This is a genomic window from Epibacterium sp. HA2-3 (assembly GCF_055693725.2).
Genome location: NZ_CM172490.1, coordinates 2,630,022 through 2,857,099 on the forward strand (window position 1 = coordinate 2,630,022; position 227,078 = coordinate 2,857,099).

198 protein-coding genes, 3 tRNA genes and 1 riboswitch (2 of these 202 cut by a window edge) are annotated in these 227,078 nt (G+C 61.4%); of the genes, 99 read left to right on the forward strand and 102 right to left on the reverse strand.

Going from position 1 to position 227,078, the window contains the following annotated elements:
* The 4 genes from ACZ1HH_RS12370 to ACZ1HH_RS12385 all read left to right on the forward strand — a co-directional run.
* On the forward strand, positions 1 to 1,462 hold the 3' portion of the coding sequence (locus ACZ1HH_RS12370; protein ID WP_472636760.1) for an FAD-dependent oxidoreductase. It extends 146 nt beyond the left edge of the window; only the last 1,462 of its 1,608 coding nucleotides appear in the window; its start codon lies beyond the left edge, outside the window; the stop codon is at positions 1,460 to 1,462.
* Between the two features lie 5 nt (positions 1,463 to 1,467).
* Entirely contained in the window at positions 1,468 to 1,674 is a 207-nt protein-coding gene (locus tag ACZ1HH_RS12375; RefSeq protein WP_011539939.1) for a DUF2783 domain-containing protein, read from the forward strand.
* Entirely contained in the window at positions 1,667 to 2,314 is a 648-nt protein-coding gene (gene maiA, locus ACZ1HH_RS12380; protein WP_472636761.1) for a maleylacetoacetate isomerase, read from the forward strand. The genes ACZ1HH_RS12375 and maiA overlap by 8 nt, the downstream gene beginning before the upstream one ends.
* Before the next feature lie 136 nt (positions 2,315 to 2,450).
* Positions 2,451 to 3,665: a GAK system CofD-like protein gene (locus tag ACZ1HH_RS12385; RefSeq protein WP_487320294.1), complete on the forward strand. Its 1,215-nt coding sequence runs from the start codon at positions 2,451 to 2,453 to the stop codon at positions 3,663 to 3,665.
* A 61-nt stretch (positions 3,666 to 3,726) separates the two neighbouring features.
* Here ACZ1HH_RS12385 and ACZ1HH_RS12390 read toward each other — a convergent pair whose 3' ends face one another.
* Positions 3,727 to 5,934 (reverse strand): transglycosylase domain-containing protein, encoded by a 2,208-nt coding sequence (locus ACZ1HH_RS12390; protein ID WP_472636763.1) that lies wholly within the window; start codon positions 5,932 to 5,934, stop codon positions 3,727 to 3,729.
* Between the two features lie 289 nt (positions 5,935 to 6,223).
* Here ACZ1HH_RS12390 and ACZ1HH_RS12395 point away from each other — a divergent pair, with 289 nt between their 5' ends.
* Positions 6,224 to 6,562 carry a P-II family nitrogen regulator gene (locus tag ACZ1HH_RS12395; protein ID WP_011539943.1) on the forward strand — a complete coding sequence of 113 codons (339 nt, stop codon included), beginning with the start codon at positions 6,224 to 6,226 and terminating at the stop codon, positions 6,560 to 6,562.
* Positions 6,563 to 6,591: 29 nt separating this feature from the next.
* A complete protein-coding gene (locus ACZ1HH_RS12400; RefSeq protein WP_011539944.1) occupies positions 6,592 to 7,914 on the forward strand; it encodes an ammonium transporter in 1,323 nt (440 codons plus the stop codon).
* A 72-nt stretch (positions 7,915 to 7,986) separates the two neighbouring features.
* Here ACZ1HH_RS12400 and ACZ1HH_RS12405 read toward each other — a convergent pair whose 3' ends face one another.
* The gene (locus ACZ1HH_RS12405) at positions 7,987 to 8,631 is read right to left on the reverse strand and encodes a ribonuclease T2 family protein (RefSeq protein WP_472636764.1); all 645 of its coding nucleotides are present in this window, start codon (positions 8,629 to 8,631) and stop codon (positions 7,987 to 7,989) included.
* A gap of 169 nt (positions 8,632 to 8,800) precedes the next feature.
* Between ACZ1HH_RS12405 and ACZ1HH_RS12410 the strand changes: the two genes are divergently transcribed.
* From ACZ1HH_RS12410 to ACZ1HH_RS12425, 4 genes are all read left to right on the forward strand, one after another.
* Positions 8,801 to 9,568, forward strand: a complete 768-nt coding sequence (locus tag ACZ1HH_RS12410) for a DUF1013 domain-containing protein (RefSeq protein WP_011539946.1) — start codon at positions 8,801 to 8,803, stop codon at positions 9,566 to 9,568.
* Between the two features lie 211 nt (positions 9,569 to 9,779).
* On the forward strand, positions 9,780 to 10,280 hold the full coding sequence (locus ACZ1HH_RS12415) for a hypothetical protein (protein ID WP_472636765.1): 501 nt from the start codon (positions 9,780 to 9,782) through the stop codon (positions 10,278 to 10,280).
* Positions 10,281 to 10,408: 128 nt separating this feature from the next.
* Positions 10,409 to 11,260 carry a 3-mercaptopyruvate sulfurtransferase gene (gene sseA, locus ACZ1HH_RS12420; RefSeq protein ID WP_472636766.1) on the forward strand — a complete coding sequence of 284 codons (852 nt, stop codon included), beginning with the start codon at positions 10,409 to 10,411 and terminating at the stop codon, positions 11,258 to 11,260.
* A 3-nt stretch (positions 11,261 to 11,263) separates the two neighbouring features.
* A complete protein-coding gene (locus ACZ1HH_RS12425; protein ID WP_472636767.1) occupies positions 11,264 to 12,448 on the forward strand; it encodes an amino acid aminotransferase in 1,185 nt (394 codons plus the stop codon).
* 97 nt (positions 12,449 to 12,545) lie between these two features.
* Here ACZ1HH_RS12425 and ACZ1HH_RS12430 read toward each other — a convergent pair whose 3' ends face one another.
* Together ACZ1HH_RS12430 and ACZ1HH_RS12435 are read right to left on the reverse strand one after the other, a co-directional pair.
* Complete coding sequence (locus ACZ1HH_RS12430) at positions 12,546 to 13,160, reverse strand: enoyl-CoA hydratase/isomerase family protein (protein ID WP_487320295.1); 615 nt, start codon at positions 13,158 to 13,160, stop codon at positions 12,546 to 12,548.
* Positions 13,157 to 13,906, reverse strand: a complete 750-nt coding sequence (locus ACZ1HH_RS12435) for an SDR family oxidoreductase (RefSeq protein ID WP_472636769.1) — start codon at positions 13,904 to 13,906, stop codon at positions 13,157 to 13,159. The genes ACZ1HH_RS12430 and ACZ1HH_RS12435 overlap by 4 nt, the downstream gene beginning before the upstream one ends.
* A gap of 134 nt (positions 13,907 to 14,040) precedes the next feature.
* On the opposite strand from ACZ1HH_RS12435, the gene ACZ1HH_RS12440 reads away from it, so the two are divergent.
* The 5 genes from ACZ1HH_RS12440 to lpxK all read left to right on the forward strand — a co-directional run bounded on the left by ACZ1HH_RS12440 (position 14,041) and on the right by lpxK (position 20,009).
* The gene (locus tag ACZ1HH_RS12440) at positions 14,041 to 15,555 is read left to right on the forward strand and encodes a DUF2125 domain-containing protein (protein WP_472636770.1); all 1,515 of its coding nucleotides are present in this window, start codon (positions 14,041 to 14,043) and stop codon (positions 15,553 to 15,555) included.
* Between the two features lie 136 nt (positions 15,556 to 15,691).
* Entirely contained in the window at positions 15,692 to 17,038 is a 1,347-nt protein-coding gene (locus ACZ1HH_RS12445; RefSeq protein ID WP_044026911.1) for a TldD/PmbA family protein, read from the forward strand.
* A complete protein-coding gene (locus ACZ1HH_RS12450) occupies positions 17,025 to 17,825 on the forward strand; it encodes an inositol monophosphatase family protein (protein ID WP_011539954.1) in 801 nt (266 codons plus the stop codon). The genes ACZ1HH_RS12445 and ACZ1HH_RS12450 overlap by 14 nt, the downstream gene beginning before the upstream one ends.
* Positions 17,825 to 19,021 (forward strand): 3-deoxy-D-manno-octulosonic acid transferase, encoded by a 1,197-nt coding sequence (locus ACZ1HH_RS12455; protein WP_472636771.1) that lies wholly within the window; start codon positions 17,825 to 17,827, stop codon positions 19,019 to 19,021. Before ACZ1HH_RS12450 ends, ACZ1HH_RS12455 begins: the two co-directional genes overlap by 1 nt.
* Positions 19,008 to 20,009, forward strand: a complete 1,002-nt coding sequence (gene lpxK, locus ACZ1HH_RS12460; protein ID WP_472636772.1) for a tetraacyldisaccharide 4'-kinase — start codon at positions 19,008 to 19,010, stop codon at positions 20,007 to 20,009. Before ACZ1HH_RS12455 ends, lpxK begins: the two co-directional genes overlap by 14 nt.
* Before the next feature lie 36 nt (positions 20,010 to 20,045).
* Here lpxK and ACZ1HH_RS12465 read toward each other — a convergent pair whose 3' ends face one another.
* Both ACZ1HH_RS12465 and ACZ1HH_RS12470 read right to left on the reverse strand, forming a co-directional pair.
* Positions 20,046 to 20,747, reverse strand: coding sequence for a DsbA family protein (locus ACZ1HH_RS12465; protein WP_011539957.1), 702 nt, complete (start codon positions 20,745 to 20,747; stop codon positions 20,046 to 20,048).
* Positions 20,744 to 21,271, reverse strand: a complete 528-nt coding sequence (locus ACZ1HH_RS12470) for a DUF721 domain-containing protein (protein ID WP_011539958.1) — start codon at positions 21,269 to 21,271, stop codon at positions 20,744 to 20,746. Before ACZ1HH_RS12470 ends, ACZ1HH_RS12465 begins: the two co-directional genes overlap by 4 nt.
* A gap of 85 nt (positions 21,272 to 21,356) precedes the next feature.
* On the opposite strand from ACZ1HH_RS12470, the gene mutY reads away from it, so the two are divergent.
* Positions 21,357 to 22,418, forward strand: coding sequence for an A/G-specific adenine glycosylase (mutY, locus tag ACZ1HH_RS12475; protein ID WP_472636773.1), 1,062 nt, complete (start codon positions 21,357 to 21,359; stop codon positions 22,416 to 22,418).
* Between the two features lie 80 nt (positions 22,419 to 22,498).
* Positions 22,499 to 23,641, forward strand: a complete 1,143-nt coding sequence (locus tag ACZ1HH_RS12480) for an alkane 1-monooxygenase (protein ID WP_472636774.1) — start codon at positions 22,499 to 22,501, stop codon at positions 23,639 to 23,641.
* 205 nt (positions 23,642 to 23,846) lie between these two features.
* Here the strand turns inward: ACZ1HH_RS12480 and ACZ1HH_RS12485 are convergent, their stop codons facing one another.
* From ACZ1HH_RS12485 to ACZ1HH_RS12505, 5 genes are all read right to left on the reverse strand, one after another.
* Positions 23,847 to 25,310, reverse strand: coding sequence for a methyl-accepting chemotaxis protein (locus ACZ1HH_RS12485; protein WP_416369171.1), 1,464 nt, complete (start codon positions 25,308 to 25,310; stop codon positions 23,847 to 23,849).
* 60 nt (positions 25,311 to 25,370) lie between these two features.
* Positions 25,371 to 26,765, reverse strand: a complete 1,395-nt coding sequence (locus ACZ1HH_RS12490) for an adenylate/guanylate cyclase domain-containing protein (RefSeq protein ID WP_472636775.1) — start codon at positions 26,763 to 26,765, stop codon at positions 25,371 to 25,373.
* A 183-nt stretch (positions 26,766 to 26,948) separates the two neighbouring features.
* The gene (locus ACZ1HH_RS12495; protein WP_416369344.1) at positions 26,949 to 28,055 is read right to left on the reverse strand and encodes a site-specific DNA-methyltransferase; all 1,107 of its coding nucleotides are present in this window, start codon (positions 28,053 to 28,055) and stop codon (positions 26,949 to 26,951) included.
* Positions 28,056 to 28,163: 108 nt separating this feature from the next.
* A complete protein-coding gene (gene rnhB / locus ACZ1HH_RS12500; protein WP_472636776.1) occupies positions 28,164 to 28,781 on the reverse strand; it encodes a ribonuclease HII in 618 nt (205 codons plus the stop codon).
* Positions 28,782 to 28,898: 117 nt separating this feature from the next.
* A complete protein-coding gene (locus ACZ1HH_RS12505) occupies positions 28,899 to 29,366 on the reverse strand; it encodes a hypothetical protein (RefSeq protein WP_472636777.1) in 468 nt (155 codons plus the stop codon).
* Positions 29,367 to 29,544: 178 nt separating this feature from the next.
* Here ACZ1HH_RS12505 and ACZ1HH_RS12510 point away from each other — a divergent pair, with 178 nt between their 5' ends.
* From ACZ1HH_RS12510 to ACZ1HH_RS12520, 3 genes are all read left to right on the forward strand, one after another.
* Positions 29,545 to 29,838: a hypothetical protein gene (locus ACZ1HH_RS12510; RefSeq protein WP_472636778.1), complete on the forward strand. Its 294-nt coding sequence runs from the start codon at positions 29,545 to 29,547 to the stop codon at positions 29,836 to 29,838.
* A complete protein-coding gene (locus ACZ1HH_RS12515) occupies positions 29,810 to 30,511 on the forward strand; it encodes a winged helix-turn-helix domain-containing protein (RefSeq protein WP_011539967.1) in 702 nt (233 codons plus the stop codon). Before ACZ1HH_RS12510 ends, ACZ1HH_RS12515 begins: the two co-directional genes overlap by 29 nt.
* A gap of 250 nt (positions 30,512 to 30,761) precedes the next feature.
* On the forward strand, positions 30,762 to 32,315 hold the full coding sequence (locus ACZ1HH_RS12520; RefSeq protein WP_472636779.1) for a DUF427 domain-containing protein: 1,554 nt from the start codon (positions 30,762 to 30,764) through the stop codon (positions 32,313 to 32,315).
* Positions 32,316 to 32,433: 118 nt separating this feature from the next.
* Here ACZ1HH_RS12520 and amaB read toward each other — a convergent pair whose 3' ends face one another.
* From amaB to ACZ1HH_RS12550, 6 genes are all read right to left on the reverse strand, one after another.
* Complete coding sequence (gene amaB / locus ACZ1HH_RS12525; RefSeq protein ID WP_472636780.1) at positions 32,434 to 33,942, reverse strand: L-piperidine-6-carboxylate dehydrogenase; 1,509 nt, start codon at positions 33,940 to 33,942, stop codon at positions 32,434 to 32,436.
* Between the two features lie 8 nt (positions 33,943 to 33,950).
* Positions 33,951 to 35,072 carry a saccharopine dehydrogenase family protein gene (locus ACZ1HH_RS12530; protein WP_472636781.1) on the reverse strand — a complete coding sequence of 374 codons (1,122 nt, stop codon included), beginning with the start codon at positions 35,070 to 35,072 and terminating at the stop codon, positions 33,951 to 33,953.
* A 127-nt stretch (positions 35,073 to 35,199) separates the two neighbouring features.
* Positions 35,200 to 35,628, reverse strand: coding sequence for an Lrp/AsnC family transcriptional regulator (locus ACZ1HH_RS12535; RefSeq protein WP_472636782.1), 429 nt, complete (start codon positions 35,626 to 35,628; stop codon positions 35,200 to 35,202).
* 3 nt (positions 35,629 to 35,631) lie between these two features.
* On the reverse strand, positions 35,632 to 36,387 hold the full coding sequence (locus ACZ1HH_RS12540; protein ID WP_472636783.1) for a YaaA family protein: 756 nt from the start codon (positions 36,385 to 36,387) through the stop codon (positions 35,632 to 35,634).
* 101 nt (positions 36,388 to 36,488) lie between these two features.
* A complete protein-coding gene (gene recQ, locus ACZ1HH_RS12545; RefSeq protein ID WP_487320296.1) occupies positions 36,489 to 38,528 on the reverse strand; it encodes a DNA helicase RecQ in 2,040 nt (679 codons plus the stop codon).
* 128 nt (positions 38,529 to 38,656) lie between these two features.
* On the reverse strand, positions 38,657 to 38,944 hold the full coding sequence (locus ACZ1HH_RS12550) for a YggT family protein (protein WP_044027283.1): 288 nt from the start codon (positions 38,942 to 38,944) through the stop codon (positions 38,657 to 38,659).
* A 134-nt stretch (positions 38,945 to 39,078) separates the two neighbouring features.
* On the opposite strand from ACZ1HH_RS12550, the gene ACZ1HH_RS12555 reads away from it, so the two are divergent.
* The 11 genes from ACZ1HH_RS12555 to ACZ1HH_RS12605 all read left to right on the forward strand — a co-directional run bounded on the left by ACZ1HH_RS12555 (position 39,079) and on the right by ACZ1HH_RS12605 (position 49,849).
* The gene (locus ACZ1HH_RS12555; protein ID WP_472636784.1) at positions 39,079 to 39,660 is read left to right on the forward strand and encodes an acyl-CoA thioesterase; all 582 of its coding nucleotides are present in this window, start codon (positions 39,079 to 39,081) and stop codon (positions 39,658 to 39,660) included.
* Positions 39,661 to 39,711: 51 nt separating this feature from the next.
* Entirely contained in the window at positions 39,712 to 41,094 is a 1,383-nt protein-coding gene (locus tag ACZ1HH_RS12560) for an MFS transporter (protein WP_487320297.1), read from the forward strand.
* On the forward strand, positions 41,091 to 42,014 hold the full coding sequence (gene mepA, locus ACZ1HH_RS12565) for a penicillin-insensitive murein endopeptidase (RefSeq protein WP_011539977.1): 924 nt from the start codon (positions 41,091 to 41,093) through the stop codon (positions 42,012 to 42,014). Before ACZ1HH_RS12560 ends, mepA begins: the two co-directional genes overlap by 4 nt.
* A complete protein-coding gene (locus ACZ1HH_RS12570; protein WP_472636785.1) occupies positions 41,987 to 42,913 on the forward strand; it encodes an esterase-like activity of phytase family protein in 927 nt (308 codons plus the stop codon). The genes mepA and ACZ1HH_RS12570 overlap by 28 nt, the downstream gene beginning before the upstream one ends.
* A 153-nt stretch (positions 42,914 to 43,066) precedes the next feature.
* Complete coding sequence (locus ACZ1HH_RS12575; protein WP_416369182.1) at positions 43,067 to 43,699, forward strand: queuosine precursor transporter; 633 nt, start codon at positions 43,067 to 43,069, stop codon at positions 43,697 to 43,699.
* Positions 43,700 to 44,314: 615 nt separating this feature from the next.
* Positions 44,315 to 44,734, forward strand: a complete 420-nt coding sequence (gene arfB / locus ACZ1HH_RS12580) for an alternative ribosome rescue aminoacyl-tRNA hydrolase ArfB (RefSeq protein ID WP_011539980.1) — start codon at positions 44,315 to 44,317, stop codon at positions 44,732 to 44,734.
* A gap of 140 nt (positions 44,735 to 44,874) precedes the next feature.
* Positions 44,875 to 45,897: a P1 family peptidase gene (locus ACZ1HH_RS12585; RefSeq protein WP_472636786.1), complete on the forward strand. Its 1,023-nt coding sequence runs from the start codon at positions 44,875 to 44,877 to the stop codon at positions 45,895 to 45,897.
* Between the two features lie 510 nt (positions 45,898 to 46,407).
* Positions 46,408 to 47,370 carry a DMT family transporter gene (locus ACZ1HH_RS12590; protein WP_416369184.1) on the forward strand — a complete coding sequence of 321 codons (963 nt, stop codon included), beginning with the start codon at positions 46,408 to 46,410 and terminating at the stop codon, positions 47,368 to 47,370.
* A gap of 15 nt (positions 47,371 to 47,385) precedes the next feature.
* Positions 47,386 to 48,006: an HAD family hydrolase gene (locus tag ACZ1HH_RS12595; protein WP_472636787.1), complete on the forward strand. Its 621-nt coding sequence runs from the start codon at positions 47,386 to 47,388 to the stop codon at positions 48,004 to 48,006.
* Positions 48,003 to 48,920 carry an ornithine cyclodeaminase family protein gene (locus tag ACZ1HH_RS12600; RefSeq protein ID WP_472636788.1) on the forward strand — a complete coding sequence of 306 codons (918 nt, stop codon included), beginning with the start codon at positions 48,003 to 48,005 and terminating at the stop codon, positions 48,918 to 48,920. Before ACZ1HH_RS12595 ends, ACZ1HH_RS12600 begins: the two co-directional genes overlap by 4 nt.
* Complete coding sequence (locus ACZ1HH_RS12605; protein ID WP_487320298.1) at positions 48,917 to 49,849, forward strand: alpha/beta fold hydrolase; 933 nt, start codon at positions 48,917 to 48,919, stop codon at positions 49,847 to 49,849. Before ACZ1HH_RS12600 ends, ACZ1HH_RS12605 begins: the two co-directional genes overlap by 4 nt.
* Before the next feature lie 2 nt (positions 49,850 to 49,851).
* On the opposite strand, the gene ACZ1HH_RS12610 is transcribed toward ACZ1HH_RS12605, so the two are convergent.
* Complete coding sequence (locus tag ACZ1HH_RS12610; RefSeq protein ID WP_011539986.1) at positions 49,852 to 51,090, reverse strand: MFS transporter; 1,239 nt, start codon at positions 51,088 to 51,090, stop codon at positions 49,852 to 49,854.
* 159 nt (positions 51,091 to 51,249) lie between these two features.
* On the opposite strand from ACZ1HH_RS12610, the gene zapE reads away from it, so the two are divergent.
* Positions 51,250 to 52,323, forward strand: a complete 1,074-nt coding sequence (gene zapE, locus ACZ1HH_RS12615; RefSeq protein ID WP_472636790.1) for a cell division protein ZapE — start codon at positions 51,250 to 51,252, stop codon at positions 52,321 to 52,323.
* A 127-nt stretch (positions 52,324 to 52,450) separates the two neighbouring features.
* Positions 52,451 to 53,200 carry a DeoR/GlpR family DNA-binding transcription regulator gene (locus tag ACZ1HH_RS12620; RefSeq protein ID WP_472636791.1) on the forward strand — a complete coding sequence of 250 codons (750 nt, stop codon included), beginning with the start codon at positions 52,451 to 52,453 and terminating at the stop codon, positions 53,198 to 53,200.
* A gap of 8 nt (positions 53,201 to 53,208) precedes the next feature.
* On the opposite strand, the gene ACZ1HH_RS12625 is transcribed toward ACZ1HH_RS12620, so the two are convergent.
* The 4 genes from ACZ1HH_RS12625 to ACZ1HH_RS12640 all read right to left on the reverse strand — a co-directional run bounded on the left by ACZ1HH_RS12625 (position 53,209) and on the right by ACZ1HH_RS12640 (position 59,712).
* Complete coding sequence (locus ACZ1HH_RS12625) at positions 53,209 to 54,480, reverse strand: bifunctional folylpolyglutamate synthase/dihydrofolate synthase (protein ID WP_472636792.1); 1,272 nt, start codon at positions 54,478 to 54,480, stop codon at positions 53,209 to 53,211.
* A 154-nt stretch (positions 54,481 to 54,634) separates the two neighbouring features.
* Positions 54,635 to 55,597: an acetyl-CoA carboxylase, carboxyltransferase subunit beta gene (gene accD, locus ACZ1HH_RS12630; RefSeq protein ID WP_472636793.1), complete on the reverse strand. Its 963-nt coding sequence runs from the start codon at positions 55,595 to 55,597 to the stop codon at positions 54,635 to 54,637.
* A 62-nt stretch (positions 55,598 to 55,659) separates the two neighbouring features.
* Positions 55,660 to 56,544, reverse strand: a complete 885-nt coding sequence (locus ACZ1HH_RS12635; protein WP_011539991.1) for a CPBP family intramembrane glutamic endopeptidase — start codon at positions 56,542 to 56,544, stop codon at positions 55,660 to 55,662.
* A gap of 114 nt (positions 56,545 to 56,658) precedes the next feature.
* On the reverse strand, positions 56,659 to 59,712 hold the full coding sequence (locus tag ACZ1HH_RS12640) for an ABC transporter transmembrane domain-containing protein (RefSeq protein WP_472636794.1): 3,054 nt from the start codon (positions 59,710 to 59,712) through the stop codon (positions 56,659 to 56,661).
* A 356-nt stretch (positions 59,713 to 60,068) separates the two neighbouring features.
* Between ACZ1HH_RS12640 and ACZ1HH_RS12645 the strand changes: the two genes are divergently transcribed.
* From ACZ1HH_RS12645 to ACZ1HH_RS12655, 3 genes are all read left to right on the forward strand, one after another.
* On the forward strand, positions 60,069 to 60,848 hold the full coding sequence (locus tag ACZ1HH_RS12645; RefSeq protein ID WP_472636795.1) for a hypothetical protein: 780 nt from the start codon (positions 60,069 to 60,071) through the stop codon (positions 60,846 to 60,848).
* A 215-nt stretch (positions 60,849 to 61,063) separates the two neighbouring features.
* Positions 61,064 to 61,825 carry a DUF6478 family protein gene (locus tag ACZ1HH_RS12650; protein ID WP_011539994.1) on the forward strand — a complete coding sequence of 254 codons (762 nt, stop codon included), beginning with the start codon at positions 61,064 to 61,066 and terminating at the stop codon, positions 61,823 to 61,825.
* Positions 61,826 to 61,860: 35 nt separating this feature from the next.
* Positions 61,861 to 62,238 carry a hypothetical protein gene (locus ACZ1HH_RS12655; protein ID WP_472636796.1) on the forward strand — a complete coding sequence of 126 codons (378 nt, stop codon included), beginning with the start codon at positions 61,861 to 61,863 and terminating at the stop codon, positions 62,236 to 62,238.
* 210 nt (positions 62,239 to 62,448) lie between these two features.
* Here ACZ1HH_RS12655 and ACZ1HH_RS12660 read toward each other — a convergent pair whose 3' ends face one another.
* The 6 genes from ACZ1HH_RS12660 to ACZ1HH_RS12685 all read right to left on the reverse strand — a co-directional run bounded on the left by ACZ1HH_RS12660 (position 62,449) and on the right by ACZ1HH_RS12685 (position 69,312).
* Positions 62,449 to 63,510 carry a bifunctional transcriptional activator/DNA repair enzyme AdaA gene (locus ACZ1HH_RS12660; protein ID WP_472637328.1) on the reverse strand — a complete coding sequence of 354 codons (1,062 nt, stop codon included), beginning with the start codon at positions 63,508 to 63,510 and terminating at the stop codon, positions 62,449 to 62,451.
* 172 nt (positions 63,511 to 63,682) lie between these two features.
* A tRNA-Arg gene (locus tag ACZ1HH_RS12665) sits at positions 63,683 to 63,760 on the reverse strand.
* Between the two features lie 67 nt (positions 63,761 to 63,827).
* Positions 63,828 to 64,784: an oligopeptide/dipeptide ABC transporter ATP-binding protein gene (locus tag ACZ1HH_RS12670; RefSeq protein ID WP_472636797.1), complete on the reverse strand. Its 957-nt coding sequence runs from the start codon at positions 64,782 to 64,784 to the stop codon at positions 63,828 to 63,830.
* Entirely contained in the window at positions 64,781 to 66,664 is a 1,884-nt protein-coding gene (locus ACZ1HH_RS12675) for a dipeptide/oligopeptide/nickel ABC transporter permease/ATP-binding protein (RefSeq protein ID WP_472636798.1), read from the reverse strand. The genes ACZ1HH_RS12670 and ACZ1HH_RS12675 overlap by 4 nt, the downstream gene beginning before the upstream one ends.
* Positions 66,661 to 67,608 (reverse strand): ABC transporter permease, encoded by a 948-nt coding sequence (locus ACZ1HH_RS12680; protein ID WP_011539999.1) that lies wholly within the window; start codon positions 67,606 to 67,608, stop codon positions 66,661 to 66,663. The genes ACZ1HH_RS12675 and ACZ1HH_RS12680 overlap by 4 nt, the downstream gene beginning before the upstream one ends.
* Before the next feature lie 117 nt (positions 67,609 to 67,725).
* Positions 67,726 to 69,312, reverse strand: coding sequence for an ABC transporter substrate-binding protein (locus ACZ1HH_RS12685; protein WP_472636799.1), 1,587 nt, complete (start codon positions 69,310 to 69,312; stop codon positions 67,726 to 67,728).
* Positions 69,313 to 69,419: 107 nt separating this feature from the next.
* Between ACZ1HH_RS12685 and ACZ1HH_RS12690 the strand changes: the two genes are divergently transcribed.
* A complete protein-coding gene (locus tag ACZ1HH_RS12690) occupies positions 69,420 to 70,094 on the forward strand; it encodes a DUF1028 domain-containing protein (RefSeq protein ID WP_472636800.1) in 675 nt (224 codons plus the stop codon).
* A gap of 6 nt (positions 70,095 to 70,100) precedes the next feature.
* Here the strand turns inward: ACZ1HH_RS12690 and ACZ1HH_RS12695 are convergent, their stop codons facing one another.
* A complete protein-coding gene (locus ACZ1HH_RS12695; protein WP_254658842.1) occupies positions 70,101 to 70,868 on the reverse strand; it encodes a FadR/GntR family transcriptional regulator in 768 nt (255 codons plus the stop codon).
* A gap of 93 nt (positions 70,869 to 70,961) precedes the next feature.
* Between ACZ1HH_RS12695 and ACZ1HH_RS12700 the strand changes: the two genes are divergently transcribed.
* On the forward strand, positions 70,962 to 72,182 hold the full coding sequence (locus ACZ1HH_RS12700; RefSeq protein WP_472636801.1) for a Zn-dependent hydrolase: 1,221 nt from the start codon (positions 70,962 to 70,964) through the stop codon (positions 72,180 to 72,182).
* 16 nt (positions 72,183 to 72,198) lie between these two features.
* On the opposite strand, the gene ACZ1HH_RS12705 is transcribed toward ACZ1HH_RS12700, so the two are convergent.
* From ACZ1HH_RS12705 to ACZ1HH_RS12730, 6 genes are all read right to left on the reverse strand, one after another.
* The gene (locus ACZ1HH_RS12705) at positions 72,199 to 74,397 is read right to left on the reverse strand and encodes a Hint domain-containing protein (protein WP_472636802.1); all 2,199 of its coding nucleotides are present in this window, start codon (positions 74,395 to 74,397) and stop codon (positions 72,199 to 72,201) included.
* A gap of 272 nt (positions 74,398 to 74,669) precedes the next feature.
* Complete coding sequence (locus tag ACZ1HH_RS12710; protein WP_472636803.1) at positions 74,670 to 76,043, reverse strand: aspartate aminotransferase family protein; 1,374 nt, start codon at positions 76,041 to 76,043, stop codon at positions 74,670 to 74,672.
* Between the two features lie 63 nt (positions 76,044 to 76,106).
* Entirely contained in the window at positions 76,107 to 77,582 is a 1,476-nt protein-coding gene (locus ACZ1HH_RS12715; RefSeq protein ID WP_472636804.1) for an NAD-dependent succinate-semialdehyde dehydrogenase, read from the reverse strand.
* Between the two features lie 83 nt (positions 77,583 to 77,665).
* The gene (locus ACZ1HH_RS12720) at positions 77,666 to 78,145 is read right to left on the reverse strand and encodes an Lrp/AsnC family transcriptional regulator (RefSeq protein ID WP_011540007.1); all 480 of its coding nucleotides are present in this window, start codon (positions 78,143 to 78,145) and stop codon (positions 77,666 to 77,668) included.
* Position 78,146: 1 nt separating this feature from the next.
* Positions 78,147 to 79,139 carry a N(2)-acetyl-L-2,4-diaminobutanoate deacetylase DoeB gene (doeB, locus tag ACZ1HH_RS12725; protein WP_416369205.1) on the reverse strand — a complete coding sequence of 331 codons (993 nt, stop codon included), beginning with the start codon at positions 79,137 to 79,139 and terminating at the stop codon, positions 78,147 to 78,149.
* 135 nt (positions 79,140 to 79,274) lie between these two features.
* Complete coding sequence (locus ACZ1HH_RS12730; protein ID WP_487320299.1) at positions 79,275 to 80,285, reverse strand: GlxA family transcriptional regulator; 1,011 nt, start codon at positions 80,283 to 80,285, stop codon at positions 79,275 to 79,277.
* Between the two features lie 338 nt (positions 80,286 to 80,623).
* Here ACZ1HH_RS12730 and ACZ1HH_RS12735 point away from each other — a divergent pair, with 338 nt between their 5' ends.
* Positions 80,624 to 81,166, forward strand: a complete 543-nt coding sequence (locus tag ACZ1HH_RS12735; RefSeq protein ID WP_472636807.1) for a CHAP domain-containing protein — start codon at positions 80,624 to 80,626, stop codon at positions 81,164 to 81,166.
* Between the two features lie 115 nt (positions 81,167 to 81,281).
* Here ACZ1HH_RS12735 and ACZ1HH_RS12740 read toward each other — a convergent pair whose 3' ends face one another.
* Both ACZ1HH_RS12740 and bhcR read right to left on the reverse strand, forming a co-directional pair.
* Positions 81,282 to 82,184 carry a PRC-barrel domain-containing protein gene (locus ACZ1HH_RS12740; RefSeq protein WP_472636808.1) on the reverse strand — a complete coding sequence of 301 codons (903 nt, stop codon included), beginning with the start codon at positions 82,182 to 82,184 and terminating at the stop codon, positions 81,282 to 81,284.
* Positions 82,185 to 82,306: 122 nt separating this feature from the next.
* The gene (gene bhcR, locus ACZ1HH_RS12745) at positions 82,307 to 83,149 is read right to left on the reverse strand and encodes an HTH-type transcriptional regulator BhcR (protein WP_472636809.1); all 843 of its coding nucleotides are present in this window, start codon (positions 83,147 to 83,149) and stop codon (positions 82,307 to 82,309) included.
* A 167-nt stretch (positions 83,150 to 83,316) separates the two neighbouring features.
* Here bhcR and bhcA point away from each other — a divergent pair, with 167 nt between their 5' ends.
* The 4 genes from bhcA to bhcD all read left to right on the forward strand — a co-directional run bounded on the left by bhcA (position 83,317) and on the right by bhcD (position 87,762).
* Positions 83,317 to 84,507 carry an L-aspartate--glyoxylate aminotransferase BhcA gene (bhcA, locus tag ACZ1HH_RS12750; protein ID WP_487320300.1) on the forward strand — a complete coding sequence of 397 codons (1,191 nt, stop codon included), beginning with the start codon at positions 83,317 to 83,319 and terminating at the stop codon, positions 84,505 to 84,507.
* A complete protein-coding gene (gene bhcB, locus ACZ1HH_RS12755) occupies positions 84,507 to 85,472 on the forward strand; it encodes a beta-hydroxyaspartate dehydratase BhcB (RefSeq protein ID WP_472636810.1) in 966 nt (321 codons plus the stop codon). Before bhcA ends, bhcB begins: the two co-directional genes overlap by 1 nt.
* Before the next feature lie 65 nt (positions 85,473 to 85,537).
* Positions 85,538 to 86,701 (forward strand): 3-hydroxy-D-aspartate aldolase BhcC, encoded by a 1,164-nt coding sequence (gene bhcC / locus ACZ1HH_RS12760; protein ID WP_011540015.1) that lies wholly within the window; start codon positions 85,538 to 85,540, stop codon positions 86,699 to 86,701.
* A gap of 95 nt (positions 86,702 to 86,796) precedes the next feature.
* On the forward strand, positions 86,797 to 87,762 hold the full coding sequence (gene bhcD, locus ACZ1HH_RS12765; protein WP_472636811.1) for an iminosuccinate reductase BhcD: 966 nt from the start codon (positions 86,797 to 86,799) through the stop codon (positions 87,760 to 87,762).
* Positions 87,763 to 87,814: 52 nt separating this feature from the next.
* Here bhcD and ACZ1HH_RS12770 read toward each other — a convergent pair whose 3' ends face one another.
* Positions 87,815 to 88,726, reverse strand: a complete 912-nt coding sequence (locus tag ACZ1HH_RS12770; RefSeq protein WP_472636812.1) for a LysR family transcriptional regulator — start codon at positions 88,724 to 88,726, stop codon at positions 87,815 to 87,817.
* Between the two features lie 179 nt (positions 88,727 to 88,905).
* Between ACZ1HH_RS12770 and xdhA the strand changes: the two genes are divergently transcribed.
* The 4 genes from xdhA to ACZ1HH_RS12790 all read left to right on the forward strand — a co-directional run bounded on the left by xdhA (position 88,906) and on the right by ACZ1HH_RS12790 (position 95,225).
* Positions 88,906 to 90,369 (forward strand): xanthine dehydrogenase small subunit, encoded by a 1,464-nt coding sequence (gene xdhA / locus ACZ1HH_RS12775; RefSeq protein ID WP_011540018.1) that lies wholly within the window; start codon positions 88,906 to 88,908, stop codon positions 90,367 to 90,369.
* Between the two features lie 14 nt (positions 90,370 to 90,383).
* On the forward strand, positions 90,384 to 92,717 hold the full coding sequence (gene xdhB, locus ACZ1HH_RS12780; protein WP_472636813.1) for a xanthine dehydrogenase molybdopterin binding subunit: 2,334 nt from the start codon (positions 90,384 to 90,386) through the stop codon (positions 92,715 to 92,717).
* Positions 92,718 to 92,721: 4 nt separating this feature from the next.
* Positions 92,722 to 93,573 (forward strand): xanthine dehydrogenase accessory protein XdhC, encoded by an 852-nt coding sequence (gene xdhC, locus ACZ1HH_RS12785; RefSeq protein WP_472636814.1) that lies wholly within the window; start codon positions 92,722 to 92,724, stop codon positions 93,571 to 93,573.
* Between the two features lie 68 nt (positions 93,574 to 93,641).
* Complete coding sequence (locus tag ACZ1HH_RS12790) at positions 93,642 to 95,225, forward strand: permease family protein (protein WP_472636815.1); 1,584 nt, start codon at positions 93,642 to 93,644, stop codon at positions 95,223 to 95,225.
* Between the two features lie 87 nt (positions 95,226 to 95,312).
* Here the strand turns inward: ACZ1HH_RS12790 and ACZ1HH_RS12795 are convergent, their stop codons facing one another.
* Positions 95,313 to 95,780 carry an Lrp/AsnC family transcriptional regulator gene (locus ACZ1HH_RS12795; RefSeq protein WP_011540022.1) on the reverse strand — a complete coding sequence of 156 codons (468 nt, stop codon included), beginning with the start codon at positions 95,778 to 95,780 and terminating at the stop codon, positions 95,313 to 95,315.
* Positions 95,781 to 95,955: 175 nt separating this feature from the next.
* Here ACZ1HH_RS12795 and ACZ1HH_RS12800 point away from each other — a divergent pair, with 175 nt between their 5' ends.
* The 3 genes from ACZ1HH_RS12800 to ACZ1HH_RS12810 are packed head-to-tail and all read left to right on the forward strand — an operon-like array spanning position 95,956 to position 98,925.
* The gene (locus tag ACZ1HH_RS12800; protein WP_472636816.1) at positions 95,956 to 97,014 is read left to right on the forward strand and encodes a pyridoxal-phosphate dependent enzyme; all 1,059 of its coding nucleotides are present in this window, start codon (positions 95,956 to 95,958) and stop codon (positions 97,012 to 97,014) included.
* On the forward strand, positions 97,007 to 98,170 hold the full coding sequence (locus ACZ1HH_RS12805) for a M24 family metallopeptidase (RefSeq protein ID WP_472636817.1): 1,164 nt from the start codon (positions 97,007 to 97,009) through the stop codon (positions 98,168 to 98,170). The genes ACZ1HH_RS12800 and ACZ1HH_RS12805 overlap by 8 nt, the downstream gene beginning before the upstream one ends.
* Complete coding sequence (locus ACZ1HH_RS12810) at positions 98,170 to 98,925, forward strand: maleate cis-trans isomerase family protein (protein ID WP_472636818.1); 756 nt, start codon at positions 98,170 to 98,172, stop codon at positions 98,923 to 98,925. Before ACZ1HH_RS12805 ends, ACZ1HH_RS12810 begins: the two co-directional genes overlap by 1 nt.
* A 52-nt stretch (positions 98,926 to 98,977) precedes the next feature.
* Here ACZ1HH_RS12810 and ACZ1HH_RS12815 read toward each other — a convergent pair whose 3' ends face one another.
* The 3 genes from ACZ1HH_RS12815 to ACZ1HH_RS12825 form a co-directional block, all read right to left on the reverse strand.
* Complete coding sequence (locus ACZ1HH_RS12815) at positions 98,978 to 100,081, reverse strand: M24 family metallopeptidase (RefSeq protein ID WP_011540026.1); 1,104 nt, start codon at positions 100,079 to 100,081, stop codon at positions 98,978 to 98,980.
* Positions 100,082 to 100,161: 80 nt separating this feature from the next.
* The gene (locus ACZ1HH_RS12820) at positions 100,162 to 101,751 is read right to left on the reverse strand and encodes an ABC transporter substrate-binding protein (protein WP_416369218.1); all 1,590 of its coding nucleotides are present in this window, start codon (positions 101,749 to 101,751) and stop codon (positions 100,162 to 100,164) included.
* A gap of 45 nt (positions 101,752 to 101,796) precedes the next feature.
* The gene (locus tag ACZ1HH_RS12825) at positions 101,797 to 102,411 is read right to left on the reverse strand and encodes a helix-turn-helix domain-containing protein (protein ID WP_416369219.1); all 615 of its coding nucleotides are present in this window, start codon (positions 102,409 to 102,411) and stop codon (positions 101,797 to 101,799) included.
* Between the two features lie 246 nt (positions 102,412 to 102,657).
* Here ACZ1HH_RS12825 and ACZ1HH_RS12830 point away from each other — a divergent pair, with 246 nt between their 5' ends.
* The 7 genes from ACZ1HH_RS12830 to ACZ1HH_RS12860 all read left to right on the forward strand — a co-directional run bounded on the left by ACZ1HH_RS12830 (position 102,658) and on the right by ACZ1HH_RS12860 (position 107,633).
* On the forward strand, positions 102,658 to 103,701 hold the full coding sequence (locus ACZ1HH_RS12830) for an ABC transporter permease (RefSeq protein WP_416369220.1): 1,044 nt from the start codon (positions 102,658 to 102,660) through the stop codon (positions 103,699 to 103,701).
* Positions 103,702 to 103,710: 9 nt separating this feature from the next.
* Positions 103,711 to 104,616: a nickel transporter permease gene (gene nikC / locus ACZ1HH_RS12835; RefSeq protein ID WP_011540030.1), complete on the forward strand. Its 906-nt coding sequence runs from the start codon at positions 103,711 to 103,713 to the stop codon at positions 104,614 to 104,616.
* The gene (locus ACZ1HH_RS12840; RefSeq protein WP_472636819.1) at positions 104,613 to 105,452 is read left to right on the forward strand and encodes an ABC transporter ATP-binding protein; all 840 of its coding nucleotides are present in this window, start codon (positions 104,613 to 104,615) and stop codon (positions 105,450 to 105,452) included. The genes nikC and ACZ1HH_RS12840 overlap by 4 nt, the downstream gene beginning before the upstream one ends.
* A complete protein-coding gene (locus ACZ1HH_RS12845; protein ID WP_011540032.1) occupies positions 105,449 to 106,198 on the forward strand; it encodes an ABC transporter ATP-binding protein in 750 nt (249 codons plus the stop codon). Before ACZ1HH_RS12840 ends, ACZ1HH_RS12845 begins: the two co-directional genes overlap by 4 nt.
* 3 nt (positions 106,199 to 106,201) lie before the next feature.
* A complete protein-coding gene (locus ACZ1HH_RS12850; RefSeq protein ID WP_472636820.1) occupies positions 106,202 to 106,690 on the forward strand; it encodes a GAF domain-containing protein in 489 nt (162 codons plus the stop codon).
* Between the two features lie 229 nt (positions 106,691 to 106,919).
* Positions 106,920 to 107,081: a DUF1328 domain-containing protein gene (locus ACZ1HH_RS12855; protein ID WP_044026923.1), complete on the forward strand. Its 162-nt coding sequence runs from the start codon at positions 106,920 to 106,922 to the stop codon at positions 107,079 to 107,081.
* Positions 107,082 to 107,135: 54 nt separating this feature from the next.
* Positions 107,136 to 107,633, forward strand: coding sequence for a Dps family protein (locus ACZ1HH_RS12860; RefSeq protein WP_011540035.1), 498 nt, complete (start codon positions 107,136 to 107,138; stop codon positions 107,631 to 107,633).
* A 155-nt stretch (positions 107,634 to 107,788) separates the two neighbouring features.
* Here the strand turns inward: ACZ1HH_RS12860 and ACZ1HH_RS12865 are convergent, their stop codons facing one another.
* Positions 107,789 to 108,610 carry a response regulator gene (locus ACZ1HH_RS12865; protein WP_011540036.1) on the reverse strand — a complete coding sequence of 274 codons (822 nt, stop codon included), beginning with the start codon at positions 108,608 to 108,610 and terminating at the stop codon, positions 107,789 to 107,791.
* Between the two features lie 112 nt (positions 108,611 to 108,722).
* Between ACZ1HH_RS12865 and ACZ1HH_RS12870 the strand changes: the two genes are divergently transcribed.
* Genes ACZ1HH_RS12870 through ACZ1HH_RS12880 form a run of 3 tightly spaced genes read left to right on the forward strand, consistent with a single transcriptional unit; the run spans position 108,723 to position 111,325 of the window.
* Positions 108,723 to 108,920, forward strand: a complete 198-nt coding sequence (locus ACZ1HH_RS12870) for a NepR family anti-sigma factor (RefSeq protein ID WP_416369225.1) — start codon at positions 108,723 to 108,725, stop codon at positions 108,918 to 108,920.
* The gene (locus ACZ1HH_RS12875) at positions 108,921 to 109,478 is read left to right on the forward strand and encodes an RNA polymerase sigma factor (RefSeq protein ID WP_011540037.1); all 558 of its coding nucleotides are present in this window, start codon (positions 108,921 to 108,923) and stop codon (positions 109,476 to 109,478) included. It abuts the gene before it with no gap.
* A gap of 5 nt (positions 109,479 to 109,483) precedes the next feature.
* Positions 109,484 to 111,325, forward strand: coding sequence for a sensor histidine kinase (locus ACZ1HH_RS12880; protein WP_487320447.1), 1,842 nt, complete (start codon positions 109,484 to 109,486; stop codon positions 111,323 to 111,325).
* A 124-nt stretch (positions 111,326 to 111,449) separates the two neighbouring features.
* On the opposite strand, the gene ACZ1HH_RS12885 is transcribed toward ACZ1HH_RS12880, so the two are convergent.
* Positions 111,450 to 112,037, reverse strand: a complete 588-nt coding sequence (locus ACZ1HH_RS12885) for an exopolysaccharide biosynthesis protein (RefSeq protein WP_472636823.1) — start codon at positions 112,035 to 112,037, stop codon at positions 111,450 to 111,452.
* A gap of 213 nt (positions 112,038 to 112,250) precedes the next feature.
* Between ACZ1HH_RS12885 and ACZ1HH_RS12890 the strand changes: the two genes are divergently transcribed.
* Both ACZ1HH_RS12890 and ACZ1HH_RS12895 read left to right on the forward strand, forming a co-directional pair.
* Entirely contained in the window at positions 112,251 to 112,739 is a 489-nt protein-coding gene (locus ACZ1HH_RS12890; protein WP_472636824.1) for a hypothetical protein, read from the forward strand.
* Positions 112,740 to 112,751: 12 nt separating this feature from the next.
* Entirely contained in the window at positions 112,752 to 112,880 is a 129-nt protein-coding gene (locus ACZ1HH_RS12895) for an entericidin (RefSeq protein ID WP_044026926.1), read from the forward strand.
* 42 nt (positions 112,881 to 112,922) lie between these two features.
* Here ACZ1HH_RS12895 and ACZ1HH_RS12900 read toward each other — a convergent pair whose 3' ends face one another.
* From ACZ1HH_RS12900 to ACZ1HH_RS12925, 6 genes are all read right to left on the reverse strand, one after another.
* Positions 112,923 to 113,951 carry an AbrB family transcriptional regulator gene (locus ACZ1HH_RS12900; protein ID WP_011540041.1) on the reverse strand — a complete coding sequence of 343 codons (1,029 nt, stop codon included), beginning with the start codon at positions 113,949 to 113,951 and terminating at the stop codon, positions 112,923 to 112,925.
* Positions 113,938 to 114,705 carry a citryl-CoA lyase gene (locus tag ACZ1HH_RS12905; RefSeq protein WP_011540042.1) on the reverse strand — a complete coding sequence of 256 codons (768 nt, stop codon included), beginning with the start codon at positions 114,703 to 114,705 and terminating at the stop codon, positions 113,938 to 113,940. The genes ACZ1HH_RS12900 and ACZ1HH_RS12905 overlap by 14 nt, the downstream gene beginning before the upstream one ends.
* Positions 114,702 to 115,889, reverse strand: a complete 1,188-nt coding sequence (locus ACZ1HH_RS12910; protein ID WP_011540043.1) for a CaiB/BaiF CoA transferase family protein — start codon at positions 115,887 to 115,889, stop codon at positions 114,702 to 114,704. Before ACZ1HH_RS12910 ends, ACZ1HH_RS12905 begins: the two co-directional genes overlap by 4 nt.
* Entirely contained in the window at positions 115,879 to 117,399 is a 1,521-nt protein-coding gene (locus ACZ1HH_RS12915; protein ID WP_472636825.1) for a tripartite tricarboxylate transporter permease, read from the reverse strand. Before ACZ1HH_RS12915 ends, ACZ1HH_RS12910 begins: the two co-directional genes overlap by 11 nt.
* A gap of 12 nt (positions 117,400 to 117,411) precedes the next feature.
* Positions 117,412 to 117,897 (reverse strand): tripartite tricarboxylate transporter TctB family protein, encoded by a 486-nt coding sequence (locus ACZ1HH_RS12920; protein WP_416369231.1) that lies wholly within the window; start codon positions 117,895 to 117,897, stop codon positions 117,412 to 117,414.
* An 86-nt stretch (positions 117,898 to 117,983) separates the two neighbouring features.
* Complete coding sequence (locus tag ACZ1HH_RS12925) at positions 117,984 to 118,964, reverse strand: tripartite tricarboxylate transporter substrate binding protein (RefSeq protein WP_011540046.1); 981 nt, start codon at positions 118,962 to 118,964, stop codon at positions 117,984 to 117,986.
* Between the two features lie 102 nt (positions 118,965 to 119,066).
* Here ACZ1HH_RS12925 and ACZ1HH_RS12930 point away from each other — a divergent pair, with 102 nt between their 5' ends.
* Genes ACZ1HH_RS12930 through ACZ1HH_RS12940 form a run of 3 tightly spaced genes read left to right on the forward strand, consistent with a single transcriptional unit; the run spans position 119,067 to position 122,121 of the window.
* Entirely contained in the window at positions 119,067 to 119,732 is a 666-nt protein-coding gene (locus ACZ1HH_RS12930; RefSeq protein ID WP_044026928.1) for a response regulator transcription factor, read from the forward strand.
* Positions 119,729 to 121,114 carry a sensor histidine kinase N-terminal domain-containing protein gene (locus ACZ1HH_RS12935; protein ID WP_416369232.1) on the forward strand — a complete coding sequence of 462 codons (1,386 nt, stop codon included), beginning with the start codon at positions 119,729 to 119,731 and terminating at the stop codon, positions 121,112 to 121,114. The genes ACZ1HH_RS12930 and ACZ1HH_RS12935 overlap by 4 nt, the downstream gene beginning before the upstream one ends.
* A complete protein-coding gene (locus ACZ1HH_RS12940) occupies positions 121,084 to 122,121 on the forward strand; it encodes an ABC transporter substrate-binding protein (RefSeq protein ID WP_044026929.1) in 1,038 nt (345 codons plus the stop codon). Before ACZ1HH_RS12935 ends, ACZ1HH_RS12940 begins: the two co-directional genes overlap by 31 nt.
* Before the next feature lie 4 nt (positions 122,122 to 122,125).
* Here ACZ1HH_RS12940 and ACZ1HH_RS12945 read toward each other — a convergent pair whose 3' ends face one another.
* On the reverse strand, positions 122,126 to 124,510 hold the full coding sequence (locus ACZ1HH_RS12945; RefSeq protein WP_472636826.1) for a 1-deoxy-D-xylulose-5-phosphate synthase N-terminal domain-containing protein: 2,385 nt from the start codon (positions 124,508 to 124,510) through the stop codon (positions 122,126 to 122,128).
* Positions 124,511 to 124,521: 11 nt separating this feature from the next.
* Positions 124,522 to 125,724 (reverse strand): methionine gamma-lyase, encoded by a 1,203-nt coding sequence (locus tag ACZ1HH_RS12950; RefSeq protein WP_487320301.1) that lies wholly within the window; start codon positions 125,722 to 125,724, stop codon positions 124,522 to 124,524.
* A 113-nt stretch (positions 125,725 to 125,837) separates the two neighbouring features.
* Between ACZ1HH_RS12950 and ACZ1HH_RS12955 the strand changes: the two genes are divergently transcribed.
* A complete protein-coding gene (locus ACZ1HH_RS12955; RefSeq protein ID WP_011540052.1) occupies positions 125,838 to 126,296 on the forward strand; it encodes an Lrp/AsnC family transcriptional regulator in 459 nt (152 codons plus the stop codon).
* A gap of 56 nt (positions 126,297 to 126,352) precedes the next feature.
* Here ACZ1HH_RS12955 and ACZ1HH_RS12960 read toward each other — a convergent pair whose 3' ends face one another.
* The 7 genes from ACZ1HH_RS12960 to ACZ1HH_RS12990 form a co-directional block, all read right to left on the reverse strand.
* Positions 126,353 to 128,236: a beta-N-acetylhexosaminidase gene (locus ACZ1HH_RS12960; protein ID WP_472636827.1), complete on the reverse strand. Its 1,884-nt coding sequence runs from the start codon at positions 128,234 to 128,236 to the stop codon at positions 126,353 to 126,355.
* A 35-nt stretch (positions 128,237 to 128,271) separates the two neighbouring features.
* Complete coding sequence (locus tag ACZ1HH_RS12965; RefSeq protein ID WP_487320302.1) at positions 128,272 to 128,727, reverse strand: GNAT family N-acetyltransferase; 456 nt, start codon at positions 128,725 to 128,727, stop codon at positions 128,272 to 128,274.
* Positions 128,720 to 129,649, reverse strand: a complete 930-nt coding sequence (locus ACZ1HH_RS12970; protein ID WP_472636830.1) for an ATP-binding cassette domain-containing protein — start codon at positions 129,647 to 129,649, stop codon at positions 128,720 to 128,722. The genes ACZ1HH_RS12965 and ACZ1HH_RS12970 overlap by 8 nt, the downstream gene beginning before the upstream one ends.
* On the reverse strand, positions 129,639 to 130,451 hold the full coding sequence (locus tag ACZ1HH_RS12975; protein ID WP_472636831.1) for an ABC transporter ATP-binding protein: 813 nt from the start codon (positions 130,449 to 130,451) through the stop codon (positions 129,639 to 129,641). Before ACZ1HH_RS12975 ends, ACZ1HH_RS12970 begins: the two co-directional genes overlap by 11 nt.
* Complete coding sequence (locus tag ACZ1HH_RS12980; protein ID WP_472636832.1) at positions 130,448 to 131,356, reverse strand: ABC transporter permease; 909 nt, start codon at positions 131,354 to 131,356, stop codon at positions 130,448 to 130,450. The genes ACZ1HH_RS12975 and ACZ1HH_RS12980 overlap by 4 nt, the downstream gene beginning before the upstream one ends.
* Positions 131,356 to 132,333 carry an ABC transporter permease gene (locus tag ACZ1HH_RS12985; RefSeq protein WP_044026931.1) on the reverse strand — a complete coding sequence of 326 codons (978 nt, stop codon included), beginning with the start codon at positions 132,331 to 132,333 and terminating at the stop codon, positions 131,356 to 131,358. The genes ACZ1HH_RS12980 and ACZ1HH_RS12985 overlap by 1 nt, the downstream gene beginning before the upstream one ends.
* A gap of 88 nt (positions 132,334 to 132,421) precedes the next feature.
* Positions 132,422 to 134,077 (reverse strand): ABC transporter substrate-binding protein, encoded by a 1,656-nt coding sequence (locus tag ACZ1HH_RS12990; RefSeq protein ID WP_472636833.1) that lies wholly within the window; start codon positions 134,075 to 134,077, stop codon positions 132,422 to 132,424.
* A gap of 351 nt (positions 134,078 to 134,428) precedes the next feature.
* Here ACZ1HH_RS12990 and ACZ1HH_RS12995 point away from each other — a divergent pair, with 351 nt between their 5' ends.
* Positions 134,429 to 137,719 carry a response regulator gene (locus ACZ1HH_RS12995; RefSeq protein ID WP_472636834.1) on the forward strand — a complete coding sequence of 1,097 codons (3,291 nt, stop codon included), beginning with the start codon at positions 134,429 to 134,431 and terminating at the stop codon, positions 137,717 to 137,719.
* Positions 137,720 to 137,724: 5 nt separating this feature from the next.
* Here the strand turns inward: ACZ1HH_RS12995 and ACZ1HH_RS13000 are convergent, their stop codons facing one another.
* Complete coding sequence (locus ACZ1HH_RS13000) at positions 137,725 to 138,627, reverse strand: MurR/RpiR family transcriptional regulator (protein ID WP_472636835.1); 903 nt, start codon at positions 138,625 to 138,627, stop codon at positions 137,725 to 137,727.
* Positions 138,628 to 138,802: 175 nt separating this feature from the next.
* Here ACZ1HH_RS13000 and ACZ1HH_RS13005 point away from each other — a divergent pair, with 175 nt between their 5' ends.
* The 7 genes from ACZ1HH_RS13005 (at position 138,803) to ACZ1HH_RS13035 (ending at position 145,624) form a co-directional block, all read left to right on the forward strand.
* The gene (locus ACZ1HH_RS13005) at positions 138,803 to 139,324 is read left to right on the forward strand and encodes a TRAP transporter small permease (RefSeq protein ID WP_011540062.1); all 522 of its coding nucleotides are present in this window, start codon (positions 138,803 to 138,805) and stop codon (positions 139,322 to 139,324) included.
* Positions 139,321 to 140,607: a TRAP transporter large permease gene (locus tag ACZ1HH_RS13010; RefSeq protein WP_011540063.1), complete on the forward strand. Its 1,287-nt coding sequence runs from the start codon at positions 139,321 to 139,323 to the stop codon at positions 140,605 to 140,607. Before ACZ1HH_RS13005 ends, ACZ1HH_RS13010 begins: the two co-directional genes overlap by 4 nt.
* Before the next feature lie 49 nt (positions 140,608 to 140,656).
* A complete protein-coding gene (locus ACZ1HH_RS13015) occupies positions 140,657 to 141,700 on the forward strand; it encodes a TRAP transporter substrate-binding protein (RefSeq protein WP_011540064.1) in 1,044 nt (347 codons plus the stop codon).
* Between the two features lie 63 nt (positions 141,701 to 141,763).
* Complete coding sequence (locus ACZ1HH_RS13020; protein WP_168610410.1) at positions 141,764 to 143,230, forward strand: M81 family metallopeptidase; 1,467 nt, start codon at positions 141,764 to 141,766, stop codon at positions 143,228 to 143,230.
* The gene (locus ACZ1HH_RS13025) at positions 143,230 to 144,285 is read left to right on the forward strand and encodes a D-TA family PLP-dependent enzyme (protein WP_168610409.1); all 1,056 of its coding nucleotides are present in this window, start codon (positions 143,230 to 143,232) and stop codon (positions 144,283 to 144,285) included. Before ACZ1HH_RS13020 ends, ACZ1HH_RS13025 begins: the two co-directional genes overlap by 1 nt.
* Positions 144,282 to 145,208, forward strand: coding sequence for a sugar kinase (locus ACZ1HH_RS13030; RefSeq protein WP_472636836.1), 927 nt, complete (start codon positions 144,282 to 144,284; stop codon positions 145,206 to 145,208). Before ACZ1HH_RS13025 ends, ACZ1HH_RS13030 begins: the two co-directional genes overlap by 4 nt.
* A gap of 26 nt (positions 145,209 to 145,234) precedes the next feature.
* Entirely contained in the window at positions 145,235 to 145,624 is a 390-nt protein-coding gene (locus tag ACZ1HH_RS13035; RefSeq protein WP_011540068.1) for a RidA family protein, read from the forward strand.
* Positions 145,625 to 145,708: 84 nt separating this feature from the next.
* Here the strand turns inward: ACZ1HH_RS13035 and ACZ1HH_RS13040 are convergent, their stop codons facing one another.
* The 3 genes from ACZ1HH_RS13040 to gpmI are packed head-to-tail and all read right to left on the reverse strand — an operon-like array spanning position 145,709 to position 149,716.
* On the reverse strand, positions 145,709 to 147,046 hold the full coding sequence (locus ACZ1HH_RS13040) for a S41 family peptidase (RefSeq protein WP_011540069.1): 1,338 nt from the start codon (positions 147,044 to 147,046) through the stop codon (positions 145,709 to 145,711).
* A 7-nt stretch (positions 147,047 to 147,053) separates the two neighbouring features.
* Positions 147,054 to 148,199, reverse strand: a complete 1,146-nt coding sequence (locus ACZ1HH_RS13045) for a murein hydrolase activator EnvC family protein (protein ID WP_487320303.1) — start codon at positions 148,197 to 148,199, stop codon at positions 147,054 to 147,056.
* Positions 148,196 to 149,716 (reverse strand): 2,3-bisphosphoglycerate-independent phosphoglycerate mutase, encoded by a 1,521-nt coding sequence (gene gpmI, locus ACZ1HH_RS13050; protein WP_472636837.1) that lies wholly within the window; start codon positions 149,714 to 149,716, stop codon positions 148,196 to 148,198. Before gpmI ends, ACZ1HH_RS13045 begins: the two co-directional genes overlap by 4 nt.
* A gap of 225 nt (positions 149,717 to 149,941) precedes the next feature.
* On the opposite strand from gpmI, the gene ACZ1HH_RS13055 reads away from it, so the two are divergent.
* On the forward strand, positions 149,942 to 150,403 hold the full coding sequence (locus ACZ1HH_RS13055) for a DUF1203 domain-containing protein (RefSeq protein ID WP_472636838.1): 462 nt from the start codon (positions 149,942 to 149,944) through the stop codon (positions 150,401 to 150,403).
* Positions 150,404 to 150,406: 3 nt separating this feature from the next.
* On the opposite strand, the gene ACZ1HH_RS13060 is transcribed toward ACZ1HH_RS13055, so the two are convergent.
* Entirely contained in the window at positions 150,407 to 150,880 is a 474-nt protein-coding gene (locus tag ACZ1HH_RS13060; protein WP_011540073.1) for a GNAT family N-acetyltransferase, read from the reverse strand.
* On the reverse strand, positions 150,880 to 151,809 hold the full coding sequence (locus tag ACZ1HH_RS13065) for an ABC transporter ATP-binding protein (protein ID WP_472636839.1): 930 nt from the start codon (positions 151,807 to 151,809) through the stop codon (positions 150,880 to 150,882). Before ACZ1HH_RS13065 ends, ACZ1HH_RS13060 begins: the two co-directional genes overlap by 1 nt.
* 70 nt (positions 151,810 to 151,879) lie before the next feature.
* Here ACZ1HH_RS13065 and ACZ1HH_RS13070 point away from each other — a divergent pair, with 70 nt between their 5' ends.
* Together ACZ1HH_RS13070 and ACZ1HH_RS13075 are read left to right on the forward strand one after the other, a co-directional pair.
* Complete coding sequence (locus ACZ1HH_RS13070; protein ID WP_011540075.1) at positions 151,880 to 152,062, forward strand: zinc-finger domain-containing protein; 183 nt, start codon at positions 151,880 to 151,882, stop codon at positions 152,060 to 152,062.
* 53 nt (positions 152,063 to 152,115) lie between these two features.
* Positions 152,116 to 152,601 (forward strand): flavodoxin family protein, encoded by a 486-nt coding sequence (locus tag ACZ1HH_RS13075; RefSeq protein ID WP_472636840.1) that lies wholly within the window; start codon positions 152,116 to 152,118, stop codon positions 152,599 to 152,601.
* Positions 152,602 to 152,666: 65 nt separating this feature from the next.
* Here ACZ1HH_RS13075 and ACZ1HH_RS13080 read toward each other — a convergent pair whose 3' ends face one another.
* The gene (locus tag ACZ1HH_RS13080; RefSeq protein ID WP_472636841.1) at positions 152,667 to 152,978 is read right to left on the reverse strand and encodes a hypothetical protein; all 312 of its coding nucleotides are present in this window, start codon (positions 152,976 to 152,978) and stop codon (positions 152,667 to 152,669) included.
* Between the two features lie 252 nt (positions 152,979 to 153,230).
* On the opposite strand from ACZ1HH_RS13080, the gene polA reads away from it, so the two are divergent.
* Positions 153,231 to 156,038, forward strand: a complete 2,808-nt coding sequence (polA, locus tag ACZ1HH_RS13085; protein WP_472636842.1) for a DNA polymerase I — start codon at positions 153,231 to 153,233, stop codon at positions 156,036 to 156,038.
* Between the two features lie 185 nt (positions 156,039 to 156,223).
* On the opposite strand, the gene ACZ1HH_RS13090 is transcribed toward polA, so the two are convergent.
* Both ACZ1HH_RS13090 and ACZ1HH_RS13095 read right to left on the reverse strand, forming a co-directional pair.
* A complete protein-coding gene (locus ACZ1HH_RS13090; protein ID WP_416369252.1) occupies positions 156,224 to 156,991 on the reverse strand; it encodes a hydroxypyruvate isomerase family protein in 768 nt (255 codons plus the stop codon).
* Positions 156,992 to 157,209: 218 nt separating this feature from the next.
* On the reverse strand, positions 157,210 to 157,791 hold the full coding sequence (locus ACZ1HH_RS13095; RefSeq protein WP_472636843.1) for a DUF1285 domain-containing protein: 582 nt from the start codon (positions 157,789 to 157,791) through the stop codon (positions 157,210 to 157,212).
* Between the two features lie 64 nt (positions 157,792 to 157,855).
* Between ACZ1HH_RS13095 and ACZ1HH_RS13100 the strand changes: the two genes are divergently transcribed.
* Genes ACZ1HH_RS13100 through ACZ1HH_RS13115 form a run of 4 tightly spaced genes read left to right on the forward strand, consistent with a single transcriptional unit; the run spans position 157,856 to position 164,642 of the window.
* Positions 157,856 to 158,863, forward strand: a complete 1,008-nt coding sequence (locus ACZ1HH_RS13100; RefSeq protein ID WP_472636844.1) for an AAA family ATPase — start codon at positions 157,856 to 157,858, stop codon at positions 158,861 to 158,863.
* Positions 158,860 to 159,768, forward strand: a complete 909-nt coding sequence (locus ACZ1HH_RS13105; RefSeq protein WP_472636845.1) for a DUF58 domain-containing protein — start codon at positions 158,860 to 158,862, stop codon at positions 159,766 to 159,768. The genes ACZ1HH_RS13100 and ACZ1HH_RS13105 overlap by 4 nt, the downstream gene beginning before the upstream one ends.
* Positions 159,765 to 162,554, forward strand: coding sequence for a DUF4159 domain-containing protein (locus ACZ1HH_RS13110; protein ID WP_472636846.1), 2,790 nt, complete (start codon positions 159,765 to 159,767; stop codon positions 162,552 to 162,554). The genes ACZ1HH_RS13105 and ACZ1HH_RS13110 overlap by 4 nt, the downstream gene beginning before the upstream one ends.
* Positions 162,555 to 162,599: 45 nt before the next feature.
* Positions 162,600 to 164,642 (forward strand): hypothetical protein, encoded by a 2,043-nt coding sequence (locus ACZ1HH_RS13115; RefSeq protein ID WP_472636847.1) that lies wholly within the window; start codon positions 162,600 to 162,602, stop codon positions 164,640 to 164,642.
* A gap of 205 nt (positions 164,643 to 164,847) precedes the next feature.
* On the opposite strand, the gene ACZ1HH_RS13120 is transcribed toward ACZ1HH_RS13115, so the two are convergent.
* The 3 genes from ACZ1HH_RS13120 to ACZ1HH_RS13130 form a co-directional block, all read right to left on the reverse strand.
* A complete protein-coding gene (locus ACZ1HH_RS13120; RefSeq protein WP_472636848.1) occupies positions 164,848 to 165,684 on the reverse strand; it encodes a 2-keto-4-pentenoate hydratase in 837 nt (278 codons plus the stop codon).
* A 65-nt stretch (positions 165,685 to 165,749) separates the two neighbouring features.
* Complete coding sequence (gene pbpC, locus ACZ1HH_RS13125; protein ID WP_472636849.1) at positions 165,750 to 167,906, reverse strand: penicillin-binding protein 1C; 2,157 nt, start codon at positions 167,904 to 167,906, stop codon at positions 165,750 to 165,752.
* Between the two features lie 20 nt (positions 167,907 to 167,926).
* Positions 167,927 to 173,374 carry an alpha-2-macroglobulin family protein gene (locus ACZ1HH_RS13130; RefSeq protein WP_472636850.1) on the reverse strand — a complete coding sequence of 1,816 codons (5,448 nt, stop codon included), beginning with the start codon at positions 173,372 to 173,374 and terminating at the stop codon, positions 167,927 to 167,929.
* 151 nt (positions 173,375 to 173,525) lie between these two features.
* Here ACZ1HH_RS13130 and ACZ1HH_RS13135 point away from each other — a divergent pair, with 151 nt between their 5' ends.
* Positions 173,526 to 175,811, forward strand: coding sequence for a response regulator (locus ACZ1HH_RS13135; RefSeq protein ID WP_472636851.1), 2,286 nt, complete (start codon positions 173,526 to 173,528; stop codon positions 175,809 to 175,811).
* Between the two features lie 44 nt (positions 175,812 to 175,855).
* Here ACZ1HH_RS13135 and lpdA read toward each other — a convergent pair whose 3' ends face one another.
* The 5 genes from lpdA to ACZ1HH_RS13160 are packed head-to-tail and all read right to left on the reverse strand — an operon-like array spanning position 175,856 to position 181,808.
* Entirely contained in the window at positions 175,856 to 177,214 is a 1,359-nt protein-coding gene (gene lpdA, locus ACZ1HH_RS13140) for a dihydrolipoyl dehydrogenase (RefSeq protein ID WP_472636852.1), read from the reverse strand.
* The gene (locus ACZ1HH_RS13145; protein ID WP_472636853.1) at positions 177,215 to 178,480 is read right to left on the reverse strand and encodes a dihydrolipoamide acetyltransferase family protein; all 1,266 of its coding nucleotides are present in this window, start codon (positions 178,478 to 178,480) and stop codon (positions 177,215 to 177,217) included.
* A 4-nt stretch (positions 178,481 to 178,484) separates the two neighbouring features.
* Complete coding sequence (locus tag ACZ1HH_RS13150) at positions 178,485 to 179,498, reverse strand: alpha-ketoacid dehydrogenase subunit beta (protein ID WP_472636854.1); 1,014 nt, start codon at positions 179,496 to 179,498, stop codon at positions 178,485 to 178,487.
* A gap of 1 nt (position 179,499) precedes the next feature.
* Positions 179,500 to 180,741, reverse strand: a complete 1,242-nt coding sequence (locus ACZ1HH_RS13155) for a 3-methyl-2-oxobutanoate dehydrogenase (2-methylpropanoyl-transferring) subunit alpha (protein WP_472636855.1) — start codon at positions 180,739 to 180,741, stop codon at positions 179,500 to 179,502.
* A complete protein-coding gene (locus ACZ1HH_RS13160) occupies positions 180,738 to 181,808 on the reverse strand; it encodes a Glu/Leu/Phe/Val family dehydrogenase (protein WP_472636856.1) in 1,071 nt (356 codons plus the stop codon). Before ACZ1HH_RS13160 ends, ACZ1HH_RS13155 begins: the two co-directional genes overlap by 4 nt.
* Positions 181,809 to 181,996: 188 nt before the next feature.
* On the opposite strand from ACZ1HH_RS13160, the gene ACZ1HH_RS13165 reads away from it, so the two are divergent.
* Complete coding sequence (locus tag ACZ1HH_RS13165) at positions 181,997 to 182,395, forward strand: Lrp/AsnC family transcriptional regulator (protein ID WP_416369265.1); 399 nt, start codon at positions 181,997 to 181,999, stop codon at positions 182,393 to 182,395.
* Between the two features lie 84 nt (positions 182,396 to 182,479).
* Here ACZ1HH_RS13165 and ACZ1HH_RS13170 read toward each other — a convergent pair whose 3' ends face one another.
* The 7 genes from ACZ1HH_RS13170 to ACZ1HH_RS13200 form a co-directional block, all read right to left on the reverse strand.
* Entirely contained in the window at positions 182,480 to 183,625 is a 1,146-nt protein-coding gene (locus tag ACZ1HH_RS13170) for an iron-containing alcohol dehydrogenase (protein WP_044026938.1), read from the reverse strand.
* A 93-nt stretch (positions 183,626 to 183,718) separates the two neighbouring features.
* Positions 183,719 to 185,101, reverse strand: a complete 1,383-nt coding sequence (locus tag ACZ1HH_RS13175) for an aldehyde dehydrogenase family protein (RefSeq protein ID WP_011540096.1) — start codon at positions 185,099 to 185,101, stop codon at positions 183,719 to 183,721.
* Between the two features lie 102 nt (positions 185,102 to 185,203).
* On the reverse strand, positions 185,204 to 186,556 hold the full coding sequence (locus ACZ1HH_RS13180) for a glutamine synthetase family protein (protein WP_416369268.1): 1,353 nt from the start codon (positions 186,554 to 186,556) through the stop codon (positions 185,204 to 185,206).
* 75 nt (positions 186,557 to 186,631) lie between these two features.
* Positions 186,632 to 187,666 carry a TRAP transporter substrate-binding protein gene (locus tag ACZ1HH_RS13185; protein WP_011540098.1) on the reverse strand — a complete coding sequence of 345 codons (1,035 nt, stop codon included), beginning with the start codon at positions 187,664 to 187,666 and terminating at the stop codon, positions 186,632 to 186,634.
* Positions 187,667 to 187,720: 54 nt separating this feature from the next.
* Positions 187,721 to 189,040 (reverse strand): TRAP transporter large permease, encoded by a 1,320-nt coding sequence (locus tag ACZ1HH_RS13190; protein ID WP_416369269.1) that lies wholly within the window; start codon positions 189,038 to 189,040, stop codon positions 187,721 to 187,723.
* Positions 189,037 to 189,624, reverse strand: coding sequence for a TRAP transporter small permease subunit (locus tag ACZ1HH_RS13195; protein ID WP_011540100.1), 588 nt, complete (start codon positions 189,622 to 189,624; stop codon positions 189,037 to 189,039). Before ACZ1HH_RS13195 ends, ACZ1HH_RS13190 begins: the two co-directional genes overlap by 4 nt.
* Positions 189,621 to 190,385, reverse strand: a complete 765-nt coding sequence (locus ACZ1HH_RS13200; RefSeq protein WP_168610429.1) for an N-formylglutamate amidohydrolase — start codon at positions 190,383 to 190,385, stop codon at positions 189,621 to 189,623. Before ACZ1HH_RS13200 ends, ACZ1HH_RS13195 begins: the two co-directional genes overlap by 4 nt.
* Before the next feature lie 113 nt (positions 190,386 to 190,498).
* Here ACZ1HH_RS13200 and ACZ1HH_RS13205 point away from each other — a divergent pair, with 113 nt between their 5' ends.
* The 3 genes from ACZ1HH_RS13205 (at position 190,499) to ACZ1HH_RS13215 (ending at position 193,677) form a co-directional block, all read left to right on the forward strand.
* Positions 190,499 to 191,356, forward strand: a complete 858-nt coding sequence (locus ACZ1HH_RS13205) for a MurR/RpiR family transcriptional regulator (protein ID WP_011540102.1) — start codon at positions 190,499 to 190,501, stop codon at positions 191,354 to 191,356.
* Positions 191,357 to 191,419: 63 nt separating this feature from the next.
* Positions 191,420 to 192,574 carry an AMP-binding protein gene (locus ACZ1HH_RS13210; protein ID WP_472636858.1) on the forward strand — a complete coding sequence of 385 codons (1,155 nt, stop codon included), beginning with the start codon at positions 191,420 to 191,422 and terminating at the stop codon, positions 192,572 to 192,574.
* Positions 192,574 to 193,677 (forward strand): acetyl-CoA C-acyltransferase, encoded by a 1,104-nt coding sequence (locus tag ACZ1HH_RS13215; protein ID WP_472636859.1) that lies wholly within the window; start codon positions 192,574 to 192,576, stop codon positions 193,675 to 193,677. The genes ACZ1HH_RS13210 and ACZ1HH_RS13215 overlap by 1 nt, the downstream gene beginning before the upstream one ends.
* A 60-nt stretch (positions 193,678 to 193,737) precedes the next feature.
* On the opposite strand, the gene katG is transcribed toward ACZ1HH_RS13215, so the two are convergent.
* On the reverse strand, positions 193,738 to 195,954 hold the full coding sequence (gene katG / locus ACZ1HH_RS13220) for a catalase/peroxidase HPI (RefSeq protein WP_487320304.1): 2,217 nt from the start codon (positions 195,952 to 195,954) through the stop codon (positions 193,738 to 193,740).
* Positions 195,955 to 196,132: 178 nt separating this feature from the next.
* Here katG and ACZ1HH_RS13225 point away from each other — a divergent pair, with 178 nt between their 5' ends.
* Positions 196,133 to 197,056 (forward strand): hydrogen peroxide-inducible genes activator, encoded by a 924-nt coding sequence (locus tag ACZ1HH_RS13225; RefSeq protein ID WP_472636860.1) that lies wholly within the window; start codon positions 196,133 to 196,135, stop codon positions 197,054 to 197,056.
* A gap of 9 nt (positions 197,057 to 197,065) precedes the next feature.
* On the opposite strand, the gene ACZ1HH_RS13230 is transcribed toward ACZ1HH_RS13225, so the two are convergent.
* The 4 genes from ACZ1HH_RS13230 to ACZ1HH_RS13245 are packed head-to-tail and all read right to left on the reverse strand — an operon-like array spanning position 197,066 to position 201,377.
* Positions 197,066 to 197,854 (reverse strand): carnitinyl-CoA dehydratase, encoded by a 789-nt coding sequence (locus tag ACZ1HH_RS13230; RefSeq protein ID WP_416369275.1) that lies wholly within the window; start codon positions 197,852 to 197,854, stop codon positions 197,066 to 197,068.
* Positions 197,851 to 199,890 (reverse strand): acetate--CoA ligase family protein, encoded by a 2,040-nt coding sequence (locus ACZ1HH_RS13235; protein ID WP_487320305.1) that lies wholly within the window; start codon positions 199,888 to 199,890, stop codon positions 197,851 to 197,853. The genes ACZ1HH_RS13230 and ACZ1HH_RS13235 overlap by 4 nt, the downstream gene beginning before the upstream one ends.
* Before the next feature lie 6 nt (positions 199,891 to 199,896).
* Positions 199,897 to 200,211, reverse strand: coding sequence for an Rdx family protein (locus ACZ1HH_RS13240; protein ID WP_472636861.1), 315 nt, complete (start codon positions 200,209 to 200,211; stop codon positions 199,897 to 199,899).
* A gap of 2 nt (positions 200,212 to 200,213) precedes the next feature.
* Positions 200,214 to 201,377, reverse strand: coding sequence for an acyl-CoA dehydrogenase family protein (locus ACZ1HH_RS13245; protein ID WP_044026941.1), 1,164 nt, complete (start codon positions 201,375 to 201,377; stop codon positions 200,214 to 200,216).
* Positions 201,378 to 201,461: 84 nt separating this feature from the next.
* On the opposite strand from ACZ1HH_RS13245, the gene ACZ1HH_RS13250 reads away from it, so the two are divergent.
* A complete protein-coding gene (locus tag ACZ1HH_RS13250) occupies positions 201,462 to 202,409 on the forward strand; it encodes a GlxA family transcriptional regulator (RefSeq protein ID WP_472636862.1) in 948 nt (315 codons plus the stop codon).
* 53 nt (positions 202,410 to 202,462) lie between these two features.
* On the opposite strand, the gene ACZ1HH_RS13255 is transcribed toward ACZ1HH_RS13250, so the two are convergent.
* Complete coding sequence (locus ACZ1HH_RS13255; RefSeq protein ID WP_416369277.1) at positions 202,463 to 202,837, reverse strand: arsenate reductase family protein; 375 nt, start codon at positions 202,835 to 202,837, stop codon at positions 202,463 to 202,465.
* A gap of 87 nt (positions 202,838 to 202,924) precedes the next feature.
* Between ACZ1HH_RS13255 and ade the strand changes: the two genes are divergently transcribed.
* The 6 genes from ade (at position 202,925) to msrA (ending at position 208,767) form a co-directional block, all read left to right on the forward strand.
* Complete coding sequence (gene ade / locus ACZ1HH_RS13260) at positions 202,925 to 204,730, forward strand: adenine deaminase (RefSeq protein WP_011540113.1); 1,806 nt, start codon at positions 202,925 to 202,927, stop codon at positions 204,728 to 204,730.
* The gene (locus ACZ1HH_RS13265; protein ID WP_011540114.1) at positions 204,723 to 206,189 is read left to right on the forward strand and encodes an AMP nucleosidase; all 1,467 of its coding nucleotides are present in this window, start codon (positions 204,723 to 204,725) and stop codon (positions 206,187 to 206,189) included. The genes ade and ACZ1HH_RS13265 overlap by 8 nt, the downstream gene beginning before the upstream one ends.
* A 143-nt stretch (positions 206,190 to 206,332) precedes the next feature.
* The gene (locus tag ACZ1HH_RS13270; protein WP_011540115.1) at positions 206,333 to 206,626 is read left to right on the forward strand and encodes an HU family DNA-binding protein; all 294 of its coding nucleotides are present in this window, start codon (positions 206,333 to 206,335) and stop codon (positions 206,624 to 206,626) included.
* Positions 206,627 to 206,766: 140 nt separating this feature from the next.
* A complete protein-coding gene (locus ACZ1HH_RS13275; protein ID WP_472636863.1) occupies positions 206,767 to 207,684 on the forward strand; it encodes a DMT family transporter in 918 nt (305 codons plus the stop codon).
* A 121-nt stretch (positions 207,685 to 207,805) separates the two neighbouring features.
* Entirely contained in the window at positions 207,806 to 208,255 is a 450-nt protein-coding gene (gene msrB / locus ACZ1HH_RS13280) for a peptide-methionine (R)-S-oxide reductase MsrB (RefSeq protein ID WP_168610899.1), read from the forward strand.
* Positions 208,252 to 208,767 (forward strand): peptide-methionine (S)-S-oxide reductase MsrA, encoded by a 516-nt coding sequence (msrA, locus tag ACZ1HH_RS13285; RefSeq protein WP_011540118.1) that lies wholly within the window; start codon positions 208,252 to 208,254, stop codon positions 208,765 to 208,767. The genes msrB and msrA overlap by 4 nt, the downstream gene beginning before the upstream one ends.
* Positions 208,768 to 208,846: 79 nt before the next feature.
* Here msrA and ACZ1HH_RS13290 read toward each other — a convergent pair whose 3' ends face one another.
* The 5 genes from ACZ1HH_RS13290 to ACZ1HH_RS13310 form a co-directional block, all read right to left on the reverse strand.
* A complete protein-coding gene (locus ACZ1HH_RS13290) occupies positions 208,847 to 210,853 on the reverse strand; it encodes a hydantoinase/oxoprolinase N-terminal domain-containing protein (protein WP_011540119.1) in 2,007 nt (668 codons plus the stop codon).
* 73 nt (positions 210,854 to 210,926) lie between these two features.
* On the reverse strand, positions 210,927 to 211,970 hold the full coding sequence (gene queG / locus ACZ1HH_RS13295) for a tRNA epoxyqueuosine(34) reductase QueG (RefSeq protein ID WP_472636864.1): 1,044 nt from the start codon (positions 211,968 to 211,970) through the stop codon (positions 210,927 to 210,929).
* 108 nt (positions 211,971 to 212,078) lie between these two features.
* Positions 212,079 to 213,425 (reverse strand): serine hydrolase domain-containing protein, encoded by a 1,347-nt coding sequence (locus ACZ1HH_RS13300; RefSeq protein ID WP_472636865.1) that lies wholly within the window; start codon positions 213,423 to 213,425, stop codon positions 212,079 to 212,081.
* Positions 213,406 to 214,830: an alginate export family protein gene (locus tag ACZ1HH_RS13305; RefSeq protein WP_472636866.1), complete on the reverse strand. Its 1,425-nt coding sequence runs from the start codon at positions 214,828 to 214,830 to the stop codon at positions 213,406 to 213,408. Before ACZ1HH_RS13305 ends, ACZ1HH_RS13300 begins: the two co-directional genes overlap by 20 nt.
* Positions 214,831 to 215,217: 387 nt before the next feature.
* Positions 215,218 to 215,293 (reverse strand) — tRNA-Lys (locus ACZ1HH_RS13310).
* Positions 215,294 to 215,539: 246 nt separating this feature from the next.
* On the opposite strand from ACZ1HH_RS13310, the gene dapF reads away from it, so the two are divergent.
* Genes dapF through ACZ1HH_RS13325 form a run of 3 tightly spaced genes read left to right on the forward strand, consistent with a single transcriptional unit; the run spans position 215,540 to position 218,168 of the window.
* Positions 215,540 to 216,367, forward strand: coding sequence for a diaminopimelate epimerase (gene dapF, locus ACZ1HH_RS13315; RefSeq protein ID WP_011540123.1), 828 nt, complete (start codon positions 215,540 to 215,542; stop codon positions 216,365 to 216,367).
* Positions 216,364 to 217,629 carry a tRNA (N(6)-L-threonylcarbamoyladenosine(37)-C(2))-methylthiotransferase MtaB gene (gene mtaB / locus ACZ1HH_RS13320; protein WP_487320306.1) on the forward strand — a complete coding sequence of 422 codons (1,266 nt, stop codon included), beginning with the start codon at positions 216,364 to 216,366 and terminating at the stop codon, positions 217,627 to 217,629. The genes dapF and mtaB overlap by 4 nt, the downstream gene beginning before the upstream one ends.
* A gap of 17 nt (positions 217,630 to 217,646) precedes the next feature.
* Entirely contained in the window at positions 217,647 to 218,168 is a 522-nt protein-coding gene (locus tag ACZ1HH_RS13325; RefSeq protein ID WP_011540125.1) for a chloramphenicol phosphotransferase CPT family protein, read from the forward strand.
* 140 nt (positions 218,169 to 218,308) lie between these two features.
* On the opposite strand, the gene ACZ1HH_RS13330 is transcribed toward ACZ1HH_RS13325, so the two are convergent.
* The 7 genes from ACZ1HH_RS13330 to thiB form a co-directional block, all read right to left on the reverse strand.
* On the reverse strand, positions 218,309 to 219,100 hold the full coding sequence (locus ACZ1HH_RS13330) for a cytochrome c1 (protein WP_472636868.1): 792 nt from the start codon (positions 219,098 to 219,100) through the stop codon (positions 218,309 to 218,311).
* Between the two features lie 18 nt (positions 219,101 to 219,118).
* Positions 219,119 to 220,447, reverse strand: a complete 1,329-nt coding sequence (gene petB, locus ACZ1HH_RS13335) for a cytochrome b (protein WP_011540127.1) — start codon at positions 220,445 to 220,447, stop codon at positions 219,119 to 219,121.
* A 15-nt stretch (positions 220,448 to 220,462) separates the two neighbouring features.
* Positions 220,463 to 221,023 carry a ubiquinol-cytochrome c reductase iron-sulfur subunit gene (gene petA / locus ACZ1HH_RS13340; protein ID WP_011540128.1) on the reverse strand — a complete coding sequence of 187 codons (561 nt, stop codon included), beginning with the start codon at positions 221,021 to 221,023 and terminating at the stop codon, positions 220,463 to 220,465.
* A gap of 224 nt (positions 221,024 to 221,247) precedes the next feature.
* A complete protein-coding gene (locus ACZ1HH_RS13345) occupies positions 221,248 to 221,850 on the reverse strand; it encodes a glutathione S-transferase (RefSeq protein WP_487320448.1) in 603 nt (200 codons plus the stop codon).
* A 117-nt stretch (positions 221,851 to 221,967) separates the two neighbouring features.
* Entirely contained in the window at positions 221,968 to 222,663 is a 696-nt protein-coding gene (locus tag ACZ1HH_RS13350) for a thiamine ABC transporter ATP-binding protein (protein WP_168610754.1), read from the reverse strand.
* On the reverse strand, positions 222,650 to 224,221 hold the full coding sequence (locus tag ACZ1HH_RS13355; protein WP_487320307.1) for a thiamine/thiamine pyrophosphate ABC transporter permease ThiP: 1,572 nt from the start codon (positions 224,219 to 224,221) through the stop codon (positions 222,650 to 222,652). Before ACZ1HH_RS13355 ends, ACZ1HH_RS13350 begins: the two co-directional genes overlap by 14 nt.
* On the reverse strand, positions 224,197 to 225,177 hold the full coding sequence (gene thiB / locus ACZ1HH_RS13360; protein ID WP_011540132.1) for a thiamine ABC transporter substrate binding subunit: 981 nt from the start codon (positions 225,175 to 225,177) through the stop codon (positions 224,197 to 224,199). Before thiB ends, ACZ1HH_RS13355 begins: the two co-directional genes overlap by 25 nt.
* 52 nt (positions 225,178 to 225,229) lie before the next feature.
* Positions 225,230 to 225,334: riboswitch (TPP riboswitch) on the reverse strand.
* 318 nt (positions 225,335 to 225,652) lie between these two features.
* Here thiB and aroC point away from each other — a divergent pair.
* On the forward strand, positions 225,653 to 226,765 hold the full coding sequence (gene aroC / locus ACZ1HH_RS13365) for a chorismate synthase (protein ID WP_472636870.1): 1,113 nt from the start codon (positions 225,653 to 225,655) through the stop codon (positions 226,763 to 226,765).
* A gap of 247 nt (positions 226,766 to 227,012) precedes the next feature.
* Here the strand turns inward: aroC and ACZ1HH_RS13370 are convergent.
* Positions 227,013 to 227,078 (reverse strand) — tRNA-Leu (locus ACZ1HH_RS13370); it runs 21 nt beyond the window's last position.

Here is a 227,078-nt window from a genome sequence, read left to right on the forward strand (position 1 = left end):
CCCCGTGGTGGTGCTTGATGACAATGACAAGGTGAGCTTTGGCTCGCGGGCGATCTGTTTTGCCAAGCGCACGCTCGAGATCGCAGACCGGCTTGGGGTTGGTCATGCCATGGCGGACAAGGGCGAAGAATGGAACGTCGGCAAGGTGTTTTTTGGCGACCGCAAGGTCTATGACTTCAACCTCCTGCCCGAGGACGGTCACCAGTTCCCGGCCTTTGTGAACTTGCAGCAGTATTACATCGAGGAATATCTGGTGGACCGCGTCCGCGCTCTGCGGGACGAGGGCGCGCCGATTGAAATCCGGGGCAAGAACCGGGTCACGCATGTCGAGGACCTCGGCGGCCATGTAGCGCTCACCGTGGACACGCCCGACGGCGCCTACCAGCTTGAGACCGAGTGGCTGATCGCCTGTGATGGCGCAGGCTCGCCCCTGCGGGCGCAGATGGGACTCGACTTTGTGGGCCGCGTCTTTGAGGACAACTTTCTCATTGCCGACGTGGTGATGGAGGCCGATTTCCCGACCGAACGCTGGTTCTGGTTTGATCCGCCCTTCAACAAGGGCCAGTCGGCGCTGTTGCACAAACAGCCCGATGGCGTCTGGCGTATCGACCTGCAACTGGGCTGGGACATCGACAAGGAGGCCGAGAAACGCCCCGAGAACGTGATCCCGCGCCTGAAGGCCATGTTGGGCGAGGACGTCCAGTTCGAGCTGGAGTGGGTGTCGATCTACACCTTTCAGTGCCGCCGGATGGAAAAGTTCCGCCACGGCCGGGTGATCTTTGCCGGCGATAGCGCGCATCAGGTCTCGCCCTTTGGCGCGCGCGGGGCCAACTCCGGCCTGCAGGACACCGACAACCTGATCTGGAAACTGAAACTGGTGCTCGATGGTGTGGCCGATGAGAGCCTCCTTGAGAGCTACAACGCCGAGCGAATTGCGGCAGCGGATGAGAATATTCTGAACTCCTCGCGCTCCACCGATTTCATCACGCCAAAGTCCGACATGTCGCGCATCTTCCGCGATGCGGTTCTGGATCTTTCTGAGCATCACAGCTTTGCGCGGCCCCTGGTCAACTCGGGTCGGCTGTCGCTGCCCTCAGTCTATGATGGCTCGCGGCTCAATTCCGCCGACCGCCTGCCCGGTGCCCCCGCCCGCACGCGTCCTGGCGCGCCCTGCCCGGATGTGCCGCTGGAGGGGGGCTACCTGCTGCCGCAGTTGGCGCCCGGCTTTACCCTGCTCGCCATCAACGCGGAGGTGCCTGACGGGTTTGAGGAAGCCGGGGTCTTTGTCCCGGCCCTGCGTCTGGACGGCGAGGCCTCCGCGTCCCTCGCAGAGCGGTATCTGGGAGAGGCCAGTTCAGCCGTCTACCTCATCCGCCCTGACCAACATGTCGCAACCCGGATGGACCATTTTGACCCGGCCCATTTCCACGCCGCCCTGCGCCGCGCCATTGGCAAGGAGTGATTTGCATGTCCGACGATCTGACCCTGACCCCGAACCTCGCACAGCCCGATGATGCCTATGCCCTCTTGCTCTCTGCCCACGAGGGTCTGAGCAAGGCGCAAAGCGATGCGCTCAACGCGCGGCTGATCCTGCTCCTGGCCAACCACATCGGCGACGCCGAGGTGCTGAAACAGGCTCTAACTCAGGCCAAACAGGGTCTCACCGATGGCTAACGTGGTGCTCTATGACTACTGGCGCTCCTCCGCGAGCTACCGGTTGCGGATCGCGCTGAACCTCGCAGGGATCGCCTATGAGAGCCGCTCGGTCGATCTGGTGGCGGGCGCGCAGCGCAGCCCCGAGCATCTGGCGCGCAACCCACAGGGCTTTGTGCCGGTGCTGGAGATCGACGGGGAACGGTTCACGCAATCGCTGGCCTGTCTCACCTATCTCGACAGCACGCGCGGCCTTGGCCTCTTGCCCCAAGAGCCCGTCGCACGCGCCCATGTCGAGGCGTTGGCGCAGAGTATCGCGGTGGATCTGCATCCGGTGTGCAACCTCTCTGTCGCGCGGTTTGGTGTCGCCAGCAGCGGTGGCAGCTTGCAGATGGGCGACTGGATGCGGCAGTTCATCGGACCGGGGCTAGAGGCGTTTGACAGGCTGCTTGCACGCTGGCCCGAACCGGGGGAGGGATCCTTTTGCACCGGCGCGCATCCGGGGCTTGCGGACATCTGCCTGATGCCGCAGCTCTATAATGCGCGCCGCTGGGAGGTGGACCTGAACCCCTTCCCGCGCCTCCAGCGGATCGAGGCCAGCTGCGCCGCGCATCCCGCCTTTGCGGCGGCACATCCGGATCACCACCAGCCGGCCCAGTGATTGTGCACCCCTGCTCGCGCGACCCTGATCGCAGGCGAATGATGGGCCGGAACCACAGGAGCGCCACCCGGCGCTCTTTTGTGGTGTTTTGGGCAAAGCGGTGGCATGCTCGGCCTTCGTTTGAAGACGGGACCCCATGTCAAAGACCGCGCCCTCGCCCCCAGCCCCAGGCTCCGATCCAAGCTCCGATCCCGGTTCTGCTCCCGGCCCTGCCCACGTCCGGCCCCCCGGACGGGATGCAACACAAGGCCCGCGCCTGTTGTTCTTTTCCGGTGGCACGGCCCTCAACGAGATCTCGCGCAGGCTCAAGGCCTACACGCAGAACTCGGTGCATCTGATTACACCCTTCGACAGCGGTGGCTCATCACAGGTGCTGCGCAAAGCGTTTGGCATGCCCGCCGTCGGCGACCTGCGCAGCCGACTTATGGCGCTGGCGGATGGAACCGATAGAGGCCAGCCCGAGATCCTGCGCCTGTTCACCCATCGCTTTGCAAAACACGCATCACAGCGGAATGTGACACAGGACGCTGCCCGGCTCTTTGAGGGCACGCATCCGCTTTTGGAGGGGATTCCAACGCCGGTACGACAGCAAATCCGCGAAGACCTGCGCCAGTTTCAGGACGCCGCCCCGGCGGATCTGGACTATCGCAACGCCAGCATCGGCAACCTGATCCTCGCGGGGGGCTATCTGCGTCACGGCCGCCAGCTTGAGCCGGTGCTTGCCCAGATGTCGCGGATGGTGGCGGTGCGCGGCACCGTGCGCCCGATTGCGGATGTGAACCTAGAGATCGGTGCAGAGCTTCGGGACGGGCGGTGCGTCATCGGTCAGCGCCGGATGACCGGCAAGGAACACTTGCCGCTCACCAGCCCTATCGCGCGCCTCTTTCTGTCGGATCGCACCTGCGAACTGCCGGCGGATGCGGTGCCCCTCCCGCAAAGCAACCAAGACCTCATCGCCGGGGCGGACCTGATCTGCTACCCGCCCGGCAGTCTCTATTCGAGCGTGATCTGCAATCTCCTGCCCAAAGGTGTGGGCCAGGCCATTGCCGCGCGCAACGTGCCAAAGGTCTATGTCCCAAGCCTCGGCACAGATCCGGAATGTCTGGCGATGACGCTCTCGGATCAGATCTCTGCCCTACTGGCACCGCTGCGCCGGGACGCGGGCGATGTGGCCACCTCAGCCTTTCTCAGCCATGTGATCTGTGACCTCAGCGTGTCAGTGGCGGCACGCGCAGAGGTCCTGCGCGATCACGGCATCCCCTGCATCGCGCGGCCTTTGGCGGTCTCTTCGGGCAAGTCGCCCTGCTACGCGCCGGATGCCCTCTGCAGACAGCTGCTGGCACTGGCCTGAGCATGCTTCCCGCCCCGGACACTGTATTCGGGCCAATGCTTTCAGGCCAGAAAGTATCCGGTCAATTGCCAAAGATGTCCTGCAACACGCCATTCAAGGTGCGCTCAAGCTCCCGGCCAAAGCCGCCCCCATTGCGCCGCTGCGGCTGAGGTTCGGGTACCACGATCGGCTCGGGCGCTGCCATTGGCAGGGGCTGGGGGGCCAACCCATCGTGGACCCGCACCATCGTCTCGCGCCAGATCTCTGCGGGCAAACCGCCGCCGGTGACACCGGTGAGCGGCGTGTTGTCATCATAGCCCATCCAGACCCCGGCGACGTAATCGGCGGTAAAGCCAATAAACCATGCATCCTTGGCCGAAGAGGTGGTGCCGGATTTCCCTGCCGCCTGCCAGCCGGGGATCTGCGCGCGTTGCCCGGTGCCCTCGGCGATGACTTTTTCCATCATCCAGATCAGCTCCTGCGCCGCGACGGGGCGGATCACCCGCTCCCCCATGCCGCCGGACGCGCCCATCAATGGCTCTGAATCGCCGACCAGCGTCAGCGCCTCCACCCCGTAGGGTGTCACGGAGGAGCCACCGTTCAGGATGCCTGCATAGGCGCCGGTCATTTCCAGGAGCGTGCTTTCAGAGACGCCCAGCGCCAGCGAGGGCCCATCGGCAAGATCGCTCTCGATGCCGAATTCGCCTGCCACCAGACGCACCTTGTCGCGGCCCACCGCCTCGGAGACTTTGACCGCAGGCACATTGAGCGAGTCCCGAAGCGCGCGCGCCAATGTCACCTCGCCATAGAACTTGCGAGTGTAGTTCTGTGGGCACCACGGGCCGGAGCCGGGAATATCGAGACAATATTCCGCATCCAGCACCCGGTCATAGGGCGAATAGCCAAGCTCCAGCGCGGCGGCATAGACAAAGGGTTTGAACGCCGAACCGGTCTGGCGCTTGGCCTGCGTGGCGCGGTTGAACACACCCGAGGCACGCACCTTGCGCCCGCCCACCATGGCCCGCACCGCGCCATCGGCGCTCATCACGACCACGGCAGTCTGCGCCTTGGAGCCTGCACGCACCTTGTTTTCAAACACATAGTTCACCGCATCCTCGGCGGCCTGTTGCAGCCGTTGATCAAGCGTGGTGCGGATCACCACATCTTCGGTGGTCTGATCGCCCAGAAAGGACGGCACCGTGTCCATGATCCAATCGGCAAAATAGCCCCCCGCGCGCGCTGCCGCCGCCTCGCTCAGCTCCGCGGGATTGGCGGCGGCCATCTGGCGTTCCTTGGGGCTGAGGTAGCCCTGTTCTTCCATCAGCCGCAGCACAGTGGCCGCGCGATTGCGCGAGCGTTCGATATTGTTGGTGGGCGCCAGCGTCGACGGCGCAGTCAAGAGCCCCGCCAGCATCGCCGCCTCCGGCGGGTTCACCTGATTTGCGGATTTGCCGAAATAGCGCTGCGCAGCGGCCTCCACCCCATGTGCCCCACCGCCCATATAGGCGCGGTTCATATAGATGGAGAGGATCTCGTTCTTGGTGTATTTCACCTCCATCGCGAGGGCAAAGATAGCTTCCTTCCCCTTGCGCCAGAGCGACGACTGGCGGCAGTCGCTCTCATAGGCGGCTTCGCTCTCCCAGATGTCGGGATCATATTCCACCCCAAGGCACATCAGCTTGGCGGTCTGCTGGGTGATCGTAGAGCCCCCATGCCCCGACAGCGGGCCACGCCCTTCGCTGAGGTTGATGCGCACCGCGCTGGCGATGCCGCGCGGCGAAATCCCGAAATGGCGGTAAAATCGTTTGTCCTCGGTGGCGACGATCGCGTTCTTCAGATGCGGCGAGACGGTATCCGCCGTAACCACGCCGCCAAACTGATCGCCGCGCCATGCAAATGTCTTGCCGTTGCGATCGAGCAGCGTCACCGAGCCCTGATTCCGCCCATCCAGCAGCGCCTGATACTCGGGCAGCTTGGTGTAATGAAAGGCGACCGCCCCGGCCAGAAAGAGACCGCCGACAACCCCCATGCGCCAGCTCACCGCCCAGATCACCCGTGCCACGATCTGAAAGGGCAGCAACAGCCAGCCCAGGAGTCCACGTCTGCGCTGCGGGCGCGCGGTCTTGCGCCGTCCAAACAGGCTCCAGCCGCGTTTGGCCTTTTGTGGCGCGCGCTTCCTTGGCGCTTTTTGGGCCGGTTTACGCTGATTGCCGCCCAAATTGCGTTTCTCTGCAACCAGCGGGCCACGCCCGCGTCCAGTGCCGCGCCCAGAATTGCGCCCCTGAGTCATACTGAAAATCCTGTTCTGACTGCTCGTCTTTTAGGTCCCGGCGGGCTTACGCCTTCCTTGTTTTGCACAGAATAGCCCCTGTGGCCCCTGATGTAGAGAGGCGGTTTTCCGCCAAATACGATCTAATTTGCGCCTAAATAACAAGCAAAGCCCCTTTTTTCAGCGAAATTATTCAGCCGCAGCCCAGAAAACAGGCGTCTTTACCCTGCTGCCGCGTTCCCACGACTCGGGAGGAGCGATCTTCTGCACCTGCAAACATCGGGCGCATGGCCCGGGAAAGGGTGACGAGATGAAATTGATCATAGCAGCCATCAAACCCTTCAAGCTCGAAGAGGTGCGCGAAGCACTGACCAAGCTTGGGGTCTCCGGTTTGATGGTAACCGAAATCAAAGGCTTTGGCGCGCAAGCCGGTCACACCGAAATCTACCGTGGAGCCGAGTACGAAGTGAACTTCGTTCCCAAGGTGAAACTGGAAATCGTCGTGCCGTCCGACCTCGCTGACCAGGTCGTCGAGACCATTACCCAGGCATCCCGCACCGGCAAAATCGGAGATGGCAAGATCTTCGTGCTGGATGTGGCGCAGGCCGTGCGCGTGCGCACCGGGGAAACCAATCAAGACGCGCTCTAACGCGCCTTTCGCAAAGGAAAGCCAAAGAAATGAAGAAACTGACAGTGACACTCGCCGCCACGGCGCTGGCGACCCTGCCGGGTCTGGCCTTCGCGCAGGAAGCCGCGGCCGAGACACCAGACATCAACCCTTATATCTTCACCACGCTCCTGTTCCTGATCGGCGGTTTCCTGGTGTTCTGGATGGCCGCAGGCTTTGCCATGCTCGAAGCAGGCCTCGTGCGCTCCAAGAACGTGACCATGCAGCTCACCAAGAACGTGGCGCTCTTCTCGATCGCCGCGATCATGTACTGGCTCGTGGGCTTCAACCTGATGTATCCGGGTGATGGCTGGATCATCCCGGGCGTGATGGGGCCGCTCTTTGCCACCACCTCGCTGGAGCCCGTGGGCCTCGGTGCCGACGCCGCTGCGCTGGATTATGCCTCCGTGGGTTCGGACTTCTTCTTCCAGCTGATGTTCTGCGCCACCACCGCCTCCATCGTATCCGGCACGCTGGCCGAGCGCATCAAGCTGTGGCCCTTCCTGATCTTCGTCGCGATCCTGACCGGCGTGATCTACCCGATCGAGGCCTCCTGGGTCTGGGGTGAGGGCTTCCTCGATGGGCTGGGATTCTCTGACTTTGCGGGCTCCACCCTGGTGCATGCTGCTGGTGGCTTTGCAGCCCTCGCCGGTGCCCTGATCCTCGGTCCGCGGATCGGCAAATACAAAGATGGCCGTACCATTCCGATGCCTGGCTCCAACCTCGCACTGGCCACTCTGGGTACCTTCATCCTGTGGCTCGGCTGGTTTGGCTTCAACGGTGGTTCGCAGCTGGCGATGGGCACCGTGGGCGATGTGACCGACGTGTCGCGCATCTTTGCCAACACCAACATGGCTGCCGCAGCCGGTGCTGTGACCGCGCTGATCCTGACCCAGCTTCTTTTCAAGAAGCCCGACCTCACCATGATCCTGAACGGCGCACTGGCCGGTCTGGTCTCCATCACCGCAGGTCCGCTTGACCCGACCCTCTTTGGGGCGCTCCTGATCGGTGCCGTGGGTGGCGTGATCGTTGTCTTCACCGTGCCGATGCTCGACAAGATGAAGATCGACGACGTTGTGGGTGCGATCCCGGTTCACCTGCTGGCCGGTCTCTGGGGGACGTTTGCGGTTCCCTTCTACACCGAAGGCACCTCCTTCATCACTCAGATCGTCGGCTTTGCCACCATCGGTATCTTCACCTTCGTGGTCTCCGGTGTGGTCTGGATGATCCTGAAGGCCACCATGGGCATCCGCGTCTCCGAAGAGGACGAGATCAACGGTCTCGACATGGCGGAGCTCGGCATGGAAGCCTACCCGGAGTTCAAAGGCAGCTAAGCCTTCGCTCCATAGAACAAAAGAAAACGCGGCTCCTCGGGGCCGCGTTTTTTCATTCATTTATTCAGAATATTAGCGCACCGGCTCAAAGGTCGCATTGGACAGGGTGCAATCGCGGCTGACATCGCGCCCACAGGGCACTGGGTCCAAATCGCGCGACAGGCAAACCCGCGCTTCTTGAATAAACCCGTCACGACAGGTGATGGTCAGACTGTCCGCCGTGAGGCTTGGATTGGCCTTCAGGAAGGCCTCTTCGACCACCGATGCGGGCAGCGTCACCGCCTTGTCGAGCCGGCGAAACACCTCGGGTCGCGTGACCGTGTCATAAGCCTGCCGCGACAACGCGAAATAGTCCCGCGCCGAAAGCCCGCTGCAGGTGCCGTGTTTCTTCCACTGGTGCCACGCCAGCCCCGGAGAGCCCATGATGTCGCGCATCTCGCCGGTCTGTCGCCGGGTCGGCGGCGCCTCGGTGGTGCGGCAATAGCTTGGCCAGCCGCGATGAAACTGCGGCCAGAGCCCATGCAGGGTCCAGCCGTAATCATGCCGGTCGTCACATTGCTCAGAGCCCTTGGCATCGCCCTCGATCGCGCACCAGTTGGGCGACCAGCTCAGCGCCATCACATAGTAATCAAACGCCCCCGCGCGCTCACCCTCGGCCTGCGCCGCCCCCGCCACAAGCCCCGCAGCCGTCAAAACAGTGAAGAAAACTCCCCGCATTCGCCTCTTTCCTTATGGTTTCGAGCCGACTATATAGACGGGAAGTTCCCCGACAACGGAAACCCGCCCCGAAGCTCCGGGGAAGCCGATCTAAGGCGACGGGAGAGGTTTACCCGCAGGTTGTCCGGCTCAGGGTTGGGGACGGACGTGTTTCGAAGGAGTAAAGCACATGGCAAAACCGTTGATGGCCAAGGCGACCGCCGTGTGGCTGGTGGACAATACCACGATCAGCTTCAAGCAGATCGCTGATTTCGTTGGCATGCACGAGCTGGAAATTCAGGGCATCGCGGATGGCGATGTGGCCGCTGGCGTAAAGGGCTTTGACCCGATTGCAAACAACCAGCTGACCCAGGAAGAAATCACCACGGCGGAAAACAACCCGCTGCACAAGCTGAAGCTCAAGTTCAACGCCGCCGCCGCAGGCGAGGAAAAGCGCCGTGGCCCGCGCTACACCCCGCTGTCCAAGCGTCAGGACCGCCCGAACTCGATTCTCTGGCTGGTGAAATTCCATCCCGAGCTGGCCGATGCCCAAATCGCCAAGCTGGTGGGCACCACCAAACCGACCATTCAGTCGATCCGCGAGCGCACCCACTGGAACATCGCCAACATGGAGCCGATCGACCCGGTGGCGCTTGGCCTGTGTAAACAGTCCGAACTGGATGCAGCCGTGCAAAAGGCCGCCAAGAAGCGTGCCGCCGAAGGCGGCGTGATGAACGACGACGAGCGCCGCAAACTGGTCTCCACCGAGCAGTCGCTCGAGATGGACGCCGAGCCCAAGATCCCCTCCGCGATCGAAGGGCTGGAAACCTTCACGCTTGGCTCCTCTGACGAAGACGACAAGAAAGAAGACGAAATCGTCGACGCCGACAGCTTCTTCAACCTGCCCGCCAGCAGCGATGAGGACGAAGACGACGACAGCGACGATCCGCGCTACTGAGTGCGCGGCTGACAGGCCCACGCGCCTGCCGACGTCTGACAAAAACACCGCAGTCGCCCCGTGCGCTGCGGTGTTTTTTTTGCCTCTTGCCAATATCCGACAAAAATACTAGGGAAATAGCGCCCAGCCTCTCGCCCGGTCCAGATGCAAACGCGCCCGACACATCCCGAATGTGGTTTGAGGGGGCGCATAGGTAAAAGGCGCAGTATCAATGACCCTCCAGGTGACGCTCACTCCCGACTTGGCGCAGGCCCCTTTGGTGACCTTTGGCTTTGACCCGTTCGAGGCCCGGCTGGTGTCGATCATGCGCCACTTTGTTACGGCCGCCAACACGCCGGGCAGTCAGGCGTGGCACCGCGCCTTTGTCATTGCGGCAGAAAACTGGGGCGAAGCACATGGTCTGGCGGTTGCTCATACCTTGTGGCCCGTGGTGCGCGAGCTGCTTGAACTCAGAGAAGGCGATTTCACCTCCAACGACCCGCTCGATCTCGACACCCGCGACCTGCTCACCACCGATGAGGCGCAGTTTATCGCCATGCTGCACCACATGCGCCGCGACCATACCGCCAAGGCCCGCGATGCAGTCGAGGCGCTGACCCATGGGCATATGAACCCCGACCTCATTCGCGCGGGCCTGTCCTTTGCTGACCGCTTCCCCTCGGGCGCGCGGCAACGCCTGCGCGGCACTCCGGCCCTGCGCGTCGTCGGCTAAGGGTGCAAAAACAGCGGTTTCGCTCTCTCAACAGGCGGTCTGCGCGGGAAACCATGGCAAGCGGCCTTGCACGACCGGGGCGCGGGTAGTAGGCATTTTGCCAACGCAAGTCCCGGGAGGCGTTGAGAATGGACGATCCAAAAACCCTGGTTTCCACCGACTGGCTGGCCGCGCATCTGAAAGATCCCGACCTCAGGATCCTTGATGCTTCTTGGTATCTGCCGCAGATGGAGCGCGACGCAAAGGCCGAGTATGACGCCGAGCACATTCCCGGCGCGCGCTTCTTTGACATCGACGAGATTTCCGATCACCGCTCCGACCTGCCGCATATGGCGCCGCCGGTCGAGAAATTCATGTCCCGCCTGCGCGCCATGGGCGTCGGCGACGGGCACCAGGTGGTGATCTATGATGGCGCGGGGCTGTTTTCCGCCGCCAGAGTCTGGTGGCTCTTCCGTCTGATGGGACAGGTCAATGTGGCCGTGCTCGACGGTGGCCTCCCGAAGTGGAAAGCCGAAGGTCGCCCGCTCGAGGATCTGCCGCCGGTCATCCGCGACCGTCACATGACCGTGCGAGTGCAAAACCAGCTGGTGCGCGATGTGACCCAGGTGTCCTCTGCTGCCAAGCTCGGCGATCACGAGATCATCGACGCCCGCGCCGCCGAACGCTTTCGCGGTGAGGCGCCCGAACCCCGTCCGGGCATGCGCGCAGGTCACATCCCGGGCTCCAAGAACGTCCCCTTCACCACGCTTCTCAATGACGACGGCACGATGAAGGACGCCGACACCCTGCGCCGCCTCTTTGAAGCCGCCGGTGTTGATCTCACAAAGCCTGCCATCACCTCTTGCGGATCGGGCGTCACCGCCGCCGTGCTCAGCCTCGCCATGGAGCGCATGGGCAAGCACGATCACGCGCTCTATGACGGCTCATGGAGCGAATGGGGCGCCTTCCCCACTCTTCCCGTTGCAACCGGAGACAACTGAGACATGTTCGAGAACCTCAAACCCCAGCCTGCCGACAAGATTCTGGCGCTGATGCAGATGTACCGCGAAGATCCGCGGGACCAGAAGGTCGATCTGGGTGTAGGTGTCTACAAGAACGCCGAGGGTGTGACCCCGGTGATGCGCGCCGTGAAGGCCGCAGAACAGCGCATCATCGACGAGCAGACCACCAAGGCCTACACCGGCCTCGCGGGTGATCCCGCCTATGCCGACACGATGATCGACCTGATCCTCGGCACCTCGGTCGAGCGCAGCAAGATCGCCGCCGTCGCGACTCCCGGTGGCACCGGCGCCGTGCGTCAGGCCTTTGAACTGATCAAGATGGCCAACCCAGAGGCACGCGTTTTTGTGTCCGACCCCACCTGGCCCAACCACGTGTCGATCCTGAAATACGTCGGCATCGAAACCGTAGTCTACCGCTACTTTGACACCGAGACCCGTGCCGTGAACTTCGACGGTATGATCGAAGATCTCAAAGGCGCCAAGACAGGCGACGTGGTTCTGCTGCACGGCTGCTGCCACAACCCGACCGGCGCCAACCTCAACATCAGCCAGTGGAAAGCCGTGGTCGAGCTGCTCAACGAACGCGGCCTGATCCCGATGATCGACATCGCCTATCAGGGCTTTGGCGACGGTCTCGAAGAAGACGCCGCCGGCGTGCGCCTTGTGGCCTCTTCGGTGCCGGAATGCCTGATCGCGGCGAGCTGCTCCAAGAACTTTGGCATCTACCGCGAGCGCACTGGCCTTCTGATGGCGATCAGCCAGAAGGGCGACGAAGCCGGTCTCAACCAAAAGACCCTCGCCTACCTGAACCGCCAGAACTACTCCTTCCCGCCTGATCACGGCGCACGCGTTGTGACCACGATCCTGAACGATCCCGAGCTGCGCGCGGATTGGCAGAAAGAGCTGGAAGAAACCCGCCTGGGCATGCTCGCCCTGCGCCAGCAGCTCGCGGATGAGCTGCAGCGCCTCTCCGGGTCGGATCGCTTCGGCTTTATTGCAGAGCACCGCGGCATGTTCTCCCTGCTCGGCACCACGCCCGAACTCGTCGAGAAAATGCGTGTGGACGCAGGGATTTACATGGTCGGGGACAGCCGTCTCAATATTGCGGGGCTCAACGCACAGACCGTGCCGATCCTTGCCAAGGCGATCATCGACGCCGGCGTCTGATCCTACGCTGAGATTTAGAAAACGCGCTCCCTCGGGGGCGCGTTTTTTAGTTTTGGGGGGCAAGCTTCGCCCTGTTGGGGGCAGGCATCGCCCGGACTCAGGCGTCAGCAGCGCGCAGGATCGCGCGCGCCACATCAGGCTCTGCCGCCAGCGCGGGCGCAACCAGCGCCTCGGCCTCTGCCATCAGCTCTTCGGGCGCTACGATCCGGTCGATCAGCCCAAAGCCATAGGCCTCCTCGGCGGTGATCTTCTGCCCTGCCGCAAGGATCAGCTTGGTGCGCGCAGGCCCCACAAGCGCCCGCATCCGCATCGCATCCGAGGGCTGCGGCAGATAGCCAAGCTGCATCACCGGATAGAACACCTTGGCCGTGGGCACCGCGATGCGCAGATCACAGGCCAGCGCCATGCCATTGGCCCCGCCCGCCAGTGTCCCGTTGAGGGCCGCAACCTTGAGACAGGCGAGCGCCGCAAGCGCGCCCGAGAGCTCTTCCCACAAAGGCGAGGTCGCAAGCCCCGCCTTTGCCGCGTCCAGATCCGCGCCTGCGCTGAACACCTTGCCGGTGCCGGTCAGGATCAGCGCGCGGGCCTCTGTGGCGGTGCGCAGGATCTCGATCATCTGCGCCAGCATCTCGGGCGTCAGCGCATTGGCCTTCTCGGGCCGGTTGAGCCGCAAGGTCAGCAGCCCGCGCGAATCCTGATGATGGTCGATCATATGAGACCAACCCGTTTGCGGATGCCTTCATCGCGCAGCGCGATCTCGGTGCCCACAAATTCATCCGCATCCGTGCTTAGCATCCACATCAGCGTGCGCGCGGGCCATTCGGCGGGAATGTGATCTTCCCAGGCCAGCTGGCTCACCGGGTTGATGCCGCTGGCCTTGATCTCACGCTGCATCTGCGTGGCCACCGTACCGGGCGAGAGCCCCATCACGCGGATGCCATTCTCGCCTTCTTCAAGGTGCAGCGCCTCGGTGAGCATGGCCGCCCCGGCCTTGGAGGTGCAATAGGCGCTCCAGCCCTCGAGCGGACGTTGCGAGGCCCCCGACCCGATGGTCAGCACCGCACCACCGCCTGCCGCTTTGAGATGAGGCAGACCAGCACGCATCATGTTGAAAACGCCGGTGATATTCACATTGATGAGCTGCGCCCAACCGGCGGGGTCCGCCTCTTCGAGCCGTGCGATGGGGTCGATCATGCCTGCGTTGCAAATCAGCACATCGAGGCTGCCAAAATGATCGCGCGCCCGCGCAAACGTCGCCTCCACGGCGGCGTAATCCGCCACGTCGCAAGCCAGCGCCAGCGCTTTCTCGCCGATCTCCTGCGCCAGCGTCTCCAGCGCGTCCGCGCTGCGTGCAAGCAAGACGACATTGGCGCCCTCTGCGGCAAATTCCCTTGCCGCACTGGCCCCGATCCCGCGGCTTGCACCGGAAATGACGATCGTTTTATTCGCGAATTTCATAAATTGTCTCCCAGTGGATGAGTTCTTATGTGTTAATCTGGCTTGGGGGGAACGGTCCAGACATTCGCTCCCTTGACCGCACGCGTACAAGCGGAGAGGTTCGCCCCAACGCTTCGATAGGAAAGGTTGTTGTTATGTCTATTTCTTTTGTTCGCAAGCTGGGCGCCGTCGCGCCGGTTCTGCTGATTGCCCAGGCGGCACATGCTGACGTCACGGCACAGGACGTCTGGGCCGACTGGAAGGACTACATGTCCAGCACCGGCTACGAGATCACCGCAACCGAAACCGAAAGCAGCGGCAAGCTCACCGTTTCCGACATCACCATGTCGATGGATGTCGAGGGCGACTCCTTCTCCATGACCATGGGATCGCTCGATTTCATCGAGAACGGCAATGGCACCGTGAACGTCGTGATGCCCACCACTTTCCCGATGTCCTTCAACGTCAACGCAGATGGCGATGCGATCTCTGGGGATCTCCTCTATACCCACGACGGCAGCCCGATGGTCGTGAGCGGCGACACCTCGGAAATGGCGTATAACTACACCGTTGCGACCTCCGCCATCAGCCTCGCCAACCTGGTGATCGACGGCGATGCTGTGCCCGCAGACGCGATCATGCTCAATGTCAACGTGACCGATATGGTCAGCAACACGCTGATGAAGATCGGCGATGTGCGCTCTTATTCGCAGACCATGACCATGGCCTCGGTTGCCTATGACTTCATGTTCCAGGAGCCCGAAGGGGACGATGGCGCAGCCTTCAACGGCGCGCTGCAGGGGCTTGAGTTCACCGGTGACATGACCATCCCCGAGGTCGACGATCCCAGCGATGTGGCCGCGATGCTCAAGGCGGGCATGGCCTATGTGGGTGGCTTCACCTTCGAATCCGGCAACACCAATGTCAAAGGCAGCGACGGTCCGGATAATTTCGACTTTCAGACCTCCTCCAATGGTGGCGCAATCAACATCGGACTGAGCCCCGCCGGCGTGAACTATGACGTGACCCAGCGTGACACGACGCTCAACATGATGGGGTCCGACATTCCCTTCCCGGTCTCGCTCAGCATGAAAGAAATGGGCATGAACTTTGCCATGCCGCTGACCAAGTCCGACGAGGAGCAGGATTTTGCCCTCGGGATCGCGCTGCGTGAATTTGCGGTGCCGGACATGCTCTGGGGTCTGATCGACCCGGCGGGCGAGCTGCCGCGCGACCCTGCAAACCTCGTTGTGGATCTCTCCGGCAAGGGCAAGCTGTTCTTTGACCTCGTGGACGAAGAGCAAATGGCCGCCGTGGAATCCGGTGAAGAAATGCCGGGCGAGGTAAACTCCCTCAGCATCAACGAGATCCTGCTCTCGGTTGCAGGTGCCGAACTGACAGGTGACGGCGCCTTCACCTTTGACAACACCGACCTCGAGAGCTTTGACGGCATGCCCGCCCCCGAAGGCGAAGCCAGCCTGAAGCTGGTGGGTGCAAACGCCCTGATCGACAAGCTGATCGGCATGGGCCTCGTCTCCGAGGATGACGCCATGGGCGCGCGCATGATGATGGGCATGTTCACGGTTCCGGCAGGCGACGACACCGTGACCTCCAAGATCGAAGTCAACGAAGAAGGCCATGTGCTCGCCAACGGCCAGCGCCTGAAGTAACGCGCACAGGGCCACGCCCACAGGATCAGAGGCCGCTCCTTTGCCGGGGCGGCCTCTTTTTATGGCGCAGAGCCCTTGCGATACGGCGGCGCTCTGGCTAGCTCTGGTTCAATGCCACCCATTTGCGAAGGTGCCCATGACACAGACTCCTGAAACGCTTTGCCACGCCCTCCTTGATGCCGCCCAAAAGGCCGGGGCCGATTCTGCCGACGCCATGGCCGCCGAGGGCAGCTCGCTCTCGATCGAGGTGCGCGAGGGCGCGCTGGAACATGCAGAGCGCTCCGAAGGGGTGGACATCGGGCTGCGGGTCTTTGTCGGCCAGCGTCAGGCGCAGGTGTCCTCCTCCGATACCCGCCCCGAAACCCTGACCGCGATGGCCGAACGCGCCGTGGCCATGGCCAAAGAAGCGCCCGAAGATCCCTATGCCGGGCTTGCTGACCCCGCGCAGCTGGCCAAATCCTGGGATCTCGACGCGCTTGAGATGGCCGACCCCAGCGCCGAGCCTGCGCCCGATCAACTGCAACAGGACGCGCTGGCCGCCGAAAGCGCCTGCGCCGCCATCGACGGCATTTCTCAGGTCCAGTCCGCCGCGGCGGGCTATGGGCGTCATGACATCCACATGGCGGCAAGCAACGGGTTCTCCGGGGGCTATGCGCGCACCAGCCGCTCGATCTCCTGTGTGGGGATTGCGGGCACCGGCACCGGCATGGAGCGCGACTATGACGGCGACAGCCGCATCTATCAAACCGATCTGCGCAGCGCCGAAGAGATCGGGCGCACCGCTGGCGAGCGCGCCATCGAACGTGTGAACGCCCGCCGCCCCAAGACCGGCGCCTATCCCGTGCTCTTTGACGAGCGGATCTCCTCATCCCTCATCGGGCATCTTCTGGGTGCCGCCAATGGCGCGTCGGTGGCGCGCGGCTCCTCGTGGCTCAAGGACAGTCTCGGCGCGCAGATCCTGCCCGAGGCCTTCTCGGTCATCGAGGACCCCCTGCGCCCCCGCGTTTCAGGCTCGCGCCCCTTTGATGGCGAAGGCCTGCCCACGCAGCGCCGCGCGATCGTCGACAAGGGCGTGCTGACCGGCTGGACCATGGATCTGGCTTCGGCGCGCAAACTTGGCCTTGAGAGCACAGGCAACGCCGCGCGTGGCATCGGGTCGGTGCCGTCGCCCTCCAACTGGAACATCGCTCTGACCCAGGGGCAACAGACCCGCGAAGAGCTGCTGCGCGACATGGGCACCGGGCTTCTGGTCACCTCGATGATCGGCTCCACCATCAACCCCAACACGGGCGACTACTCGCGCGGCGCTTCGGGCTTCTGGGTGGAGAACGGCGAGATCCAGTATCCGGTCAACGAGGTCACGATTGCCGGGAACCTCCTCGATATGCTGAAAACGCTGGTCGCCGCCAACGACGCCCGTACACATCTGTCGCGGGTGGTGCCATCGCTTCTGGTAGAGGGACTGACCCTTGCCGGAGAATGACCTCTCCCTGCTGATAGGGGCGGCCCAAAAGGCGGGCGAGATCGCGGGGCAATTCACCGGCACCGAAGCACAGAAATGGGACAAGCCGGATGGCGCGGGCCCGGTGACAGAGGCGGATCTCGCGGTCAATCGCTACCTCGAGGACAGCCTGCGCGCCGCCCGGCCCGATTATGGCTGGCTCTCGGAGGAGAGCGAGGACGACCCGACGCGCCAATCGCGCGCGCGCGTTTTTGTGATCGACCCAATTGACGGCACCCGCAGCTTTGCCGATGGCTCTCGCACCTGGGCGCATTCGCTCGCGATTGTCGAGCAGGGCACGCCCATCGCGGCGGTGGTCTACCTGCCACAGCGGGATCTGCTCTTTGCCGCCGCCTCGGGTCAGGGCGCCACCTGCAATGGTGCGCGGCTCCAGACCACGCGCGCGCAGAACCCCGAGACCGCACATATCCTCAGTGCCAAGCCAACGCTCGAGGCCAAGCACTGGCAGGGCGGCACACCACCGGGGTTTCAGCGCAGCCACCGCCCTTCGCTCGCCTATCGCATGTCGCGGGTCGCCGATGGCAGCTATGATGCCATGCTGACCCTGCGCCCCACCTGGGAGTGGGACATCGCCGCAGGGGTGCTGATCGTGCAGGAATCCGGCGGGCGGGCCACGGACCGCGATGGCGCGCCCTTGCGGTTCAATCGCGCCGACGCGCTGCAAAACGGGGTTGTCGCGGGCGGACCCAAGATGCACCGCGCCTTGCTCAACCGGCTGGTCTATGGCGCACAGGGGTCCAAACCCTGATGTTTGGCCCCGGCGGAACACAGATCCCAAACCCCCTGCGGCTGAAACGCCCCGAGGGCGAGCTGGTCTGGGCCCATGCGACCACCCAGGAACGTCTCTTGGGGCTTTGTGACGTGGGCTGTCGTCTCAAAATGATGCGCCCGGACCTCTCGGTGATGCTCACGTGGGAAGAGGACATGCGGCCCGCCAAATTGCCCGAGGGCTGCGACATCCCGCTCGGGCCGCTGACGGTGGAGCAACCCAACGACATTCGCAACTTTCTGGACAATTGGTCTCCCGATGTCTGCGTCTGGGCGGGCGGGCGTTTGCGTCGCCTCCTGATGCGCCAGATGCGCGAGCGGGAGATGCCCGCGCTCTTGTGCGACATCGACGCGGACGAGCTGCCAAGCCGGGCTTCGCGCTGGCTGCCGGATCAGCGCCATCGTCTGCTCAACGGGTTTGCCGCGATCCTGGTGCCAGGCACCGAGGTCTCAGAGCGGCTGAAACGTGCAGGTGTTGCGCCCGAACGCATCCACCCCGCAGGCCGCCTGTTTCAATCCAGCACCCCGCCAAGCTGCAACGACGACGAACTGGCGCAGATGCAGAAACAATTTGCCAGCCGCCCGCTCTGGCTTGCCGCGCATGTCTCGCTTTCGGAACTCCCCGCCGTGCTCAAGGCGCACCGGGGGGCCCTGCGACTGCTGCACCGGCTCTTGCTGGTGCTCACGGTGGACACGTTTGAGGATCTCGACGCCGCCCGCAGCCTCCTCAGAAAAGAGGGGCTCTCCTTTGCCGACTGGGACATGGGCGAAGACCCCGAGGACCACACGCAGGTCGCCATTGGCCTCACGGAAAATCTTGGTCTGTGGTATCGGCTCTGCCCGATCAGTTTCCTCGGCAACAGCCTCATTCGGGGGGCGCAGGGCACCAACCCGCTGGACGCCGCCGCACTTGGCTCTGCGATCCTGCATGGCCCCGGCGTCGTCGCCCATGCCCAGGCCTATCAGCGCCTCGCGGCCCTTGATGCGGCCGAGCGGATCCACGGCGAAGAAGAGCTTGCCGATGCTGTCTTTCGCCTGTCATCACCGGACCGTGCCGCCGAAATGGCCCTTGCGGGCTGGCAGGTGGTGACCGAAGGTGCGGTCATGACAGACACCCTCCTAGAGCGGATCCAGGATCTGCTGGATCAAAGCGAACTCTCCCATGCGCCCGCCTGAATTCTGGAACAAACCGCCCAGCCACTTTGACCTGCGCGCCTGCCTGCTGTCGCCGCTGGGCGCTCTTTATGCCAAAGGCACTGCCACGCGGCTGCGCAAGGGCGCGCCCACACGGGCGCCAGTGCCGGTGATCTGTGTCGGCAATCTCAATGCAGGTGGCACCGGCAAGACCCCGACCGTGATCTGGCTGATGGAGCAACTGGGCGCTGCCGGCCACGAGGTCCATGTGGTCTCGCGCGGCTATGGCGGTCGCCTTGAGGGGCCCGTTCAGGTGGACCCGCGCCGCCACAGCGCCGCCGATGTCGGTGATGAGCCGCTGCTGATGGCTGCCTTTGGCGAGGTCTGGGTCGCCAGGGATCGCGGTGCGGGCGTGACCGAGGCCGCCGCCGCCGGAGCCTCGGTAATCGTGATGGATGACGGGTTTCAGAACCCCTCGGTGGCCAAGGATTTCTCCATCATCGTGGTGGACGCCAAACGCGGCTTTGGCAACGGGCGCTGCCTGCCTGCGGGGCCGCTACGCGAGCCGGTTGCCACCGGCCTCAGCCGCGCCGATCTGGTGATGTCGCTGGGCGATACGCGCGCACAAGAGACGTTTCAATCCACCTGGGGCGCAGCGATCCCGGTGCCCCACCTCACCGGCCATGTAGAGCCGCTGCCCACCGGCATGCCATGGCAGGGCACCAAGGTGCTGGCTTTTGCGGGCATCGGCCATCCGGAGAAATTCTTTGCCACACTGCGCGGACTGGGGGCCGAACTCTGCCGGGCCGAGGCGCTCGAGGATCACCAGACGCTTGCGCCCGCGCTCCTCACCCGTCTCGAACAGGAGGCACGCCTTCTGGGTGCGCAACTGGTCACAACCGAAAAGGACGCCGTGCGCCTGCCGCTGAGCTTTCGGCCCAAGGTCATCACCCTGCCGGTGCGCCTGCGGGTCGCGCAGGGCGACACGCTTCTGGCCCGCCTCAAAGACATCGCGCCGCCCCCCGACTAGGAGAGCGGCGCGCACAACCGTCAGCGACGGATCTCTTTAGCCTTCAAGCTCGGCGTCGATCAGCGCCTTCAGATCCTCATAGGGCTGGTTGGCGATCTTGGTGCCGTTGAGGATGAAAGACGGGGTCGAGCTGATGTCATCCTTGGTGGCGTTCTCCTGATACCAGGTCACCAGCGTCTGTGCCTTGGTGGCGTCCTGCAGGCAGGCCTCCAGCGCGTCGCCGTCCACACCGGCCACGCGACCGATCTTTTTCAGCGCTTCCACCATCTCGGCAGGGCCGCCAGCACGGGTCCATTCGGCCTGCTGCTTGAAGATCAGATCGGTGATGCCAAAGAACTTTTCTTCGCCACCACAGCGCGCAACCATCGACGCCCAGAGACCAAAGCGGTCGAAATAGACCTCGCGGTAGACCAGCTTGACCTTGCCGGTGTCGATATATTCGGCCTTCAGCTTCTTGTAGGCATCGGCATGGAAATTCGCGCAATGCGGGCAGGTGTAGGACGAATATTCGATCAAGGTCACAGGCGCGTCTTCGGCGCCCTGTACCATTTCCATGATCGTGGAGGTGTCCACCTCTGCCGCCTCGGCGCCCTGGCTGCTCTCTTGCGCATTGGCCGCGCTCACCAGCTGGATGTCCAAAAGGCTTGCGTTGTCTTCGCGGCCCGAGAAATTGTTGATCGCGTATACGCCCGCTGCAACGGCAACGGCCGCGCAGATACCTGTCATGATGCGGGTCATTTATACCCCTTTCGCAGTGATTTTTGTCGTGTCAGCACGTTGCGCCCAAGCCGCTCGAGAGCTGCGCGCAAGTCGTCATTCTCTACACCCGTCGCCGTCTCCTTGGCGGCGGCCACATCCTCTGGCGCAGGCTCTTCCTGTTTGCGCGTCTTGGGCGCATAGCGAAAATCCACCTGCCCGTCGGCAAATCCGATTGGGGCGGTCTGCGTGATGTGAAGTTTGGAAATGGCGTTATAGCCATAGACCGCGTTCACCTTCTCGCGCAGTGCCGCCTTTTGCATCTCCAGCATCGGCGCCATTGCCCCCGTGGTCAGCACCGTCAGCGTCGCCCCAAAACCGCCGCGCCCATAGCCGACCTTCACAGGGCGCGCCATGGCCGCCAGCTCCGGGCCGACGATCTCTTCCCAATGGGTCAACAGCCGTGACACCGCAAAGCCGCGGCTTTCGCCCGCCTTGCGAATCTGATCGTTGAGCAACGATCCCGTGCGTTTGAAACCGCGTGTGGAGGAATGCCTATATGCCATACCAGTGGTTTTGCGTGTGTCTCGGCCCTATTGTAAAGGGCCGAGTGCAAGAGACCAGCCAAACCCAGAGGCCAAAGGATAAAGAATGCGTGACCACCCCGTGTCTGCCGAGCAACTGAGCCAGGATCTCTTGGCGTGGTACGATACCCACGCCCGCGAGATGCCATGGCGCGTCGGCCCCACTGCACGCGCCTCCGGTGTGCGCCCCGATCCCTATCGGATCTGGCTCAGCGAGGTCATGCTGCAACAAACCACCGTCGCCGCCGTCAAAGACTATTTCGAACGGTTCACCCGGCGCTGGCCCCGCGTCGGCGATCTCGCCGCTGCCGAGGACGGCGATGTCATGGCAGAGTGGGCGGGGCTCGGCTATTACGCCCGCGCGCGCAACCTGTTGAAATGTGCCCGCGTGGTGGCGGAGGAGTTTGAGGGTGTGTTTCCAGATGCCTATGAGGGGCTGATCGCACTGCCCGGCATCGGGCCTTATACGGCAGCGGCGATCTCTGCCATTGCCTTTGACCGGCCCGAGACGGTGCTTGATGGCAATGTGGAACGGGTGATGGCGCGGCTTCATGACGAACACGAACCGCTTCCGGCAGTGAAACCCGTGCTCAAGGCGCATGCCGCCCATTTGACGCCTAGCGCGCGGCCCGGCGACTATGCGCAAGCGGTGATGGATCTCGGGGCCACCATCTGCACGCCCAAATCGCCCGCGTGCGGCATCTGCCCCTGGCGCGATCCCTGCCGCGCCCGCGTCAAGGGCACCGCGCCCGAACTGCCCAAAAAAACGCCCAAGAAACCCAAACCCACCCGCTATGGGTTTGTCTATCTGGCGCGCAGTGCCGAAGGCGACTGGCTCCTCGAGCGCCGCCCCGACAAGGGGCTTTTGGGGGGGATGCTGGGCTGGCCCGGTTCAGAGTGGAACGACGCTCCCACCGAGACGCCGCCCTTTGATGCCGACTGGCAGGATCTGGGCGCCGAGGTCCGTCACACCTTCACCCATTTCCACCTGATCCTGCAGGTGCGCAGCGCCGAGCTGCCCGCGGATTTTGAGCCCCGCGCAGGTCAGGAACTGGTCCGACGCCACGACTTCCGCCCCTCCAGCCTGCCCACCGTCATGCGCAAGGCCTTTGATCTGACGCGCCGCTAAGTTCACGACTTCCCCCTTGGGATACGCCCCGAACGGGTCTAGGCTCCAGAGTGAGACGCCTCTGCCGCATGGAGACCTTCATGACTGAGTTCATCCCGACCGAGAAACTGCGTGACTGGCGCCATGCGTTGCCCTTCTGGCTGTCACTGGCGCTGGTGCCGCTGGTCTGGGCTGGCGCCTATCTGGGCAGTTGGTGGGTGCTGATGACACCGCTGGCAACCTGGTATCTCTTTGCGGTTCTGGACGGGGTTCTCGGACTCGAACTCGAAAATGCCGACCCGCAAACGGCCGAGGCGGACCTCAAGTGGTATGTGCGGCTGACCTCGGTCTGGGTGCCGATCCATGTTCTGTGCCTCTTTGGCCTTATCGCCTATGTCAGCGACGCCACGCATCTGAGCCGGCTTGAAAAGATCGGCGTTTTCTTTGGCATGGGGGTGATCTCTGGCACCATCGGGATCAACTACAGCCACGAGCTGATGCACCAACGCAGCCGACTGGAGCGCTGGCTCGCGGATATTCTGCTTGCCATGGTGCTCTATTCGCATTTTCGCTCCGAGCATCTTCTGGTGCATCACCGCTATGTGGGCACCCCCCGCGACCCGGTGACGGCGCGCTATAACGAGGGGTTTCACCGCTTTTATCCGCGCGTGCTCTGGCAATGCTGGCGCTCTGCGTTTGGAGCCGAGGCAGACCGGCTGGCGCGCAAATCCCTGCCCTGGACACACCGCAGCAATCCCTTCTGGCGCTATTGGGCGCTTCAGCTCGGGATGCTTGCACTGGCCTTTGCCATAGGCGGGCTGTCGGGGGTGTTGCTGTTCCTTGTGCAGGCCAGCGCCGCGATCTGGCAGCTGGAGCTGGTGAATTACATCGAACACTATGGGCTGACGCGCAAACATCTGGGCGATGGCAAATACGAACATGTCAAACCGCATCACTCGTGGAACGCCGCGCATAAGGCCTCGAACTGGCTGCTGATCAACCTGCAGCGCCACTCCGACCATCACTACAAACCCGACCGGCGCTTTCCCCTGCTGCAGAACTACTCCGCATCCGAAGCGCCGCAATTGCCCTATGGGTATCCGGTGATGTCGATTGCGGCGATGATCCCGCCGCTGTGGCAGCGCATCATGAACCCGCGCGTGCGGCGCTGGCGCAAGCAATATTACCCGGAGATCACGGACTGGAAGCCCTACAACCGGCACCAAACCCCGATGCCGCGCTGACGATCGCTCGGCCCTGAGTGCACCGGTGGCCGGATGTACGCCATGTCTGGCGCTGGCATCCTGTCTCGTGCTTACATCCTGCGTCGCGTTTGGCTCATGCCGCGCGACTGCATTGCGCCTCTCTCTGGCCGGGATTGCCCCCAGGCACAAATGGGTGCCTTTCAGGTTTGCGTCTCACACGCGCTGCGCGTGACACCCTTACACCCTAGCCGCGATTGGCGAGACGTTCGAACTCCTGATCCTGCGCCGCCTCTCGCAACGCAATATCGCCAGTTTTGAACCCGTCCATGCTGGCCTTCAGCGCCGCCGAGTCCTGCGCCAGCGCATCCGCGGTGCTGGAGACCTCATTGGCCTGATCGGCGCTGTCCTGCGTGTATCGATCCAGCCGCTCCATCCGCTCGCTGATGTTTTCAAGCTGGCCGGTCTGCTCAAAGATCACACCGTCGACCTCTTGCATGATCCGCGCCACGTTGTCCGCGCTTGATCGGATGCTGTCGAGCCGCTCCCCGGTCTGATGCACCAATTGACACCCCTCGAGGACCTGATCAGAGCTGGTGGCAATCAGTTTCTTGATATCATCCGCCGCATCCGTGGCCCGGCTTGCAAGCGCGCGCACCTCCGATGCCACGACAGCAAAGCCTTTGCCAGCTTCGCCCGCGCGCGCGGCCTCCACCCCGGCGTTGAGCGCAAGCAATGTGGTCTGAAAACTGATTTCATCAATCACATCAACGATCTTGTTGATCTGGCTGGAGGATTGTTCGATCCGTTCGACCGCCGTAATCGCATCGCGCACAACCGCGCCGCCCTCCTCGGCCACAAGCCGGTTGGCCTCGATCTGTTTGGCGGCATCGTTGACCTTCTCGCTGGTCAGTCGTGTGCTGCAGGTCATGCTGTTCACAGACGTCACAGTCTCGTTCAGGGTGCTGGCCTGTTCGCCCGAACGATGCGCCATCTCGCGGGTCATACGCGCGGTCTCGGCCATCTTGGCATCCACCGAATGCGCGCGCCGGGTGGCATCCGACAGGATCCCCGACCAGTGGCGCAGCAGGTGATTGTACGACAGACGCACATTGTCATAGCGCTCCGGCAAGCCGCCCTTGTCGCCCGACGGCATCTCGGTGGTCAGATCCCCGGATTCCAGTCGCTGAATCCCCTGGGTCATGACCGTGAGCGCCTTTTCACGTTCCTGCAGCTGCGCGTCGATATACCCTGCGATCACCCGCTCGCAATCAAACAGAATGAGCCGCTGCAGCGCGCGCGCCTGTTTCATCCTTGCCTTGGTGCCGCGCCAGCCGTTTTTCTGCGTCAGGACCACCTCGAGGATACGGTCGCCCACCGTGGCATAGCCGCCCAGAAACAGGTGAAACGGCAGATCAACCTCAAAATGCACCCGTCCAACCTTGTCGGCAGAGCTCATGTAGCTGTCGTCAAAACGTCCCGAGAAGAGCTTCACCCAATGGGCGCGCTGCGCAGCCTTGGCATGGGCTACGATCTGTTCGGTCGGAAAATACCCTTTGGTTTCCGGCCGCGACAGGCAGAGGTCGTAGAAATCGTCGAGAACAGCATCAATGTGGCGCTCCACGAGGGGCGCCATACCGACAATAGAAGAACGATCTTCCTCGCCAAGTCCGAACCAGAAAAGCAGCTCGTCTCGATGGATCTGCGACATCACATAAACCTTTTGAAATGGTGATGTCACCATAGGTTCAGACCCTTAACGAATGGCTTATCAAAGCGACGTCAGGGCCCAGACCGGCATGGGTTCTTGCAGTCCACGGATGGTTTGCTCCGGCGTACAGTGAAAACCGCGCAAAAGCGCCGCAGCACCGCCCTCCTCTTGCACCCGGCGATAGAGCGCGTCGCTCATCACGATTCGGGCCTGCATCGGGCGGGTCATGCCCTCAAGCCGCGAGGCGATGTTCACGGCGGTGCCAATGACGGCGTATTCCAGGCGGTTTGCGCCGATGTCGCCTTGCACCGCCTCGCCAAAATGGATGCCGATGCTAGCATGGATCTCAGGCTCTCCAGCGGCGCGGCGCTCGGCGTTCCACTGGTCCAGCACCACGCACATCGCCCGCGCGCAGGCCAGCGCGTCCGAGGCATCCTGCGGGCCCGGAGCAGGCGTGCCAAAGGTCGCCATCAACCCATCCCCAAGATATTTGTCGAGCGTGCCGCCATGGCGAAAGACTTCCGCCTCCATTCGGCCATGAAACCCGCGCAAGAGCTCGATCACCTCGACCGCGTCCCGGTGCTCTGCCAGTCGCGTAAAGCCAACGATATCAACAAATAAAATCGCGATACGCGAGGTGCGCACCTGGCTGAGCGCCTCGTCGTTCTGCGACAGCTGGTCGACCACATTGGGCGAGAAGTAGCGCGACAGATTGGCCCGCTCTCGCGCCAGATCGGCATTCTGGTCCAGCATCAGATAAAACCGCCGGGTGGATTGCGCCAGGATCGCTGCCACCATCAGGAACACCATCGCTTCCTGGATGCGAAACCGGAATCCGACGTCGTTTGGACTGTACAAATCCTGCACATGCGGCCAGTCCACCAGCACCTCCGAGAGGCGCCGCGCCAGCTCTTCGTCCGGGGTCATGAAGGCCCACATCAGCCCCGCCGCCCCGAGCCAGATCACGCTTGCCCAGACCCCGATCGCCATCACCGTCCGCCAGCTGTAGGCAAGGGCACCAGTTGCTAGAATAATAAAGAAATACATGAAGTTATCATACTGATACAGCATCGGTACCGGCATCTCGTTCGGATCGAACGGATTGGGTACCACCATGCCAAAGGTCATCAGTACAAGGTCCAGCATGATCAGGCCCAGCTCGGCCCGCGACCGCCCCACCCGCGCAAAACGGCGGATGAAAAACCCGTTGACGCACAGGAGCGCGAGGAGCGCCACATAATAGAGCTGCGACGGCTCCGGATAGACCGCAATGAGGAACACGGCCACCATCGGCATGATGATCCAGCGCGCCAGAACGGCCATCTCGACGCCACGCTTCTTGTGTTCCTCGAGCGCGGCATGGATGTGTTGGGACTGCAACGCGTCGTCTTGCAAAATCGGATCCAGCGACGCGCGCGCGGGCGGGTCTGCTTTGGTTAGGGCGACATCAGCCATCCGGCCCTCCCTTGGGGATTTTGGCTACCAGTTCTATCGCCAAAACCGCGCAGGCACACGCGCCATTTGTCGCGTCACATGCAAAAAACCCCGCCAGACCGGCGGGGCAAGGTGCAGCGCGCTGGCCCCTTGGGCAGCGCGCTGTCGGCGTTCGAATATATTCGGAATTCGGCTAAGCGCCGGTCAGGCCTGCATTTCCGCCCGGATCTGCTGGCGCAGCACATCAATCGGTACGGTTTTCCCGTCCTTTTTGAAGCACCAGTAGGTCCAGCCATTGCAGGAGGGCGCATTTTCAAGATGCGCGCCGACCTGATGGATCGAGCCCTTGATATTGTCGCCGATCAAGGTGCCATCCGCGCGGACCTTCGCCTTGTGGCGTCGGTTCATCGAATAGAGCTCCTCGCCCGGACGCAGCATGCCGCGTTCAACCAGCTGGCCAAAGGGCACCCGTGGCTCTGCGCGTTTGGAGGCCGAGACCTGCAGCGCCTCACGGTCGAATTTGCGCACGTTCTTGATGCGCTCTTCGGCAACCTTACGATAGGCTTCCTCGCGCTCGATGCCGATGAACTCCCGCCCGAGCATCTTGGCCACCGCGCCGGTGGTGCCGGTGCCAAAGAACGGATCAAGCACAACGTCGCCGGGGTTGGTGGACCCCACCAGAATACGGTGCAACAGGGCTTCGGGCTTCTGGGTCGGATGCGCCTTGTCGCCATTGGCATCCTTCAGACGCTCATGGCCGGTACAGATCGGCATCACCCAGTCCGAGCGCATCTGGATGCCCTCGTTCAGGGCCTTCAGCGCCTCGTAGTTGAAGGTATATTTGGCACCCTCGGATTTCGACGCCCAGATCATCGTCTCATGGGCGTTGGTATAGCGCTTGCCACGGAAGTTCGGCATCGGGTTCGACTTGCGCCAGACCACATCGTTCAGGATCCAGAAGCCCTCGTCCTGCAGCGCCGTGCCCACGCGAAAGATGTTGTGATAAGAGCCGATCACCCAAAGCGCGCCATTGGGTTTCAGGATCCGGCGGGCCTCTTTCAGCCAGCCGCGCGTGAACTGGTCATAGACGCCAAAGCTGGAAAACTGGTCCCACTCGTCGTCGACCGCATCCACCTTGGAGTTGTCAGGGCGGTGCAACTGCCCTTTGAGCTGGAGATTATAGGGCGGATCCGCGAAGATCATGTCGATCGAATTGGACGGCAGGCTTGCCATCCGCTCGATACAGTCGCCATCAAGAATCGTGTTTAAAGGGAGCGCCGTAGCGGCGCCCTTCGCGATGGTTTTGTTCATTTGCTCTGCCTCGATAACCACGGCGCTTTTGCGCTCATTCTGGTTATCCACAAGATGAGTCATCCCGGATTCGAGGTCAATTTGTTTTTTGAATCAGCAGGCTACGGTTCACTCTTGATACAATATCTTGTGGACCGGCTTGAACGACCTTCTATGATGTGGGGTCACCCCTATTTTTATGAGCGCATCGCGGTGTTGTTTCGACGGATAGCCCGCATTTCGCTCCCAGCCATATCCGGGAAACTGTTGCGCTAAATCCACCATGATCCGATCACGGGCTTCCTTGGCCAGAATTGAGGCCGCGGCAATTGACAAAGAGCGCCCGTCCCCTTTGACCACCGCTTCGGCCGGAATGTGCAGCGCGCGCGGGATCAGATTGCCATCGATCAGCAGGTAATCCGGCTGCGGATCGAGGGCGGCCACCGCGCGCTCCATCGCCAGATGTGACGCACGCAAGATATTGTGGTGGTCGATTTCCTCGACGCTGGCATGGGCCACCGCATAAGAGGCGCGCGCCATGATTTCCGGTTCCAGCGCGGCCCGTCTGCGCGGCGTCAGCTTCTTGGAATCATTGAGCCCTTCGGGCAGATCCGCAAGATCGAGCACCACCGCAGCAGCCGTGACCGGTCCCGCCAGCGGGCCGCGCCCGACCTCATCCACGCCTGCAATCCGCGTATAGCCGCGCGCCTGCGCCGCCGCTTCGAGTGATAAATCCGGATAGTCCATATTCGCCACTGAGCGCGTTTGCCGCGCGCATGCAAGAGGGCGCACCAAAAGCGGCACAAAAAAGAGGGGCGCATGCCAGATGCGCCCCAGTCTGCTGCTCGAATGTGCCGCTGGTGCTTAGAGCCGCACCAGTCGGTAGCCGTATTGACGTAGGCAGGCCGGACGATAGCCGCGACGGCTCTGGGTGCGGTTGTCAAACTCGCGGTAGCAGCGGTTCGGCAAAGTGTTCACATGAGAGTAGGTGCGGCGCAGGCAGTGCATCCCGAGGAGGTTGCGCTCCTTGCCATGGACACGAATGCTGGTGAGACACTGCGCTGGCAGATCATAGCGACGCACGCGCGGCGGCAGCGGCTTGGGCGCAGGCGTGGGGTCCACATGCGGCGGGCGGTGCCGGTCCTTCTTGTGGTCGTTGATCGCCGCGCCGATAATCCCGAGTATCGCAGCCCCGGCAATGAACTTGGCGATGTCGTCACTGTCGGCGCGCGCAGGTGCGGCGGAGAAACCGGTGATGACAAGGGCCGTGGCGATCACGGCAGCGATGAACTTGCGGTGCAGGTTGCGGGTCGAAGAGGCAAGGCGGGTCATGGCAATGTATCCTGTGTAACTGTGTCTGAAGGCATGTCGTGGTTGAAGATCAACCGGATGCCCCGACCCTCGCCCCGCCGCCGCAAGACAGGCAATAACGCCCGCCTGTTATCAAATATCAGCGTCCCAACGCCCTGTTGTCATTGAATATCAGTCGCCTCACCCGCATGATGCACTCATGAAACACACGCGCCTTCTCCCCGCTCTTTTGCTGCTCCTTGTGGCGCTTGCGCAGCCCGCGCAGGCCGCCGGATGTTACGCCGATTACAAGGCCAAACAGGACCAGCCGTTGAAACTTCATTACGGCGTGATGGAGCTGTCGGGCGACTGCTCCAAAGCGGCCGCCAAAGGCGAGGTGGCCGAACGCCTCTCGCGCGCAGGCTGGACGCTGTTGAACGTCCTGACCGTCTTTGGCCCCGAAGGCCTTGAACAAAGGAAAGCGGATGCCGGACGCAACTTTCTCCGTTTCTGAGGTCCGCCACGCCGGGTCCCGCGTGATCGCGCTTGGGATTGGCGCCATTGTGGCCCTTCTGGTCGTCGCGGGCACGGTGCTGCTTCTGACCCTGCCCGACGGCAATGCGTTCAATGCCCGCATTGAACGGCTGTTTGTGGAAAACGACCTCACCACCCAGGCCGAGATCAAACTGCTGGAGATCCTCGCCCAGAGCGGCACCGCCTTTGCCGACACGCTGGCAAGCTACCGTATGGTGATCTTTGTGCTTTTGGTCTTTGCCACCGCGATGATGATTGCCGCCCTCGTGGTACTGGCAATGCTGGTGATGCTGAACCGGCGCATGGCGCAGATCGAACGCGCCGGGATTCAGGTGACGGAACTCCTGATCAGCCGCGAGGAAAACACCGTTTACCTCAACAATATGGGCTTCAAGCTCACCCAGGCCGCGATGGAGACGCTGTCGGTGCTCGCCGAGGCGCGGCTTGATGATGATGTGCTCTCGGGTGCCGAGATCGAGGCGGTGATTTCCGGCAAATCCAGCCATGATTGCGAGGAAGCCGCCGGGGCGACCCGCATCAAACGGCTGCGCGACACCCTTGGCAATCAGATGATCAGCGAGCTGTTGGTGAAGAACATCGCCAAACGCGGCTATGTGCTGGCGATCAACAAGGATGTGATCCGCATGGTGTGACACCCCTGGGTCCACCCGCGTCGCCCCGGACACACACAAGGCGGGGGCACTCCCGCCCGGCGTCTGTGAATTGGAAATTCCCATCCGCCCGTTGGGCCGGGCAGGCCGCGCCAAAGGCGCGGCCTGCCCCCCGGCGACGTGTTTTGCACGGCGCAATCCCTCAAATATGCTATCAGATGTTGAGAGGGGTCTGGAAATCCCTCCCAAACCTTCCCATATTAGGAAGGCTAGCTTTGGACAGATACACCCCATGAACATTCAGGTCTCGCCGCGCAGCGGTTACGGCATCCTTGTGGAACAACTGGACGGCCCGGTTTCGGCCTATCACGGCAACACGCTGCTGGCCCAAAGCAGCCGTGCCAAGGTGATGTATGAAACCCGCCTGCCCCCCGTGGTCTACTTCCCCAAAGAAGATTTGCAGGTGGACATGGATCAGGCCTGCAGCAAAACCACGTTCTGCCCCTTCAAGGGCACGGCGCATTACCGCGACCTGATCCTGCCCGGCAAGAAAGAGCTCTGCAGCGCGGTCTGGAGCTATGACGAAACCCTGCCCGAAGCGCGCCAGATCAAGGGCCACGTGGGCTTTATGCCCGACGCGCTGGACCGTCTGGACCTTGGCAACAATCGCCTTCAGGCGCCGGATGATGGCAATATCTCGGGGCCGCTGGTGGACTGGCTGCTGCGCGAAGCCGCCTTCCTGCCCTCGCCCGAGACGTTTACCGAGGTGCTGGTGGAGCGGCTTCAGCAACAGGGCCTACCGGTCAGTCGCCTCACCATCCTCGCCTGGGCGCTGCATCCGCGCATCGCGGGGCATCACTATCGCTGGGAAAAAGGTGGCGCCGGGGTAGAGACCTTCTCGCCCTCCTACGAGATTCACGAAAAACCGGAGTTCAAGAACTCCCCGCTGCGCCATGTCTCCAAGGGGCTTGGGGGCCTGCGCTACCGGCTCACCGGCAATGTCCCTTCCGAGGATTTCCCGATCCTGCGTGATCTGCGCGAGAAAGGCATGACCGACTATGTCGCCATGCCGCTGCCGTTCTCGGATGGGCGCATCAATGTGCTGACCCTCGCCTCGGACGCGCCAGAGGGCTTCAGCACTGCCGATCTGGGCCTGATCTTTGAGTGCTCTGCGGTGATTGCCCGCTTTTACGAGGTCTTCATGCAGCGCGAAAATGCGCAGGCGGTGCTGGAAACCTATGTGGGCAAACGCTCCGGTGCGCGGGTGCTTGGGGGCGACATCCGCCGCGGCGATGGCGATGAGATCGACGCCGCGATCATGTTCTGCGACCTGCGCGGCTCCACCCTGCTCGAAGAAACCCTGCCGCGCGACAAATACGTCACCCTGCTGAACGAGTTCTTCGAAACCACATCCGGCCTCGTGCATGAAAACGGCGGCGAAGTGCTGAAGTTCATCGGCGACGCGGTGCTCGCGGTCTTTCCCGCCGGTCAGAACCCGGCAGAGGCGCGCGCGCAGGCGCTGAAGGCGGCCCAGGACATCGTCGCCGCCCTGGCCGAGATCGCGCCCTGCCCCTCGCTGCCCAATCTGGAATGCGCGATCGGGATTGCTTCGGGGTCGGTGCTTTATGGCAATATTGGCTCGCAGGAACGGCTGGATTTCACCGTTATCGGTCAGGCCGCCAATATTGCGGCGCGTCTTGGCGATTACGGCAAGACCATTGGCCATCGCATCGTGGTATCGCGCGACATCCTGACCCAAACCGCCGAGGCGAAACCCCTGGGGCTTGTGAAACTGCACAATGTCTCGCAACCGGTCGAGAGCTTTGCCATCGCGGCATCATCCTGAGCCGCACACCCCATCGCCCTGACCATCATCCTAAACGACATACGCCCGCCCCGAGGTGAAACCGGGACGGGCGCGCGGCTGCCGCTTGCGCAACAGCCAAATCAGGACCGGCGTGACCTTAGATGTCGAACTTCACACCCTGCGCCAGCGGCAATTCCGCCGAATAGTTCACGGTATTGGTCTGGCGGCGCATGTAGGATTTCCACGCGTCAGAGCCGCTCTCACGCCCGCCGCCGGTTTCCTTTTCGCCGCCAAAGGCACCGCCGATTTCCGCACCCGAGGGCCCGATGTTGACGTTGGCAATGCCGCAATCAGAACCGGCAGCGGTGAGGAAGCTCTCTGCCTCGCGCATATTGAGCGTGAACACGCAGGAGCTCAGCCCCTGTGGCACGTCGTTCTGCATGTCCACCGCGTCCTCAAAATCGTCATAGCCCATGACATACAGGATCGGCGCAAAGGTCTCTTCTTTGACCGACGCACTCTGGCCGGGCATCTCAACGATGGCGGGCGCCATATAGACACCACCGGCGGGCACGCCCTCGGTGACGCGTGCGCCACCATGCACGGTGCCGCCCTCGCTTTCGGCCGCCTTCAGCGCAGAGGTCATCGCATCCCCTGCGGCCTCGTCCACGAGCGGGCCAACCAGAGTGCCCTCGGCCTGCGGGTCACCAATCGGCAAACCGGCATAGGCGGCCTTCAGGCGCTTCACCAGATCCTCGCGGATGGAATTGTGCACGATCAGGCGGCGCAGCGAGGTGCAGCGCTGACCGGCGGTGCCCACGGCAGAGAACACGATCGCCCGCACTGCCATTTCCAGATCCGCCGAGGGCGCCACGATCATCGCGTTGTTGCCACCGAGTTCGAGAATGCACTTGCCAAACCGCTCTGCCACCACAGGTGCCACCGCGCGGCCCATGCGGGTCGAACCCGTGGCCGAAATCACCGGCACGGATGGGCTGGCGACCAGCGTCTTGCCGAGGTCCGCATCGCCGATCAGGGTCTGCAGCAGACCCTCGGGCGCATCCTCGCCAAAGCGTTTCACCGCGCGTTCAAAGATCTTGGTGCAGGCCAGCGCCGTCAGCGGAGTTTTCTCCGACGGTTTCCAGATCACCGGATCGCCGCAGACAATCGCCAGCGCCGCGTTCCACGACCAGACCGCAACCGGGAAGTTGAACGCCGAGATCACGCCCACAGGCCCCGCCGGATGCCATGTCTCGCGCATGCTGTGGCCGGGCCGTTCCGAGGCAATCGTCAGACCATAAAGCTGACGCGACAGACCCACCGCAAAGTCGCAGATGTCGATCATCTCCTGCACTTCGCCAAGCCCCTCAGAGGTGATCTTGCCCGCTTCCCAGCTGACCAGCGCACCCAGGTCGTCCTTGGCAGCGCGCAGCTCTTCACCGAGCAGGCGAATGAGCTCACCGCGGCGCGGCGCTGGCACCACGCGCCATGCCTTGAACGCGGACTGTGCGCGGTCCAGAATCGCGGGCATATCGCCTGCGGGGGTGTCGTGGACTTCGGCCAGCGTGCTGCCATCAATGGGCGAGCGCACCGCGCGGCTGCCACCGCTCAGCTCTGCTGCCGTCAGGCCCAGGTTCTTCAGGATATCGTCTGCTGTTCGTGCCATGTCTTTCATCACTCAGCTGCCAATTTTGTTGTGTCTGTCATGTGGTCAATGTCGCCCGCCCGGTAGAGCTGGCCAAATTCGGTCTCGAGGAAGTCCTGCAGCTTCACCTGTTCCTGGCTTACAAAGCCGCGCGCGGGCAGGACGCCTTGCCGCACCAGATCCACAACCCCCAGCACCCCGGCGGTGGTGGTGACTTGGATCGCGCTCCAGGTCTTGCCGCCGATCTGGCGGGCATAGCTCTTGTTGATGAGGCTCTTTTCACGCAGCTCGCCATTGATGCGGCCCCGCGCGGTGCAATAGACCAGCACCACGTCCTGATCGGTGCGCGGCAATGCGCTCTCGAAAATCTCTTTCATCAGGTCGCGGCGGCGTTCCAGCCCCAGATCATGCAGCAGCATTTTCAGGATGTCGCAGTGACCGGGATAGCGGATCGACCGATACGAGACCGCCCGCGCCTTCCCGTCCAGCGTCTCCGGCAAGGTGCCAAGCCCACCCGAGGTGTTGAAGCATTCATACTCAACCCCATCAAGGCTCAGACGCTCGTAATCTTCGAGCGGCGCTGTCTTGGTGCGCGCGCCATTCACGATGGCATCGCAGGGGTTGCAATACTCGTTGATCAGCCCGTCGGTGGACCAGGTGAGATTATATTTCAACGCGTTGGTCGGAAACTTCGGCAGCGCGCCGACCCGCATGTGCAGGCTGTCCAGCTCGTCGAATTCTGCCGCCAGTGACGCGCCCGCGATGCCCACGAAACCGGGCGCAAGGCCGCTCTGGGGCATGAACACCGTCTCGCTGCCTTCCGCCAGTTTGCGCACCGCTTCGGTGGCGGCCACATCCTCGGTGAGGTCGAAATAATGCGCGCCGGCGGTTTTTGCAGCCTCCGCTATCATTGGCGTCAAAAAGAACGGCGCGGCAGAAATCACCGCATCAAACCCCCGAAGCCCTTTTGCCAGCGACACCGGATCCTTGGCGTCGATCTGCCGGGTCGGCACCCCCAGCTCCGCCACCGCGCCCAGCGCATTCAGGTCATGATCCGCGAGGGTCACCTGATAGTTGGCAGATGTCTTTAAAAACGTGGCAATCGCCTGGCCGATCTTGCCCGCGCCCACAACACAGATGTTCCATTGCATGTGACCTGCACCTCCTGTTTGAGATCAGCGTGCAGGTTCAATTGTTCGATTTGTAGGGCCGTAATTGTCGGAGTGACGTAAAATCACGCCACTATGACGGATCAATCGTCAATTTGTTCAGATGCCGTCAGACGCGATCGATCCGGCGGCCAAAGACCACCAGCGTATTGGTGCGCTGCACGCCGGGAATGCGCCCGACCTCATCGACCAGAATGTCCAGATCCTCGATCCGTGGCGCCTCGGCCGAGACCATCAGATCGTATTCGCCATTGATCGACAGGCACTGGCGAATTTCCGGGTAGGACTCCAGCCGCTTGATAATGCGACCGGTTTCCTTTTGCTGAACCTCCAGGAGCACCAACACCATGACCCGGTTGCCCTCGTCGGGATCGCGCAGCACCACGGTATATCCCGCGATGATGCCACGCTCTTCCAGCCGGGTGATGCGCTCATGCACTGTGGTGCGCGCCACCCCCAGCTTGGCCGCCAGTTTGGTGGTGGACTCGCGGGCATTATGCTGCAGAGCAGCGACAATCCGACGGTCGAGATCGTCCACGGATCAGCCTCGCACAAAGATCGGGCGCTGCGGCGCGGAGACATCGGCGTCAAACGCATAGCCCCCGACCGTGAACCCCTTGAGGTCATCAGCCTCGGTGATGCCATTCTCCAGCACCCAGCGCGCCATTGCGCCACGCGCGCGCTTGGCCGCAACGCCGATCACCTTGCGACTGCCGCCGCGCTCCTCTTCAAAGCGCGGGCTGATCAGCGTCAGATCGCCCAGCGCCTTTGGCGGGACTGCCTTGGCGTATTCTTCAGAGGCGAGGTTCAGGACGCTGCCCACACCCAGCTCGCGGGCCTCTTCCACGATGGCCGCGGCAATCTTGTCGCCCCAGAACCCATAGAGCGTCCCGGCCGGGTGTCCCGGCGTCTTGCGCCCCATTTCAAGACGATAGGCCTCGATGGCATCCGTGGGGCGCAACAGCCCATAAAGCCCCGACAGGATCCGCAGCCGCCGCTGTGCGGCGTCCTTGGTCACATCGTCAAAGGTGGCGGGCTCCAGCTCCTTGTAGACGTCACCGTCAAACATCAGCCCCGCCGCGCATTGCCCATCACCGGACCAGGCCGCAAAGCGATCCTTGTTGAGCTTGGCCAGCGTCGCACTGATCCCCATCAGCTTGGCGATCTCATCCTCGGACCACGTGCGGGCCACCCCCGCCAGCTCTGCCGCCTGATCCAGAAACCGCGGCACCGTTGTGGCCTGACCACGCGCGCGCTCTTCGTTCAGTTTCTTGGCGGGGGATACGAGAATAATCAACGGCTGCACTCCTGTCAGGTGAACTTGCCCAGAGTTGTAACGCAATTCGCACGGGTGCCAAGCGCTGCTGCGGCGAGGTCCGGTCAATTCTGGGCGATGACCTAGCCCGCGCCGCGCAGGACCTCCAGAAACGCCGAGGCAAACCGTTGCGCGCGGCGCTCCCCCAACAGCCGCTCCATCCCGCTCTCATCGTCGCTGCGCATCTGCGCCACTTTGGCCAGTTGCGAGGCCGAGCAAGTCAGCGGTTTCTGAGTGCCGCATTCGCCGCGTTGCAGCCGCGCCTGCACCTCCAGAAGGGTATCGTAAATCGACCCCTGCGCGCGCCCCGCCAGCTTGCGCCGCGCCGGGTGCAGCGCTTCGGCCTCGCCGGTGATGACCCCAAGGAATTCATCGCCATACCGCTCGAGCTTTTTGGCGCCCACGCCCGAAATCCGCGCCATTTCATCCAGGCTTTGCGGACGGTTCTCCGCCATCTCGATGAGGGTCCGATCGGGAAAGATCACATAGGCCGGAACTTTTTGCGCCTCGGCGAGGGCGCGCCGCTTGGCCTTCAGCGCCGACAAAAGGGGCGCATCCTCATCCGAGACCAGCGCCTTGACCGCCGGGCGGCGGGTGGCGGATTTGATGGTGTCCTTGCGCAGGGTGATGCTGTCCTCGCCACGCAGGATCGGCAGCGCCGGTTCGGTCATGCGCAGGGCCCCGTGGCGCTCCGGGTCCGGCCGCACCAGATCGCGCCCCATCATCTGGCGGAAGATGGCCTGCCACTCTGGTTTTGAATGCTCGCGCCCACAGCCAAAGACCGACAGATCGTCATGCCCCTTCTGGCGCACGCGGTCGTTGGCGTTGCCGATCAGAATATCAATGAGATGCCCCGCGCCATAGGTCTCCTCGGTGCGCAGAATGGCCGAGAGCGCCTTTCGCACGGCGGTGGTGCCGTCAAAGGTCTCAACCGGCGTGTCGCACAGATCGCAATGTCCGCAAGGCTCTGGATTTTCACCAAAATAACTCAGCAGGCTCTGACGGCGACAACTCATGGCCTCCGCCAGCCCCAGCAAGGCATTGAGCCGCGCATGATCCGCGCCGCGCCGTTCGGGCGGTGCAAGCCCCTCGTCAATCTGGTTGCGGCGCAGGCGGATGTCTTCGGGACCAAAGAGCGTCATCGTCTCGGCCGGGGCACCATCGCGGCCGGCGCGGCCGATTTCCTGATAATAGGCCTCGATGCTCTTGGGCAGGTCGGCGTGGGCGACCCAGCGGATGTCGGGCTTGTCGATGCCCATGCCAAAGGCCACCGTAGCCACCACGATCAGCCCATCCTCGCGCGCGAAACGTGTCTCGACGATGCGCCGGTCCTCGGCCTCCATGCCGCCGTGATAATGGCAGGCGACATGGCCAGAGGCCTCAAGCGCGCGGGCGATGTCCTCGGTCTTGGCGCGGGTGCCGCAATAGACAATACCCGACTGGCCGCGCCGCGCATCGGCGAACTCGAGGATCTGTTTGCGCGGGCTGTCCTTGGCGGCAAAGGCGAGGTGAATATTGGGCCGGTCGAAGCCGCGCAAGAAGGCGCGCGGGGCCTCGCCATCAAACAGTTTCTGGACGATCTCGGCCTGGGTTTCCTGATCTGCCGTCGCGGTAAAGGCTGCCAATGGCACGTCGAGCGCGCGGCGCAGCTCGCCGATGCGCAGGTAATCCGGGCGGAAATCATGGCCCCATTGGCTGACACAGTGGGCCTCGTCCACCGCGATCAGCGAGACACCAATCCGGCGCAGCATGCCCATGGCGCTGCCCGCCGCCAACCGTTCGGGCGCCATGTACAAAAGCTTCAGCTCGCCCGCCTCGATGGCGTTCCAGACCGCCTCGGTTTCTTCTTCGGTATTGCCCGAGGTGAGCGCCCCCGCGCTGACACCCGCCTCCTGCAAGGCGCGGACCTGATCGCGCATCAGCGCAATCAGCGGCGAGATCACCACCGTGATCCCCGTGCGGCGCAGCGCAGGCAACTGATAACAAAGGGATTTACCACCCCCCGTGGGCATGATCGCGAGCACGTTTTCGCCCGCACTCACGGCCTCGACGATTTCCTCCTGACCGGGACGGAAGTCGTCGAATCCAAAGATATCGCGCAACAGGGGGATTGCGTCGTGCATGCGGGGGCCTGTGGGTTGGTCTGCTCAGGTTATGAGCGGCACAATCCCACAGCTGGAATCGGGGGGCAAGAGGGCCTCAGCCCAGAAGCGGCGCCCAAGCCGCGGCAAAGCCGCCGCAGCCCAAGAGATCACATGTAGCCAAACAGCGTCGGCAGGATATAGGCGCGCAGAGAGATCACGATGAGCAAGGCCGCAAGCGGCGCCAGATCCAGCGGATGCGTGTTGGGCAAAATGCGCCGCAGCGGCGTGTAGATCGGCTCCAGCAGGCGGTTGATGCCATACCAGATCTGCGCCACGAACTGCTGGTGCAGGTTCAGAACCTGAAAATTGATCAGCCAGCTCATGATGATGTGCACGATCATGATGAAGTACACAACGCTCAGGATCAGCTGAAGCGGTCCATAGATTGCCATCATCGGTGTCAGGTCCTCGTCTGATTTCGCATTCGAGGTAATCATCTGCGCAGATTTTCGCAACCCTTCCGCGAGGTCTTAGGTTGACGTGTGGTGAACAGGTGGCATGTAGAAGAGAAGTAAACCGGAGCGTTTAGATGTACCCAATTGTCCGCCTGTTGAAAGATGCCGCCCTTGCCAGCCGCCAGCCTCGCCTTGGCCCGCTTGAGACCCATGTGTCGCGCCATCACTGCTGGCCCTGGGATCTGGATATCTGGCTCGAGCTCAACAATGGCCGCACGCTGACGCTCTATGATCTTGGGCGCACCATGCTGACCCTGCGCACGGGACTTGCGGGTGTTCTAAAACGCGAAGGCTGGGCGGTGGCCGTTGCGGGTGCCTCGGTACGCTATCGCCGCCGCATCAAGGCGATGGAGCGGTTCGAGATGAAAAGCCGCGCGATCGGCTGGGACGATCGATTCATCTATGTGGAACAGGGCATGTGGAAGGCCAACGGCGAATGCGCCAACCACGCATTGCTGCGCACGGTGGTCACCGACAAGAACGGTATCGTACCTCCCGAGCGGGTCATCAAGGCCTGGGGACAAGACATCCAGAGCCCGGATCTGCCCGATTGGGTCAAGGCCTGGATCGCGGCAGAGGATCAGCGCCCCTGGCCGCCGATGGAAGATGCTGCACCTGCGCAGAAATCCGATGTGAGGCTTGCCAGCGCCTCCTGACCCCTGCCATAGCTAGGCCGAAACAATGCACCAAAGCATTTGAGGACAGGTATGACAGAGCAGTCACTGCAGAGTATTCCCCTGCGCAAGCGCATCTGGGGGTGGTGGTTTTTTGACTGGGCCAGCCAGCCTTATCACACGCTGCTGGTCACCTTTGTTTTTGGTCCCTTCTTTGCTGCAAGTGCGACGCAGTATTTCATCGGCACCGGCCTCGAGGGGGAGGCCGCAAAGGCCGCCGCGCAATCGAGCTGGTCGCTCTGCCTCACCATTACCGGGCTGATTATCGGCCTCTCGGCGCCCTTTCTTGGCGCATTGGCGGACATCGCCGGACGCAAGTTGCCGTGGATCATCGGGTTTTCCATTGCCTATGTGCTGGGCGCTGCGGGGCTGTGGTTCATGGATCCTGCGGGGAGCAATCTGTGGTGGATGCTCATCAGCTTTGGCGTGGGCTTTGTCGGGGCAGAGTTTGCGCTGATCTTTGTCAATGCGCAGCTGCCCTCGCTGGGCAGCAAGGACGAGGTCGGCGCGCTCTCGGGTTCTGGCTTTGCCTTTGGCTATCTGGGCGGGGTGGTGTCGCTGTTCATCATGCTGTTGCTGTTTGTCGAACAGGACAGCGGCAAGACGCTGATCGGCCTTGATCCTCTTCTTGGCCTCGACGCCAGCGCCCGCGAAGGCACCCGCGCGGTGGGGCCCTTTGTGGCGATCTGGTTCGTGACCTTTATGATCCCCTATTTTGCCTGGGTCCGCGATCCGCGCACCCCCCGGCGCGGCACGGCGAGCCTTGGGCGGGCGGTGTCGATGGTGGTCGCCTCGGTCAAGGGGCTGAAACATCGCAAGAGCCTCACCAGCTATCTGGTGTCGTCGATGCTCTACCGCGATGCGCTCAACGGGCTTTATGGGTTTGGCGGCGTCTACGCGGGGTTGGTGCTCGATTGGTCGATTACCCAGATCGGGATCTTTGGCATCATCGCCGCGATCTCTGCCGCTCTGTTCAGTTGGGCAGGCGGGCTTGCCGATGCGCGGTTTGGCCCCAAACCCGTGATTGTCTTGGCCATTCTGGTGCTGAGCCTTGTGTGCCTCATCGTCGTCAACATGACCCGGACAGAGGTCTTTGGCGTCGTTTTGGCAGAGGGGTCCGGTCTGCCGGATCAGATCTTCTTCGCCTGTGGCGTGCTGATCGGCGGTTTCGGCGGAATTCTGCAGGCCACCAGCCGCACCCTGATGGTGCGCCACACCACGCCGGAGACAGCTACCGAAGCCTTTGGTCTTTATGGGCTTTCCGGCCGGGCTACCGCCTTTGTCGCGCCTGCGCTCATCGGCCTTATGACAACACTGACGGGCAGTGCACGCCTTGGCATTACACCAGTGATTGCGCTCTTTGCCCTCGGTCTGCTTTTATTGCTTTGGGTGGATGGTGAAGGAGATCAGTCTTGAGGTTATTGCGACATATCACCCTCGCGGCCTTTGTGCTTGCGGCCTGCGCCCCGGCGCAAGACAGCCCACGCCCCTCTGCCGCCGCCTTCGCCAACAAGGCCGCCAGTTCCACCGTGCCGGCCAAACAGCTGTTCGGCGCCAAACGCGGCCCCTCCGCCCAGCGCCCAGCGCCACTGGGATCTTATGCCAAAGGCTGTGTCGCAGGCGCGGCACAACTGCCGGAAACCGGCCCCACCTGGCAGGCCATGCGCCTCAGTCGCAATCGCAACTGGGGCCACCCCGAAACGATTGATTTCATTCAGGATCTAAGCCGTGTTGCGGCGCGACAGCCGGGCTGGCAGGGGCTCTATGTGGGCGACATCAGCCAGCCGCGGGGCGGGCCGATGCTGTCGGGCCATCGCAGCCATCAGATCGGCCTTGATGCCGACATCTGGATGCTGCCCCCCGACCGGCTCGACCTCAGCCGCGAGGCACGCGAGAATATCTCGTCGATCTCGTTGCGCCGCGCCAGTGGTGCCTATGTGAACGACAACTGGAGCGCCCAGCATCACGCGATCCTGAAGGCCGCCGCCTCCGACCCCCGTGTGGCGCGGATCTTTGTCTTTCCCGGCGCCAAGGTCAAAATGTGCGACACCGAGACCGGCGACCGCAGCTATCTGCGCAAGATCCGGCCGTGGTGGGGGCATCACTACCACTTCCATGTGCGTCTGAATTGTCCTCGTGGCACCCGTGGCTGTGTAGAGCAGGATCCGCCGCCACGCGGGGATGGCTGCGATGATGCGCGCCAGTGGGTCGCCAATATCCTGAACCCGCCGCCCCCAAAACCGGTTGACCCGAACGCGCCAAAGCCTAAACCGCGCAGGGATTACACCCTTTCGGATCTGCCTCAGCAATGCGCCGCCGTTCTTTCTTCCGACTAGCCTCCGTCGCGATCGGCCTCTTGGTCGCCCTCTGTGCGGCTGCCCTCGCGGCCTCCACCGTCTGGAGCGTGACGCACGCCGACAGCAACAGCGCCCGGCTTGTCTCAAGCTACCGCTGGCACGAAGATGCGCCGTGGTTCGGGGGCATGTCGGGGCTGGAACTCTCAGAGGACGGGACGCGCTTTGTCGCGATCACCGACCGTTCGCATCTGGTCAAGGGCGAGATCATTCGGCAGGACGGCGACATCACCGGCCTGCGGATGACCGAACAACACCGTCTGCGCGACGCGGGCGGCGCGCGGATGCCCGAGGATGTCGAAGACAGCGAGGGCCTTGTGGTTCAGGGCGCGCGGATGTTTGTCTCTTTTGAAAGCCCCCATCGGGTGCTGGAGTACAACGCGACCGAGGTGCGCCAACTGCCCTCACCAAGAGGATTTCGGCGGTTCTCTTTCAACGCGTCCTTTGAAGCGCTGGCCCAAAGCCCCGAGGGCTATCTGCTCCTGATAGCCGAAAGCCCGCCGCGCAACAAAAATGTCTCAAGAGTCTGGCGCTGGTCCGGGGCCGAGGGCTGGCAGGGGCTTGGGCCCTACCCCGAAGCGGATGGCTTCCTGCCCGTGGGGGCGGATTTTGGCCCCGATGGCGCGCTCTATGTTCTGGAGCGGAAGTTCGCAAAGATCGGGTTTCGCAGCCGCCTGCGTCGCTTTGACCTCACTGCAAAGGGGCTCGGCGGTGGGGAGATCCTGCTCAATACGCCGCTGGCCCGCCACGACAACCTTGAGGGGCTGAGCATCTGGCGCACCCCATCCGGCAGTCTGCGCGCCACGATGATTTCAGACGATAATTTCTTTTGGGTGCAGCGCACGGAACTGGTGGAATACGATCTGCCCGCGCGCCCCTGAGCCCTGACCCCGTCCAGCCAGACACGCAGCGCCCCATAAAATATGGGCGTATTGGCTTGCAATCGACTCTGGATCTGCATAAACGAGGCGATCTTTCGCGCTCCGGAGGGGCGCACAAGTCTCCGCGACCTTGTCTAAAAAACGGTACTGTACATGACCCGCACCTATCTTCCTGGCGTTCTCGCCATGGCTGCCGTTGTGGTGGCCTCCAACATTCTCGTGCAATTCCTGTTCGGCAACTGGCTGACCTGGGGCGCGTTTACCTATCCCATCGCTTTCCTCGTTACCGATGTGACCAACCGCGTCTATGGCGCAGGCCCCGCGCGCAAGGTCGTGCTGGCCGGGTTTGTGGTCGGCGTGATCTGCTCGCTCATTGGCACGCAGATCATCGGCGAGTTCGGCCCGCTTGTGACCCTGCGCATCGCGGTGGCCTCCGGTCTGGCGTTCCTTTTGGCGCAGCTCACGGATGTGGCGATCTTTGCCAGCCTGCGCGGCGGCAAATGGTGGCGCGCGCCGCTGGCCTCGACGCTGATTGGCTCTTCGCTTGATACAGCGATCTTTTTCACCATCGCCTTCTCCGGCGCGCTGACCTTCCTTGAGCCCGCAAATGACGTATCCTGGGCCGGTGAAATGCTGCCTCTTCTGGGCGCTGGTCCGGTTGCGCCCCTGTGGGTGTCGCTCGCCGTGGCCGACTGGCTGGTGAAACTGTCGCTGGCGCTGATCGCGCTGATCCCCTTCCGCCTGATTGTTGCGCGTTTAACGCAGGGCCAACCCAGCAAAGCGTGATTTCGCGCGAATTTCATTTGGAGATCCGACTTTTCCGTGCCAACCTGAAGGCAACAGAAACAGAGAGAAAAGGAGGTGATCCAGTGTCAAGAAAGGGATTGGAGCAAGGAGCAGCAACCACCGGAGCGGTCCGCCACTGAGGCAGCCCTCTCTGGCAGCGGCCAACCGGCTGGGTCTGCACAGTCTGATACTGCCTGATACTGCATCAGCAGAAACTGAAGTGACAGCGCCCTAACCTGCCTTTGCTCTCATAGACTTTCGGAAGGGCCGCGCCTTATGGGCGTGGCCCTTTTCCGTATCCTGTTCCGTATCTAGGCTCGATATAGTCTTGGCATTTCGATGCGTGTTGCAGGGTATGGGCTTGAGCCGCCCCTGTTACGCTGGCGGGGATCGCCTGCAAGAGACACGCGCGCCCATCCCGCAAGCTGCGCGCAGTCCCCCTGCTCGCGCGCCGAGCCATGTCTCGCTACCCCGCGGCATCCGCGTATGGCCGTCAAATGCGCGCGCAGCGCAATCCAGGTTCCCACTTTTGCGCGACATGCTCTTGGCAATGCCGCATGTCTGAGGTCGCAAAACCGGTTCCCACTTTTGCGCGACATGCTCTATGGTCCGCCCATGCTACGCATAAACGACGATATCACCCTGCAAGACTGGGAACTGACCGAGAGCTTCATGCGCGCCTCTGGCCCCGGTGGGCAGAACGTCAACAAGGTTTCATCGGCCGTTGAGCTGCGCTTTGAGGCCGAGCGCTCTCCGCATCTGCCCGGCCCGGTCAAAACCCGCCTGCGCCGCATTGCCGGGCGGCGCTGGACCAATGACGGCGCGCTGATCCTGCAATGTGACGAGACCCGCTCGCAGGCACGCAATCGCGAGATCATCCGCGAGCGTCTCGCAGAGCTCATTCGCCGCGCCCTGATAAAACCCAAGCGCCGTATCGCCACCAAACCCACCCGTGGCAGCGTCGAACGCCGCCTCAAGGCCAAGAAAACCCGCGCCGAGGTGAAATCCCTGCGCGGGCGGGTGGACGGCGACTGAATTTCACAATTGCGTCCGCATGTGAGGCGGGCCACCCTGCACAAAGTTGCGCCAGAACGCCAAACGGCGCGGCAGCGCTAAGACTGTGCGCCCGGAACGGGCGCTCCGCTAGAGACCCAGAACTGACGACAGGACAGCCCATGAAACCCGGTCCCCGCAATCTCATCACCGATGTCACCGGCCTGCGCGTTGGCAATGCCGCAGACGCGCGGTTGAAATCAGGCACCACGGTCCTGACCGCGGATCAGCCGTTCACGGCAGCGGTGCATGTGATGGGGGGCGCCCCCGGCACGCGAGAGACCGATTTGCTCGCGCCCGACAAAACCGTGCCCGCCGTTGACGCGCTCGTGCTCTCTGGCGGCTCGGCCTATGGGCTGGATGCCTGCTCGGGCGTGGTGGACGGGCTGCGCGCCATGGGGCGCGGGTTTCGTCTTGGTCCCGCCATTGTGCCCATCTGCCCCGGCGCGATCATCTTTGATCTGTTGAACGGCGGCGATAAGGGCTGGCAGGACAATCCCTATCCCGCGCTTGGGCGCGCCGCGCTCAGGGACGCCAGTGCGGAGTTTGCCCTCGGCACGGTGGGCGCGGGCACCGGCGCGCTCACGGGTATGCAAAAGGGCGGGCTGGGGTCGGCCTCGCTGGTGCTCGAAAATGGCCTCACCGTGGGGGCGCTGGTGGTGGTGAACCCGATTGGATCGGTGACCACCCCGGGCGAGCGCCACTTCTGGGCGGCCCCGTTTGAAATCGACGGAGAATTCGGCGGGCTTGGGCCTGACCCCAGCAGCGGGATCGGGCGCAGCCTGCGCAGCCGCAAGATGGAGGCCATGGCAGAGCTGGCAGGCGCAGCCGTCTCCTCGGAGGGGTCCAACACCACGATTGCGATTGTGGCCACGGATGCGGCGCTGACCAAAGCCGAAGCCACCCGCATGGCGACCACCGCCCATGACGGCATGGCGCGGGCCATCCTGCCGAGCCATGGGCCACATGATGGCGATCTGGTCTTTGCGGCCGCGACCGGCGCGCAGTCCATGACCGACCCCGCAGCGGATATGTTGGCGCTGTGCCATGCCGGATCGCTCTGCCTCGCGCGTGCGATCGCCCGCGCGGTCCATGCCGCCACCCCGGCCGAGGGTGATATTCTGCCCTGCTGGTCAGACTCCTGAAAGAGAGGCTCGATACGCACCGGACAGGTCTTTGCACCGGGCTGCCCTCTGGCATCCGGTGGGAGGAGTTTGTCTGGTCCGGTGGCGCGCTCTGTCCAAAGCGCCAGTGACCATTTGGTGTCCGTCTTGCGTGTCCATCTTGACGTCGCATGTCGAAAGAGAGGGCGGCGCCGCCCGAGGGGGCGGAGGTGGCCGGGAGTATCCTCCCGCGTGCTCAACGTTATCTCTGCACTGCTCCCCCAAGGGGAAGCCGTTTCCTGATGTCGCCGGATTTTATCCCGGCAAAGATCGCGATCCCGGCCAGCATAGATTTCCGAATTTAGAATTTCCTAAGCAGGGCGTGCGCTGATAGCGCAACGGGATGCGAGGCGCTGCCTCGCGCTCCGGGATATTTTGAGTTAGAAGAAGATCAGGGCAACGAATTGGTACATATGGAAAATTGTACCTTGGCTTCATTCTGATTGCCCTGAGGGCAGTCCTGCGCGACAACCCTCGGGGAGGCAAACGGATATGAGCGCAACTGTGGTACAATCCAATGTATTGGGCATCCTCGCCGCAATTGGAGCGGCGGTGGCCTTTTCTGTCATTGATGTCACCTTCAAGTTTCTCTCGGACGGCTATCCGCTCTACCAGGTGGTTTTTATTCGCTCTGTGGTTGCACTGGTGCTGCTGTTGGCGGTGATCATCCCGCTCGAAGGCGGCGTGAAGATCCTGCGCACGCAGAATATCCGCCTGCATGGTCTGCGGGTGGCGGCCGTGGTCTTTGCCAATATCACCTTTTTTTCCGGTCTGGCGGTGTTGCCGCTCGCCGAAGCGGTGGCCATCGCCTTTGCCACGCCCTTGATTGTCACCCTGCTGTCAGTGCTGTTTCTCAAGGAGCGGGTCGGCCCGTGGCGCTGGGGCGCGGTGATGGTGGGGTTCAGCGGCATTCTGGTGATCGTAAAGCCCGGGATGGCGGCGTTTCAGCCCTATGCGCTGCTGCCGTTTCTGGGCTCTTGCGGCTATGCGACGCTGCATATCCTGACCCGCCGGGCGGGCGGGTCGGACAAGGCCGCGACGCTGTCGTTTTATCCCACGCTTGGATTTTTGATCGTGAGTGCGCTGGCGGGGCTGGTGTTTGGGCATGGGCAGTGGGCCACCGGCGTGCCGCTTTGGGATGTGGTGCTCAAACCCTGGGCCTGGCCCGAGGGGATCGAGTGGGTGATCTTTGCCGTCGCCGGGGTCTCTGGCGCGGTGGGCGGCTATCTGGTCGGGCAGGCCTATCGGCTCTGTGAGGCAGGTCTGGTCGCGCCCTTTGAATATGTCGCCATGCCGCTGGCTGTGGTTTGGGGGGTACTGGTTTTTGCGGAATGGCCGGAACCTTCGGTCTGGCTCGGCTCGGCCTTGATTATCGGAGCGGGGCTTGTTTCTCTTTGGAGAGAGACCCGCACGCCCGGCCCGCCGCCGCGCCCGCGCCCGCGTTCCTCTGGCTAGAAAGGCCCAGAAAATATGCCCATTACCGCCGTTGTCTTTGATATTGGTCGCGTTCTCATTGAGTGGGAACCGGAGCGCTTTTTTGACCGTTTGATCGGGGAGCCGCGCCGGCATGCGCTGTTTCAGGAGGTCGATCTGCATGGGGCGAACCTCGATGTGGACCGCGGCCACCCCTTTCGCGAAACGATTTATGGGCTGGCGGACAAACACCTCGACTGGGCCGCGGAGATCCGCCATTGGCACGACAGTTGGATCGAGATGGCCAGCCCCGAGATCCCGCATTCCGTGCGCCTGTTGCGCGCGCTCAAGGCCAAGGGCGTGCCGGTCTATGCGCTGACGAATTTTGGCGCGGAGACCTTTGTGATCGCACAGACCCATTATCCGTTCCTGCGCGAGTTCGATCAGGCGTTTGTGTCGGCGCATCTGCGGTGCATCAAACCGGATGCGGAGATCTATGCGCATCTGGAAGCGGGCACCGGGCGACGCCCCGACGAGCTGCTGTTCACCGATGACCGCCCTGAAAACGTCACCGCTGCTGCCGTGCGCGGCTGGCACACCCATCTGTTCGATCGCCCCGAGACCTGGGCGGCACGGTTGGTCAAGGAGGGGCTGCTAACTCAAGAGGAGGCACAATGAGCCTGACGCAAATCGGCTTTGACGAGGGAGAGGCGCTGCTGGAATGGGTGGCGCTGACGGATGCGCTGGCTGAGGGGCACAGGCGCCCAAAGGCCGAGGTGGGCGATACGTTTCTCTATCGGGGCAAGGATACGCTGTTGTCGCGCTCGGCCTGGATCGACGGGCTTGGGATCGCGGTCAAGACGGCGATGATCTTTCCCGACAACCCGACCCGCGAGGTGCCGATGATAAACGGCGCGGTGAGCCTCTTTGATGATGCCACCGGCCAGCCCGAGGCGCTGGTGGATTTTCACCTCGTCACAAAATGGAAAACCGCCGGAGACAGTCTCTTGGGCGCGTGCAGGCTGGCCAACCCCAAGGCCAAGGAAATCCTGATCGTAGGGGCGGGCACTGTCGCGGCGAGCCTGATCGAAGCCTTTTCAGCCGTCTGGGGCGACGCGCAGATCCGCGTCTGGAACCGCACCATTGCAAAGGCCGAGATGCTGGCGACAGCCTATCCCGGCGTCGCGGTGGCACCGGATCTGGAACAGGCGGTGACGGCTGCGGATATTATCCTCACCTCGACCATGTCGACCGAACCGGTGATCCAAGGCGCCTGGCTGCGGCCGGGGCAGCATCTCAACATGATTGGTGCCTATCGGCCCGACATGCGCGAGGCGGACGATCTGGCCTTGAGCCGCGCCCGGATCTATTGCGACAGCTTTGACACCACGCTCGACCACATCGGCGAGTTCAAGATCCCGCTTGCGTCGGGGGCATTGCAGCGGGCGGATGTGCTGGCGGATTTCTACGCGCTGGATCGGTTTGAGCGGTTTGACCCCGAGGCCATCACGCTCTTCAAGAACGGCGGCGGGGCGCATCTGGACCTGATGACCAGTCGTCACGTTCTGGATCTGTGGACGCAGCAGACATGATTTGGTTCCTCAGCGCAGTGCTCTGTCTGGGGGCGCTGCTGTTTTTGCCCGCCCTTCAGGAGACCCTGCGTCGGCCGCTTACCGAGTCGATGCGCCGCGACGCACCGGGTAAGTTTGCGGAGCTATCCCAGGGGCAGACGCATTATCGCTGGATCGGTCCCTTGCGCGGGCCGGTGGTGGTTTGCGTGCATGGCATCACCACCCCTTCCGAGAGTTTTTTGCCGCTGGCGCAGGAACTGGCCGAGATGGGCTATCGGGTGCTTCTTTATGATCTCTATGGGCGGGGCTATTCCGACTATGTGCCGGGGCTTCAGGATCGGGCGTTTCTGCTGCAACAGCTTGATGACCTGCTGGCCTATGAAGGGATTGTCGAGGACTTCGTCCTGGTGGGCCATTCTGCGGGCGGGGCCATTGCCACCGCCTTTGCGGCGGCAAATATCTGGCGGGTGCGCAGTCTGATCCTTGTCACCACCGTCGGGCTGCACAAGCCGCGCACCCCCATGGCAGAGTTTCGAAGGCACGCCCATGGCATTCAGGACCTGATCCTGCGCTGGAGCTATCCGATCGTTGCCAGACGCTATGTCAAAGGCGTGTTTTCCGACCCCCGCACCCCCGACGCCGTGCGACAGGCGCAGCAGGCACAACTGAGCCGGCGCGGCTATATGCCGTCAAACCTCGCCGCGATCCGCGGTATTCTGCGCAATGATTTTGCCGAGGAGCAAAAGCTCTTTAACCGTCAGGGTCTGCCGGTTCTGGCGATCTGGGCGCGCGATGACGTGATTATCCCACCGCAGACCAGCGGCCGTCTGGCAGAACTGAACCGATCTGCCAAACAGGAGGTGGTCGAGGATGCAGGCCACGAGGTGGTCTACACCCATGCCGGGGACGTGGCTCGCCTGATCGCGGAGAACCAGCGCCGCGGGCTCTGAGATCAGGCCGCAGCCGCCTGCAACGGACGCTCGCGCACCGGCAGATGCACAATCGCGCTGAAGGCTCCGACGCCCACACCGATCCACCAGACCATCGTGTAGTCGCCATAGATGTCATACATCCGCCCACCGAGCCACACGCCGAGGAACCCGCCGATCTGGTGGCTCAGGAACACGATCCCGTATAGCGTCCCCATGTAGCGCAGCCCGTAGATATGCGCGACCAGCCCGGAAGTAAGCGGCACGGTCGCGAGCCAGAGCGAGCCCATCGCAACCGAAAAGAGGATCACCGACAAAGGCGTGATCGGCAGCAGGATAAAGGCCCCAGCCACGATGGTCCGCGCGGTGTAGATCCCCGCCAGCAGATATTTCTTGGAGTAATGCTTGCCCGCCCAGCCCGCGAGCAGCGTGCCTGCCACATTCGCCAGACCGATGAGCGAAATCGACACCGCACCCAGCGCCGAGGTCGTCGTGATCCCCATCCCATGCAGCACGCCGCCGGGCATGATCGGCCCGCACATCTCGGTCACAAAGGCCGGAAAATGCGCCGTCACAAAGGCCAGCTGATAGCCACAGCTGAAAAACCCGAGGAATATCAGCGTGTAGGACGGGTCGCGGAAGGCTTTTTTGAGGATCGCGCCCATGCTTTCCTCAAGCTCCGCCTTGCCCGCAGAGACCGGCGCGCGCATCAGGGGCAGCGACAGGATCAGCGCCAGCACCACGCCGGCAAAGACCAGGAACACCGACTGCCAGGACATCAGCCCAAGCATATATTCCGCCGTCGGCGCGCCGAAGATCTGCCCCGCAGAGCCTGCCGCGGTGACAATCGCCAGCGACATGGACCGGTTCTCGTCCGAGCTCGCCCGGCCGACCACCGCAAGCACAACGCCAAAGCCCGTGCCCGCAACGCCAAAGCCCACCAGCCACTCATAGGCCTGCATCTCGAAGGGGGTGGTGGCGCCGGCACTCAGCACAAGCCCCGCCGCATAGACCACGGCCCCGATGATGATCGCCTTGCGGTCTCCGATCTTCTCGGCAATGGCGCCAAAGATCGGCTGCCCGATCCCCCAGGCGAGGTTCTGGATCGCGATGGCGAGGGAGAACTCGCTCCGGAGCCAGCCAAAATCATCGGCGATCGGGATCTGGAACACCCCAAAGGAGGCGCGCACGGCAAAGCTCACCATGATGATCAGGCAGCCCACCAGAAGGACGGGGGTAAACAGAGGGGTGGATCGGTCCATGGCGCTTCTCCGCAAGAGTTGCCTGTCAGTGTCACCAACCTGCCCCATGCGTCAATTCAGGAGTTTTGAGGCGATGCATTAGGAAAATTGAACAATCGGGTTCAGCCAAGGGCCATGCCACGCTTTCCTTTGCAAAATCATCCGGCTATGGCTGGGGGCATGACACATATGACCGACCTCTATCAGGCCCGCGTCGACGCCGGGCAGATCCAGCCGGATCCCGCGCAGCAAGCGGTGTTGCCGGAGTTTGACCGGATTGCGGATGGCCTGCGCGCAGAGCCTGTAAAACGGGGCCTGTTTCGCAAGGCCGTGCGCCCGGAGGTCAAGGGACTCTATCTCTGGGGCGGTGTCGGGCGCGGCAAGTCGATGCTGATGGATCTCTTTGTCGAGAGCCTTGATGACATCCCCAGCCGCCGGGTGCATTTTCATGCCTTCATGCAAGAGATCCACGCCAAGATGCATCTCGCGCGTGAAGCGGGCACCGAGGACGCTTTGGCGCCGGTGGTGGCGGATGTGGTGGCCTCGGTGCGGCTGTTGGCCTTTGACGAGATGCAGATCACCGATATCACCGATGCGATGATCGTCGGCCGCCTGTTTGAGGCGCTCTTTGAGGCGGGTGTGGTGGTGGTGACCACCTCGAACCGGGTGCCGGACGATCTTTATAAAAACGGGCTCAATCGGCAGCTGTTCTTGCCGTTCATCGACCTCATCAAAGACAAGATGCAAGTGCATGAGATGGTCAGCCCCAAAGACTACCGACAGGACCGTCTGACCGGGTCGCGGGTCTATTTCACGCCCCTCAACGCTGAGGTGCGCGCCGAGATGGACGCGATCTGGCGCGATCTTACCGGCGGTGCGGCAGAACCACTGGTGCTGATGGTGAAGGGACGCGAAGTCACCCTGCCTGCCTATCGCAACGGGGTAGGACGGGTGACCTTTTATGATCTCTGCGGCACCATGCTGGGGCCGGGCGATTATCTGGCGGTGGCCGATGCGGTCAAGGTGCTGGTGCTCGAGAACATCCCCGCGCTGGGGCGCAACAACTTCAACGAGGCCAAGCGCTTTATGACATTGATCGACGCCCTCTATGAGGCACGCGTGCGATTGATCTGTTCGGCCGCGGCAGAGCCGGAGTTCCTCTATATGGAGGGCGACGGGGCCTTTGAATTCGAGCGCACCGCCTCGCGCCTGCGGGAGATGCAGGACAAGGACTGGGGTCAGCCCAAGGCCTGAGCCATGCTCATCTGAGAGGTATTGTAACCTCAAATGAGCACAAACAGGGCCTAATCAGAGAGTTTTCTTGCATCATGCGGGGCGCCCCCTACAAAGGTAATGTTCGTATGAACAGGGGAGCGTGCGGATGAATGCCACCGACCTGAGCGAGAGACAGCGCGATATTCTGCGGCTGCTGGAGCAGAGCGGCTTTGCCACCATCGAGGATCTGGCGGGGCGTTTTGGCGTCACCACACAGACCATCCGCCGCGATGTCAACGACCTGCGCGACCGGGCACTGCTGATGCGGGTGCATCGGGGCGTCAGGCCGCATGAGGGCGCGCGGCCCTATGCCTCGCGCGCCGTGGAGCAACAGCGTGAGAAGGCCGCATTGGCGCGCGAGGTGCTGCGGCTCATTCCGGCGGGGGCGTCGGTGTCGATCGGTCTTGGCAGCACCCCGGCAGAGGTGGCGCGGCTTTTGGCCCATGCAGGCGGGCGTGACGTCATCACCAACAATCTGGTTGCGGCAAGCCATCTGTGGGACGCCGAGGACATCACCCTATCGATCTGCGGCGGCGCCGTGCGCGATCGCAGTGTCTCGGGCAGTGCGGCGGCAGAGTTCTTTGCCGCCTACCGCGTGGATTTTGCGATCTTTGGCGTGGCGGGTGTGGATGACGACGGCGCGCTTTTGGATTTTCGCACCGAAGAGGCACGCGCGCGGGCCGCGATGCAAACCCACGCACGGCAGTCGGTTCTGGTGCTCGATCAGGTCAAGTTCCAGCGCCGCGCGCCGGCGCGGGGCGGCTGGCTCCACGATCCCGATTATGTCATCACAAATGCGCCGCCCCCAAAAGCCCTCGCTGCTGGGCTCAGCGCGGGGGCCTTGGTGCTGGCATAGGAGACGCGCTAGCCATTCTCGCGCAGGATATTGCCAGCCAGATAGAGCGAGCCGCAGATCAGCACGCGGCTGTCTGGGTCGCGCGCCAGAATGGCGGTGAGCGCCTCGGCAACAGAGCCCGCAGTGGTCGCAGGAAGGTCCACGGAACTGGCCGCCGCTTTGGTTTCCTCGGCCGAGAGGGTTGCCGCCTCGCCCGGGATCGACACCGCCGTGAGGCTCTGGGCCTCGGCGGCGAGCGGGCGCAGATAGCCGGTCACATCCTTGGTGTTGAGCATGCCGCAAATGAGATGCGTCGGGCGCTTGGGCAGTTTGGCCAGCACATCGGCAAGGGCAATGCCTGCGGCGGCGTTGTGACCGCCATCAAGCCACAGTTCCGCCGCGCCTGCGATTTCCACCAGCGGGCCGGTTTTGAGGCGCTGCATACGGGCGGGCCACTCGGCACCCGTAACAGCCGCCTCGCAGGCGGCCTCATCCGCGCCAAGGTGGCGCAGCACCGCAAGGGCGGCGCCGGCGTTCTGGATCTGATGCGCGCCCAGCAGAGCCGGGAGCGGCAGGTCCAGCAGGCCACGCTCGTCCTGATAGACGAGACGGCCGCGCTCCTCGGAGACATGCCAGTGCTGGCCATAGGCGATCAGGGGGGCGCCCAGGCGCATCGCGGTGTCCTCGATGAGCTCCATCGCCTCTTCGGCCTGGGGGCCGACCACCACGGGCACGCCGCGTTTGATGATCCCGGCCTTCTCGCCTGCGATCTTGGCCAGCGTATTGCCGAGGAATTGCTCGTGATCGATCGAGACCGGAGTGATTACAGAGACCTCGGGCGTGATGACATTGGTGGCATCCAGACGCCCGCCAAGACCGACCTCGAGGAGGGTGTAGTCGGCGGGTGTGCGTGAAAACGCCAGCAGCCCCGCGACGGTTGTGATCTCGAAATAGGTGATGCTTGCGTCGCCATTGGCGCTGTAGCACTCATCCAGCACCTCCGTGAGATGCGCCTCTGAGATCAGATCGCCCGCCAGACGGATGCGTTCATGAAAGCGCGCCAGATGCGGTGAGGTATAGGCATGAACGGATTTGCCCCAGCCCTCAAGCCCGGCGCGGATCATCGCCTGGGTGGAGCCTTTGCCGTTGGTGCCCGCGATATGGATCACCGGGGGCAGCTTGTCCTGCGGGTTGTCGAGCGCCGCCAGAAGACGCCAGACCCGATCCAGCGTCAGGTCGATGATCTTGGGGTGCAGCGCCATCATGCGGGCGAGAATGGCATCGGAGGTCTGTTCGGTCATGGCGGCCTGAACCTGTCTGATCACGGAGCGACACGGGGCCACATGCGATAGGGCCGCGCCCGTCCCGTCGGGGTGAAAGCGAAGCGCCCGCCCCGTTTAGGGCGGGACGGGCGCTGCCCGACCTTGGGTCAGGCAAGAGTGATTATGCGAGGTTTCAGACGCTCTTGTCTGCGCCCGATGCGTCCTCCGCAGGCGCTTTTTCGTCTTTTTGCGGGGCTTCGAGCTGTGCCTCGGGCGCCGGGGCCGGCAGATCGCCATGCACCTGCGGGGGCAGCTTCATCATCATACGAATGATGGTGATGAGCTCCTCGCGCAGCTTGGTGCGCGGTGTCACCCGATCAAGCATGCCGTGATCCAGGAGATATTCGGCACGCTGAAAGCCCTCGGGCAGCTTTTCGCGGATGGTCTGCTCGATCACGCGGGGACCGGCAAAACAAATGAGCGCGTTGGGTTCGGAAATATGCACATCGCCCAGCATCGCATAAGACGCGGTCACACCGCCGGTGGTGGGGTGGGTCAGCACGACGATATAGGGCAGGCCCGCTTCCTTGAGCATCTCGACCGCGACGGTGGTGCGCGGCATCTGCATCAGCGACAGGATTCCTTCTTGCATGCGCGCGCCGCCTGCAGCGGAAAAGAGCACAAGCGGGCGGCCGAGTTTCACGGCCTCTTCGGCGGCGGCGATGATGGCGTTGCCGACATACATGCCCATGGAGCCCGCCATGAAGGAGAAGTCCTGCGCGGCGGCCACGATGGGCGTGCGGCCGATTTCGCCGGTGGCGACCAGCATCGCCTCTTTTTCGCCGGTGGTTTTCTGCGCCGCCTTCAGGCGATCGGGATAGCGTTTCTGGTCGCGGAACTTAAGCGGATCGACAACCGGTTCCGGCACCTTCACCTCGGCAAAGACACCGCCATCAAACAACGCCTTGAAACGGTCGCGCGGCGTGATGTGCATGTGGTGGCCGCAGTTGGTGCAGACGTTCTGATTGTCGCTCAACTCGCGGTGAAACAGCATGGTGCCGCATTCGTCACATTTCTTCCACAGGTTCTCGGGCACCTCGCGGCGCGAGAAGATCGAGTTGATCGTGGGGCGGACGTAGTTGGTGATCCAGTTCATCAAATGGCCTCTGCCTGATTGGCGTTGCGTCCCCAGATAAGGTGACTTTCAGTCAATTGCAATCAGGCCCTGATCGCAAGCCGTGCCGCAAGCCATGTGACCAGCATCACCATGAGATCCACCCAGAGCCACGGACGCAGCGCCAAGGGGTCATCCATCGCATAGGGATGCAGGTAGAGCGCAAGCCCACTGAGATTCGAGGGCGAAGCCACAAACAGAAGCGCCCAGACGTTGTTGACGAAATGCACAGCAATCGCGGGGCCCAGGCTGCCTGCACGGGCGGTGAGATCGGCCATCAGCATTCCATAGAGCGTGGCCCCCGCCACGATGAGCCAGGCGTTCTCGCCCGCGGCTTCCGGCATGTAGTGGCCCATGCCAAACAGGAGCGACGGCAGCACAAGCCAGACCAGCGGGCTGCTGAAGCGCGCGGCGAGACCCTGCTGGAGGTAGCCGCGAAACAGGATTTCCTCGGCGCTGACCTGAATGAGCACCAAGACAAGCGACACCGGCAGAAGCGCCAGCCAGGGTCCAAACGCCAGATTCGGCTCGAGCGGCGCGCCCATGTCATAGGGCGGCAGCAGCATCAGCACGACCAGAAGGATCACGAGCATACGCAGAACCCGGGCCCCCTGCGGGATTACCAGGGCCCGCGGCCCCAAAAGCCCGCCCAGACTGCGGCCATGGAGCATCTGCAGCACCAGCCCCACGGCGATGATCATAAAGATGAAATGCCCCAGCAGGATCGCCATGCCGGCGGGGTCGCTGCCGCCCGCTAGATCGGCCTCGCCGGTGAGGGCCAGCACGCCGGGCAGCAGGACCAGATCAGAGATCAGCCCAAGCCCGAACCACGTCAGCACCACCAGAACCATGCCCAGCGCCAGCCGCCAGACCTCGGCTGTGGGGCGGGCCTGATGCAGCAGGATCTCGTGAGGGCGATAGCAGCGCATGGGCGGTCCTTCTTTGCTCAGAGGTCTACGCGCCTTTGGCCGTCGAGGCCAGTGGGCAGAACATCTGCGGCCAATCGGCGGTCACCCGGCGCCCAGCGGGCGGTCATTGGGCGGTCAAGGCTCGGCGCTGCCCTGAGCTGAGCGGGCGTCCTGCAACGCGACCGCCGCGCTCGAGAGATGGCCAGAGACGGTCTGCAACAGGTGCAGCGCCACGGTGATGTCGCTCTCGATTACGGTGCGGAACTCCTCGGCCCCGATACGCAGAAAGACGCAATCCTCCACCGCAAACAGATCGAGCTGGCGCGGCGCGGCGGTAATCACAGCCAGATCCCCGATCAGCCGTCCGGGCGCGATCATATCGAGCGCGCTGCCATCCTCGGGGAATTGCAGCTCCGCCTGCCCCGAAAGACACAGATAGACCGCATCCCCCGCCTCGCCCGCGCGAAACACCGCCGCGCCGGTCGGCACGCGCACCCAAGAGGCCGAAAACGCCAGAAGACGGCGATGGCGGGCATCCAGACGGGCAAAGAGATCCGCCGACCCGATCTCGGACAGCTTGCGGTCAAAATCATCCTCAGCCTCTTCGGGCGCGTCCAGAAGCGCGGTCGCCACGCCGCTTTGCCCGTCGATCCGCCCGTCCCGGAGCGTGAGGTGAAGATCATAGCGCGAGGGGTGTTCAAAATGATCCTCGAGGTGGATCATGGTGGTCTTGGGCAAGAGAGCCTGCAGCCGGTTGCGGGTTTTCAGCCGGTTGTCCGAGTCGTGGCTCGCCAGCACATGATCGAGGATCAGGATGTCCGGCCGCTTGATCGCCGCGCGGGTGAAGGCGGCGCGTTCGCGGAACACCGGCTCCAGCAGCGCACCGCCAAGCCCGGTGGGCAGATCGTAGATCATCAGCGCCAACCGTGCTTTCAGGTCGTTGTCGGCCATCACATCGGCCACAACGTCCTCGACCGCTTGGGCCTTGCCGCCCGCATGGATCGAGATCCGGCCAAAGAGCGCGTTCTCCAGCACCGTGAGCTTGCGGGCATATTCCCCGGCCCGCAGACGCCGGTAGACACCGCCGCAATCGGCGAGCAACAGATCGCCGCGACGGTTGCGGATTCCAAGGATGCGCAGCTTGTAATCGCGCGGCAGGCCCGCCCCGAGCTGCTCTTCGGTGAGCAGGAACGGCAGGGTACACAAAAGCGCCCGGTCGGTGCCGTCCAGCACCCGGTTCTCGCGATAGCGGTCGGCGGCTTTGACGATCCGCGCATAGAGCTCCTCGTCGAGGTTCAGGCGGCGAAACAACGGGTGCGAGGTCTGGCCGCGTCCAAAGGTACGTTGCAACGTGTCTATCAGCGCGAGGCTGATGTCGCGGGTCTGGGACTCCAGCCCTTCGGCGCGCAAGACCCGTTGGAAGGGGCCATCAGGATCGGTAAAGAGCGTTGGGGGCACTGGCTCCACCGGGAAGGCGAACATCATGTTTTCTGCCAGTGGCAGGGCTGGATTATAGAGATCGGGCAGAAAACGATAGACCACATCGCGCAGGCCCTGCGCCTCCAGTCGTTCGGCAATGCGTGGGCGCAGCGCGGTGATCTGCGCCTCAAGCGCGCGGTGGCGATCCTGCAGACGCGCATGCAGCGTGCGGTGAAAGAGCTGGCCGTCGATGCCCATCGCCTCGACGAGTTGGAACCACCAGTCCCGCAGATCATGTTCCGAACGCAGCCCGGCAAGATCGGGGTTGACCCAATCCGCATTCACCGGATCGCCACTATTGCCCGCCTTGAGCGCCTCGGCCCGTTGCAAGAGCTGCCGTTCTGCCGCGGTGGCGCGAGGCTGGTTGCGCAGCGGCATCAAGACATTATCGCCAAGCGTGCCGTCAAAGAGATAGGGCGCGTTGAACGCATAGCCGATGCGGCTGGCAATGACGCCCTGATGCAGTTCCGCGAGCGGATGGCCCGCCACGATCACCTCGCCGCGCGTGGGCAGCACCTCGCGGGTCAAAAGCTGCGCCAGGGCCTGACGTTCGGCGGCAGAACTGCTTTGGATCGCGACCTGGGCCCCAGCGGGAATGGTGAGCGTCAGGCCATCAAGCACCGGCTTGCCCTCTGCATCGCGCACGGTCACGTCGCGCAGCTCGATGTCACCGCGCAGATGTGGCACCTTTTGCGGCACCCCCTCAAAAAGCGCCGGGTCGATCATGCCGGGAGGCGAGAATTTCTCAGTCATGATCTGCCAGCGCAGGGACATATCCTGCACCTGGTTGTAATAGGTCAGCAGCTCTTTCCACGGCGCCGAGAGGTCCTTGTAAGCCGCAAGCGCAGCCACCAAGGCCCCCACGGTGATCTCACCGCGCAGCGCCAGCACGCCCCCCACCGAATAAAAGAAAAACGGGGTCAGATGGCCGATCAGGTTGTTGAGGAACTTCATGAAGAACTTTTTCATGTAGATCCGGCGGCGGATTTCAAAGAGCCGCCCGAGGCGATCGGAGACCTGCGCCAGCCGGTAGCGCCAGCCACCATTGCTGCGCAAATCCTGCAGCCCGGCGGCCGTTTCACCGATCTCGGCCGAGAGCGCGCGCACCTCGGCGATGCGGTCCTTGTTCAACAGGTTGATCTGGCGCTGCAGCATCGGAATGAGCCAGGCCTGGAGCGGAATGAGCGCCACCGACGCGAGCCCGAACCAGACGCTCTGGATGAACAGGAAGGACACAATCGTGAGCATCTGCCCGGCCTGGAACACCGGCTGCGCCACCGCATCGCCCATCAGACCGCCCATCGGTTCTGATTCGGAGGTAATGAGCGAGACCATCTCGCCCTGGCTGGTGGTGCGGAAATGGCTGGTGGGAAAGCGCATCATCCGCGCGATCATCTGGTAGCGCAGGCGGCGCAGGAGACGCTCGGAAAGGATGCCCTTGAGCGTGTTGAGCCGCATCTTCATCATTCCCGACGCCAGCACCGCACCCAGAAACGCAAAGCAGAGCACCAGAAGATACTGCTGCGCGCTCAGCCGCCAGCCCCAGAGGTCGATCCAGGCGCTCGGCGCGCCGATGGCATCGTTGATGATCCGCTTGGGCAGCTCCAAGGTCGCGTAAAGAAAGGGAAACGTCATCAGGGTCAGCAGCAGGAGGCCAAACTGCTGCCGTTTCGAATAGCGCCAGATAAAGGAAAACAGGCTCGGCTCCACCGCCCTTGTCCTCAGTCGGAGTGCGGAGGTTGCACGGGGGCGAACAAACCACACAGGTTACAATCATAGGCGCTGGCCGCCCTGCAAGTGGCCCGCGACCGGCCGGGTCGATCACCTTCCCCCGCGCCCAGGCACCACAGCCTGCGAAGCGCTGGGACGTAAGCGTGAACCTGCCACAGTTCAAGGCGCGCGCGTTCATTCTTTGTTAGGCCTTGTTCCAACAGATGGCTGCGTCTACACATTTTGAGGTCGGAAATTTGGGGCCTACTGAGGTGCCAAGAACACAGGCGACACAAGCACGGGCGACACAAGTACAGTCAACACAAGCACAAGCAACCGGTGGACGAGAGCAGAGAGTGAACCAGACGCTAATCGACATATTGGGCGCAAGCCGCGCCCTGCTCCAGAAAGCGTTGCGCCTGCCACGGCTCGGCCTGCTTCTGTTGGTGACGCTGGCGCTGGCAGGCTGCATGGAGGGCAACCGTCTTGCCTTTGCCCCGCCGGGTGAGTCCGTATCGCGCCCCGTGGACAGTCGCGGGCGATCCCTCACGGCGGTGTTTGGCGACGGGCAGCTGATCTTGGCTGCGCCGAGCGGGTTCTGCTTTGATGCCGAAATGGAACAACACACTGGCAGCGGCGGCTTTGCGCTTCTGGCGCGCTGCGAAAAGATGGGCACCTTTGGCCGGTTGCGTGGCAAGGACGGCGCCATGCTCACCGCAACCGTAGGGGCCGTCAGCGCCGATACGCCCGCGCCCTCCACAGAGGCGCTGCGCTCGGCCTTCACCGAAGCACGCAGCGCCGCCCGCGTGCTGGAGACCCGCGGCGACGGGGATATCCCGCTCATCAAGCTCCATATGGCAAGCCACTCGGCCAAGGGGGCAAGCGGCACCCATTGGCGCGGCGCCTTCCTTGTGCATGGGCATCTGGTCTCAGTGGCGCTCTATGCACCTGAGGGCAGCGGGTATCTCGGCGAGCGCGGCGCGCGGCTGATCCGCGAATTTGTGCAGGCAACTCGCAACGCCACATTGCTTGCTGAAACCGCCGCCCCAACCGAGACAGCGCCCCAGCGCACGCTCCGACCGCAAGACCGCTCTGGTGCGGTTCTGGCGCAAGCCGCCGCTGCGCCGCAGGAGTGATCCATCGGGAAGCTTTGCCAAAGTATCCAGCCGCGCGACGTGCCGCGGCGACCTGATGGCCGTGCCCACAGAACACAGGCCTGGGCGTGCATGGATTTCACCGTGCGAGACGCTCAGAAACACCTTTGTCCCCGCTCGCTAATTCGTTAATATGAGAGGCAAATCCCGGCAGAACAGGCCGGGACACGCGCGCGAATGCGCTACCTGAGGGCAGGATGGGAAAACTACTGGAACGAGTGCTGAACACGGGCGCCTTGCGGCGCTGGCGCAGAGCTGCACGGGCGGCCCCCTCGACGCCACTGGCACGCTTGCGCCAACAGCGCAATGATGCCCGTAAGCTGCGGATGCATCTCGATCAGCTGATCCATACCGCCGACAACCGTCTGGCGCTGCCAAAGATCGACTCGTCATATTTCCCGCGCCCGCATGGTACCGACTGGTCCTGGCGGCCCGAGCTCTGGCGCGGCCCATTGCCGGTGGCCGGTGTGTCCTCGGTGCCGAGCAAGACCCGGCTTGGCCATGAGATCCAGATGTTTCACGACTGCGCCATCTCCGAGCTGACCCTGCGCCAACTGCGCAACACGCGCGAGGAGGATCTGGCGCCCTACGGGTTGCGGATGGATGTGTTCAAGTTCGACGGCTCGTTCCTGTCGCTGGTGATCGACCTGCCTGCCGAAGCCACGCAGGGGCTCACCCGGCAGCATCTGGTGCGGCTGGACTGCATTGCCGAGAGCGAAAAGCCGATCGAAATCTTCGCCCGTCTCAATATCAAACACGGCCCCAACACCGAGCAGTTGGTGCGGGAGCTGCCGCCGGGCGAGAAAACCTTCTCGGTGGAATATGACCTGGCCTATTCGCGGCTCAACGAAAAGCGCATCGAGAAGGCCTGGATCGATCTGATCTTTGAAGCGCCAGACATGAACCAGGTGGTGCTGCGGGATCTGACCTTTGCGCGTTTTCTGCGCGCCAACCTCTGACCGCGCGCTGCGCAATCGCCAATGGGAGAGCCCAGATGAGTGCCATGACGCTCCAGAAGATCCGTTTTCGCTCCGGCCTCTGGGAAGGTCGGATTGAGACTGCGCCGCGTGCCGATGCGCGCCCACAGATTGTCGTGCGCTACCTCGATCGCGAAGTGGAAGGGGTCACCCTGGAGGCGGCCGAGGCGCCGGGAAGCTGGGCGCTGACGATCCCGGTGCCCAGCGAGGCCATCGGCGACGGGGTGCAGAGCTTTGTGATCATCGACGCCGAGACGGACACGAAGATCGGCGATTTCACCCTGATTGCGGGTGAGCCACTGGCGGATGATCTGCGCGCAGAGGTGGAACTGCTGCGTGCAGAGCTCGACATGCTGAAGCGCGCCTTTCGCCGCCACTGCCTCGAAACCACCTGAGCGCCAAGGCGCCACAGGCGGCCTCTCGTCCGGTTCTGCCGGGTACGTCCGCAGGTATGCCCTGTCGGCAGGCCCGCCAGCCGGTGCTGCCGCTGATCCCTTTCGCCTTTTTATGAGGGTTTGCGGGCCCGGACGGGCCCGCCGAGGGGCGCGCGGGTCAGACCGCACCCGGCGGTTGGATCCCCTTGTGCTGCTTCAATGGCAGAAAGCTCATCCAGTGACCGCGCTGAGGTCGCGTTCAATTTCAATAAGCCTCTGTTTGCGCCAGAGCCCACCGCCATATCCGGTCAATGCCCCATCCGCGCCAAGAACCCGGTGGCAGGGGATCATCACCGCGATCTGGTTGGCCCCGTTGGCCCGCGCCACCGCGCGGCTTGATCCCGGTCGCCCAAGGCTCTGCGCCAAGGCGCCGTAGCTGCGGGTCTGCCCCACCGGGATCTCTCTGAGCGCACGCCAGACTTCTGCCTCAAAGGCCGTGCCGTGATAGGCCAGCGGCGTGTCGAACCGCGCTGCCCGCCCCGCAAAATAGGCCCCCAACTCCTCTGCCGCCTGATCCACCACCTCGGGCCGGCCAAAGCCGATGCCGCCGGGCTGGCGTTTTTGCAGCTTTGCCACTTCGCGCGGCAAAGCCTTGCGGTCTGCAAACTCCAACAGATGCAGCTTGTGCTGGCAGGCCACCGCCACCATCGCGCCCAGCGGGGTCTCGATCCAATCCGCCAAAAGCTGCGCATCCTTGCGAAACTGCCCTGGCGCAATCCCGACCAATCGGGCAAAGGCCGCGCGAAAAGCGCTGGGGCTTTCAAAACCGGCCTCAAGCTGCGCCGAGATCACGGGCTGCCCGGCACTGAGCGTGGTGAACCCCTCGCGCAGGCGGCGTTGCCGCGCCATTTCCAGAAAGGTCATGCCAAACTGACGCTTGAACGCCCGGCGGATGGTAGAAGGGTCTGCGCCCATGGCCACCAGATCCTCCTCGCGCCAGCGATAGGAGGGCCGTGCCTCCAGCGCCTCCAGCAGGCGGCGCACCAGCGGATCATTCCCCGCCGCCGCATTCAGGGGGTGACAACGCTTGCAGGCGCGAAACCCAGCCTCGATGCAGGCACCGGGAGTGGCAAAAAACTGGCAATTCTCATACTTCGGCTTGCGCGCGGGGCAGGTCAGGCGACAAAAGATCCCGGTCGAGGACACGCCCACATAGGCGCGCCCGTCATAGCTTGCATCCCGCGCCACCAGCGCGTCGTAAAGGGTTTTTGAATCGGGCAGGTCAAACATCATCATGGCGCAACTCTAACACCCGCCTTTGGTTGCTGCCGCCTGAATTCGGGCGTCTATTCAATTTCAAAGCAGGGACAAGGGTGTCGATACATCCAAACAGGGGTGTGCAGGAGGGTTCACAGCGCGACGCACTCGCGTAAACGCCTGACAAAACATCATAAAGTGGAGAACATGGCGAGCCGTGGAGGACTCGAACCCCCGACCTGAGAATTAGAAGTTCCCTGCTCTAATCCAGCTGAGCTAACGGCCCGTCATAGGGAGCGTGTATCAGACAAATCTTTTGCTATGTCAACGCAGAGGCCGGACGGATCTTGGGCTCAGTCAATGGGGTGATGACAGGCGACCGCGACGCGATCGGACTGGGGCTCGAGCGTCGGGGCGGTGCTTTTGCAAAGGTCGCTTGCAAAGGCACAGCGCGCCGCAAAGGCGCAGCCTTTGGGCGGGTTCAGAGGATCCGGCAATTCGGTCTCTTTGGCCTCGGGCGCGGCCAGAGCGCGGCCTACCACCGGGGCGCTTTGAGCCAGAAGTCGCGTGTAGGGGTGTCGGGGCACGGCAAACACCTCATTGGCGGGACCAACCTCCACCACGGAGCCAAAATAGAGCACCGCGACACGGTCGCTCACCGCCTCCACCACCGCGAGATCGTGGCTGATGAAAATATAGGTCAAGCCGAAGGTCCGCTTCAGATCCGCCAAGAGGTTCAGCACCTGCGCCTGCACCGAAACATCCAGCGCCGAGACAGGTTCATCAAGGATCAGGATGCGCGCATCCGCTGCGAGAGCTCGGGCAATGCCGATCCGTTGGGCCTGACCACCGGAGAATTCATGCGGGTAGCGGTCGAGAAACTCTTCGCGCAGATTTACCGCGGCAAAGATCTCGGCAATGCGCGCTGCGCGCGCCTTGGCATCCATACCGTGCAGATGCCGCAGGGGCGCGTCCATCACCTGACGGATGGTTTTGCGCGGGTTGAGGCTGCTGATCGGGTCCTGAAACACATATTGGATCTTCTGCCCAAAGGTGGCCGGGTCCGCATTATCAAGCGGTGCGCCTTCGATCTCGATCTGGCCGGTTGTCGGCGGCAGCAAGCCCACCAGCATCCGCGCCAATGTGGATTTGCCACACCCCGACTCCCCCACGATGCCGAGGGTTTCGCCCTGTTCCACCGTCAGCGAGAGCGGCTGCACCGCCTTGACGCCCGCCTTGGCTCCGCCGAACAGGCGTTTGCCCACCGGGAAGGTCTTGCTGAGATTGGTGAGTTTCAGTGCCGCGCTCATGCCGTGGCCTCCTGCACTGGAATTTCAGGGTCTATACAGCGGATCTTGCGCCCCGCACCAAACCCATCGAGCGCAATGTCCCCGCTGCGGCAGGCTTTGGCGGCCTTGGGGCAGCGATCCGCAAAGGCGCACCCCGCGGGCAGTTTGTCCACCACAGGCGGTAGACCGGGAATGGCCGCAAGCTCGCGTCTGCCCTGGCCCAGTTCCGGCACGCAGGCCATCAGCCGCGCGGTATAGGGGTGAGCAGGCGCATTGAGAATGGCATCGGTGGGGCCTTCCTCGACAATGCGGCCCGCATACGTCACCGCCACCCGATCACAGAGCTGCGCCACCACGCCAAAATCATGGGTGATGAAGATGATCGCCAAGCCCCGCTCGCGCCGCAAGTCATCCAGGAGCGCAAGGATCTGCGCCTGCACCGTCACATCCAGCGCGGTTGTGGGCTCATCCGCGATGATAACTTCCGGGTCGTTGGCCAGCGCCATGGCGATGCCGACCCGCTGGCGCATACCGCCCGACATCTCATGCGGGTAATTGTCCACGCGCGCCTCGGCATTGGGGATGCGCACGGATTTCAAAAGCTCAATCGCGCGGGCACGCGCCTCGGAGGTGCTGGTGCGATGATGGCTCTGGATCGCCTCGATGAGCTGCGCGCCAACCGTATAGAGCGGGTGCAGCGTCGCCAGAGGATCCTGAAAGATATAGGCCACGCGGTCGCCACGCAGACGGCGCAGGGTCTCATAGGGGGCGCCGATCAGATCCTCACCCTTGTAATGCACTGCACCGCCGGTGATGACACCGGGGGGCGAGGCCACCAGCCCCATGATCGACAGCGCCGTCACGGATTTCCCGGAGCCACTTTCACCAATGATCCCAAGGCATTCGCCCGGCCTTACCGAGAGATCCACACCGCCCACGGCCTTGTAGATGCGATCCTTGACGTGGAACTGGGTTTGCAGGTTGCAGAGGCTCAGGATACCGTCGCCTTCTGGCTGCGGTACGGGGTCTGTGCGGCGCACCATGGTGGTCGGCATCGGGCGGCTGAGCGCGCCGGATTTCAGGCGCGGATCAAGCGCGTCGCGCACGCCGTCGCCCAGAAGATTGATCGCCATCACGATCACGAGGATCATCGCACCGGGCACCACGGAGGTATGCGGATTGGTAATCAGCGCCGAGCGCGCCTCGCCCAGCATGGAGCCCAGATCCGCCTGCGGCGGTTGCGAACCAAGGCCAAGGAAACTGAGACCTGCCGTCTCGAGGATCATCCAGCCGACAGTGGTGGACATGGCGATCACGATCACCGGGATTACGTTTGGCACCACCTCGGTGATGATGATGCGCGCATTCGACATCCCGCAGAGCCGCGCCGCATCAATAAATTCCTTATGCGCAATACCAACGGTGACACCGCGAATGTTGCGCGCGAAGAAGGGGATATTGACGGCGGCCACAGCGATCAGCGCATTCATCAGCCCCGGACCAAGTGCTGCGACAATCGCCAACGCCAGGAGGATATAGGGAAAGCCCATCAGCATATCGACGCCGCGCATGATCACATTGTCCACGCGCCCGCCATAAAACCCGGCGATCACGCCGATAGCCGCCCCGATGGTGGCCGCCGCCACCGCCGCCGCAAAGCCCACCGCCAGCGACAGCCGCGTGCCCCACATCAGGCGGCTGGCGAGATCCCGACCAAGGTGGTCAGTGCCCAGCAAGGCCCCCTCGCTAAAGGATTTCTTGAACCGCTCTGCCGTATTGGTCACATCCGGGTCGGGCAGCGGCAAAATGGGTGTCAGCACCGCCAGCAGCACAACCACCGACATCACGATGAGCCCCGCCAGCGCGAGGCGGTTGCGAGACAAAAGACGCAGGAAACTCATGCCTTGATCCTCGGGTCCAGAAGGCTTTGGGCGACATCAACGGCAATGTTGAACAGCACATAGCAGGCAGCCACAAAGACCACACCGCCCTGCACCAACAGGATGTCACGTTTGAGGATGGCATCGACCAGCATCCGCCCGACGCCGGGCCACTGGAACACCATCTCGATATAGACCGCGCCCGAGAGCACAAACCCGGCCTGAATCCCGAGCACCGGGATGATCGACACCATCGCTGCGCGCAGACCATGGCGCCAGATCACGCTGCGTTCATGCACGCCTTTGGCGCGCGCTGTGCGGATGAAATCCTGTCGTAGGACCTCCAGCATGGCGGACCGAGACAAGCGCGCGATGACGCCGGTGGCCACCACCGCCAGCGCAATGGCGGGAAGTGTCAGATGGCTGACAAGTGCCGAGAGATCCCGCGCGCCGTAGATCGGCCACATGCCGGAGACCGGGAACCAGCGCAGGTTCACTGCAAAGATCAGGATCATCATCATGCCGAGGAAAAACGACGGAATCGAAATGCCCAGAAGCACTGCAAAGGTGATCGCCTTATCCGCCAGCCCGTACTGGCGCGCCGCCGAGACCACACCTGCCGCAACGCCAAGAATCGAACAGATCACAAAGGATGTGCCCGCCAGCACCAGCGTTGCATTGAACCGCTCCAGCACCTCGTCGAGCACCGCACGATTGAGCGAGAAACTGCGGCCAAAATCGCCCTGCAACATATTGCCGAGCCAGATAAAGTACCGCTGCACCAAAGGCTTATCGAGACCGAGATCGCGATTGAGCTTCTCCACATTCTCGGGCGTCGCATAGGACCCAAGGATCGCCGTGGCCGGGTCGCCCGGGATCATCGCCATGATCAGAAACACGATGACCGAGATCCCCAAGAGGACCGGCACCGCCGAAATAAGCCGTTTCAAAATATAGCCAGTCATGGCGCGCCTTCCTGCTCTACCGACATGGGTGGAGTGGGGTTTCAGTCAAACGGGAGCGCGCGCCCCGCCGGGGCGCGCGCGGGTCGGATCGGGCAAAGCCCGATCCGAAACCTCTCATCAGTTCTTGGTCACATCATCGAGCAGCAGGAAGAACGAGGGCTGCAGCGCAAAATCCTCCACCCGATCCGAGGTCACCGCGTTCTGCTTCCAGTTGGCGACAAAGACCCAAGGCGCATCTTCCTGCACGATGGTCTGCATCTCCTGATAAAGCTTGGCGCGCTCGTCCTGATCGGTTGCAACGCGGGCCGCTTCCAACAGCTCATCCACCTTCGGGTTGGAATAATAGCCGGAGTTGAAGCCGCCCTTGTCGGGCCAAGCTTCAGTGCGCAGCGCCAGGAAGGGGAGCGTGTCGGGATCGTTGGTCATCCAGGCCATCTCGGCCATGTCGGCCTTGCCCTCCAGCCCCGGATTGACCTCGCCCAGGAAGGTGTTCCACTCGTAGGTTTCGATCTTCACATCCAGCCCCACGGCATTGAGATCGGCCTGAATCGCGGTGCCCATGGCGATAGGATCAAGCATACCAGAGCCGCCCTCGGTCACATAGAACGTCAGCTCCGCCCCTTCTGCACCCGCCTCGGCCAGGAGCTCACGCGCCTTGTCGGGGTCATAGGGATAGGGTTCGAGCGTTTCATTGTAGGCCCAGGCAAAGGCGGGCGGGGTCGGGCCTGCGGCCACCTCCGCCGTGCCCTCAAGCACATCGTTCACAATCGCGGATTTGTTGATCGCGTAGTTCGCCGCTTGGCGGACGCGCTTGTCGGCAAAGGGGCCTTCCTTGGCGTTGAGGATCAGGAACCAGACGTGCGGGCCGGCTTGTTCATGCACGGTGAAGGCATCGCCCTGAAACTCCGACAGTGCCACCGGCGGCACCTCGACCATCAGATCAATGCCACCTGCCAGCATTTCTGCCGTGCGGGTGTTGGCATCGGTGATCGGGCGAAAGACCACCGCGTCCAGCTCTGCCGCGCCATCCCAGTAGTCGGGATTTTTCTCGACCACCACGGCCTCATTGGAGCGCCACTCGGCAAATTTGAATGCGCCGGTGCCGGAGGGGTTGCGGCCGAACTCCGCGCCATGGGTCTTGACCGCCTCGGGCGATACAATCAGGCCCGTGGGATATGCGAGGTTCGACAGGAACGGCGCATAGGGCGCGTTCAGCTTGAATTTTACCGTCAGATCATCGACCGCCTCGACGCTCTCCACGGCAGAAAAGAAGAAGGCCAGCGGGAAGGGGCCGGTGTTGTGATAGGGGTGATCCTCGTTGAGCATACGCTCAAAGTTGAACACCACCGCCTCGGCATCAAAGGCGCTGCCGTCATGAAACGACACCCCTTCGCGCAGCGTGAATGTATATTCGGTGCCATCCTCGGAGATGCTCCAGTCGGTCGCCAGCGCGGGTTCGACCTCGAGCGTGCCGTCCTTGTAGCGCACCAGACCGTCATAGACGTTCATCAGGATGCGGAAGTCATTTACCGCCGTCACTGCCGCCGGGTCCAGCGCTTTTGGCTCTGCGATCTGGCCCACGATCAGCACGCCGGGCGGTGTCTGCGCTGCGGCAGGCGCCACGCCCATCGCCACCCCCGCCATTGCCGTCGTCGCAAGCATCGCAGCCATCGCGCCACGCCGCGTCATCTCTAGAAGTTTCATATCGCATCCTCTCTGTTGAGATTTATTTTTCATGATTAATTGTATCCACGCAAATTTTCATGATAAATACAAGTCCAAACCTGCAAGACCCCCGCCCGGAGACCGCGATGACCTTTTCAATCCTGATGTATGACCGAGAAACAGGCTGTTATGCGGCCGCAGCGGCGACCGGCAGCCTCTGTGTCGGGGGCTGGGTTTTGCGGGGAGACATCGAATCAGGGCTGGTGGCATCGCAAGGAACCGCCCCCAGCACATTCTGGCGCGATGACGTGCTGCGGCGAATGTATGACGGCGCGCTCGCCCATGCGGCTGTGGATCAGGTGACCGGGGGGGATGCCGGACGGGGGCATCGGCAGCTTCTTGCGCTGGACTGCAACGGCGGGACGGCTGGCTTCACCGGGGCGCAGAGCGTGGGTTATGCGGATCATATCGCCGAGCAGGATCTGGCAATTGCAGGCAATATGCTCGCAGGGCGACAGGTTTTGACCGCGATGAGAGAGACCGCACGAGGCGAATTCGCCACGCCCTCGGACCGGATGCTGGCAGTCTTGGACGCGGCGGCGGCAGCAGGTGGGGACGCGCGGGGACTGCTATCGGCGGCGCTCCTCGTGCTTTCGCCCGACCGTCCGCCGCTCGATCTGCGCATCGACCATAGCGACGATCCGCTGCCTGCCCTGCGCGCCCTCTGTTTGCGAGCGCATCGCGCGCCGTATTACGATTGGCTGACAGAGGTCCCCGTGCTGAAAGACCGGCACCGGGCCGTTCTACCCGACGCCAGTTGACGCCTCCTAGCGCTGTTCGCCAATGAATCGGCGCGCCAGTTGCGCCTCTTGCGAGCGCATCTGCTCCTCTGCGCCCTGCATATGCGAGGCCATGATCCGGCGCGCCGCTGCCGCATCCCCATCGCGCAGAGCTTGCACCAGTTGCATCTGGTGCGCCCGTCCTCGCCGCCAGAGCTCCAGGTTGGGGGGATCGTAGAGCTTGCGATAGATGGTCATATCCGTAAGCACCCGCGCCATGAAGGAAATCACAAACCCCAACAGCGCATTGCCCGAAAACTCCGCCAGCCGGGCGTGGAATTCGAGCGACGCGATATGCTGCTCCTTCTCTTCCTCGGCGGATTGCGCTGGCTCCGGATAGCGTGCGGCGAGGGATTCCATTTCCCCAAGCTGCGCCTCATCCAGTTGGCCTGCGAGGCTTGCCGCCAGTTCCGGCTCCAGCGCGCGGCGCATCTGATAGATGTCCGCAATCGAAAGATTCTGAAAATAGAAGTAATTCGCCAGAAGCGAGCGCGCCCGCTCGGCCGAGACCTTGTCGACAAAGCTGCCGCCCCCCGGTCCGGTGCGGGTGATGATGAGACCCTGCGCTTCGAGGATGCGCATGGCCTCGCGCACGGTCCCCTTGGAGACGCCGAATTGCGCGATCATCTCCGTCTCGTTGGGGAGCTTGTCCCCCTGCTGGAGATCGCGTTCGACCACCCAGGTCTTGATTTCTTCGGCGACCCGCACCGGGCGGGAGCGTTTGGGCTGTTCGGGCGTTCTGCTCTTGTTACTCATCACCTGCCGCTCTTTTATCATGATAAAAACATAGACGGGAAAGCGGCAGGGGTATAGACCCCTATTCATCATGATAAATTAAGGGGATAGACGATGGATTGGGGACAGGAAGCCCAGCAACGCCTGGCGAAGATTGCGGCCTGCAGCGCAGCCGGACCCGGTGTGACCCGCCTGCCCTATACGCCCGAACATTCCGCAGCACTGGAACAGATCAGCGACTGGATGCGGCGCGCCGGGCTCCACCCACAGCTTGATGCGGCCGCGACCCTGGTGGGGCGCAGCAGTGCGCCCTCCAACGAAGCCGCCGTTCTGCTCGGGTCGCATCAGGACAGCGTGATCGAAGGCGGGCGCTATGATGGCATCATGGGGGTTGTGATCGGCTGTCTGGCGCTTGAACGGCTGGCATCCGAAGGCACGCGACTCCCCTTTCCGGTCGAGGTACTGGCCTTTGCCGACGAGGAGGGCGTGCGCTTTCCCACCGCTCTTGTTGGCTCCCGCGCCCTTGCGGGCCGTTTTGACCCCAGCGTGCTGGACATGCGCGACGGCGAGGGCGTGACGCTCCGCACCGCGCTTTCGGAGTTTGGGGGCAGACCCGATAAAATCGCCTCTGAAGCCCGCAACAAGAACGCGGTGCGCGCCTATCTGGAGCTTCACATCGAGCAAGGTCCGATGCTGGAGCAGGACAACGCAGCGGTTGGGATCGTCACTGGCATCTGCGGTATCGAGCGCAACAGCGTTTCATTTGTCGGGGAGACCGGCCATGCGGGCACCGTCCCGATGCAGGGGCGGCGCGATGCGCTGGTGGCCGCGTCCGAGTTCGTGGTGAAAATCCATGATGCCGCACGAAACATCGATGGGCTGCGCGCCACCATTGGCACGCTGGCGCTGAAACCGGCAGCCGTGAACGCCATCCCGCGCGAGGCGGCGCTGACGCTTGAGATCCGGGCGCTTTCGGATGCGGCGCGACAGGAATTTGCCGGTGCCGCGCAGGTCATCGGCACCGAAATCGCTGCCAAACGGGATGTGAGCTTTGACATGGCAAAGACCTACGAGCAACTCGCCGTGCCCTGCGCATCGGGGTTGATCGACACGCTGGAGCTGGCCGCCCGCGCTGCCGGACATCGCGCGCCCCTGCTGCCCTCGGGGGCGACGCATGATGCCTCAGCGATGGCGGATCTATGTGACATTTCAATGCTGTTCCTGCGCTGTAAAGACGGGCTCAGTCACCGCCCGGAGGAATATGCCTCTGCCGAGGACATGGCGGCAGCGATTGATGTCACCTGCGCTTTCCTGCGCCGCCTAGCCGCGGAATAGGGCGCAGAACCAAACCTCAGGCTGCGGAGCGTGCGCCCAGCGCCCGCAGGTCGCGACGTTTGAGATCAACACGCGCCAGTGGGCAATAGGCCCGGGCAACAAAGTGCCGCCCCGTGCCGCCGCAGAGGCCGCCCGCAAGGAACAGCTCGGGAAAGAGATCAAACAGCTCGCGCCGGTCGCCCTCGGACAAGCCACGCAGCGCCTCTGGGCCGGGCCAGAAGGTTTCGGTGGCAACCCCTTCGGCAAAAATGACCTGATGCGCCTCGGTCATCAGGTGAATGTAGCTGACCCCGGCTGCGGGCCTGCAGGGGGTCACATCCTCTGGTGCGAGGCTCTGCAGCAGCCGCGTGCGCACAAAAGCCTCGTGCAGATGGTCCATATCGCCCAGCCGCGCGCGTCCGAGCATAAAGCGATGCTGCGGTGAAACCAGCAACGGGCGGTCGTTGGCAAGCGGCCCGCCGGGGCGCAGCCTGAGCGGGGCCAAATGTGGCCGGGCGCGCAGCTCTGCAGCGCTGAGATCCCGCCGCCCGGTCCAGATCACGGGTTGAAACCCATTGTCCGCCGTCTGCAGCAGGTCACCCTTGCGGATATGCTCCACAGGAACGGCCCCACGCGCAGTTGCGATGCGGATGCCGGGAGTGAAGCAGGGAATACCTGCAGCATAGAGCTGCTGATAAGAGCTGATCTGCGCCGGTGCGACCCCTTGCAGGACCAGCTGTTCGCCATTGGGAAAGGTCAAAAGGGCGTTGCCGGAACCATCATCCGTCACCACCACATCCGCGCGTGTCACCAGTCCGCCCGCCCCTGAGCCCCCGGACAGGCCGCTGACATCGATCTGGTCGTTGTAGAACCCATCGAGGTCGGCGTCACCGAGATCAAAATCACCTACGGTGTCGGTGCCGCCGGAGGTGGTCATGACAAAGCGGTCGTCCCCCGTGCCCCCCGTCAGACTGTCATCCCCCGCGCTGCCGGTCAGCGTGTCCGCACCGGCCCCGGCGTCCACATCGACCCCCACCAAAGAGGCGCTTGCATCCAGCACATCCGCCTGATCCGTGAGTCGAATCCGCTCGATCTCCGAGAACTCCGCCGTGTTGCTGCCATCCGTGATGGTCCCGGCCTCATCGCCGGTATAGGTGACGGTGACCCCGCTGGTCAGGTTGGAGAGATCGACAAAATCGTCATCGGTGCCGCCTTCGCCGCCCACGATGGTGTCATTGCCAAAACCATCCTCGAGAATGAAGGTATCGGCGTCATCGAACCCCACCATGGAGTCATTTCCGGCCCCTCCATACATCGTGTCGGATCCGGTACCGCCAGCGAGGGTATCGTCGCCATCCCCCCCGTACAGAAGATCGTCACCTGCCCCGCCATAAATCGTATCGGAGCCGTAATCGCCATAGATCGTGTCATTGTTCCCCTCCCCGTAGAGAAGGTCATCGCCGTACATCCCGTCGATGAGATCATTTCCAGCGCCCGCGTAGACCGTATCATTCAAACCGGCCGAGCCAAAATTGACAGTCTGGTTCGGAGCCCCCTCGATATACTCCAGATACCAGCCATCCGGGTGGCGCAGAATCCAGTTATGCTCCTCAAAGGTGCTCTGGTTCCGGGTGTCCCCGGGCTGAAGGGTGGCGTAATATTGGGCTGTGCCGGTCTCGTCGATCCACCACAGCTCGATCGGGCCATCCGCCGAGTTGGTGACGGTCAACGTCGTGGGGGTTGTGCTCGCGCCTGAGGCTCCTGACGAGGTATTCGTCCACGCATTGTCGCCACGGATGGTGTCATTGCCGGTGCCACCGTCGATATTGTCGTTGCCTTCACCACCGGTTAGATAGTCATCCCCGTCACCCCCTCTGAGGGTGTCATCGCCTTGGTCCCCGGACAGGGTATCGTTCCCGGTACCGCCCGTGAGACTGTCATTGTTGTCAGAGCCTTCGATGTAGTCGTCTGAATTGTTCGCCAGAATGACAGTGAAATCATCGACAAGGGTGGGGCTACCCAGAGTGGCGTTGGTGCCCGTGTTGCCGCTTTCGCCGACACTGTACCAAGACGTCCCGTCCCAGATCGAGATCGTTTTGGCCTCGGCGTTGATGTTGATTTCATAATTTGGCGGCAAACCGGTGAAATCAAGCGTATGGCCGGGGCTGCCTTCAGAGATGGAGGCCCAAAATGCGGGATCGTTGTAATTCGTCCCGTGTACTACATAAGTCGTCATCTCGTGTTTGCACTCATACCATTTGCCTATGGAAACAGGCAGCGCTTTGACGGCAAGCACGCTGCAGCCGGGGCGATGTCGCCTCTTTCGTGCCGAATGCAGCATCCGCGCTACATCCAAGATTAGGGTAAAATAGTTAAGAGCCCTTCAAGCAGATCTGAATTGATGCGCGCGACAGGATGAGCCCAACAAACTGTTGATCAGACTCTGAAAACAAAAAAACCGCCCGCGAGAGACCCGCGAGCGATTGAAAAAATTCCGGGGTTGATTGATCAGCCCAGCACAGCCTTAACAGCGCGCAGGGTGCCTTCGACCACCTGATCGGCCTCGGCATGGGTGAGGCAGAACGGCGGCGCAAAGCCCAGGATGTCGCCCTGGGGCATGGCACGGGCAATGATCTTGTCCTGCTCGAGGAGTTTCGCAGAGATCTGAGGCCCGATCTTGTCGGCGGCGTCAAAGAAGGTGCGACTGTCGCGATCCTTCACAAATTCCACCGCGCAGAGCAGGCCTTCGCCGCGTACATCGCCGACGTTGGCGTGCTGGCTCAGAGCCTCGGCCATGGTGGCGTTGAGGTAGGCACCGACCTCGCCTGCGTTGCTCACGAGGTTCAGCTCGTCGAGGAGCTTGAGGTTGGCGACACCCGCCGCCGCCCCGATCGGGTGGGCGGAATAGGTCCAGCCGTGGCCGATGGGACCGTTCTCGTCGGTGCCCTGCTCGAGCACCTTCCAGACCTTGTCACTGACGATCGACCCGGAAAGCGGCGCATAGGCCGAGGTCAGACCCTTGGCGATGGTGATGATGTCGGGCTCCAGACCGTAGTGGTCAGAACCGAACATGGTGCCGAGACGGCCAAAGCCGGTGACCACCTCATCCGCCACCAGAAGGATGTCGTGTTTTTTCAGGACGGCCTGGATCGCCTCCCAATAGCCTGCGGGCGGCGGCACGATGCCCCCGGTGCCCAGGATCGGCTCACCGATGAAGGCGGCGATGGTGTCTGCCCCTTCGCGTTCAATCAGAGCCTCCAGCTCGGCGACGCAATGGGCGACGAACTGCTCTTCGGTCTGGTTCAGATCCTCGCGACGGAAGTAATAGGGCGCCTCGGTGTGGATCACCTGTTCGACGGGCAGGTCGAATTTCTTGTGAAAGAGCTCAAGCCCCGTCAGCGAGCCGGTGACCAGCCCGGAGCCGTGATAGCCACGCCAGCGCGAGATGATTTTCTTCTTTTCGGGGCGGCCAAGGATGTTGTTGTAATACCAGATCAGTTTGACATTGGTTTCATTGGCGTCCGAACCGCCAAGGCCGAAGTAGACTTTCGACATGTTCTTGGGCGCGCGATCCAGGATCATCTTGGCCAGCGTAATCGAGGCCTCGGTGCCATGTCCAACATAGGAATGGTAATAGGCCAACTCGCGCGCCTGATCGGCGATGGCCTCGGCAATCTCCTGACGACCATAGCCGACGTTGACGCAGTAGAGCCCGGCAAACGCATCCAAGAGCTTGTTGCCGTCACGATCCTCGATAAAGACGCCGGAGGCAGTCTTGATCACCCGGTTTGCACTCTCGCCGCGCGCGTGCTGCGCCAGGTGGGTCGAGGGGTGAAAGAAGTTGTCGCGGTCCCATTGGTCCAGTTGATCGTTCTTCAGCATTTACGGTCCTTCCTATTTCCGTGTTCCACCCGCGAGGGTGGAAAATCTAATCCCATTCGAGGGTTACGCCCAGTCGCGGCAGACGTATTTGACCTCGGTGAATTCTTCCATGCCCAGCCGTGCGCCCTCGCGGCCCATGCCGGATTGTTTGGTGCCGCCAAAGGGGATCGGTGCGCCGGTGACTTTGGTGCGGTTGACCGCCACCATGCCGAACTGCAAGGCGCGGCTCAGGCGATGGATCCGGCGCGGATCATGGCTGTGGACATAGGCGACAAGCCCATATTCGCTGTCATTGGCACGCTGGATCACCTCGTCCTCAGAGTCAAACGGCGTGATCGGCGCGACCGGGCCGAAGGTCTCTTCGTGCAGGATCAGCGCGTCAGCGGGGACATCCGTCAGCACGGTGGGTTCATAAAACAGCGGCCCCAGCGCGTGGCGTTTGCCGCCGCAGGCCAATGTGGCGCCTTTTTCCAATGCGTCAGCGACATGCTCTTCCTGTTTCTGCACCGCTTTTTCGTTCATCAGCGGGCCGATGTCGGGATCATCAATCCCTTTGCCCACGCTGAGCGCCTGCGTCGCCGCCACAAAACGGGTGCAGAACTCATCATAAATGTCCCGCTCGACAAAGATGCGGTTGGCGCCAAGGCAATCCTGCCCGGAGGTGGCGAATTTCGCCTTGATCGTTTCGGCGACGGCACGATCGAGATCGCAGTTTTTGAAAACGATCACCGGAGCATGACCGCCGAGTTCCATCACCAGACGTTTGACCGTCTCGGCGGACTGACGATAGAGGAGCTTGCCGACCTCGGTGGAGCCGGTGAAGGACAGGGCCCGCACGCGCGCATCCCGTGTCCATGGCTCAACCACCACCGGGGCCTTGCCTGTGATGACATTGAAGACGCCTTTGGGAATGCCCGCGCGTTCTGCCAACTCGGCCAGCGCCAGCGCGCTGAAGGGCGTTTCGGCGGCGGGGTGGGCGACAACGGTGCAGCCCGCCGCCAGCGCGGCTGCGGCCTTGCGAGTCAGCATCGCAGAGGGAAAATTCCACGGCGTGATCAATGCGGCCACGCCCACAGGTTCGCGCCAGAGTTCCACCTCCGCATCGGGCAGATGGCTGGTGACGCCCTCGATGTTGGGCCGTTTGGATTCCTCGGCATAGAATTCGACAAAGGCCGCGCCATAGTCGATCTCGCCGCGGGCCTCCGACAAGGGTTTGCCTTGCTCCAGCACCATAAGGCGGGCGAGGTCCTCTTTGTGCTCGATCATCAGTTCGAACCATCGACGCAATAGGGCGCAGCGATCCTGCGGCAGCATCAATGCCCAGCTGGTAAAGGCCGCATGTGCCGCATCCACCGCGGCAGAGGAATCCTCTGCTGTCATGGCCGTGACATCGCCGATGAAGTCGCCCGTGGCCGGGTCATGTACTGCGACCACCTCGCCATTGGACGAGGCACACCATTTCCCGTTTATGTAAGAAAACGAACGCACGAGTGCTTTGTCACTGATTTCCGCACGCGCGGACAGGGCCGATAACGACATGTCTGCTCCTCCTTTAGACTTGGGGGCAGTCTGCATGGCGCGATCAGAAGAAGTGACCAAAGTTTGCCGACTCGGCAGAGGATTCAACTGCCCCGGAGCAGGATTTCGAGAGGAGGCACGCCCGCGCCTTTGACGGGCTTGGTCACGATATAGGTGAAGTAGCGGCTGAGGCCGATGCGGGCATCCAGCATCGCATCGATCAGACGCTGGTAGGCGTCGATGTCGCAGGTCACGATCTGCAACAGATAGTCAAAGCCCCCGCCCAGCGCCCAGCAGGCCACTACCTCGTCATAGCGCTGCATCGCAGCCTCGAACGACTGGAAACTTGCCGCCGTGTGATCCGCCAATTCGGCAGCCACAAAGACGGTGACATGGGGCGCGATTTTCTTGAGGTTGATCTGGGCGTTATAGCCTTCGATCAGCCCGGCCTTTTCCAGTTTCTTCAGCCGCTCCCAACAGGGTGTCGGCGACAGACCCACCTGATCTGCAAGGGCCGCCTTGGTGATGCGGCCATCGCGGGACAGGATGCGAAGGATATCAAGGTCGCGCTGATCGAGATGCATGTCAGCCCTCGACCACGCCGATCACCGCGGCGCAGTCACCGGATTTGATCATGCCGGGGAAATGGCGGCTGATGAGCACACCGCTGCGGCGGGCGCGGTATTCCACCGGGGCCTCTCCGGTGCGGTCGGGCGACCAGACGCGGGCGACCAGATCGCCCTCTTGCACAGGTTCGCCAAGATCGATCATGATCTCAAACAACCCGTCGTGCTCGCTGAAGAGGTAGCAATCCCCGTCGGGCATATCGAGTGTCACACTCGGGTCAATCTGCATCTCGCCCTGCAAGATCCCAAAGTGAATCAGCACGTTGCGCAGACCTTTCTTGGCGATGGCATTGCTGCGCGCGGTGGACATGCCACCGCCGCCAAGTTCGGTGGTCACGAGCACCTTGCCCATTTCCTCGACGGCGGTGTCATACATGCCCTCGCTGTCGATCTCGAGGAGTTGCACCGAGTAGGGCGCGTTGAAGGCCTGCATGGCGGCAAAGCACGCATCCTGCAGCGCCTTGTCCTCGAGGATATGCGCAGCGGCAAAGGGGACAAAATCCAGCGTCTTGCCGCCGGAGTGGAAATCCACCGCCACATCCGCCATTGGCAGGAGCGTACGCTGAAAGTAATCCGCGATCTTTTGCGTGACGGTGCCATCGGGACGGCCCGGAAAGGCGCGGTTGAGATTGCCCCGGTCGATGGGCGAGGTCCGCGCACTGGCGCGAAAGGCAGGGTAATTGAAGTAAGGCACAATAATGAGCCTGCCGGTCACATCCTCGGCACGGGTGGTGGCGGCGAGTTCCTGCAACGCCACGGGGCCTTCGTATTCATCGCCGTGATTGGCACCCGTCAACAGCGCAGTCTTGCCGGCGCCGTTCTGAATGACGGTGATCGGGATCATCACAGAGCCCCAGGCGCTGTCGTCGCGGCTGTAAGGCAGTTTCAGAAATCCGTGGTGGACACCATCCTGATCGAGCGGAATCGTCGGGGAAATCGGATTGTCTTTCATTGCCTTGTCCTTCTGCCTGCCTGTTGGGCGCAAAGGGCACGGCGTCACGAGCGCCGGCCGCGTTGTGCTACCCATACGAAGACCGGGCGCAAATTCAAAGCCTTGTGTTCCAAAGCACGGGTGACATCCCTGAGGCTAGTCCGCGCGCAGACCCGCCCCGGCCCGATCACGGGCGCGCACCTGAAAGGGGGTCATATTATATTCACGCCGATACGCGCGCGAGAGCGACGTGGAGGACGCAAAGCCGCTGGCAAAGGCGATCTCTGCAATCGGCAGGTTGGTGTCGGTGAGGAGCTTGTTGGCCAGCTTCAGGCGCAGCTGCATGTAGTGTTTGGCCGGTGTGGTGTTGAGATGGGTCAGAAACAGGCGTTCCAGATGCCGCACCGAAATCCCCGCCCGCTCGGCCACCTCGGCGGTGGACAGGGGATGCTCGATGCATTCTTCCATGATCGCCATGGCGCGCACCAGCCGCGCCTCCAGCAGATTGGTGTTGCGCGCGGCCCCTTTGGGTTGTTCTCCGCTGTAACCCCGAGCGGTTTCGATCATCAACACGCTGGCCAATTCGGCGCAATGTTGCGGTGCAAGGATTTGCGAGAGGTGACGCACCACCATTTCCGCCGTATATCCCCCCCCGGCCGAGGTCAGAATGCCTGCATTTTCCGCCACCAGGCTATCGGTGAGCGTGGGGTATTCGCCGGTCTCACGCAGCGCGCGCAGGTCTTGCCAATGGGTGGTGGCGGGCCCCGAGAGCGGCGCACATCTGCGGATATAGGCGGTTGCTGCATCCGAGAGCAGGAACACCGGGCGACGCAGTTTCTGCATTGCGCGCGCCCGTGCGAGCCAGCTGCCGCCGCTGCAATTGCGCCCCCCCACCACAAACATCAGGTCCTGAAGATATTGCAGGCCAATCGCAGGTTCTGCCCGCACCATCATGCCCGCGCCGCCTGTCACCACGCCCGGACTGTCAGAGGTGATGCGAACGGAGAACCAGATGCCGGTCTCCATTGCGTTCGCCGCCTCAAACACCGCGAGAATCAACGAAAGCTCGAGCTGGGAGAATCCCGGCTGCACAAATATTTCCACCGCCAGTCGCGGGGTGTCATCGCTGTGATCGGATGCAGCGGGAGAGGCGGGGTTTCTGTCCATATTGGATCGAGACCCTACCCGCGTCGGGTTCCCATCGACAAGTCATCTCGTGCCGCTTTGGTGTCGCTTTGCGACGCCAATGCGCCTGCCAGCATAGCGCAGCGCGACTCCCGCATCTGACATCCGCGCTTTTAAAACCCGTCAACCCGGGCACGGTTGGCTGCCGCATCACGCCGGCGCGCGCAAGGGCGCACGGGGAAGTCAGGACCAAAATGCAAGGGCACGCCTTGGGTGATTGGCGAAATCTTGCCACCGGGCAACAGGCATATTGGCACACACGGCTTTTTGACAGAATGTTACGCCGCATCACGAATGTCACAACAACGCCAGAGTGTCCCTTGCAAACCATTGCCCGCACCCTCCGTCTGAACCCGATCCTGAGTGGACTTCTTCTGATTTCAGCGCTGGTCCTCAGCGCCTGCGGAGAAGGGCCGCGGTCGGGCAATGATCAGATCGATCCGGCACGTCTGGCCTTTGCCATGCGTGAGGCTGAGAGCCTGCGGTCGCGCGGCGCCCGCGTCTGGTGTGTGCCTTTTGCGCGCAACCTCTCGGGCGTGGAAATCCGCGGCAATGCCCGCACCTGGTGGAAACAGGCGCAGGGTCGCTTCGAGGTTGGCAAGACTCCCGAGGTGGGTGCGGTCATGGCCTTTAGCGCCACCCGCTCGATGCCGCTTGGCCATGTCGCCGTTGTGTCCGAAGTGGTTGATGATCGCACGCTGCGCATTGATCACGCCAATTGGCACCGCAACAAGGTGTCGCTCGGCATGGCGGTGATTGATGTTTCGGACAAAAACGACTGGTCGCGCGTGCGCGTCGAGACCAATCCCGGCGCATTTGGCAGCGTTTATCCGATCAACGGCTTCATTCACCCCAATTCCTGATCCCGATCATTTGTGACAGGTAAAAAGGCCCGCCAGACTATGACGGGCCTATTGTTCTATTGATTGCTCCGCTGCGGGTCGGGACCTTTTGGTCCCTTGTGCGGGCTGCACGCTGTCAGCTCTCGTAGGCGCCAATGCCTTTCAGCTTGTCGCTGGACATTGGCACATAGACGCGCAGTGCATCCCCTTCGACTTCTTGCAGGACGGTGACTTGGGACAGCTCAAGCTTTACCGGCGTTTCGCCAATCCCGAGGAAGCCGCCTACATCGATGATCGCATGGCTGATGTCTCCCGAGTCGCTCATCACAAGGTCAGAGACCTCACCAATCCAGTCATCCTTGATGCCATAGGCGGGCGCTCCGGTCAGGCGCTCGGCGCTGAGATTGGCACCCTCGATGGGTTCATAGCCTTTGTCTTGCCAATCCGAAGTGACCTCGGCTGTGATCTCTTTCACGTCGTCCATCGTGTTGCTGATCGCCTCTCCGACCCGCTCGGCCGCGCCTTGAGCAGTGTTGCCCAGATCATCGGCCGTGTTCTTCAACGCCGCCGAAGTGGTTTTCACCGCTTGTTCGGCGCGATCACTGAAATCACTCATCGCGGAGTGCTCATAAGCCGGTGCGGCTTCAAACTCCGCAACATCCGCCTGCATCACCAGAAAATAATCGGTGCTATCTTCGGGCGTCGCGCTATCCGGCACCATCTGCAGCACGTTCATATCCACCGCGATCTGACGTTCGCCAATCCCGAGAAAGCCGCCGATGTCGACGAGAACCGACTGGATATTGCCGTCACGGCTCAGCACGATGTCATTTACCTCGCCGATCTTCTCCCACTCTTTCTGGAGACCCTCATACCCTTCAGCATCGACCTCGGACGGGGTGGTGTAGATCTGCTGACCGATGAATTCAGACGCCTGGATCGCCAAGGGATCCGCGCTTGCCATGAACTTTGGTGCTTCGGCAACCGCAACGGTGGAGGTGGCTGCCATCAGGGCAGTCGACATCAACAGGGTTTTCATTGCTACTCTCCTCTTCGTGAGTGTCATGTGGTGCGGCCGCTTGCATCCACACAACGAGAGCGCTGGCGCATATGTTCCGAGATTTTTTCGCGATGTGCCGCGACTGGCGCAATCAGGCGCAGCTAGAGCGCGGCCAGATCGCCACCAATCGCGACGGTCAATTGCTGCGCTGCTTCGATAACAGGGCGACTGAGTTCTGCGATGCTCTCGACGCTGATGCGACTGGTCGGACCGGAGACCGAGATCCCCGCGATCGCCTCTCGGTTCATGTCGAACACCGGCGCCGCGATACAGCGCATGCCGGCGTTCTTTTCCTCGTTGTCGACCGCGAACCCTTGCGCACGGATGGCCGCCAGATCGGCCTTGAGCGCCTCGGGATCGGTGATGGTGTGGTCGGTAAATATCTCCAATCGCGTCGCCGCAAGGAGCCGGTCGAGACGGCTGCCGTCCATTTCCGCCAGGAGCGCCTTGCCAATCCCGGAGGCGTGCATCTGTGACAGGGTGCCCGGCGGAAAGAACGCGCGAATGCTGGCGTGGGTCTCCACCTGGCTCAGGAACAGAACATGGCCCTCTTTCTCGACCCCGAGGTTCGCAGTCTCGCCGGTGTCCTCCATCAGGCGGCGCAGGATAGGCCGGGCCCGATCCACGAGACTGGTGCGGCGCAAGAACCGTGCCCCGATCACAAAGGCCTGCGCGCCGATGTGCCAGAGCTGCTCTTCGGCGTCGAAGTCCACCAATCCGCGCCCTTCGAGTGTGACAAGAATGCGGTAAACGGTGGCGGGTGACTGCCCCATTTCCTCGGCAATCATAGTAAGCGGCTTGCCCTGCGCCTGGCTCAGATACTCAAAGACCTCCATCGCGCGGTCGAGCGATTTGATGGTGTTCTGCGCGGTTTTATCGTGCCAGTCGCGCGGACGGCCCCGTGCCCGTCTGGTGGCTCTTGAGGCATTTTCATGCGAATCCATAAGATCCTCCCGGCACATTGCGAAATACACATTCACGATATGAAAAACGCAAACACCTGACAAGAAACGTTTTTTGGCGTCACTCCATTTTTAAAAAACGATTTCAAAAAAATTTCCCCGGTTTCGGCTTCGGTCTAGGGTGTCTCAACGACGCAAGGAGACAGTCCATGAGCTTTCAAAATCCCGTCTTTATTCCGGGGCCGACCAACATCCCCGAAAGCCTGCGCAAAGCCTGCGACATGCCGACAATCGACCATCGCTCGCCACTGTTTGGGCAGATCCTGCATCCCGCGCGCGAGGGGGTGCGCAAGGTGCTCAAGAGCGACAGCGCCGAAGTTTTTATCTTTCCCTCCTCCGGCACGGGGGGCTGGGAGACCGCGCTGAGCAATACGCTCTCGCCGGGGGATACGGTGTTGGCCGCCCGCAACGGCATGTTCAGCCATCGCTGGATCGACATGTGCCAGCGTCACGGCCTTGAGGTGGAAATCATCGAGACACCCTGGGGCGAGGGCCTGCCCGCCGATCGTTATGAAGAGATCCTGACCGCCGATACCTCGCACAAGATCAAGGCGGTTCTGGCCACCCACAACGAGACCGCGACCGGCGTGAAATCCGACATTGCCGCCCTTCGGCGCGCCCTCGATGCAGCGGCGCATCCGGCACTGTTGTTTGTGGATGGCGTGAGCTCCATCGCCTCGATGGATTTCCGTATGGATGAGTGGGGGGTCGATGTGGCGGTGACGGGCTCGCAAAAGGGCTTCATGCTGAGCGCGGGCCTCGCCATCGTCGGCTTCAGCCCCAAGGCGATGGAGGCGACCAAATCCGCCCAGTTGCCACGCACCTTCTTTGACGTGCACGATATGGCGAAGGGCTATGCCAATAACGCCTACCCCTACACGCCTGCGGTAGGCCTGATGAACGGTCTCAATGAGTCCTGCAAGATGCTGCTGGCTGAGGGGCTGGAGGACGTCTTTGCCCGCCACCACCGCATTGCTGAAGGGGTGCGCGCCGCGGTTGGCGCCTGGGGGCTGGAGCTCTGCGCGGCAACGCCCGAGGTCTATTCCGACACCGTCAGCGCGATCCGCACCCCCGAAGGGTTCAACGCCACCGATATCGTCACCCATGCCGCCGAGAAATACGGCGTCGCTTTTGGCGTCGGGCTGGGTGAGGTCGCGGGCAAAGTGTTCCGCATCGGCCACCTCGGTAGCCTGACGGATGTGATGGCGCTTTCGGGAATTGCCACCGCCGAGATGTGCATGGTCGACCTCGGCCTTGATATCCGCCTCGGCTCCGGCGTTGCAGCGGCACAGGACTATTATCGCGGCCACACGGCGGCCGCCCAAAAGGACGCCGCGTGATGAAGGACACCGCAATGTATATCCCAACCTACGAGGACATGCTGGCGGCGCATCAACGTATCGCGCCACACATCCACCGCACCCCGGTGCGCCAGTCCGCCTACCTCAACGAGCTGACCGGCGCGCAGCTGTTTTTCAAATGCGAAAACTTTCAGGAGCCGGGGGCCTTCAAGGTGCGCGGCGCCACCAATGCAGTCTTTGGTCTGGACGCAGCACAGGCGGCCAAGGGCGTGGCGACGCATTCCAGCGGCAACCATGCCTCCTGCCTGTCCTATGCGGCGATGCTGCGCAGCATTCCCTGCAACGTGGTGATGCCGCGCACCGCGCCGCAGGCCAAAAAAGACACCGTGCGCCGCTATGGCGGGAAGATCACCGAATGTGAGCCCTCGACCACCTCGCGAGAGGAGACATTCGCCCGCGTACAGGCCGAAACCGGTGGCGATTTTGTGCATCCCTACAACGATCCTCGGGTGATCGCTGGCCAAGGCACCTGCGCCAAAGAGTTTGTCGAGCAAACCGACGGGCTTGATTGTGTGCTCGCGCCGATTGGCGGCGGCGGCATGATTTCGGGCACCTGTCTGACGCTGTCGACGCTGGCACCCGAAACACGGATCATCGCCGCGGAGCCCGAGCAGGCTGATGACGCCTACCGCAGCTTCAAGGCGGGCTACATCATTGCCGATGATGCGCCCAAGACCATCGCCGACGGGCTGCTGGTGCCGCTCAAGGATCTGACCTGGCATTTTGTGTCGAACCATGTGTCCGACATTCTGACCGCATCTGACCCTGAGATCATCGACGCGATGAAGCTCATCTGGAAGCACCTGCGCGTGGTGATGGAGCCCTCTTCTGCGGTGCCGCTCGCCACCATCCTGAAGAACCCCGAGACCTTTCGCGGCAAACGCGTTGGCATCGTTTTGACCGGTGGCAATGTCGATCTGGATCGCCTGCCCTGGACGATTTGAGAACGATCTGACCTCAGTCAGACACTGTTTGCCCTTATTTAGACTCTGATATGGGAGTAACCCCAATGAATGCACCCGCAAATTTCGACAGCCTCGAAGTGGGCTTTGACGTCCCCGCCCTGCCCGGCATGGATGAGGCCGACATCCAGACCCCCTGTCTCGTGCTCGACCTCGACGCGCTGGAGCGCAACATCAAGAAGATGGGCGATTACGCTCGCGCGCACGGCATGCGCCACCGCGTGCATGGCAAGATGCATAAATCGGTGGATGTGGCCAAACTCCAAGAGCGTCTTGGTGGCGCAATCGGGGTCTGCTGCCAGAAGGTCTCTGAGGCCGAAGTCTTTGCACGAGGCGGCATAAAGGACGTGTTAGTCTCTAATCAGGTGCGCGATCCGGCCAAGATCGACCGGCTGGCGCGGCTCCCGAAACTGGGCGCGCGTACCATCGTCTGTGTGGATGATCCGGCCAATGTCGCGGATCTGTCAGCGGCGGCACAGAAGCATGACACCGAGATCGAGTGCTTTGTGGAGATCGACTGTGGCGCTGGACGCTGCGGCGTGACCACCACGGAAGACGTGGTCGAGATCGCGCAGGCCATTGATGCCGCCCCGGGGCTAAAGTTCACCGGCATCCAAGCCTACCAGGGCGCCATGCAGCACCTCGACAGCTACGAGGCGCGCAAGGAAAAGCTCGACGTTGCAATCGCTCAGGTGCGTGATGCGGTCGAGGGGCTGAAGGCTGCGGATCTTGCGCCGGAATTGGTCTCTGGAGGCGGTACAGGCTCTTACTACTTCGAGTCTAACTCAGGGGTTTATAACGAATTGCAGTGTGGCTCTTACGCGTTCATGGATGCCGACTATGGCCGAATTCTGGATCAGGACGGCAAGCGGATCGATCAGGGCGAGTGGGAGAATGCCTTCTTCATTCTGACCCAGGTCATGAGCCACGCCAAGGCCGACAAGGCGATCTGTGATGCGGGCCTCAAGGCGCAATCCGTGGACAGCGGACTGCCGTTCATCTTTGGCCGCACGGATGTCGAGTACGTCAAATGCTCGGACGAGCATGGGGTGATAGCTGACCCCGATGGCGTGCTGAAGGTGGGCGAGAAACTGAAGCTGGTCCCCGGCCATTGTGATCCCACCGCGAATGTCCACGACTGGTACGTCGGCGTCCGCAACGGCAAGGTCGAAACCCTCTGGCCAGTGTCCGCGCGCGGCAAGGCCTACTGACCCCCTACTGGCGCAGGTGCGCCTCTGCGCCCTGCGCCGGATTTTTCTTTTTGCAGCCCCAATGATGGGCTGCACCCGAATACTGGAGACACCCCATGTACATCGTTCCCGAACGGGTGATTGCCGATCTTATGACCCGCGAGGCCGCCTTTGACGCGGTGGAGAAGGTCTTTGCCGCCATGGCCGCCGAGGACGCCTATAACTTTCCCGTAGTGCGCGAGGCCATCGGCCATGAGGACGCGCTTTATGGGTTCAAGGGCGGTTTTGACCGCGCAGGGCTGACGCTTGGCCTGAAGGCGGGCGGCTATTGGCCCCACAACCTAGAGAAGCGCGGGCAAATCAACCATCAGTCCACCGTGTTCCTCTTCGACCCGGATACCGGCAAGGCCCACGCGATGGTGGGCGGCAATCTGTTGACCGCGCTGCGCACGGCGGCGGCCTCCTCGGTGTCGATCAAGCATCTCGCCCGCGACGATGCAAAGGTGATCGGCATGATCGGGGCGGGTCATCAGGCGACGTTTCAGCTGCGCGCCGCCCTCGAGCAGCGCAACTTCGAAAAGGTGATCGGCTGGAACCTGCACCCCGAAATGCTGCCCAACATCGAAGCCGTCGCCGCAGAGGCTGGCCTGCCGTTCGAAGCGGTCGAACTGGACGGGATGCGCGCAGCGGATGTGATCATCTCGATCACCTCCTCCTTTGAGGCAAGTCTGATGGCCGATCATGTCAGCCCCGGCACACATATCGCCTGCATGGGCACCGACACCAAAGGCAAACAAGAGGTCGACCCGGCGCTTTTGGTGCGCGCTGAGGTCTTCACCGACGAGGTGGCGCAATCCGTCAGCATCGGAGAGGCACAGCATGCGGTGGCGCAGGGGCTGATCGAAGCGGCGGATCTGACGCAGCTCGGGGCGGTCATAAATGGTGCCCACCCTGGCCGTAGCACTGACGATCAGGTCACCCTTTTTGACGGCACCGGTGTTGGGCTTCAGGATCTGGCGGTCGCCGCCCGTGTCGTGGAGCTGGCGGTCACGCAGGGCATCGCGATTGAGGTTGATTTCTAAGCCACCACTCACACATGGCTCTAAACGCCCCGGCCCTGCTCCGGGGCGTTTTTTATCCGACCAGCGCGTCCAGCAAGGACTGTCCGCGTTCGGTGATGAAATCCACCAGCAGGCGCACTTTTGGATCCTGCAGTTTCTTGTGCGGATAAAGGCAGCCGAAAGTTGCCGCCATCGGGCGCGCCTCCGGCAGGATCTCGACCAGCGCATCAGAGCGCAGATGCTCTGCCACCTCAAATCGTGGTTTGTTGACGATGCCGCGATGATCCAGCGCCCAATTCAACAGAACCTCGCTGTCGTCTGCATCGTATTTGCCGCTGACTTCGAATTTTCGAAACCCAGAGCCTGTGTTCAAGGTCCAAAAATATTCTGGCGAACGGGGGTAGCGCAGCAGCAGGCAGTTGTGTTTTCCCATCAGATCCTGCGGCACATGAGGGATGCCATGGCGTTCCAGATAGCGCGGCGAGGCACAGAGCACGCGCTCAACGCTTGCGATCTTGCGCATCTTCAGGCTGGAGTCGCTCGGCGTACCGACAAAAAAGGCCAGGTCCAGACCTTCTGCCAGAATGTCGACCCGACGATCCGACATCCGCATTTGCACGTCGATCTCGGGGTGCCGATCGACAAAATCAGGCACTAACGGGGCGATTATGCGCCGTCCAGCTGCCAGAGGTGCGGTGATTTTCAGAGTCCCGCGTGGCCGCCCGGAGAACTGTGCCACAACGCTCTCGGCCTCTTCGACCACGTCAAGGATGCGCAAGGCCTCGCGGTAAAACCGCTTGCCCGCTTCGGTCGGCGTCAGCGATCGCGTGGTGCGATTGAAGAGCCGCACGCCAAGATGTTCCTCCAGCTCCTTGATGCGTTTGCTGGCCACTGCCGGCGTCAGGCGCACGTCGCGCCCTCCCGATGTGATACTGCCCAGCTCCACCACACGGCAGAACAGGCGCAGGCTCTCCATATAAGCCATTTGGAATCCTCATCTCGGGGTGACAGCCCCTGTATACGCCAGACCACCTGATTTGATTATCAACAGCGTGTTGAAAGTATTTCGCAAAGCACACCATATTTCAATGCAGTCAGACAGGTTAATCTCTGCCGCAACTCAAGAGACGCGCCCGCGTGATGCGGGCAGAACAGGGAGGTTCAATGGCTCAGGGACATGACATCCGCTTTTTGCTGAACGGAGTGGAAAAGCGCGTATCCGATGTGAAGGCAACACTGACCTTGCTGGATTACCTGCGCCTCGATCAGCGCCTGACGGGCAGCAAGGAAGGCTGCGCCGAGGGCGACTGCGGGGCCTGCACCGTTCTTGTTGGGCGGCTGCATCAGGGCCAGCTGCACTATGAGACCGTGAACGCCTGCATCCGCTTTCTTGCGTCCCTCAATGGCTGTCACATTGTCACCATCGAGCATCTCTCGGGGCCGCAAGGGCGTCTGCACCCGGTCCAGGAGGCCATGGTCGACTATCACGGCAGCCAGTGCGGCTTTTGCACGCCGGGTTTTGTGATGTCGCTCTATGCGCTGTGGATGTCCAACCCGGAGCCATCGGTGCAGGAGGTCGAGACGGCGATCCAAGGCAACCTCTGCCGCTGCACCGGCTATGAGCCGATCGTGAAGGCCGCTATGGCGGTGACACAGTATGGATCTCCCGCGCATGACCATCTGGTGCGTGAACGGACTGATGTAACCGCGCGCCTGATGGCGCTGCAGCCCAGCGCACGCATTGTGACCGGCCCCGAGGATGACCGCGCGATCCTGCCGCTGGATGTCGCGGATCTGGCGCAGGTGCTGGCGGAAAACCCCAAGGCAACGATCGTGGCCGGGTCCACCGATGTGGGACTTTGGGTCACGAAATTCATGCGCCCGATCTCGCCGGTGGTGTTCATCACCCACCTCGAGGAGCTGAAATCCGTCGAGGTCACGGAGGAGGCTCTGACCCTTGGCGCGGGTGTGACCTACAGCGAGAGTGAGGCCGCAATCCGTGCGGCGTTCCCGCATCTGGGCGACTACTGGGACCGGATCGCTGGTTGGCAGGTGCGCAACATGGGGACCATCGGTGGCAATATCGCCAATGGCTCTCCCATCGGGGACACGCCGCCGGTGCTGATTGCGCTTGGGGCCGAAGTCGTGCTGCAAAGCGCGCGGGGCAGCCGGGTGCTGCCGCTTGAAGACTTCTTTATCGATTACGGCAAGCAGGACCGCGAGGCGGGTGACTTTGTTGCCGCGATCCGTATTCCGCGCGCAAAGCCGGGGCAGATGGATGCGGCCTACAAAATCTCCAAGCGACGGGACGAGGATATTTCCTCAGTCGCGGCCGGGATCAGCGTATGCGTGACCGATGGGGTCATCACCACGGCCCGGATCGCGTTTGGCGGCATGGCCGCAACCCCCAAACGCGCCGCCACCGCCGAAGCCGCCCTCGTGGGGCAGCCATTTGCTGCGGCGTCTTTTGACGCGGCTGCCGTGGCACTGGGCCAGGACTTCACGCCGCTCAGTGACTGGCGCGCCAGCGCAGACTACCGCATGACCGTCGCCGCGAACCTGTTGCGCCGGTTCTACCTCGAACAAGACAGCACCCAGGGCGCGCCCGTGCGTCTGGCCATCGCGTGAGGGAGGAGACACCTATGAAAGATCTGGGCAATACCACAGAGATCAAAGGTGCCGCGCATCAGGATCTCAAACACGAGAGCGCCATCAAACAGGTGCAGGGCCGCGCCGACTACACCGACGACATCCTGGAACCCGCAGGGACGCTGCATGCCTATCTCGGCGTGTCTACCGTCGCCCATGCCAACATCCGCGGCATGGATCTGAGCCGTGTGCGCGCCGCGCCCGGTGTCGTCGATGTGCTGACGGCGGATGATATTCCCGGCGTTAATGACGTGAGCCCCACGGGCAAACATGACGAGCCGGTGTTTCCGACCGAGAAGGTGGAGTTTCACGGCCAGCCGCTCTTTGCCGTGATTGCCGAGAGCCGCGATGCCGCGCGCCGCGCCGCGGAGCTTGCGGATGTGGACTATGAGGTGCTGCCCCACGCGCTCGATGCGATTTCGGCGCGGGATGCGGGCATGCCCATGGTCACCGACCCGCTGAAGCTCGAGCGCGGTGATGTGGAGAGCGGCCTTGCGGAGGCGCCGCACCGCTTGCAGGGACGCGTTGTCGTCGGCGGTCAGGATCACATGTATCTCGAAGGCCATATCGCCTTTGCGATTCCGGGCGAAGATGACGATGTGGTGGTGCATTGCTCCACCCAGCATCCGAGCGAGGCGCAGCACATGGTGTCCCATGTGCTCGGCGTGCCGTCGAATGCGGTGGTGGTGAACGTGCGCCGCATGGGCGGCGGGTTTGGCGGCAAGGAAAGCCAGATGAACCTTTTTTGCGCCGTTGCCGCCCTTGGCGCCAAGAAGCTGAACCGTCCGGTGAAAATCCGCCCCGATCGCGATCAGGACATGACCGCCACCGGCAAGCGGCATGACTTTGTGATCGACTATGATCTGGGCTTTGACAATGAGGGGCGGATCGAAGCCGTCGAGAGCCAGTTTGCCGCGCGCTGCGGCTATTCCTCGGACCTCTCCGGACCCGTGACCGACCGCGCGCTGTTTCATGCCGACAACGCCTATTTCTACCCCAATGTCCGCCTGACCTCCTGTCCGCAGAAGACGAATACAGTCTCTAACACGGCATTTAGAGGCTTTGGCGGCCCGCATGGCGTGGTCGCCGCGGAACGGATGATCGAGGAAATCGCCTATGCGCTGGGCAAGGACCCGCTGGAGGTGCGCAAGGCCAATTTCTATGGCCAACCCGGCGATAGCCGCACCCTCACCCCCTATCATCAGGAGGTGGAGGACAATGTGATCGGTCGCATTGTCGAGGAGCTGGAAGAGAGCAGCGACTATCAGGCCCGTCGCGCGGCGATCATTGCCGAGAACACAAAGGGCGGCATCATCCGTCGTGGCATCGCGCTGACACCGGTCAAATTCGGCATCTCCTTTACTGCCACGTGGTACAATCAGGCCGGCGCTCTGATCCACATCTACAACGATGGCTCGATCCACCTCAATCATGGCGGCACCGAGATGGGGCAGGGCCTCAACACCAAGGTCGCGCAGGTGGTGGCCGAAGCGTTCCAGGTCGATTTCGACCGCATCAAGATCACCAAGACTACCACCGAAAAAGTCCCGAACACCTCTGCCACGGCGGCCTCTTCGGGGTCCGACCTCAACGGGATGGCGGCGCTGGATGCCTGCGAGCAGATCAAGGCGCGGCTGGTGAAATTTGCCGCCGAGAGTCGGGGTGTGGCCGAAAGCGCCGTGCGCTTTGGCCCCAACCAGATCCGCATCGGCGAGGAAGTCGTGGAGTTCGCGACCTTCATCCGCGAGGCCTATATGGCGCGGGTGCATCTGTCGGCGGCAGGGTTCTACAAGACACCCAAGATCCACTGGGACCGCGCGGCGGGCAAGGGACGGCCGTTTTACTATTACGCCTATGGCGCGTCCTGCTCGGAGGTCTCTATCGACACGCTCACCGGGGAATACCGGGTGGAGCGCACCGACATCCTGCATGACGTGGGCCGGTCCCTTAATCCGATCCTCGACAAGGGACAGGTCGAAGGCGCGTTTATTCAGGGCATGGGCTGGCTCACCACAGAGGAGCTCTGGTGGGACAAAGACGGGCGCCTGCGCACCCATGCGCCTTCGACCTACAAGATCCCGCTGGCCTCTGACCGCCCGCGCAGCTTCAACGTGAAGCTCGCCGACTGGTCTGAAAACCGCGAGATGACCATCAAACGCTCTAAGGCGGTGGGCGAGCCGCCCTTCATGCTGGGGATTTCTGTTCTGGAGGCGCTGTCGATGGCGGTGGCCTCGGTTGCCGACTATCGCGAGTGCCCGCGTCTTGAGGCACCCGCCACGCCCGAACGCGTGCTGATGGCGGTGGAACGTCTTAAGGCCGGAGGCTGAGGCCATGCAGGCAGAGCAGCTTCGTGCATTTCTTGACGCCCCGGGCCCGGTTGCGAGCCTGCGGCTCACGAGGGTTCGCGGGTCCTCTCCGCGCAACACGGGCACCGAGATGTATGTGCGTGCTGATGCGCTCTTTGGCACCATCGGCGGTGGGCAGCTCGAACATCTCGCGATAGCGGAGGCGCGCAAGCTGCTCGCGGCAGGCAACCTCTCGGACCATCTGGACGTCCCCCTTGGCCCCGAGATCGGGCAATGCTGTGGCGGACGTGTGGAGATCGCGATCACCCGGATGAGTGCAAGCGACAAGGATGCCGCCCTGCGCGCGGCTGAAGCGCAGGATAACGCTCTGCCTGCTGTCTATATCCTCGGCGCGGGCCATGTGGGCCGCGCACTAGCGGATCTGCTCCAGCATCTGCCGGTGCGCACAGTGCTGATCGACCAGCGTCAGGAAGAGCTGGACCAGTCGAGCGCGCAGGTCGAGCGCCGCCAGAGCGCGATCCCCGAGATCGACGTGATGAACGCCCCCGAAGGCAGCGCTTTTATCGTGCTGACCCATGACCACGGGCTGGATTTCTTGCTTACCTCTGCCGCCCTGCAACGGGGCGATGCCGCCTATGTCGGCATGATCGGCTCTGCCACCAAGCGGGCGAAATTCGCCAGCTGGACCCAAGACCACTGCGACGGGCTCTCTGTCGCAGATCTGATCTGCCCCATCGGGGTAGGCGGTAGCCGCGACAAGCGGCCCGCCGTGATTGCCGCACAGGTTGCGGCAGAAGTGATCACGGCACTGACCTCTGAAACTGCCGCAGACCACCCCCAGACCGGGGGGACTGCCCTGCATATCGCAGCGCAGTAGTAGACCGCCGCGCCACTCGGGGAGGGAGGAGAACCGCCCCCAAGGCCGGCCATCAAAGGGAGGTCCCCATGAGGGATGGGAGTTATACCTACAAGCTGTTTCACCGCAGCGACTTCAGCGCGTTCTGGGCGCTGTTCACCGACAACCTTGTCAATCTGATGGTGCTTGCGGGTATCTGTCAGTTCGTTTTTCAGATGCCCGCCGAGATCGTCTATGGCCGTATCGTTCCCGGTGCGGGTGTAGCGATCCTTACCGGGATCGCCGCCTATGTGGCGCTTGCCAAACGTGCCGCGCAGGCGCACGGGCGCGATGTCACCGCCCTGCCCTATGGCATCTCCACACCGGTGATGTTTGTCTATCTCTTTGGCGTGATTGGTCCGATCTACTGGGCCACCAATGATCCGCTGCTGGCCTGGCAGGTTGGCATTGGGGCCGGATTCATGGGCGGGATCGTGGCGGCGCTGGGCGCTGTGGTCGGTCCGTGGCTCAAACGTGTGACACCGCGTGCGGGTATGCTCGGCACGCTCTGCGGGATTGCGCTTGTGTTTATCGGCTCGGTACCGCTGGCGACCGTGTTCGAGAACCCGTTCATCGGCTTTGCCTCGATGATCATCATTCTCTGGGGCCTCGTGGGGCGATTTCGCCTGCCCTACAACATTCCTGCGGGCCTTCTGGCGCTCATCGTCGGTACCTTGGTGGCGCTGATGCTTGGCACCTCGACCCTCAGCCTTGAGGGCATCGGGTTCTATCCGCCCCTGCCCTATGTCGGCGACCTGATTGCAGGTATCCAGTACCTGTTTGCCAATCCGGAGCTGTTCCTGGTGCTGGTGCCAGTGCAGATCTACAACTTCATCGAAACCATGAACAACGTCGAGAGCGCCGAGGCTGCGGGCGATCACTACCCGGTGGCCACCTGCCAGATCACCGATGGCGTCGGCACCATGATCGGTGCGGTCTTTGGCTCGCCGTTTCCCACAACGGCCTATATCGGCCACCCGGCCTACAAGCGCATGGGCGCGCATGCAGGCTATATCATCGGGGTCGGCACGGTGATCCCGCTGGCGGCGTTTTTTGGCCTGCTTGCCTTCCTCAACAACCTGATCCCGGTGGCCGCGGCAGCACCGGTGCTGGTGTTTGTGGCGCTGAGCCTGATCACCAACACTGCCCATTCGGTCAAGACCGAGCATATGGCGGCAGTGACCATCGCGATGATGCCGCATGTCTCGGCGTTTTTGATGGTGAAATGGGCGGCCCTGATTGGCGCGCTCGGAGCGGTCGGCGTCGCAGGCGTGCCGCAGTTGGGAGACGCCGCGCTGACCTCGGCGCTGCTACAACAGGGCGCGCATTTCAGCGGTCATCTGTCGCTTTCGCAAGGGGCCATCCTGACCGGGCTGATCTGGGGGGCCATCGTTGCCTATGTGATAGATGGAAACTTTCGCGCTGCGGGCGGCTTTGCGCTTGCGGCCGCGGCGATGTCGGCGCTTGGGATCATTCATGGCGCGAGCCTGCATTGGCCAGAGCTGACGAGCGTGTCAGGCGGCTATCTGATCGCTGCCGCGTTCCTCTTTATCTATCCGCTGTTTCACAAGAGTGATGATCTGGTGAACGCCAATGTGGTGTTGGAGGACACGCCACCGCAAGCCGCCGAATAGGCTGCACACCCACAGGACCCGCGCGTTGACAAACTGTCCGCGCGCGGGCTTTCGAAACTCAGATCAGCCCAGCACGGCCCGATCTGCCTAGTCTGCCCGGTCGAGCACGGGCATGGAAAACCCCGTCTTCACCCGATCCATCACCGCGCTGGTGCGAAACCGCAGCACGTTTTCGTCGGCAAAGAACTGGCGGCGGGTGAAGTCATCATAGTCGGCCATATCGCGCGCCGAGATGATCAGCACAAAGTCTGCATTCCCGGTCACATAGTAGCATTGCATGACTTCGGGCGCCGCCCGCATCTGCGCCTTGAAACGGTCGAGATCCTCCATCCGCTCGTTTTGCAGTGTGACCTCCACGATCAGCAACAAGCCACGCCCCACCTGCTCGGGCGCAAGCACGGTGATCTCGCTCTCCACCACATCAGACGCGCGCAGACGAGCGAGACGTTTGCGGCAGGCGTCGGGCGAGAGTCCCACCTGTTTCGAGAGCGCCTCGGCGGTGATGCGGGCGTCGGTTTGAATCGCCTCGAGTATCAGGGCATCGAATCTGTCCATAACCGAAGCATGGCGGAATTTCGGCCCATGCAACACCCATCAGCAGGCACTGGGGCGGTTTTCGGACGCATCCAGGCACAGATGGGCCGAAATTCGGCCCAATTGCCACGGAGAAATCCGGGATACGCCGTGCCGAGCGCGTTAGGTTGGCAGGCAAAGAACAGGAGCCCGCATCATGCCCGTCACCGTGTCCAACCCCCACCGAGGTCAGGGTCTCTCCCTCGACGCACCGTTTCCCTGCGAGGATGCCGGGGCTGTGACACGGCTGTTGCAACGCTGTCCCGCGCATCAGGAGACACCGCTTTTGTCCGTGCCGACGCTGGCCGCCCTCTGTGGCGTTGCCAAGATCCACCTGAAGGATGAGCGCAACCGCATGGGGCTTGGCAGTTTCAAAGCGCTGGGCGCTGCACATGCCATTGCCCGCGCAGCACAAGAGGTGGTCGAGGGCGACAGCTGGACAACGGCGCTCAAGGGACGAACTTTTGTGACCGCTAGCGCTGGCAATCACGGTCTGTCGGTTGCTGCGGGTGCCGCACTCTTTGGCGCGCAGGCGGTGATCTACCTTTCCGAAACCGTGCCAGAAGGTTTTGCGGCGCGGCTGCGTGCCAAGGGGGCCGAGGTGGTGCGCGCGGGCGCGGACTACGAGGCCAGCATGGTCGCGGCAGAAACGGCGGCAGAGGAAAACGGCTGGACATTGCTCTCGGACAGCTCCTGGCCGGGCTATACCGAACTCCCCTATCGGGTCATGGAAGGCTATCTGCAAATGGCTGCGGAGGTTGCGCAGCAGATACCTGAACCACCCACACATATTCTGCTGCAGGCCGGGGTCGGTGGGCTGGCCGCCGCTGTTGCCGCCCATGCGCGCCGGGTCTGGGGCGATGCGCCACAGATCATCGTGGTCGAACCCGAAGCCGCCCCTGCACTTGTCGAGAGCATCAAAGCTGGCGCAGTGGTCGAGACCAAAGGTCCGGCCTCTGCAATGGGACGGCTTGATTGCAAAACGCCGTCGATGATTGCGCTTCAGGGGCTCGCACGGGACGCCGACCTGTTTGTGACCCTCACCGAAGCTGAGGCCGCAGCCGCCGTGGCCACGCTCGAGGCAGAAGGCTTGGCAACCACGCCCTCTGGAGGGGCGGGCATCGCAGCCTTGATCGCCGGTCTGGCGCTACCGCAAAACGCGCGCGTATTTGCGATCCTCAGCGAAGGCCCGGAAGAAGGAACAGGCGATGCCTGAGACCTCCTTGATCTTTCCCGCGGCTGAATATCGAGGTCGCGTTGCGCGCCTTCAGGAGCAGATGACTACAGAGGGCGTAGATGCGCTCTTGTTGACCACGGCCGCGGATGTGTTCTACGTGACTGGCTTTTTGACCCGGTTCTGGGAGAGCCCTGCGCGACCATGGTTCGTCATCGTGCCTGTCTTGGGTGACCCGGTTGCGGTCATCCCCTCGATCGGCGCGCCCCTGATGCAGCGCACATGGATCGAACAGATCCGAACTTGGGATGCGCCGGACCCGGAAGACGACGGCCGAACCTTGTTGATCGACACGCTGACGTCTCTGGTGCCAGATCACGGACATGTGGCTCTACCTATGGGGTTAGAGACACATTTGCGCATGGCACTTTTGGATTACCATGCCGTCCGCAGCGCGCTTGCCCCGCGCCGGGTGGTTGACGGAACCGAGATCCTCCAACGGGTGCGCGAGGTGAAATCCGAGGCCGAGATCGCCAAGATCCGCAGCAGCTGCGCCATCGCGGGGCGCGCCTTTGATCGGGTGCCCGAGATTGCCGGCGCAGGCCGCCCGCTTGATCAGCTGTTTCGCGAATTTCAGGCTCTATTGCTGGAGGAGGGCGCGGATTGGGTCAGTTATCTCGCGGGTGGCGCAGGGCTCGAGGGATATGGAGATGTGATCTCTCCGGCACCATCAGAGCCACTGGTACGCGGCGACATCCTGATGCTCGACACGGGTGCGGTGCGCGAGGGGTATTTCTGTGATTTTGACCGCAACTATGCCATTGGCCCGGCCTCTGATCTGGCAAAACGCACCCATGAGGCGCTGTGGTGCGCGACCCAAACCTGCCTTGAAGCCCTACGGCCGGGGATGCTCGCGCGGGATGTACATCACATCCTATGTGATGCGTTGCGTGCCAAAGGGGCCACGCCCGGAGGCGGGCGGCTTGGGCATGGCCTGGGACTCACTTTGACGGAATGGCCTTCGTTCACTCCCAAGGACACCACCCCGCTGCGCGCAGGTATGGTGCTGACGCTGGAACCCGGTGCGATCACTGGCGCGGATCGGATTCTCGTACATGAGGAGAACATCGTCCTACGCGACAGCGGCGCGGAGCTCTTGTCCCCGCGCGCACCCGCAGAATTGCCGGAGCTGCTGTGATGACGCCTTTTCCCTACGAGATCGCAGAGGATCCGCGCCCGCGACTGGGGCTCATTGCCTTGCAGGTCGATGAAACCATCGAAGAGGATTTTCGGGGAATGTTCCCGCGCCGGGCTGCGCGGCTGCATGTGAGCCGGGTGCCATCGGGGGCAGAGCTCACTCCTGAGACCATCGCCGGGATGGAAGACGATCTGCCGGCGGCTGCCCGCCTGCTACCGCCCGCGGCGCGCTTTGAGGTCATCGCCTACGGCTGCACGTCGGGAACCGGCCAGATCGGCGTCGAGCGTGTCGCAGAGTTGATCCAGACAGGCGCCACCACCAAGGCGGTCAGCAATCCGCTGAGCGCTGCTATAGCCGCTTTGAACGCGCTGGGGGTCTCGCGTGCCGGGATCGTCTCGCCCTATATCGACGCCGTGGCCGCGCCGATCCGTGCAGCATTTGTTGACGCGGGCCTATCGGTGCCTGATATGCTCGGGTTTGGCGAGGAAGTGGAGGCACGCGTCGCCCGGATCGCACCCCGGTCCATTTGCGCTGCGGCCCATGCGCTCGCCGAGCGCAACACGCTAGATGCAGTGTTTCTCTCCTGCACCAACCTGCGCACGCTTGATGTGATCCCGCTGCTCGAACAGCAACTTGGCCTGCCGGTTCTCAGCTCCAATCAGGTCCTGGCTTGGCACATGGCAGCGTTGGCGGGTCTTGAGCTTGATGATCTTGAAGTCCCGGGGCAGCTTGGCAAAAAGGCGGCGCAGCCCTGAGCCACGCCGCCTTTCTGATGCGTCCCCCGGAGAGGGCCCGGAGAGGGCGTGTTTAGACGCGCACCATGTCGCGCGGCATCTCGGAGAAGATCTCCGCGCCGTCTTCGCGCAGGATCACGATCTCCTCGAGGCGGACGCCGAATTTGCCCTCAAGGTAGATGCCCGGCTCGATCGAGAACACATTGCCTTCGCGCAGGACCACATCGGAGTTCGCAGCGATATAGGGCGGCTCATGGATGTCGATGCCAAGACCATGACCGGTGCGATGCAAAAAGCGATCGCCGTAGCCTGCCGCCGCGATCACGTCGCGCGCCGCCTTGTCGATTTCGCTGGCCACGACGCCGGGCTTGGCCACCGCGAGTGCGGCCTGAACCGCTTTCTCGACGGTCTGAAACACCTCTTCATATTCTTCTTCGGGGGTGCCGAAGTAGCCCGAGCGGGTCATATCCGAGGGGTAGCCATCGAGACGGCAGCCGGTGTCAATCAGCACCGCAGAGTTCCGGGCCAACGGTGTGTCACCCGGTGTGTGATGCGGAAAGGCGCCGGAGGCCCCAAAACAGACTGAACAAAACTCCAGCGTCGCGCCGGCGGCAGTATATTCGGATTTGATCAACTCGACGATCTCGCGTTCCGTTACGCCTTCCTTGAGCGCGGCAAAGGCGGCTTTGACCGCTTTGTCGTTGGTCAGATGCGCGGCCTTGATCGCGTGATATTCGCTGTCGTCCTTCGATGCGCGCAGCAGGCTCACGGTGTCATCCGCAAACCGACGGCGCGGCGCTTCGAGCGCGTCCAGCAAGCGCAGGGAAAAATCGGTGCGCATGGTTTCATCAAGCACGACGGAGAGGTTCGGGCGCGTCGCGCCGCAGGCCTTCAGCAGTTCGGCGAGGGCTGCATCCGGGCCTTCATCGTCGCGCCAGGGATGGAACGGCAGGTCCGTGTCCTTGCGGGCAGCCGCGGCATTGAGGGCGGGCATCAGAAAGCCCGCGTAGGACTGGCTCACCAAGAGCATCACCGGGCGCTCGTCACCATGAGGATGCACGCCGGACAGCCAAACCATGTGGCTCGACGGGCCAAGCGCAACAAGATCGGTGCCTGTGAGTTCCATACGGGTGCGCAGAGCGGCGAGGCGGGCGGCGGTCAGCGGAAATTCGGTCATCGAGGCCTCCGGAAAAGAGTGGGGAGAGGAAGAGAGAAAAAGCGGGCCGCCACGGATGCAGCGGCCCACAGTCGGGGAGATTACTGTTTTTCAACCAGACGGTAGAAGACAAAATCCGAGGTGGCGCCGTTCACATAGCCAGAAACGGCCTCGTTCATGGCAACCTGATAGGCGGCCTGGAACATGATCACGATCGGCGACTCGGCCTGCACTTCTTTTTGCAGCTCGCGATACATGTTGAGACGGGCCTCGGCGTCGCTCTCGGTCAGAGCCGCCATGGTTTTCTCGTTGAGCGCATCCGGCACGGCCCATGCATTGCGCCATGTGGTTGTGGCGGCATAGGAGTCGTCTGCGTTGTTGGAGTTATAGGCGAAGGCCTTGGCGTTGGAGTGCGGGTCCATGAAGTCCGGGCCCCAGTACAGCAGCATCGCCTCATGGCTGCGCTCGCGGTACTTGGTGATGACCTGGCTGCCGGTGCCGGGCAGGATCTCAAAGTTGATGCCCGCATCGGCAAAGCTCGCCTGCAACGATTGCGCCATGTCGGTAAAGGGCGCGGCGTTGATCACGTCGAGCGACACGGTGATCGGGGTCTCGATCCCGGCCTCGGACAGAATGCTCTTGGCTTTTTCCGGGTTATAAGAGAACGGCGTTTCGTCATAGGAACCGGGGAAGCCCTTGGGCCAGAACGCCTGGTGGACTTCCATCTGACCTTTGATGATGGTCTCGGTCATGCCCTTGTAGTCCACCAGATAGCGCGCGGCTTCCCAAACGGCGGGGGGCGTCAGGCTTTCGGTCTTCTGGTTGAACGACAGGAAATGCACAGCCGCCTGCGGGTATGTCTCGACCTTGATCTCGCCGCTTTCAAGGGAAGCCACCTGATCGGGTGTCATGTTGCGGGCCAGATCCACGTCGCCCTGCTCCAGCAAAAGCTGCTGGGTCGCGCTTTCGGCCACATGGCGGATGATCACGCTGTCGATCTTGGGCGCGCCGTTGAAATAGGTCGGATTGGCCTGCATGCGCACCATCTGACCCGCCGCATAGCGTTGCAGCGTGAAGGGGCCAGAACCGGCGGCATTGGCGTTGAGCCAGGCATTGCCCATGTCGCCGTCAACTTCGTTTTCCTGCACCAGCTTGCTGTCGACGATGGAGGCAGGGCGCGCAGCCAAGACGTTCAGCACAAACGCCGGAGAGAAGTCGCCGGCGTATTTCACGGTGACGGTGTTGCCCTCGCCCGTGACCATTTCGCCGATGTTATCTGCCGTCCAGCCCAGTTGGGTCAGGATGAAGGCCGGGGTCAGGTTCAGCTTCACCACGCGGGAGAAGGAATAGACCACGTCTTCTGCGGTCACGGGATTGCCAGAGGCAAAGGTCGCCCCATCGCGCAGGGTGAAAGTGATGGTCTTGGCATCCGCATCGGTGACCCATTCCGAGGCCAGACCTGCGGCCAGAACGGTGGTGTCTTCGGCATCGTACTGTACCAGGCGGTCATAGAGGTTGGTCACGAGCTCGCCGGAGGTGAACTCATAGGCCTGCGCCGGGTCGATGGCGACGATATCGTCGATGTTCTGTGCAACCACGAGCACGCCTTCGGGCGTATCAGCCAGTACGGCAGGGGCTGCAAGCGGCAGCATCAAGGCGCTGGCGAGTAGAGTTGTCTTCAGGTGTTTCACAAGAGGTCTCCTTGTTGGAAAAAACGTCAATTGGGCTGTCGCGGCTTACGTGCTCTGCTTGTGGGACAGCTCCGGAAGCTCGATGGCGCCTTTGCGGTTGAGTACGGTCAGCGTCCCGGTCCAGAGGATTCGGGCGTTCTGATCGGTCGGATTGCTCCAGGCATGGGGGGTGTCGCCGCTGTAATGCAGACTGTCGCCCGGCATCATGGAAAAGGTCTGCCCGCCAAGGGTCTGCTGGATTTCACCCTCGAGGACAAAGATGATCTCCTCCCCTTCGTGATGTACCGTTTCAGACACATAACCGGGCGGAATGTGCAGGATGTAAGCGGACATCTCGGACCCCGGAAAATCCGCGCCCAGTGCCTCGTAGCGCAGCGAGGAATCATCCAGAGCAAAGAGCGGGCGGCTACCGGACCGTGTCAGCCCATCCGAGGGTTTGGAGGCCGAGATGAAGTAATCCAACCCCACATCCAGCGCCGCAGAAATCTGCGCCAATGTCCCAAGCGAGGGGGTCGCATTGTCGCGCTCCACCTGACTCAGATAGCCGACCGAAACACCGGACCGATCCGAGAGCGCCTGCAAGGTCAGCTTCAGCTGCTTGCGACGCTTGCGGATCGCTGGACCGACATTGGGCTCTGTTGATGGCTTCTCACGCTGCATGGTCACTCTTCACATAAGGGGCGGACCCGCTGCGCCACTGGCATCAATTCGGGTCACCCGGCTGGATGTTCTTCGTGTAGGCTACAAAAAAAATTTTTGTCAGGCAAAAATTTTTTTGCACATTTCGAAAATTGTTTTATGCCTGAGACACCAACCACCGCGTCCGACGCCGCTCTGACGCAGAGTTTTCATGATGCCAGATCTCCGGCGCGCCGGGGATTTGAAAGGAAAAAGGGGACCAGACCCTTGAGCACAGCCGCGCCTTCACACGCCAGGCTGAAGAAAACCGCCAGCGCATTTGGCGGCTTTGTCATCGTCACCTTCCTGACCTTTGTCGGATTGATGGCGATCACATTCTTCATTGGCCGCGTGATCCCGATTGACCCGGTTCTGGCCGTGGTCGGAGATCGCGCCACGCAAGAACAATACGACGCCGCCCGCATCGCCATGGGGCTGGATCAGCCACTGGTGGTACAGTTCATCACCTATGTGGGCGATGTGTTTCAGGGTGATCTCGGCCATTCGGTGTCCACCAACCGACCCGTCGCAGAGGATCTGGCGCGAGTCTTCCCGGCAACGCTGGAAATGGCAACGCTTGGGATCATCATCGGCGTCGGCATGGGCGTGCCGTTGGGTGTCTGGGCTGCGGCGCGACAAGGCACATGGGTGGACCAACTGATCCGCGTCTTTGCGCTCCTGGGCTATTCGGTGCCGGCCTTTTGGCTTGGTCTTGTGGGGCTGGTCGTATTCTACGCTGGCCTTGGATGGGTCGGCGGTCCGGGGCGTGTCGATATTTTCTACGAGGGGCTGGTGGAACCGCGCACGGGCCTGTTGCTGGTTGATTCCCTGATCGTGGGCGACTGGGAGGTGTTCTGGAGCGCGCTTGACCACCTGATCCTGCCTGCCACCATCCTTGGGTTCTTCTCGCTGGCCTATATCGCGCGCATGACCCGCAGCTTCATGCTGGATCAGCTCGGCCAAGAGTACATCACCACCGCCCGTGTCAAAGGCGTGTCGGAATGGCGAGTGATCTGGACCCACGGCTTCCGTCCGATCCGGGTGCCGCTGATCACCGTGATCGGCCTCTCTTATGCCGCCTTGCTCGAAGGCTCGGTGATGATCGAGACGGTCTTTAGCTGGCCAGGCATCGGCAACTATCTGACCGTGGCACTGCTCAACGCCGATATGAATGCCGTCCTTGGCGCAACCTTGGTGATCGGGTCGGTCTTCATTCTCATCAACAAGCTGTCGGATGTGCTCTACCGCATTCTCGACCCGCGCAGCCGATAGGAGGGTGCCATGACAACGATGACAAACTGGCTGCTCGACGACTCCCCCAGCTCCCGCCTGCAGGCCTCCTTGGGTCACAGCTACCGTGTGACACGGATGCTGATGCGCAATCCTCTTGCCGTGGTGGGCGCCGTGATTCTGCTGGTGCTGATCCTGGCGGCCATCTTTGCGCCGTGGATCGCACCGCATAGTCCGCTGGGCCAAAACCTCGGTCAGCGCCTGCTGCCGCCTTCGGCAGAGCATTGGATGGGCACCGATGAGCTGGGCCGCGACATTTTTAGCCGCGTCATCTATGGCGCACGCATCACCTTGCTGATCGTGGCACTGGTGGCAGTAATCTCGGCCCCGCTTGGGCTGCTCATCGGAGCGGTGTCCGGCTATTTCGGCGGCTGGACGGACAAGATCATCATGGGCGTGACGGATGTGTTCCTGTCGATGCCAAAGCTGATCCTCGCGCTTGCCTTTGTCGCAGCACTTGGGCCGGGGATTGAGAATGCGATTATCGCCATCGCCATCACATCCTGGCCCGCCTATGCCCGAATCGCGCGCGCCGAGACACTGACCTTCCGCAACTCGGAATTCATCTCGGCCATGCGTTTGCTGGGGGCGTCGCACACGCGGATCATCACCCGCCATGTGCTGCCGCTCTGTACCTCGTCGATGATCGTGCGGGTGACGCTGGATATGGCGGGGATCATCCTGACCGCAGCCGGTTTGGGCTTTCTGGGGCTTGGCGCACAGCCGCCGCTACCCGAATGGGGCGCGATGATCTCGCGCGGTCGGGCCTTCATCCTCGATCAGTGGTGGGTCGCCACCATGCCCGGCTTTGCCATCATTATCGTCTCTCTGGGCTTCTGCTTCCTGGGCGATGGTCTGCGCGATGTGCTGGACCCCAAACAGGGAGGCAAATCATGAGCGATATGCCACTTTTGGAACTGGAAAACCTGCGCGTGAGCTTCCCCACGCCGCAAGGGCGCGTCGAGGTGGTCAAAGGCCTGTCCTTCACCTTGGGCCGCGAACGGCTCGGCATCGTCGGCGAAAGCGGGTCGGGCAAATCCATGACCGGCCGCGCGATCCTGCGCTTGGTGCGAAAGCCGGGACGCCAGCAGGCTGATCGCATGATCTTTGACGGCATCGACCTGCAAAAGCTATCGGAAGGCAAGATGCGAGACCTGCGTGGCGCGCGGATCTCGATGATCATGCAGGACCCGAAATTCTCGCTCAATCCGGTGATGACCATCGGCGCACAGATCGCCGAGGCGCTCAAGACCCACGAAAGCCTGGCCCGCAGCGAGGTCAAATCTCGGGTGCTGGAGATGCTGCATTCCGTGCGCATCAACGATCCCGAACGGGTGGTGAACCTCTACCCGCATGAGGTCTCGGGCGGTATGGGCCAGCGCATCATGATCGCCATGATGCTGATCCCGCGCCCGGATCTGCTGATCGCGGATGAGCCGACCTCGGCGCTGGATGTCTCGGTGCAGGCGCAGGTTCTGGACCTCATCGACGAGCTGGTGCGCGACAAGGGCATGGGGCTGATCCTGATCTCGCATGACCTCAATCTGGTGGCGCGCTATTGCGACCGCATCCTCGTGATGCACGCGGGCGAAGTGGTCGAAAGCTACGCTGCAGAGGACCTGCACAAAGCGACGCATCCCTATACCCAAGGCCTGCTGGCGGCGGTGCCTCGGATGGAAGAAACGCGCGAGGAACTCCCCGTCCTCGACCGCAGCGCATGGAGCGGCACATGAGCGCGATCATTTTGAAAAACCTCGATATCTCCTATGGCCACACCAAGGTGGTTGAGGGCGTGAATATCGAGGTCGCCGAGGGTGAAAGCTTTGCTCTGGTCGGTGAAAGCGGCTCTGGCAAGTCCACGATCCTGAAGGCCATCGCAGGCCTCGCGCCCGACTGGAGTGGCGAGATTTCGGTGCTGGGACAGCCCCGCGGTCGCGCTGTGGATCAAGGTTTTGCCACCCGCTGTCAGATGGTGTTTCAAGACCCTTACGGGTCACTACATCCGCGCAAATCCGTGGACACGGTGCTGAGCGAGCCACTCAAGATCCATGGGCTGGGCAATCGTGATACCCGCGTGATCGAGATGCTCGCCGCCGTGGGCCTCGACCAGCGGTTCCGCTTTCGCTACCCTCATCAGCTTTCGGGCGGGCAACGCCAGCGGGTCGCCATTGCGCGCGCCCTGATGCTGGAACCCAAGGTAATGCTCCTTGATGAGCCCACATCAGCGCTGGATGTCTCGGTACAGGCGGAAATCCTGAACCTTTTGAAAAAACTGCGCCGCGAGCAGGGGCTGACCTATCTGATGGTCACCCACAACCTGCCTGTCGTGAGCTTCATGTGCGACCGCATGGCGGTGATGAACAAGGGCCGCATCGTCGAGATCGCGCCCGCAACCGCGCTCCACGATGGCAGTTTCACCGACCCCTATACGCAATCCCTTTACGCCGCATCTGGCGGCAATCCAGACCGCAAGGACTAAGACATGACGGACACTCACACAGCGCGCCTGAATTTTGAAAAAGCGCTGTCGGACGCCACCACCCAAGATCAGGCCTATGATGCGCTTTGTGCGCTGACCAAGGCCACCGTGGACGCAAAGCTGTTTACGGTAATGACCGCCGATATGGACGCCATGCTCGCACGGCGGGTCTATACAGATGACGCGGAGAACTATCCGACGACCGGGACCAAAGAAATCGAGATGAACCGCTGGTTCGAGCAGGTTCATGGCCGTCACGAGACCTTTGTGTCCAACACATTGGCCGACATAGACACCGTCTTTCCCGATGCGGAGCTGATCGGCAAGCTCGGCTGCGGGTCGGTCATAAACCTGCCGGTGATCCTTGGCGGCAAGATGGTGGCCACGATCAACATCCTGCACGAAGAGGGCTATTACACCCCCGAGCGCGTCGCACTGGCACAAGAGGTCCTGACCCTTCCAGCAATGGCCGTGCTTGCGCTCGCCGCCTGAAAAGACACCCGCGTATCCCGGACAAGGTGCCGGGATACGCTTCTATTGTGACAGTCTTCCTTGCCCGCAGTCCTTGAATTAAGGCCCTGAAGAACCTTATATTTTCACACAGGGAGCATGCCGTTCCTGGTGCGGGCCTGAAATTCCGGGGAACAAAACCCGTCTCCCGCCGTTGTCTCCCCGAAGCCCACAGAGGGTGGGCACTGAAACACGGCAAAGGAGACACCCGATGCTTAGTTGGGCACTGGCATTTCTCGTGATCGCGCTGATTGCAGCCGTCTTTGGCTTTGGCGGCATCGCCAGCGCCTCGGCTGGGATCGCGCAGATCCTGTTTTTCATTTTCCTCGTGATGTTTGTCGTCGCGCTGATATTGCGCGCGGTGCGTGGCTAACAGCCACAGTCACAGCCACCACACCACACAACCTCCCTTTGGAAAGGAGATACCATGTCAAACGCATTGAATGTTAAACCGCAGTTGGCCCCCGTCGAAACTGGCGTGCGTGACACCAAAGCGATCGCTGAAGGCCTGAGTGACGTTCTGGCGGACACCTACCGCCTCACGCTCAAGTCTCATATCTACCACTGGAATGTGGAGGGGCCACTGTTCTTCTCACTGCACAACCTCACCGAGGAGCAGTACCAGAACATGTTCGCCGCCGCCGACGAGCTGGCAGAGCGCATCCGCGCCCTCGGCCATCTCACACCGGGCAAGATCAACGGTGTTTTGTCCGACAGCATTGTCGACGACCTCGGTCAGATGCCCAGCGCAGGCGAGATGTGTAAGGATCTGGAACAAGACCATATGAAACTGGCGCACCGCCTGCATGCGCTCGTCGAACTTGCCGAAGAGCGAAAGGATATGGTGACCGGTGACCTTGCAACGGAACGCGCAGCGTTTCACGAAAAAGCAGCTTGGATGCTGCGGGCTTTGTCTGCCTCGTAAGCCAGCAGTGATCCAAATCCGCGCCCCACACGCCCTCTGGTGTGTGGGGCGCGGCTATTTTGAAATGTGGATTCTGAAAGCGCCGCATATGGCGGTCAGTTCCATAGAAAAAGCCCCGGACCAATCCTTGTCCGGGGCTTGTTGCGCGCTTTCCCTTAACTGGTGAGTGTATCGGTCGAGGCAAAGAACATCGCCTGACTGATCGCAGAGATCACCTGGTCGGGCACATAAGGCTTTGCGATCATAAAGGCGGGCTCGTGACGTTCACCGGTCAGCAGACGCTCCGGGAAGGCGGTGATAAAGATCACCGGAACGTCGCCCAGCTCCTCCAGAAGATCCGCCACCGCGTCGATGCCGCTTGAATTGTCGGCAAGCTGAATATCGGCAAGGATCAGGTCGGGCTTTTCCTCGAGCCCCAGTTTCACCGCAGCCTTGCGCGTGCGCGCAATCCCAGTGACCTCGTGGCCCATCATGGAACAGATGCCTTCGAGGTCCATGGCGATGATGGCCTCGTCTTCGATGATCATGATCTTGCCGCTCACGGATTGCTGCATCTCGTCGCGGGCCAGCTGGATCAATCCTGCAGCCTCGCTCTCAGACAGATCCATGATGAGAGCAACTTCGCCAACAGAGAAGGCTTCGACAGTATTGAGCAAGAGTGCCTCTCGGGTGTTTGCCGTCAGCGAGGACAGATGCTGCAGCGCCCGCGCACGGGGGCCTTCATCGGCCTCCAGCACCGGCTGACCAGAGCTGCTCCAGAGAGTGTGAAACACTTTGAACAATGCCACCTTGCCGCCTGCGCTCTGCGCATCAAAACAAGACGGATCGGCAAGGATCGCTTCGAGAGTCGAGGCCGCATAGGCATCACCGGATTGCTGTGCCCCGGTGAGCGCGCGCGCATAGCGGCGCAGATAAGGCAGATGCGGAGTAATCACGTCCGACAGTGTCAGAGCCTGGCCTGTGGTAGAGGTCGACAATTTTTTTCTCCTGTCACCAATATTTCTCGGAACAAACGCATGTCTCGCGCGTTTGTTCCATGGAAATGCATTTTTTTGCGCGCGAGAGTCATAGGTGTTGCGGGAGAGACGAATGGCCAACAAATTTTCACAGCAGCCGTGGGACACGCTGATCGACGAGAACCTCAAGCGGGTTTTCGACGAAGATGCGAATGCGGATTTGCCACCGCATCTGATGGACCTACTTGACCAATTGGACAAGATCCCGGTCGCAGAGGGGTCGCAGGGCGCCCCAGATGCGTCCGCGTCTTCTGGCGAGGAGGCCGATTAAATGGACAGACAGAGCGCCAAGGCTGAATTGACCAGCCATATGAAGGTGCTGCGCGCCTTCGCCATGAGCCTGACCCGCAATGATGCGGCGGCGGATGATCTTGTACAGGACACGGTTCTCAAAGCGTGGAGCAACCTCGACAAGTTTCAGGAAGGCACCAACATGCGCGCCTGGCTCTTCACCATCCTGCGCAACACCTTTTACTCGGGCCGCCGCAAGGCAGTAAGAGAGGTGGAGGATTCCACCGGCAGCATTACCGAGAGCCTTTCGGTCAAACCCGCTCATGACGGACGTCTGCAACTGGAAGAGTTCCGGCGTGCCTTGGGTGAATTGCCCGTGGAACAGCGCGAAATCCTGACCCTGATCGGGGTGCTGCAATATTCCTACGAAGAGGCCGCCGAGGTCTGTGGCGTCAAGGTGGGCACCGTCAAAAGCCGTCTCAACCGGGGCCGTGAGGCGCTTGCAGCCAAGATGCAGTTGGATGCGAATGAGCAGTTGGAACTGACCGATGCTGCCACCCACGCGGTTGTTGCAGCCAACAATGGGACTGCCGCGTGAACCGAATGAACTTCCCGTCTCTCGCCCTCTTGAAGGGCGGGGACGCCCGCACGCACGAAACCTCGCTCTCTGAAGATCCGACCGCGCAGAACCGCGCAGCAGGCTGGACTCGCAGCCTGTCCCTGCGACTTGCGGTCATGCTTTCGATTGCCATGGTGCCACTGGGTCTGATCGCGGTTGATCAAACCGTCCGGCTACAAAAAGAGGTCAACTCCTCCAACAACCTCAGCCTTCAGGCGCTCACTGCGGAATTTGCACAAGAAGAGCGCGAGATCATTAAATCCGCCTTCGCATCGGCAGAAACCCTGGCGCTTTCGGTGCCCGAAATCGCACATGACCTGTCGCGATGCAGCTCTTTGATGCGGCGCTTCATCTCCACCACCGATGCGCGCTACAGCTTTGCAGGGTTCCTGCCCCAGGACGGGGTTATGGCCTGCGCGTCAAGCGGCGGGACAATCGACTACTCCGAAAACCCCGATTTCCCAGATTGGATGCGCCGTCCAAAGCGCGAAATACGGGTGAATTCTTATGGGCCCGTGGCTGGCTCTGCGGTGCTGATCATATCCGAACCCGTTTTTGCCAGCACGGGCGTATTTCTCGGCAACCAGATCATTCATGTTCCACATGATCGCATCGACCAACAGTTCCAGACCAAGCTTGGGGATCGCCCTCTGGATCTTGTCACCGTCAGCGCAGAGGGAGAGATCCTGAGCGCATCCGGTGCGCGCGAAACAGCCCTAGAGCGGCTCCCGATTGATCTGACCCTTTCAGAGCTGATCTCGATACATGACGGCCAGATCGAAGCCAAAAACGCAGCGGGCGAGGTCAGGCTGTTCTCGATTGTTCCAATCCTCAGCGATACCTTTTATGTGATCGGCAGCTGGGATCCTGAAGGGATCAGCCTGGCGCAAGAGACCAGCGCGCTGCGCTATCTTTTTTTGACACCTGCGCTCTTTCCCATCCTGATGTGGCTCGTCAGCCTGGTGCTGATCTATGTGGCGCTGGATCATCAGGTTGTGCGGCACCTGCGCGTGATCGGATTGCAGATGCGCCAATTTGCAAGTTCCCGTGTACTGCCCGATGTGCAGACCAACGGGTTGATGCCGCATGAATTGGAAGTGATCCAGAACCAGTTTACCTATGTGGCCGAAAAACTGCTTCATGATGAAGCGCACCTGTTTGACGCGATGCACGACAAGGATGTGCTGCTGAAGGAGTTGCACCACCGGGTCAAAAACAATCTTCAGCTGATCTCCTCCATCATCTCGATGCAGATGCGCCGCACGCGCAATCAGGTGACAGCGGCGGCGCTCAAGACCGTGAACCAGCGAGTGACAAGCATGGCGACGGTGCATCAGACGCTCTATCAGGCATCGGAACTCGGTCAGGTCCAAGCCAACGATCTTCTGCGCGATGTGGTGCGCCCGCTGACGGAGCTGGCACCTACCACCGCACCAGTGCCCAAGATCGACATCACCTTGGACCCTGTGGTGCTCTATCCGGATCAGGCGGTTCCTCTTGCGCTTTTGACGGTGGAGGCTGCAACCAATGCGTTGAAATATCTCGGCGTCGACAAGGCCGGAAATCGATGGGTCCGCGTGTCTCTGAAGACGATCGAGGACGGACGGGTCTGCCTGATGATCTCCAATTCCACCAATGATGAGACCGATTTCGAAGATGAGGGCACGGGGCTTGGCAGCCAATTGATCCGAGGCTTTGCACGCCAGCTCGAATGCAGCCCCGAGATCACCGAGGGTGAAGACAGCTACGCCATCAGCGTGACCTTCGACACCCTGCCGTTTGACTCCGAAGATACGGGCAAGACCGGCATTGAGGACGAGGACTGACAGCTGTCTCGCACCTTCGTCGCGCGCAATCATCGCTGATTTGCAAAGGTCGGTCCTGCCCCGGCTGGCGCGGGAGCCTTGGCGCGTGTGAACTCTGATCTGGGCTGCGGGTGCGCCGCACCCGTCAGAGCAGGTGTAGGGCGGCCCCGCCAAGTGCCAGCCCCAGTCCCGCGACCGTCACCAGCGCGATCAGCCCGTCCCCGGTCAACATTGACAAAGCCAGCAGAGCGACCACGCCCCCCAAAATCGACGAGGTAAACGGCACGATTTCGAGAAAGGGCATAATCAGACCGCAGAGCAGGCAGAGGCCCTGTATCACCCGCAAGAACGGCGGCGTCAGCAAGAACGTCAACCGGCGCTTGAACCGATGATCGAGCCATGCTGCAAATGCGCGCAGCATGCGAATGGCATATTGTGTCTTGTCCGCTGGCAACGACCGCTTCGACAGTACCTCGGGCATCCACAAGTGGTTGCGCCCCATCAGCATCTGCACCGAGATCAGCGCAATCGTGACGCCGCACGCGGAGGAAAACAGCGGAATGCCACTGAGCGGCGAGACCAATGCGAGCGACGGAGCCAAGAGCACCGCAGCAATTGATTTGACCCCCAACTCATCCATGAGGTCCGACACCCGCAACCCGTCCGCCCCCTCGCGCAAGAGGGCGTCGGTCTGGTCCAGGACGTCTTCGACTGGGTGGCTGGTCTGGGTCATCGCATCCGTTTTCTCGTAACTTCGGGCTCGGAGATAAAACGTGGCGACAGCAAAAAAGTTCCCTCCTGCCTCGCGGCTATTTCAGCGGCCCAAACGGAGGCGGAACAACATTGCTGCGAAATTTTCTATAAAAATCAGGAACATTTCATCGCTGCTGCGTGTTCTTGCGGCAGATCCCTCGGGGATACGACCACCGGAAGAAGGAGTGAAAAGATGAAACATCTGATCCGAACCACTGCCCTTGTCGCAACCATGGCAACCGCCGCAGGCGCATCAACGATGGTGCAGGACATTGATGTCACCGCCGATGTAAGCGCACTTGAAAACCGGGACGCCGTGTCGGTCTGGGGCGCGCTCGAGACTGACCTGGAGACAGCGTTGGCTGCGCAATTGGTGGATCAGATCGCTTATGAGGGTGCTGAAGACGCCGCCGATATCCACATTGAGATCGACACGCTGGCGCTGGCCTCCAGCCTTGAGACCGAAATGGGCCTTGCCAACTCAGTTCTTGAGGGGGACGTCTCTGTGGATCTGCCGGGCAGCCAGTACGATCAGCGTTACAGCTTGACGGTGCGCGCCGAGCAGGCGCACGTCCACTATCCCCAAGGCACTGATGTGAGCGCGCTCAATGTGGGCAGCGAGGTCTTCTACACCGCGATGGTTGACGCTTTTGCCGCCCATGTGGCCGAGAAACTGAAATAACGGAGGGACATCATGCGTATGCGATACCTGTCTTTGCTTGCCATCCTGGGGTTGGCAGCCTGCGAAACAGCGGAGGGTCTGGGCCGCGATGTGTCCACCCTCGGGGCTGAAATCGAACAAGAGGCGCAGGAGGCTCAATAACCTCTTTGCACAATCCCCGGCGCCCGCTGCGCCGGGGATTTTTTACCCCGCCTTCGCGCGGCGCAATGCCAGCGGCATCAGAACGGTCAGGATCATCAGCCGCATTACGTGATGGGCGGCCACAAAGGCTGGATCAAGCCCGAGGGTGACCGCGATGGCGGCCATGGCCTCTACCCCGCCGGGGGCAAACGCCACGATCAGCAGGGCCGGAGACAGGCCCATGACCTGCATGGCCACACCAATCGCGATCAGCGTGACCGTGACATTGATGCCCGTCACCCAAAGCCCCGCGGCAAAATCGACCTTCAAATCTGCAAGCCTCTGTCCCACAAAGCGCGAGCCAATCAGCGTCCCCATCACCAGAAACGCCAGAATGGTTGCAGCTTCCGGAGGTCGCCCCGGTGTCACCGCAAAGATATGTCCGGCGGCGCTGCAAAAGATGCCCGCCAGCAAATAGGCGGCGGGAATGTTCAATCGATCAAACACTGCGCCCACCACCAAAGTGACCCCCACCAAAGCCGCCAGATGCCAGTTTGAGAGCACATATTCGGGCATGAGCTCCACACCCGTTGCGCCAAACACCAACGAGACCAGCACCGGCACACAAAGGGTGAGAAACAGCACCCGGATGCTCTGGACCACCGCAATCCGAGAGGTCTGCCCTCCGTCACTGAGCGACAGCGCCAGCACATAGCTCAGATGCCCCGGCGCAGCCGCCAGAGCCGCATCACGCGGACTGAACCGCATCCAGCGCTCAAGACCGATGCGGCTGATCTGCAAAGACACAAAGAGGCTCACTGCAAGGATCGCGATGGTCACGGGCCATGCCAGCGCCGAGGCCAGCATTTCACGCGTCACGCTGCTGCCGATATTGATCCCCAAGAGCACAAAGGCCGTGGTCCTGAGCCACACGGGCATCCGGATCGGCAAACCAAACAGTGCAGCCAGAGACACCGCTGCCGCTGAACCGGTCAGGGGGGCCGAGGGAAATCCAATCGCTTCAAAAATCAATGTGCCAAGCACGGCAACGCCAAGCGCGCCCACAAGGCCAAACACGTCAGTTAGGGTCATACGTCCATCTGTATTTGGGCGGGGTCGGTCCCTTGTTGCGCCCGCCCTGTTGCTGCTGCTCCCATGCGTGGGACAGAATGCCCACCGAACGCGACAGGCAAAACAGCCCCCGCGCCAGAGGCGGGGCAAAGCCAAGCTCCGCGTAGATCACAGCCGTTGCCCCATCGATGTTCATTGGCAGGGCAGTTCCTTTTTCTGCCGAGATATGCGCCTCGATGGCTTCGGCAATGCGCAGAAACCGTCCCGAGACAGCCCCCGTTTCGGCGATTTCGGACACCAGCGCCATCAGGCGCGGCGCACGGGGGTCGGTCGGTTTGTGAAACCGATGACCAAAGCCTGGGATGATCTTGCCGTGCTCTGCGCGCCAATCATCAAGCGCCGTTGCCAGATCCCCGCCGTGGGCGTCAACGTGGTGATACAGCTCCACCGCCTGCTGCCCGGCCCCGCCGTGCACGTCGCCAAGCATATTCACCGCCGTCGCCATCGCATTGTTCAGGGGCAAGCCGCAGGTCACGGCCATCCGCGCCGCGGCAATCGAGGGGGCTTGCGGGCCATGATCCACGGCCGAGACCAAGGCGGCCTCGAACAAACGCGACTGCGGCGCCGTGGGTCGGTCCCCACGCACCATTAGCCAGATCATCTCGGCAAAGCTGACGTTGCCAATGAGATCCTGAATTGGGTGACCCCGAAGCTCGATACGGCCCGGTTCCATGTCGATGATCGACGTGCGCCACCAATCACTCACATCGCTCATATCACGCGCTCCTGTCGCAAGGTTTCGATCTCTTCTGCGCTGAGGCCGAGGTCCTGCCAGATGCTGGTATTGTCGGCACCAAGCACGGGTGGCGCCTGATCCGGGACCGGGCGATGGGTGCCAAACCGCACGGGCGCGCCCGCAAGCGACAGCGGCGCGCCTTCGGTCTCGACCTCAGCAATCAGGCCACGATCCTTGATCTGAGGCTCTTCGAGAATTTGCGGCACCGTCAGCACCGGCCCCGAGGGCACGCCCAGCGCGTTGAGTTCGGCCACCCAGTTGGCGGCAGGCCGGGTCCGCAGCACGCATTCGAGTTCCGCGCGCAGCATGTGCCGGTTGCGTTTACGATCCTCACGGGTTGCATAATCCGGGTGGTCGAGCAGATCCGCGCGTCCGAGATGGCGCGCCATGGATTGCCATTGCTCATCCCGGTTTGCGGCTACATTGATCGGACCATCCGCACAGGCAAAGGTGCCCGAGGGCGCAGAAGTTGTGTTCTCATTGCCATGCGCGCCCGGCGTCTGCCCCGCGATCAGGTGGTTGGAGACCACCCATCCCATGGTGGAGATCACCGCCTCGGTCATGGAGATATCCAGAAACGCGCCGCGCTCCGGATCGTTGAGCGCTGCCGAGATTGCAAACGCGGCCGTCATGCCGCCCACAGTATCGGCAAGCGGATACCCCACACGCAATGGTGCGCTTTCGCCATCGCCGGTGATCGACATCACGCCGCTGATGCCCTGCACGATCTGGTCATAGGCGGGGTTGTTCTTCCACGGGCCATCTTGGCCAAAGCCGCTGATGGCGCAGTAGATGAGGTTTGGATTTTCCGCCTTGAGGACCTCATAACCGAGCCCCAGCCGGTCCATGACTCCCGGGCGAAAATTTTCGACCAGGACATCAGAGCTGCGGACAAGGCGCTTGAGAAGCGCCTTGCCAGTTTCATGTTTCATGTCGAGGGTCACGGATTTCTTCTGCGCGTTCTGCGCCAGAAAACTGACCCCCATCAGGGATTTATTCCGCTCCGGGTCGGCACCCAGTTGGCGAGCAAGATCGCCGGTGCCGGGGCGCTCGACCTTGATGACTTCTGCCCCCAGCAGGGCCAGCTGATAACAGCAATACGGCCCTGCTAGCACATTGGTCAGGTCGAGGACCCGAACACCCGAGAGCGGTTTAATCCCCATCAGCCACCCCGGCAGCACGGGCGCGGGCACGGCGGGCCCGATAGCTCGGCACGATCACCAACAGGATGGCGAGCACCAGCAGACCCAGCGTCATCGGACGGTCCAGAATGAAGGACACCCCGTCATAGATCTGCATCGAGCGGGCAAAATTATCCTCCAGCATCCGCCCCAGAATGAAGCCGATGAGCAGAGGCGCCAGCGGATAATCCGCAAACCGCAGCACTGTCGCGCAGATCCCGAAGCCCACGAGGATTAACAGCTCTGTCGCGTTGTTCTGCCCGATGTAGGATCCCATAAGGGTGAAGAACAGAATGAACGGAATGAGATAGTTGCGCGGGATCGACAGGACTTTGGCGATATAGGGGATGAGCGGCAGGTTCAGGACCAGGAGCACGAGGTTGCCGATATACATCGAGATGATAACCGCCCAGAAGATATGCGGGCTGTCCACCATCAGCCGCGGCCCCGGCGTCACATTGAGTGCGATGAGCGCCCCCAACAGGATCGCCGTGGTGCCCGACCCCGGAATACCCAGCGTCAGGAGCGGTACAAACGAACCGGTACAGGCCGCATTGTTTGCGGTCTCTGGCGCGGCAAGCCCCTTGATGGAGCCTTTGCCGAACTCCTTTTGCTCGGATTCAGTGGCAATGTTGCGCTCCACCGCATACCCGAGGAAGGACGCAATCGTCGCGCCTGCGCCCGGGAGCACCCCGATAAAGAAGCCCTGGATGGACTGGCGTCCGATCACGGGCGCGATCTTGCGCGCCTCCTGGCCGGAGATCCGCAAGCCTGTGATCTTGCCCCCGTTCTCGCCCCCTTGAGCAGCGCGTTTGGGGTTCATCACCAGAAAGATTGCTTCAGGCAGGGCAAACATTGCCATCGCCAGCGTGATGAAGCTGAAGCCAGATTGCAGATCCATCAGCCCCATGGTGAAGCGCGGCATATTGAACAAGGCGCCCTCGCCCACCGTGGCCATCATCAGCCCCAGAAGCGTCATCATCAGGGCCTTGGCCACATTGCCGGTGCCTGCAAAGGCCGCAATCGCGGAAAGACCCACGACCATCAGCGCGAAATACTCGGCCGAGTGGAACAGGAGTGCGACCGTCGACAGCATCGGCGCAAAGACCATCAACAGAATCGCACCGATGGTGCCCCCCATGAAGGACGAGATCGCCGCAATGGTCAGCGCCTTGCCGGCCATGCCTGCGCGCGCCATCGGATAGCCATCGAAACTGGAGGCCACGGTGCCCGCCACCCCCGGCGCATTGAGCAGGATCGACGAGGTCGAGCCCCCAAAGATCGCACCATAATAGACCCCGGCCAACAAGATCAGCGCGGCAGAAGGATCGCCCAGCGTGATCGCAACGGGGATCATGATTGCAATGATGGACATGGGGCCAAGCCCCGGCAGCATCCCGATGAATGTCCCGATCAGACAACCGCCGATCACCATCAGGATGTTTGTGAGAGAGAAGGCCGTAGAGAGGCCGATCATCAAACCTTCGAGCATCTGAGCCTCCGATTATCCGAGAAAGAACGGCAAGGGCCGCAAGAAAATGCCCAGCACGCCCTCAACGAGATACCAGACAACGCCGGTAGCAAAGGCCGCAACTGGGATCAAAATCCACAGCTTGCGCTCGCCAAGGATCATCGCGCCCACGATCAGGAACCCGGAGGTGGACAGCAAGAACCCCGCCGGGCGCAGCAAAAGCGCATAAGCGACCATCAGCCCCAGCAAGAGCGCTGCCTGACCGATGTTGTAGTCCCCAAGACGGCGGTAATCGATGTCCGGAGTCTTGGTCTCGCCACTGGGTTTTTCGAGTCCCAGCACAATCACGGCAGCGGTGATGATTGACAGAACGGCCAGAACCTTGGGGAAGGTGCTCGGCCAGATCGGGTTTCTCTGCATGAACGGCGGCAGCAGCTGATCCATGGTGAAAAAGGCCGCATAGCCATAGGCCAGAGCGATGCCGAGAATGATCAGCGCGATCCAACGGTCGAGCGCCATGATCTCCTCCTGTTTTTGATGTGAGGGGGTACGGGAAAGGGTCCGGCGCCGGGAGTGGCGCCGGACCTAAGGTCACTGCTCGAAGATTAGAGGAAGCCCAGTTGCTTCATCAGGTCGCCGATGACCTTTTCCTGACCTTCAAGGAAGGCTTTGAACTCATCGCCGGAGTTGTGGATGTTGACCCAGCCGTTGCGCGCGCGCACGTCTTCCCACTCAGGGGTGTCATACATCTTGGCCAGCACGTCCTGATAGGCGGCAACCTTGTCTTCAGACAGGCCCGGCGCGCCAAAGAACCCACGCCAGTTCACAAAGGTCGTGTCCAGACCCTGCTCTTTCATAGTAGCGGCCGCATCATAGGCCGGGACGCGCTCATCCGCGGTCACGCCGAGGATTTTCACTTCGCCGGCTTCGGCCAATGCGATCGCCTCGGAGAACCCGGTGGAGAGCGCCTTGATTTCGCCAGACAGGAGCGCAGCCATCGCCTTGCCGCCCGCATCATAGGGGATGTATTTCAGCGCGGTCGGATCTTCGCCCGCAGACTGCATCACCATCGCTGCAACAAGGTGATCCATGCCGCCGGGAACCGAGCCACCGCCGACAGCAGTGCCGCGCGGATCTTCACGGTAGGCCGCAAGGAACTCTTCCATGTTGTTGATCGGGCTGTCCTTGGCCACGACCAGTGCCGCGTAGTCGCCAATGGTGCCCGCAACCAGCGTCAGGTCACGGAAGTTGTGCGGGAACACGCCGGTCAGGGAGCGGATCACGATCGGGGTGGAGTTCACCATCAGCGTGTCTTCAAGGCTCTCGGCGTTCTCGATGAGATACCCGATGGCCTTGCCACCGCCACCGCCGGACATGTTTTCATAGGATGCGGTGCCCACAAGACCGGATTTGGTCAGCGCCTCACCCGTGCCACGGGCGGTACCGTCCCAGCCACCACCGGCGCCACCGGGGATCAGAAAGTGCAGCTTATCGAGCGCCTGCTCGGCCATCACCGGAGAGCCGAAAGTCAGAGCCGCAGCAGCAGCAGCCATCAGGGTGCGACGACCCAGTGCAAAAGATGTCATAATGTTCCTCCCATTTGACAAACGCGCAAAAGCGCGATCATGAATCATGGTATTCCGGCCCAAGCTGACACAAACCTGACACGGAGCAGATGTTTCGCCGCCATGCGCTACTTACTCGTCGAAGATAACGATCAGCTGGCCAATGCGGTGCTCGATAGGCTCACGCTGGACGGACATGTTGTGGACCGGGCACCGGACCTTGGTACGGCGGATGATTTTATGGCGACCACGGAATACGACATGATCCTGCTCGATATCATGCTGCCGGATGGCGATGGGCGGCAGTTCCTGCAGGCGCATCGAGCTGCACAACGGGATACACCTGTGATTGTATTGACCGCACGTTCTGAAGTCTCGGACCGGGTCAGTGTCCTGGATCTCGGCGCCGATGATTATATCGTCAAACCCTTCGATTTTTCCGAACTTGAGGCCCGGTGCCGGGCCGTACAACGCCGCAGATCCGGGGGAGCCAGCAATATTCACAGCTTTGGCGATGTGGTATTCGATCCTCTCGCCTGCACCCTGACAGTGAACGGACGCGAGGTGCGACTTCGCAACCGGGAATTGCGCCTCTTTGAGATCTTCATTGCGGCCCCCGATCAGGTTTTCTCCAAATCCAAGCTGGTGGATCGGCTGTTTTCCTACGACGTCGATGCTTCTGAAAACGCGATCGAAGTCTATGTCGGACGGCTGCGCAAACACCTTGAAGGGGCGCGGGCGCAGATCGTCACCGTGCGTGGGCTGGGCTACCGGCTGAGCCTCTCATGAGCACGCCAATCCTGCTCCGGGGCTCTATTCGCAGGCGGCTCATTATCCAGTTGCTGACAGGGGCCGCGCTGTTGGCGGGGCTGATGTTTTTGGTGGTTCAGAACTATGCGCGCGACCTCGCCGGGCAAAGTCAGGATGAAATCCTTTCGGCGTCTGTGACCGCGATTCTTGATTCGGCATCGGTGCGCAACGGAGATCTGACCGTCGACATCCCCTATTTCGCCTTCTCCATGCTTGGCAATATCAGCGAAGATCGCGTATTCTACGCCATCACACGCAACGGCGCCTTTATGACGGGATATTCCGATCTGCCCCGACCGGTCGCCAGCACCGGCCTCTCGCCGCGGTTTCAAACCGCGCAATATGATGGCGAGGAGATCCGCATGGCCACGGCCACCCGGCGTCTTTCTGTAAGCGGCACACCCGATTTCATCGAAGTGACCGTCGCCCAGACACGGTATGGTTTGCGACAGCAGCTTGCTGGGATTTCGCAAACGGTGGCCGGGTTCGGCATTGGCTTTTTTGCGATTGCCGCCTTCTTTGGCATCCTCGCCGCCCAATCCGCGATCCAGCCCCTGCGTGCGCTTGCCGGGGCTGTGTCGCGCCGGGGGCTGTCGGACCTGCGTCCGGTTTCGGCTCCGGTGCCTGCCGAGATGGAATCTCTTGTGGGCGCGCTCAATGGTTTCATGAGCCGGCTCAAAACCTCGCTATCGCGCTCGGAGGACCTGATCGCAGAGGCTGCACATCGCGTCCGGACCCCGCTTACAACCGTACGCACACAGGCCGAGATCACCCTGCGACGGGTCGACAAGCCCGAGAACCGCCAGGCCGTGCGCGAGATGATCCGCGCCATTGATGAGAGCAGCCGGGCCGCAGGGCAGCTTTTGGATCACGCCATGGTTTCCTTTCGCTCGGACCACCTGGAGATGGAAGACGTAGAGCTCACACGCCTTGCCCGCGACGCTGTTTCGCGCCTGCACCCGATGGCAGAGCTGCGCGACATCGACATAGAAATCACGCTGCCCGATGCGCACATGGTCGTCAAAGGCGACCCGATCTTGATGCAGAGCGCGCTTTTGAACCTTCTGGACAACGCCATCAAATACGCGCCCCCCGACAGCATCGTGCATGTCACCGTTCGCCCCACAGAGAGCGGCGCGGAGATCACTGTGCGCGACGAAGGCGCAGGCTTTCCCAAGGCCGACATGGGCCGGTTGACACGCCGCTTTGTGCGGGGCGGCAATACCGAAACCGTTGTGGGGTCCGGTCTCGGTCTCACGATTGCAAATGAGGTCGCCCGCGCCCATGGCGGCCGCCTGTTCCTGACCAATCACAGCGACAAAGGTGGCGCATGCGCAAGCTTGTCTTTTCCCTTGGCCTGATTTTTTCGGGCCTGATCAGCCTTGCGCTTGCAGCGCCACTTCAGGCCTTTGAAATCGAGGATCAAATCAGCGTAGGCCCCGCGGACGCGCGCCGGGTACTTCGGGTGATCTCCACCGGGGACGCAGAGTTTTTTGAGCCGACGTTGCGTGAATTCCTGTCTGATCTTCCAGATGTCCGCATCGTTTATACCGTGGCCAGTTCCGGCGAGATGATGAAGGCGCTCGACGAGGACGGATTTGACGCTGATCTGGCGATCTCCATTGCAACGGACCTGCAGACCAAGCTGGTGAATGACGGTCAAGCGCAGCCCTATAGTTCGGCCACAACAGAGCGGCTCCCGGCGTGGGCGCGCTGGCGCGATCATCTCTTTGCCTTCACCCAGGAACCGGCAGCGGTTGTATTGTCGCGCAAGGCGCTGGAAGGGTTGCCGATGCCCCAGAACCGCCAGGACCTGATCGCCCTGATCCGGGATTACCCGGAACGATTCCAAGACAAGGTCGGCACCTATGACATCCGCGCATCTGGCTTGGGCTATCTCTATGCCACACAGGATGCACGCACCTCGGAAACTTACTGGCGCCTCAGTGAGGTCATGGGGTCGGTTGGATTGCGGCTCTATTGCTGCTCCAGCCAGATGATCGACGATGTCGCTACTGGCGAATTGGCAATGGTTTACAACGTCTTGGGCAGCTATGCGCGTGAGAAAAGCAATTGGGATGACGTGATCGTGCTGCTGCCGCAGGATTACACGGTTGTCGCCCTGCGCACCGCTTTCATCCCCCGCGACAGTCAGGCGCCCGAACTGGCAGGGTTGATGATCGACCATCTGATTGCCCGAGGCTGGCAGGCAGCCCCCGGTGCGTTCTCGGTGCTGGACGACGATTCATGGAGCGATGATGCCCAGGCCCTCCGTCGCATTCGCATGGGGCCCGGGCTGCTGGTCTATCTCGACGCGCTCAAGAAGGCAGCCTTCCTGGAGGAGTGGAGCAGCGCCGTATTGCGCTAGGGTCCTAGCCCGCCTGCCCGCCGGGGATGCGGCGCGCGCCCGTGGTGAGCTCGCCCACGGAACGCGCGAGGCTGTGCCGATCGAGACCGAAGTGACGGTAAAGATCCCCGATGGTGCCGGTCTGGCCGAAATGCTCGACCCCATGCGACACAACCCGATGCCCTGCAACCGAGCCCAGCCACGACAGCGTCGCCGGGTGGCCATCAATCGCGGTGATCAGGGTGCAATGGGCTGGCAGTTCGCCCAAAAGACGCTCCACATGCGATACGGCCTTGGGGTTGCCCCGCGCCCGTTCCCGCTGCGCGGCGGTCCAGCCTGCATTGAGACGATCCGCCGAGGTCACCGCCAGAACGGCAACGTCGCGGCGATGCTCACCGACCAGACCTGCCGCCGCAATCGCCTCATCCGCGACCGCACCCTGATAGGCGATTACCACAGAACAGTTCGGCCCCGGCTTGCGCAGCCAATAGGCCCCATCAATGGCCCCCTGACGGAAAGCATCATCAACCCGTTGCCCCGGCTGTTCGAGCGGTTTGGTGGTCAGGCGCAGATAGACCGATCCGCCGGTTTCATCGCGCAGCCAGGTGCGCTCGTCCGGGTCGCCATCGCCATCGCGCTGCATGTAATCAAAGGCCCATTCCATGATGACCGCGAGCTCATCCGCAAAGGCCGGTTCAAAACTCGCAAGCCCATCCTGCGCCATGCCCGTAAGGGGCGTGCCCACGGATTGATGCGCGCCGCCCTCCGGCGCCAGCGTCACCCCCGAGGGCGTGCCGACGATCATGAAGCGCGCATCCTGATAGCACGCGTAGTTGAGCGCATCCAAGCCCCGGTGCACAAAGGGATCATAAACCGTGCCAATCGGGATCACCCGCTTGCCCCAGAGACTGTGCGACAGGCCCGCCGCGCCCAGCAGCAGGAACAGGTTCATCTCCGCGATACCCAGTTCGAGATGCTGGCCCTTGGGGTCAAAATTCCACTTGGCCGTCGAGGGGATGCGATGTTCGATAAAGGCGTCCTTTTGGGCCTCTCGCGCAAAGAGCTTGCGGCGATTGACCCATGGACCAAGCCCCGTGGTGCCGGTCACATCCGGAGAGGTGGTCATGATCCGCGCCGCAAGATCGCTGTCGCCGCGCGCCAGATCGTCAAGGATCTTGCCAAAGGCCATCTGCGTTGAAATCTCGCGGCTTGTGTCCACAGCAACCGCCGGCACCGAAAGCCGCGCGTCCGAGTGGCGCCGCGCGCCCTTGGCAAAAAACGGCACCTGATCGAGATAGGCCTGAAAGCCCTTCGTGTCAGAAACGGTCGCCATCGGCTCCCACTCCTCGCCCTCGGCCACACCCATATAGGTCTGCCACTCGGCCATCTGCGCCTTGGTCATGAGGCCGCCGTGGTTGTCCTTGTGGCCCGCAATCGGCGTGCCCCAGCCCTTGATCGTATAGGCCAGAAAGCAGGTCGGGCGATCGTGGTCGATAGCGGCGAATGTATCGGCCATCGTTTCCACGCAATTGCCGCCGAGGTTCTCCATCAGCGCCGCCAGTTCCGCGTCGCTGCGCTTGTCGATCAGTGCCGAGACCGCGCCCTGGTCGCCCAGATCCTCCATCAGGCGTTTGCGCCAGTTGGCCCCGCCCATATAGGTCAGCGCGGAGTATTCCACGTTCGGGCAGGCGTCGATCCAGTCGCGCAGGGCCGCGCCGCCGGGTTCCTCAAAGGCGGCCCGTTGGAGGGCGCCATATTTCACCCGGACCACATCCCAGCCGAACGCCTCGAAGATTTTCTCGACCCGGCCAAACAGCCCCTCGCGCACGATGCCATCAAGGCTCTGGCGGTTGTAGTCGATGATCCACCAGGTATTGCGCAGGTCGTTCTTCCAGCCCTCCTGCAAGACCTCATAGATATTGCCCTCATCAAGCTCGGCATCGCCCACAAGCGCCACCATCCGGCCCGGAGTGACATCGCCGCCCCAGTCCTTTGCGGTGATGAAATCCTGCACCATCGACGCAAGCGCGGTGATCCCCACGCCAAGGCCCACAGACCCGGTGGAGAAGTCCACATCGTCAATATCCTTGGTGCGGCTCGGGTAGCTTTGCACACCGCCGTAGCCGCGGAAGTTCTCCATCTTCTCGCGAGTCTGGTGGCCCATGAGGTATTGCATGGCGTGAAAGATGGGCGAGGCATGCGGCTTGACCGCTACCCGGTCCTCGGGGCGAAGCGCCGAGAAATAGAGCGCGGTCATGATCGACACCATCGACGCAGAAGACGCCTGATGGCCACCGATCTTGATGCCGTCCTCCTTGGAGCGCAAGTGGTTGGCGTTGTGGATCATCCAATGGGACAGCCACAACAGTCGCTGCTCCACCGTTCTCAGATGTTCAATCTTCTGGGACATGGACCCGCCTTTCACTCGGCAGCCTGACGCATCTGGGGCGACAGAGCTTGCTGAAGGTCATCGAGAATGTCCGAAACCTCTTCAAGCCCCACGGACAAGCGCACCAAGCCATCGCTGATGCCATGTTCCGCGCGTTCCTCGGGGGTATAGGTGGAATGTGTCATCGAAGCCGGGTGCTGGATGAGCGTCTCCGCATCGCCAAGCGACACCGCGCGCTGGATCATTTGCAGGCGGTTCATCAGGCTGATCCCGGCCTCCATGCCGCCCTCGAGTTCAAAGGCAATCATGCCGCCGGGCTGCGCCATCTGCGCCTTGGCGATCTCGTGCTGTTCAAAGCTCTTGAGACCGGGGAAATAGACCTTGGCGACGCCGGGCTGGGCCTCGAGCCACTCCGCGACGGTCTGCGCCGAGGCACAATGACGGTCCATCCGTAGCGCCAGCGTTTTCAAGCCGCGCATGATCAGCATCGCATTGAAGGGCGCCATCACCGCGCCGGTCATGTCCTTCATGCCGACAAGGCGGATTTCGGTCAAAAGCTCGGCGCTGCCCGCCACAAGCCCTGCGACCACATCGCCGTGACCACCAAGGTATTTGGTCGCCGAATGCAGCACCAGATCCGCGCCAAGCTCGATCGGGCGCGTGAGGTAGGGCGTCGCATAGGTGTTGTCGACCACAACGCGCGCGTCGACGGAATGCGCAATCTCTGCGGCGCGTTTGATGTCGACCAAGCGCATGTTGGGGTTGGCGGGCGTCTCGAAATAGACGACGCGGGTCTTCTCGCTCACGGCGGCGCTCAGGGCGTCAAGGTCGGTCATGTCGACGTGGGTGATGGTCACGCCCCATTTTGCAAGCCCGTGGCGCATATAGGCAAAGGTGCACCCATAGAGCGTCTTGTCGACGATCACCTCGTCACCGGGGCTGAGGAGCGTCCAGAGGATCGCCGTCACCGCGCCCATGCCGCTTGCCAGCGCCAGACCGGCTTCGGCCCCTTCTAGCGTTGCGATACGCTGCTCCAGAAGCGAACAGGTCGGGTTCGAGATTCGGCTGTAGATATGCCCCTCGCGCTCGCCTGCGAACATCTCGCCGCCGGCTTCGGCATTTTCGAACACAAAGGTGGAGGTCAGATGCAGCGGCGGCGTCAGCGCGCCCTCGTTCTGCATCGGGTCATAGGCGTGGTGGATGGCGCGGGTGGCAAAGCCTTTGGTCTCGGACATGGGGGTCTCCTTCCTCATTTGCCTGCCATGATGCGCCTCCACACAGGGCGAGAGATTGCAAAAACTACCAATGCAAGACATGATATTGGCAGATTATGCCAATAGGTGACGATATGGACTCAAAGGATCGCCAGATCATTCGCGTGCTGCAGGCCAAGGGCCGGATGACCAATCAGGACCTGGCCGAGGCCGTGAACCTGTCGCCCTCGCCCTGCCTGCGCCGGGTCAAGAACCTGGAAACCGCCGGGGTAATCCGGGGCTACAGTGCCGATGTGGACGCCCGTGCCTACGGGTTGCCGATCACGGTATTTGTCCGCATCAAGCTAGAACGCCACAACGAGGAAGATGTCCGAAGTTTTGAGCGCCGGGTGCAGATGATCGACGAGGTGCTCGAATGTCACATCCTGACCGGAGCCACAGATTATCAACTGCGGGTGGTGGTCGCGGATCTCGATGCCTATGAGGATTTTATCCGCAATCGTATCCACCCCATCGGCGGGATCGCCTCGATTGATACCAGTTTTGTCTATAGCACCGTGAAGAATACATCGGTCTTTCCACGACTGGGATAACACCGGGATGACAATGGCCCCGAGCGATCCCCAAGGCCATTGCTCTATCTGCCGCCTCAGAGGCTCGGCATCAACTCTGCAAGCGATTTGAACCGATCATAGGCTTTGTTTTCGGCTGCGCTCCACCCGGCCTCTGCAATGGCGCTGAGGCGCGGAAAGATCATGTGATTGCGCCGGGCCATTGTGGTCAGATGCTCACTCCAGACGCAGGCCTGCACACCTTTGAGCCGCCCCTGAAGCGCAGGGTCGCCATTGTCGGCCTCAAACGCATAAGTCTTGTCGAGCGGTGTGAAACCCGCCCAGCTGGCACCCGGTGCATACCACGCATCCGACAGCGCCATATCAAGGTAGTAGGCCTGCCCCGGCGTGCTGATGACGTCATAGCCTTCTTGCGCCAGCTCCGCGGTTTTCTCGATTGTGGTCCAGGCAAACAAAAGGCTGTGCTCGGGATCAAGTCCGCCGCCATGGGCCACCTCTTCCCAACCGCCAAGCTTGCGACCAAGCCCCGCCAGATAGGTCTGGATGTGACGCAGGAAATAAGCCTGCAATTCCGGCGTGTCCTTCAGACCCGTTTCGCGCATCATCGCCTGCGCTTTGGGCGACTGCATCCAAGCGCCCTCGGCCACCTCATCGCCCCCCACATGAACGACCTCAAACGGGAAGATCTCGCAGACCTCTGCCAAAACGGTCTCGGCAAAGGTATAAGACCCCTCGATCGCCGGGTTGAGCGCGTTGTTGGCAAACCCCTGCACCGACCAGTAGCTCTCGGGCTCTTCGGGATCGACCAGATCAGGCAACGCGCCCAGAACGCAAGCACAGTGACCGGGCACGTCGATCTCCGGCATTACTTCGATACCGAACTGCGCGGCGTGTTTCACCACCTGACGTGCTTCGTCCTGGGTGTAAAAACCGCTCTGCCCGGTCATGTCTGGGCCAAGCTGCGGCAAGACGGGCAGATCCATGCCAGTATGTGCGGCCGTCTCTGTGAGCTGCGGATAGGCTTTGATCTCCAGCCGCCAGCCTTCATCGTCAGTCAGGTGCCAATGGAACCGGTTCATCTTGTGCCACGCCATGATGTCCACGTAGCGCAGAACCTGATCGAGCGGGTAAAACTGGCGCGAGACATCCAGATGCGCACCGCGCCAACCGTGGCGGGGGGCGTCCTCGATCTCTCCGCTGAGCGGCACGCCATAGCGCTGCGGCTCAGCGTGGGCATGGGTGAGCATCTGCGCCAGCGACACCAGACCGTAAAACAGCCCCTGCCCGCTGCCGTGATGCAGGGTGGTTTTCCCTTCGTCCCAAATGATGCGATAGCCATCTGCGGGGAGTGTCTGATCCGGCGTAATGCAGAGCAGTGCCACGTCCTCCTTGGCGGTCAACACAAACGGTGTCGGCGCAAGCGGATGCAAACGGCGAGTCAGCTCAGAGACGCGCGATACCAACTGCATCACCGCTGCGTCATCACTCTGAAGCGCGAGATGCACAGGGGCGGTCTCAGCCCAGTTCGAGATAGCGACACGCTTGGGTTCGGGCAGAACCCCGCATGTTAGAGCCGCATTTTGCGCAGCTGTTGCGCAACCTTCCACCACAGAGGCCTGCAAGTCCCCGGCAAATGCCAGCACGAGCGTGTCATCCTCCAAGAGGACTCCCGCTGATTTTGGCCCCTCGTTGGAATGAAGCGCCGGACGCGTGAGGCTATGCTCCGTGAACCGCCACGTCTCTCCTGGTGCGAGCACGAATCCCTCATCCGAGGCGTATTCGTGAAAGTTTGCCTGCCGCCGCACAAGCCGTGCGCCGGTGCACTTCGAAGGCCGCAAACACCGCGTGAGCGTAGCGTAAACGAGGCGCGGGTTGGTCACGGGGGTTGAGCCACAATTGGTCAGCGCGAACTCCATCGCGCCTTCTTCGGCATGCCAGAGGCTATCGAGGTGAAAATGCATTTGAACTGTCCTGTTGGGTCTATGTTCTGGAGCGTTCAGACGAGGGCATTGTCAAAGACGCCCTCGTCAGAGTTCGGGATGACCACCGCGCCGCAGGCCTGTTCGTAAAAGGCCACCGGGCCTGCCTGACCGATGATGCCATAGGCAAACCCTTCGTCCCGAAGCCGGTGCAGCGCGGCCAGCAAGAGCGCCTTGCCGAGCCCCTTGCCACGGGCCTCCGGGTCGACGCCGGTCGGGCCAAAGAAGCCCCGGCAGGTGACGTCGAAACAGGCAAAGCCCAAAAGGCGTGATCCTTCGGTGGCAATCAGCACCCGCGAGGGTCGCGCAGCGAGTGCAACGGTACATTCATCGACCCATTTCGAGCTGAAGTGCTGACCCACAAAGGCAAGGAGCACATGCGATTCAAACGGCAGCGCAGGGCGGATTTTGATGTCGGGTGCAAGATCCGGCATCCGCGGAAGGCGATAGAGCGGCACCAACATGTCAGGCATGGGCAACCTCCGCGTGTTCCGCGATCACATGACCGGGAGAGACCTCGCGAAAGGCCTGCACATCATGGGCGCTCTGTCCGCGGACTCGTCGCGCCTCGGCGGCAAAGCCCGCATCGCTGCCGGTAAGACGCAATTCCGGGTCGGGAACTGCGGCACGCAGCAGTTTCGTGTAGCCATGTTGCGGCGCACCGACCACCTGTGCCGTGGGGCCACGCTCGACCACCTGGCCGCGAAACATCACCGCCGTGTCTTCGGCGAGATACTCGGCGGTGGCGATATCGTGGGTGATATAGAGAAGCGACAGCCCGTGTTCATCTTTCAGGCGCTGCATCAGACCAAGGATGGATTTGCGGATCGACACATCGAGCATCGAGGTCGGCTCATCCGCCACGATCAGACGCGCCTTGACCGCCAGCGCGCGGGCGAAATTCACCCGCTGACGCTGCCCGCCCGACAGTTCATGCGGGAACTTTGCGGGCGTCGAGAGTGGGTCCAGTTCCACATCCTCAAGGATCATGCGCAGGGCCGTTTCGGGGTCTGCGTCGGGCTGGTGCAGCGAGAGCGCGCGCAACAGGTGGTGACGGATCGTATGTGCCGGATTGAGCGCCGAAAACGGATCCTGAAACACCATCTGAACCGCTTGCCGATAGCGCATCTGATCTGCGCGTGTGGTCAGCTCGGCGATATCTTGGCCCTCAAAGAGGATCCGCCCTGAGGTTGGCGTGTGATGCCCCACGATCATTCGACCCACGGTGCTTTTGCCCGAGCCACTCTCCCCCACCAGCGCCAGCGCACGGCCCGGCATCAGATCAAGCGAGACATTGCGCAGGGCATTCACTTGGGTTGCGCGGCCAAAGGCGGGACGCAGGGTAAAGGTTTTGCTGAGGTTCTCGAGGCTCAGAATAGGCGTCTCAGACAGCATGGCGCGCTCCTTCCGGGCGTTTGGCGAGGATCGGCATCGCCTCCCACAGGCTGCGGGTGTAGTCGTGGCTTGGGTTGGTCACGATCTGCGCGGCGGTGCCGATCTCGACGATCTCGCCCGCACGCATGATGCCAATGCGATCCGAGATCTGCGCCATCAGGGCGATGTCGTGGGTGATGAACAGAACCGAGAACCCCAGTTCGTCCTTCAGCCGCAGCACCTCTTGCAGGATTTCGCGCTGCACCACCACGTCGAGCGCCGTCGTTGGCTCATCCATGATGATAAGCTTGGGCTGCAAGGTGAGCGCAAGCGCAAGCGCCACCCGCTGCCGCATCCCGCCTGACAGCTGATGCGGGTGGGAATGCATGCGGTCTGCGGGGATGCCGACCATTTCCAGCATTTCGGCGGTACGCGCCATGGCGTCCGCTTTGGTGATCGTCCCATGCGCACGCAGCATGTCGTAGAACTGACGAAAGATCGTCATCACCGGGCTCAGAGAGTTCATCGCGCTCTGAAACACCATGGAGACCTCGGACCAGCGCCAGGCCCGCAAATCCTTGTCAGAGAAAGACAGGACATCGCGCCCCTCAAAGAGGATGCGCCCCCGGCGCACCAAAGCCGGCGGTTTGTGCAAACGCATCAGCGCATAGGCCACCGTGCTCTTGCCACAGCCGGACTCGCCCGCAAGACCAAGGATCTCATTGGGCTGGATCTCGAACGAGATGTCCCGAACGGCGGTAAAAGGCGCGCCTGCAGTCAGATAATCGACCCGCAGGTCCTCGACGGAAAGAAGGGCGCTCATTGCTCGGCCTCCTGCATGCGTTGGCGCAGCAAGCGCTTTTCGATCCGCAGCGCCTTGGCGACATTGCCAAGGGTGCGCATCCGGGGGTTTGCGATCTCGTCCACGCCGAAGTTCATCAGCGACAGGCCGACACCGATCAGCACGATCGCCGCACAAGGGGCCAGAACCTCCCACCATGCGCCAACCATGATCGCCGAAGCGGTCTGCGCATTATAAAGCATGGTCCCCCAAGAGAGCGCCAAGGGGCTGCCAAGGCCGAGGAATTCAAGCGTGGCCTCGGTGATGATGGTGAAGATGACAGAGCCGATGAAATTGAACCCTATGATCGACAGAAGGTTCGGCAGCATCTCGACGAGGATCATCCGCCATGTGGGCTCTCCGATCATCGCGGAGGCCTGAATAAAGTCGCGGGTCTTGAGCGACATCGCCTGCGCACGGGTGACGCGTGCGCCCCAAGCCCAGGAGGTCAGCCCGATAATGAGCGCAATCGCCCAGGGTCCGACTTGCCCAAGGAAGGCCGCCAGCACCAGCAGAAGCGGCAGTTGTGGCAGCACCAGAACCACATTGGTAAAGAAGTTGAGGATATCATCCACCCAACCGCCAAAATAGGCGGCGGTGATGCCGATGAAGGTGCCAATCGCGGTCACGATCAGGCCGGCAACAATCCCCACCATCAGCGAGGTACGCGTGCCCCAGACCAACTGGCTGAACACGTCGCGCCCCATGCGGGTGGTGCCCAGCCAGTGTTCGGCCGAGGGCGGCTGATGCGGACGGCCCACGCGGGCAATGGGATCAAACGGTGCGATCAGGGGCGCGGCAATCGCAATCGCCACATAGATCAGCACGATGGTAAGCCCGATAGCGGCCTTGCGATTGCGCAGAAAGGTACGAAGGAGATCTGACATCAGGCCCTCTTCAGTCGGGGGTCAAGGAAGACATAGGCCAGGTCCACCGCGAGGTTCGCGAGCAGCATGGCAAGTGTCATGATGAGAAGCTGGCCTTGGATCAGCGGGAAATCCCGCCCCACGATGCCGAGGTACAAAAGGTTGCCGACACCCGGATAGTTGAACACCACCTCGGTAATGAGCGAGCCACCAAAGAGCGCCCCGAAACTCAGCGCCAGTGCGGTGACGGATGGCAGCAGTGCGTTGCGGGCGGCATAGGCATAGCGCACGCGGGCATCGCTCAGCCCTTTGGCTTCGGCCATGGCGAGGTAGTCCTCGCCCAGCTGCCCGATCATGTTGTTGCGCATGGTGATGAGGTAGCCGCCGATCAGCACCACGCTCAGCGTCACAACCGGCAAAAATCCGTGATAGGCCACGGATGAGATGAACTCCCAGCTCCAGCTTGGATCGAGCTTGGGATCAAAGGCGTAAGAGGTCGGGAAGAAGCGGTTGCGCACCGCAAGGAAATAAAGCCCGCAGAGCGCGACGACCACGGCCGGAACCGACTGCAGCGCAAGCGCGGTGGGCGAGGCGATCACATCGGTGAGCTGCCCGCGCCGCCAGGCTGCCAGTACGCCCAGAAGGGTGCCTACGGAAAAGGAAATCAACAACGCCGCCCCCGTCAGGAACAGGGTCCACGGCAACGCCTGCGTCAGCACATCGGCCACCGGCATCGGGTAGAACTTGATCGACAGCCCAAAGTCCCAAGTGAAGATCGAGCCAAGATAGGCAAAATACTGTTCGTGCAACGGTGCATCGATGAACCCGAAGGTGGCCATCAGCGCCTCGCGCGCTTCGGGTGCGATCATGCCACCGGAGTTCGCCAGCATGATATCCGCCGGGTTGCCGGGCAACAGGCGCGGGATCATGAAGTTGAAGGTCGCGGCCACCAGAAAGGCAACGGCATAAAAGCCGAGCCGCTTCAAAAGAAAACGCATCAGGTCAAACCATCTGTCGGGAGGGGAGTGTGGGGCGCCAAAAGCGGGACCACTCATCAGATGAGCGGTCCCGAAGGTCGGGGAGGAATTACTCGACCGGGCGCAGGTTCAGGAGGTGGATCAGACGGGCCGGGTTGGTTTTGTGAACCACCGGGTTGGCCACCGGGTTGTCAGCGTTGAAGAAGCCTTCGAAACGCTTGGTGTTGTACTGATACCAGCGCGGGTTGTTGAACACATAGGCCAGCGGCATGTCTTCACCGACGATCTCTTGTACATCGGACATGATCGCCATCTGCTTGTCGGTGTCGCTGGTCTGGGTGAAGGCATCCAGAAGGTCGCTCAGCTCTTCGTTGTAGTACCGCGACGCGGCAAAACGCGACTTGGCCTGATTGATCTCGTGGAGCGAATCCAGATACTGGTTGAAGGGGGTCGCACCAACACGAACCGAGTTGATCGCCATGTCATAGTCGCCCTTGATCAGCTTTTCGGTCCAGATCGCGGATTCAGGTGTTGAGACATTGGCCTTGATCCCGGCTGCATTCAGGCCCTCGACCGCGATCTGGCTGCTGTTGACCCAGTCGGTCCAGCCGTTGGGCACGATGACTTCAATGTCGATCTGCTCACCGCTTGGGGTTTCCACAAAGCCGTCACCGTCAATGTCCTTGAACCCGGCCTCGGCCAGCTGTGCCTTGGCGCCCTCGATGTCATATTGGGTAAACGCGCCAAATTTGTCCTCGACTTCGGGGTTGTTCCACGCGTGATAGGCGCGGCCCAGACCAGAGGGATACTGGTTGATCGTCGGATAGCCATAGCCTGCAATTTCCACCATCGCTTCGCGGTCGAAGGCCATCGACACCGCGCGGCGGAAGGCGACGTTGTTCACGGCTTCTTTGTCGCCGGCCTCTTTGGCCTCGAAGTTCATGTAGAACGCCACGAGAGAGCCTGCGGGCAGCCAATAGCTGTGATGCTCGGGGTCCTTGGCGACAAAGGTGTTGTCGATGTCGGGCAGGAAGGACCCCATCCAGTCCAGTTCGCCATTGGCGGCCGCTGCCAACGCCTGATCGTTGTTGGCGATCTGCGGGAAACGCATGCAGTCGACCTTGAGGCTCTCAGCGTCCCAGTAATTGTCGTTGCGGCACTGGATGTATTCCTGCGGCGTGAAACGGCGGATCTCTGTCAGCGGACCGGACCCCACGGGATCAGGGTTGGTAAAGGTCACGGGATCGGAGACGTTGCTCCAGACGTGTTCCGGCACGATTGGCACACGCACGATCTGGTACATGGCCTGGCTTGAAGGGGTGGAGAGGTTGAACTTCACCGTCATCTCGTCGAGTTTCTCGACACCAGAGAGCATCTGCGCCATGCCGACGCTGTCGAGGGCCGGATCGCTCAGCGCCAGATCAAAGGATTTGACCACATCATCGGCGGTGAATGCTTCGCCATCGGACCACTGAACGCCATCGCGCAGGGTCACGGTGATGGAACTCAGATCATCGGAATACTCAAATGCGTTCGCCAGACGGTAGATCGGCTTGCCGCCGTCGAGCGCGTTGAAAATGATCAGCGGCTCGTACATGAAATGCATGACGGACGGCGCCGCGGTGGTCTGGTTGAACGGGTTGAAGTTCTCCACCCAAGCGGTGACCTGTTCCGGCAACGCGCTCAGCACGGTTTCCTCTGCCTGTGCGGCAGTGGTCCAGAGCGCAACCGAGGCCAAGAGCCCGGCGGTAGCAGTGAATTTCATGTTGTGTCTCCCTGTGATGACGGGTTTTCCCGCCTCGTGTCATTCCCCGTTCCCGCCCGGTGAAGGGCGCCCACGGAGCAAACCATGGGGGGCATTTGATCTCCTCACCAAACGCCGGGGATGTTCCACAATGAAGTCCGCGCTGCCCTCACAATGGTACCCGAAAAATCGGAAATATCGTCAAAACGCTGCGCACGCCGTTTTGACGTATCGCAATAGACAAGTCATTCCAAACTGTTAGAGACCCATCTAGAGATTTATGCCTGCGCCGGGTTCTGTCCTCTCCCCTTGCCTCAAGTGAGGCTAGACCGCAGGATCGCGCAGATTGCTATCAAAAGAACCGGAGCCACCGTGCCGCTACAGGGAATTCGCGCTCGCCTTTTGTTCACCTTCCTCCTCGCGTCCGTTTTGCCGCTGACGCTGGGCGGGATGGTGTTTTATCGGCTGGTCAATCAGACCATCGCCACCGAGACCTTTCAGAAGGTAGCCTTTGTGCGCGATGCCAAGGCCAGCGAGATCATGCAGTATATGACCTACGCGCGCAGGCAGGCGGAGAACCTCGCCCAATCGGCCAATGTGCGCTACTCGGTCGGAGAGTTTTACGGCTTCAGCCATGCGCTTCGGCAGATGCAGGGCACGCCCGAGGAAGCCGGAGCCAAGCTGCGCAATATCTTTGATATTGATGGCCCTGCAGCGCCGCCTTCGGGGATTGGCAGCGAAGACCGGCTGCTGCGCGAAGCTTTGGAGTATTCCAACACTCACCGCCGGTTTCATGCGGGATTCCTCGACTTTCTGAATGAGGCCGAGTTCGACAATCTCTATCTCGCCGATCGCCACGGGCAGGTGGTCTATTCGGTTCACAAGGATCGCTACCTCGGGCGCGTGCTGCAGCCGCAGACGCCGGGACTGGGACAGGCCTATACACGCGCGGTAAACCAGCCTGGGTTTGATCCGGTGTTTCAGGATTATGCGCGGGACGCGGTGACCGGTCAGCTTGTGGCTTACCTCGCGGTGCCCGTGCGGCTCCATGGCAGCAATAAGGGCGCGATGATCCTGCGGATGCCTCCGAACAGCCTGCACCGTCTGATGATCGAAAGCGAAACCGCCCTCACCGTGCTGTCGTCGCAGGGCACTATCATCGCCACCAGTGCGCCACCTCCAGACAATGCCACCGAAAGCCTTCCTGAAGCGATGCGTGCTAGCGAGGGTGTCGCACTGCTTGAGGCTGGCCTCTCCGGTGATCCGTCGCTCTCGGCCTGGCGTGTGTTGGAGTCCCCCTTCCCTGCATGGACCGTCGTCGCCGAGGCGGATCGGGATGCGGCATTCGCCAACAGCAGCCAGCTGCGAAACGCATTATTCTTGATCGGCGCGGTTGCCGTCACGGGGCTTGGGCTTTTGTCATTTGTCTTTGCGAATGCGCTCACCCGCCCGGTTCGGCGTCTCTCGGAGGCGGCCAGCGCGGTTGCCACCGGCAGTCTGAATGAGGCCCTGCCAGAATACGAGCGCCCAGTCGAATACGCGCGCCTTTCACGCGCAGTGAACCAGATGCGGCGCGCTCTGCGTGACCAACTGGATATGATCCGGGACAAGAACGCGGAGCTGCAGGAAAACCTGCGCCAGATAGGTGAAAAGAACGCCAAACTCGAGGAGGCGGACCGGATGAAGGATCGCTTCCTCGCCAATACCTCGCACGAGTTGCGCACGCCGCTAAACGGCATCATCGGCATCCTCGAGACGCTCGAAGGCGGGGCCATGGGCGATATGCTGCCCGCGCAAGCCAGCCAGTTACGCCTGATCACCTTCAGCGCGCGCCGCCTGTCGCGGCTTGTGGACGATCTTCTGGACATCTACCGCATCCGCGAGGGTCGGATGCGGCTTGATCTGCAACCGGTGGATGCCTCGCACGCGTTGCGCAATGTGCTGCAACTCCTGCAACCGACCTTTCAGGTGGATCCGGCCAAATTCAACGTCGATCTCCCCGGGGACTTGCCTGCCCTAACCGCGGACCCGGTGCGCTTTGAACAGATCCTGTTCAACCTGCTGTCAAATGCGGTGAAATACGGTGGTGGCAGCGAAGTCTACATCACCGCCGAAGAGCGCCCATCTGGTCATGTGGCGCTGGCGATCCGCGATCACGGTCCCGGCATTGCCGCCGACAGCATGGAACGCATCTTTCACCCGTTGGAACAGCTGATGCCGGATGGATCCGGGCAGGCCACAGGCACCGGATTGGGCCTGACGATCGCGCGCCATCTGGCCGATCTGATGGCGGGTAGCATCGAGGTCTCGAGCACCCCCGGCGAAGGATCGGAATTCCGGGTGGTGCTGCCGCTGTCTGACCTGCCCGCCGTGGCACCGCTTGAGGAGTGGCTGCCAAACCCGCCCGCCCCGGTGCCGATGATGCATACCAAACCGGGCGAACCCAGCCCGATTGCGCCGGATGGTTCGCCCCTGATCCTTGCCGTGGATGACGAGCCGATCAATTTGCAGGTCCTGCAGAATGTCCTTCTACCGCAGGGATACCGCATCACCACCGCCCGCAACGGCTCCGAAGCGCTGCGCAGCGTGGCACAGGAGCGGCCAGACCTTATTGTGCTCGATGTCATGATGGCGGGATTGAGCGGCCTCGACGTCGCCCGCGATTTGCGCCGTCGTCATGGGCTGCATGAGTTACCGATCATCTTGCTGACCGCACGCGGCCGCACCAGCGATATGCTGGCGGGGTTTGAGGCGGGGGCAAACGACTATGTGGTGAAGCCCTTTGTCAAAGACGAACTACTGAGCCGTATCCGCACCCTTCTCGAAGCCAGCCGGGCGCGCAGCCGCGCCGAAGAGAACCGAGAACTGAAAGAAGAGATCGAGCGCCGGATCCAGATCGAGGACGCCCTGCGTCTGTCGCAACGGCGGATGACGCAGCTGCTCGATGTTTTGGAGGATGGGCTGATCTGCATCAACGCCCGCGGGGTCGTCACCTATGTCAACGAAGCCGCTCAACAGGTGCTGAAGCAGCGTGTGACTGTGAATCGTAGCCGGCTCAGCGATGTCCTGCCTCAGGACGTGCTGGCGCCGCTCGAACAAACGGAGGTCGAGGACGAGCCGATCCATATGGAGATCACCCTGCGCGGCACCTCCCATCAGGTCAGCCTCTTTGCCATGCTGCCCGAAGCGGGTGGCGGGCGGGCGGTGCTCTTTACGCAGGCGCAGTCCTCGCGGGATCAGTTCGTCAACTCCCTGCGCGATGTGGTCGACACGTCGCTGCCCTCGCTGATCCCCGGCGACGTAACCGAAGACGCCAGCACCACCCCAGGCGACACCTATCGCGACACCATCGTCACGCTGATGTCGGACTCGCTGGACATCTGGAGTACGGCCACGGGAAAGGGAAAGATTGACTTTGCCGAGACCAGCGGCATCTGGCGTGTGAATCTCGACAAGACATCGTTGCAGACGCGCACACTCGACAAATATCTGCTGATCGAAACCCTGCCCGACAATCCGCGCTGGCGCGATGTTCTAAAAACCGTGAGCTTTGTGCTCTCTCTCAAGGAACGCGAGACCGCAGACCCGGCGCTCGCGCAGCGGTTCGAGACACTGGAAACCCAGCTTGAAGCATTTCGTACTCTGATCGCCCAACGCGGGTGACCGTTTCAATCCCCGAGCGGCTGAGGTCCAGTGCGACCGTGATAAGCGGTGAGCGAGGCCCGGATGCGGCGCAGGTTCTCGGTCGTGGCTTCGGTCCGCGCCTGCGCCACGGACATCGCGAGCGCGTCGACGATCACCAGATGTGCATAGCGCGACGCGGTGGGCTTCAGAATGTCGGGATCTTCGGGCAGATCGGCTTCGATCGCGACTGTCGCTTCTTGCGCCAATCGGCTGCCTGGTCGGGTGATCGCCACTACGGTCGCACCATAGCCGCCGGCAATCGCTGCAGCGCTGACGATCTCATCCGCCGCGCCACTGGCAGAGACAAGCAGCAGGACGTCCCCTTTGACCAGGGTGGCGGCGCGCATTTGCAGCAAGTAGCTGTCAGAGATCGAAACGGCTGGAATACCAAGCCGGAACATACGGTTGGCCGCCTCCTGTGCAACCATGGTCGAGCCCCCGCCAACCCCGGCCACAACAATCTGCCCCGCCGCGGCCAGGGCCGCCGCCGCCGCATCCAGCCGTTCTGGCACCAGCTGCTGACGCATCACATTGACGGTTGCATAGAGCGCGCCGAGCACCTGATCGACAGCGCCTGCACCACCTTCGGGAACCTCGCGCTGACTGGGCGCGAGGTACTGCAGGCTCACGGCAAGATTCTGCGCCAGCCGCAGCTTGAACTCGCGAAAGCCATCACAGCCCATGCTCCGACAGAAACGCACAACCGTCGGCGTGCTGACCCCCACTGCGCCCGCCAGCTCGGCAATCGTCATGTTGGAGATCTCTTCAAGATGCGCCGAAACGAAGTCCGCGACCTTTTGCTCGCGCGCGGCAAAACTGCCGTTCAACTCCCGCAGGTTGGAGATCAGATCGACTGCTCCCTGCGTGGGACTGTTCTCAGGTGCCATCTGGCTCTCCCGTAATTTCATCCCGTGATTCTGTACCTAAGATACATTTTCAGGTCAATTCGAGCCCGATTTCTTCGTTTCAGCGTCGATATTTGTAGCTTAGTAACAAATAATGCTTGACTGAACGCCTACCTGCTCCTGAATATGTACCTAAATTACAAATCAGGGAGTCATCATGATCGGGGATTTTGCAGGGCGGCTCAGCCACCAGATCAATCGCGGCACGGAAGTGATCCTCGCCGCGTTGATGGTGGCGCTGGTGCTCGACGTCTGGATTGGCGTTGTGGATCGCTACTTCTTTCACTGGCAACTGCCCTGGCCCGAAGTCCTCGCGCGATACCTGATGATCTGGGCTGCGATGCTCGCTGTGTCATCGGGGATCGCGCGGCGCGAACATATCGGACTGACGGCTGTGCTAATGATCCTGCCTGCCCCTTTGCGTCGTGGCATGCTGATCCTCATCGACCTGATGACCTTTGCCCTGTTTTTCTACGTCCTGTGGTTCGGGATCGGCTTTGCAGAGAGTGGCGCCAAACGGCAGGCGATGATCCTGGGCGCGACTTTGCAGCCCTTTTACATGGCAATCCCGGCCGCCGCGGCGTTGGCCTGCGTGCAAGTCGTCCTGGTGATGATCCGCGATGCAGGCGGCCAGCTCGACCTCAATGACACCGATTCCAAGGAAGGAGCAGGCGCATGATCGTCGGCATCTGTTTTGTCGTGCTTCTCGCAGTTGGCATGCCCATCGGCTTTGCCATTGGTCTTGCGGGTGTCATCGGGATTTTCACCATGGGGGGCGGCAGCACGTTCCTTGCCATTGGACCAAGCAAGATCTTCAACGGGCTCAATATTTTCCCGTTCCTTGCTATGCCGTTCTTTATCCTGGCGGGCGAGATCATGAACAGCACCGGGATCACCGGGCGGTTGGTGAAGCTGGCCGAGGTGCTTGTGGGCCGCTTTCGCGGTGGCCTTGCGCATACCAACATGCTGGCGTCGGTCTTTTTTGCGGGTCTTACCGGGTCTGCGACTGCGGATGCGGCCGCCTTTGGCCGCACGCTAGTGCCCGCGATGGTGAAACAGGGCTACAAACGCGATTATGCCTGCGCGGTCACGGCTGCGGGGTCCATCATCGGGCCGACCATTCCGCCCTCCGGGCTGATGGTGGTCTATGGCTCCTTGATGGGGGTCTCGATTGGTGGGTTGTTCGCAGCGGGATTGCTGCCGGGCCTGGTGATCTGTGCGGTCTGCATGGGCGTTATTGCCATTGGCGGCAAACGCGAAAACCTGCCCAAAGCAGCGCGTGGCGCAAGCTTGGGTGAAGTTTGGCGCACCTTCCTGTCGTCGATCACCGCGCTTTTGATGCCGATCATTATTCTCGGCGGTATTCTGGGCGGGATCGTCACCCCTACCGAAGCAGCCTCCATCGCCGTGGCCTACGCCCTCTTTATCGGCTTTTTCGTCTATCGCACGCTGACCTTCCCGGATCTCTACGGGATGCTGATCCGCACCGCGCGCATTACCGGGGTGATCTTCGTGATCATCGCCTTTGCGAGCATCCTCGGCTGGTGGATGAGTTTTGAGCGCATCCCGCAGGCCATCGCGGGCAGCGTGCTGGGCCTGTCGGAAAACCCCTATGCGGTGATCGCGATCATCATCTGCATCCTCCTGGTGATCGGCATGGTGATGGACATCACCGCGATTCTGATCATCCTCGGCCCGGTGCTTGTGCCGCTCACAGAGCAAATCGGACTGGAGCCAATCCACGCCGGGATCATCTTTGTGCTGGCGCTCAACATCTCCTTGATGACGCCACCCGTTGGGGCCTGCCTCTTCGTATTGTCGTCGGTGACAGGCGAAAAGCTCGAGCGGATTTCGGTGAAGCTTGCCCCCTTCTTAATCGCGGAAGTGATCATTCTCTTCCTCTTCGCATTCTGGGAGGACGCGGCTCTGTTGCTGCCGCGTGCGCTCGGATTTGCCCCCTAACCGGGGCCAAACAACCCCACCTTCAAAAACCAACAGTGAGGAAAAACAAATGAAATCAGTCCTGAAAACAGCTGCCGTTGGCGCGATCGCCGCCCTGACCGCAAGCTCCGCCATGGCCGGTGGCACCATCCGCTTTGGCCACGACAACAAGACCGATCCGTTTGAAAACCCGGCTCACGCCTGTACCGCCGTGTTCCAGAATATCGTGACCGCAGACACCAACGGCAGCGTCACGGTCGAAGTCTTCGGTTCCAACCAGCTTGGCACTGCGGCAGAGCACGTCCAGCAGGTGCGCGATGGCGTCATTCAGGCAACACTCACCTCCACCGGTGCGCTTGCGTCTTATTATCCGCGCATCGACGTGCTGAACCTGCCGTTTGCATTTGCCAACAACGCCTCGACCTATTCCGTGTTCGACGGTGAATTCGGCGAGGCCCTGGCCGCGGACATCGAAGCCGAGCTCGGCGATGTCGTTGTACTTGGTTTCCCGGACACCGGCGGTTTTTTTGCGGTGACCAACTCTCAGCGCCAGATCGCAAATCTTGAGGATTTCGACGGCATCCGCATCCGCACCATGACCCTGCCGAGCCACCAGAAGATCGTGCAGGCGCTTGGGGCCGAGGCCTATCCGCTCAGCTGGGGTGAGGTCTATTCCGGCCTGCAAACCGGCGTAATTGACGGTCAGATGAACCCGGTGCCGATCATCTCCTTTGCGAACTTCGCAGAGGTGCAAAAGCACATGACGCTCACCAACCACCTGTTCTCGCCCTACACCTTCATGGTCAACAAGGCGTTCTATGACGGTCTGACCGAAGCGGAGCAGAACACCCTGCACACCGCCGCCGAAAGCTGCGTCACCGCGAGCCGCGGCCTGTCGCGCATCATCGAGGCATCCGATCGCGGTCTGGCCGGTCTGATGGACAAGATCGAAGTGACCGCCCTCTCCAGCGAGCAGCGTGCCGCGATGGCCGGTGCCACCCAGCCCGCGTTTGAGACCCATGTGGCGGAGAACCTCGACGCCAAGGCTGGTGAACTCCTGGCGCTCTTCAAATCCGAAGTCGGGAAGGCAAACGACGCCTCTTATCTCGACTAACGGTCCCCGACCGGGGCGTGGGTTCGCTCACGCCCCGGAACCTCAATTTCAAGGATTTGTCTCATGCGCGTCTTTTGCGCTTCTCTTGCCACAGAAACCAATACGTTCTCGCCGCTGCGCACCGATTTCTCTGATTTTGCGCAAAGCTTCTATGCCCCTCCCGGAGAACACCCGGAGACGCCAACGCTGTGTTCCGCAGTGTTCCCAGCCCTGCGGCGGCGCGCAAAAGCGGAAGGTTTCACCCTGATCGAGGGCACCGCCACATGGGCAGAACCCGGTGGTCTGGTCAGTGCGGCAACGTGGGAGCATCTGCGCGATGAGGTGCTGGGTCAGCTGAAGGCGGCCCTGCCCGTGGATGCCGTCGTGCTTGGTCTGCATGGCGCAATGATCGCGGATGGCTGCGTGGATTGCGAAGGCGAGTTGATCGCTGCTGCGCGCGCGCTGGCCGGACCGGAGGCCAAGATCGGCGTGAGCTTTGACCCCCACAGCCATCTCAGCGCCAAGCGCGTGGACAATGCAGACGTCATCACGGTGTTCAAGGAATTCCCCCATACCGATTTTGTCGAGGCGGGCGAAGCCTGCGTTGAGCTGACACTGCGTGCGGTGCGAGGCGAAATCACGCCCCGGATCTCGGTTTTTGATGTGCGCATGATGGATGTGCTGCCGACCAGCATCCAACCCATGCGCGGCTTTGTCGACAAGATCATGGAACTGGAGGCGCGCGCCGAGATTCTCTCGGGATCTGTCATTCATGGGTTCATGGCGGGCGACAGCCCTGATCTCGGTGCCAAGGTCATCGTGATCTCGGACGACGACGCGAGCAAAGGCGACAGGATCGCGCGAGAACTTGGTCTGGAGCTCTTTGGTTTTCGCGGACGCACAAAACCTGATTTCTTGCCCGCGGCCGAGGCGCTGCGCCGAGCCGACACCAGTTCCAACACCCCGGTTGTGGTGGCCGATGTCTGGGACAATCCCGGCGGCGGGGTGGCGGGGGATTCTACAATTTTGCTGCGCGAAGTTCTCAAGCAGAACCTCGATGGGGTGGCCTTTGGCACCATCTGGGATCCAATGGCCGTCCGCCTGTGTTTCGCCGCAGGCGAGGGCGCCACGCTTGATCTGCGCTTTGGCGGCAAGACATCGGCCCATGCGGGCGCACCTGTGGATGCAACTGTCACAGTGATGCGCCTTCAACGCGACGCGGTGCAGAGCTTTGGCACCTCGGTTGTGCCGCTTGGCGATTGCGCGGTGATCCGGATTGGTGATCTCGACATCGTCCTGAACACCAATCGCAGCCAGACGTTCTCGCCCGATCTCTTCACCAATCTCGGCATTGATATTGCGCAGAAACGCATCGTGATTGTTAAATCGACCAACCACTTCCACGGGGCCTTCGCGCCTGTCGCCGGAGAGATCCTCTATGCGGCCGTCGACGGCCCCTACCCGAACGACCCCGCGCGCACGGATTATACCCGCCTCAAACGCGCGATCTGGCCGCGTGTCGAAACCCCGCATGCCGAGGAGACAGCCTGATGACCCTGCCCATCGATACCCCTGCCGTTCTGGTCGATCTGAACGTGGCAGAGGCCAATGTGCGCGCCTTTCAGAGTTATTGCGACCGGCACAGCCTCAAGCTGCGACCTCATATCAAAACCCATAAGCTGCCACAGCTGGCCGAGTATCAGCTCGCGCAGGGAGCTATTGGCATCACCTGCCAGAAGATCACCGAAGCCGAAGCGATGATCGCAGGCGGCGACATGCGCGACATCTTGATCACCTATAATATCCTCGGCGCAGAAAAGGTCGCCCGATTGCGCGCCCTCTCTGAACGGGTGGCGCTCTCGGTGGTGGCAGACAATCTCACTGTGGTTGAGGGGCTGAGCGCCGGTTTTGCCGGCGCGAATAAACCCCTGCCGGTACTGGTCGAATGCAACACCGGAGCAGACCGGTGCGGGGTGGAAACACCCGAGGCGGCGCTCGCGCTCGCGCAAGCGATTGACGCGGCGCCGGGGCTCAAGTTTGCAGGGCTGATGACCTACCCTCCGGTTGGCGGTGCCGCAAAGGTCACCACATGGCTCGCCGAAGCCAAGGCCCGGATAGAGGCCACGGATCTGACGGTGGAGGTGATTTCCTCGGGCGGATCGCCCGACATGTGGCAAGCACATGAGATGCCGCTCGCCACGGAGTACCGGGTCGGCACCTACGTCTACAATGACCGCTCGCTTGTGACACGCGGCATCTGCACCTGGGACGATTGTGCCCTTACCGTTCTGGCCACGGTGGTTTCCACCCCTTCCGCGACCCGCGCAGTCATTGATGCTGGTTCCAAGGTTCTAACCTCCGACCTGCTTGGGCTGGAAGGCTATGGGCATGTTCTGGGGCATCCTGACTTCATGATTGATCAACTGAGCGAGGAACACGGGCGGATCACCTCGGCGCAGCCCACCGGGCTACGGGTCGGCGATCAGGTTCGGATTGTGCCGAACCACGCCTGCGTTGTCGCCAATATGCTCGATCATATCACCCTGATGCGCGCGGAAGAGGTCGCAGGTCAGGAAACCGTCGCGGCACGGGGGCAAGTTTGGTGAATACGCCTCAGATCCTCTGTCTTGGTGAGCCGCTGGTAGAGTTCAACCAGACCCCCGAAGGCCCCTTTGCCATGGGGTTTGGTGGCGATGTCTCCAACGTCGCCATCTCCGCCGCACGTCACGGCGTACAGACCGGGTTGATCACCCGCGTGGGCGATGATCCGTTTGGCGCAGCGCTCTGCGATCTTTGGGCCAGCGAAGGCCTCGTGACTGATCATGCAGCGCGTGCTCAGGGAGAGGAAACAGGGGTCTATTTCGTGACCCATGATGCCAGCGGCCATCATTTCACCTACCGCCGCAAGGGCTCTGCCGCATCGCGTCTGACACCTCAAGATCTGCCGATGAACGCCCTGCAGACCTGCCCCATTTTCTACGCCTCTGGCATCAGCCTTGCAGTGTCATCGAGCATGCAGGATGCGGTCATCGAAGCCGCCCAACGGGCACGCGCTGGTGGCGGTATTTTTGCCTTTGACCCCAATCTGCGCGTGGCGCTCTGGCCGCTTGAGGTCGCGCGTGAGACCACGCATCGATGCATGCAGATCTGCGACGTGGCCTTGCCAGGGCTTGAGGATGCGCGCCAGTTGACCGGCCTGCATGATGCCAAGGACATCGCCAGCTTTTATCACGAGCTGGGACCACGCATTGTCGCACTGACGCTTGGCGCCGAAGGTGTTCTGATCTCAGTCGAAGGCACGCAGCGCGTTCTTTCCGGGCACCGGGTCGACGCCAAGGACGCCACCGGCGCAGGCGATTGTTTCAACGGAGCGTTCCTCGCGACCCTCTTGGCCACGAACGATCCTTTTTCAGCGGCAGAGCACGCCAATATGGCGGCGGCTCTGTCGACCACTGGATATGGCGCTGTGACGCCGATCCCAAACCTTTCCCAAACCCGCAAAGCGCTTGAAATCGCGCAGCGGGCCTAAACTCCCCAACTATCAGGAGACTCCTCATGACTATCGAACGTATCGGCGCAGAGCGCACCGGCGCAGGTGGACAGAACCTGCCGTTTTCCCCTGCCACCCGCGCGGGTGACTTCGTCTTTATCTCTGGTCAGGTCGCGATGAATGAGCGCGGTGAGATCGAGCCCGGCGGCATTGAGGCGCAGACCAAGCGCACCATGGAAAACGTGATTGCCGTGCTGGCCCAGGCGGGTTGCACGCTGGATGACGTGGCAAAGGTGAACGTGTGGCTCGATGATCCCCGCGATTTCTGGACCTTCAACCGCGTCTACGCGAGCTATTTCCCCAACGGCGCGCCATCGCGCTCCACTGTGCGCTCGCAGCTGATGGTGGATGCAAAGATCGAAATCGACGTCACCGCCTATAAGCCGCTGGGCTGATCCCGCGCCACGTCACGCAACGATGCACAAAAAACGGGCCGCCCGGTGGGGCGGCCCGAATTCTGTCTGGAAGGCGCGTTTGACTTAGTCTTTAGGACCCAGAGCCGAGAGGCCTTTCAGAATATCGATGGCGTAGGCCAGCTGATAATCCTGTTCACGCAGTTCTGCGGCTTTTTCAGCCTTCTCGCGATCCGCTTCGATCTGGCGCACTTCATCCTCGGAGAGGCTGTCATTGTTCAGACGACCACGCAGGTCCGCCTCTGAACGGGGACCAAAGGCGCTGCTGGCGGGTTCATCTTCCTCAGCCTCGGGGCGGCGACGCGGCTGCGCCACAACGATGTCCGGGCTGACACCCAGTGCCTGAATGGAGCGGCCAGAGGGCGTGTAATACCGCGCGGTGGTGAGGCGCATGGCTCCGTCGCTGCGGAGGGGCATCACGGTCTGAACCGACCCTTTGCCAAAGGATTTGGTGCCCACAACGATCGCGCGGCGGTGGTCTTGCAGCGCGCCAGCGACAATCTCGGACGCGGAGGCGGAGCCACCGTTGATCAGCACCACAATCGGCTTGCCACCAACCAGGTCCCCCGGCGTTGCATTGAACCGCTCGCCATCCTCGGGATTGCGACCACGGGTAGAGACGATTTCACCGCTTTCAAGGAAGCTGTCGGCTACGCTGATCGCCTGGGTCAGCAACCCGCCCGGGTTGTTGCGCAAGTCAAGCACGATGCCGTTCACGTTGTCCATGCCGCCCAGCGCCTCGACTTGCTCTTCGAGCTTGGCCTCGAGGTTGGGCGTGGTCTGTTCATTGAACGTCGTGACTCGCAGCACCACCGAGTCCCCTTCGGTCCGACCGCGTACAGCCGTCAGCTTGATGGTGTCGCGAATAATGGAAACATCAAAAGGCTCGTCTTCGCCTTCGCGCACGATGGTGATGATGATTTCAGACCCCACCGGGCCGCGCATCAGTTCGACCGCTTCATCAAGTCCAAGCCCCAACAGGCTCTCGCCATCCACATGGGTGATAAAATCGCCCGCCTCGACTCCGGCTTCGTCTGCGGGTGTGCCATCCATCGGCGACACCACTTTGACAAAGCCGTCTTCCTGCGTGACTTCGATGCCAAGGCCACCGAACTCCCCACGGGTCTGCACCCGCATCTTGCTCGCATCATCAGGGGACAGATAGCTAGAGTGCGGATCCAGGGACTGCAGCATGCCGCCAATCGCCGCCTCGATCAGCTCTTTCTCGTCGACCTCTTCGACGTATTGCGCCCGAATGCGCTCGAAGATGTCACCAAACAGATCGAGTTGCTCATAGACGGTTGTGTTATTGCTCTCCTGTGCCAGCAACGGCGCTGCCACGTAGGTTGTTGCCACAAAGCCTGCAAGCGTCCCGCCCAGAGCCGCCATCGCAAATTTCTTCATCTCTTGCCTATCCACCTTGCCCTGTCCGGAACCACGTTTCAGGGTCCACGGGACTGTTTTCCATTCTGACTTCTATATAGAGCGTTTCCGAGCGACCAGTTCCACCCCCTTCACCGCTAAGTGACAAAATCGCGCTGCTCGCTGCCACCTCGCCGCCCATCAGCCCGACGGGCGTGCCTTCCGGGATCACCTGCCCTGCCTCGCCAAAGACTTCGGCAAGCCCCGACAGGATAAAGAGCGTGTCCGGCTGCGGCTCCAGAATCACCACATTGCCGAGATCCAGAAGCGGGCCAAGGTAGCGGATCGTCGCCGCCGTGGGCGTGCTAACAAGAGCGCGTGGACGCGTTGCCACAAGGATGCCCGCGCGGGCGACCCCGGCGGCGTCCTGCTCTCCATATCCGCGCAACAGCAACCCCTCGACCGGAAGAGGCAGATCGCCCCTCAAGTCGGAAATATCAGCGCCATTCGGTTCGACTCCACTGGCTTCGGCAATGAGCGTCAGCCCATCGGCAAATCCGGTGAGAGTCTCGGTCGAGGAAATCAGGATAGCAGTCTGCACCGGATCCTCGGTAAAGCGTTTGGGCAAATCCTGCCGATCAGCAATAGCGGTCGAAAGCGCCGCCCGCGCCGCCTGCACCCCTTGCAGCCCCTTCTCCAGTTGCAGGGCCGCGCTTTGCTGCAAAAGCCGCAGATCGCGCACCTCCTGGAGGTCATTTCGCAGCGCATCGGCACGCGCTTGCAGGCCCGGTGTCACCTCTGCCAGCATCATGGCAGAACGGGCCGCCCCCAATGGACCGGATGGGTGCAGCATCAGCACCGGTGGAGTCGACGTCTCGATCGTGGTGATCACGCCAAGAAGATCGGCCACCTCATCCTCTCGGGCCTTCAATTGCGTGGTGAGCTGGGTTTCGCGCCGCGCCACCCGCCGCAGCCCCTCGCGCATGGCCTGAAGCCCGGCCTCGTAAGCACGAACGGTTTCCGTGAGCGCCTTCACCCGATCATTCGCGCTCTTGGCGGCATCAAGGCGTTCGGACGCTTCTTCGAGCGCCACCGCCGCCTCGAGGGCTGCATCGCCCGGATCCTGAGCGACAGCAGGGACGGGCAGAGCCGCGCAAAGCCCCAGTGCCAGCATCATCGCACGCAACGACGTCATACGAGCAGGCTCTCTCCGGTCATCTCTTCGGGTTGATCCAGCCCCATCAGCGCCAAAAGCGTCGGCGCGAGATCCGCAAGCCGCCCATCCTTGAGCCGAGCGCCATCCGGGCCACCCACAAGCGCCACGGGTACGAAGTTGGTGGTATGGGCCGTATGTGCCCCTCCGGTTTCGGGATCAACCATCAGCTCGCAGTTGCCGTGGTCGGCGGTCACGATCATCGCCCCGCCTGCATCTTTCAGGGCCGCGACAACCTCGCCAAGCCCCTGATCCACCGCCTCGCAGGCCTTGATGGCTGCATCGAGATCACCGGTATGGCCGACCATGTCGGGATTGGCGTAGTTGGTCACGATGAGGTCATAGCCAGCCCGGATGGCTTCGACGAATTTCGCGGTGACTTCTGGCGCAGACATCTCGGGTTGCAGATCATAAGTCGCCACCTTGGGCGATTTGGGCATAAACCGGTCTTCGCCTACCTCGGGGGTTTCCTTGCCACCATTGAGGAAGAAGGTCACATGCGGGTACTTTTCGGTCTCGGCGAGACGGAACTGGCGCTTGCCCTGTTTGGCCACCCATTCGCCGAGCGTGTTGACGATGGCGCGCTTGGGGTAGGCAGTGGTCATATAGGCATTATGACCCTCAGAATACTCCACCATTCCCAAGAGCGCCGCCAGTGCAGGACGCGGACCGGTGTCGAACTCGGCAAACCCTGGCTCACCAATAGCGCGTAGAATTTCCCGCGCGCGATCCGCACGGAAGTTCAGGCAGAAGAAACCGTCTCCTTCGTTGATGCCATCAAACCCCTCGATCACCGTTGCCTTGACAAACTCATCAAGCTCATCGCGGCCATAGGCATTTTCGACGGCGTCCCTCGCGGTGGCGGCGGTAAACTGACCGGCGCCCTTTACCATCGCGTCAAAGGCCTCAGAGACCCGCTCCCAGCGATTATCGCGGTCCATGGCGAAATAACGTCCGGTGACGGTGGCAATCTGCGCGCCCGGCGCCATCCCGGCCTCCAGTTGATCGAGATAGGTGAGCGCAGATTTCGGGGCCACGTCACGCCCATCGGTGATCGCGTGCAGCCAGACCGGGACGCCCGCATCGCGGATCGCTTTGATCGCAGCCAGGATATGCGTCACATGGCCATGCACGCCACCATCCGAGACCAGCCCCATCAGATGCGCAGCATCACCTGTCTCTTTCAGCTTGGCGATGAACGCCTGAAGCGCGTCGTTATCGTAGAAAGACCCATCTTCGATCGCGAGGTCGATCTGACCCAGATCCATCGCGACCACGCGACCCGCGCCGATATTGGTGTGGCCGACTTCGGAGTTCCCCATTTGCCCGCTTGGCAGGCCGACATCTGGACCATGCGTCACAAGCCGCGCGGTCGGGCAGCTCTGCATGATCGCATCCAGCGTCGGTGTCTTTGCAAGATAGGGCGCATTCGCAGGCCCCGGTTCGGCGCTGCCCCAGCCATCAAGGATGCAAAGTACAACGGGTTTGGGTGCGGTCATGGCGCGTCTCCGGTTGGCGGGTGCGGGTTTCGTGTCGGGTTCTACAACCTGTCGCACGATTGGGAAACCGGGGAGTGCGCAATCCGCAGCATTGTGCGCCCTGCCGGTGTGTTTTTGCGCATGTCACGCCGTCGAAGCAGGAGCCGAAGCCGCAAGATCCGGGTCGCGGGCCAGCCCACGGGATTGCTAGCCAATGTCCTGACACGCAGCAACAGGATCGCGCCTATGCCCCACATCATCGCCCTGCCCACCAATACCGTACGCGCATATCAGAGCGGTCAGGCGGACGCCTACGGCCAGACACCGGAGCGGACACTTTCAGACGGGGGCGGCAACCCCTGTCGTCACTGCCTGCGGTTCATTCCCAAAGGCGCCGAGATGCTGATCCTTGCGCATCGCCCGTTTCCCGCGCCACAGCCCTATGCGGAAACCGGGCCGATCTTTCTCTGTGCCGAGGCCTGCACGCGACACGACAGCGATATGGTGCCAGAGATTTTCACCCGCTCGCCCGACTACCTGATCAAAGGCTATTCTGAGGACGACCGGATTGTCTACGGCACCGGGGTCGTTATCCCAAAGGAGCAAATGATGGCGCAGGCAGAGAAAATCTTTGCTGATCCGCATGTGCGCTATATCCACGTCCGGTCCGCACGCAACAACTGCTATCAGGCCCGGATCGAGCGCTGAGCCTCAGAGCGTCTTTGACATCGCGTAGTTGTGGATCCTGACGCCTCGGCGCTCAAAATCGCGCCGGTGGTCCTCGGCAAATCCCTGGCGCAAAAAGAAACGCCGCGCGGCCTCGCTGGCTTCGACAAAGAGCGAGGCCAGCGCGAGGCTGCGCGCCTCATGCTCCAGTCGCGCATAAAGCGACGCACCAATGCCCGCACCGGCAACGTCAGGCGCAAGATAGAAGCAGTCGATATGCCCGTCGGGTTCGAGCTCGATAAACCCTTGCGCCACATCTTGTGTATCGGCAGCAACCCAAATGCGGCGCCCGTCTTGCGCACGTTCCAGCACGCGGTCAACGGGGGCAGGTTCCGGGCTCCAGGCAGCGCATTGTTCCGGGGTGTAGTCGCGCGCGCCCACCTCATGCACAGCGGTGTGAAAAATGCGGGCCCAATCGACAGCATCACGGGGTTCAAACGGACGGATCTGCATCAGCATCAGCGGGACTTTGTCAGCGCGAGGAAGACATCCTCGAGGTCGGCTTCTTCGGTTTTGACGTCACGGATTGAAATCCCGGCGGCCCGCACCGCTTCGAGCACCGCTTCGGCCGACGTTTCATTGCTGTGGTAGCGCAGCTCGACAGCCCCGTCACCGCGCAGCTCGGCCTCGATCCCCGGCCCTTCGGGCAGGGTCGCCACCGGGGCGGCGGGCTGCACCACCATGGCGCGGGCATCCAGACGGCCCAAGAGGTTCGCGGTCGAGTCCCGTGCCACCACTTCGCCCTGATTGATGATGGCGATCTCGTCGCACATCTCCTGCGCTTCCTCCAGATAATGGGTGGTGAGGATGATGGTCATGCCCTGCGCGTTGAGCTTGCGGACGTTCTCCCACAGCATCTGGCGCAACTCGATGTCCACACCGGCGGTAGGTTCATCGAGCACCAGAATATTGGGGCGATGCACCAGCGCCTTGCCCAGCAGAAGCCTGCGCCGCATGCCGCCCGAGAGCGTACGCGCATAGGCTTCAGCCTTGTCCTCCAGCCCGATGAGTTTCAGGATACCGTCGCTGTCGCGCTCGGATTTCGGCACGCCATAGAGCCCCGCCTGCACCTCCAGCGCCCCGCGCGGGGTAAAGAACGGGTCGAGGTTCAATTCTTGCGGCATCACCCCGATCGAGACGCGGCTTTGACGGGGATTGGCGTCCTGATCAAAGCCCCAGATCGTCACCTTGCCCGACGTTTTCAGCACCAGACCGGCGAGAATATTGATCAGCGTCGATTTGCCCGCGCCATTTGGCCCCAGCAGCCCAAAGACCGATCCACGCGGCACGGTGAGGTCGATCCCCTTCAGTGCGTGCTTCTCGGGCTGGCCTTTGCGGCCCTTGTAGGTTTTGCGCAAAGCTTCAATACGGATTGCCTCGTCAGTCATCGCGGCTCTTGCCCCCGGTATTTCCATGGCTCATAAAGCCCCTAACGCATTAGCCAGAGGATCGCCAGCGATGACCATTGAAGCGCCGGAAACCAAGATCGTAGACAGCTACCGTGTCGCCTGCGACGGAGGCGAAGGCGCGCTGGGGCATCCGCGGGTCTATCTTCAGATCCCCGAGGACGAGGGCTTTGTGGAATGTCCCTACTGCGATTGCAAATACATCCACCGGGATTTTGAAGGCAAAGTCGCCTGAACCGGGCCTGCCTGCGGTTTTGATCCGCACCCGGGTTCGTTAGTCTGCCGGACATGGCAGAGCTGTTGATCATATATCATTCCCGCACCGGCGGCAGCCGGCAGATGGCCGAGGCCGCTTATGCGGGCGCTTCGAGCGAGGGGTCCGCGCGTCTGGTCCACGCCGAGGAGGCCGGGCCGGAGGATTTGCGGGCGGCAAGCGGCTATCTGTTCTGCGCGCCAGAAAACCTCGCGGCGCTGTCTGGTGCGATGAAGGAGTTCTTTGACCGCTGTTACTATCCCGTTCTGGGTCAGCTAGAGGGCCGCGCGTATGCGCAGATGATCTGCGCTGGATCGGATGGCGAGAGCGCCGCGCGGCAACTGGCACGGATCGCTCAGGGCTGGCGGCTGAAGCCGGTGCAGGAACCGCTGATTATCTGCACCCACGCACAGACTCCGGAGGCGATTCTGGGCGACAAGGTCATCCCCGAGGCAGAATTGCAGATGTGCCGCGACTTAGGTCAGGCCATGGCAGCAGGCATTGTGATGGGAATGTTCTAAATTTGTCGAACTGCCAGATGGGCCAATATCCTACCTGCGGGCCACCGCGACACATGCGTGCAACATCACAGTGCGGATCGGCGCTCTTTCAGGCCATTCAAAGCATCACATAGCTGATCAAAATGGCCCCCTGCCGATTGCAGCCGCTGAATGAGGTCCCAACCGCCCCAGACCTGAAACGCCTCGGACGCATTTAATTCACCTCTCCCCCAAATCGTGCCGGGCTTCGCGCGATCATAGGAAAAACTTGCGTTTCCATAGCTGCCGTCCTCGCAGATAAATTGAGCAGAACCACTGGCATCTGCTGTACTTAAAATCTCCCATTTTCCGCGGCACGCTACGCCATCTTGGGTCTTTCCCTCGATATTGCCCGACAACCATCCAAACGTCGCCCCACGGATGCTTTGCCCATTTTCGAAACAGGCCAAAAGCGGTGTACAGTGGTCACTCCGACCCGGGTTCGAGGTGCAACCAGACAAGAAAGCTGCCGCCTCAGAACTTGAGGCTTCGCGTTGGCAGGAAGTAATCAAGAGACCGCTCAGGCCTAGCAGAGTGATTGCAGTGACGCGACGGATCGGAGATAAGGCGGATAAGAACATCTGGGAAACAATCAGTTGGGGTCAAACACCATGAGCACTAGCAATTTTGGCAAAGGCTGTCACCTCCACCTGATCGATGGCTCCGCCTTCATCTTTCGCGCCTACCACGCGCTGCCGCCGCTGACGCGCAAATCCGACGGGCTGCCCATCGGCGCGGTCTCGGGGTTCTGCAACATGCTGTTCAAACAGGTCGAGGACAACAAGGGCCCCGATGCGCCGACCCATGTTGCGGTGATCTTTGACCACTCCGGCAAATCGTTTCGCAACGATATGTACGATCAGTACAAGGCCAATCGCCCCCCCGCGCCGGAGGATCTGGTGCCGCAGTTCCCGCTAACGCGCGAGGCCACCCGCGCCTTCAACATCGCCTGCAAGGAGATCGAAGGCTTTGAGGCCGATGACATTATCGCCACATTGGCCTGTCAGGCACGCGAGGCCGGGGGCCGCGTGACGATCATCTCGTCAGATAAGGACCTGATGCAGCTGGTCGGGGACGGGGTCGAGATGCTCGACGCGATGAAGAACAAACGCATCGACAGCGATGGCGTGCGCGAGAAATTCGGCGTCGGCCCCGACCGGGTTGTGGACGTGCAGGCGCTTGCGGGCGACTCTGTTGACAACGTGCCCGGCGCGCCCGGCATCGGCATCAAGACCGCCGCGCTGCTGATCAACGAGTTCGGCTCGTTGGAGGATCTGCTGGATCGCGCCGAAGAGATCAAGCAGCCCAAGCGCCGTCAAACCCTGATCGAGAAGCGCGACCAGATCGAGATGTCAAAACGGCTGGTGCAGCTGGATTGCGACATGGAGCTGGACTTCACTCTTGACGATCTGGAGGTGCGAGATCCGGATGCAGACACGCTCTTGGGCTTTCTCGCCGAGATGGAATTCCGCACGCTCTCCAAACGAATGGCCGACCAGCTGGGCCGCGAGGCCCCGACCATCCCCGAAGCGCCCTCTGCCGCAGCCGCCGCGCTGGAGCTGCCCGAAGCGCCGGGCTTTGACAGTGCCGAATATACCACCGTGCGCGACGCCGAGACCCTGCAGCAGTGGATCGATCTCATTCGTGAGCATGGCTATGTCGCGGTCGATACCGAGACCACCGGCCTTAACGAGATGATCGCGGATCTCGTCGGCATCAGCCTATGTGTGGTTCCGGGGCAGGCCTGCTATGTGCCGTTCACACATAAGACGGGGAACTCCGACGATCTCTTTGGCTCTGACGATCTGGCCGAGGGGCAGATGCCACTGGCGCGGGCGCTGGAGATGCTGAAACCGGTGCTGGAGGATGACGCCATCCTCAAGATCGGCCAGAACATGAAATACGATGCCAAGATCTTTGCCCGTAACGGCATCGACGTGACCCCGATCGACGACACCATGTTGTTGTCCTATGCGCTTCATGGCGGCATGCACGGACATGGGATGGATACGCTGTCGGAGCGCTATCTCGACCATCAGCCGATCCCGATCAAATCGCTCTTGGGGAGCGGAAAATCCGCGATCACATTTGACCGCGTGTCGATAGAGGACGCCACGCCCTATGCGGCCGAGGACGCCGACATCACCCTGCGGCTCTGGCAACAGTTCAAACCGCAGTTGCACCAGAAACAGGTGACCACCGTCTACGAGACCTTGGAACGCCCGCTGGTGCCGGTGCTGGCGCAGATGGAACAACATGGCATCAAGGTGGACCGCGACACGCTCAGCCGTATGTCGAACGCGTTCTCACAAAAAATGGCCGCGCTCGAGGCAGAGATCCACGAGCTCGCGGGCGAGACCTTCAATGTCGGCTCCCCCAAGCAGCTGGGCGAGATCCTTTTTGACAAGATGTCTCTGCCGGGGGGCAAGAAGGGCAAGACCGGTGCCTATGCCACCGGGGCGGACATTCTTGAGGATCTGGCCACGGAGCATACCTTGCCCGCGCGCGTGTTGGACTGGCGGCAACTCTCCAAGCTGAAATCCACGTACACAGACGCGCTTCAGGAGCACATCCATCCCGAAACCGGGCGGGTACATACGTCTTATTTGCAGACAGGCGCCAACACTGGGCGTCTGGCCTCGAGCGATCCCAACCTGCAAAACATCCCCGTGCGCAGCGAAGAGGGACGCCGCATCCGCGAGGCCTTTGTCGCAGACGAGGGCAATGTGCTTCTGTCGCTCGACTACAGCCAGATCGAGCTGCGCATCCTTGCTCATGTGGCCGGGATTGATGCCCTAAAACAGGCCTTTGCCGACGGCCACGACATCCACGCGATGACCGCCTCCGAGGTCTTTGATGTGCCGCTTGAGGAGATGACTCCGGACATTCGCCGCAAGGCCAAGGCGATCAACTTTGGCGTGATCTATGGGATTTCGGGCTTTGGGCTTGCGCGCAACCTGCGTATTCCGCGCGGCGAGGCGCAGGGATTTATCGACCGCTATTTCGAGCGTTTCCCCGGCATTCGTCAGTATATGGACGACACGGTGAACTTCGCCAAGGAGCACGGCTATGTGCAAACGCTCTTTGGCCGCAAGATCCACACGCCGGAGATCGCCGCCAAGGGACCGCGTGCGAGCTTTGCAAAACGCGCGGCTATCAACGCGCCCATTCAGGGCACCGCCGCAGATGTCATCCGGCGCGCCATGGTGCGGATGCCTGAGGCCATCGCCCACCTGCCCGCGCGTATGCTACTGCAGGTCCACGATGAATTGCTGTTCGAAGTGCCCGAGGATCACGTCGAAGAGACGATTTCCGTCGCCCGCGAGATCATGGAAGGCGCGGCTGATCCGGCAGTGCATATGGATGTAAAACTGGTGGTCGACGCGGGACGCGGCCAAAACTGGGCCGAGGCGCATTAAGCGGCAGGAAACAAAACACGGTTTTGCCCCCTCATCAGTTGTTCCGACGCCACGACAGCGGCGGCGGGATCGACGCTAGAAACTCATCTCTGGATGATTGTCTCTGGGGATCACATGGGGGCGGGTGTCTGCCCCCGCGCCACTCCTCAGAGCCGGCATGCGCCCCCGAAGTTGAAGAGACAACGTCAGGCGGTCTGCAGGGCCTTCATCCAGCGCAGGCTGTCTTCGGTTCTTGGGGTGCTCGGGGTGTATTCCGCGCTGACCCAACCACTATAGCCGCTGTCATCGATCGCCTGAAACAACGCATCAAAATCCACCGGTCCGCGCCCCGGCTCGCAGCGTGACGGAGCTGCTGCAAATTGCACATGGCTCGCGCGGCTTCCAAAAGTCTCCCAGACCTTGAGCGCATCTCCGTGGATAAGTTGGGCGTGATAGGCATCGAACTGCAGGGTGACATTGTCGCGCCCGACCTCATCGAGAATGTCGATCGCAAGGTTGTAGTCGTCGAGGAAATAGCCCGGGAAATCCCCGCTATTCAGCGGTTCGATCGTGAATTGCTGCTTGGGCGCAGACTCCGCCGCTGCCTGCAGGTTCTGCACAAAGGTCCGCCGCGCGGCCTCCCCTTTGGCTGGCCCCGCCATGATGTGGATACGCCCCGCTTTCAACATGTCGGCATAGCGCAGTACCCGACGAATATCGCGCTGAAAGCGCTCCGCCTGTTCGGGAACGGCGGCATAGCCCGGATCGCCACCGGTGTAATTGGGCGGCGGGGCATTGATCAACAAAAGCTCCAGCCCATTGGCAAGAAGCGCACGCTGCGTTTCTTTGGCGGCAAACTCATAAGGAAAGAGAACTTCCACCGCCTCGAACCCAGCAGCCGCGGCAGCCGAGAATCGGTCAAGGTAAGGAAGCTCCGCAAAGAGCATGGATAGATTGGCCGCGAACTTAGGCATTCTCACCTCCTGCTAGATGTGCAGCCCTCGCCACGCCACTATAGCACAGTCCCCGGGCGCGCGTGTGCGGGTTTTGTTTTAAACTTGAACTGCACGTACCTTCGTAGTGCGTCGATATGCACCCGGCACGCAAAGAAGAAAACGCTGGCTTTTGCGCAATTTTAATGGAGTGCGCGGATCCTCGCCCAGAGCATGCTCAATGCGCCCAGCACCTGCCCTCAGGTCAAATCAAGCGCATCGGCCTTGATGATGCGAAAGAAAGCGCCCTGCGACCAGACACCGAACCAGCCATCATGCGTCTCGCCCAATTCCATCAGGCGATAGAAGCTCTTGCGGTCCACCAGCGCCTCCAGTCCGGCGCGCACATGCACATAGGGCGCAGGCTCGCCCGTCTCAGGATCCGTCTCAACGCGAATGGCATTCTCTGGTCCGGCAAGGGTTTCATCCCCAACCTGCGTGGTGAAGGTCAAAATCTGTTCTTTTCCCACACCAGCCGCTTCAAAATCCACCGCCACAAAAGGCGCGTCCTCAACGGCGATGCCGACTTTCTCTACCGGTGTAACCAGATAGAACTTGTCTGCCTCACGTTTCAGAATCGAGGAAAACAGCTTCACCAGTTCAAAGCGGCGAATTTCAGAGCCAAGATAGCTCCAACGGCCGTCGCGATGAATGCGGATGTCGAGATCGCCGCAATAAGGCGGATTCCACAGGTGCACCGGAGGCAAACCGCCGGCGCCGGCCGCCTTTGCGCTGACTTCAAGAGCATCCGCATCCGGTTTCACAACTTTTTGTCCGCTCATTCGTTTTGCCATTCCATTCCCGCGCGATACACTCAAACCATATAAGCCCACAGAAAGGGAAGTCATGAGCGAAGCACAGGATCTATTGACCGACATCGAAGCGCTGGAGGTTCGCCTGCAAGACGCGCGCGCCTCGATCAAACGTCGCTTCACCGGACAGGAGCGGGTCGTGGACCTGACTCTGGCGACCCTCTTGTGCGGAGGCCATGGGCTTTTGATCGGCCTACCCGGCCTTGGCAAAACCCGGCTGGTCGAAGCGCTTTCGACCGTTATGGGCCTCAATGGAAACCGGGTGCAATTCACGCCGGACCTGATGCCCGCCGACATCCTTGGCTCCGAAGTTCTTGATACAGCCCCTGATGGCACCCGCGCCTTTCGCTTCGTACAAGGACCAATTTTTTGTCAGCTGCTGATGGCGGATGAAATAAACCGCGCCTCACCCCGGACCCAGTCGGCGCTCCTACAGGCGATGCAGGAGAAAACCGTGACCGTCGCGGGCGCCGACCGGGCGTTGGATGCGCCGTTTCATGTGCTTGCGACGCAAAACCCGATCGAGCAGGAAGGCACCTATCCGCTGCCTGAGGCACAGCTCGACCGGTTCCTCATGCAGATCGACATCCACTACCCCGACCGCGAAACCGAGCGCGATATTCTCATCGCGACCACGGGTGTCGAAGAGGAAACCGCGCATCAGGTCTTTACCGCAGAGGAATTGATCGCGGCCCAAACCCTCTTGCGCCGCATGCCAGTAGGCGAATCCGTGGTCGAAGTGATCCTTGACCTTGTGCGCGCCTTCCGTCCCGAAGACCCTGCTGCAAGTGAGCGCGTGGCGCAGACCGTGGCCTGGGGGCCCGGACCACGGGCGGCACAGGCGCTGATGCTGGCGGTGCGGGCACGCGCCTTGTTGCAAGGCCGACTGGCCCCCAATACCGAAGACGTCATCGACATGGCGCGCCCGATCCTGAGCCACCGCATGCAACTCAACTTTGCCGCGCGCGCCCGCGGCGACAGCCTTGCCGAGCTGATCGACGAAACCGCCGCCTCCCTCGTCAAAGCCGAGGCCGCCGCGTGAGCCAGCCCCTCGCCTCTCCCGACAGGACGGCGCGCGGCCCCGCAGGCCAGATCCGCAGCCGCGCCGAAGAGGCCGCCAGTGTCCTGCCGCCGCTGTTGGTGCAGGCCCAACAACTCGCCGGGGCGGTCTTGCTCGGCGAACACGGCCGCAGGCGCTCTGGGGTGGGAGATGATTTCTGGCAATATCGCCCCGTGCAGCAAGGCGATAGCCGTCGCATGATCGACCATCGCCGCTCCGCGCGTGGCGATCAGCAATTTGTCCGCGAGCGGGAATGGCAGATTGCCCAGACTGTCCATCTCTGGGTGGACCAGGGACAGTCCATGCGCTTTGCCTCAGATGGGAAACTGCCCCAAAAGATCGACCGCGCGCGCCTGCTAGCCCTGGCGTCTGCAGTGCTGATGGTGCGCGGTGGCGAACGTGTCGGGCTCACAGGTGGGCTGTTGCCGCCACGGCGCGGAAACATGCAAATCCTGCGATTGGCCGAGCATTTTACCACTCAGGACGACGCCACATATGCGCCACCCGAACATCGGGCCCTCATTCCGCATGCGCGGGCCTTGTTCATCTCTGACTTCCTCGGACCCTTTGATGAGCTCGAGATCGCGCTGAGCAAAGCCGCAGATCGCGGCCTTCGAGGGGTGCTGTTGCAGGTGCTTGATCCAAGCGAAGAGCTGTTTCCCTTTGCAGGGCGCACCCGGTTCGAGGGACCGCACAAAGCGCAGGTTCACGAAACACTGAAAGCATCGGCCCTGCGGGACCGGTATCTTGAGCGTCTCGCGCAACGGCGCGATGCACTCGAAACACTCTGCCGCGCGGCAGGCTGGACGCTTGGGCTGCATCACACCGGCGACAGCACGCAATCGGGGCTGCTGTGGCTCTATCACGCATTGGAGCGGCGGCAATGACGATGATCGCGGGCATAGGTTTTGCAAGCCCCTGGCTTCTGCTTGGGCTCTTGGTGTTGCCGATCCTGTGGCTTTTGCTGCGTGCAATCCCGCCCGCGCCCAAACGGCAGCTCTTTCCTGCCGTGACGCTTTTGCTCGGGCTCAAGGATGACGAGAGCCTTTCGGATCGCACGCCTTGGTGGCTTTTGCTGTTGAGGATGCTGGCCGTTGCGGCAGCCATCGTGGGGCTCTCCGGGCCGGTGCTGAACCCCGCACAAGAACAGAGCGGCGATGGGCCGTTGCTGATCGTGATGGATTCCGGCTGGGGCGGCGCGCCTCATTGGGAGCAAAACCGCAGCCACATTGAGGCAGAACTCAGTGAGGCAGGCCGGGCCGGACGCCCGGTTGCCCTGTTGCGCCTGACCGAGCCTGAGCCACTGCAATTTCGCGCCGCAGGATATTGGGGACGCCAACTCCCGGGCATGACGCCAGCACCCTGGGTTGCGTCCCCTGAACAGGTGCGTGCCGCGATGGACCTCATTGCAGAGGTCGAGGGCGGATTTGACACGCTCTGGCTCAGTGACGGGCTGGCAATGGCGGCGCGCCAGGATCTGGTCACGGCCCTCGGTGAGCGCGGCAACATCGAAGTCTATGAAAGCGGCGCTCCCGTGATCGGGCTTCTGCCCGCGACCTATGCCGATGGAGCGATCACACTCAGTGCCCAGCGCAGTAACACCGGGCTGACGCAGGAAATCACGGTGCAGGCCTTGGGTCCGGATCCCAATGGCACCGAAAGGGCGCTGGCCTCCACCACGATCACCTTTGACGCAGCGGCCAGCGCTGCAGAGACTCAGATCGCGCTGCCGATGGAGCTGCGCGCCCGCATCAGTCGCTTTGAAATCCTCAATACGCGTTCCGCCGGGGCGGTTTCGCTCACCGATGATCGCTTGCGGCGGCGGGAAGTGGCGCTCATTTCCGCCCAGAGCGAGGATGAGGGCCTCGCGCTCTTGTCAGCGCTGCATTACCTGCGCCAAGCGCTGGAACCGACGGCGGAGCTGCTGGAAGGCTCGTTGACGGATCTGCTACCCGCCAACCCGGATGTCGTGGTTCTGGCGGATGTGGCCCGCCTTGCTCCCGCCCAGGAAGAAGCCCTGATCGATTGGGTCGAGTCGGGTGGCCTTTTGTTGCGGTTCGCCGGACCACGGCTTGCTGCCAGCGACACCGCACGCGACACCGAGGAACCCTTGATGCCCGTGCGCCTGCGCATCGGTGGGCGCAGCATCGGCGGCGCGATGAGCTGGGGTGAGCCCAAGGCGCTTGCGCCCTTTGCAGAAGGCTCGCCCTTTTACGGGTTGGACATTCCTCAGGATGTCGCAGTGAGCTCTCAGGTCATGGCACAGCCCGACCCGGAGCTGGCCAGCCGCGTGGTGGCGGAACTCAGCGATGGCACCCCGCTGGTGACCCGCAAACCGCTTGGTCAGGGGCAGGTGATCCTGTTTCATGTCACTGCAAATGCAGAATGGAGCAGCCTGCCGCTTTCGGGGCTATTCGTAGACATGCTTGAGCGCCTTGCAGTTTCTTCCGCTTCCAAACCGCCCAGCGCTGACGATCTGGAAGGCACCACGTGGCAAGCCGTCGAAGTGCTGGATGGCTTTGGCCGGTTGACGGACGCGGACACGCTTTCAGGAGTCGCAGGTCCAGACCTCATCGACGCGCCCTCGGGTCCAACATTGCAACCCGGGCTCTATACCAGCGGCAGCGGAGCCTATGCGCGCAATGTACTGCGCGATGGTGATGGTATTGAACCTTCGATCTGGCCTGCCTCGGTTCCAGTCCTTACCTACGAAGGCGCGGCTGAACGGCCCCTTGGGGGGCTGCTCCTCAGCCTGGCATTGGTGTTGCTTGCGGTGGATATTGCGGCGGCTCTGTGGGTCTCGGGCCTTTGGTCCCCGGCCAAAGTAGCGACAATTGCACTCGGGATGGGCCTCGCGGGTAGCGGCTTTATTGCTCTGCCGCCCGCAGCACAGGCGCAGACGGCCACCCCACTCAACCTCCCCTCTGAAACCGAGCTCACCTCGGAGCTGACTCTGGGCCATGTTCTGACCGGCGACGCGCGAGTCGACCAGATCGCCGCAGAGGGGCTGCGCGGCCTCAGCAATGTTATGACGCTCAGAACATCTGTCGAACCCGCGGCACCCTATGGGGTGGACCTGGAAACTGATGAGCTCGCGTTCTTTCCCTTTCTGTATTGGCCCGTCACCGAGGGCCAGCCGCTGCCCTCATCAGAGGCCTACAGCAAGCTCAACGCTTATCTGCGCACTGGTGGGATGATCCTGTTTGACACCCGCGACGCGGATCTGACGCAGACAGGGGCCAGCTCGGGCGCGGCACGGCGCTTGCAACAACTGGCGCTGCCGCTGGATATCCCGCCACTGGAGCCGATCCCCGCCGACCACGTTCTTACGCGCGCTTTCTACCTGCTTCAGGATTTTCCCGGTCGTCACCCACGCGGACAGATCTGGGTCGAAGCCGCACCGCCGGATGCCGAGCAGGTCGACGGCCTCCCGTTTCGCAATCTAAACGACGGAGTGACACCCGTGGTGATCGGCGGCAACGACTGGGCGGCCGCATGGGCCGTGGATGAACGCAATTCGCCGCTTTATCCAGTGGGGCGTGGATTTTCAGGGGAACGCCAACGCGAACTGGCCCGCCGCTTTGGGGTCAACCTGCTGATGCATGTGCTGACCGGGAACTACAAATCCGATCAGGTCCATGTGCCTGCGCTTCTGGACCGACTGGGGCAGTAAAATGATGCAGAAACCAAATCCTGCGGCGCAAGGAGCTCGTGTGGCATGACCCAGACCATCCTCTTTGATCCGCTGGTGCCCTTGGCGCTGCTGGCCGTGTTGGCAGGCCTGAGTGTTCTGGCCCTGGCCCTCGCCATCTGGCGCAGGCTAGCCGGCTGGGCCTTGCGCGCGGGGGCTGCGCTGGTGCTCTTGGCGGCGCTCTCTGGGCCAGTCATCCAAGTGGAGGACCGCAGCCCCCTCAGCGACATTGTGATCGTGGCAGAGGACCGCACCGCCAGTCAGACCCTTTCCGATCGCCCGGATCAGATGGCGACGGCCCGCACGGAACTGGAGACGGCGCTGGCCAAGCGGGCCAATACGGATGTGCGCTGGATCGCCGTCGAAGACAGCCCCGATGACGGTGGCACGCAGCTGATGGACGCGCTGACCCGCGCCCTCGCGGATGAGCCGCGCGCGCGCGTGGCAGGGCTCATCGCGCTCTCGGATGGACAGGTGCATGATATGGAGCGCGCACCAGAGCTGCCCGCCCCTTTGCACCTTTTGATGACCGGCCGCGATAGCGACTGGGACCGCCGCCTGATTGTCCGCAACGCACCCTCTTTTGGCATCATAGGCGAGCCAATCACCCTGACACTCCAGGTTGAAGATCAAGGCGCCGCGCCCGAGGGACTTCAGTCCACTGAGTTGCAAATCGCGATTGATGGCGGCGCGGCGCAGAGCTTTCGACTGCCCGTCGGAGTTGATTTTGACCTGCCGCTGACGCTGCCGCACGGTGGGCGCAACGTGATCGAATTCCGCGTGCCCGAGGCAGAGGGCGAGCTCACGACCCGCAACAATGCCGCACTTTTGCAGATCAATGGCGTGCGTGACCGGCTGCGGGTGCTTCTGGTTTCCGGCGCGCCACACCCCGGAGGGCGGACGTGGCGTAACCTCTTGAAGTCGGACAGTGCGGTGGATCTGGTCCATTTCACCATTCTGCGCCCGCCGGAAAAACAGGACGGCGTTCCCGTCGACGAACTGTCTCTGATCGCTTTTCCAACCCGCGAGCTGTTCCTCGAGAAGATCGAGGATTTTGATCTCATTATCTTTGACCGTTACAAACGGCGCGGCATCCTGCCCTCTGCCTATCTGGAGAATGTGGCCAATTATGTGCGCCGAGGTGGGGCTGTTCTGGTTGCCGCAGGCCCCGATTTTGCAAGCGCCGACAGCATCTTTCGCACCCCTCTGGCTGAGGTTCTGCCGGCGCGCCCCTCCGCCCGCGTCCTTGAGGAGCCTTACCGTCCTGTCATCAGCGAGTCTGGTCTGCAGCATCCGGTGACAGCAGAGCTGACCGGAGCAGAGAGCTGGGGTCGCTGGATGCGGCAAGTCGAACTCGACACCACGGGCGGCGTCACATTGATGCACGGTGTGGGCGAGCGTCCGCTGCTCACGCTTGACCGGGTCGAGGAGGGGCGTGTGGCGCTGCTGGCCTCTGATCATGCTTGGCTCTGGAGTCGAGGGTTTGAAGGCGGTGGCCCGCAGCTGGAGCTTTTGCGACGCCTCGCGCATTGGATGATGAAGGAGCCCGAGCTTGAAGAAGAGGTCCTCACCGCTGAAGCCACGGGGCAACGTATGCGGATTGAACGCCGCACGCTTGGCGAAACCGTAGGACCGGTCACGATCACGGCTCCTGACGGCACCACTTCCGAGATCGCGTTGCGACAACAGCGTCCTGGCCTTTGGGAAGGTCGCTATGAAAGTGATCAGATCGGGCTCTATCATCTCGAAGAGGGTGAAGAGCGTACCGTGATCGGGCTTGGTCCCGCCGCGCCACGCGAATTCGAGCAAACAATTGCGACAGCCGATCTGGTGGGGCCACTCGTGCGCTCGCTACGCGGCGGCACCGTCGCTCTTGAGGACGGCATGCCCTCTTTGCGCAACATTCGCGAGGGGCGCCCCGCTGCGGGGCGCGGCTGGATCGGGCTGGTACCACGGGGCGCATATGAGACAACCGCCGTGACCCAATCCCCGCTGCTTCCTTCATGGTTCTTGCTACTTCTGGCGGCGACACTCTTGATTGGCGCGTGGCTGCGAGAGGGGCGCAGCTGAGTCAGCTGTCATATCCATCGGAGCCGCCCCCTCGATCTCTTGAGCATCATTGAAGCGGGCACTTGCGCCATGCTTTGTGACGGGCAGATCCCAGCATACCCGTTGGATTAGGCGCCGCGCCGTTCGCGCGGCGAGGATCGCATCGGGCAAAGACCGGTGCGAAAACCCTCTAGGTGTAACAGTCTCACGGATTCATTCGGCCCAGTCAGGATGTCGGCGCAAAACGAATGGAGACCTCCGGATCCCCCGGCAGCCCCATATAGATCACCGACGCGCCTCCTCTAAGATCTGCCGGAGGCACCAAGGGACCAAAAGAGCCGACAGAGACCAAATCACCGGCCTTGAAGGTCACGCCCACCTCGTGCAGCCAAAGGATCGTCTCTGCAGGATGGCCCAAAACAGCGGTACCCGAAGCAGACACAACCGTATCACCTGTGCCGTCGCGCAGAGTCACGGTCATTTCCGCCAACGCCGCTGTGAGCGCGGTGGGATTCGTGACGGGCACCTCTGCACCCAAGACGCCTTTGCGCGCACCAACTCCCATTGCGGTGATCGTCTCGACCGTCATCGGCTCACCCGGTGCCAAAGCCAGATCCGGCAACTCGATAAAGGGCCGGATGCTTTTGATATTCTGCATCACTTCCTCGGGGGTGGTGGCCCAGTTCACCGCCGAGTCTCCGATCTCAAGAACCAGATCCGCTTCCACCATGGGCACCGTGCCCCAAGGCATCTCGATCGTCGCGCCACTCTCCAGCATCATGTCACGATAAAGCACACCACGAACCGGTTCGCTGGCCTCGAAACGCGCCTGTGCCGCCGCGCTGGTCAATCCCGCCTTATACCCAATCACCGGGCCGAAGTGTTCCGAGAGCGCTTCTGCGACCCGCGCTTGTGTGCAGAGCGCATCCACCATGCTCCCCCCTGCGCCAAGCGCGGTCGCGGGTTGGCGGTCAACATAGGCGGACACGAACTGCGCAACTTCTTCTTCGCTTGCGCATTCGGCCCGGGCAATATCTGTTCCAAGGGTCAGAGCTACGCTCATCGTCAGGATTCCAACCAGACCCGATATTTTCAACGAAATGCCTCTTTTCTCCTCTAGCCAGCGCATTAGCCGGTCTCCTCGATTTCAACGGTCACCCGTGCAGATTGCCCGTCTGCATCGATCACCACAAGCGTTGCATGGCCCGGCCCGGGGCTCGGAAGGTCGAGGTCGCGTGACCTCAGGCCTTGGGCCACCGGCACGCCATTGGCCAGCACGGTAAAGGGCAACCGACCTCCCCGCAATTTCAACGCCATCCGCCCCTCGACCAACGAAAGCCGCGCATGGGTGGGTGGGAAAAGCACCTCTGGCGCCCCGGCGCCGCCCTCTGAAAAAGCGTCTGACCGCGCACGAAACCGTTGCAGAGGGGCCGGGAGCTCTGCGGTCTCCAACACCAGTGCGTTCGAAGGGGGCGGGGACAGAGGATCAATCTCCGGTTTCAATACAGCAAAGGCTTCGAACAGTACCGGTGCCGCCAGCTCCGCGCCAAAGACACCCGGCACCGGCGTGCCGTCCGCTCGTCCGAGCCAGACTCCGATCACATGCCGCCCATCCCAGCCCACAGCCCAAGCATCTCGGTGCCCGTAAGACGTGCCTGTCTTGTAGGGCAACATACCGCCGCGCGCCCCGGCGGGCGCCGGAGCATCGCGCAGGATGTCGCCAAGATACCAAGCTGCAACCGGCGAAATTACCCTTGGGGCCTTTTCCCGCGCAGCTCCGGTCTCGGAGGTAAGCCTCGGTGCCGTCCCGCCGGCGGCAAGGACCGCATACATTTGCACCAGATCATGAAGACTCACACCAACACCGCCGAGGCTGACCGCCAGCCCCGGCTTTCCGCTAGGGAGTTGGGGGCGCATGCCGACCTGCCGCATTGCGGCCATCAGCCGCGACGGTCCAAGCGCCTCGGTCAAGGTGACGACCGGGGTGTTCAAAGACATCTGCAACGCGTCGCGCACCCGCACATCTCCGCGAAATGCACCATCAAAGTTCTGTGGTGCGTAGCCACCAAAGGACACGGGCGCATCGCGGATCAGCGTATCGGGATGCGCAAGCCCATCGTCAAAGGCGAGTCCGTAAACCAGCGGTTTCAGAGTCGAGCCCGGCGAACGCACCGCGCGCGCCATATCGACGTAACCCCGCCGCGCGGTATCCGTGTAATCGGGCGCCCCGATCCGCACCAATGTCTCCCCGCTTTGGTGATCGGCAACAATCATCGCTGCGCTCAGCCGTGCACCAGAGACCTTGACCCTGCGCGATAGCACCGCCTGAAGCCGCGCCTGAAGCATCGCATCCAATGTGGTGTCAAACCGCGCCTGTGCCGGGGCTGTCGCGCGGAGTTGATCGCTCAGATGAGGTGCCAGCAGGGGGAACGCCCGCCGCCTGTCAGGTAGCGGCGCAACGGCGGCGAGATGTGCCACTTCCGTCGTCAGTACGCCTGCGTCTTGGCTGCGATTGAGCACGCGTCTCCGTGCCTCTCGCGCCACACTTACCGATCGGTCAGGACGGCGTGTCTCTGGTGATTGCGGCAGTGCCACCAGAAGCGCAGCTTCCGCAGCGGTCAAGCGAAGTGGCTCCTTGCCAAACCAGGCAAGACTTGCGGCGCGCACCCCTTCGAGATTCCCACCAAATGGTGCGTGAATGAGGTAGAGATTGAGGATCTCGGTCTTGGAGAGCTTGCGTTCCAGAGCCAGCGCGACACGGATCTGGCGCAGCTTTCCCGACCAGCGCCCGGTCGGCCCATCCTCGAGCAACCGTGCGACCTGCATTGTAAGAGTGGAGCCCCCCGAGACGGTCCGTCCATTCCACACGGCCTGCCCAAAAGCGCGCAGCATCGCGACCGGGTCTACTCCGAAGTGGGTGTCGAACCGTTTGTCTTCATAGGCGCGCAACATGCGCAGATACGTGGGGTCCACTTCTTCAGAGCGGACCGCCATGCGCCAGATGCCATCTTCTACCGGAAAAGCGCGCAGGAGCCGACCATGGCGGTCCCGCACTTCAACCGAAGTTTCGGCCAAGGTCTGTGGCAGGCGCGTGTCCTCAACCCATTGATCCAGCGCTTTTCCCGCAATGACCGCTGCAATCAGCAGGCCCAGAAGTGGAAGCCTGAGCGGTGATCGCCAGCGCCTGTAAGGGCCTGCCACACTGCCAATTGACCGATCGGTAAGGACACGCCCGGGCGCAACAGAGGCCTGATGCGCCCGCCGCTCAGCGGACGCCCTTTGCATGCGAAGCCAATCCGGCGTGATCATCGCACCTGCAAACGTCCTGCCGCGGTATTGGCGCGATAGGCAGGTCGGTACATATCCTCGACCGAGGCCGCAGGGTGATGGAAGGACCCCGGGCTCACTGCGCGCACCATATAGGCCAGCGTGATCGGGTCCGTGCCCCGCGACGTGACCGCGGCAAGGAAACGGTCAGATCGGAACTCAGCATGATCCGCGTCCCAGAGGCTCAGCCAATCCAGATCCCTAAGATCGCCCGAGCGCAGCAGATTCGGATTATCGATTTCAAGACCGGCCGGAAGCGGATCATTCACCATCAAACGTGCGCCAATGTCTTCCTGTGGTAAGACCCGCAGAACCGTCACCAACCGTGTTCCAACATCGACCTCTGTCAGATCGACCGGCGCCCCTTCGAGAGTGTAATACTCCCGCGTCAGAGCAAAGCCATAGCCACGCGCAGCCGGCGGCACGACGGGCACCCCGATCCGCGTCAACGTGATGTCGGTGCTGCGCCCAGAGGCGGCCGTCACCGACAGCTCTTTTGGGCTGCCCCCTGCCATCACCTCGACAAATGCTCCGGCAACAGGCTGGCCATTCACACGCAGCCCCGAGTCCTCTGGGGCGTCGACCAAGGCCTGCGCCGCCAGCAAGCTCCAAGCTGCCTCCTGAGTGGAGCGCAGACCATCGCCATCCGCAACCCGCGCGGTGAGGTAGTCGCGATTGACGGCCCCACTGCCAGCCTCGACTGCAAGCGCCAAAACTGCGGCCGTGTCGCGGAGCTGAGTGCCGTAATCTACACGCCACAAAGGCTGTTCCGCCCCCTGGCCCGCGATCATCTGCGCGGCGCGGGCAAACATCTTGTCCGCGCGGCGCTGATCCCCGTAAGCCGCCAACGCGGCCCCAAGCTGGGCCGCTCCCATCGGGGTCGAGAAGGCCTCTGCCTTCACATCGGCGTAGTAACGCAGATCCCCCATTGCGGCAGCCCCCTCCCGCGCCAGCACAAGGAGCGCATAGGCGATTTCTTCACCGCCGTTGTCAAAGTCGGGCGCATAATTCAGGCGGTTGCGCAAATTATCCATCGCGCGGGCAAAGGCCTGATCGGGAACCACATAGCCTTTGGCGCGCGCGCGGCTCAGGAAATCCGAAGCATAGGCATCCAGCCACAAATCGCCGCTCTCGGCACGCCACAGGCCAAACGCTCCGTTCGCGACCTGCCGGGTTAGCACCTTGCGGATCGCGCTGTTGATACGGGCATCGACTTTCGGACGATCCCCGAGGCCAGCGGCATCCGCGACGGAAGACAGGTACAGCAAGGGTAGCGCTTTGGAGGTGACCTGCTCGGTGCAGCCATAGGGGTAGCCATCAAGCTGCGCCAGCAAACCTGGTACATCGAACTTCGCCAAAGGACCCGCAGACATCACTGCCCGCGCAGATCCCGGCCTCAGCCCTTCGAACACATCTGCGTTGAAGAGGAAGCTGTCTCCGCTCGCTAGCGAGAAGCGCCGAGTTTCCGAGACCTCTGGGTCATTGGCCCGCACGGGCAACCGCAGCATTTGCTCGAGCACCGCACCGCTTGGCGTTGTCAGACTGAGCCGCAACTCGGGATCCCCGACCGCGTCTGCCGTCACTGGCACCTCAAGGACAACGCGGCCCTTCTCAGCAAGGCCCACAGAGGCAGGGACAGCACCGAGGCGCACGCCCGCTCCACGGACGTCGACCGCCAGCCCAACCTCGCCTGCCGGCCCGTCGGCATGGGTAATATCAAGCCGGATGCGGCTCTGATCTCCGGGGGCGAGGAACCGTGGCAGCGAGGCCGTCAGCACGACAGGGTCGCGTACAACCATATCGGCCTCAGCCTGCCCCACGGATCGATCTGTCCAGGCCACCGCCATCAAACGCACAGTGCCGTTGAAATCGGGCAATGTGATCGGCAAGCGCAGGCTGCCGGTTCCATCCACTTTGACAGCACCGTGAAAGACCGACATCAGATCCTGTGTCGGAGGCGGAGATTGAAATTGCCCACCAAGGCCCGCGTCCCCTCCAGAGCGCACGCGCCCCAAGGCGCCGTTGCCCGGATCAATGAGGCGACCGTAGATATCGCGCAATTCCATCCCGAGACGCCGTTGGCCGTGGAAATATCCTACCGGGTCCGGGCTCTGGTAGCCGGTGAGGTTCAAGATACCAACATCCACGGCGGCCAGCGTCAGCCAGACTTCTTCTCCTGCGTCGGCACCTGCGACCTTCACGGTCGCTTCGACCGTTTGGCGTGGGCGAGTGATCTCTGGCACGGTGATGGCGACATCCAACTCCTGCCCCGGCTGCGCCACTGTCGCATGGGCGATGCCCAGGGCACGGGTTGGCGTCCGCCCCTCACGGCTGGCAACCGGCTGCACCACAGAGGCGCTGACATAGGCCCCGCTGCCCCATTCGGAGGTGACCTCAAGCGGGATCACATTTTCCCCCGCCTTCACTGCGACCGCTTGTCGATGGATCAACTCGCTTCCCATGACAGAAATCAGCGCGGTTCCTGCCGTTTGTGGCACGATGCGCAGACGCGCAGTGTCACCGGGGGCGTAGCTCTCACGGTCCAGTGACAGTTCCAATCGATCCGGAGTCTGCGCATCGGATGCGGGCACGTACCACCCCGCATAGAAATCCTGCGCCGCAGTGACATATTCGCCATCCAGGCGTTCCACCACCAGCTCGTAACGTCCCCAGTCCACGGGCGCTGTGATCGCCACCGGCTCACTGCCCAGCATGGCTTCGCCCGAGGCTACGCGGGTGCGGCGCGTGATCGGCTCCCACTGCCAATCGCCATAAAGCTGATACCACTGATAGCGCGTCTCTACGCGATTCATCACCCATTGCACCTGCATTGGCATGGGACTGAGATCCGGCCCCAGAGCGACCAGCTCGAAACCAGCCTCGGTGCCTTCGGCGACCACGTCATCTGCAAACTGAGCCTTAAGCCCGATCACAGGGGTTGCGGGGCGCACGGGCACGGTCTGCGCGCGCTCTACCGGGCGTGCGGAGCCATCCGCAAGCCTGAGCCGCAGCCGCGCTTCAAGCGGAAGGCCTGCTGCCTCGATGTCGGGCAGGTCACCGGTCGCAACAGCGCGCCCCTGGGCGTCGGTGTCATCGGCGCTGAAATAACGGGTCTGGCGGGTGGTCTCCGCATCATAGCGCCCAAAACGGTAACCGGGCCAATCAGAGAGTTGGCGTACCGGGCTGAGCGAAACATCGCCTTCGACACTCAGACCTGCACCCGGCGCTCCGAACAGGAAGCGCGCTTTTACATCGACAACCATCTGCCCGCCTGGACGCAGACGCGCCACGTCACGGATTTCCTGATCAAAATCAATACGCTCCGGCAGAAAGTCCTCCACAAGAACGGTTTGGCGGGCGAGTGGGTCAGCCTTGGGGTCCGTGTAGATTTCAACGCTCCAGGAGCCGCGCGGCACACTGTCCCCGACGGGCAGGGCAAAGACATGTCCGCCTGCACTGCCGCCGTCTGAGATATGGCGCGAATATTCAACACCATCCGGACGTTTCAGCACCGCGATGAGCGGCAGTCCCTCGATGGCCTGTGCGCGAGGATCGCGAGACAGAGCGGTGACATTGATGGTTTCACCAGCACGATAGGCTCCGCGATCGGTGGTCAGGAAGACATCCACTGGCCCCGGCGCAGGCCGCCCCTCGACACCGCGATCAGAGAGATCAAACCCCGCATCCCGCAGCGACAAGAAGGCAAAAGCCTCTTCACCTGCGCGCGCCAGCAGCATCGCCGGTGCAGCGCTTCCCGTACCGCGTGTAAGCCCCGGCGCGAAGCGCGCATACCCGGTGGCGTCACTGGTCGCTCGCGCAATCACCGCATTGGCTTCGGAAATCAGCTCCACCTCGACCCCTGCGCGGGCCTTGGCATCGGAAAGCCCCTGCACCTGCACATGCAAGCCGTCTGCCCCCGACATGGAGCTAAGGCCAAGGTCAGTCAGAACGAACCACTGCATCGCCGCAGGGCTGTCATAAGGGTCCGCACCCGGGATCGAGGCGCTGAGGGCGTAGATGCCAACAGGTTGATCCACCAGCACATCATTCAGTGGCAACCGGGTCGTCATGTCCCGGTTCAGCTCTTGCTGGACCTCTGCCGTGCCACTCCAGAGCTCTTCTGCCAGGGTGGCGTCAAAATTTTCGCTCTGCCATTGATTCAGCGGGCGCGCAAAGAGATCGTCCTGCATGCTGCGCAGAAGGTTGCGATCGCTGACCCGAGAGAGTTTCAGGTCGAGCATGTCAACATTTACGGTTTCAACCGGAAGGGCGGTCACATCGCTGCGCGCGAGCACATAGGCCCGACCGGGAAAGCGCACCGAGGGACTGCGGTCGCGAATATAGTGACGCAGGTCCACATCCTTCACGAGCGCCTCACCGTTGGCTGCAGGCAGACCACGGCGCAGCGTCACCCGGAGGTGCTGGCCGTGGGTCAATCCCGTCAGACACAGCTCTTGCCCCGAAGCCTCTGCGGCCAGTCCCTTGGCGTCGGATTTCAGATAATCGCCGTAGGTTACACCCGTTTGGGCCAGCTCTTCGGAGAACACGATGCATATACGCGGGTCGGCACTGTCGGCCTCGACCCGCGTATCACTGACCCGAAACCCGTATTTTGCCACCGCGCGATCCAAGAGAGCGGCAATATCCTGACGCGGAGCGATATCCTGCGCCAGCCGTAGCATCGAGACCATGTCGCGGCCACGTCCGAGTTTTTCCAGCGCAAGTGCAGCTTCTGTGAGGGCGGTAGCCTGCAAGGGCGCAGCATCCGCGCGTAAATAGCCGTTGAGCGCCGCCGAAGCCGCCTCGGCAAGATTGCGACGGGTCTCGCTGCTACGGTCTGTCGGTATCGCCCTTACGAAACGCGCATATTCCACCCAGAGGTCCGGCGCATCGCTGAGCGCCACCGCCTCGCCCATCCAGCGTGCGGCCATTGTCGCATTGTTGCCAGCGAAGAACTGTTGCGAACCGTCAACCAAAACGCCGAGATCACGCCCGCTCAGGGGGTATCGCGACCCGATGTCGCTCGCGAGGGTGCGCGCTGCGGACAGATCGATATCTCCTCGCAACGGCAAACGGGATGCCCGATCAGCCGCACGCGCTGCCAGATCTGAATCAACAGGTACTTTGCGCACCGTGAGCGCGCCCACAAAGGTAGAAGGCGCGCTGAGCTCCGATTTGGGAAAACAGGCGTTGGATTTCAGATTGTAGACGAATCCCACACAAGCCCCCTGAGTCGCGCAAGCGCGCTGGCAGGCTTCGAGCGAGGTCTCAAAGAGTGCCTGAAGATCAGCGCCGAAATGATCGGTATCGGGTTGGGTCACAAACCGATGCGCTGGCAATGGTTTAGATTCGCTTGTCTGTGCAATCGCAACAGAGCCAAGAACATTAGAAAAAAGAAAAACGAGTAAAATCAAAAGGCGCTGCATGGAATCCTCCCTGTCACCAGAGAAAGGCTCGCATGCGGTTAACCTCATAGCAAGCATGCGCGCCATAACACCAACGCTAAAGGCAAATTAAGGAATGCCTGCGAGATTGGTGCCGCGGGCAGGGAAACAACTAGTGTTGGAGTTGGCGCATATGTCGCTTGCTGAAAAATTGGCTCAGGAACGCAGGGCGCGATTGGCAGCCGAGCGACTTCTGGAGCTAAAACAAGCTGAACTGACCGATGCGAACCGCAAGCTCGGCCGCCATGCGCTTGCGCTGACCAAACGGATCGGCGCCACTCAGGCAGAAATCGCGACCTTCAAGAACGAAAATGAAAAGGTCAAAAGCGACCTCAACACAGCCAATGAAAAGGTCGAACAGGCCGAACGGCGCCTGTGGCACTCTATTCAGGCCTTTCAGGACGGTTTTGCCTTCTTTGACAGTGACAGCAAGTTGATCGGCGCCAACACTGCCTATCTCAATATCTTTGAGGGGGTAGAGGAGGTATCGCCGGGCGTCTCCTATGTGCGCATCCTGCAAATCCTGACCGATGAGGGGCTGATCGACACCGAGGAGCTCTCGGCGGATTCGTGGCGCGCGATGATGACGGAGCGCTGGATGTCGCCCGCGCCAGAACCAACGGTGGTGCGGCTGTGGAATGATCGCTACCTGAAGCTGATCGACCAACGCGGCCATGACGGTGACATCGTGAGTCTCGCCCTCGATATCACCGCAACTGTCCACTACGAGGAAGAGCTTCGCAGCGCCCGAGAGCGCGCCGAGGCTGCGAATCGCGCGAAATCCGCTTTCCTGGCAAATATGAGCCACGAAATCCGTACGCCCATGAACGGTGTCGTCGGCATGGCCGAGCTCCTGAGCGACACCACGCTGACCGAAGAGCAGCGTCTTTATGCCAATACAATCAAGAACTCGGGCGAGGCGCTTCTGGTCATCATCAACGACGTTCTCGACTATTCCAAGATCGAGGCGGACAAATTGGCGCTGCATCCCGAGGCCTTTGATCTTGAAGCCTGCATGCATGAGGTCGTCATGCTGCTGCAGGCCAATGCCCGCGACAAAGGGCTGACGCTGCTGGTGGACTACGACCTCTTTATGCCGACGAATTTCATTGGCGACCCGGGGCGCATTCGCCAGATACTTACCAATCTTATTGGCAATGCGATCAAATTCACCAACGAAGGGCATGTTACGGCTCGCGTAACCGGGGTGCCACATCCCGAAGACAATACCGTGATGCTGCATATCTCGATCGAGGACAGCGGCATCGGCATTCCTGACGACAAGATCCAGCACATCTTTGGCGAGTTCAATCAGGTTGAGGATGAAACCAACCGGCAGTTTGAGGGCACGGGGCTTGGTCTTGCGATCACCGAACGCCTGATCAAGTTGATGGACGGCGAGATCTGGGTCGAAAGCCAGTTGGGCAAAGGCTCGTGTTTTGGCTTCCGCCTGCCGCTTGTGGTGGCGGATGGCTCACAGGTGAATGCGCCCGAACTGCCCGAGAACCTGAACTGCGTGATGATCGTCGATGATATGGACATCAACCGCGAGATCCTGAACCGTCAACTTCAGCGCCTGGACCTCAAGGTGGTAGCCGTAACCAGCGGTGCCGAGGCACTCGACGCTCTCAATGCCGAAATCGATTTGGTCATCACCGATCGCAACCTACCGGGGATGGACGGGCTGAAACTGGCGCGCAGCCTACACCATGCTTCGCCACAGACGCCGGTGCTGTTGCTCTCTTCTGATCCTGCTGATGCGAGCGACCCTGCCCTCAGCGATCTCTTTGCTGGCATTCTGCAGAAACCGATTCCGCGTGGCGCCCTGTTCCGAGCCCTCTCCAAACTTGATGCGCCATCTGTACATCCCGCCCAACCGCAAGATATGCCACTGGCTGCTTCCGCCATCGAGCCGCCTTCAGACGCCCCCGTGCAAGTGCCTGCAGCCGCAGCGGGCGCGGACTTCGGATCCGGCGCGACGATCGCTTCGGATCTGCGCCGGATGCGGGTTCTGGCGGCAGAGGACAACCGCACCAACCAGCTGGTCTTCCGCAAGATGGTCAAGGATATGAACATCGACTTGCGCTTTGCAGGCAACGGGTTGGAGGCGGTCGAGCTCTACCAGAGTTTTAAACCAGATATGATTTTCATGGATATTTCCATGCCCAAAATGGATGGCAAAGAGGCCACGCAGGCCATTCGCGAGCTTGAAAAAGAAAACGGTCGCAGAGTGCAGATAGTGGCCTTGACGGCGCATGCGATGGATGGCGATTCCGAGGGCATACTGGCCGCAGGTCTTGACGACTATCTCACCAAACCCCTGCGCAAATCGGTGATCCACGACCGGATCATGAAAAACATGCCCGCTGCCGTGGCTCCGCTGCAAGGCGAAGGCGATGATCTGCAAGCCACAGGCTGAGACCGCCTGACACGTAGGCGGCCCAGGTTTCTGCGCACTCGCTGTCAGATGTGCAACGCGTGACCAAGCGCCTTCAGACAGGCCTCTTGCAAACCCTCGGACTGTGTTGGATGCGCATGGATGGTGGCGGTGATATCCTCAAGGCAGGCGCCCATCTCGATGGCGAGCGAAAACGCCGAAGAGAGCTCGGATATGCCCACGCCGACACCCTGCAGCCCCAGAACCGCATTGTCCGCTTCGCGCCAGACCACCCGAATGAAACCCTCATCGCGTTCGGTTGTCATCGCACGACCATTGGCCACAAACGGAAACTCGGCCGATTTGGTGCCCTCGACCTCGCCGGGGAGCACGCCACAGGTGACAATCTCCGGATCGGTAAAACACACGGCAGGGATCGCGCGCTTGTCCCACTCTACCGCTTGCCCGGCCAGATATTCTGCCACCATCTCCCCCTGCGCCATCGCGCGATGGGCGAGCATGGGCTCTCCGGTCACGTCCCCGATTGCATAGATCCCCCGCATCGAGGTCTGGCAGACCTTGTCGATGCGGATGAAAGGCCCGTTCATCGTCAGAGACAACTCATCAATACCAATGCCCTGAGTGCGCGGCCTGCGCCCGACCGTCACAAGCACACGCTCTGCAGCGATTTCACCAGCATCAGTTTGCAGCGCGCCGCCCTCATGTGACTGCGCTTTGGTGCCCGTCATGACCGTCACGCCGAGCTCCTCAAGGCGTTTGTGAACGGGACGTGTCAGCGCCTTGTCATATAGCGGCAGGATACGGTCCTCGGCCTCAACCACGGTGACCTTGGACCCAAGTTTTGCAAACACGGTGCCAAGTTCGAGGCCGATATAGCCGCCGCCGACCACGGCTAGGCTCTCGGGCACTTCGGTCAGGGAGAGCGCTTCGGTCGAAGACACCACCGCCCCCCCAAATGGCAGGAAGGGCAGTTCCACCGGGGCCGACCCGGTTGCAATCACGATGTAGTCGGCACGGATCTGTATCTCGCCCTCGTCGCCTGCAACGGTAACGGTCTTGCCATCCACAAAGCGGGCGCGGCCTGAGATCATCTTAACGCCTGCTTTACGCAAGAGCCCGCCTACCCCGCCGGTCAAGCGATCTACAATGCCATCTTTCCACGCAACCGTTTGCTCAAGATCAATAGTCGGGGCTGTGGCCGAAATCCCAAGCGGGCCTGCGCCTGCATGGGTCATTTTGTAGAACTCGTCAGCGGCGTGGATCATCGCCTTGGACGGAATACAGCCGATATTGAGACAGGTGCCACCAGGACGGACCTCATCGACGATGACCGTATCGAGCCCGAGCTGCCCGGCGCGAATGGCGCAGACATAGCCGCCGGGGCCGGCCCCGATCACCAGAACTTTGCATTTTATATCAGTCATCTAGCCCTCGACAAACAGCATCGCTGGCGTTTCCAGCAGGAGTTTCAGTTTTTGCACGAACACCGCAGCATCCCAGCCGTCGATCACCCGGTGGTCGAAAGAGCAGGAGATATTCATCATCTTGCAGGGCTGGAATTGCTGACCGTCCCAAACCGGGCGCATCTGCATTTTGTTGACCCCAACAATGGCTACTTCGGGGTGGTTGATGATCGGCGTGGTCGCAATCGCGCCCAGCGCACCAAGCGAGGTAATGGTGATGGTGCCACCCGTGAGCTCATCCCGCTTGATCGATCCATCCCGCGCCGCTTCTGCAAGGCGCGCGAGTTCGGCCGCATTGTCCCACAGGCTACCTGCCTCGGCATGATGCACCACAGGTACATTGAGCCCGTTCGGCGTCTGGGTCGCAATGCCCACATGCACGCCGCCGTGGCGGTGAATGATGCCCTGTTCATCATCGTAGCGCGCATTGAGTTCCGGTTGTTCACGAACCGCCTCCACGATGGCGCGCATCAGGAAAGGCAGCAGCGTGAGCTTCGGGCGCTGGTCTTTGTATTTGCGGTTCAATGCTGCCCGCAGATCTTCGAGCGCCTCCATCTCGATTTCTTCGACGATGGTGATATGCGGGATCTGGCGTTTGGAAATCGCCATCTTCTCCGCGATCTTGCGGCGCATGCCGACCACACGCACATCCTCGACGCCCGTGTTCTTGCCGCGCTTGACGCTGCCTTGTTGGATGCCGCCAGAGGCGATCCAGTTCTCGAGATCCCCGTGGCTGATACGCCCACCCGGGCCGCTCCCGGGCACTTGACGCAGATCCACACCTTCCTCGCGCGCCCGTGCGCGGACCGAGGGTGCCGCCAGAGGTTTGGTGTTTTTTGCGCGCGCGACGGGTTTTCCGGTTTTCACCACGGGTCGCGCGGGCTCTGCCGGCCTGTCCTCTGGTTCGGGCTCCGGCTCCGCCTTCTGCTCTTTGGCGGCCGGGGTTGGTTCGGGTTCAGCGACAGAGGCTGCCTCATTGCCTTCACCATCCACTTCGATACGCACCAGCACGCAGCCGATCGCGAGCATATCGCCGATCTCGCCCCCGAGTTCGACAACCTTGCCCTCTACCGAGGAAGGCACCTCGACGGCAGCCTTGTCGGTCATGACAGCTGCGAGCACATCGTCTTCCTTAACGATGTCACCCGGCTTTACATGCCACTCCGTAAGCTCGGCCTCGGCGATACCTTCGCCTACGTCGGGCAAGCGAATTGCAAAGATTCCCATCCGCTCAGTCCTCCATGCATTTCTTCAACGCTTCGCCCACCCGTTCGGGGCCGGGGAAGTAATTCCATTCCTGCGCATGCGGGTAGGGCGTATCCCAGCCAGTAACGCGAATGATGGGCGCTTCGAGGCTGTAAAAACAGTTTTCCTGCACAATCGACATCAGTTCCGCGCCAAAGCCAGAGGTTTTGGTCGCCTCATGCACGATGACGCAGCGCCCGGTCTTTTCCACAGAGGCCACGATGGTCTCGAGGTCCAGGGGCAGCAGAGTGCGCAGGTCGATCACCTCGGCGTCGACGCCGCTTTCTTCGGCGGCGGCTTCGGCGACATAGACCATGGTGCCATAAGCCAGCACCGTGACGTCGCTTCCTTCGCGACGGATGGCGGCCTTGCCAAGCGGGATCGGGTTGTAGCCGTCTGCGACATCACCCAGTGGGTGCTTCTTCCAACTGGTGACGGGACGGTCGTGATACCCGTCAAAAGGCCCGTTATAGAGCCGCTTTGGCTCCAGAAAAATCACCGGGTCCGGGTCTTCGATCGCAGCGAGGAGCAGCCCCTTGGCATCGCTTGGATTGGAAGGCACCACCGTCTTCAGACCAGAGGAATGGGTAAAGAATGCCTCGGGCGACTGGCTGTGGGTCTGCCCGCCAAAGATGCCCCCACCGGTGGGCATGCGGATCACGATCGGGCAGGTGAAATCCCCCGCCGAGCGATGCCGCAGCCGCGCGGCCTCAGAGACGATCTGGTCGATGGCCGGATAGACGTAATCGGCGAACTGGATTTCGATCACAGGGCGCAGACCATAGGCGGCCATCCCGATCGCGGTGCCAACAATACCCGCCTCGTTGATAGGCGTATCAAAGCAGCGTGACTTGCCGTATTTCGCCTGCAGGCCTGCAGTGACACGAAACACGCCGCCAAAATACCCGACATCTTCGCCATAAACGACCACTCGGTCGTCCTTCTCCATGGCCACATCATGCGCGTCGCGCAGGGCCTCAATCATGGTCATCTGGGCCATGTCAGTATCCCGCTTCCTGTCGTTGCCTGATCAAATGAGGCGGCATTTTCTCGAACACGCCCTCGAACATGTCGCGCGGCGAGGGGCCCTTGCCGCCACCGAGCGTGCCGACCTTTTCGGCCTCTTTCTGTGCGGTGATGACCTGATCCATCAACTCCGCCTCAGCCTGACTGTGGCGCTCCTCACTCCACTCTCCGATCCGGATAAGGTGGCGTTTGAGACGGTCGATGGGATCACCAAGCGGCCATGCCGCGCCCTCATCTGCGGAGCGATAGGCCGAAGGGTCATCGCTAGTGGAATGGCCACCCGCGCGATAGGTCACATGCTCGATCAAGGTGGGGCCAAGGCCCAGACGTGCGCGTTCGGCCGCCCATTTGGCCACCGCGTTGACCGCGAGATAATCGTTTCCATCTACCCGGATCGACGCGATGCCAAAGCCATGCCCGCGCGCAGCAAAGGTGCCCACCCCACCGCGTGCGATGCCCTGAAAGGTCGAGATCGCCCACTGGTTGTTGACGATATTGAGCACCACCGGCGCATTGTAAGTCGAGGCAAACACCATCGCGGCGTGAAAGTCGCTCTCGGCGGTGGAGCCATCGCCAATCCAGCCTGCGGCGATCTTGGTATCACCGGAGATCGCTGAGGCCATCGCCCAGCCGACAGCCTGCACGAACTGGGTGCCGAGGTTGCCCGAAATCGAAAAGAAGCCGTGTTCTTTTGAGGAGTACATGATCGGCAACTGCCGCCCGTGCAACGGGTCGTCGGCGTTGGAATAGATCTGGTTCATCATGGTGACCAGCGGATAGTCCCGCGCAATCAACAGGCCCGCCTGCCGATAGGTGGGAAAATTCATATCCCCGTCCTTGAGCGCGCGAGAGAAGGCACAGCTGACGGCCTCCTCGCCAAGATGCTGCATGTAGAAACTGGTCTTGCCCTGGCGCTGCGCGTTCAGCATCCGCGCATCAAAGGCGCGCAGAAGCATCATGTCCCGCAATCCTTCGCGCAACTCTTCCGGAGAGAGCGTTCCGGCCCAGTCGCCCACCGCTTCGCCCTCTTTGTTGAGGACACGCACGATGGAAAACGCCATCTCACGCATGTCGTCAGGGTCCACATCGACCGGCGGCCGCGCCACGGCTCCGGCGCGGGGCACCTCGAAATACGAAAAATCAGGCGTATCGCCCGGACGGCAGCCCGGCTCCGGGACATTCAGTGCGAGCGGTGCATAGGTTTCGTTGTCGCTCATGCTGCACCTCGCGCGGCGTCAGAGGCCTTGGCGAGAATATCTGCAACCATGTCGTCTGCCACGGCGGTGGTGGTGCGCCCGGTCTTGTCGCTGAGGTCAACCAAGGTGCGGATCCGTGCGGCAACGCCATCCAGCCGCTCGGTGCGGTAGCTTGTGCCCGCTTTATGGATCTCGCCTGCGACACTGATGATGCCGCCAGCATTGACCACATAGTCTGGCAGGTAGCGAATACCCCTTGCGCGCAGCGCATCTGCGACCTCGGGCGTCTCAAGCTGGTTGTTCGCAGCACCACAAACGAGTTTTGCAGACAGTTTTTGCGCTGTTGCCTCTGTCAGCACGCCCCCAAGTGCGCAGGGAGCCAAGATGTCCATCTCGGTCTCAAAAATCTCTGCAGGGTCGCAAATCGTTGCACCAAATGCAGTTTTTGCATGCTGAAGCGCAGCCTCATTGATGTCGGCCACAATCAGCTCCGCCCCGGCACCGTGGAGCTTTTCGGCCAGAGACATTCCAACGTGGCCCAGACCTTGAACCAGCACCCGACGCCCGGAGAGATCGCTGGTGCCAAAGACCACTTCTGCCCCGACCAGAAGACACTGGAACACCCCCTGCGCGGTAAAGGGAGAGGGATCTCCGGTCCCATGCGCCCCATCTTCAAGCCCAACGGCATATGGGGTTTCCTCGGCGACGATCTTCATGTCGTCCGGCGAAATTCCCACATCTTCGGCGGTGTAATAGCTGCCATCGAGGCTCTGGACGGCGCGCCCAAATGCACGGAGCAATGCGGGGGACTTGTCGCTTTGCGGATTGCCGATGATCACGGATTTGCCGCCACCAAGCGCCAGATCTGCCATGGCGTTCTTTGAGGTCATCCCCTCCGCCAGGCGCAGCACATCCGTGCGCGCCTCATCCACGGTGGCGTAATTCCACATCCGACATCCCCCTGCCGCAGGTCCAAGAACTGTGGAGTGCACACATATAAAGGCCTGCAGCCCGCTTTCGGGGTCTTGTGCAAAGACGAGGCGTTCATAGCCTTCGGGTGCCGTTTCCTCGGTCAGGTTCAGTGTCATGGTCTCTCCACCGCGCAGAAATCTGATTTGGAGATTTTATCGAGAAATACTGGTGGAAAAATTCCATATCCCCCATAATAACACGGAAACATTAGTGCTTATCACTACAGAAGGAGTTTATGTTGGCGAAATACGCTGCAGACCGATTGGACCGCGCGATTCTACGCGCCCTCCGCGAGGATGGCCGCATGTCGTTGGTACAATTGTCGGAACGTGTTGGATTGTCTGCGACCCCGGTCAAACGACGCCTGCGCCAGCTCGAAGATAGCGGCTTGATCGAAGGATATGTAGCGCGGATCGACCGTAAGGCCGCCGGATTTGGCATCACCGCATTTGTCTCGGTTGAGCTTGAAAAACAGGACGCCGAAGCTGTCGCAAGCTTTCAGCGAAAAGTGGCACAGTTTGAAGAGGTCGTGACCGGCAGCCTGATGACAGGTGCGCAAGATTTCCTGTTGGAGGTGGTCGTGGAGAGCCTGGAGGAATTCGAGACCTTCCTGCAAACCAAACTCATGCGCGTGGAGGGGCTGCGCGCGGTGCGGTCACGATTTGCGCTGCGCAAGTTTATTGATCGTGCCCGCATCCCTTGATTTGCGCAGCACCGCATAAAAAGAGACCGCGCCCAGATCCTGGGCACGGCCTCTTCCTCGGTGTTTCGGGGACCGGTTATTCTATCAAAGCGCGGCTTTAAACAGCTGGGTGAGGTTTTCCTCAGTCAGCTTGACGGGATTGCCGCCGCAGCTGGGATCAATGATCGCGCCTTTGACCAGCTCCGGGATCGACTCTTCGGTCACGCCCAACGCAGACAGGCCGCGCGGGATGCCGAGGCTGTCGTTGAACTCTTGCACGAAGGCCTTGAAGCCCTCAAAGCCGCCCTCGATCCCGAGGTAGGCCGCTGCCATGTCAAAGCGTTCGGAAATCTCGGACGCGTTGAATTCCAGCACTGCAGGCATGCAGACCGCGTTGGTGGTGCCGTGGTGCGTGTTGAAATGCGCGCCAATCGGGTGGCTCATGGCGTGAATCGCGCCAAGACCTTTTTGGAACGCGGTGGCGCCCATGGCAGCCGCAGACATCATGTGCGCGCGCGCCTCAATGTCGGTGCCGTCCGCATAAGCGCGCGGAAGGTAGTCCTTGACCAGGCGCATACCCTCGAGCGCCATACCCTGTGACATCGGGTGGTAGTGCGGCGAGGAAAACGCCTCGACGCAATGGGCAAAGGCATCAAGCCCGGTGCCGGCAGTGATGAATTTGGGCATCCCGACGGTAAGCTCCGGATCGCAAATCACCACGGTGGGCAGAACCTTGGGGTGGAAGATGATCTTTTTCTGGTGGGTGGCGCTATCGGTGATGACAGAGGCACGCCCGACCTCAGATCCGGTGCCCGCGGTGGTCGGCACGGCAATGATCGGGGCGATCGCATCCGCGTCCGCGCGGGTCCACCAGTCGCCGATGTCCTCAAAATCCCAAACCGGGCGGGTCTGGCCCGCCATGAACGCAACCATTTTGCCCAGATCGAGGCCGGAGCCGCCGCCAAAGGCGATCACACCGTCATGGCCGCCTGCCTTGTAGGCCGCAACACCCGCGTCGAGGTTTTTCTCGTTCGGGTTGGGGTCGACCTCAGAAAACATCCCGCGCCCAAGGCCTGCGGCCTCCATGATATCGAGCGTCGATTGAGTGACGGGCAGATCTGCAAGCCCCTTGTCGGTGACCAAGAGCGGCTTTTTGATCCCGGCTTGCGCGCAAGCATCGGCCAGTTCCTTGATCCGGCCTGCGCCGAATTTGATTGCGGTCGGATAAGACCAGTTTCCAATGAGAGACATCAGCATGTTCCTATGGTGAGCCGGGGTGGGGGCGCTGCCCCCGCTTGCCATCCGGCAAGCTCCCCCGGGATATTTTTGAGAAGATGAAGGGCCTTAGGCGGTGACTTTTTTCAGGTGGTAGGACTTCGGCCGGGTCAGGTTGTGATAGCCGATCACCGAAAGACCACCGCCGCGACCGGTGTTCTTGCAGCCGGTCCAGCAGAGCCCCGGATCGAGGTAATCTGCGCGGTTCATGAACACGGTGCCGGTCTCGATTTGGTCGCCCACAGCCTGTGCGCGCTCCAGATCCTTGGTCCAGATGGAAGCGGTGAGGCCGAAGTCGCTGTCATTCATGAGTTTGATCGCTTCCTCATCGGAGGAGACCTTCATGATGCCCACGACCGGTCCAAAGCTTTCATCGCGCATCACGCGCATCTCATGGGTGACATTGGTCAGGATCTGCGGAGTCAGATAGGCACCCCCATCATCCGCATCCATTGTGGCGATGTGCGCCACGGCACCCTGTTCGATCGCCTCGGCGATCTGGTCGCGCACCTCTTGGGCAAAACGCACGTTGGCCATCGGGCCGATGGTGGTTTCCGCATCCAGCGGGTTGCCGAGCTTGTAGCCATTGACCACCGCCAGCGCTTTTTCAACGAAAGCGTCATAGAGGCTCTCGTGGACGTAGATGCGCTCGATTCCGCAGCAGCACTGGCCAGAGTTGAACATCGCGCCGTCGATCAGCGTATCAACTGCGGCGTCCACGTCCGCGTCTTCCATCACGTAGCCCGGATCCTTGCCACCGAGCTCGGTCCCAACGCCCGTGAAGGTGCCCGCTGCGGCACGTTCCATTGCCTGGCCGCCGCCGACAGAACCGGTAAAGTTCACAAAATCAAACGCCTTCTCCGCGATCAAAGCAGAGGTGGTATCGTGATCGAGGAACACGTTCTTGAACACATCCTCAGGCACGCCCGCCGCATGGAACGCCTTAGCCATCCGCTCACCGACCAAGAGCGTCTGGGTGGCGTGCTTCAGCACCACGGTGTTGCCGGCGATAAGCGCTGGCGCGACGGTGTTGATCGCGGTCATGTAGGGGTAGTTCCAGGGCGCCACCACAAAGACCACACCATGCGGAATGCGTTTGATGTAACGCTTGAAAGTGGCGTCCTCGCCAACCTCGATGTCCGCAAGCGACTCGGCAGCGATCTGCGCCATATGCGACGCGCGCTCGTTGAACCCACCAAATTCGCCGCCAAACCGTACCGGACGCCCCATCATATGGGCAAGCTCAGGCACGATTTCATCGTTCATCTCGCCAATGGCGGCGACGCCCGCCATCACGAGATCGATACGTTCCTGTAGCGGACGCGCGGCCCAAGCCTTTTGCGCAGACCGCACGGCGGCCACCTCGCTACGGGCGGCGTCCAGATCCAGCGTCTCGCGGCTGGCGTAGACCGATCCGTCGATCGGCGAAATACAATTCAGTGTCTTGCCCATTGGCCAACTCCTCCGGGGGCGCAGGATACGGCCCCGATTATCTTCATCTTCTCCCAAATATCCCGGGGGTGCGGGGGCTGGCCCCCGCCCGCCCAGCGGATATCAGGCTTTCTCAAACCCGCGCGCGACCTCATAGTCGGTCACAACGCGATTGAATTCTTCAATCTCCCACTCTGCCGCGCGGGCATAGTGCGTGATCACGTCTTCACCAAAGGCCTCGCGCAGCATCTCGGAGCCCAACAGCGCCTTACGCGCTTCCAGCAGGCTGCGCGGGATATGCTGTTGTGTGTCGCCAGCATAGGCATCGCCATTGAACGGGTCCTGCAGTTCCAGTTTTTCCTCGATACCCTTGAGCCCAGCCGCCAACATCGCAGCCTGCGCCAGATAAGGGTTCATGTCGGAACCCGGAACCCGGCATTCAACCCGAACACCCTTGGTTCCATCGCCACAGAGGCGGAAGGCCGCCGTGCGGTTATCAACAGACCAAACCACCTGCGTAGGTGCAAAAGTGCCTTTGGCAAACCGCTTGTAGCTGTTGATATAGGGCGCCATGAAATAGGTGTAGTCGGCGGCGTATTTCAACAGACCCGCCATATAGTGGTCCATCAGCTTTGATTTTCCGAGCGGCGCGCTCTCGTCAAAGAAGGCGTTGCTGCCATCCTTCCAAAGCGACTGATGCACATGCGCAGCAGACCCGACCCGTTCGTGGTGCCATTTGGGAAGGAACGTCGCCGCAAAACCCTGCTGATGCGCGATTTCCTTGATGCCATGTTTTGCGATCGTGTGATGATCGGCCGTTGCGAGCGCCGCGTCATACTTGATGTTCAGCTCTTCCTGGCCGGCCTCTGCCTCGCCTTTGGAGCCCTCGATCGGGAGCCCCATGGCGCGCAGGTGATTGCGGATCGGGCGCATCACAGGCTCCTCTTTGGAGGTCTGCATGATGCTGTAGTCTTCGTTGTAGGTTGAGATCGGCTCGAGCTTGTTAAAGCCGCCAGCGGCGATCTCGTCATGGGTGCCTTTGAACAGGAAGAACTCAAGCTCGGTTGCCATCACGGGCGACAGCCCCAACGCCTCGCAGCGCGCGATCTGCGCCTTGAGCATCTCACGCGGCGAATGCGCGACTGGTGCGTGGGTGTGATGGTCGATGACATCACAAAGCACCATCGCAGTTCCCTCAAGCCACGGAACCGGGCGCAGCGTCGTCAGGTCCGGCTTCATGATGTAGTCGCCGTAGCCGCGCTCCCAGCTGGTTGAGGCATAGCCATCCGGTGTCGCCATCGCGAGATCGGTGGCCAGCAAGTAGTTGCAGCAGTGGGTCTCGCCGTCTGCCATTTCGAGGAAGGCCTCGGCGTGGAAGCGTTTGCCCATCAGGCGGCCTTGCATGTCCACAATGCAAACCAAAACCGTATCCACTTGTCCGGCTGCGATCTGTTCCTTGAGATCCTCGAAAGTCATCTGGCGTTCCCTGTTGTTTTGACAGGGGGCAGAGTGAAACCCCGCCCCCGACATTGATTGCTATTGCACGTGTGATCAGCCGTAACGATACGGACGACCGGCTTTCGCCATATCGGCGTTGTACTTCTTGAAGATCTCGACAACCTTCGCCTTGGTTTCGGATTCGGCTGCGATCTCGTCCCAGAACTTCACCGCGGCATCTTCGACCTGCTGCCATTCTGCATCGGGGATCGAGGTCAGCTTCATCTTGTCGCCATTGACGCGCAAGGAGGCTTCGCCACCCCAGTACCACCACTGGCGATAGTAATGCGACTGGTCGGTGCAGACACGGAACAGCGCCTGCAGATCTTCGGGCAGCTCGTTCCAACGGTCCATGTTGGCAAAGAAGCTGCCTGCCCATGCACCGGAAATGTTGTTGGTCAGGAAGTAGTTGGTCACATCGGCCCAACCCACGGTGTAATCTTCGGTAATACCCGACCAAGCAACGCCATCCAACTCGCCGGTCTGCATTGCAACTTCGATGTCTTCCCATGGCAGGGTGACAGGCACGACGCCGAACTGGCTCAGGAAGCGGCCCGCAGTCGGGAAGGTGAAGACGCGCTTGCCCTTGAGATCCTCAAGCGAGTTGATCGGATCTTTGGTGGCAAAGTGGCAAGGATCCCAAGCGCCTGCGGAGATGTGCTTGACGCCCACCTTGGAGTATTCCGCATCCCAGATCTCGTTGAGGCCGTACTGGTTGAACAGCACCGGCACGTCGAGCGAGTAGCGCGACGCAAAGGGGAAATAGCCGCCAAAAACGGTCACTTCGGTCGGAGACGCCATGGAGTCGTCATCGGACTGTACCGCGTCGATGGTGCCCTTCTGCATGGCACGGAACAGCTCACCCGTGGGGACCAGCTGGTCGGCGTAGAAAAGCTCGATCTGCATGCGGTCGCCTGCGATCTTGTTGAACATTTCGATCGCCGGGTCGATCACATGCGCTGCAAGCGCGGGACCGGCGTAGGTCTGCATCCGCCATGTGATCTTACCAGACGCCAGCGCAGGCGCTGCAAGCGGTGCTGCGGCAGCGCCCAAGGCGGTGGTCTTTAGAAAATTACGACGTGTTGTCATCAGTAGTACCTCTCTGTGGTTATCGTCTGGGGCCGTTTGAACAGGGCCTTCTGCTTATTGTCCGTAAATGGTCTCCGGCAGCCAAAGTGCGATCTGCGGGAACACCATGATAATTGCCAGCGCCACTACCATGATCGCCACAAACGGCACGATCGAACGGTAGATATCGGTCAGCGAAATTTCTGGCGGCGCCATGGCGCGCATCAGGAACAGGTTGTAGCCAAAGGGGGGCGTCATATAGGCGATCTGGGTCGTGATCGTGTAGAGGACGCCATACCAGACCAGATCGAACCCAAGTGCTGCAACCAGGGGCACATAGAGCGGCGCCACGATCACAAGCATCGCAGTGTCATCCAGGAAGGTGCCCATGATGATGAAGCTGAGCTGCATGAGGATCAGGATGACCCAGGGGCTGAGCCCCAGCTGTTCGGTAAAGAGGCTGTCGATGGCCTTCACCGCGCCAAGCCCGTCGAAGACCGCGCCAAACCCAAGCGCCGCAAGGATGATCCACATGAACATACATGAGATCGCCAGCGTGTTCTTGGTGCAGGATTCAAAGATCTTCCACGTCATGCGACGCTTTGCAATCGAGGCAGCCAGCGCCGTGAGCGCCCCAATCGCGGAGCTCTCGACAAGCGAGGTCCAGCCATTCACAAAAGGCACCATCATCGCGGCAAAGATCAACAGCGGCAGCGCGCCCGCACCGAGAAGGCGCAGTTTCTCTGCACGGGGCACCTCGTGGGCGTCTTCCATTGCCGGACCAAGGGCCGGGTTCGCCTTGCAGCGCAGCCAGATGTAGATGATGAAAAGTCCCGCCATCATCAGTCCCGGAATCACACCCGCCAACCAGAGTTGCCCAACCGGCTGGCGCGCAATCATGGCATAGAGCACCAGCACCACCGAAGGCGGCACCAGAATGCCCAGCGACGAGCCAGCCTGGATCACGCCCGTGACCATGGTCTTGTCGTAGCCACGGCGCAAAAGCTCCGGCAGCGCAATCGTGGCACCAATCGCCATGCCCGCAACCGACAGGCCATTCATGGCAGAGACCAGAACCATCAGGCCGATGGTGCCGATGGCAAGCCCGCCATTGATCGGCCCCATCCAGACGTGGAACATCTTGTAGAGATCATCCGCCAGACGGCTCTCGCTCAGGACGTAGCCCATAAAAATGAACATCGGCAGCGTCAGCAGCGGGTACCATTTCATCAGCTTCATCGCGGCCGAGAACGGGATGTCATAGCCACCCACGCCCCACAGCAAAAGCGCAGCAACGGCCCCCACAGCCCCAATCGCACCAAAGACGCGCTGCCCGGTGAAGAGCATGAGCATCATGGATGCAAACATAAAGATGGCGATATATTCCTGGCTCATGAGGGGCGCTCGCTTGGGATGTCGTAGCCCTTGAGGCGGGCGATGTCTTTGAAGAGTTCAGAGATGGCTTGCAGCAGCATCATGAAGAAGCCGAAAACCATGATCGATTTGATCGGCCAGATGAAGGGACGCCATGCGGTCGAGGCGCGCTCCATATGGCCCACCTCCTCGGCGCCTGTGATGAGGCCCCAGAAGAAGGCAAAGGGATTGTCACCCCAGTAGCCCAGCGAATAGGCCGTGGAGCCAAGACCGCCATAAAAGAGAATGGCGAGGTAGGTGATCAACGCCAGCACGGTGAAGGCATCAAACCAGGCTTTCCGCCGGGTGGACCAGTTGTGATAAAACAGGTCCATGCGCACATTCGACCCGATCTGGATCGAATACGGCCCGCCGAGAATGTAATAGGTGACCATCGCGAACTGTGCCATTTCCAGCGTCCAGAGCGAGGGCAAAAAGAAGGTCTTGGAGATCGAGGACCACAAGAGGATCCCCATCATCACAAAGAGCCCCCACATCATCAGGCGTCCGATCCGGTAATTCACCGCATCGACGACCCGCACATATCCCAGCATCGCTCCGATCATACGGCTGCGTCCTCCAGTGTGGCGCGAATCCAGGGTGCAAGCGCTGTGGCCCAAGCGTCCTGCTGCGCAGGCGTTGCAATCAGATCGTTCCGGATCTCCAGCATCACATTCAGCAAGCCATTGTCACAGCCATGCACGTCCAACGTATGTGCGACGCCATCGCTGGCGCTGTAAGGCTCGTTGAGACGCACGTCCCAAGCGAGGCCTTCTGGCTGATGCGCCAGCATTGCCTTGGCAAAACGGTCGTCGCGACCATGCAGGAGACCAAGCTCAACCGCTCGGGTCTCACCATTGTAGACGGGGGTGAAGCTATGAACCGTGACCATCAGGCGCAGAGCAGACTCGCGTGTCGCGATCTCCTCAGCCAAAGCGGCGCGGAACGGTTCATACACCGCCTCCACCCGCTGCGCGCGCGCCGCGTCCGACAGGTCTCGATTGCCTGGAACGTCAAAAATCTCGGAAGCCGGGGGAATCGCCGTGGGCGACTCGGGCGGACGGTTCAGGTCGTAAACCAAACGCGAGATACAGCCCTCGACTAATGGCCCATTGAGCAACTCTGCCAATTTGCGCGCCACGCCCAGCGCGCCCGGATCCCACGCGATATGACTGTCACGCGCCGCATCATCCAACCCCAGCGCATCAAGCGAGGGAGGAATCCAATTGGCGGCGTGCTCGCACACGATGATGACCTCAGCCTCCGCAGCGGATGGCGTCTTGGCAAACGAGGGACCGAAATCAAAGGCAAAGGTATCTGTATTCATGTGAAGCATGCTCTTCAGCCGACACCCTTCTGTCAATATACTTTCTGTAAAAATTCTTTCATCAACGCCCAACCTGTAATAAAATGCCAAAAACCCGAGCAGGAGAGCCGTGGATGCCGACGATTGCCGAGAAACTGAAATCACGCGAATCTGACCTGACGCGTGCGGAACGGCAACTTTCGGCGGCGATCTTGGACAACTATCCGATTCCCGGTCTTGGCAGCATCACAGAGCTTGCGGAACTGGCTGAGGTCTCGACGCCGACCGTCGCGCGTATGGTGCAAAAACTGGGGTTCTCTGGCTATCCCGAATTTCAGCATGCCTTGCGCGAAGAATTGCGCGAAATCATCTCTAACCCTGTGGAAAAAAGGGCAGAACAGGCGCCGGAGCTACCAGAAGGCCATATGCTTAATCGGTATGCTGTTGCGGTCTATGACAATATTCGCGCCACGCTGGAAAATGTGAACCTCGAGGAGTTCGACACGCTCTGTGCGCTTCTCGCGGACACCAATAGTCGCGTACATATTGCCGGCGGGCGCCTGAGCGGAACGCTGGCACAGAACTTTTATCTGCACCTGCAGATGATCCGAAGAGATGTCTTCATGATTCCGCCGCGCGCCTCCTGGACCCACTCGGTTCTGGACCTGCTTCCGGGCGATACGCTGATTCTCTTTGACATCCGACGCTATGAGAACGCGACCCTTCTTCTGGCTGAGATGGCGCATGAACGCGGCGTGAAAGTGGTTCTGTTTACGGATCAGTGGCGCTCGCCAATTCAAAAAGAGGCAACATTCACCTTTGCCGCACGCATCGCGGTGCCCTCGGCATGGGATTCAGGGGTCGCGCTTTTGTTGTTGATCGAAAGTATGATCGCCAAGATCCAAGAGGACCATTGGGACACCGTGAAGGCGCGCAATGACGAGCTCGAAGCCGCCTTCGACCGTACACGCCTGTTTCGCAAATTCACCTGAGACCTGTTCGCCCGCCGCATTCATCGGTAGTTTGCCTCCCAACCGGGATGCACAGGCACAGCGATGACAGCGCGCAGGGACAGATTTCACCTCTCACCAGAGACCCACATCCTCACGCCCGAGGTGGCAGGTCTGGCGGAATTGCTGCATGCGCTCCGCGAAGGCCAGTCCATTCTTGCACAACCAGGGGCCGTCCCGATCCACGCCCAAGCGGAACAGACGCAATGGCTCTACTGCAAAAGCTCGGGCTCAACAGGATACGCAAAAACCATTCGGCGCAGCCCCGAAAGTTGGATTCGCAGCTTCGAGATGGACCGAGAGCTTTTTGCGCTTGGTGCCAGGGATACCTATGCAAGCCTTGGCAACCTTTCGCATTCGCTCACGCTATTTGCGGCGGTGGCGGCGTGCCAAATCGGTGCAGACCTCGCGATGCTGGGCGACTGCGGTCCGCGAGAACAGCTTAGTCGACTGGGCGAGTTCCACGCCTCGGTGCTCTATGCGACGCCAGCGCAGTTGCGACTGCTGCGCCGCGCTGCGGGAAAACGTCAACTGGAAGGGCTGCGATTGCTGTTTTCATCGGGTGGCAAGCTCGACCACGAGACGCGCGCCGGGCTTCAGCAGCTCTTTCCGGGCGCCCAGGTGATTGAGATCTTCGGCGCCACCGAAACAAGTTATATGACCATCGCAGGCCCGGACGCGCTCGAAGGGTCTGTGGGACAAGCCTACCCTGGCGTTGAAATCAGGATCGACAGCCCTGATGTGGATGGCGTGGGCGAAATCTGGATACGGAGTCCGTTTGTCTTTGATGGCTATGCAAAAGGAGAGAGCCAAGAGACACGTTGGAACAACGGATGGCTCACCATCGGCGAGATGGGACAGCTGGATGAGTCTGGCAACCTCTTTGCCAAGGGGCGCAAAAATCGCATGGTGACGGTGGCTGACAAAAACGTTTTTCCCGAGGAAATCGAAGCCGTCCTGATGCGCGTCCCCGAGGTCGAGATCGCCGTTGTCTGTGCAGTTCCGGATGTGCTGCGCGGGCATGTGATCCATGCCGCGGTTCAAGGCGAGGCCAGTCCCGCTGCGCTCCGACAGCTTTGCCGCCATCAAATAGGCGATCACGCCGTGCCCCGCAGCATACGCAAGGTGGCGAAGATCCCGATGCTGGCGGCGGGCAAACCGGACCTGCAGGCCTTGCGCGATCTTTGGGACGATCTGTGATGCCCTCCATTGTCAGCGCGCGCCGTTCCGCGGTGATCCCGCGCGGAGGCGCATTTACGGCGCTAGAGCCACATGAGCTTGCGGCACCTGTGATCCGCGCCTGCCTGGAAGACGCGGGCCTCACGAGGGATGAGGTCGGAGAGCTGATCCTGTCCAATGCTTTGGGTGCAGGGGGAAATCCAGCGCGGGTAGCAGCGCTGGCGGTTGGGCTGCCAGACCATGTCGCGGGGCTCAGTATAGACCGCCAATGCGCGGGCGGGCTGGATGCAATCCTACTTGGGCATGCATTGGTTCAGGCTGGTCACCATGAGGTCGTGATCGCCGGTGGCGCAGAAAGCTATTCCCGCCGTCCGCAGCGCAGCCGCACTTTCGCCGATGGACGCCCACCAGAACCCTACGCGCAAGCACGATTTACCCCGTGGCCGGATCGTGATCCGGATATGGCGGTGGCCGCGGCAGATCTGGCACGCATGCAGCACATCACCCGAGCAGAGCAAGATGACTGGGCCCAGCGCAGCCATGCTCTCGCAAGCTTGCATGAAGCCAGACGCGCCGAAGAGATCGTTTCAATCAACGGCGCGGTCAAAGATAGTTTCACGCGCAGCCTCACAGCCCGCCACTGCGCGCGCGCCAAAGTTGTCGCTGGCGACATAACGGCTGCGAATATGGCGGTGGCGGCGGATGCGGCGGCCTTTGTGGTTATTGTGAGCGAAAATATCGCGCGGCGTCTGCGCACGCGAGGGCTTTCGCTGATTGCAGGCGCAACACTCGGCGCGGACCCAGAGCAGCCAGGCCTCGCCCCGCTGCCCGCAATCCAAAAAGTGCTCACTCAGGCGCAAATTGAGCGCACAGATCTATGCCGCGCAGAAATCATGGAAGCCTTCGCCGTGCAGGCACTGGCCTGCATGCGCGGCGCAGCTTTGCCCGCGGACATCGTTAACCCCGCAGGAGGCGCACTGGCACAAGGTCATCCCGTGGGCGCCTCGGGCGCTCTCCTCGTGGTACGGCTGTTTCACGCGCTGCGCTGCGGAGATGGAATTGCTCTGGCCGCCATAGCCGCAGCTGGTGGCATAGGCTCTGCTGCCCTCTTTGAGGCTACATGAAAATGTGAAAAAGGCGCCGCGAAATGCAGCGCCTTTCCAATCATCGTAGATCCACCCAGATCACTTCAGATCGAAGCGATCCAGTTCCATTACCTTGACCCAGGCCTTGACGAAGTCGGCAACCATTTTGCCCGCATTGTCGTCCTGCGCGTAGACCTCGGACAGAGCGCGCAGCTGCGAGTTGGAGCCAAAGATCAAGTCGGCACGGGTGCCGGTCCATTTGACCTCGCCAGTGGCGCGGTCTGCGCCTTCAAAGATCTCGCCGCTGTCGTCCGTAGCGGTCCATTTGGTACCGAGATCGAGCACGTTGACGAAGAAATCATTGGTCAACTGGCCCTTGCGCGAAGTGAGAACGCCGTGGGCGCTGTCACCATAGTTCGCTCCGATTGCGCGCAGACCACCGACCAGCACCGTCATTTCCGGCGCCGAAAGTGTTAGCAGCTGCGCTTTGTCGACCAGCATCTCCTCGGTGGAGACCGAGAATTTCTTTGGCGCGTAGTTGCGGAACCCGTCGATCTGCGGCTCCATCACGTCAAAGCTTTCAACATCGGTCTGCTTGTCCGTGGCGTCGGTGCGTCCGGGTGTGAACGGCACCGTCACGTCAAAACCGGCGTCCTTGGCCGCCTTTTCAACGGCTGCGGAGCCCGCAAGAACGATCAAATCCGCCAACGACACCTTTTTGCCACCGGACGCGGCCGCGTTGAAAGAAGACTGAATACCTTCGAGCGCATTCAGGACTTTTTCCAGCTTGGCCGGTTCGTTTACTTCCCAGTCCTTTTGCGGCGCAAGGCGGATGCGGGCACCATTGGCGCCGCCACGTTTGTCTGAACCGCGGAACGTGGACGCAGAAGACCATGCAACGTAGACCAGATCCTGGACCGAAAGGCCGGAGGCGAGAATGTCTGCCTTGAGGGACGCAATATCTGCCTCCTCGATCAGCGCGTGATCGACGGCGGGCAGTGGATCCTGCCAGATTAGGTCCTCATCCGGAACATCCGCACCCAAATAGCAGGCCTTGGGCCCCATATCGCGGTGCGTCAGCTTGAACCATGCGCGCTTGAAGGCCTCGGCGAACTCCTCCGGGTTTTCATGGAACCGCTTGGAGATCGGCCCATAGATCGGGTCCATCTTCATCGCCATATCGGCGGTGGTCATCATGATCGGGACCTTTTTGCCGGAGCCGTCCACCTCGGGGGCGTGGTCATCCTCTTTGAGGTCCTTCGCATGCCAGATCCAGGCACCAGCCGGGGATTTGGTCAGTTCCCAATCATAGCCGAACAGGACATCAAAATAACCCATATCCCACTGGATCGGATTCGGCGTCCAAGCGCCCTCGATCCCAGAGGTAATAGTGTCCACGCCCTTGCCGGATTTGTGCGAAGAGAGCCAGCCCTGACCCATCGCCTCGATGGGCGCAGCTTCTGGTTCGGGGCCGACTGCGTCCACCGGGCCGTTGCCATGCGCCTTGCCAAAGGTGTGCCCCCCGGCGGTCAGCGCCACGGTTTCCTCGTCGTTCATCGCCATCCGGGCAAAGGTCTCGCGAATGTCACGGCCGGATGCGATGGGGTCCGGGTTCCCGTCAGGCCCTTCGGGATTCACGTAAATGAGACCCATCTGCACGGCAGCCAGCGGGTCCTCCAGCACGCGATCACCGGAATAGCGGGCCTGCTCGTGATCCGAGGTGGCAAGCCATTCGTCTTCAGCCCCCCAGTAAATGTCTTCCTCGGGCTCCCAAACGTCGGCACGGCCACCACCAAAGCCAAAGGGCTTCAGCCCCATGGACTCGATCGCGCAGTTGCCCGCGAGGATCATCAGATCGGCCCAAGAGAGCGCATTGCCGTACTTCTTTTTGATCGGCCACAGCAGCATGCGCGCCTTGTCGAGGTTACCGTTGTCCGGCCAGGAGTTCAGCGGCGCGAAGCGCTGCGTGCCAGTCGAGGCGCCGCCTCGACCGTCTGCGGTCCGGTAGGTCCCTGCCGAGTGCCAAGCCATGCGGATCATAAGCCCGCCATAGTGACCGTAGTCCGCTGGCCACCAATCCTGACTGTCGGTCATCAGCGCGATCAGGTCTTTCTTCACAGCGTCCAGATCGAGGCTCTTGAACGCCTCGGCATAGTTGAACGTCTCGCCGAGCGGATTCTGGCGCGCCTGATGTTGATGCAGGATCGAGAGGTTGAGCTGGTTCGGCCACCAGTCACGGTTTGATCTGCGACCCTTGTTGGTGTTCGCGCCCGAAAAGGGGCAGCCGCCGCCTGCGCCAATATCTTGTCCGTCCATGTCTTCCTCCAGAAAGTGTCCTTGGTGGGAACAGTTGTTCAAATGTCGGGGGCATCGCGGTCTTGGTTGCTGTTGGCGAATCCACAGAAGTCCTGACAGCTGCCCTCAGCAATCTTTATAGCAAGAGTTCAGAATTATTCTAAGTTGCATTTTCTCATAGTCGCTATAAGAAAAACAAATGATCAATATCACACTCAAGCAGCTCCGGTACTTCGAGGCGCTCACCCGGCATGGGCATTTTGGACGCGCGGCGGATGCCTGTGCGATCTCGCAACCTGCCTTGTCAATCCAAATCAAAGAGTTGGAGGAGACGCTTGGCGTCGTCTTGTTTGAACGCAGTGCGCGCCATGTGCGCCTGACAGGTTTCGGCCAAGACTTTGCAGAGCGCGCACGAGAAATCCTGCGGTCTGTTGATGAGTTGGGCGATCTGGCACGCGTCGCACAGGACCGGATGGTCGGTCGGCTGCGCATTGGGGTTATCCCCACGGTTGCGCCCTATCTGCTGCCTACGCTGATCCAGCGTTTGAACGCCCGGCATGACGGACTTGATGTCCATATCCGCGAAACCCTGACGCAGCGCCTTATCACGGAACTTTTGGAAGGGCGGCTGGACACAGCGATTGTCGCGCTCCCGGTGTCAGAATCGGGATTGGTCGAAACCGCGCTGTTTGAAGAGAAATTCGTCTTGGTCCGTCAGGCTTCGGATGCGGGCGCGCCGGTTCCCTCGCCCGAAGGCATGCGCGAAATGAAGCTCTTGTTGCTGGAAGAAGGCCATTGTTTTCGCGATCAGGCCCTGTCCTTTTGCAGCCTGCGTCCGGCGCTGCCGCGTGACGGGCTGGACGGCAGTTCATTGTCGACACTGGTACAGATGGTGGGCGCCGGTATCGGCGTTACGATCATCCCAGAGATGGCCGTCGCTGTGGAGACACGCTCTGCACCTGTCTCCCTTGCTCGTTTCCCAGGTGATGAGCCAGGGCGCACGATCGGGATGGTCTGGCGCAAGACCAGCCCCCTCGCGCCACAACTGCAAGACATCGCAGAGGTGGTGCGAGAGGCTGCCGAAGCGCTGGCACGCCGAAACAGAGATGTCTTACCGCTCTAGGAAAGGGGCCTAGCGCCCCTTCCAGACCGGATCGCGCTTTTCCGCAAATGCGCGCGCGCCTTCAAGATTGTCCTCGGATCCATAGAGCACATCGACCGTGCGCAACTGCCGTCCGGTGATCCGATTCATTGCGTCCTGAAACTTTGAGTCCTCTGCGTCGCGCACGATTTCCTTGATCGCCGCGTAGACAAGCGGCGGACCGGACGCGAGCAGACGCGCGAGTTCCCAGGCACGATCCATCAACTGATCCGCTGCAACGATCTCGTTCACCAGACCCCAGCGGTGGGCTTCCTCCGCATCAAACCACCGTCCGGTGAGCAGTAGCTCCATCGCGACGTGATAAGGGATGCGTTTAGGGAGCTTGATCGAAGCCGCATCGGCCACGGTGCCCGAACGGATCTCTGGCAGAGCAAAACTCGCATGATCTGCGGCGAGGATCATGTCCGCCGAAAGCGCCAGTTCCAGACCACCACCACAGGCAATGCCATTCACCGCTGCGATAACCGGTTTGTTCAGGTCGCGCAGTTCTTGCAGGCCACCAAACCCGCCAACGCCATAGTCGCCATCCACGGCATCGCCGCCTGCCGCCGCTTTCAAATCCCACCCGGGGCAAAAGAACTTGTCGCCACCACCGGTTATGATCGCCACCCTTAGCGCATCATCGTCGCGAAAGGCCTGAAAGGCCTCTCCCATCAGCCGCGAGGTCGCAAGATCGATCGCATTGGCTTTGGGCCGGTCCAGTGTCACCTCGAGGATGGCCCCCTCACGGTGGATCTTGATCGGGCTGTCTTGGCTCATTTTATTTTGTCCTTTCTGCGCATCAATGCATCTGCTGCGACGGCATCGCTAGGCGTGCAAATCAGCGGATTGATCTCGATTTCCTCAAAGCCCTCGGCCTCGGCGATCACATAGGCTTCGACCGCTCGGATCGCCCGCATGATCGCTGCGCGATCCGCAGGCGGTGCGCCTCGGTAGCCTTTCAGGAGTGGAGCGATGCGCAAGCTGTCAAGCGCAGCACTCAGCGCCGAATCCGAGGCCGGCAACAACACAGACGTGCTGTCCTGCATGACCTCCGTCAGTGTGCCACCTGCCGCCAGTGTCAGCACAAAACCATGTGCGGGATCTTTGGTCACCCCGACAAGCAGCTCCGCAACCGCACCGGTGATCATCTCTTCGACGAGGAACCGATCCGTGGGCATAGCAACGGCGGCATTGCTCACCTCTTGCCCACTTCGAAGGTTCAGGCGCACGGCGCCCTCTTCTGTCTTGTGGGCGATCCCCTCGCCCTTGAGCGCAACCGGGTAGCCGATGTCTGCCGCCACCGCTCGCGCTGCAACCACGCTGCGGGCAGGTTTGGAGCGCGGCACACGCAGGCCAAACCGTGCCAGCCACGCTTTGGCCTCGCCCTCCGGCACCAGATCAGGATTGCTATGGCTCTTGGTGGGCAACAACAGCGGGTGTGTGAGCTCCGGCAACGGGTGCCCTGCCGCCTCTGTCGCGGTGATCGCCTCAGATAGCCCCATGAACGGCACCACGTCGGCGGCGATGAGTTGCTCCATCACCGTTTCCGGCAGGAGCTCCGGCAAGGTTGCCACGAGCGCAATGGGCTGACCCGTTTGTTGCCGCACCGCGATTGCAGCCTCGATGACGCAGTCCCAGTCCGAGGCATCGCATCGGTCATCGCGGGGGAAGTCCACCACAATCATGGTCAGGCCCAGCTGCGGATCGACCATGGCGGCAAAAGCGCGCGTCATCGCGTCCACATCGCGCCAGATGTAAGTGTGGTAGTCCAGTGGATTGGCAAGCGCGACCATTGGTCCAAGAGCGGCGCGCAGATCCGTACGCTGGCGTTCATTCAACGGAGGAAAAGAGACGCCGCGCCCATGCGCCGTATCTGCCGCAAGGCTCGCTTCACCGCCGGAACAACTGATTGTTGCGATCCGCGTGGAGGGCAAGCGCCCAACCATGTGCATCAGCTTCAGCGTCTCCAGAAAGGATGGCAGATCATACAGCCGTGGAATACCCAGACGCCCCAGCAAGGCGCTGGCACCGGCGTCCCCCCCCGCGAGTGAGGCCGTGTGCGACACCGTTGCCGCCCGAGCCTGCGCAGATCGACCCACCTTGAGCGCGATGATCTGTTTGCCGAGTTGGCGGGCTTTTACTGCGAGCGATTCAAAAGCGCGCAGATCGCCAAAGCCCTCGATGTGAAGCCCCAGCGCCGTCACCCGATCGTCTTCGAGGAGCGCCTCTCCGATTGCGGCGATCCCAGTCTGAGCCTGGTTGCCACAGGTCACGACATACGCGAGCGGCAGCGCCCGTTTCTGCATCGTGAGGTTGAGCGCAATGTTGGAGCTCTGGGTGATGATCGCCACCCCTTTTTCCACGCGCTGACCACCATGTTGATCCGGCCAGAGCAGCGCCCCGTCGAGATAATTGATAAACCCATAGCAATTGGGGCCAAGGATCGGCATGGATCCTGCTGCCTCCAGCAGGTTCTGCTGCAGGTTTGCACCTTCGCTGTCCTCGGCCTCGGCTTCGAGAAATCCGGATGCAAAGCAAACCGCGCCCCCGGCGCCACGCTCTGCCAGCGCCCGCACCACATCAATGGTCGCAAGGCGGTTGATCCCGACAAAGCTTGCATCCGGCGCCGAAGGCAGAGCGGCAACATCGGCATACGCCGTGAGCCCGGCCACCTCTTCGGCCTTTGGATGCACGGGCCAGATCTCCCCCTCAAACCCCATTCTGCGGCATTGTTCGATGACGGCAAGACACCACGCACCTCCGCCGACAACGGCGATGGTTTTGGGTCTAAGTAGCCTGTTTAGAGACTGCATATAGATCTATTCGCTTGAACTGTTGCGGTCCAGATGCCCGAGGCTCTGTTCCGGATTGATAAGGTCACGCACACGGGTCTTGAGCTCTTTGACATCTGGAAAACCGCCATCGCGCTTGCGCTCCCAGATCATTTGGTCTCCCACGGAGATCTCAAAGGTGCCCCCGATTTCGCCGGGGACCAAGGTCACACCAGCGAGCTGTTCCTGAAAGGTCGACAGCAATTCCTGGCTCATCCATGCCGCACGCAACAACCAGTTGCACCCGATACAATATGTGATGGTGATATGCGGTTTTGTTGTGGGTTCAGCCGTGGTCGACACGATCAGCCTCCGTGTGGTCTCAGCATCTCGCGGCTGATGATGTGCCGCTGGATTTCACTGGTCCCTTCCCAGATACGTTCAACGCGCGCGTCGCGCCAGATCCGTTCCAGCGGGAGTTCATCCATCAGCCCCATGCCGCCGTGGATCTGGATGGCCTCATCCGCAACCATAGCGAGCATTTCGGTCGCTTTCAGCTTGGCCATGGACATGTCGGCCTCGGTGACGCTGCCCTGATCGAACTTCCAGCCCGCCTCCCAGGTCAAGAGATTGGCGGCTTTCAACTCCATCGCCATGTCGGCGAGCTTGAACGACACGCCCTGGAATTTGCTGATGGGCTGACCAAACTGTTTGCGCTGCGCGGCGTATTCCACCGCATGTTGCAGCGCTCGATCCGCACGCCCCAGACAGGTGGCTGCAACCTGCAGACGGGTGGCACCAAGCCAGGTGTTTGCCACCTCGAACCCCTGGTCGACCTCGCCAAGGATCGCCGACGACGGCAAGCGGCAGTCATCGAACTCCAGCACCTGATTGGTGTATCCCCGATGTGACACATTGCGATAGCCGTCGCGCACTGCAAAACCGGGAGTTCCCTTATCCACAAAGAACGCCGTGATCTTTTTCTTCTTGCCGCGCGGAGTGTCCTCCTCGCCGGTCGCCATAAACACGATGGCAAAGTCGGCAATATCCGCGTGAGAGATAAAATGCTTGGTCCCGTTCAAGACCCAGTCGTCGCCTTCCTTGCGCGCCGATGCTGTCATGCCACGCAGATCGGAGCCGGCGCCCGGCTCGGTCATTGCAAGACAGTCCCATTTTTCGCCGCGAATACAGGGGAACAGATATTTTTCTTTCTGCTCGTCCGTGCCCGCAAGAAGGATATTCGAAGGACGTGCCACGGCCGTCCAGTGAAGCGCATAGTTCGCGCGCCCCAGCTCTTTTTCGTACATCAACCACGACAGGGTATCGAGCCCTGCCCCACCGACCTCCTCGGGCATGTTTGCCGCATAGAGACCAGCCTCGATGGCCTTTGACTGGAGCTCTTTAATCAGATCCATATCCAGATGGCCGCTGCGCTCGACCTCGAGTTCATGCGGATACAGCTCGTTTTCGACGAAGGCCCGTGTGGTTTCGACGATCATCGCCTGTTCTTCAGTCATCCCAAAATGCACGAGCTCTCTCCTTGTTGGCGTATCTGCTTGCTCCACAGCCTATCCTTGGCGTAGCGTCCAGATCGTGCAGATAAGGCAAATTTCATGCAGAAATGGACAAATGATCTCGCCACAGCGAGCCGGGTGGACATTCTCCTATTTGATGACTTTTCCGGTCATTGCCTCGCAAATACCGTGGAGCCGATGCGTGCCGCCAATACGCTAGCAGGGCGCGAACTCTACCGGTGGCGATTTCTATCACTGAACAGCAGCCGTGTCGTTTCATCCTCCGGCATGGAGGTGACGGCCCATGCGCAACTGGCAGACTGCCGCGGGGACATGCTGGCCGTGATGCCAAGCTATAACTTTCTGCGCCATGATGCGCCAGAAACCCGGCGCGCCCTCCGTGCTGCGGCCATGCGCTATCGCGAGTTGGCGGGGCTCGATACCGGTCCCTGGCTTCTGGCCGCAGCGGGCTTGCTGGATGGGCGACGGGCAACCATTCATTGGGACGAGTTGGAACGGTTGGCGGAGGCCTACCCCGACATTGACGTCCAGCGCAGCCGCTACGTGCTTGATGGAAACAGGACCACCTGTACCGGCGCGCTCGCGGCATTTGATCTGATGCTGGAGCGGATCGGCATCGCTCATGGTCAAGCGCTGCGGCTGGAGGTTGCGGCCCTATTTATGTCCACCGAAGGCAGCGGCCCCACACCGGAATCGATGCTGGCACGGACAAAGGTCGTGGCCCGTGCCGTCGGGGTGATGCAAGCGCATGTCGAGGAGCCGCTCTCGATCCCGGAGATCGCTCGGCAAATCGGCCGTTCGCGCAAGGATCTTGAGGCACGCATGAAATCCGATCTGGGCGCCACTCCTGCAAAAGTCTATCGACGGCTGCGCCTCATTCAGGCTCGAAAGCTCATATTAGAGACTGATATTGGCATCTCAGAGGTCGCGACCCGCACCGGATATGAAAATCCGAGCGCGCTGACACGGGCTTTTCGAGTTGAATTCGGAACAACACCCCGCGCCCTGCGCGCCCCGACCTCGTGATGTCATCCACCGGCCTTTTTTACCCAGGTATCGACCACGCGCCCTCAGGCCATTCAAACCGAGGTCCCCTGCGATTTGCCGTCCAAAAGCTCAAGCACCGCAGCTGCAGGTCGACACAGCTTCACCCCATTTCGGCAGGCAACGATCGGTCGATTGACCAACTCCGGATGGGCGACCATCGTCTCAAGGATCAGATCCGCGCTCACATCATCGACCAAGAGGCCGAGCGCCTCGGCCGGAGAGCGCGTGCGCCGCAGCGCCGTATGCGGAGTCAGCCCGGCGGCAGCAAAAAGCCCCAAAAGCTGCGGGCGTGTCCAACCTGTGCTCAGATACTCCACAATAGTTGGCGCGTATCCTGCGTCGCGGATCATCCGCAATACGTCCCGTGATTTGCTGCAATCGGGATTGTGGTAAATGACGATATCCAAGGGCGTGCTCCGGCATGAGGTCATGAGGCTGTTATGAACTCGGATTACGGGTCTTGCACCCACCTGCGCAATCAATAACAGTAGGCCATGACACATAAGACCTTCCCAAGCTGGCCCGACGTCGCCCCCCAACTGATCGAAACTGCTGCCGGACGCAGCCCCGCCGATACCGTGATCCGTAACGGTAAATGGGTGAACGTGCACACGCGCGAGGTTCTTGAGGGACATGACATCGCGATCAAGGCAGGCAGGATCGCCTATGTCGGACCGGATGCCTCCTATTGCACGGGGCCAGAGACCGAGGTGATCGACGCTGAGGGGCGCTACATGATGCCTGGGCTCTGCGATGGACATATGCACATCGAATCCGGGATGCTGACCCCCGCAGAATTCGCCCGCGCCGTTATCCCGCATGGCACAACGACCATGTTCACTGACCCGCATGAGATCGCAAATGTCCTGGGACTTGAGGGCGTGCGCTTAATGCATGACGAGGCGCTGTTGCAGCCGGTCAATATCTACACGCAGATGCCGTCCTGCGCCCCCTCTGCGCCGGGGCTGGAGACCACCGGCTATGAGATCTCCGCCGAGGATGTCGCTGAGGCCATGACCTGGCCGGGGATCATCGGCCTCGGTGAAATGATGAATTTTCCGGGTGTCGCTCATGGTGATCCAAAGATGCTAGCGGAAATCGCCGCAACCCAGCGCTCCGGCAAAACTGTAGGCGGCCACTATGCCTCGCCAGATCTTGGACCGGATTTTGCAGCCTATGTGGCAGGCGGCCCCGCAGATGACCACGAAGGCACCTGTGAGGCGGACGCCATCACACGGATGCGACAGGGCATGCGGGCAATGGTGCGCCTCGGATCCGCCTGGTATGACGTCGAGGCCCAGATCACAGCGATCACCGAGAAGGGCCTTGATCCGCGCAATTTCATCCTCTGCACCGATGACTGCCACTCCGGAACGTTGGTCAATGAGGGTCATATGAACCGCGCAGTGCGTCACGCAATCGACTGCGGCTGCGATCCGCTGATCGCGATCCAAATGGCGACGATCAACACTGCAACACACTTTGGGCTCGAGCGCGAAATTGGCTCCATCACCCCCGGTCGACGGGCCGATATCATCCTGACATCTGACCTGAAAACGCTGCCCATCGAAGTGGTGATCGCGCGTGGGCAGATTGTGGCTGAATCAGGCTCTATTAAGGTGGAATGCCCCCATCTTGATTGGCCAGAAAGCGCTCGCGGTACGGTGCATCTGGGCCACACGCTCGCTGCGACGGACTTTGAACTGGCAGCACCAGAAGGGGCAAATGCCGTCACCGCAAATGTGATTGGCGTGGTGGAGAACCAAGCCCCGACCAAAGCGCTCAAAGCGGAGCTACCGGTGCGCGATGGTCTGGTTGAGGGTGAAGGCGATGTCTGCCAGATCGCCCTTGTTGAGCGTCACCGGGCCACAGGCGGCGTGACCAACGCCTTCGTGTCGGGTTTCGGCTACGAAGGGAAAATGGCGATGGCCTCGACCGTGGCGCATGACAGCCATCACATGATTGTGGTCGGCACTGACCGCACCCAAATGGCCCTTGCCGCCAACCGTCTGGCCGAGGTCGGCGGTGGCATCACGATTTTCCGGGATGGCGCGGAGCTGGCGTTGGTGGAGCTGCCTATTGCCGGTCTGATGTCCGACAGCCCGGCCTCAGAGGTCGCCGCCAATGCACAGAAACTCGTAGAGGCCATGCAGGCCTGCGGCTGCACTCTGAACAATGCCTATATGCAACACTCTCTCTTGGCACTTGTGGTGATCCCGGAACTGCGGATCAGCGATCTTGGCCTTGTAGACGTGCGTAGTTTCAAGAAAATTCCAGTAATCGAGCCGTTCAATGAATGATGTAAAAACACCTGACCTGCCCGCTGCCGAAAGCTTTACCGACGCCAAAGCGGCCGTAGCGCGCCTGATTGAGCTCTACGATAGCGCAACCAATTTTCTCTGTGACGAGTTTATTGCCGCGATGAGCGCCGGAGCTGCGCCGAGCAGCCGCATGCGAGCCTACTATCCCGAAGTGCGCTTCACCACCACGACCTACGCGCAGGTGGACAGTCGCCTGAGCTTTGGTCATGTGGCCGATCCCGGCATCTATTCCACCACCGTCACACGGCCCGATCTGTTTCGTCATTACCTGGAGCAGCAAATCGGGTTGCTGATCAAGAACCACGACCAGCCGGTGACAGTGGGGGTATCGCAAACGCCGATGCCAGTGCATTTTGCTGTCGCCTCGCGCCCGGGACTGACAGTACCGCAGGAGGGCGCCGCGCGCTTCACCCTGCGCGATGTTTTTGATGTGCCGGATCTCGCCACAACAAACGACGACATCGTAAATGGCACCTACGTGCCCGAAAACGGTGTCGGTCCGCTGTCGCTCTTTACCGCCCAGCGCGTCGACTACTCTCTGGCGCGCCTGTCACACTACACCGCGACCGACCCGGAGCATTTCCAGAACCATGTGTTGTTCACCAACTACCAGTTCTACGTGACAGAGTTCGAAGCCTATGCGCGCGAACAACTGGCCGATCCAGACAGCGGCTACACCAGTTTTGTCTCCACCGGAAACGTCGAGATCACCAAAGCGGATGGAGAGCTGCCAGCATCGCTCAAGATGCCGCAGATGCCGACTTACCACCTGAAACGCCCCGACGGAAACGGCATCACACTGGTCAACATTGGCGTTGGCCCGTCAAACGCGAAAACCGCAACCGATCACATTGCGGTCCTGCGCCCACACGCCTGGCTGATGGTGGGCCATTGTGCGGGTCTGAGGAACTCTCAGGCATTGGGAGATTTTGTGCTTGCTCATGCCTATCTGCGCGAGGATCACGTTCTGGATGACGACCTGCCGGTCTGGGTACCGATCCCGGCATTGGCAGAAATTCAGGTCGCGCTCGAGGAAGCCGTGGCAGAGGAAACCGGACTCGAAGGCTATGATCTCAAGCGGATCATGCGGACTGGCACCGTTGCAAGCCACGACAACCGCAACTGGGAACTGCGCGACCAGTCTGGTCCCGTGCAACGTCTGAGCCAATCCCGTGCGATTGCTCTTGATATGGAGAGCGCCACCATCGCCGCCAATGGCTATCGGTTCCGGGTTCCCTACGGCACGCTCCTGTGCATTTCCGACAAGCCCCTGCACGGTGAATTGAAGCTGCCCGGCATGGCGTCCGATTTCTATCGCACGCAGGTGTCGCGGCATCTGCTGATCGGGATCAAGGCAATGGAGCGACTGAGAACAATGCCGCTCGAGCGTCTCCACAGCCGGAAACTGCGCTCTTTTGACGAAACGGCCTTCCTGTAAAGGCGAAAATATGCTGTTTTCCACGGAAAATTGCTTGTTTGGCGCTTGATCTTGTGCGCTACGCGTTGTGTTGTCCCACTACATAACGCTAATGTTACGCGATGAGGCCCCAACACGTCGGGCAGTTTCAAGGAGAGCTAAGAATGTCCAAACCGATGACCAAAACTCAGCTTGTGGCAGCACTGGCTGAGGAAATGGACAGCGACAAGAAAACCGCTGGTGCCGCTCTGGATGCCGTTTGCAACCTGATCACCCGCGAAGTGTCTGGCGGCGGTGCCGTGACTCTGCCGGGTGTTGGCAAGATCTACTGCCGTGAGCGTCCCGAGCGCGAAGTCCGCAACCCGGCCACCGGCGAGAAGTTCATGAAAGAAGCAGACAAGGTCGTGAAAATGACCATCGCCAAAGCGCTCAAGGACAGCGTCAACGGCGAAGGCTGATCCACATCTGGATCAAGGCCAATGGCTTCGGGGCTGCCCTTTTGGGCGGCCCTTTTCTTTTGTACCAATCTCTTCGCGCTGCCTTTCCAGCCTCGCGGCAACTGGCTAACGTCCCGCCTTATCAATAGGGGACAAGTGATATGGATCTGCGCGCGATTTTGATGGGGTTGGCCTTCGCCCTGATGTGGTCCTCTGCCTTTACCTCGGCGCGGATCATCGTTGCGGATGCGTCTCCGCTCTTTTCTCTGGCGATGCGGTTCTTGCTCTCTGGTCTCATAGGCGTGGCGATCGCACGCGCCATGGGGCAGACGTGGCGCCTGACGCCCGCACAGTGGAAGGCGACGATCCTTTTTGGGATCTGCCAGAATGCGCTCTACCTCGGCCTGAACTTCGTGGCGATGCAATGGGTCGAAGCCTCTATGGCAGCCATTATCGCCTCCACAATGCCGCTCCTGGTCGCCTTGGCATCCCTGGTGCTGTTTCGCGAGCCGATCCGGCCTCTCGGCATGCTGGGTTTGGTCGCGGGCGTTGCTGGTGTTGCCTTGATCATGGGCACCCGGATCAGCGCCGGTGTCGACCTCCTTGGCATTGCGCTCTGCGGTCTTGGAGTGCTGGCGCTAACCACGGCGACGCTAGCCTTGCGCGGGGCGACCTCGGGTGGGAACTTCATGATGGTGGTTGGTCTGCAGATGCTTGTGGGCTCCGCTGCGCTCTTTCCCGCAGCCTTTGCGTTTGAGACCATTCGTGTTGACCCAAGCTGGCCTCTGGCGATCGCTTTTGTCTATACCACCTTCGTCCCCGGTTTGGCCGCGACTTTGATCTGGGTGATGCTCTTGAACCGGATCGGGGCTGTGCGCGCCGCGACTTTCCACTTCCTGAACCCGGTCTTCGGTGTCGCTGTTGCAAGCGCACTCCTTGGCGAGAGCCTCGGGCTCCTCGATATGGTTGGGGTCGCGGTTGTAACCTTCGGAATTCTGGCGGTGCAACTAGCGCGGCAACCCGCTACCGCAGCCCCAGCGCGCACGTCTACAGCCGAGCCGCAGATGGTTCAGCGTTGAACGACGGTGTTCACATTTGCGCGCATCTCAAGCACAAGAGAGCCAATAGGGATGGATTGGGGTTTGAAAACGCGCCCACCAACCCCAGCTATAGACGCATCCAATCAGGTGGGAGGGCCCCATGACCAAGTATTTCAAGAACCCCGACGCCATCGCTGCGCTGTCAGAAGAAGAATTCTACGTCACACAGAATTCTGGCACCGAACGTCCCGGCACCGGCAAGCTCCTGTCCAACAAGGAACCCGGCATCTATGTGGACATCGTCTCGGGCGAGCCGCTGTTTGCCTCGTCCGACAAATATGAATCAGGCTGTGGCTGGCCAAGCTTCACCAAGCCGATCGAACCCGCACATGTGCAGGAACTCGAAGATCGCACCCTCGGCATGATCCGTACCGAGGTGCGCTCTACCCATGGCGACAGCCACCTCGGCCATGTCTTTCCCGACGGCCCTGCTGATCGCGGCGGTCTGAGATATTGCATCAACTCGGCGTCCTTGCGCTTTATTCACCTCGACGACATGGAGGCGGAAGGCTATGGCGCCTACATCAACCAAGTGGAGGACAACCGATGACCACAACTGAACGCGCCGTTCTGGCAGGCGGCTGCTTCTGGGGCATGCAGGAGCTAATCCGCCATCGCAAAGGCGTCCTCAGCACCCGCGTCGGCTATACCGGTGGTGATGTGCCCAATGCGACGTACAAGAACCACGGCACCCACGCAGAAGGCATCGAGATCACCTTTGATCCCGAACAGACCTCCTATCGCGAGATGTTGGAGTTCTTTTTTCAGATCCATGACCCAACAACGGTCAATCGTCAGGGTAACGATATCGGTATGAGCTATCGCTCTGCGATCTACTACGTCGATGCGCGTCAAAAACAAATTGCCGAGGACACGATTGCCGATGTCGAAGCTTCCGGAATTTGGCCCGGCAAGGTCGTGACCGAAGTGGAACCCGTTGGGGATTTCTGGGAGGCCGAGGCAGAGCATCAAGACTACCTGCAGCGCCTGCCCAATGGCTATACCTGCCACTTTCCCCGTCCCGACTGGGTCCTGCCCAAACGGGATCAAGCTGCAGAATAACCCCTGTTAGAGCCTAGTTTTCGTGGGTTCTTGCAACAAATAGGCCGCTTCCAGTTGGGGGCGGCCTTTTGTTTGGTCGCTAAGCATGTGCCACGCGCGGGCGACCGCTTGCTTCTACGGTGAGGGTTGCCTCGACAAACACCTGCCGCGCCTCAACCTCTGCGGTGCGCAGATCCTTGGTCACATGCACATGGATATCTCCTGCCCCGGCTTCCTCTGCGGCTGCAACGGTCTCGGCGCGCAGGGCGTATTCTAGCGCCGTCAGTGCTGCTTCGCTCTCGGTGAAATCCACGGGGCCATCAGCCAGATGTACACGAAAGCGACCCTCGGACGGGGCTGTCACAGTGCCCGAACGGCGCTGCACAATCCGTCCGACCACGGCGCCGATTGCGTTTGCAACACCAGCGTGTTCAGGCAGGATCATATTGCAGCGTAGACGCTCCCCCACCGCCGGGTAATAACTAGGTGCTGATGCGCCCAATCCGATCACATCCACATTCACCCGCGCATCAAGCGCCACAAGCCCGGTGTGCCCCTGAAGCCCCCGTTGCAGCAGAACATGCCGCGCCAGATCAGACGGACTGCCACCAAACAGAGCCCGCTCTTCGGAGAAAACAGACTCTAATAAGGTCAATGCAGTCTGTTCGGTAAGTTGATCCACGATCATTTGGGCCAGCGTGTCCGCATCCTTTGCAACCATGTCGCCGCTCCCGACGCGGCGCTTGGCAAAGATTGTCAGCGCCTTGTGTGCCGCCTCATTGTCCCAGGTCGACACCCGCCCGAGAGCGTGACTCGCATCCGAAGGCGTCACACCGGCCATTTGCACCAACCCACGGTCGATCAGTCGGCTCAGGGCACTTTGGTCCACGCGCGATCGCAGCACCTCGCCAAGCGGACGGACATCCTGTCCGATCCGAGACAACAGAGCCTCCTCACGCGCACTCAGACCATGCGCTTGTTGCCCGGTCACGCCACGCACGAAACGCCCGTCATATTCCCCGATCACCTGCGCATGAAGCTGTGTGTCGAGCGCCGCATGAACGGTTTCCGGCGCCTGCGTGGCGATCAGGGAGATCGGCAAGACCCGGCGCGGCCCCAGCGCAACTCCACCACGCAGCCCTTCCCGCTGCAAATGCACTTCGCTGTCGCCTCCAAGCCCCGTGGTGCGCATGGCGACTGCCTCGACCATGGTGCGATATCCGCCAACTTCTGCACCGTCCGGATCGATCTTTGGCAGGCCGCGTTCGATCAAGGCAACATCGGTGGTGGTGCCACCGATATCGCTGACCAACGCATTTTCTGCTCCCGTCATCCACCGCGCTCCGACAATGGAGGCGGCAGGCCCGCTGAGGATCGTTTCGATGGGGCGTGCGCGGGCCTGGTCCGTGGACATCAGGGCACCGTCACCCCGAACCACCATCATCGGCGCCTCCACCCCCAGCGCCGTCAACGTATCCGCAGCACGACCGATCAACCGGTCGATCATCCCAATCAGCCGCGCATTCAGAACGGCCGTCAGCGCCCGCTTGGGCCCATTGAGCTTTGCCGAGAGCTGATGCGAACAGGTTACAGGCGCGCCGGTGTGCTCTTGAATGAGGCGCGCGACTTCCAATTCATGGGCCGGATTGCGTGTCGCAAAAACGCCCGCAACGGCAAAGCCGCTCACACCAGTAGATTCAGTCTCTAAAAAGGCGATAAGAGCCTCTTTGTCCAACACAGCTGCTTCGGAACCTGCATGGGTGTGGCCACCAGCGAGGAGCAGGACCGGATCCCCCTTGAGCGCAGTGTCCAGGCCGTGACGCTCCAGATCCTGCGCGCTGAAGCCGATGTAGATCAAAGCCACGCGCCCGCCCTGCCCTTCAACCAATGCGTTGGTTGCAAGCGTAGTGGACAATGCGGCCATGGAAATATCCGCGGGCGCAACACCGGACTGCGCCAACACCGCGCGGACCGCGCCGCCGACCCCAATCGCAAGATCCTCGCGTGTGGTGAGCGATTTGGCCGAGGCAATCACCTCGGACTCATCGCGGATCAACACCGCATCGGTGTAAGTCCCACCCGTGTCGATCCCAAGCAATATCGCCATCTCGCCCTCGCAGTCCGTATTTGTCTGCTCCGGTTTAGCGACTGGTTGCGTCACGTCCACTCTGTTTGCGTCATTACGGCAACCGGGCTGCCGCCCAGCGCGCAGCCTCGGCAACCGTGGGATCAGGATCATCGCAAAGCGCCTGCGCAAACACATGCAACCCTGCATCACCCGAGTTCCCGATAGCATAGAGCACATTCCGCACAAAGCGATCCCGGCCAATGCGTTTGATCGGTGAGCCAGAGAACCGCGCACGAAACGCAGCGTCATCCAGCTGCGACAACTCCGCAAGGGGCGGAGCAATGGTTCCCTCGCGCGCGGCATAACGCATATCAGAGGCCTCTACCGCAAACTTGTTCCACGGGCAGGCTGCAAGACAATCGTCACACCCATAGATCCGGTTGCCAAGCTTTGTGCGCAACTCCTCCTCGATCGGACCTTTGTGCTCGATTGTCAGATATGAGATGCAGCGCCGCGCATCGAGCTGGTACGGCGCGGGAAAGGCGTCGGTCGGGCACGCCGTCAAACAGGCGCGGCAGGACCCGCAGTGATCCGGCTCCGGCGCATCCACAGGCAGGTCTAATGTTGTAAAGATAGACCCTAAAAAGGCCCAGTTGCCCCAGTCTCTGCTCACAAGGTTGGTGTGCTTTCCTTGCCATCCCAGCCCAGAAGCCTGGCCGAGTGCTTTTTCAGGCACCGGCGCGGTGTCGACAAAAACCTTTACCTGCGCCTCGTCAGGGGCCTCTTCGATCAACCACCGCGCCAAGCGTTTGAGACGTTTCTTGACAAGATCATGATAGTCCTTCCCTCGCGCGTAAACCGAGATCGCGGCACGATCGGGCAAGTCAACAACGGCCATGGGATCTTCGTCCGGTGTGTAGCTTTCAGCCAGCATGATAACGGAGCGCGCCTCCGGCCAGAGCGCGGCAGGGTTTTCGCGCCAATTGATCCGCTCGGCCATCCATTTCATCTGACCGTGATACCCGGCCTCGAGAAACGCGCGCAGACGCTCCGGCACCTCAGGGACATCCCAGGGCCGACACAGACGTACCGAGGCAAAGCCTTCAGCCTTTGCCTGCGCAATCAGTCGTGTCTTGAGTTCGGCTGCCGTTTCCATCGTCACAGACCTAGCGATCCCACAAGAGAGGTCAATATCAGAGCGGCCATGACCAGGGCACACTGAGGCCAATGGCGACGGATCCGCAAACCTGTGACCGACTCCTCCTTAGGGGCGTGTTGCCATCAAATGCTCTGCGACAGCTTGATAGGCAGGAAGCGAGGTTGGGTCGATAAATCCGATCTGCGCTTTGGGAAATGAGGAAAGCCGTACCAGCACCATTTCGGCCGTGGGATCCACATAGATTGTCTGACCGTGAACACCGCGCGCCGCATAAGCGCCATGCGCATTGTGGAGTACCCACCATTGGCTGGTGTAGCTGCCAGCACCAAAGGTGGGAAAACCATCGCCGAACTTGGACCGGTCGCCACCGGCGCTGATCTTGGCAACCACCTCGGTGGGGAACAGGCGCTGCCCATTAAGCTCCCCTTCGTTCAGCATCAGCTGTCCCAATCGCCCAAGATCACGCAGACCCGCGGTGATGCCGCCACCAGCGAATGGAACACCCTTGGCGTCCACGGTTTGATAGGCATCCTGCTCCACCCCCATCCGGCGCCAGAGACGATCGGACACAACATCGGTGACCGACTGCCCCGACACGCGACTGATGATCCAGCCCAGCATATCGGAGTTGATGGTTTTATAGTGAAACGCGTCCCCGTGATTGCCCTCTGGCATCACCTGCTGCAGGTATTCCCAATACCCGTTCGGCCCTACATACCCCTCTGGTTTTGGGAGCGGGCTAGCCGCGTTGGAATAGAGCCAGATATCCGCGTTGGGGTCTGAGTAGTCCTCGGAGTACTGCACCCCGGTTGTCATATCCATCACCTGACGCACGGTCGCAGTCGCAAAGGCGCTGTCGCCGATCTCGGGGATGATGTCACGCACCAATGCCGTGTCATCTAGCAGCCCCTCAACAACCATGATTTCCGCCATAAGACCGGTAAAAGACTTGGTCATGGACATGATCGCGTGTTTGCCGTCCTCTTCAAGGCAACCAAAATAGCGCTCATAGACAACTTCGCCTTTATGCAGGATCAGCATGCCATCGGTGTAATTCGCGTAAAGCGACTGCTCCCACGTCATCTCTGCATCACTGTTCTGAGGCATGAAGGTAACCGCATCGATCTCCGCTCGCAGCTCGGCAAACTCGGACGCGGAAGGGTAGGTCAACGGCACCGGAGCGCTGAGTCCGCGACTGATCTCCTCGGTCGGTAAGAACTCGCGCAAATGACAGACCGACCAGCGCAGTCTTGGAAAGCTGAAGTAGACGCTGTCAGGTTGGGTAATGATCTTGTCAGCGGGCGGTGGAAAGCCTTGCATCCAGCCCATGACATTGGGGTCGGATTCTTGCGCAGACAGCGGTGCGGATTGCGCGCCCGCCTGCGATGAGACGACAAGCGCAACCGCCGCCGCCAGAGTTGCTGCAAAGAAATTAGAAGTTGACGACGACATTGATGAAACCTCCTGTCCAAGGGTCCGCAGTTGCACCGATGACATTGTCGATGCCAGCACCGGGAAAGGACACAGAGATCCCAGCAGTCAGAAACGTATTGCGGTTGATAATTCTGCTGTATTCGAGAAACAGGTCATCGGCGAGATGACTATCCGTGACCCCCGACACGACATTCCCGTTCAGATCGACGCGCGTTGCCTGCCCGAATTGGACGGGGCTGTTGAGCTCATTCGCCCGGATGTGCGCATACCGTAGCGTCCAGGTGTCCTGTCGTGACGGTTGAAGGCGCAAGGCCAGCGTCAGCGCGTTCACATTCGAGTTGATGAAGGTGGAGGCGGATTTTGATCCCGTGGCCCAGGCGCTTGGGCTACCTTGATAATAGAGTGGATCAAACCGCTCGAGTTTTGTGGTGTTTGGATCGTCTCCGGAAAAGCTCTGATATCCAATGGTGAGATTCGGGGACCAGGCCAGACCCTCGAATGTGTAGCCCGCCGTGACCCGTCCGGCCCAAGCCTCCAGGTCGATGCGGTCATTCCATTGATAGGCGACCTCTCCGGTGAACGTCCAATTCTCCAGCCCGTTATCAAATGGATTTGTGCGCCCATACAGGCCAAGCGTACGAGTTCCTTCGCGCCCCCCGGGAAGGATGCTCGGGGCGCCGACACCACCGGGGGCTGCTTTCGGATAAGACGATTCGGAGTTCAGAACATCCACATAGGTGACGCCCAGATAGCCACCTGCCGGGGCGTCGTACCGCAGATCAACCCCCGCCAGATTGTTGTTTCCATCTGTCGAGGGCAGTTCATTCGGATCAAGGTAGAATGCCGTCCCCGAGACCTGCCCCAATGTGAACCGGCCAATCGCCGCCCCTTCCCAGGCCTTGCGGGGCCCAAATTTCAACGCACCACGTTCAAAACCACTGGTCGCGCCATTGGCAATCAGCATGCCTGTGCCCAGCGTGAGCTCGCGTGCACCAAGAGACAGATCATACGTCGCATCCGGTCCAAGCCTGCCACGAATCGCGATGTAGGCCTCCTCCAGCGTGGTGGCGCCAGTATCGCCGTAGTCAAAAGCATCCTTCCCCCATGTGTAGGACGCCACGCCGGAGAACTTGCCATAGAGCGTCGCGCCGGTATCAAGCCGATATTCAAAGCTGATGCCCGGCTTGATGTAGCTTTCAAGCCAGCGGGTATCGGGATCAAACCCGCTACCCGGCGCGGTGGTGGCAGCGAGATCCCAAAAGAGATTGTCCTCTGCCACCGCATTTAATCCCGCCTGAAAATGCCCACGCACTGTCAACGCATCGCGCTCGTATAAGAGCATCGGGTCGCGTTCCTGAGCAGACGCCGCAATGGCAAGGGAGGAGGCGCTCGCAACAAGGCAATATCGTCTCAAGACTCTCATGGCTTTCTCCCTCACTCGATCTATGGCTTGGCACAGTCTTAGGCTGATTTTCGTCGAGGCTAGCATCTTAGATCGCACCACGATAGCGCGCCTGCAGAATCACCCACCAAAGTCCCAATGCGGCTTCATCCGGCAGGGGTTCAAATCAACAAGCGACCAAGCCCGTCTGCCAATCTCGTTTCGTCATAGATTTTGGGGCTTCAAGCGCGTTACAGCGGCAGCGAGATCGAGTTGGCGTAAGAGGTGTCGAGTTTAGAGAAGTGAGCGATTTCCTGCACCAGCTCTCACAGGAAGCGAAACTCAATATCGGTTTTGCGTGATATCTACGCGCTCCGATCGGGTATTGTGAATGCAGTTTTCGCTGCAAGCCGCGATATTTGGAGAAAGTGGTGAGCCGTGCAGGATTCGAACCTGCGACCCACTGATTAAAAGTCAGTTGCTCTACCAACTGAGCTAACGGCCCACTCTCTGTGAAGACTTATTCCGGCCTTCTCGGACAACCTGATAACTGGATTAGTCTATAAAGATCAACTTGTTATTCAGAACCGGACCGTTGCGCGTTGGTGTGTTGCACCGTTCCGATAGGGGGGGCTTCTACGGTTTAGCCAGCAGAGGGTCAACCCCTTTTTCGAAGTTTTCTGCGCTATCTCTGGATTCATTTTAACATCAGGTCTATATGCGCTTCATGACCTCCCCAGGATCCGATCATATGTTGCCGTTCATGAAGATGCATGGGCTTGGAAATGACTTTGTCGTCATCGATGCCCGCGAGTCAGATATCGAAATCACCCCTGCAATGGCCAAGGGGATTGCCCACCGCCAGATGGGTCTCGGATTTGACCAACTCGCCGTCATCGCTACCGCTGACGCGTCTACAGAAGCGGATGCGCATCTGGTGTTCTACAACGCTGACGGCTCTACTTCAGGGGCCTGCGGGAATGCGACACGCTGTATCGCAAGGTACCTGATGGATCAGAGCAACAAGCCGTCGCTGCGGTTGACAACCGACCGGGGTGTCCTGATTGCAACGGACGCAGGTGAGGGGCTGACCTCGGTGAACATGGGTGCGCCGCAGCTCAGTTGGGATGAAATCCCGCTCGCGGAGGAGTTGGAAACGCTAGAACTCCCCATCGAAGGCGCGCCAAGCGCCACTGGCATGGGCAACCCGCATTGTACGTTCTTTGTTGAGGACGCAGAGGTGATACCACTGGCGGAATTTGGTCCTCGTTACGAACATCATCCCCTCTATCCGGAACGCACCAATGTTCAGATCGCCCATGTCGTTGGCCCGAACCATCTCAGGATGCGCGTCTGGGAGCGCGGTGTTGGCATTACCCTTGCATCAGGCTCCTCCTCCTGCGCAACAGCGGTAGCAGCCGCCCGCAAGGGTCTCACAGGGCGCAAGGTACAGATCGATCTGGATGGAGGTACACTGTGGATCGATTGGCGCGACGATGGGGTCTGGATGACCGGACCAACAATGCATGTCGCCAATGGCAGCTTTACACGGCAATTCCTCGAAAGCTTGTCCGAATGAGCAACGCGCCAAAATTCACAACGCTCGGCTGTCGGCTCAATGCCTATGAAACAGAGGCCATGAAGGAGCTCAGCCGCCAGGCGGGCCTTGAGGGTGCCGTAGTGGTCAATACCTGTGCCGTAACCGCCGAGGCAGTGCGCAAGGCGCGTCAGGAAATTCGCAAACTGCGGCGCGATCACCCGGATGCGCCCATCATCGTCACCGGATGTGCCGCCCAGACCGAGCCGGAAACCTTTGCCGCGATGAGCGAAGTCACGCAGGTCATTGGCAACACCGAAAAGATGCAGCCCGAAACATGGCAGCGCATGGCCAAGGGGCCGGATTTCATCGGCGCCACCGAAAAAGTGCTGGTGGACGACATCATGTCGGTGACAGAGACCGCAAGTCATCTGATTGATGGGTTCGGGACCCGGTCCAGGGCCTATGTGCAGGTCCAAAACGGCTGCGATCATCGCTGCACCTTTTGCATCATCCCCTATGGCCGCGGCAATTCCCGCTCCGTGCCTGCCGGCGTTGTTGTGGATCAGATCAAGCGTCTGGTCGACAAAGGCTACAACGAGGTGGTGCTGACCGGGGTCGATCTGACCAGCTGGGGCGCGGATTTGCCCGCAAGTCCCAAGCTGGGAGACCTTGTGATGCGAATCTTGAAGCTCGTCCCAGATTTGCCCCGTCTGCGTATCTCGTCGATCGATTCGATCGAAGTGGACGAAAACCTGATGCAGGCCATCGCCACAGAGCCACGCCTGATGCCCCACCTGCATCTGAGCCTGCAACATGGCGATGATCTCATTCTAAAGCGGATGAAACGGCGCCATCTGCGCGATGACGCCATTCGGTTCACGGAGGAAGCCCGCAAGCTGCGTCCGCAGATGACCTTTGGCGCGGATATCATCGCCGGCTTTCCGACCGAAACCGAATCGCATTTTGAAAACTCGCTCAAACTCGTAACCGAATGCGACCTCACCTGGCTGCATGTCTTCCCCTATTCCAAGCGCGAGGGAACCCCAGCCGCCAAGATCCCGTCACAGGTCAATGGCAATGTGATCAAGGAACGTGCTGCGCGCCTGCGTGCCATCGGCGAAGCACAGATTACCAGACACCTCTCCGAGCAGATCGGTCGTCAACATAGCATCTTGATGGAAAACCCTCACATGGGGCGCACAGAACAGTTCACCGAAGTGCGCTTTGCCACACCGCAGACCGAAGGCGCCCTCGTTCAGGCGCAGATCACCGGGAGCGATGGGCTGCAGCTCACCGCCTGACGCCGGGAGGCCGCCCAATGGCGCTGATACTGTTTCTGCATGGCCCCTCCAGCAGCGGCAAATCCACACTCGCCAAAGCGATCAGAGAGGCTTCCTCCCGACCGCTCCTGCATCTCTCCATCGATCATCTGCGCGACAGCGGAGCCTGGGAGCCGCAGGCCTACCCGGATTGGGCAGGAGCGCGCGCTGGATTCTTCTCCGGCTTTCACAGGGCGGTCAAAGCCTTTGCGGATGCCGGGAACGATCTGATCCTTGAGCATATCCTCGACACGCCGGGCTGGCATGCTGATCTCCAGCAGCTCTTTTGCGGCCACAAGGTCATTTTCATCGGCCTCACGCCCTCGCTATCCACGCTCGAGACCCGCGAGGCCGCGCGCGGCGACCGCCCGGCGGGCAGCGCAGCGCGGGATTTTGAACATGTTCACCGCGACCTCAGCTATGATCTGACGCTGGATGGCTCCGCCCCCCTCCAGGAGAGTGTCAGATCCATCCTGTCGATGACCTCTGCACCACTAGCCCGCTCCCGGTTCTTCAACTGATCCCCTCCCCCTTCTTCTAACGGCAAATATCCCGGGGTGAATGCGCCGTCAGGCGCAGAGGGGCTGGCCCCATTTCTAGAATCAAAAAAACCCCCGCATCCGAAGATGCGAGGGTTTCTCAAACTTTCAGCAGGATACCCTTAGGAGGTTTTCTTGCCTTTGTGCGGGGCCCAGAGGCGTTTGTTGGTGAGGTAAAGCAGAACCGACAGCACGGTCAGGAACAGCACACCAACAAAACCGGCTTGCTTGCGCGCCATCATCTTGGGCTCTGCAGTCCACATCAAAAACGCCGAAACATCCTTCGAGAGGTTCTCGAGGTCGTTTTCATGACCGTCGATGAACTCCACCTGCTCATCCGCGAGCGGCGGTGCCATCGAGATCCAGCCACCGGGGAAGGCGGTGTTCTTGTAGAACGTGGTCCCGGCTTCCACCTTGGTTTCGCCGGTGTAGCCGGTCATCAGGGAGGCGATGTATTCCGCGCCGCCCATGCCCTTGAAGAGCTGGTTGATGCCAAGGCCATAGGGACCGTGGAAACCCGCACGCGCCTTTGCCATCAGGCTCAGATCCGGTGCGCCAAGGGCCGTGTTCTCCGGGAAATGATCCACCGGTTTGGCCGAGCGGAAATCATCAAGCTCGGGGTCGAACACCTCGAAGTTGTCCGCCGCGTAAGCCCGGACCTGATCTTCGGGCATGCCCGGGCCATCAGAGTCAGAGAGAGTGCGGATCGGTACTTGCTTCAGACCGTGACATGCCGCGCAGACCTCGGTGTAGATCTGAAGGCCACGCTGAAGCTGGTTCTGGTCGTAGGTGCCAAACGGCCCCTCAAAAGAGAAGGCGTAGTCTTCGACATGGCCGCCTGCCCCAGCCGCGAAAGACGCGGCCGGAACAAGTGCCAGAGCAAAGGCAGCACCGGTTACAATTTTCTTGAACATTGGTAGCTGTCCTTCTTCTTATTCAGCAGGAGTAGCTTCGGATTTCTTGCCGTAGTGGGCATTGAAATCGTCTTCGATGGTGGCGGGGATAGGTTCTGGCTTCTCGATCACACCCAGAAGCGGCAGGATCACGAGGAAGTATGCGAACCAATAGGCCGATGCGATCAGCGAGAAGGTCGCATAAGGCTCTTCCGCAGGCATCGCCCCCAGCCACATCAGGGCAAAGAAGTCGATGACCAGAAGCAGGAACCACCACTTGAACTGCGGGCGATACTTGCCCGAGCGCACACGAGAGGTGTCGAGCCAGGGCGCCAGTGCCATGACGGCAATCGCACCAAACATCGCCAGAACACCAAAGAACTTCGCATCGATGATACCACCAGTCACAAAGGAGGCGATCTGTACAACCCAAACTTCAGAGGTGAAGGCACGCAGGATCGCGTAGAACGGCAGGAAGTACCATTCCGGGACGATGTGCGCAGGTGTCACCAGCGGGTTGGCCTCGATGTAGTTATCCGGGTGGCCAAGATAGTTCGGCATGAAGCCGACAATCGCCCAGAAGATCACCAGCACAACCGCGAGGCCGAGGAAATCCTTGATCACGAAGTAGGGCCAGAACGGCAGGGTGTCTTTCTTGGCTTCTTCCTTGGAACCGCGACGCACATCAACACCGGTCGGGTTGTTGTTGCCCGTGGTGTGGAAGGCCCAGATGTGAACGATCACGAGGGCCGCAATCACGAAGGGCAGGAGGTAGTGCAGCGAGAAGAAGCGGTTCAGGGTCGCATTGCCCACCGAGGGTCCGCCCAGAAGCCAGGTCTGGATCGGCTCGCCGATGAACGGGATCGCGCCAAAGAGGCCGGTGATCACGGTTGCACCCCAGAAGGACATCTGACCCCAAGGCAGAACGTAGCCCATGAAGGCGGTGCCCATCATCATCAGATAGATCAGCATGCCCACGATCCACGTGATTTCACGCGGGGCCTTGTAGGACCCATAAAACAGGCCGCGGAAGATGTGGATGTAGACGGCAACAAAGAACAGCGATGCACCATTCATGTGCAGATACCGCAGCATGTAGCCGCCGTTCACGTTGCGCATGATGTGCTCGACAGAGGCAAACGCCAGATCGGCGTGCGGCGTGTAGTGCATCACCAGCATGATGCCGGTCACGATCTGCAGCGCCAGACAGAAAGCGAGGACGATGCCCCAGATCCACCACCAGTTCAGGTTCTTCGGGGTGGGGATCATGATGGTGTCATAAACGAGGCCAACGATCGGCAGGCGGCTGTGCAGCCACTTCTCTGCGCCCGTCTTTGGCTCGTAATGGTCGTGCGGAATACCAGACATTGCGTGCGCCCCTCCTTATCCCAGCTTGATGGTGTTTTCGTCGGTGAACTCTGCCACCGGGATGTGAAGGTTCTGCGGTGCGGGGCCTTTGCGGATACGACCTGCGGTATCGTAGTGCGAGCCGTGGCACGGGCAGAACCAGCCGTTGAATTCGCCGGCACCGTCGCCGAGCGGAACACAGCCGAGGTGGGTACAGACACCCATCATCACCAGCCATTCACCATTCTCATCAAGAGTACGGTTTTCATCCGAAGCATCGGTCCCCGGCTTGTTGGGGTTCTCCGAAGAGGCGTCGATCAGCTCTGCCATCTCGACAGCGCGTGCTTCGTCAATTTCTTCCTGTGTGCGGCGGCGAATGAACACCGGCTTACCAAGGAACATAACAGAGATCTGCGTGCCGACGTCGACGCCTGAAATGTCCACAAGGATGGAGGACAGGGCCTGAACGTCAGCCGAGGGATTCATCTGGTTGACCAGTGGCCAAACGGCGGCACCCGCGGTGACTGCCCCTGCGCCAGCGGTGGCGTAGTAGAGGAAATCTCTCCGGGTTCCTTCGTGGTCTTCTGCGTGGGACACGAGTTTTCTCCAAGTTTCAGCGCCCGTTTAGGGCAAACATGCGCTTACACCGCAATAAACGCGGTGACTCAGCCGCGTGTCTAGCGATGCAAACCGGGTTCGTCTAGCGGTCAAAGCAGCGCAGGCCCGCTTGAATGATGCATTCTGTCGCAGAACTGTTGCACTGCTGCGCCTTCAGTACCTATCTGCGTTAGCTTCCTTTAAAACGAAGTGAACTCCGATACTCAACTTTGGCGCGGATTCGTGGCCACCATGGCGGGGCGCGTTTCAAAGGTTTTGAACCATGCGGCCAACTCGGGCGCAGCGGCGCGCCAGTTCAGATCAGGGTGCCTAAAATCCACATAGTCCAGGGCCGCAGCAACAGCCAATTGGCCAATATTTATTGGGCCGGACAACAAAGGCATCCAGCGCGCCTCTACAGCACTGCAACCGCCAAGCACCTTGCGAGTCTGTCCCTCGAGGCAAGCATCCCATTGTTTTTCAGCTGGGCGCAGGCGCTTTTCGTAAGACATGGAGACCGCAGCATCCATGATCCCGTCGGCTGTCGCCTCCAGAACCTTTATGTCCCAACCGCCACGGTACAGCGTGCTCCCTGCGCGGGAGTCCAAAAATTCGCAAATAACCCGACTGTCATAAAGGGTGGGGCCGCCTTCGCGGGCCAGAGCTGGGATTTTTGCCAGCGGATTGCTGGCAGCAAGGGCCGAATCCGGTTCTGTCACCGTGGTGGCAACAAGCTGCAGTTCCACGTCATCCAACTGCTCTGTCTCGTGCAGAACCAGAACCACTTTGCGAACAAAGGGGGAAGCGGGCGAATAAAAAAGCTTCATCTCATGAGGTCTCCCAAGTTGGCGCAACTCTAGCGGGTAGATGCCCGTTTGGGAAATGGGTGATCGCAAAAACCGCACAGAGCGGCTGGCATTTCGACGCAATCCCTCGTCACGAAATCAGGCTCCGAGGTATCCCCGAAGCGCTGGCGGCGGGTTGTCCAACAAGGCATGCGTCGGCGCAGGAGGATACAATTGACCTTCGGCTATCAGGATCACCTGATCGGCAATGCGGCGCGCATCATCTGGATCATGACTCACCATCAACAAGGTGACACCGTTTTCAGAGGTGATTTCCTTGACGAGATCGAGCATCTCGGCCTTGAGCGCCGGCCCCAGTGCCGCAAACGGCTCGTCCAGAAGCAAAATATCGCGTCTTTGCACCAACACCCGGGCCAGCGCCGCACGGCTTTGCTGCCCTCCCGAAAGCTCTGCTGGCTTGCGCTCCTCCAGGCCGCCCAGCCCCACACGCGCAATGGCCTCCTCCACAGTCTGCCTCTCCTTCGACGTGAGCTTCCGATTGGGATCAATCCCAAGCCCGGCATTCTGGCGCACGGTCAGGTGTGGAAATAGATTGCCATCCTGAAAGAGCATCGCCACCGGGCGTTGTCCCGGCCTGTGCGCAGTGAGATCCTCGCCACGCCAGAGGACCTGACCCGCGTGCAACGGTTGAAACCCCGCAATCGCCTCGAGCAGGGTGGATTTCCCGGCACCCGAAGGCCCGATAACCGCCACGGAGTCGGCCGCGCCTATCGACGCCGTGCCCGACAGACAAAAGCTGCCTTTGCGAATATCGAGATTTTCAAGCCTCAGCATGAAAACGCCCTCCCCGGTCCAGCGCCCAGAATGCACCTATCGACAACACAAACAACAGGAGCGCCGCTGCCTGCGCCGCCTCCATCCGGTAGGCCCCCATCAGCCGGTAGACCTGGAGCGGCAGGGTGGCGACTTCTGGATCAGCAAAAAGTGCGATTACACCAAGATCGCCAAGCGAAAGCGCAGCAGTAAGCCCGGCTGCGAATCCGATCTGCGCGCGGCAGCGCGGCAGCAGAACAATCCTCCAGACCGTACCCGCGCGCATATCCAGCGCCAAGGCAAGACGGCCATTCTGCCAAAGCACCTGCCGCAGGCGTGGCACGAGGATGCGCAGCGCAAAGGGCAAGGCCATTACCATGTTCACGAGGGCCGTCACCGGAAGAGCCAAGAGGCGCGGATCCACAAAGGGATAGACCATGACAAACAATCCAGTCCCTATCACCAATGGCGACGCGGCGAGCCCAAGGATCCCCGCGACCTCGCCCAGGCGCTTGCGTCCAAGCGCGATGCTCGCCGAGAGCGGCAGCGCAACAATCAACAACAGCACCGTACTCAGGATTGCAACCTGCAAAGAGACCAATGCCGCGCTCCAGACCGAACGCGGCAGCGTCCAAAGCCCCGGGAGCCCTGCCAACACCACCGACAGCAATGGCAACAGCAGGAAGAGAGCGGCAGCGGAAACCCAGACACCATCCAGACAGCGCGTGAATGCGCCTTTGCCGTCCCAACGCATCACCGCACGATCAAGCCCAGCCCCCAGCCCCTCGGTGGTGGAGGCCCGAAGCGCTAGAAGTGCTGCCACAATGGTCAGTACAAGCTGCACAGTCGCAAGCATCGCCGCCCGCCCAAGATCAAAGTCAAAATGAAAGGCCTGGTAGATCGCGAGCTCAAGCGTGGTGGCGCGAGGCCCGCCGCCCAGGGTCAAGGCAACCGCAAAGCTGGAAAGGCAGATGGCAAAAATCACCGCCGCAGCACCCGGCAAGACCTGTCGCAGCATCGGCAATTCGATCAAGAACCACATTGCGCGCGGCCCCGCGTTCAACTGTGCCGCCAAACGAAAGCGTTCGGCCGGGATTTCTTGCCAGCCCTGAAGGATCAGACGGGTCGCCAGTGGCAAGTTAAAGAACACATGGGCAATCACTACCCCGTGCAGCCCGTAGATCTGCAAGGGCGGCACGCCGATGAGGCTGAGGATGTCACTCACCCAACCAGACCGCCCAAAGACAGAGAGCAATCCGAGAATGGCAACAATCACGGGCAGGATGAATGGCGCGCCGAGCAAGGTAATGAGTGCACGCCGCCCCCAAAAGCGCCGCCGCGCCAAGGCACGCGCCACAGGCACGGCAAGCCCGACACTCAGCAGCGCAGACAGGCTTGCTTGGACGAGCGTGAAGCGAAGCGCGGCCCAATCGGCTGCGGCAAACCCAGCGCCCCCGTCAGCATGCCAAGCGACCGCGACAAGCGTGCCCAGAACCAAGAGCAACACTCCAAGAGCAGCGCAGGTTCCGGGCCAGGTCGCGACGACGGGCAAGCTTATCGGCTGAGCGCTGCGCGCCATTCTTCCAACGCCTCGGCGCGCAGCGCTGCGGCTTCGTCCTCGGGCAGAAGCAGTGATTTCTCCGGGCTGATCAGGGTTTCAAACCCCTGTGGCAAGCCTGAATCAGGCGTGACGGCGGGGTACATCCAGTTTGTGGTTGGGATGATCGACTGGAAGGCATCAGAGACCATGAACTCGAGGAACTGATCCGCCAATGCGCTCTCGTCGCTCGCCGCGAGCTTGCCCGCGACCTCGACCTGCATGTAGTGACCTTCATCGAATAGCGCAGCCGACTTGCTGTCATCCTCTTCGGCGATCAGATGATAGGCGGGCGACGTGGTGTAGGAGAGCACCATATCTGCCTCGCCTTCGAGGAACAGTCCGTATGCTTCGGACCAGCCTTTGGTGACGGTGACGATATTGTCGCTGAGACCTTCCCAGAGGGCAGGCGCGTCCTCCCCATATGCGGCCTTTACCCACATCAAGAGCCCCAGTCCCGGCGTCGAGGACCTTGGATCCTGGATCACGATTTTCAGATCACTGTCAGCCAAGGCTTCAAAGTTCGAAGGTGCCGGAACATCTGCGTTGTGAACAAATGCAAAATATCCCCAGTCATAGGGGGCAAAATGCGTGTCGCTCCAAGTGATCGGCAGGGCGTAATCGGCCTCAACCGACACTGGCGCAAACAATCCGGTTTCCTTGGCTGCCGCGGTAAGGTTGGTGTCGAGCCCTAAGACCACATCCGCGTCAGACCGAGCGCCTTCCAGTTTGATCCGCGCGAGCAGCGCAGCGCCATCGCCCGCGCCGACGAATTTCAGATCGCATCCGCAGACCGCTTCAAAAGCCTCTTCGACGGCCGGTCCGGGTCCCCATTCCGAGACAAAGCTGTCGTAAGTATAGACCACCAATTCCGGCGTATCCGCAGCCGCGACTGCAGTAGCTAAACAAGTGGCGCTCGCAAAGATGAGGGATTTCATGTCGTCCTCCAATATGCGGCGTCAGGCAAGGAGGAGAGCGCGGTGTAGACACCTTGTCATACCAAACCTTCCCTACGCCGGTATAATCCGGTTCAGGTTCAGCGGGTTCGCCCATAGGCATCTCAGCACGATCGCTCGCGCACCCCGAGGTGGGGCGACACTAGAAGCGCAAGGTAGGCTTTGCAAGGGGCTGGTATGCGAGGCTCTGCCTCGCGCTCCGGGATATTTGAGGTTAGAAAAAGACCAGTGGACGTTATTCTTTTAACTGGGAGGATCGCCGGGGTGCGACCCAAAGGTACAGAAGGGGGCGATGCCACACTGCCGATGTTAGACATCTGCGCCAACCTTCAAGAACCAAGCCCTGCAGCATCAAATCTGTGCTGGTTTTTGCGCTTATCTGACCTGTTGCGACGCGGGTCTCTTTTCCCGGGCAGGCTTTCTCGCTAAAGGATCAAATCAAAGGAGATCCGCGCGCATGTCCATGAATTCTTTTGGCCACCTTTTTCGAGTCACCACCTGGGGTGAAAGCCATGGGCCCGCTTTGGGCGCAACGCTTGATGGCTGCCCGCCAAATGTCGCAGTCTCGGAAGAGATGCTTCAACACTGGCTCGACAAGCGCCGCCCCGGTCAGAACAAGAACACCACCCAGCGCAATGAGCCTGACGCGGTGAAAATCCTCTCTGGTGTGTTTGAGGGAAAATCGACCGGCACGCCGATTCAATTGATGATTGAAAACACCGACCAGCGCTCACGGGATTATGGCGAGATCGCCCAGACATTCCGCCCAGGACATGCGGACATTACTTACTTTCAGAAATACGGCAACCGCGACTATCGCGGTGGTGGACGATCCTCTGCACGCGAAACCGCAGCGCGGGTGGCAGCAGGTGGCGTAGCGCGCGAAGCCCTCAAGTCCTTGGCCCCGGGGATCGAGATCAAGGGCTATATGACCCGCATGGGGGAAATGGAAATCGACCGCGCGCGGTTTGACTGGTCCGCCATCGATCAGAACGACTTCTGGATTCCCGATGCCGCCGCTGTTCAGGACTGGGAAGACTATCTGCAGGCCCTTCGCAAGCAGCACGACTCGGTTGGCGCCGTTGTCGAAGTGGTCGCGCGCGGCGTACCCGCAGGCATCGGAGCGCCAATCTATGGCAAGCTCGACACCGATCTCGCAGCGGCAATGATGTCGATCAACGCTGTCAAAGCCGTCGAAATCGGCGAAGGCATGAATGCGGCGTTGTTGAAGGGCTCCGAGAACGCGGATGAGATCTTCATGGGCAATGACGGTGCGCCTGTCTACTCGTCGAATCATGCGGGTGGAATCTTGGGAGGAATCTCAACGGGCCAAGATGTGGTGATCCGTTTCGCCGTGAAGCCGACCTCGTCCATTTTGACCCCGCGCCAGTCGATTCGCAAAGACGGGACGGCTGCCGAAGTCATCACCAAGGGCCGCCATGATCCCTGTGTCGGTATCCGCGCAGTGCCCGTGGCAGAGGCCATGATGGCCTGTGTGATTCTCGATCACATCCTGTTGCACCGCGGACAGATTGGCGAGAATCAGGGCGTGATCGGCGCGCCCGGCTGAACCAATCAAGAGCGCGCGTTCTGCGGGCTCTCGCGAACAGCCGCCGCACATAGAGCGGACCCACAGAGATAGCTAGCGGAGTGGCACACGGGGGGTGTTGTGAGAGCGTTTTTACGCACTTGGCAGTTTCATGTGCCTGCCCGACTTCAGAATACGGCTCTCGATGCAATTGGCGCCGCGCCAAATGCGGTCGATCCATTCACGACACAGATGCCATTGGCTGAACATGGGATGCTTTGGGGAATTTTGGTGCCCAGAAGAGGACTCGAACCTCCACGTCCATACGGACACTAGCACCTGAAGCTAGCGCGTC

What these genes read in the sequence shown, in the direction of transcription:
- ACZ1HH_RS12375 (WP_011539939.1), top strand. Translation starts at nt 1,468, where the DNA reads ATGTCCGACGATCTGACCCTGACCCCGAACCTCGCACAGCCCGATGAT.
- maiA (WP_472636761.1), top strand. Translation starts at nt 1,667, where the DNA reads ATGGCTAACGTGGTGCTCTATGACTACTGGCGCTCCTCCGCGAGCTAC.
- ACZ1HH_RS12385 (WP_487320294.1), top strand. Translation starts at nt 2,451, where the DNA reads ATGTCAAAGACCGCGCCCTCGCCCCCAGCCCCAGGCTCCGATCCAAGC.
- ACZ1HH_RS12390 (WP_472636763.1), bottom strand. Translation starts at nt 5,934, where the DNA reads ATGACTCAGGGGCGCAATTCTGGGCGCGGCACTGGACGCGGGCGTGGC.
- ACZ1HH_RS12395 (WP_011539943.1), top strand. Translation starts at nt 6,224, where the DNA reads ATGAAATTGATCATAGCAGCCATCAAACCCTTCAAGCTCGAAGAGGTG.
- ACZ1HH_RS12400 (WP_011539944.1), top strand. Translation starts at nt 6,592, where the DNA reads ATGAAGAAACTGACAGTGACACTCGCCGCCACGGCGCTGGCGACCCTG.
- ACZ1HH_RS12405 (WP_472636764.1), bottom strand. Translation starts at nt 8,631, where the DNA reads ATGCGGGGAGTTTTCTTCACTGTTTTGACGGCTGCGGGGCTTGTGGCG.
- ACZ1HH_RS12410 (WP_011539946.1), top strand. Translation starts at nt 8,801, where the DNA reads ATGGCAAAACCGTTGATGGCCAAGGCGACCGCCGTGTGGCTGGTGGAC.
- ACZ1HH_RS12415 (WP_472636765.1), top strand. Translation starts at nt 9,780, where the DNA reads ATGACCCTCCAGGTGACGCTCACTCCCGACTTGGCGCAGGCCCCTTTG.
- sseA (WP_472636766.1), top strand. Translation starts at nt 10,409, where the DNA reads ATGGACGATCCAAAAACCCTGGTTTCCACCGACTGGCTGGCCGCGCAT.
- ACZ1HH_RS12425 (WP_472636767.1), top strand. Translation starts at nt 11,264, where the DNA reads ATGTTCGAGAACCTCAAACCCCAGCCTGCCGACAAGATTCTGGCGCTG.
- ACZ1HH_RS12430 (WP_487320295.1), bottom strand. Translation starts at nt 13,160, where the DNA reads ATGATCGACCATCATCAGGATTCGCGCGGGCTGCTGACCTTGCGGCTC.
- ACZ1HH_RS12435 (WP_472636769.1), bottom strand. Translation starts at nt 13,906, where the DNA reads ATGAAATTCGCGAATAAAACGATCGTCATTTCCGGTGCAAGCCGCGGG.
- ACZ1HH_RS12440 (WP_472636770.1), top strand. Translation starts at nt 14,041, where the DNA reads ATGTCTATTTCTTTTGTTCGCAAGCTGGGCGCCGTCGCGCCGGTTCTG.
- ACZ1HH_RS12445 (WP_044026911.1), top strand. Translation starts at nt 15,692, where the DNA reads ATGACACAGACTCCTGAAACGCTTTGCCACGCCCTCCTTGATGCCGCC.
- ACZ1HH_RS12455 (WP_472636771.1), top strand. Translation starts at nt 17,825, where the DNA reads ATGTTTGGCCCCGGCGGAACACAGATCCCAAACCCCCTGCGGCTGAAA.
- lpxK (WP_472636772.1), top strand. Translation starts at nt 19,008, where the DNA reads ATGCGCCCGCCTGAATTCTGGAACAAACCGCCCAGCCACTTTGACCTG.
- ACZ1HH_RS12465 (WP_011539957.1), bottom strand. Translation starts at nt 20,747, where the DNA reads ATGACCCGCATCATGACAGGTATCTGCGCGGCCGTTGCCGTTGCAGCG.
- ACZ1HH_RS12470 (WP_011539958.1), bottom strand. Translation starts at nt 21,271, where the DNA reads ATGGCATATAGGCATTCCTCCACACGCGGTTTCAAACGCACGGGATCG.
- mutY (WP_472636773.1), top strand. Translation starts at nt 21,357, where the DNA reads ATGCGTGACCACCCCGTGTCTGCCGAGCAACTGAGCCAGGATCTCTTG.
- ACZ1HH_RS12480 (WP_472636774.1), top strand. Translation starts at nt 22,499, where the DNA reads ATGACTGAGTTCATCCCGACCGAGAAACTGCGTGACTGGCGCCATGCG.
- ACZ1HH_RS12485 (WP_416369171.1), bottom strand. Translation starts at nt 25,310, where the DNA reads ATGTCGCAGATCCATCGAGACGAGCTGCTTTTCTGGTTCGGACTTGGC.
- ACZ1HH_RS12490 (WP_472636775.1), bottom strand. Translation starts at nt 26,765, where the DNA reads ATGGCTGATGTCGCCCTAACCAAAGCAGACCCGCCCGCGCGCGCGTCG.
- ACZ1HH_RS12495 (WP_416369344.1), bottom strand. Translation starts at nt 28,055, where the DNA reads ATGAACAAAACCATCGCGAAGGGCGCCGCTACGGCGCTCCCTTTAAAC.
- rnhB (WP_472636776.1), bottom strand. Translation starts at nt 28,781, where the DNA reads ATGGACTATCCGGATTTATCACTCGAAGCGGCGGCGCAGGCGCGCGGC.
- ACZ1HH_RS12505 (WP_472636777.1), bottom strand. Translation starts at nt 29,366, where the DNA reads ATGACCCGCCTTGCCTCTTCGACCCGCAACCTGCACCGCAAGTTCATC.
- ACZ1HH_RS12510 (WP_472636778.1), top strand. Translation starts at nt 29,545, where the DNA reads ATGAAACACACGCGCCTTCTCCCCGCTCTTTTGCTGCTCCTTGTGGCG.
- ACZ1HH_RS12515 (WP_011539967.1), top strand. Translation starts at nt 29,810, where the DNA reads ATGCCGGACGCAACTTTCTCCGTTTCTGAGGTCCGCCACGCCGGGTCC.
- ACZ1HH_RS12520 (WP_472636779.1), top strand. Translation starts at nt 30,762, where the DNA reads ATGAACATTCAGGTCTCGCCGCGCAGCGGTTACGGCATCCTTGTGGAA.
- amaB (WP_472636780.1), bottom strand. Translation starts at nt 33,942, where the DNA reads ATGGCACGAACAGCAGACGATATCCTGAAGAACCTGGGCCTGACGGCA.
- ACZ1HH_RS12530 (WP_472636781.1), bottom strand. Translation starts at nt 35,072, where the DNA reads ATGCAATGGAACATCTGTGTTGTGGGCGCGGGCAAGATCGGCCAGGCG.
- recQ (WP_487320296.1), bottom strand. Translation starts at nt 38,528, where the DNA reads ATGCACGACGCAATCCCCCTGTTGCGCGATATCTTTGGATTCGACGAC.
- ACZ1HH_RS12550 (WP_044027283.1), bottom strand. Translation starts at nt 38,944, where the DNA reads ATGATGGCAATCTATGGACCGCTTCAGCTGATCCTGAGCGTTGTGTAC.
- ACZ1HH_RS12555 (WP_472636784.1), top strand. Translation starts at nt 39,079, where the DNA reads ATGTACCCAATTGTCCGCCTGTTGAAAGATGCCGCCCTTGCCAGCCGC.
- ACZ1HH_RS12560 (WP_487320297.1), top strand. Translation starts at nt 39,712, where the DNA reads ATGACAGAGCAGTCACTGCAGAGTATTCCCCTGCGCAAGCGCATCTGG.
- ACZ1HH_RS12570 (WP_472636785.1), top strand. Translation starts at nt 41,987, where the DNA reads ATGCGCCGCCGTTCTTTCTTCCGACTAGCCTCCGTCGCGATCGGCCTC.
- ACZ1HH_RS12575 (WP_416369182.1), top strand. Translation starts at nt 43,067, where the DNA reads ATGACCCGCACCTATCTTCCTGGCGTTCTCGCCATGGCTGCCGTTGTG.
- arfB (WP_011539980.1), top strand. Translation starts at nt 44,315, where the DNA reads ATGCTACGCATAAACGACGATATCACCCTGCAAGACTGGGAACTGACC.
- ACZ1HH_RS12585 (WP_472636786.1), top strand. Translation starts at nt 44,875, where the DNA reads ATGAAACCCGGTCCCCGCAATCTCATCACCGATGTCACCGGCCTGCGC.
- ACZ1HH_RS12590 (WP_416369184.1), top strand. Translation starts at nt 46,408, where the DNA reads ATGAGCGCAACTGTGGTACAATCCAATGTATTGGGCATCCTCGCCGCA.
- ACZ1HH_RS12595 (WP_472636787.1), top strand. Translation starts at nt 47,386, where the DNA reads ATGCCCATTACCGCCGTTGTCTTTGATATTGGTCGCGTTCTCATTGAG.
- ACZ1HH_RS12600 (WP_472636788.1), top strand. Translation starts at nt 48,003, where the DNA reads ATGAGCCTGACGCAAATCGGCTTTGACGAGGGAGAGGCGCTGCTGGAA.
- ACZ1HH_RS12605 (WP_487320298.1), top strand. Translation starts at nt 48,917, where the DNA reads ATGATTTGGTTCCTCAGCGCAGTGCTCTGTCTGGGGGCGCTGCTGTTT.
- ACZ1HH_RS12610 (WP_011539986.1), bottom strand. Translation starts at nt 51,090, where the DNA reads ATGGACCGATCCACCCCTCTGTTTACCCCCGTCCTTCTGGTGGGCTGC.
- zapE (WP_472636790.1), top strand. Translation starts at nt 51,250, where the DNA reads ATGACACATATGACCGACCTCTATCAGGCCCGCGTCGACGCCGGGCAG.
- ACZ1HH_RS12620 (WP_472636791.1), top strand. Translation starts at nt 52,451, where the DNA reads ATGAATGCCACCGACCTGAGCGAGAGACAGCGCGATATTCTGCGGCTG.
- ACZ1HH_RS12625 (WP_472636792.1), bottom strand. Translation starts at nt 54,480, where the DNA reads ATGACCGAACAGACCTCCGATGCCATTCTCGCCCGCATGATGGCGCTG.
- accD (WP_472636793.1), bottom strand. Translation starts at nt 55,597, where the DNA reads ATGAACTGGATCACCAACTACGTCCGCCCCACGATCAACTCGATCTTC.
- ACZ1HH_RS12635 (WP_011539991.1), bottom strand. Translation starts at nt 56,544, where the DNA reads ATGCGCTGCTATCGCCCTCACGAGATCCTGCTGCATCAGGCCCGCCCC.
- ACZ1HH_RS12650 (WP_011539994.1), top strand. Translation starts at nt 61,064, where the DNA reads ATGGGAAAACTACTGGAACGAGTGCTGAACACGGGCGCCTTGCGGCGC.
- ACZ1HH_RS12655 (WP_472636796.1), top strand. Translation starts at nt 61,861, where the DNA reads ATGAGTGCCATGACGCTCCAGAAGATCCGTTTTCGCTCCGGCCTCTGG.
- ACZ1HH_RS12660 (WP_472637328.1), bottom strand. Translation starts at nt 63,510, where the DNA reads ATGATGTTTGACCTGCCCGATTCAAAAACCCTTTACGACGCGCTGGTG.
- ACZ1HH_RS12670 (WP_472636797.1), bottom strand. Translation starts at nt 64,784, where the DNA reads ATGAGCGCGGCACTGAAACTCACCAATCTCAGCAAGACCTTCCCGGTG.
- ACZ1HH_RS12675 (WP_472636798.1), bottom strand. Translation starts at nt 66,664, where the DNA reads ATGAGTTTCCTGCGTCTTTTGTCTCGCAACCGCCTCGCGCTGGCGGGG.
- ACZ1HH_RS12680 (WP_011539999.1), bottom strand. Translation starts at nt 67,608, where the DNA reads ATGACTGGCTATATTTTGAAACGGCTTATTTCGGCGGTGCCGGTCCTC.
- ACZ1HH_RS12685 (WP_472636799.1), bottom strand. Translation starts at nt 69,312, where the DNA reads ATGAAACTTCTAGAGATGACGCGGCGTGGCGCGATGGCTGCGATGCTT.
- ACZ1HH_RS12690 (WP_472636800.1), top strand. Translation starts at nt 69,420, where the DNA reads ATGACCTTTTCAATCCTGATGTATGACCGAGAAACAGGCTGTTATGCG.
- ACZ1HH_RS12695 (WP_254658842.1), bottom strand. Translation starts at nt 70,868, where the DNA reads ATGAGTAACAAGAGCAGAACGCCCGAACAGCCCAAACGCTCCCGCCCG.
- ACZ1HH_RS12700 (WP_472636801.1), top strand. Translation starts at nt 70,962, where the DNA reads ATGGATTGGGGACAGGAAGCCCAGCAACGCCTGGCGAAGATTGCGGCC.
- ACZ1HH_RS12705 (WP_472636802.1), bottom strand. Translation starts at nt 74,397, where the DNA reads ATGACGACTTATGTAGTACACGGGACGAATTACAACGATCCCGCATTT.
- ACZ1HH_RS12710 (WP_472636803.1), bottom strand. Translation starts at nt 76,043, where the DNA reads ATGCTGAAGAACGATCAACTGGACCAATGGGACCGCGACAACTTCTTT.
- ACZ1HH_RS12715 (WP_472636804.1), bottom strand. Translation starts at nt 77,582, where the DNA reads ATGTCGTTATCGGCCCTGTCCGCGCGTGCGGAAATCAGTGACAAAGCA.
- ACZ1HH_RS12720 (WP_011540007.1), bottom strand. Translation starts at nt 78,145, where the DNA reads ATGCATCTCGATCAGCGCGACCTTGATATCCTTCGCATCCTGTCCCGC.
- doeB (WP_416369205.1), bottom strand. Translation starts at nt 79,139, where the DNA reads ATGAAAGACAATCCGATTTCCCCGACGATTCCGCTCGATCAGGATGGT.
- ACZ1HH_RS12730 (WP_487320299.1), bottom strand. Translation starts at nt 80,285, where the DNA reads ATGGACAGAAACCCCGCCTCTCCCGCTGCATCCGATCACAGCGATGAC.
- ACZ1HH_RS12740 (WP_472636808.1), bottom strand. Translation starts at nt 82,184, where the DNA reads ATGAAAACCCTGTTGATGTCGACTGCCCTGATGGCAGCCACCTCCACC.
- bhcR (WP_472636809.1), bottom strand. Translation starts at nt 83,149, where the DNA reads ATGGATTCGCATGAAAATGCCTCAAGAGCCACCAGACGGGCACGGGGC.
- bhcA (WP_487320300.1), top strand. Translation starts at nt 83,317, where the DNA reads ATGAGCTTTCAAAATCCCGTCTTTATTCCGGGGCCGACCAACATCCCC.
- bhcB (WP_472636810.1), top strand. Translation starts at nt 84,507, where the DNA reads ATGAAGGACACCGCAATGTATATCCCAACCTACGAGGACATGCTGGCG.
- bhcC (WP_011540015.1), top strand. Translation starts at nt 85,538, where the DNA reads ATGAATGCACCCGCAAATTTCGACAGCCTCGAAGTGGGCTTTGACGTC.
- bhcD (WP_472636811.1), top strand. Translation starts at nt 86,797, where the DNA reads ATGTACATCGTTCCCGAACGGGTGATTGCCGATCTTATGACCCGCGAG.
- ACZ1HH_RS12770 (WP_472636812.1), bottom strand. Translation starts at nt 88,726, where the DNA reads ATGGCTTATATGGAGAGCCTGCGCCTGTTCTGCCGTGTGGTGGAGCTG.
- xdhA (WP_011540018.1), top strand. Translation starts at nt 88,906, where the DNA reads ATGGCTCAGGGACATGACATCCGCTTTTTGCTGAACGGAGTGGAAAAG.
- xdhB (WP_472636813.1), top strand. Translation starts at nt 90,384, where the DNA reads ATGAAAGATCTGGGCAATACCACAGAGATCAAAGGTGCCGCGCATCAG.
- xdhC (WP_472636814.1), top strand. Translation starts at nt 92,722, where the DNA reads ATGCAGGCAGAGCAGCTTCGTGCATTTCTTGACGCCCCGGGCCCGGTT.
- ACZ1HH_RS12790 (WP_472636815.1), top strand. Translation starts at nt 93,642, where the DNA reads ATGAGGGATGGGAGTTATACCTACAAGCTGTTTCACCGCAGCGACTTC.
- ACZ1HH_RS12795 (WP_011540022.1), bottom strand. Translation starts at nt 95,780, where the DNA reads ATGGACAGATTCGATGCCCTGATACTCGAGGCGATTCAAACCGACGCC.
- ACZ1HH_RS12800 (WP_472636816.1), top strand. Translation starts at nt 95,956, where the DNA reads ATGCCCGTCACCGTGTCCAACCCCCACCGAGGTCAGGGTCTCTCCCTC.
- ACZ1HH_RS12805 (WP_472636817.1), top strand. Translation starts at nt 97,007, where the DNA reads ATGCCTGAGACCTCCTTGATCTTTCCCGCGGCTGAATATCGAGGTCGC.
- ACZ1HH_RS12810 (WP_472636818.1), top strand. Translation starts at nt 98,170, where the DNA reads ATGACGCCTTTTCCCTACGAGATCGCAGAGGATCCGCGCCCGCGACTG.
- ACZ1HH_RS12815 (WP_011540026.1), bottom strand. Translation starts at nt 100,081, where the DNA reads ATGACCGAATTTCCGCTGACCGCCGCCCGCCTCGCCGCTCTGCGCACC.
- ACZ1HH_RS12825 (WP_416369219.1), bottom strand. Translation starts at nt 102,411, where the DNA reads ATGCAGCGTGAGAAGCCATCAACAGAGCCCAATGTCGGTCCAGCGATC.
- nikC (WP_011540030.1), top strand. Translation starts at nt 103,711, where the DNA reads ATGACAACGATGACAAACTGGCTGCTCGACGACTCCCCCAGCTCCCGC.
- ACZ1HH_RS12840 (WP_472636819.1), top strand. Translation starts at nt 104,613, where the DNA reads ATGAGCGATATGCCACTTTTGGAACTGGAAAACCTGCGCGTGAGCTTC.
- ACZ1HH_RS12845 (WP_011540032.1), top strand. Translation starts at nt 105,449, where the DNA reads ATGAGCGCGATCATTTTGAAAAACCTCGATATCTCCTATGGCCACACC.
- ACZ1HH_RS12850 (WP_472636820.1), top strand. Translation starts at nt 106,202, where the DNA reads ATGACGGACACTCACACAGCGCGCCTGAATTTTGAAAAAGCGCTGTCG.
- ACZ1HH_RS12855 (WP_044026923.1), top strand. Translation starts at nt 106,920, where the DNA reads ATGCTTAGTTGGGCACTGGCATTTCTCGTGATCGCGCTGATTGCAGCC.
- ACZ1HH_RS12860 (WP_011540035.1), top strand. Translation starts at nt 107,136, where the DNA reads ATGTCAAACGCATTGAATGTTAAACCGCAGTTGGCCCCCGTCGAAACT.
- ACZ1HH_RS12870 (WP_416369225.1), top strand. Translation starts at nt 108,723, where the DNA reads ATGGCCAACAAATTTTCACAGCAGCCGTGGGACACGCTGATCGACGAG.
- ACZ1HH_RS12875 (WP_011540037.1), top strand. Translation starts at nt 108,921, where the DNA reads ATGGACAGACAGAGCGCCAAGGCTGAATTGACCAGCCATATGAAGGTG.
- ACZ1HH_RS12880 (WP_487320447.1), top strand. Translation starts at nt 109,484, where the DNA reads ATGAACTTCCCGTCTCTCGCCCTCTTGAAGGGCGGGGACGCCCGCACG.
- ACZ1HH_RS12885 (WP_472636823.1), bottom strand. Translation starts at nt 112,037, where the DNA reads ATGACCCAGACCAGCCACCCAGTCGAAGACGTCCTGGACCAGACCGAC.
- ACZ1HH_RS12890 (WP_472636824.1), top strand. Translation starts at nt 112,251, where the DNA reads ATGAAACATCTGATCCGAACCACTGCCCTTGTCGCAACCATGGCAACC.
- ACZ1HH_RS12895 (WP_044026926.1), top strand. Translation starts at nt 112,752, where the DNA reads ATGCGTATGCGATACCTGTCTTTGCTTGCCATCCTGGGGTTGGCAGCC.
- ACZ1HH_RS12900 (WP_011540041.1), bottom strand. Translation starts at nt 113,951, where the DNA reads ATGACCCTAACTGACGTGTTTGGCCTTGTGGGCGCGCTTGGCGTTGCC.
- ACZ1HH_RS12905 (WP_011540042.1), bottom strand. Translation starts at nt 114,705, where the DNA reads ATGAGCGATGTGAGTGATTGGTGGCGCACGTCGATCATCGACATGGAA.
- ACZ1HH_RS12910 (WP_011540043.1), bottom strand. Translation starts at nt 115,889, where the DNA reads ATGGGGATTAAACCGCTCTCGGGTGTTCGGGTCCTCGACCTGACCAAT.
- ACZ1HH_RS12915 (WP_472636825.1), bottom strand. Translation starts at nt 117,399, where the DNA reads ATGCTCGAAGGTTTGATGATCGGCCTCTCTACGGCCTTCTCTCTCACA.
- ACZ1HH_RS12920 (WP_416369231.1), bottom strand. Translation starts at nt 117,897, where the DNA reads ATGGCGCTCGACCGTTGGATCGCGCTGATCATTCTCGGCATCGCTCTG.
- ACZ1HH_RS12925 (WP_011540046.1), bottom strand. Translation starts at nt 118,964, where the DNA reads ATGACATCTTTTGCACTGGGTCGTCGCACCCTGATGGCTGCTGCTGCT.
- ACZ1HH_RS12930 (WP_044026928.1), top strand. Translation starts at nt 119,067, where the DNA reads ATGCGCTACTTACTCGTCGAAGATAACGATCAGCTGGCCAATGCGGTG.
- ACZ1HH_RS12935 (WP_416369232.1), top strand. Translation starts at nt 119,729, where the DNA reads ATGAGCACGCCAATCCTGCTCCGGGGCTCTATTCGCAGGCGGCTCATT.
- ACZ1HH_RS12940 (WP_044026929.1), top strand. Translation starts at nt 121,084, where the DNA reads ATGCGCAAGCTTGTCTTTTCCCTTGGCCTGATTTTTTCGGGCCTGATC.
- ACZ1HH_RS12945 (WP_472636826.1), bottom strand. Translation starts at nt 124,510, where the DNA reads ATGTCCCAGAAGATTGAACATCTGAGAACGGTGGAGCAGCGACTGTTG.
- ACZ1HH_RS12950 (WP_487320301.1), bottom strand. Translation starts at nt 125,724, where the DNA reads ATGTCCGAGACCAAAGGCTTTGCCACCCGCGCCATCCACCACGCCTAT.
- ACZ1HH_RS12955 (WP_011540052.1), top strand. Translation starts at nt 125,838, where the DNA reads ATGGACTCAAAGGATCGCCAGATCATTCGCGTGCTGCAGGCCAAGGGC.
- ACZ1HH_RS12960 (WP_472636827.1), bottom strand. Translation starts at nt 128,236, where the DNA reads ATGCATTTTCACCTCGATAGCCTCTGGCATGCCGAAGAAGGCGCGATG.
- ACZ1HH_RS12965 (WP_487320302.1), bottom strand. Translation starts at nt 128,727, where the DNA reads ATGCCTGACATGTTGGTGCCGCTCTATCGCCTTCCGCGGATGCCGGAT.
- ACZ1HH_RS12970 (WP_472636830.1), bottom strand. Translation starts at nt 129,649, where the DNA reads ATGCTGTCTGAGACGCCTATTCTGAGCCTCGAGAACCTCAGCAAAACC.
- ACZ1HH_RS12975 (WP_472636831.1), bottom strand. Translation starts at nt 130,451, where the DNA reads ATGAGCGCCCTTCTTTCCGTCGAGGACCTGCGGGTCGATTATCTGACT.
- ACZ1HH_RS12980 (WP_472636832.1), bottom strand. Translation starts at nt 131,356, where the DNA reads ATGTCAGATCTCCTTCGTACCTTTCTGCGCAATCGCAAGGCCGCTATC.
- ACZ1HH_RS12985 (WP_044026931.1), bottom strand. Translation starts at nt 132,333, where the DNA reads ATGCGTTTTCTTTTGAAGCGGCTCGGCTTTTATGCCGTTGCCTTTCTG.
- ACZ1HH_RS12990 (WP_472636833.1), bottom strand. Translation starts at nt 134,077, where the DNA reads ATGAAATTCACTGCTACCGCCGGGCTCTTGGCCTCGGTTGCGCTCTGG.
- ACZ1HH_RS13000 (WP_472636835.1), bottom strand. Translation starts at nt 138,627, where the DNA reads ATGGCACCTGAGAACAGTCCCACGCAGGGAGCAGTCGATCTGATCTCC.
- ACZ1HH_RS13005 (WP_011540062.1), top strand. Translation starts at nt 138,803, where the DNA reads ATGATCGGGGATTTTGCAGGGCGGCTCAGCCACCAGATCAATCGCGGC.
- ACZ1HH_RS13010 (WP_011540063.1), top strand. Translation starts at nt 139,321, where the DNA reads ATGATCGTCGGCATCTGTTTTGTCGTGCTTCTCGCAGTTGGCATGCCC.
- ACZ1HH_RS13015 (WP_011540064.1), top strand. Translation starts at nt 140,657, where the DNA reads ATGAAATCAGTCCTGAAAACAGCTGCCGTTGGCGCGATCGCCGCCCTG.
- ACZ1HH_RS13020 (WP_168610410.1), top strand. Translation starts at nt 141,764, where the DNA reads ATGCGCGTCTTTTGCGCTTCTCTTGCCACAGAAACCAATACGTTCTCG.
- ACZ1HH_RS13025 (WP_168610409.1), top strand. Translation starts at nt 143,230, where the DNA reads ATGACCCTGCCCATCGATACCCCTGCCGTTCTGGTCGATCTGAACGTG.
- ACZ1HH_RS13035 (WP_011540068.1), top strand. Translation starts at nt 145,235, where the DNA reads ATGACTATCGAACGTATCGGCGCAGAGCGCACCGGCGCAGGTGGACAG.
- ACZ1HH_RS13040 (WP_011540069.1), bottom strand. Translation starts at nt 147,046, where the DNA reads ATGAAGAAATTTGCGATGGCGGCTCTGGGCGGGACGCTTGCAGGCTTT.
- ACZ1HH_RS13045 (WP_487320303.1), bottom strand. Translation starts at nt 148,199, where the DNA reads ATGACGTCGTTGCGTGCGATGATGCTGGCACTGGGGCTTTGCGCGGCT.
- gpmI (WP_472636837.1), bottom strand. Translation starts at nt 149,716, where the DNA reads ATGACCGCACCCAAACCCGTTGTACTTTGCATCCTTGATGGCTGGGGC.
- ACZ1HH_RS13055 (WP_472636838.1), top strand. Translation starts at nt 149,942, where the DNA reads ATGCCCCACATCATCGCCCTGCCCACCAATACCGTACGCGCATATCAG.
- ACZ1HH_RS13060 (WP_011540073.1), bottom strand. Translation starts at nt 150,880, where the DNA reads ATGCTGATGCAGATCCGTCCGTTTGAACCCCGTGATGCTGTCGATTGG.
- ACZ1HH_RS13065 (WP_472636839.1), bottom strand. Translation starts at nt 151,809, where the DNA reads ATGACTGACGAGGCAATCCGTATTGAAGCTTTGCGCAAAACCTACAAG.
- ACZ1HH_RS13070 (WP_011540075.1), top strand. Translation starts at nt 151,880, where the DNA reads ATGACCATTGAAGCGCCGGAAACCAAGATCGTAGACAGCTACCGTGTC.
- ACZ1HH_RS13075 (WP_472636840.1), top strand. Translation starts at nt 152,116, where the DNA reads ATGGCAGAGCTGTTGATCATATATCATTCCCGCACCGGCGGCAGCCGG.
- polA (WP_472636842.1), top strand. Translation starts at nt 153,231, where the DNA reads ATGAGCACTAGCAATTTTGGCAAAGGCTGTCACCTCCACCTGATCGAT.
- ACZ1HH_RS13090 (WP_416369252.1), bottom strand. Translation starts at nt 156,991, where the DNA reads ATGCCTAAGTTCGCGGCCAATCTATCCATGCTCTTTGCGGAGCTTCCT.
- ACZ1HH_RS13095 (WP_472636843.1), bottom strand. Translation starts at nt 157,791, where the DNA reads ATGAGCGGACAAAAAGTTGTGAAACCGGATGCGGATGCTCTTGAAGTC.
- ACZ1HH_RS13100 (WP_472636844.1), top strand. Translation starts at nt 157,856, where the DNA reads ATGAGCGAAGCACAGGATCTATTGACCGACATCGAAGCGCTGGAGGTT.
- ACZ1HH_RS13110 (WP_472636846.1), top strand. Translation starts at nt 159,765, where the DNA reads ATGACGATGATCGCGGGCATAGGTTTTGCAAGCCCCTGGCTTCTGCTT.
- ACZ1HH_RS13115 (WP_472636847.1), top strand. Translation starts at nt 162,600, where the DNA reads ATGACCCAGACCATCCTCTTTGATCCGCTGGTGCCCTTGGCGCTGCTG.
- ACZ1HH_RS13120 (WP_472636848.1), bottom strand. Translation starts at nt 165,684, where the DNA reads ATGAGCGTAGCTCTGACCCTTGGAACAGATATTGCCCGGGCCGAATGC.
- pbpC (WP_472636849.1), bottom strand. Translation starts at nt 167,906, where the DNA reads ATGCAAAGGGCGTCCGCTGAGCGGCGGGCGCATCAGGCCTCTGTTGCG.
- ACZ1HH_RS13130 (WP_472636850.1), bottom strand. Translation starts at nt 173,374, where the DNA reads ATGCAGCGCCTTTTGATTTTACTCGTTTTTCTTTTTTCTAATGTTCTT.
- ACZ1HH_RS13135 (WP_472636851.1), top strand. Translation starts at nt 173,526, where the DNA reads ATGTCGCTTGCTGAAAAATTGGCTCAGGAACGCAGGGCGCGATTGGCA.
- lpdA (WP_472636852.1), bottom strand. Translation starts at nt 177,214, where the DNA reads ATGACTGATATAAAATGCAAAGTTCTGGTGATCGGGGCCGGCCCCGGC.
- ACZ1HH_RS13145 (WP_472636853.1), bottom strand. Translation starts at nt 178,480, where the DNA reads ATGGGAATCTTTGCAATTCGCTTGCCCGACGTAGGCGAAGGTATCGCC.
- ACZ1HH_RS13150 (WP_472636854.1), bottom strand. Translation starts at nt 179,498, where the DNA reads ATGGCCCAGATGACCATGATTGAGGCCCTGCGCGACGCGCATGATGTG.
- ACZ1HH_RS13155 (WP_472636855.1), bottom strand. Translation starts at nt 180,741, where the DNA reads ATGAGCGACAACGAAACCTATGCACCGCTCGCACTGAATGTCCCGGAG.
- ACZ1HH_RS13160 (WP_472636856.1), bottom strand. Translation starts at nt 181,808, where the DNA reads ATGACACTGAACCTGACCGAGGAAACGGCACCCGAAGGCTATGAACGC.
- ACZ1HH_RS13165 (WP_416369265.1), top strand. Translation starts at nt 181,997, where the DNA reads ATGTCGTTGGTACAATTGTCGGAACGTGTTGGATTGTCTGCGACCCCG.
- ACZ1HH_RS13170 (WP_044026938.1), bottom strand. Translation starts at nt 183,625, where the DNA reads ATGTCTCTCATTGGAAACTGGTCTTATCCGACCGCAATCAAATTCGGC.
- ACZ1HH_RS13175 (WP_011540096.1), bottom strand. Translation starts at nt 185,101, where the DNA reads ATGGGCAAGACACTGAATTGTATTTCGCCGATCGACGGATCGGTCTAC.
- ACZ1HH_RS13180 (WP_416369268.1), bottom strand. Translation starts at nt 186,556, where the DNA reads ATGACTTTCGAGGATCTCAAGGAACAGATCGCAGCCGGACAAGTGGAT.
- ACZ1HH_RS13185 (WP_011540098.1), bottom strand. Translation starts at nt 187,666, where the DNA reads ATGACAACACGTCGTAATTTTCTAAAGACCACCGCCTTGGGCGCTGCC.
- ACZ1HH_RS13190 (WP_416369269.1), bottom strand. Translation starts at nt 189,040, where the DNA reads ATGAGCCAGGAATATATCGCCATCTTTATGTTTGCATCCATGATGCTC.
- ACZ1HH_RS13195 (WP_011540100.1), bottom strand. Translation starts at nt 189,624, where the DNA reads ATGATCGGAGCGATGCTGGGATATGTGCGGGTCGTCGATGCGGTGAAT.
- ACZ1HH_RS13200 (WP_168610429.1), bottom strand. Translation starts at nt 190,385, where the DNA reads ATGAATACAGATACCTTTGCCTTTGATTTCGGTCCCTCGTTTGCCAAG.
- ACZ1HH_RS13205 (WP_011540102.1), top strand. Translation starts at nt 190,499, where the DNA reads ATGCCGACGATTGCCGAGAAACTGAAATCACGCGAATCTGACCTGACG.
- ACZ1HH_RS13210 (WP_472636858.1), top strand. Translation starts at nt 191,420, where the DNA reads ATGACAGCGCGCAGGGACAGATTTCACCTCTCACCAGAGACCCACATC.
- ACZ1HH_RS13215 (WP_472636859.1), top strand. Translation starts at nt 192,574, where the DNA reads ATGCCCTCCATTGTCAGCGCGCGCCGTTCCGCGGTGATCCCGCGCGGA.
- katG (WP_487320304.1), bottom strand. Translation starts at nt 195,954, where the DNA reads ATGGACGGACAAGATATTGGCGCAGGCGGCGGCTGCCCCTTTTCGGGC.
- ACZ1HH_RS13225 (WP_472636860.1), top strand. Translation starts at nt 196,133, where the DNA reads ATGATCAATATCACACTCAAGCAGCTCCGGTACTTCGAGGCGCTCACC.
- ACZ1HH_RS13230 (WP_416369275.1), bottom strand. Translation starts at nt 197,854, where the DNA reads ATGAGCCAAGACAGCCCGATCAAGATCCACCGTGAGGGGGCCATCCTC.
- ACZ1HH_RS13235 (WP_487320305.1), bottom strand. Translation starts at nt 199,890, where the DNA reads ATGCAGTCTCTAAACAGGCTACTTAGACCCAAAACCATCGCCGTTGTC.
- ACZ1HH_RS13250 (WP_472636862.1), top strand. Translation starts at nt 201,462, where the DNA reads ATGCAGAAATGGACAAATGATCTCGCCACAGCGAGCCGGGTGGACATT.
- ade (WP_011540113.1), top strand. Translation starts at nt 202,925, where the DNA reads ATGACACATAAGACCTTCCCAAGCTGGCCCGACGTCGCCCCCCAACTG.
- ACZ1HH_RS13265 (WP_011540114.1), top strand. Translation starts at nt 204,723, where the DNA reads ATGAATGATGTAAAAACACCTGACCTGCCCGCTGCCGAAAGCTTTACC.
- ACZ1HH_RS13270 (WP_011540115.1), top strand. Translation starts at nt 206,333, where the DNA reads ATGTCCAAACCGATGACCAAAACTCAGCTTGTGGCAGCACTGGCTGAG.
- ACZ1HH_RS13275 (WP_472636863.1), top strand. Translation starts at nt 206,767, where the DNA reads ATGGATCTGCGCGCGATTTTGATGGGGTTGGCCTTCGCCCTGATGTGG.
- msrB (WP_168610899.1), top strand. Translation starts at nt 207,806, where the DNA reads ATGACCAAGTATTTCAAGAACCCCGACGCCATCGCTGCGCTGTCAGAA.
- msrA (WP_011540118.1), top strand. Translation starts at nt 208,252, where the DNA reads ATGACCACAACTGAACGCGCCGTTCTGGCAGGCGGCTGCTTCTGGGGC.
- ACZ1HH_RS13290 (WP_011540119.1), bottom strand. Translation starts at nt 210,853, where the DNA reads ATGGCGATATTGCTTGGGATCGACACGGGTGGGACTTACACCGATGCG.
- queG (WP_472636864.1), bottom strand. Translation starts at nt 211,970, where the DNA reads ATGGAAACGGCAGCCGAACTCAAGACACGACTGATTGCGCAGGCAAAG.
- ACZ1HH_RS13300 (WP_472636865.1), bottom strand. Translation starts at nt 213,425, where the DNA reads ATGTCGTCGTCAACTTCTAATTTCTTTGCAGCAACTCTGGCGGCGGCG.
- ACZ1HH_RS13305 (WP_472636866.1), bottom strand. Translation starts at nt 214,830, where the DNA reads ATGAGAGTCTTGAGACGATATTGCCTTGTTGCGAGCGCCTCCTCCCTT.
- dapF (WP_011540123.1), top strand. Translation starts at nt 215,540, where the DNA reads ATGTTGCCGTTCATGAAGATGCATGGGCTTGGAAATGACTTTGTCGTC.
- mtaB (WP_487320306.1), top strand. Translation starts at nt 216,364, where the DNA reads ATGAGCAACGCGCCAAAATTCACAACGCTCGGCTGTCGGCTCAATGCC.
- ACZ1HH_RS13325 (WP_011540125.1), top strand. Translation starts at nt 217,647, where the DNA reads ATGGCGCTGATACTGTTTCTGCATGGCCCCTCCAGCAGCGGCAAATCC.
- ACZ1HH_RS13330 (WP_472636868.1), bottom strand. Translation starts at nt 219,100, where the DNA reads ATGTTCAAGAAAATTGTAACCGGTGCTGCCTTTGCTCTGGCACTTGTT.
- petB (WP_011540127.1), bottom strand. Translation starts at nt 220,447, where the DNA reads ATGTCTGGTATTCCGCACGACCATTACGAGCCAAAGACGGGCGCAGAG.
- ACZ1HH_RS13345 (WP_487320448.1), bottom strand. Translation starts at nt 221,850, where the DNA reads ATGAAGCTTTTTTATTCGCCCGCTTCCCCCTTTGTTCGCAAAGTGGTT.
- ACZ1HH_RS13350 (WP_168610754.1), bottom strand. Translation starts at nt 222,663, where the DNA reads ATGCTGAGGCTTGAAAATCTCGATATTCGCAAAGGCAGCTTTTGTCTG.
- ACZ1HH_RS13355 (WP_487320307.1), bottom strand. Translation starts at nt 224,221, where the DNA reads ATGGCGCGCAGCGCTCAGCCGATAAGCTTGCCCGTCGTCGCGACCTGG.
- thiB (WP_011540132.1), bottom strand. Translation starts at nt 225,177, where the DNA reads ATGAAATCCCTCATCTTTGCGAGCGCCACTTGTTTAGCTACTGCAGTC.
- aroC (WP_472636870.1), top strand. Translation starts at nt 225,653, where the DNA reads ATGTCCATGAATTCTTTTGGCCACCTTTTTCGAGTCACCACCTGGGGT.